Origin of the sequence: Caulobacter sp. BK020, from assembly GCF_004342605.1 — a bacterium.
Lineage (GTDB): Bacteria > Pseudomonadota > Alphaproteobacteria > Caulobacterales > Caulobacteraceae > Caulobacter.
In genome coordinates, this window is the sequence record NZ_SLZL01000006.1 from 1 (window position 1) to 228003 (window position 228003).

Annotated in this window: 198 protein-coding genes, 1 tRNA gene, 2 pseudogenes and 1 riboswitch; of the genes and pseudogenes, 74 read left to right on the plus strand and 127 right to left on the minus strand. The window is 68.0% G+C overall.

Translation table 11 applies throughout. The features are described from left to right. From EV278_RS08845 to EV278_RS08880, 9 genes and pseudogenes are all read right to left on the minus strand, one after another. Nucleotides 1-1778 (minus strand): annotated as a pseudogene (locus tag EV278_RS08845) (hypothetical protein); the annotation flags it as partial. Between the two features lie 2 nt (nucleotides 1779-1780). Next, a complete protein-coding gene (locus EV278_RS08850; protein ID WP_132089577.1) occupies nucleotides 1781-2467 on the minus strand; it encodes a hypothetical protein in 687 nt (228 codons plus the stop codon). Beyond that, entirely contained in the window at nucleotides 2464-3858 is a 1395-nt protein-coding gene (locus tag EV278_RS08855; RefSeq protein ID WP_132089581.1) for an HlyD family type I secretion periplasmic adaptor subunit, read from the minus strand. Before EV278_RS08855 ends, EV278_RS08850 begins: the two co-directional genes overlap by 4 nt. Then, complete coding sequence (locus tag EV278_RS08860) at nucleotides 3855-5987, minus strand: type I secretion system permease/ATPase (protein WP_132089584.1); 2133 nt, start codon at nucleotides 5985-5987, stop codon at nucleotides 3855-3857. The genes EV278_RS08855 and EV278_RS08860 overlap by 4 nt, the downstream gene beginning before the upstream one ends. Nucleotides 5988-6211: 224 nt before the next feature. Next, nucleotides 6212-6385, minus strand: coding sequence for a hypothetical protein (locus tag EV278_RS24675; RefSeq protein WP_347812823.1), 174 nt, complete (start codon nucleotides 6383-6385; stop codon nucleotides 6212-6214). Next, on the minus strand, nucleotides 6319-7740 hold the full coding sequence (locus EV278_RS08865; protein ID WP_207905463.1) for an FAD-dependent monooxygenase: 1422 nt from the start codon (nucleotides 7738-7740) through the stop codon (nucleotides 6319-6321). Before EV278_RS08865 ends, EV278_RS24675 begins: the two co-directional genes overlap by 67 nt. Before the next feature lie 277 nt (nucleotides 7741-8017). Beyond that, nucleotides 8018-10330: a heparinase II/III family protein gene (locus EV278_RS08870; RefSeq protein WP_165916573.1), complete on the minus strand. Its 2313-nt coding sequence runs from the start codon at nucleotides 10328-10330 to the stop codon at nucleotides 8018-8020. A 91-nt stretch (nucleotides 10331-10421) separates the two neighbouring features. Then, nucleotides 10422-11084 carry a putative 2OG-Fe(II) oxygenase gene (locus EV278_RS08875; RefSeq protein ID WP_132089589.1) on the minus strand — a complete coding sequence of 221 codons (663 nt, stop codon included), beginning with the start codon at nucleotides 11082-11084 and terminating at the stop codon, nucleotides 10422-10424. Nucleotides 11085-11115: 31 nt separating this feature from the next. Beyond that, nucleotides 11116-13917, minus strand: a complete 2802-nt coding sequence (locus EV278_RS08880) for a TonB-dependent receptor plug domain-containing protein (RefSeq protein WP_165916574.1) — start codon at nucleotides 13915-13917, stop codon at nucleotides 11116-11118. A gap of 724 nt (nucleotides 13918-14641) precedes the next feature. Beyond that, a riboswitch (glycine riboswitch) is annotated at nucleotides 14642-14730 on the plus strand. A 384-nt stretch (nucleotides 14731-15114) separates the two neighbouring features. Here EV278_RS08880 and EV278_RS08885 point away from each other — a divergent pair. After that, nucleotides 15115-17517 carry a TonB-dependent receptor gene (locus EV278_RS08885; protein WP_132089594.1) on the plus strand — a complete coding sequence of 801 codons (2403 nt, stop codon included), beginning with the start codon at nucleotides 15115-15117 and terminating at the stop codon, nucleotides 17515-17517. A gap of 56 nt (nucleotides 17518-17573) precedes the next feature. Then, nucleotides 17574-18791, plus strand: a complete 1218-nt coding sequence (locus EV278_RS08890) for a dipeptidase (protein WP_132089597.1) — start codon at nucleotides 17574-17576, stop codon at nucleotides 18789-18791. A gap of 10 nt (nucleotides 18792-18801) precedes the next feature. On the opposite strand, the gene EV278_RS08895 is transcribed toward EV278_RS08890, so the two are convergent. Then, nucleotides 18802-19446 (minus strand): YoaK family protein, encoded by a 645-nt coding sequence (locus EV278_RS08895; protein ID WP_132089600.1) that lies wholly within the window; start codon nucleotides 19444-19446, stop codon nucleotides 18802-18804. Nucleotides 19447-19562: 116 nt separating this feature from the next. After that, nucleotides 19563-19982: a nucleoside-diphosphate kinase gene (ndk, locus tag EV278_RS08900; RefSeq protein ID WP_035076992.1), complete on the minus strand. Its 420-nt coding sequence runs from the start codon at nucleotides 19980-19982 to the stop codon at nucleotides 19563-19565. A gap of 99 nt (nucleotides 19983-20081) precedes the next feature. Here ndk and EV278_RS08905 point away from each other — a divergent pair, with 99 nt between their 5' ends. Together EV278_RS08905 and EV278_RS08910 are read left to right on the plus strand one after the other, a co-directional pair. Then, complete coding sequence (locus tag EV278_RS08905; protein ID WP_132089603.1) at nucleotides 20082-21950, plus strand: ABC-F family ATP-binding cassette domain-containing protein; 1869 nt, start codon at nucleotides 20082-20084, stop codon at nucleotides 21948-21950. 323 nt (nucleotides 21951-22273) lie between these two features. After that, on the plus strand, nucleotides 22274-22678 hold the full coding sequence (locus tag EV278_RS08910; RefSeq protein WP_132089604.1) for a hypothetical protein: 405 nt from the start codon (nucleotides 22274-22276) through the stop codon (nucleotides 22676-22678). A gap of 106 nt (nucleotides 22679-22784) precedes the next feature. Here EV278_RS08910 and EV278_RS08915 read toward each other — a convergent pair whose 3' ends face one another. From EV278_RS08915 to EV278_RS08925, 3 genes are read right to left on the minus strand one after another with little or no spacing between them, the layout of a single operon-like run. Continuing rightward, nucleotides 22785-23129: a peptidase inhibitor I78 gene (locus tag EV278_RS08915; protein WP_165916575.1), complete on the minus strand. Its 345-nt coding sequence runs from the start codon at nucleotides 23127-23129 to the stop codon at nucleotides 22785-22787. Then, complete coding sequence (locus tag EV278_RS08920) at nucleotides 23126-23587, minus strand: DNA polymerase III subunit chi (RefSeq protein ID WP_132089609.1); 462 nt, start codon at nucleotides 23585-23587, stop codon at nucleotides 23126-23128. The genes EV278_RS08915 and EV278_RS08920 overlap by 4 nt, the downstream gene beginning before the upstream one ends. A 3-nt stretch (nucleotides 23588-23590) precedes the next feature. Further along, entirely contained in the window at nucleotides 23591-25075 is a 1485-nt protein-coding gene (locus EV278_RS08925) for a leucyl aminopeptidase (protein WP_132089612.1), read from the minus strand. A gap of 244 nt (nucleotides 25076-25319) precedes the next feature. On the opposite strand from EV278_RS08925, the gene lptF reads away from it, so the two are divergent. From lptF to rsmA, 6 genes are all read left to right on the plus strand, one after another. Further along, a complete protein-coding gene (lptF, locus tag EV278_RS08930) occupies nucleotides 25320-26456 on the plus strand; it encodes an LPS export ABC transporter permease LptF (protein ID WP_132089614.1) in 1137 nt (378 codons plus the stop codon). Beyond that, complete coding sequence (gene lptG / locus EV278_RS08935) at nucleotides 26453-27556, plus strand: LPS export ABC transporter permease LptG (protein ID WP_132089617.1); 1104 nt, start codon at nucleotides 26453-26455, stop codon at nucleotides 27554-27556. Before lptF ends, lptG begins: the two co-directional genes overlap by 4 nt. 28 nt (nucleotides 27557-27584) lie before the next feature. Further along, the gene (locus EV278_RS08940) at nucleotides 27585-30020 is read left to right on the plus strand and encodes an LPS-assembly protein LptD (protein ID WP_132089619.1); all 2436 of its coding nucleotides are present in this window, start codon (nucleotides 27585-27587) and stop codon (nucleotides 30018-30020) included. Nucleotides 30021-30095: 75 nt separating this feature from the next. Then, nucleotides 30096-31460, plus strand: a complete 1365-nt coding sequence (locus EV278_RS08945; protein ID WP_132089622.1) for a peptidylprolyl isomerase — start codon at nucleotides 30096-30098, stop codon at nucleotides 31458-31460. Further along, nucleotides 31457-32461: a 4-hydroxythreonine-4-phosphate dehydrogenase PdxA gene (pdxA, locus tag EV278_RS08950; protein WP_132089625.1), complete on the plus strand. Its 1005-nt coding sequence runs from the start codon at nucleotides 31457-31459 to the stop codon at nucleotides 32459-32461. Before EV278_RS08945 ends, pdxA begins: the two co-directional genes overlap by 4 nt. Before the next feature lie 26 nt (nucleotides 32462-32487). Beyond that, a complete protein-coding gene (rsmA, locus tag EV278_RS08955; RefSeq protein ID WP_132089628.1) occupies nucleotides 32488-33309 on the plus strand; it encodes a 16S rRNA (adenine(1518)-N(6)/adenine(1519)-N(6))-dimethyltransferase RsmA in 822 nt (273 codons plus the stop codon). 5 nt (nucleotides 33310-33314) lie between these two features. Here rsmA and EV278_RS08960 read toward each other — a convergent pair whose 3' ends face one another. The 9 genes from EV278_RS08960 to EV278_RS09000 all read right to left on the minus strand — a co-directional run bounded on the left by EV278_RS08960 (nucleotide 33315) and on the right by EV278_RS09000 (nucleotide 40709). Continuing rightward, nucleotides 33315-33788, minus strand: a complete 474-nt coding sequence (locus EV278_RS08960; protein ID WP_132089631.1) for a T6SS immunity protein Tdi1 domain-containing protein — start codon at nucleotides 33786-33788, stop codon at nucleotides 33315-33317. Between the two features lie 17 nt (nucleotides 33789-33805). Continuing rightward, nucleotides 33806-34450 carry a guanylate kinase gene (gmk, locus tag EV278_RS08965; protein ID WP_132089634.1) on the minus strand — a complete coding sequence of 215 codons (645 nt, stop codon included), beginning with the start codon at nucleotides 34448-34450 and terminating at the stop codon, nucleotides 33806-33808. Continuing rightward, complete coding sequence (locus EV278_RS08970; protein WP_132089637.1) at nucleotides 34440-35321, minus strand: YicC/YloC family endoribonuclease; 882 nt, start codon at nucleotides 35319-35321, stop codon at nucleotides 34440-34442. Before EV278_RS08970 ends, gmk begins: the two co-directional genes overlap by 11 nt. Before the next feature lie 9 nt (nucleotides 35322-35330). Beyond that, complete coding sequence (gene mltG / locus EV278_RS08975) at nucleotides 35331-36344, minus strand: endolytic transglycosylase MltG (protein ID WP_132090166.1); 1014 nt, start codon at nucleotides 36342-36344, stop codon at nucleotides 35331-35333. 116 nt (nucleotides 36345-36460) lie between these two features. Further along, the gene (fabF, locus tag EV278_RS08980) at nucleotides 36461-37741 is read right to left on the minus strand and encodes a beta-ketoacyl-ACP synthase II (protein WP_132089639.1); all 1281 of its coding nucleotides are present in this window, start codon (nucleotides 37739-37741) and stop codon (nucleotides 36461-36463) included. Between the two features lie 171 nt (nucleotides 37742-37912). Beyond that, nucleotides 37913-38152, minus strand: a complete 240-nt coding sequence (locus EV278_RS08985) for an acyl carrier protein (RefSeq protein ID WP_007672577.1) — start codon at nucleotides 38150-38152, stop codon at nucleotides 37913-37915. A 190-nt stretch (nucleotides 38153-38342) separates the two neighbouring features. After that, nucleotides 38343-39083, minus strand: a complete 741-nt coding sequence (gene fabG, locus EV278_RS08990; protein ID WP_132089642.1) for a 3-oxoacyl-[acyl-carrier-protein] reductase — start codon at nucleotides 39081-39083, stop codon at nucleotides 38343-38345. A 134-nt stretch (nucleotides 39084-39217) separates the two neighbouring features. Continuing rightward, on the minus strand, nucleotides 39218-40162 hold the full coding sequence (gene fabD / locus EV278_RS08995) for an ACP S-malonyltransferase (RefSeq protein WP_132089645.1): 945 nt from the start codon (nucleotides 40160-40162) through the stop codon (nucleotides 39218-39220). Nucleotides 40163-40229: 67 nt separating this feature from the next. Next, nucleotides 40230-40709 carry a group II truncated hemoglobin gene (locus tag EV278_RS09000; RefSeq protein WP_132089648.1) on the minus strand — a complete coding sequence of 160 codons (480 nt, stop codon included), beginning with the start codon at nucleotides 40707-40709 and terminating at the stop codon, nucleotides 40230-40232. Between the two features lie 125 nt (nucleotides 40710-40834). Here EV278_RS09000 and EV278_RS09005 point away from each other — a divergent pair, with 125 nt between their 5' ends. The 3 genes from EV278_RS09005 (at nucleotide 40835) to EV278_RS09015 (ending at nucleotide 43404) form a co-directional block, all read left to right on the plus strand. Further along, nucleotides 40835-41377: a peroxiredoxin gene (locus tag EV278_RS09005; protein WP_132089651.1), complete on the plus strand. Its 543-nt coding sequence runs from the start codon at nucleotides 40835-40837 to the stop codon at nucleotides 41375-41377. A gap of 81 nt (nucleotides 41378-41458) precedes the next feature. Continuing rightward, nucleotides 41459-42571, plus strand: a complete 1113-nt coding sequence (locus EV278_RS09010; protein WP_132089653.1) for an AraC family transcriptional regulator — start codon at nucleotides 41459-41461, stop codon at nucleotides 42569-42571. 71 nt (nucleotides 42572-42642) lie between these two features. Beyond that, the gene (locus EV278_RS09015) at nucleotides 42643-43404 is read left to right on the plus strand and encodes a sterol desaturase family protein (protein ID WP_132089655.1); all 762 of its coding nucleotides are present in this window, start codon (nucleotides 42643-42645) and stop codon (nucleotides 43402-43404) included. 39 nt (nucleotides 43405-43443) lie between these two features. On the opposite strand, the gene EV278_RS09020 is transcribed toward EV278_RS09015, so the two are convergent. Continuing rightward, complete coding sequence (locus EV278_RS09020; protein ID WP_132089658.1) at nucleotides 43444-44091, minus strand: hypothetical protein; 648 nt, start codon at nucleotides 44089-44091, stop codon at nucleotides 43444-43446. 92 nt (nucleotides 44092-44183) lie between these two features. Next, nucleotides 44184-44729, minus strand: coding sequence for a DUF2059 domain-containing protein (locus EV278_RS09025; RefSeq protein WP_165916576.1), 546 nt, complete (start codon nucleotides 44727-44729; stop codon nucleotides 44184-44186). Between the two features lie 235 nt (nucleotides 44730-44964). On the opposite strand from EV278_RS09025, the gene rpsF reads away from it, so the two are divergent. The 6 genes from rpsF to alr all read left to right on the plus strand — a co-directional run bounded on the left by rpsF (nucleotide 44965) and on the right by alr (nucleotide 51863). Continuing rightward, complete coding sequence (gene rpsF / locus EV278_RS09030; RefSeq protein ID WP_035077030.1) at nucleotides 44965-45345, plus strand: 30S ribosomal protein S6; 381 nt, start codon at nucleotides 44965-44967, stop codon at nucleotides 45343-45345. Nucleotides 45346-45360: 15 nt separating this feature from the next. Then, on the plus strand, nucleotides 45361-45636 hold the full coding sequence (gene rpsR / locus EV278_RS09035) for a 30S ribosomal protein S18 (RefSeq protein WP_029914647.1): 276 nt from the start codon (nucleotides 45361-45363) through the stop codon (nucleotides 45634-45636). Nucleotides 45637-45649: 13 nt separating this feature from the next. Then, nucleotides 45650-46234 carry a 50S ribosomal protein L9 gene (gene rplI / locus EV278_RS09040; RefSeq protein ID WP_132089664.1) on the plus strand — a complete coding sequence of 195 codons (585 nt, stop codon included), beginning with the start codon at nucleotides 45650-45652 and terminating at the stop codon, nucleotides 46232-46234. Nucleotides 46235-46407: 173 nt separating this feature from the next. Continuing rightward, nucleotides 46408-48846 (plus strand): TonB-dependent receptor, encoded by a 2439-nt coding sequence (locus tag EV278_RS09045; protein WP_132089667.1) that lies wholly within the window; start codon nucleotides 46408-46410, stop codon nucleotides 48844-48846. A gap of 163 nt (nucleotides 48847-49009) precedes the next feature. Then, nucleotides 49010-50539, plus strand: coding sequence for a replicative DNA helicase (locus EV278_RS09050; protein WP_132089671.1), 1530 nt, complete (start codon nucleotides 49010-49012; stop codon nucleotides 50537-50539). A gap of 241 nt (nucleotides 50540-50780) precedes the next feature. Next, the gene (alr, locus tag EV278_RS09055; protein WP_132089674.1) at nucleotides 50781-51863 is read left to right on the plus strand and encodes an alanine racemase; all 1083 of its coding nucleotides are present in this window, start codon (nucleotides 50781-50783) and stop codon (nucleotides 51861-51863) included. A gap of 1 nt (nucleotide 51864) precedes the next feature. Here alr and EV278_RS09060 read toward each other — a convergent pair whose 3' ends face one another. Next, nucleotides 51865-53037, minus strand: coding sequence for a Yip1 family protein (locus EV278_RS09060; protein ID WP_132089677.1), 1173 nt, complete (start codon nucleotides 53035-53037; stop codon nucleotides 51865-51867). 180 nt (nucleotides 53038-53217) lie between these two features. On the opposite strand from EV278_RS09060, the gene radA reads away from it, so the two are divergent. From radA to EV278_RS09090, 6 genes are all read left to right on the plus strand, one after another. Next, nucleotides 53218-54600, plus strand: coding sequence for a DNA repair protein RadA (radA, locus tag EV278_RS09065; protein ID WP_132089680.1), 1383 nt, complete (start codon nucleotides 53218-53220; stop codon nucleotides 54598-54600). After that, a complete protein-coding gene (locus EV278_RS09070) occupies nucleotides 54597-55220 on the plus strand; it encodes a CvpA family protein (protein WP_132089683.1) in 624 nt (207 codons plus the stop codon). The genes radA and EV278_RS09070 overlap by 4 nt, the downstream gene beginning before the upstream one ends. Next, nucleotides 55217-56719, plus strand: a complete 1503-nt coding sequence (gene purF / locus EV278_RS09075; RefSeq protein WP_132089686.1) for an amidophosphoribosyltransferase — start codon at nucleotides 55217-55219, stop codon at nucleotides 56717-56719. Before EV278_RS09070 ends, purF begins: the two co-directional genes overlap by 4 nt. Before the next feature lie 73 nt (nucleotides 56720-56792). Then, a complete protein-coding gene (locus tag EV278_RS09080; protein ID WP_132089689.1) occupies nucleotides 56793-57779 on the plus strand; it encodes a bile acid:sodium symporter family protein in 987 nt (328 codons plus the stop codon). A 42-nt stretch (nucleotides 57780-57821) separates the two neighbouring features. After that, a complete protein-coding gene (locus EV278_RS09085; RefSeq protein ID WP_132089692.1) occupies nucleotides 57822-58574 on the plus strand; it encodes an SDR family NAD(P)-dependent oxidoreductase in 753 nt (250 codons plus the stop codon). 147 nt (nucleotides 58575-58721) lie between these two features. After that, the gene (locus tag EV278_RS09090) at nucleotides 58722-60215 is read left to right on the plus strand and encodes a methyl-accepting chemotaxis protein (RefSeq protein WP_132089695.1); all 1494 of its coding nucleotides are present in this window, start codon (nucleotides 58722-58724) and stop codon (nucleotides 60213-60215) included. On the opposite strand, the gene EV278_RS09095 is transcribed toward EV278_RS09090, so the two are convergent. The 15 genes from EV278_RS09095 to EV278_RS09165 all read right to left on the minus strand — a co-directional run bounded on the left by EV278_RS09095 (nucleotide 60212) and on the right by EV278_RS09165 (nucleotide 70700). Continuing rightward, nucleotides 60212-60829: an alpha-ketoglutarate-dependent dioxygenase AlkB gene (locus tag EV278_RS09095; RefSeq protein WP_243692134.1), complete on the minus strand. Its 618-nt coding sequence runs from the start codon at nucleotides 60827-60829 to the stop codon at nucleotides 60212-60214. The two genes, EV278_RS09090 and EV278_RS09095, sit on opposite strands and share 4 nt — an antisense overlap. 26 nt (nucleotides 60830-60855) lie before the next feature. Continuing rightward, nucleotides 60856-62625 (minus strand): ribosome biogenesis GTPase Der, encoded by a 1770-nt coding sequence (der, locus tag EV278_RS09100; protein WP_132089698.1) that lies wholly within the window; start codon nucleotides 62623-62625, stop codon nucleotides 60856-60858. Nucleotides 62626-62733: 108 nt separating this feature from the next. Next, a complete protein-coding gene (locus EV278_RS09105) occupies nucleotides 62734-64164 on the minus strand; it encodes a PQQ-like beta-propeller repeat protein (protein WP_132089701.1) in 1431 nt (476 codons plus the stop codon). Then, a complete protein-coding gene (locus EV278_RS09110; RefSeq protein ID WP_132089704.1) occupies nucleotides 64161-64919 on the minus strand; it encodes a tetratricopeptide repeat protein in 759 nt (252 codons plus the stop codon). The genes EV278_RS09105 and EV278_RS09110 overlap by 4 nt, the downstream gene beginning before the upstream one ends. Nucleotides 64920-65095: 176 nt before the next feature. Then, nucleotides 65096-65923, minus strand: coding sequence for a 3-methyl-2-oxobutanoate hydroxymethyltransferase (gene panB / locus EV278_RS09115; protein WP_132090172.1), 828 nt, complete (start codon nucleotides 65921-65923; stop codon nucleotides 65096-65098). 90 nt (nucleotides 65924-66013) lie between these two features. Beyond that, nucleotides 66014-66391 carry a hypothetical protein gene (locus EV278_RS09120; RefSeq protein ID WP_132089707.1) on the minus strand — a complete coding sequence of 126 codons (378 nt, stop codon included), beginning with the start codon at nucleotides 66389-66391 and terminating at the stop codon, nucleotides 66014-66016. Beyond that, nucleotides 66384-66971 (minus strand): RNA polymerase sigma factor, encoded by a 588-nt coding sequence (locus tag EV278_RS09125; RefSeq protein ID WP_132089710.1) that lies wholly within the window; start codon nucleotides 66969-66971, stop codon nucleotides 66384-66386. Before EV278_RS09125 ends, EV278_RS09120 begins: the two co-directional genes overlap by 8 nt. Nucleotides 66972-67002: 31 nt before the next feature. After that, nucleotides 67003-67398, minus strand: coding sequence for a DUF6249 domain-containing protein (locus EV278_RS09130; RefSeq protein WP_132089712.1), 396 nt, complete (start codon nucleotides 67396-67398; stop codon nucleotides 67003-67005). 160 nt (nucleotides 67399-67558) lie between these two features. Next, nucleotides 67559-67858: a hypothetical protein gene (locus EV278_RS09135; protein WP_132089714.1), complete on the minus strand. Its 300-nt coding sequence runs from the start codon at nucleotides 67856-67858 to the stop codon at nucleotides 67559-67561. Continuing rightward, on the minus strand, nucleotides 67855-68370 hold the full coding sequence (locus tag EV278_RS09140) for an RNA polymerase sigma factor (RefSeq protein WP_132089717.1): 516 nt from the start codon (nucleotides 68368-68370) through the stop codon (nucleotides 67855-67857). The genes EV278_RS09135 and EV278_RS09140 overlap by 4 nt, the downstream gene beginning before the upstream one ends. Continuing rightward, a complete protein-coding gene (locus EV278_RS09145) occupies nucleotides 68370-68807 on the minus strand; it encodes a hypothetical protein (protein WP_132089720.1) in 438 nt (145 codons plus the stop codon). Before EV278_RS09145 ends, EV278_RS09140 begins: the two co-directional genes overlap by 1 nt. A 42-nt stretch (nucleotides 68808-68849) precedes the next feature. After that, a complete protein-coding gene (locus EV278_RS09150) occupies nucleotides 68850-69041 on the minus strand; it encodes a hypothetical protein (protein ID WP_132089723.1) in 192 nt (63 codons plus the stop codon). Nucleotides 69042-69088: 47 nt separating this feature from the next. Next, nucleotides 69089-69748 carry an HAD hydrolase-like protein gene (locus EV278_RS09155; RefSeq protein WP_132089726.1) on the minus strand — a complete coding sequence of 220 codons (660 nt, stop codon included), beginning with the start codon at nucleotides 69746-69748 and terminating at the stop codon, nucleotides 69089-69091. Then, complete coding sequence (locus EV278_RS09160) at nucleotides 69749-70105, minus strand: ArsC family reductase (protein ID WP_132089729.1); 357 nt, start codon at nucleotides 70103-70105, stop codon at nucleotides 69749-69751. A gap of 199 nt (nucleotides 70106-70304) precedes the next feature. Next, on the minus strand, nucleotides 70305-70700 hold the full coding sequence (locus EV278_RS09165; protein ID WP_132089732.1) for a DUF983 domain-containing protein: 396 nt from the start codon (nucleotides 70698-70700) through the stop codon (nucleotides 70305-70307). 65 nt (nucleotides 70701-70765) lie between these two features. Here EV278_RS09165 and EV278_RS09170 point away from each other — a divergent pair, with 65 nt between their 5' ends. Next, nucleotides 70766-72148 carry a PLP-dependent aminotransferase family protein gene (locus EV278_RS09170; RefSeq protein ID WP_243692135.1) on the plus strand — a complete coding sequence of 461 codons (1383 nt, stop codon included), beginning with the start codon at nucleotides 70766-70768 and terminating at the stop codon, nucleotides 72146-72148. Nucleotides 72149-72199: 51 nt separating this feature from the next. On the opposite strand, the gene EV278_RS09175 is transcribed toward EV278_RS09170, so the two are convergent. Next, the gene (locus EV278_RS09175) at nucleotides 72200-72805 is read right to left on the minus strand and encodes a 2'-5' RNA ligase family protein (protein WP_347812824.1); all 606 of its coding nucleotides are present in this window, start codon (nucleotides 72803-72805) and stop codon (nucleotides 72200-72202) included. A 91-nt stretch (nucleotides 72806-72896) separates the two neighbouring features. Between EV278_RS09175 and EV278_RS09180 the strand changes: the two genes are divergently transcribed. From EV278_RS09180 to EV278_RS09220, 9 genes are all read left to right on the plus strand, one after another. After that, complete coding sequence (locus tag EV278_RS09180; protein ID WP_165916577.1) at nucleotides 72897-73334, plus strand: D-Ala-D-Ala carboxypeptidase family metallohydrolase; 438 nt, start codon at nucleotides 72897-72899, stop codon at nucleotides 73332-73334. A 239-nt stretch (nucleotides 73335-73573) separates the two neighbouring features. After that, entirely contained in the window at nucleotides 73574-74602 is a 1029-nt protein-coding gene (locus EV278_RS09185) for a sensor histidine kinase (protein ID WP_165916578.1), read from the plus strand. 322 nt (nucleotides 74603-74924) lie between these two features. Then, nucleotides 74925-76295, plus strand: coding sequence for an alginate export family protein (locus tag EV278_RS09190; RefSeq protein ID WP_132089746.1), 1371 nt, complete (start codon nucleotides 74925-74927; stop codon nucleotides 76293-76295). A gap of 21 nt (nucleotides 76296-76316) precedes the next feature. Continuing rightward, complete coding sequence (locus tag EV278_RS09195; RefSeq protein ID WP_132089749.1) at nucleotides 76317-77609, plus strand: CmpA/NrtA family ABC transporter substrate-binding protein; 1293 nt, start codon at nucleotides 76317-76319, stop codon at nucleotides 77607-77609. Nucleotides 77610-77621: 12 nt separating this feature from the next. Next, entirely contained in the window at nucleotides 77622-78512 is an 891-nt protein-coding gene (ntrB, locus tag EV278_RS09200; protein ID WP_132089752.1) for a nitrate ABC transporter permease, read from the plus strand. 13 nt (nucleotides 78513-78525) lie between these two features. Continuing rightward, nucleotides 78526-79311: an ABC transporter ATP-binding protein gene (locus tag EV278_RS09205; protein WP_132089756.1), complete on the plus strand. Its 786-nt coding sequence runs from the start codon at nucleotides 78526-78528 to the stop codon at nucleotides 79309-79311. Between the two features lie 199 nt (nucleotides 79312-79510). Next, nucleotides 79511-82378 (plus strand): PAS domain-containing protein, encoded by a 2868-nt coding sequence (locus EV278_RS09210; protein WP_243692136.1) that lies wholly within the window; start codon nucleotides 79511-79513, stop codon nucleotides 82376-82378. An 8-nt stretch (nucleotides 82379-82386) separates the two neighbouring features. Further along, nucleotides 82387-83976, plus strand: a complete 1590-nt coding sequence (locus EV278_RS09215) for a response regulator (RefSeq protein WP_165916579.1) — start codon at nucleotides 82387-82389, stop codon at nucleotides 83974-83976. Between the two features lie 451 nt (nucleotides 83977-84427). Next, the gene (locus tag EV278_RS09220; RefSeq protein ID WP_132089762.1) at nucleotides 84428-84643 is read left to right on the plus strand and encodes an AlpA family phage regulatory protein; all 216 of its coding nucleotides are present in this window, start codon (nucleotides 84428-84430) and stop codon (nucleotides 84641-84643) included. Here the strand turns inward: EV278_RS09220 and EV278_RS09225 are convergent. After that, nucleotides 84630-84941: a hypothetical protein gene (locus tag EV278_RS09225; protein ID WP_132089765.1), complete on the minus strand. Its 312-nt coding sequence runs from the start codon at nucleotides 84939-84941 to the stop codon at nucleotides 84630-84632. The two genes, EV278_RS09220 and EV278_RS09225, sit on opposite strands and share 14 nt — an antisense overlap. Nucleotides 84942-85031: 90 nt before the next feature. Here EV278_RS09225 and EV278_RS09230 point away from each other — a divergent pair, with 90 nt between their 5' ends. Together EV278_RS09230 and EV278_RS09235 are read left to right on the plus strand one after the other, a co-directional pair. Further along, complete coding sequence (locus EV278_RS09230; protein WP_132089768.1) at nucleotides 85032-85748, plus strand: sugar transferase; 717 nt, start codon at nucleotides 85032-85034, stop codon at nucleotides 85746-85748. After that, nucleotides 85745-86272 (plus strand): GNAT family N-acetyltransferase, encoded by a 528-nt coding sequence (locus tag EV278_RS09235; protein WP_165916580.1) that lies wholly within the window; start codon nucleotides 85745-85747, stop codon nucleotides 86270-86272. The genes EV278_RS09230 and EV278_RS09235 overlap by 4 nt, the downstream gene beginning before the upstream one ends. Here the strand turns inward: EV278_RS09235 and EV278_RS09240 are convergent. From EV278_RS09240 to EV278_RS09270, 7 genes are all read right to left on the minus strand, one after another. Then, nucleotides 86259-87482, minus strand: coding sequence for a hypothetical protein (locus EV278_RS09240; protein ID WP_132089774.1), 1224 nt, complete (start codon nucleotides 87480-87482; stop codon nucleotides 86259-86261). The two genes, EV278_RS09235 and EV278_RS09240, sit on opposite strands and share 14 nt — an antisense overlap. After that, entirely contained in the window at nucleotides 87442-89637 is a 2196-nt protein-coding gene (locus EV278_RS09245) for a polysaccharide biosynthesis tyrosine autokinase (protein WP_132089777.1), read from the minus strand. The genes EV278_RS09240 and EV278_RS09245 overlap by 41 nt, the downstream gene beginning before the upstream one ends. A 3-nt stretch (nucleotides 89638-89640) precedes the next feature. Continuing rightward, nucleotides 89641-90357, minus strand: a complete 717-nt coding sequence (locus EV278_RS09250; protein WP_132089780.1) for a polysaccharide biosynthesis/export family protein — start codon at nucleotides 90355-90357, stop codon at nucleotides 89641-89643. A gap of 2 nt (nucleotides 90358-90359) precedes the next feature. Continuing rightward, nucleotides 90360-91685, minus strand: coding sequence for a hypothetical protein (locus tag EV278_RS09255; RefSeq protein WP_132089783.1), 1326 nt, complete (start codon nucleotides 91683-91685; stop codon nucleotides 90360-90362). Beyond that, on the minus strand, nucleotides 91682-92740 hold the full coding sequence (locus EV278_RS09260; protein WP_132089786.1) for an amidohydrolase family protein: 1059 nt from the start codon (nucleotides 92738-92740) through the stop codon (nucleotides 91682-91684). The genes EV278_RS09255 and EV278_RS09260 overlap by 4 nt, the downstream gene beginning before the upstream one ends. 1 nt (nucleotide 92741) lies before the next feature. After that, nucleotides 92742-93419: a class I SAM-dependent methyltransferase gene (locus tag EV278_RS09265; RefSeq protein ID WP_132089788.1), complete on the minus strand. Its 678-nt coding sequence runs from the start codon at nucleotides 93417-93419 to the stop codon at nucleotides 92742-92744. 123 nt (nucleotides 93420-93542) lie between these two features. Further along, nucleotides 93543-93857 carry a cupredoxin domain-containing protein gene (locus EV278_RS09270; protein ID WP_243692149.1) on the minus strand — a complete coding sequence of 105 codons (315 nt, stop codon included), beginning with the start codon at nucleotides 93855-93857 and terminating at the stop codon, nucleotides 93543-93545. A gap of 591 nt (nucleotides 93858-94448) precedes the next feature. On the opposite strand from EV278_RS09270, the gene EV278_RS09275 reads away from it, so the two are divergent. Genes EV278_RS09275 through EV278_RS09290 form a run of 4 tightly spaced genes read left to right on the plus strand, consistent with a single transcriptional unit; the run spans nucleotide 94449 to nucleotide 97600 of the window. Beyond that, nucleotides 94449-94991: a sigma-70 family RNA polymerase sigma factor gene (locus tag EV278_RS09275; RefSeq protein WP_132089794.1), complete on the plus strand. Its 543-nt coding sequence runs from the start codon at nucleotides 94449-94451 to the stop codon at nucleotides 94989-94991. An 11-nt stretch (nucleotides 94992-95002) separates the two neighbouring features. Next, complete coding sequence (locus tag EV278_RS09280) at nucleotides 95003-95632, plus strand: zf-HC2 domain-containing protein (RefSeq protein ID WP_165916581.1); 630 nt, start codon at nucleotides 95003-95005, stop codon at nucleotides 95630-95632. Continuing rightward, nucleotides 95629-96918: a S8 family serine peptidase gene (locus tag EV278_RS09285; protein WP_132089800.1), complete on the plus strand. Its 1290-nt coding sequence runs from the start codon at nucleotides 95629-95631 to the stop codon at nucleotides 96916-96918. Before EV278_RS09280 ends, EV278_RS09285 begins: the two co-directional genes overlap by 4 nt. Beyond that, on the plus strand, nucleotides 96851-97600 hold the full coding sequence (locus EV278_RS09290) for a TorF family putative porin (protein ID WP_165916582.1): 750 nt from the start codon (nucleotides 96851-96853) through the stop codon (nucleotides 97598-97600). Before EV278_RS09285 ends, EV278_RS09290 begins: the two co-directional genes overlap by 68 nt. Here the strand turns inward: EV278_RS09290 and EV278_RS09295 are convergent. The 7 genes from EV278_RS09295 to EV278_RS09325 all read right to left on the minus strand — a co-directional run bounded on the left by EV278_RS09295 (nucleotide 97517) and on the right by EV278_RS09325 (nucleotide 104721). After that, nucleotides 97517-99307, minus strand: coding sequence for an ABC transporter ATP-binding protein (locus tag EV278_RS09295; RefSeq protein ID WP_132089806.1), 1791 nt, complete (start codon nucleotides 99305-99307; stop codon nucleotides 97517-97519). The two genes, EV278_RS09290 and EV278_RS09295, sit on opposite strands and share 84 nt — an antisense overlap. Then, complete coding sequence (locus EV278_RS09300; RefSeq protein ID WP_132089809.1) at nucleotides 99304-100005, minus strand: TylF/MycF/NovP-related O-methyltransferase; 702 nt, start codon at nucleotides 100003-100005, stop codon at nucleotides 99304-99306. The genes EV278_RS09295 and EV278_RS09300 overlap by 4 nt, the downstream gene beginning before the upstream one ends. Then, nucleotides 100002-101393, minus strand: a complete 1392-nt coding sequence (locus EV278_RS09305) for an O-antigen ligase family protein (RefSeq protein ID WP_132089812.1) — start codon at nucleotides 101391-101393, stop codon at nucleotides 100002-100004. The genes EV278_RS09300 and EV278_RS09305 overlap by 4 nt, the downstream gene beginning before the upstream one ends. 64 nt (nucleotides 101394-101457) lie before the next feature. Further along, complete coding sequence (locus EV278_RS09310; RefSeq protein WP_132089815.1) at nucleotides 101458-101700, minus strand: hypothetical protein; 243 nt, start codon at nucleotides 101698-101700, stop codon at nucleotides 101458-101460. A gap of 114 nt (nucleotides 101701-101814) precedes the next feature. Further along, a complete protein-coding gene (locus tag EV278_RS09315) occupies nucleotides 101815-102774 on the minus strand; it encodes a transketolase C-terminal domain-containing protein (RefSeq protein WP_132089818.1) in 960 nt (319 codons plus the stop codon). Beyond that, complete coding sequence (locus tag EV278_RS09320) at nucleotides 102767-103594, minus strand: transketolase (protein ID WP_207905464.1); 828 nt, start codon at nucleotides 103592-103594, stop codon at nucleotides 102767-102769. The genes EV278_RS09315 and EV278_RS09320 overlap by 8 nt, the downstream gene beginning before the upstream one ends. Beyond that, on the minus strand, nucleotides 103591-104721 hold the full coding sequence (locus tag EV278_RS09325) for a DegT/DnrJ/EryC1/StrS family aminotransferase (RefSeq protein WP_132089821.1): 1131 nt from the start codon (nucleotides 104719-104721) through the stop codon (nucleotides 103591-103593). Before EV278_RS09325 ends, EV278_RS09320 begins: the two co-directional genes overlap by 4 nt. A gap of 104 nt (nucleotides 104722-104825) precedes the next feature. Here EV278_RS09325 and EV278_RS09330 point away from each other — a divergent pair, with 104 nt between their 5' ends. From EV278_RS09330 to EV278_RS23960, 3 genes are read left to right on the plus strand one after another with little or no spacing between them, the layout of a single operon-like run. Then, complete coding sequence (locus EV278_RS09330; protein ID WP_132089823.1) at nucleotides 104826-106061, plus strand: glycosyltransferase family 4 protein; 1236 nt, start codon at nucleotides 104826-104828, stop codon at nucleotides 106059-106061. A 53-nt stretch (nucleotides 106062-106114) separates the two neighbouring features. Next, nucleotides 106115-107467 (plus strand): hypothetical protein, encoded by a 1353-nt coding sequence (locus EV278_RS23955; RefSeq protein WP_165916583.1) that lies wholly within the window; start codon nucleotides 106115-106117, stop codon nucleotides 107465-107467. Further along, entirely contained in the window at nucleotides 107464-108708 is a 1245-nt protein-coding gene (locus tag EV278_RS23960) for an oligosaccharide flippase family protein (protein WP_165916584.1), read from the plus strand. The genes EV278_RS23955 and EV278_RS23960 overlap by 4 nt, the downstream gene beginning before the upstream one ends. Here EV278_RS23960 and EV278_RS09340 read toward each other — a convergent pair. From EV278_RS09340 to EV278_RS09370, 7 genes are all read right to left on the minus strand, one after another. Beyond that, complete coding sequence (locus tag EV278_RS09340) at nucleotides 108705-109904, minus strand: glycosyltransferase family 4 protein (RefSeq protein WP_132089826.1); 1200 nt, start codon at nucleotides 109902-109904, stop codon at nucleotides 108705-108707. The two genes, EV278_RS23960 and EV278_RS09340, sit on opposite strands and share 4 nt — an antisense overlap. 18 nt (nucleotides 109905-109922) lie before the next feature. Next, nucleotides 109923-111035, minus strand: coding sequence for a UDP-N-acetylglucosamine 2-epimerase (non-hydrolyzing) (gene wecB / locus EV278_RS09345; RefSeq protein ID WP_243692137.1), 1113 nt, complete (start codon nucleotides 111033-111035; stop codon nucleotides 109923-109925). Nucleotides 111036-111055: 20 nt separating this feature from the next. Continuing rightward, a complete protein-coding gene (locus EV278_RS09350) occupies nucleotides 111056-112174 on the minus strand; it encodes an NAD-dependent epimerase/dehydratase family protein (protein WP_132089832.1) in 1119 nt (372 codons plus the stop codon). Further along, nucleotides 112161-113201 (minus strand): polysaccharide biosynthesis protein, encoded by a 1041-nt coding sequence (locus tag EV278_RS09355; RefSeq protein ID WP_132089835.1) that lies wholly within the window; start codon nucleotides 113199-113201, stop codon nucleotides 112161-112163. Before EV278_RS09355 ends, EV278_RS09350 begins: the two co-directional genes overlap by 14 nt. Before the next feature lie 96 nt (nucleotides 113202-113297). Continuing rightward, nucleotides 113298-114404 (minus strand): glycosyltransferase family 4 protein, encoded by a 1107-nt coding sequence (locus EV278_RS09360; protein ID WP_132089838.1) that lies wholly within the window; start codon nucleotides 114402-114404, stop codon nucleotides 113298-113300. After that, on the minus strand, nucleotides 114401-115516 hold the full coding sequence (locus EV278_RS09365; RefSeq protein ID WP_132089841.1) for a glycosyltransferase family 4 protein: 1116 nt from the start codon (nucleotides 115514-115516) through the stop codon (nucleotides 114401-114403). Before EV278_RS09365 ends, EV278_RS09360 begins: the two co-directional genes overlap by 4 nt. A 2-nt stretch (nucleotides 115517-115518) precedes the next feature. Beyond that, on the minus strand, nucleotides 115519-116391 hold the full coding sequence (locus EV278_RS09370; RefSeq protein WP_165916585.1) for a hypothetical protein: 873 nt from the start codon (nucleotides 116389-116391) through the stop codon (nucleotides 115519-115521). Between the two features lie 93 nt (nucleotides 116392-116484). On the opposite strand from EV278_RS09370, the gene EV278_RS09375 reads away from it, so the two are divergent. Beyond that, nucleotides 116485-117756, plus strand: coding sequence for a nucleotidyltransferase family protein (locus tag EV278_RS09375; protein ID WP_132089848.1), 1272 nt, complete (start codon nucleotides 116485-116487; stop codon nucleotides 117754-117756). On the opposite strand, the gene EV278_RS09380 is transcribed toward EV278_RS09375, so the two are convergent. The 5 genes from EV278_RS09380 to EV278_RS09400 all read right to left on the minus strand — a co-directional run bounded on the left by EV278_RS09380 (nucleotide 117703) and on the right by EV278_RS09400 (nucleotide 124089). Beyond that, entirely contained in the window at nucleotides 117703-119310 is a 1608-nt protein-coding gene (locus EV278_RS09380; RefSeq protein ID WP_132089850.1) for a radical SAM protein, read from the minus strand. The two genes, EV278_RS09375 and EV278_RS09380, sit on opposite strands and share 54 nt — an antisense overlap. Further along, nucleotides 119307-120098 carry a class I SAM-dependent methyltransferase gene (locus EV278_RS09385; RefSeq protein ID WP_132089853.1) on the minus strand — a complete coding sequence of 264 codons (792 nt, stop codon included), beginning with the start codon at nucleotides 120096-120098 and terminating at the stop codon, nucleotides 119307-119309. The genes EV278_RS09380 and EV278_RS09385 overlap by 4 nt, the downstream gene beginning before the upstream one ends. Further along, complete coding sequence (locus tag EV278_RS09390; protein WP_132089856.1) at nucleotides 120095-120916, minus strand: methyltransferase domain-containing protein; 822 nt, start codon at nucleotides 120914-120916, stop codon at nucleotides 120095-120097. Before EV278_RS09390 ends, EV278_RS09385 begins: the two co-directional genes overlap by 4 nt. After that, on the minus strand, nucleotides 120913-122310 hold the full coding sequence (locus EV278_RS09395; RefSeq protein ID WP_132089859.1) for a radical SAM protein: 1398 nt from the start codon (nucleotides 122308-122310) through the stop codon (nucleotides 120913-120915). The genes EV278_RS09390 and EV278_RS09395 overlap by 4 nt, the downstream gene beginning before the upstream one ends. Before the next feature lie 513 nt (nucleotides 122311-122823). Then, entirely contained in the window at nucleotides 122824-124089 is a 1266-nt protein-coding gene (locus EV278_RS09400; protein ID WP_243692138.1) for a sugar MFS transporter, read from the minus strand. A gap of 319 nt (nucleotides 124090-124408) precedes the next feature. Here EV278_RS09400 and EV278_RS09405 point away from each other — a divergent pair, with 319 nt between their 5' ends. Continuing rightward, a complete protein-coding gene (locus tag EV278_RS09405) occupies nucleotides 124409-125197 on the plus strand; it encodes an IclR family transcriptional regulator (protein WP_243692139.1) in 789 nt (262 codons plus the stop codon). A 612-nt stretch (nucleotides 125198-125809) separates the two neighbouring features. Here the strand turns inward: EV278_RS09405 and EV278_RS09415 are convergent. Beyond that, nucleotides 125810-126556 carry an SDR family oxidoreductase gene (locus EV278_RS09415; RefSeq protein WP_132089862.1) on the minus strand — a complete coding sequence of 249 codons (747 nt, stop codon included), beginning with the start codon at nucleotides 126554-126556 and terminating at the stop codon, nucleotides 125810-125812. A 153-nt stretch (nucleotides 126557-126709) separates the two neighbouring features. Further along, nucleotides 126710-127240, minus strand: coding sequence for a hypothetical protein (locus EV278_RS24350; protein WP_243692140.1), 531 nt, complete (start codon nucleotides 127238-127240; stop codon nucleotides 126710-126712). A 76-nt stretch (nucleotides 127241-127316) separates the two neighbouring features. Between EV278_RS24350 and EV278_RS09425 the strand changes: the two genes are divergently transcribed. After that, on the plus strand, nucleotides 127317-129953 hold the full coding sequence (locus tag EV278_RS09425) for a glycoside hydrolase family 2 TIM barrel-domain containing protein (protein WP_132089866.1): 2637 nt from the start codon (nucleotides 127317-127319) through the stop codon (nucleotides 129951-129953). A 187-nt stretch (nucleotides 129954-130140) separates the two neighbouring features. On the opposite strand, the gene EV278_RS23965 is transcribed toward EV278_RS09425, so the two are convergent. From EV278_RS23965 to EV278_RS09440, 4 genes are all read right to left on the minus strand, one after another. Beyond that, nucleotides 130141-130311, minus strand: coding sequence for a hypothetical protein (locus tag EV278_RS23965; RefSeq protein WP_165916586.1), 171 nt, complete (start codon nucleotides 130309-130311; stop codon nucleotides 130141-130143). An 87-nt stretch (nucleotides 130312-130398) separates the two neighbouring features. After that, nucleotides 130399-133533, minus strand: coding sequence for an efflux RND transporter permease subunit (locus tag EV278_RS09430; RefSeq protein WP_132089869.1), 3135 nt, complete (start codon nucleotides 133531-133533; stop codon nucleotides 130399-130401). Beyond that, entirely contained in the window at nucleotides 133530-134633 is a 1104-nt protein-coding gene (locus tag EV278_RS09435) for an efflux RND transporter periplasmic adaptor subunit (RefSeq protein WP_132089872.1), read from the minus strand. Before EV278_RS09435 ends, EV278_RS09430 begins: the two co-directional genes overlap by 4 nt. Continuing rightward, the gene (locus EV278_RS09440) at nucleotides 134630-136066 is read right to left on the minus strand and encodes a TolC family protein (RefSeq protein ID WP_132089875.1); all 1437 of its coding nucleotides are present in this window, start codon (nucleotides 136064-136066) and stop codon (nucleotides 134630-134632) included. Before EV278_RS09440 ends, EV278_RS09435 begins: the two co-directional genes overlap by 4 nt. A gap of 313 nt (nucleotides 136067-136379) precedes the next feature. On the opposite strand from EV278_RS09440, the gene EV278_RS09445 reads away from it, so the two are divergent. Then, nucleotides 136380-136682, plus strand: a complete 303-nt coding sequence (locus EV278_RS09445; RefSeq protein WP_132089878.1) for a hypothetical protein — start codon at nucleotides 136380-136382, stop codon at nucleotides 136680-136682. A gap of 22 nt (nucleotides 136683-136704) precedes the next feature. Here EV278_RS09445 and EV278_RS09450 read toward each other — a convergent pair whose 3' ends face one another. From EV278_RS09450 to EV278_RS09460, 3 genes are all read right to left on the minus strand, one after another. Continuing rightward, the gene (locus EV278_RS09450) at nucleotides 136705-137271 is read right to left on the minus strand and encodes a TetR/AcrR family transcriptional regulator (protein ID WP_207905465.1); all 567 of its coding nucleotides are present in this window, start codon (nucleotides 137269-137271) and stop codon (nucleotides 136705-136707) included. A gap of 198 nt (nucleotides 137272-137469) precedes the next feature. Then, nucleotides 137470-139962 carry a TonB-dependent receptor gene (locus tag EV278_RS09455; RefSeq protein ID WP_243692141.1) on the minus strand — a complete coding sequence of 831 codons (2493 nt, stop codon included), beginning with the start codon at nucleotides 139960-139962 and terminating at the stop codon, nucleotides 137470-137472. Nucleotides 139963-140671: 709 nt separating this feature from the next. Beyond that, the gene (locus EV278_RS09460) at nucleotides 140672-141016 is read right to left on the minus strand and encodes a hypothetical protein (protein WP_132089884.1); all 345 of its coding nucleotides are present in this window, start codon (nucleotides 141014-141016) and stop codon (nucleotides 140672-140674) included. Nucleotides 141017-141242: 226 nt separating this feature from the next. On the opposite strand from EV278_RS09460, the gene EV278_RS09465 reads away from it, so the two are divergent. Next, entirely contained in the window at nucleotides 141243-141926 is a 684-nt protein-coding gene (locus tag EV278_RS09465; protein WP_165916587.1) for a TetR/AcrR family transcriptional regulator, read from the plus strand. 155 nt (nucleotides 141927-142081) lie between these two features. After that, entirely contained in the window at nucleotides 142082-142741 is a 660-nt protein-coding gene (locus EV278_RS09470; RefSeq protein WP_165916588.1) for a TetR/AcrR family transcriptional regulator, read from the plus strand. Here EV278_RS09470 and EV278_RS09475 read toward each other — a convergent pair. Continuing rightward, a complete protein-coding gene (locus EV278_RS09475; protein ID WP_243692142.1) occupies nucleotides 142738-144273 on the minus strand; it encodes a glycosyl hydrolase in 1536 nt (511 codons plus the stop codon). The genes EV278_RS09470 and EV278_RS09475 overlap by 4 nt on opposite strands. 344 nt (nucleotides 144274-144617) lie before the next feature. Here EV278_RS09475 and EV278_RS09480 point away from each other — a divergent pair, with 344 nt between their 5' ends. After that, nucleotides 144618-148007, plus strand: coding sequence for a glycosyl hydrolase (locus EV278_RS09480; protein ID WP_132089893.1), 3390 nt, complete (start codon nucleotides 144618-144620; stop codon nucleotides 148005-148007). A 366-nt stretch (nucleotides 148008-148373) separates the two neighbouring features. On the opposite strand, the gene guaA is transcribed toward EV278_RS09480, so the two are convergent. The 6 genes from guaA to EV278_RS09510 all read right to left on the minus strand — a co-directional run bounded on the left by guaA (nucleotide 148374) and on the right by EV278_RS09510 (nucleotide 155114). Then, complete coding sequence (gene guaA, locus EV278_RS09485) at nucleotides 148374-149933, minus strand: glutamine-hydrolyzing GMP synthase (RefSeq protein WP_132089897.1); 1560 nt, start codon at nucleotides 149931-149933, stop codon at nucleotides 148374-148376. Between the two features lie 105 nt (nucleotides 149934-150038). Continuing rightward, nucleotides 150039-151319 carry an RsmB/NOP family class I SAM-dependent RNA methyltransferase gene (locus EV278_RS09490; RefSeq protein WP_132089900.1) on the minus strand — a complete coding sequence of 427 codons (1281 nt, stop codon included), beginning with the start codon at nucleotides 151317-151319 and terminating at the stop codon, nucleotides 150039-150041. A gap of 8 nt (nucleotides 151320-151327) precedes the next feature. Next, nucleotides 151328-151717, minus strand: coding sequence for an MAPEG family protein (locus tag EV278_RS09495; RefSeq protein ID WP_132089903.1), 390 nt, complete (start codon nucleotides 151715-151717; stop codon nucleotides 151328-151330). A 9-nt stretch (nucleotides 151718-151726) separates the two neighbouring features. Then, on the minus strand, nucleotides 151727-153190 hold the full coding sequence (guaB, locus tag EV278_RS09500) for an IMP dehydrogenase (RefSeq protein ID WP_132089906.1): 1464 nt from the start codon (nucleotides 153188-153190) through the stop codon (nucleotides 151727-151729). Between the two features lie 92 nt (nucleotides 153191-153282). Then, nucleotides 153283-153990, minus strand: coding sequence for an RlmE family RNA methyltransferase (locus EV278_RS09505; RefSeq protein ID WP_165916590.1), 708 nt, complete (start codon nucleotides 153988-153990; stop codon nucleotides 153283-153285). Beyond that, the gene (locus EV278_RS09510) at nucleotides 153987-155114 is read right to left on the minus strand and encodes a Ppx/GppA phosphatase family protein (RefSeq protein ID WP_132089909.1); all 1128 of its coding nucleotides are present in this window, start codon (nucleotides 155112-155114) and stop codon (nucleotides 153987-153989) included. Before EV278_RS09510 ends, EV278_RS09505 begins: the two co-directional genes overlap by 4 nt. 160 nt (nucleotides 155115-155274) lie before the next feature. On the opposite strand from EV278_RS09510, the gene hspQ reads away from it, so the two are divergent. Further along, nucleotides 155275-155604, plus strand: coding sequence for a heat shock protein HspQ (gene hspQ / locus EV278_RS09515; protein ID WP_035077215.1), 330 nt, complete (start codon nucleotides 155275-155277; stop codon nucleotides 155602-155604). A gap of 81 nt (nucleotides 155605-155685) precedes the next feature. Next, nucleotides 155686-156567: a phenylalanine 4-monooxygenase gene (gene phhA / locus EV278_RS09520; RefSeq protein WP_132089911.1), complete on the plus strand. Its 882-nt coding sequence runs from the start codon at nucleotides 155686-155688 to the stop codon at nucleotides 156565-156567. Here phhA and EV278_RS09525 read toward each other — a convergent pair. Continuing rightward, nucleotides 156525-157742: an acyltransferase family protein gene (locus tag EV278_RS09525; RefSeq protein ID WP_132089913.1), complete on the minus strand. Its 1218-nt coding sequence runs from the start codon at nucleotides 157740-157742 to the stop codon at nucleotides 156525-156527. The two genes, phhA and EV278_RS09525, sit on opposite strands and share 43 nt — an antisense overlap. Before the next feature lie 135 nt (nucleotides 157743-157877). On the opposite strand from EV278_RS09525, the gene EV278_RS09530 reads away from it, so the two are divergent. Continuing rightward, complete coding sequence (locus EV278_RS09530) at nucleotides 157878-158681, plus strand: LytTR family DNA-binding domain-containing protein (RefSeq protein ID WP_132089916.1); 804 nt, start codon at nucleotides 157878-157880, stop codon at nucleotides 158679-158681. 57 nt (nucleotides 158682-158738) lie between these two features. Here EV278_RS09530 and EV278_RS09535 read toward each other — a convergent pair whose 3' ends face one another. The 7 genes from EV278_RS09535 to EV278_RS09565 form a co-directional block, all read right to left on the minus strand. Continuing rightward, nucleotides 158739-159251, minus strand: a complete 513-nt coding sequence (locus tag EV278_RS09535) for a GNAT family N-acetyltransferase (RefSeq protein WP_132089918.1) — start codon at nucleotides 159249-159251, stop codon at nucleotides 158739-158741. A gap of 2 nt (nucleotides 159252-159253) precedes the next feature. Next, nucleotides 159254-160597, minus strand: a complete 1344-nt coding sequence (gene astB / locus EV278_RS09540; RefSeq protein ID WP_132089921.1) for an N-succinylarginine dihydrolase — start codon at nucleotides 160595-160597, stop codon at nucleotides 159254-159256. Then, the gene (gene astD / locus EV278_RS09545; RefSeq protein WP_132089924.1) at nucleotides 160594-162045 is read right to left on the minus strand and encodes a succinylglutamate-semialdehyde dehydrogenase; all 1452 of its coding nucleotides are present in this window, start codon (nucleotides 162043-162045) and stop codon (nucleotides 160594-160596) included. The genes astB and astD overlap by 4 nt, the downstream gene beginning before the upstream one ends. Further along, nucleotides 162042-163046 carry an arginine N-succinyltransferase gene (locus EV278_RS09550; protein WP_132090205.1) on the minus strand — a complete coding sequence of 335 codons (1005 nt, stop codon included), beginning with the start codon at nucleotides 163044-163046 and terminating at the stop codon, nucleotides 162042-162044. Before EV278_RS09550 ends, astD begins: the two co-directional genes overlap by 4 nt. Nucleotides 163047-163048: 2 nt before the next feature. Beyond that, complete coding sequence (locus EV278_RS09555) at nucleotides 163049-164305, minus strand: hydrolase (protein ID WP_132089928.1); 1257 nt, start codon at nucleotides 164303-164305, stop codon at nucleotides 163049-163051. A 203-nt stretch (nucleotides 164306-164508) separates the two neighbouring features. Further along, nucleotides 164509-168684 carry a translocation/assembly module TamB domain-containing protein gene (locus tag EV278_RS09560; protein ID WP_132089931.1) on the minus strand — a complete coding sequence of 1392 codons (4176 nt, stop codon included), beginning with the start codon at nucleotides 168682-168684 and terminating at the stop codon, nucleotides 164509-164511. Continuing rightward, complete coding sequence (locus EV278_RS09565) at nucleotides 168681-170441, minus strand: autotransporter assembly complex family protein (RefSeq protein WP_243692143.1); 1761 nt, start codon at nucleotides 170439-170441, stop codon at nucleotides 168681-168683. The genes EV278_RS09560 and EV278_RS09565 overlap by 4 nt, the downstream gene beginning before the upstream one ends. A gap of 282 nt (nucleotides 170442-170723) precedes the next feature. Between EV278_RS09565 and EV278_RS09570 the strand changes: the two genes are divergently transcribed. Genes EV278_RS09570 through EV278_RS09580 form a run of 3 tightly spaced genes read left to right on the plus strand, consistent with a single transcriptional unit; the run spans nucleotide 170724 to nucleotide 174232 of the window. Further along, nucleotides 170724-172286, plus strand: coding sequence for a circularly permuted type 2 ATP-grasp protein (locus EV278_RS09570; protein WP_132089936.1), 1563 nt, complete (start codon nucleotides 170724-170726; stop codon nucleotides 172284-172286). Further along, nucleotides 172283-173218, plus strand: a complete 936-nt coding sequence (locus tag EV278_RS09575; RefSeq protein ID WP_132089939.1) for an alpha-E domain-containing protein — start codon at nucleotides 172283-172285, stop codon at nucleotides 173216-173218. Before EV278_RS09570 ends, EV278_RS09575 begins: the two co-directional genes overlap by 4 nt. 24 nt (nucleotides 173219-173242) lie before the next feature. Continuing rightward, on the plus strand, nucleotides 173243-174232 hold the full coding sequence (locus EV278_RS09580) for a transglutaminase family protein (protein WP_132089941.1): 990 nt from the start codon (nucleotides 173243-173245) through the stop codon (nucleotides 174230-174232). Nucleotides 174233-174244: 12 nt separating this feature from the next. Here the strand turns inward: EV278_RS09580 and EV278_RS09585 are convergent, their stop codons facing one another. The 3 genes from EV278_RS09585 to cysT are packed head-to-tail and all read right to left on the minus strand — an operon-like array spanning nucleotide 174245 to nucleotide 177015. Next, nucleotides 174245-175264, minus strand: coding sequence for a sulfate/molybdate ABC transporter ATP-binding protein (locus EV278_RS09585; RefSeq protein ID WP_132089944.1), 1020 nt, complete (start codon nucleotides 175262-175264; stop codon nucleotides 174245-174247). Between the two features lie 24 nt (nucleotides 175265-175288). After that, a complete protein-coding gene (gene cysW, locus EV278_RS09590; RefSeq protein WP_132089947.1) occupies nucleotides 175289-176152 on the minus strand; it encodes a sulfate ABC transporter permease subunit CysW in 864 nt (287 codons plus the stop codon). Beyond that, entirely contained in the window at nucleotides 176149-177015 is an 867-nt protein-coding gene (cysT, locus tag EV278_RS09595) for a sulfate ABC transporter permease subunit CysT (protein WP_132090208.1), read from the minus strand. The genes cysW and cysT overlap by 4 nt, the downstream gene beginning before the upstream one ends. 971 nt (nucleotides 177016-177986) lie before the next feature. On the opposite strand from cysT, the gene EV278_RS09600 reads away from it, so the two are divergent. Then, nucleotides 177987-178736, plus strand: coding sequence for a hypothetical protein (locus EV278_RS09600; RefSeq protein ID WP_132089950.1), 750 nt, complete (start codon nucleotides 177987-177989; stop codon nucleotides 178734-178736). Here the strand turns inward: EV278_RS09600 and EV278_RS09605 are convergent. The 7 genes from EV278_RS09605 to EV278_RS09635 form a co-directional block, all read right to left on the minus strand. Then, nucleotides 178733-179644, minus strand: coding sequence for an RDD family protein (locus tag EV278_RS09605; protein WP_132089953.1), 912 nt, complete (start codon nucleotides 179642-179644; stop codon nucleotides 178733-178735). The two genes, EV278_RS09600 and EV278_RS09605, sit on opposite strands and share 4 nt — an antisense overlap. Continuing rightward, nucleotides 179641-180639, minus strand: a complete 999-nt coding sequence (locus EV278_RS09610) for a stage II sporulation protein M (RefSeq protein WP_132089956.1) — start codon at nucleotides 180637-180639, stop codon at nucleotides 179641-179643. The genes EV278_RS09605 and EV278_RS09610 overlap by 4 nt, the downstream gene beginning before the upstream one ends. Continuing rightward, on the minus strand, nucleotides 180639-181958 hold the full coding sequence (locus tag EV278_RS09615; protein WP_207905466.1) for a DUF58 domain-containing protein: 1320 nt from the start codon (nucleotides 181956-181958) through the stop codon (nucleotides 180639-180641). The genes EV278_RS09610 and EV278_RS09615 overlap by 1 nt, the downstream gene beginning before the upstream one ends. Before the next feature lie 35 nt (nucleotides 181959-181993). Further along, nucleotides 181994-182950, minus strand: coding sequence for a MoxR family ATPase (locus EV278_RS09620; RefSeq protein ID WP_132089959.1), 957 nt, complete (start codon nucleotides 182948-182950; stop codon nucleotides 181994-181996). Beyond that, complete coding sequence (locus EV278_RS09625) at nucleotides 182937-184250, minus strand: hypothetical protein (RefSeq protein ID WP_132089962.1); 1314 nt, start codon at nucleotides 184248-184250, stop codon at nucleotides 182937-182939. The genes EV278_RS09620 and EV278_RS09625 overlap by 14 nt, the downstream gene beginning before the upstream one ends. Then, a complete protein-coding gene (locus tag EV278_RS09630) occupies nucleotides 184247-184888 on the minus strand; it encodes a DUF4129 domain-containing protein (protein ID WP_207905467.1) in 642 nt (213 codons plus the stop codon). The genes EV278_RS09625 and EV278_RS09630 overlap by 4 nt, the downstream gene beginning before the upstream one ends. A 268-nt stretch (nucleotides 184889-185156) precedes the next feature. Next, a tRNA-Lys gene (locus EV278_RS09635) sits at nucleotides 185157-185231 on the minus strand. A 126-nt stretch (nucleotides 185232-185357) separates the two neighbouring features. On the opposite strand from EV278_RS09635, the gene EV278_RS09640 reads away from it, so the two are divergent. Next, on the plus strand, nucleotides 185358-186101 hold the full coding sequence (locus EV278_RS09640) for a hypothetical protein (RefSeq protein ID WP_132089968.1): 744 nt from the start codon (nucleotides 185358-185360) through the stop codon (nucleotides 186099-186101). Between the two features lie 170 nt (nucleotides 186102-186271). Then, nucleotides 186272-186904 (plus strand): dihydrofolate reductase family protein, encoded by a 633-nt coding sequence (locus EV278_RS09645; RefSeq protein ID WP_132089971.1) that lies wholly within the window; start codon nucleotides 186272-186274, stop codon nucleotides 186902-186904. A gap of 3 nt (nucleotides 186905-186907) precedes the next feature. Here the strand turns inward: EV278_RS09645 and tgt are convergent, their stop codons facing one another. Together tgt and queA are read right to left on the minus strand one after the other, a co-directional pair. Next, a complete protein-coding gene (gene tgt, locus EV278_RS09650; protein ID WP_132089974.1) occupies nucleotides 186908-188023 on the minus strand; it encodes a tRNA guanosine(34) transglycosylase Tgt in 1116 nt (371 codons plus the stop codon). After that, complete coding sequence (gene queA / locus EV278_RS09655) at nucleotides 188023-189141, minus strand: tRNA preQ1(34) S-adenosylmethionine ribosyltransferase-isomerase QueA (protein WP_132089976.1); 1119 nt, start codon at nucleotides 189139-189141, stop codon at nucleotides 188023-188025. Before queA ends, tgt begins: the two co-directional genes overlap by 1 nt. Nucleotides 189142-189270: 129 nt before the next feature. Between queA and EV278_RS09660 the strand changes: the two genes are divergently transcribed. Then, a complete protein-coding gene (locus EV278_RS09660; RefSeq protein ID WP_132089979.1) occupies nucleotides 189271-189870 on the plus strand; it encodes a hypothetical protein in 600 nt (199 codons plus the stop codon). A gap of 41 nt (nucleotides 189871-189911) precedes the next feature. Then, the gene (locus EV278_RS09665) at nucleotides 189912-190892 is read left to right on the plus strand and encodes an endonuclease/exonuclease/phosphatase family protein (protein ID WP_132089982.1); all 981 of its coding nucleotides are present in this window, start codon (nucleotides 189912-189914) and stop codon (nucleotides 190890-190892) included. 72 nt (nucleotides 190893-190964) lie between these two features. On the opposite strand, the gene EV278_RS09670 is transcribed toward EV278_RS09665, so the two are convergent. From EV278_RS09670 to gyrA, 6 genes are all read right to left on the minus strand, one after another. After that, nucleotides 190965-191432, minus strand: coding sequence for a peptidylprolyl isomerase (locus tag EV278_RS09670; protein WP_035077308.1), 468 nt, complete (start codon nucleotides 191430-191432; stop codon nucleotides 190965-190967). Between the two features lie 114 nt (nucleotides 191433-191546). Continuing rightward, complete coding sequence (locus EV278_RS09675) at nucleotides 191547-192395, minus strand: peptidylprolyl isomerase (protein WP_132089985.1); 849 nt, start codon at nucleotides 192393-192395, stop codon at nucleotides 191547-191549. Beyond that, nucleotides 192396-193211 (minus strand): peptidylprolyl isomerase, encoded by an 816-nt coding sequence (locus EV278_RS09680; RefSeq protein WP_132089988.1) that lies wholly within the window; start codon nucleotides 193209-193211, stop codon nucleotides 192396-192398. Between the two features lie 210 nt (nucleotides 193212-193421). Beyond that, a complete protein-coding gene (locus EV278_RS09685) occupies nucleotides 193422-195389 on the minus strand; it encodes a family 43 glycosylhydrolase (protein ID WP_243692144.1) in 1968 nt (655 codons plus the stop codon). 308 nt (nucleotides 195390-195697) lie between these two features. Then, entirely contained in the window at nucleotides 195698-196186 is a 489-nt protein-coding gene (coaD, locus tag EV278_RS09690) for a pantetheine-phosphate adenylyltransferase (protein WP_132089994.1), read from the minus strand. 47 nt (nucleotides 196187-196233) lie between these two features. Next, complete coding sequence (gyrA, locus tag EV278_RS09695) at nucleotides 196234-199002, minus strand: DNA gyrase subunit A (RefSeq protein WP_132089997.1); 2769 nt, start codon at nucleotides 199000-199002, stop codon at nucleotides 196234-196236. 122 nt (nucleotides 199003-199124) lie between these two features. Here gyrA and EV278_RS09700 point away from each other — a divergent pair, with 122 nt between their 5' ends. Then, complete coding sequence (locus EV278_RS09700; RefSeq protein ID WP_132090000.1) at nucleotides 199125-199661, plus strand: superoxide dismutase family protein; 537 nt, start codon at nucleotides 199125-199127, stop codon at nucleotides 199659-199661. A gap of 99 nt (nucleotides 199662-199760) precedes the next feature. Here the strand turns inward: EV278_RS09700 and EV278_RS09705 are convergent, their stop codons facing one another. Further along, complete coding sequence (locus EV278_RS09705) at nucleotides 199761-200657, minus strand: DMT family transporter (RefSeq protein WP_132090003.1); 897 nt, start codon at nucleotides 200655-200657, stop codon at nucleotides 199761-199763. 12 nt (nucleotides 200658-200669) lie between these two features. Beyond that, entirely contained in the window at nucleotides 200670-201962 is a 1293-nt protein-coding gene (locus EV278_RS09710; protein ID WP_132090006.1) for an adenosylmethionine--8-amino-7-oxononanoate transaminase, read from the minus strand. Between the two features lie 74 nt (nucleotides 201963-202036). On the opposite strand from EV278_RS09710, the gene bioF reads away from it, so the two are divergent. Genes bioF through EV278_RS09725 form a run of 3 tightly spaced genes read left to right on the plus strand, consistent with a single transcriptional unit; the run spans nucleotide 202037 to nucleotide 204755 of the window. Next, nucleotides 202037-203191, plus strand: a complete 1155-nt coding sequence (bioF, locus tag EV278_RS09715; protein ID WP_132090009.1) for an 8-amino-7-oxononanoate synthase — start codon at nucleotides 202037-202039, stop codon at nucleotides 203189-203191. After that, on the plus strand, nucleotides 203191-203865 hold the full coding sequence (gene bioD / locus EV278_RS09720; RefSeq protein WP_132090012.1) for a dethiobiotin synthase: 675 nt from the start codon (nucleotides 203191-203193) through the stop codon (nucleotides 203863-203865). Before bioF ends, bioD begins: the two co-directional genes overlap by 1 nt. Continuing rightward, the gene (locus EV278_RS09725; RefSeq protein ID WP_207905468.1) at nucleotides 203862-204755 is read left to right on the plus strand and encodes a Gfo/Idh/MocA family oxidoreductase; all 894 of its coding nucleotides are present in this window, start codon (nucleotides 203862-203864) and stop codon (nucleotides 204753-204755) included. Before bioD ends, EV278_RS09725 begins: the two co-directional genes overlap by 4 nt. Nucleotides 204756-204878: 123 nt before the next feature. Here EV278_RS09725 and EV278_RS09730 read toward each other — a convergent pair whose 3' ends face one another. The 3 genes and pseudogenes from EV278_RS09730 to EV278_RS09740 form a co-directional block, all read right to left on the minus strand. Beyond that, nucleotides 204879-205949 (minus strand): fatty acid desaturase, encoded by a 1071-nt coding sequence (locus tag EV278_RS09730; protein WP_132090015.1) that lies wholly within the window; start codon nucleotides 205947-205949, stop codon nucleotides 204879-204881. 236 nt (nucleotides 205950-206185) lie between these two features. Next, on the minus strand, nucleotides 206186-207595 hold the full coding sequence (locus EV278_RS09735; protein ID WP_132090018.1) for a glycoside hydrolase family 30 beta sandwich domain-containing protein: 1410 nt from the start codon (nucleotides 207593-207595) through the stop codon (nucleotides 206186-206188). Next, a pseudogene (locus tag EV278_RS09740) lies at nucleotides 207595-209217 on the minus strand (glycoside hydrolase family 3 C-terminal domain-containing protein); the annotation flags it as partial. The gene EV278_RS09735 and the pseudogene EV278_RS09740, both read right to left, overlap by 1 nt. 128 nt (nucleotides 209218-209345) lie before the next feature. Between EV278_RS09740 and EV278_RS09745 the strand changes: the two are divergent. The 4 genes from EV278_RS09745 to EV278_RS09760 all read left to right on the plus strand — a co-directional run bounded on the left by EV278_RS09745 (nucleotide 209346) and on the right by EV278_RS09760 (nucleotide 211641). Next, nucleotides 209346-209999 carry a GMC family oxidoreductase gene (locus tag EV278_RS09745; protein WP_243692145.1) on the plus strand — a complete coding sequence of 218 codons (654 nt, stop codon included), beginning with the start codon at nucleotides 209346-209348 and terminating at the stop codon, nucleotides 209997-209999. Beyond that, nucleotides 209996-210358, plus strand: coding sequence for a hypothetical protein (locus EV278_RS09750; protein WP_132090021.1), 363 nt, complete (start codon nucleotides 209996-209998; stop codon nucleotides 210356-210358). The genes EV278_RS09745 and EV278_RS09750 overlap by 4 nt, the downstream gene beginning before the upstream one ends. Before the next feature lie 181 nt (nucleotides 210359-210539). Next, nucleotides 210540-210971 carry an OsmC family protein gene (locus tag EV278_RS09755; RefSeq protein ID WP_132090023.1) on the plus strand — a complete coding sequence of 144 codons (432 nt, stop codon included), beginning with the start codon at nucleotides 210540-210542 and terminating at the stop codon, nucleotides 210969-210971. An 82-nt stretch (nucleotides 210972-211053) separates the two neighbouring features. Further along, nucleotides 211054-211641 carry a pyridoxamine 5'-phosphate oxidase family protein gene (locus EV278_RS09760; RefSeq protein WP_243692146.1) on the plus strand — a complete coding sequence of 196 codons (588 nt, stop codon included), beginning with the start codon at nucleotides 211054-211056 and terminating at the stop codon, nucleotides 211639-211641. Between the two features lie 13 nt (nucleotides 211642-211654). Here the strand turns inward: EV278_RS09760 and EV278_RS09765 are convergent, their stop codons facing one another. Both EV278_RS09765 and EV278_RS09770 read right to left on the minus strand, forming a co-directional pair. Next, entirely contained in the window at nucleotides 211655-212530 is an 876-nt protein-coding gene (locus tag EV278_RS09765) for an alpha/beta hydrolase (RefSeq protein ID WP_132090026.1), read from the minus strand. Nucleotides 212531-212568: 38 nt separating this feature from the next. Next, nucleotides 212569-213249: an isochorismatase family protein gene (locus tag EV278_RS09770; RefSeq protein WP_132090028.1), complete on the minus strand. Its 681-nt coding sequence runs from the start codon at nucleotides 213247-213249 to the stop codon at nucleotides 212569-212571. Between the two features lie 310 nt (nucleotides 213250-213559). Here EV278_RS09770 and EV278_RS09775 point away from each other — a divergent pair, with 310 nt between their 5' ends. Continuing rightward, nucleotides 213560-214318: an alpha/beta hydrolase gene (locus tag EV278_RS09775; RefSeq protein ID WP_132090031.1), complete on the plus strand. Its 759-nt coding sequence runs from the start codon at nucleotides 213560-213562 to the stop codon at nucleotides 214316-214318. An 88-nt stretch (nucleotides 214319-214406) separates the two neighbouring features. Beyond that, nucleotides 214407-215393, plus strand: coding sequence for an alpha/beta hydrolase (locus EV278_RS09780; RefSeq protein ID WP_132090032.1), 987 nt, complete (start codon nucleotides 214407-214409; stop codon nucleotides 215391-215393). A 21-nt stretch (nucleotides 215394-215414) separates the two neighbouring features. Here EV278_RS09780 and EV278_RS09785 read toward each other — a convergent pair whose 3' ends face one another. After that, nucleotides 215415-216011, minus strand: coding sequence for a transcriptional regulator (locus EV278_RS09785; protein ID WP_132090035.1), 597 nt, complete (start codon nucleotides 216009-216011; stop codon nucleotides 215415-215417). A 434-nt stretch (nucleotides 216012-216445) separates the two neighbouring features. On the opposite strand from EV278_RS09785, the gene EV278_RS09790 reads away from it, so the two are divergent. Together EV278_RS09790 and EV278_RS09795 are read left to right on the plus strand one after the other, a co-directional pair. Then, entirely contained in the window at nucleotides 216446-219295 is a 2850-nt protein-coding gene (locus tag EV278_RS09790; protein ID WP_132090038.1) for a PAS domain-containing protein, read from the plus strand. After that, nucleotides 219279-219923 carry a response regulator gene (locus EV278_RS09795; RefSeq protein WP_132090041.1) on the plus strand — a complete coding sequence of 215 codons (645 nt, stop codon included), beginning with the start codon at nucleotides 219279-219281 and terminating at the stop codon, nucleotides 219921-219923. The genes EV278_RS09790 and EV278_RS09795 overlap by 17 nt, the downstream gene beginning before the upstream one ends. 346 nt (nucleotides 219924-220269) lie before the next feature. Here the strand turns inward: EV278_RS09795 and ssb are convergent, their stop codons facing one another. The 8 genes from ssb to EV278_RS09840 form a co-directional block, all read right to left on the minus strand. Beyond that, complete coding sequence (gene ssb, locus EV278_RS09805; protein ID WP_132090043.1) at nucleotides 220270-220770, minus strand: single-stranded DNA-binding protein; 501 nt, start codon at nucleotides 220768-220770, stop codon at nucleotides 220270-220272. A 141-nt stretch (nucleotides 220771-220911) separates the two neighbouring features. Next, the gene (locus EV278_RS09810; protein WP_132090046.1) at nucleotides 220912-221301 is read right to left on the minus strand and encodes a hypothetical protein; all 390 of its coding nucleotides are present in this window, start codon (nucleotides 221299-221301) and stop codon (nucleotides 220912-220914) included. A 17-nt stretch (nucleotides 221302-221318) separates the two neighbouring features. Continuing rightward, nucleotides 221319-221987 carry a hypothetical protein gene (locus EV278_RS09815; RefSeq protein WP_132090049.1) on the minus strand — a complete coding sequence of 223 codons (669 nt, stop codon included), beginning with the start codon at nucleotides 221985-221987 and terminating at the stop codon, nucleotides 221319-221321. A gap of 88 nt (nucleotides 221988-222075) precedes the next feature. Then, entirely contained in the window at nucleotides 222076-224919 is a 2844-nt protein-coding gene (locus EV278_RS09820; RefSeq protein ID WP_132090052.1) for a hypothetical protein, read from the minus strand. 79 nt (nucleotides 224920-224998) lie between these two features. Next, the gene (gene pseH, locus EV278_RS09825; protein ID WP_132090055.1) at nucleotides 224999-225553 is read right to left on the minus strand and encodes a UDP-4-amino-4,6-dideoxy-N-acetyl-beta-L-altrosamine N-acetyltransferase; all 555 of its coding nucleotides are present in this window, start codon (nucleotides 225551-225553) and stop codon (nucleotides 224999-225001) included. A 59-nt stretch (nucleotides 225554-225612) separates the two neighbouring features. Continuing rightward, nucleotides 225613-226452, minus strand: coding sequence for a flagellin (locus EV278_RS09830; protein WP_132090058.1), 840 nt, complete (start codon nucleotides 226450-226452; stop codon nucleotides 225613-225615). A gap of 167 nt (nucleotides 226453-226619) precedes the next feature. Beyond that, nucleotides 226620-226970 (minus strand): flagellar protein FlaG, encoded by a 351-nt coding sequence (locus EV278_RS24355; RefSeq protein ID WP_243692147.1) that lies wholly within the window; start codon nucleotides 226968-226970, stop codon nucleotides 226620-226622. Between the two features lie 109 nt (nucleotides 226971-227079). Further along, entirely contained in the window at nucleotides 227080-227901 is an 822-nt protein-coding gene (locus EV278_RS09840; protein WP_132090061.1) for a flagellin, read from the minus strand. Between the last annotated feature and the right edge of the window lie 102 nt (nucleotides 227902-228003).

Below are 228003 nucleotides of genomic sequence, written 5' to 3' on the forward strand. Positions count from 1 at the left end.
GTGACCAGGTCGCGGTTGCCGTTGTTGGTCACCGTCACCGCGCCCAGCTCGTAGCGGGCATAGGGGATCTGCAGCACCGTCTCGGCGCTGGCCGACGGGATCTTGGGCTTCTTCTTGCCGAACAGATTGCCGATCAGGGCCCCGAGCACGAAGCCGACGAAAGCGCCGATGCCGGGAGCAATGAGGTTGAGGGCCAACCAGGAATTTCCCAGGCCAAGCTGGGCCGTGATGAAGGCCCCGGCAGTCGATACCCCGGCGCTGGACGTCACCGACAGGGTGGCGGTCGTCATCGCCCACGCGCCGGCCGCAGAGCCGATCGAGGACAAGACCACGCCGGCCGTGGTTTGCGGCTGCACGACCATAGAGCCCAGCTTGGAGCCGAGGAACGCGCCGACCGCGTTGGCGACCAAGGTCGCGCCTCCGCCCCCCTTGAAGAGCTGATCGGTATGGAAGCCGTCGAAGATGTGGGCCGCGCCCTCCTGGACGATGTTGGTCACGGCCTGGTTGGTCAGAGTCGAACCAATGGTGTTGAACAGTTCCGCCCCGAAACCCTTGACGCCGAGCGCTTGGCCCAACTCCATCGTCAATAGCGAACTCACCGAGCCGATCGCCGCCGATTGCAGGCGGTTCCACACGTCTTGGCCGAACGCCGTAGCGTTGGCGCTGGTCATCACCGATTCAATCTTGGTACCGGAAGCCAGCGCGACGCCGATCTGGTTGCCGATCGCGCCCAGCACCGATGAATAGACGATCCCTGTGACGCTATCCCCGCCTGACAGGTAGTCGCCGATTTTCGAACCGATCAGCGAACCGAGCTGGCCCGCGCCCTTGGCGCTGAGCGTAACCTTCACCGTCTGGCCGCCTGGACGCCCCTCGATGATGTAATAGGCTCGATTTGGAGACGCCAGGGCGGTGGCCTTGGCTGCGTCACCAGACTTGAGCGCCTGAATGGCCTGGACTCGGCCCAGTTGTTGCTGCGCCAGCACCTGGCCGGCGAGCGCTCGGGAGAATTCTGTCTGCGTCACGACCATGACGCCGCCATCATCGACAACGTGACCCGCCGAAAGCCCCTGAGCCTCAGGCGTTCCTTCCAGGACGATCAAACCGTTCCAAATCGTATTGCCCGCCTCGGGGATTACGGTCGGCGCGTCCATGACCGTTTTCCGCCCTTGCTGGGCGAAGACAATGAAATCCTTCTTATAGGAATCGTCGTTCAGGATCTGATTGACGTCCGTAGCGAACCGATCCTCGACCTTGGCGGCCTTGTTCCACAGGTGGTCGCCAGCGAAGGGATGCCAGAGTTCATGCACGGAGACCTGGACGATCTGCTGGAAGTTGTAGCTGCTCGCGCCTGTTCCGGGCGTGCCGTTGTGGGAATTGTCGAGGTTGATGACTAGGCTGACGCCATAGGGCAACGCCATGTTGGTTGCGTAGATCGGATCGCCATCGGCGTCCTTCTGGGTGTGATACCAGCGCGCGACGCCGGTATTCCCCGTCATATTCCCGCTTGAAAATCCAAACTGGCCGGCAACCGAGCCGGCGTGACCCAGGACGACCTGCACGCCGGCCGTCTTCGCCCCATGCATGGCGAAGATTTCCTGGATCGGCTGCACAGAGCCGTAGTCCGTGTTCAATTCGTCCACGTAGGCCGTGGCCAAGGCCTGTGTCTCGGCCACGACATAGAGCTTGGGCAGACCCAACCCCGAGGGCGGCGTGTAGATGTAGGTTCCACCGCCCGCGTTAATGAAGGTCGCGTGTGAGAAGGTGAATGTGGGCATGGCTATCGCTTCCGAGCGGGGGCTTCAGTGATAGCCGAAAGTCTCAGTTGGGCCGGCCCATAGCCGGCGCGCAGGCTTTTCACATAGTAGGGAATGGCGGCCCGATCGCCTTCGCAGATCTCGGCCATGTATCCGCGGATGAAGGCGATCTCGACGATCCTTCGCCGACCGGCTTGCTCTATGCGACCCAACCTGGATTGGTACGCGTCGTAGGAGTCGCAACGATTCTCATCGACGGAGAAGTCCCGCACGGCACGGACATAGTCGCCGACGTCGTCCTGGGCAGCTTCGGCGTCCAGGACGCAGTCGACATCGACGTCGTAGCCCATGAAGATGCCATTCCTGGCGTTGGCCGTCGTCACCGCCCGAGCGACCTCGCCTGCGGGACAGGCCTTGGCTTCAGCGGGCAGGCGATAGGGGCAGACACCATCAATCAGCGGGAACGGCGGAACGCGCAGATCCCCACCGACCGTCCCGTCGCGTCGCTTCGCGTGCACGAAAGCCGGCGGAACCGCATTTTGGATATGTCGTCCGGGCGTGGGAGCGAGGCGTCGCGCCAATTCATCGGATGCGCAGTTCGCCGGCGGCGCGGTCGCTTGAACGGCGACTGATGGCGCGACGGGTGCCGAACAGGACGTGCACAGTCCCGCGAGCATCCCAGCCCAGACAACGCCACTTGGAAGTTTCACCGCTCTCTCCCCGCCTCGGAAACCGTCTTCGCCACCGGCGACCACAGAAAATCAATCACCCGCCGTTTGCCCGTCACGATCTCGACCGAAGCGCTCATCCCAGCCGACAGCAAAGCTTGTTTGCCGTCAACGTTAAGTCGCGCCTGCGACAGCTTCACCCGCACGGGGAACACCAAGCCTCTTTTTTCATCGACGATCGCATCCGGCGAGACCTGCACCACCTCCCCGCTCAGCGTGCCGTAGCGGGTGAACGGATAGGCCTCCAGCTTGACGACCGCGCGATCGCCGACATGGACGAAGCCGATGTCGCGGCCCAGGACCAGGGCCTCGACCACCAGGGCCTCGCCGTCGGGAACGATGGTGACGATCGGCTTGCCCGCCTCGGCCACCTCGCCCAGGGTGGTCACCGACACCGCCTGGACGATCCCGCCGACCGGGGCGCTGAGGGTCTGCAGGCCGCGCTTCTGCTGGGCCTTCTTCAGGGCGTCGGCGCGGGTGGCGGCCAGGCCTTCGGCCTCGGCCCGCTCCTGGGCGGCCTGGCCGACGAACGACTGGGTCAGCTCGGCCCCGTCGCGGGCCAGGGAGGCGACCTGGGCGCGGGCCTCGTCCAGCCGGCCGCGCTGGGCGACCAGGTCCTGCTCGGCGGTGACCATGGCCTGTTCCTGCTGCAAGAGCTTCTGGCGCGCGCCGTAGCCCTTGGCCTCCAGCATCTTCTGGTCGTCCAGCTGGCGCTGCAGGATCGGCAGGGTGCGCTCCAGCTTGACGATCTCGGCCTGGGCCGCGCGGGCCGAGGCCTCGGCCCCGGCCCGGCGCTCGCCCAGCGAGGCGCGCTTGGCCTCGTAGGCCTGGATGCGGGCGGCCACCACCTGGCGCTCGGCCTCGGCGGCGCTGGGCTCGGCCCCTGGCGGGGCGATTACCGCGCCGCCGGTCCCGCGGCTGTAGGCCAGCAGGGCGTTGGCCCGGGCCAGGGTCAGGCCGGCGGTGGACAGTTCGGTCGTGGCGCTCTCGGCGTCGGCGTCGGCCACCGTCGGGTCAAGGGCGATCAGCAGCTGGCCGGGGCGCACGTGCTCGCCCTCGCGCACGGCGATGGCCCGCACCGTGCCGGGATCGGACGGCTCGACGCTGCGCAGGCGGCCGGTCGGCACCAGCCGGCCCTCGGCCACGGCCACGGTGTCGACCTTGGCCCAGCACGACCAGAGCAGGGTCCCCACGGCGCCGGCGATGATCGTCCAGGCGATGGCCCGGCCGATCGGCGACGGCGGCGTCTCGGCGATCTCCAGGGCGGCGGGCAGGAACTGGGTCTCGATCCGCTTGCGCGCACCGGACTTGCGGCGCCGGGTTTCTTCCTTCCAGGCGTGGACCAGCACGCGCAGGTGGGCCAGCAGGCTCATTGGGCGGCCTCATAGCCGTGCATCTGGGCCCGCCACAGCTGGGCGTAACGGCCGCCAGCCGCCATCAGCGCCTCATGGTCGCCGGTCTCGACGATCGCCCCGTTCTCCATGGTGACGATCCGGCTGGCCAGGCGGATGGCCGACAGCCGATGGGCGATGATCATCACCGTCCGCCCCCGGACGATCTGGCGCATGTTCTGCTGCAGGATCGCCTCGCTCTCGGCGTCGAGAGCGCTGGTGGCCTCGTCGAGGATCAGCAGCCGCGGGTTGGTGATCAGGGCCCGGGCGATGGCGATGCGCTGGCGCTGGCCGCCCGACAGGTTGGCGCCGCGCTCCTCCAGCACGGTGTCGTAGCCCTCGGGCAGCTCAAGGATGAAGTCGTGGGCCCCGGCCATGCTGGCCGCCGCCATCACCGCCTCCATCGGCAGGGCGGGGTCGGCCAAGGCGATGTTGTCGCGCACCGAGCGGTTGAACAGCAGGTTCTCCTGCAGCACCACCCCGACCTGGCGGCGCAGCCAGGCTGGATCGACCTGGGCCAGGTCGACGCCGTCGACCAGCACCCGGCCGCTCTCGGGCACGTAGAGCCGCTGGACCAGCTTGGTCAGGGTCGACTTGCCCGAGCCGGACGGCCCGACGATGCCCAGCACCTCGCCCGGTTCCACCGACAGGCTGACCCGGCGCAGGGCCTCGCGGCCGCCGGGCTTGTAGCGGAAGGTCACGTCGTCGAAGGCGATGCGGCCCTCAATGCGCGGCAAGGCGGCGCGCGAGGGCGAGAACTGGGCCTCGGTCGGGGTGTTAAGCACGTCGCCCAGCCGCGCCACCCCGACCCGGGCCTCCTGGAACTGTTGCCACAGGCCCGCCAGCCGCAGCACCGGCTCGGCCACCCGGCCGGCCAGCATGTTGAACGCCACCAGCTCGCCCACCGTCATCTGGCCGTTCAGGGCCAGGCGCGCGCCGATATAGAGGATCAGCACGGTCGAGGCCTTGTTGATCAACTGGATGGCCTGGCCGCCCCAGATATTGAGCCGCGCCGCCCGAAATCCCGCCCCGACATAGGCGGCCAGGAGCCGCTCCCAGCGGTTCTGCATCTGCGGCTCGACGGCCGAGGCCTTCAGCGTCTGCATGCCCGCCACGCTCTCGACCAGGAAGGCCTGGCTCTCGGCGCCGCGCTGGAACCGCTCCTCGATGCGCCGGCGCAGCGGGCCGGTCAGCAGGCCCGCGACCAGGGCGTAGAGGGCGATGGCGACCAGCACGATCAGCATCAGCCACGGCGAATAGAACCACATCACCACCAGGAAGATGATCGTGAACAGCAGGTCGATCACCAGAGTCACCGACGACGAGGTCAGGAACTCGCGGATGGTGTCCAGCTCGCGGACCCGGGCGATGGTGTCGCCCACCCGCCGGGACTCGAAATAGGCCATGGGCAGGGCCAGCAGGTGGCGATAGAGCCGCGCGCCCAGCTCGACATCGACCCGGCTGGTGGTGTGGGTGAACAGCGCCGCCCGAAGGCCGCCCAGCAGGGTCTCCATCAGGATCACCGCCCCCAGGCCGATGGCCAGCACGTCCAGGGTGGTCAGGCCGCGGTGCACCAGCACCTTGTCGATCACCACCTGGAAGATCAGCGGCGTGGCCAGGGCGAACAGCTGCAGGGTGAGAGAGGCGGCCAGCACCTCGCCCAGCAGGCCGCGATACTTGACCAGGGCCGGGATGAACCAGGTCACGTCGAACTTCGAACCGCCCGGGATTTCCGAGCGGGTGGCGACCAGCACCGCCTCGCCCGCCCAGATCGCCGAAAGGTCGGTCAGGGACAGGGTCTTGGGCGGCTGGCCGGGCCATTGCACCAGGGCCTGGCCGTCCTTGACCTGCGCCAGGATAAAGAAGTCGCCGCCACGTCCCTTGGCGATCGTCGGCAGCGGCGCGTCTTCAAGGCGGGACATCGGCAGGGTCGAGAGCTTGGCCTTGGCCCCCAGCCGCCGGGCCAGCCTGACCAGATCGCCGGTCTCCGCCTTGCCAGCCTTGCCCAGCGCGTGGCGCAACTGCTGCGGATCGGCGCCAATCTGGTGGAAGCCCAGCAGCAAAACCAGGCATGCGAGGCCTTCGTCGGCCTCGACTGGGTACTCACTCACACGCCGCCCCCGCAACTCAAGGGCGCAACCTCGCGGAGCTGAAACACAATTGCAAGTGAGATATTTACGGCAATCTCAACTGTCGGGCGGCGAGCCGGGTATCGACATCCTTCGAGCCACGGTTCGCGCACAAGCCAGAAATTCGGTAGCCGCGATCGGGGCGTGTGATCACATCCGGCGGATGTTCGGCTATCTGGACGATAGTGAAGAACAGCTCATCAGCCTCACGGCTCACCTATCCAGCACAAGACGGCGCGGGCCAGGCTGGCGTCATCGCCGGCGTTCTCGCTGACCCAGGCCACGACACCGTCTGGACGGACGAATACGGCGCTTAGTCCCAACTGATCCCGCGGCTGGTCGCCGGTGTAGGAGATCCGTCCTCGCCAGCGATGAGCCACCGATTGAAGCGGTGCGCCTGGAGCGAAATCGAGCAGCAGGGCTTTCCCATCGCGCAGACCCTTTCGCCAGTCGAGAACGCGAAGTCAGGAACACTGCGGCCGATCAGTGGATGGCCTCCGCCGAGATCGTAGCGGAGCGATACGTTCCAGACCTTCCCGGCGAAATAGCTGGCGCCGTCCCGCGTGGCGACGAGGTCGCGGATGATGGTTTCAAGCGCACGCGTGCTCGGGGTCGGCCGCATCAGCGCGACCTGGGCGCGCGACCAGTCGAGAACACGGGCGCCCTCGGGTTGACGTTCGGCGCAATAGCTGTCGAGCAGTCCTCCAGGCGCATCGCCTCGGATCGTGGCGGCCAGCTTCCAGCCCAGGTTCATCGCGTCGCCAAGACCAAGGTTCAACCCCTGGCCGCCCAGCGGCGAATGGATATGCGCCGCGTCACCGGCAAGCAGCACCCTCCCCCGCTGATATTCGGTCGCCTGAAGAGCGCGGTCAGTCCAGGTCGTGGCGAGCCGGAGAGCGGTCAGCCTGACATCGACGCCCGAGACCCGGCGCAGCACCGCCTGTACATGTTCAAGCGTCAGCGGCTGGGTCCGGTGCGCGGCGCCACCGTCAAAATCGACCATGGCGATCGCTCCAGGCCTTGCGTAGGTATACATGCCGGTCGCGGTATAGGTTCGCCCGAGGGCCAGCGCGCCCGGATCGGTCATCTCGGCCTCGATCGAATAACCGGTGAATTCGGGGCTGGTGCCGACGAAGTCGAAGCCTCCCGTCTTGCGCACCAGGCTGCGACCGCCGTCGCATCCGACCAGCCACTGGGCGTGGAGGCTCTTGCCGCCGGCTTGGACGCTGACCCCATCGCCCGACTCTTCGAAACCCTCAACTCGTGAACCGCGCCTGATCTCGGCGCCCAGCACGGCCGCGCGATCGGCGAGAACGGCTTCGAGAGCCTGCATGTCCACAGCGAGGTTGTCCCCCGCCGGGCTTGGTAGACGGTAAGGCCAATGCGCGGTGTCGACGTCCTCGTGGAAAAATTGGATGCCGGCGAAGTGGCCGGCGGGCCGACGCGGCTGCTGCATCCAGTGAGGGGCGGCCTGGGCGACGCCCGGGGAAGAGCTGAAGCGCCGCGCGGCTTCGGTCGCGTCCAACAGAGCGCGGCGATCGAGGGCCTGGAGGGTCGGCGCCGAGAGGCCACGCATGCCGAACGGTAGCCGCTTCAGTGGAGAGCGGGGATCCGAAGCCTCTTCAAGGACGACCACCGTGACGCCGCCAAGCCTGAGCTCGCAGGCGAGGAAGAGTCCCACCGGACCGGCGCCAACGATGACGACGTCATAAGTAGAGGAGTGATGGAAAGGCATAGGGGCTCCTTGGTCGATAGTGTTCGACCGGAGCGTTCCTCGGGCTGGAGACCGCGCGGACGAACAACGGGCGCTCGCCAGAGCGTCCAGGGTTCGTCGCGGGGGTCCCGGGCGCGAAGCCAAAGACCAGAGCTTTCGTTACCGAAAGGACTTGGGCTTACCAGACCAAGTCTGCCTTTTCCGACAGGGGTGCATAGCGGAGTCACCACCGATTTTCAATTGGCGCCGCTGCTCGACTAGGCCTGGACGGGCCCTGCTGCCGCCCGACCCGCGATGGTCACCGTGCGGCGTTGGTTCGGCGGACCAACGCGACATCACGCTCGCAGGCCGCGGTCGCGCCATCCACGGCGATCGACCGCGCGCCGTCGCAGCCCAGGCGGACGGCCAGGACCGGCTGGCCCTCGATGCTGGCCTCGACGCCCCGCTTGCCGGCCGCCTTGACGACGAACGCCTTGGACAGCGAGTCGAGCTCCACCCGACCGTCGCGACGCAGATAGCTGCCATCCGCCACGAACCAGCGCTCGGGCTTTTGCGGCGCGCCGCCCTCGGGATAGGTCAGCGCCAGGATGTAGGCGTCGGTCTCCCAGCCGCCGAGAACGGCGTTGGCGTTGCGGTGGCGGATCCGGCCGTCGGCCAGCAGGTTGAAATAGACGTCGGTCACCTGCCCTTTCTGGTGAAGCCGCACGAGCAGGTAGTCCTTGGTCTCGAAACGCTCGATCCGGGGAGGGCCGGCCGAACCATTGGGGGTCAGGGCGACGATGAACTTCATGCGGTCGGATGTCCCCGGCGCCTGCAGCCGCAGATAGGGCCGGGCTTCGTCGGGCGCGTGGTCCTTCAGGCCGGCGCCTTGGGCCATGCGCAGCAATTCCGGATAGTCGGTGGGCAGGCCGCCGTCGGGCAGGGGCTGCGGAAACAGCGGCTGGACCGCCACCTCGGCGTCGCCGTTCCTGACGGTGATCACCTGGCCCTGCCGCTTGGCCTCGCCCTCGTAATGCAGCAGCCACTCGAACTGGCCCGGCTGCCACCCCTTCAGGTCGTCGATCACCAGGATCACGTCGCCCAGCCACAGGAAGTTGCGATACTTCCGCTCGAACACGCTGGCGTTTGGCCCCGTGGCGTCGGCCCAGACGAAGCGGAGATCGCCCGCATCGACCAGATGGTCGACCCGTCCCGGGAAATGCGAGCCGTCATACGTGTTGCTGGCCGGCTCGGCCTTGCCGTCCAGGGTGACAACATTGTGGGCCACGCTCTGGCGGTAGTAGCCGTCGTATTCGGGCCGCGAATAGCTGCTGTTGCCGGAGTCGATCAGAAGCTGCTTGCCCTTGTGCCACAGGATGAAGCTGCCGGCGTCGGCGTGGTTATGGTTCCAGGTGAAGCCGGAGCGCACCGCCAGATAGGTCGCGTCCGGCGCCCAGGACGAGCGCATCGTCGCCGAGCCCAGATCGCGGTCGATCCAGCGGGTCGGCAGGCCCGGCCCTCGCGCCGCCTCGGTGCGAGCCTTAGCGGGAGGCCACTGCACCATGTTCTCCGGCTCGCTCCAGACATCCTGGCCGGGATTGGAGCGGACCTGGTCAAGGTACCAGAGATAGCTGGGCCGCTGGTCGCCGCTGGCCCATAGGTTGACCAGGGCGTGCGCTCCGCTGGCCGTAGGATTGCCGTCGCCGAAGTTGGTTGAGAGCGCTCCGGTCCCGGTCGGATAGAGGTTCTGGATGAACAGGTCGGCGACTCCGGCCAGGCGCGGGGTCGGCGCGGGTTTTTCGGTGAAGGCGTCAAGCCAGGCCCGCTTGAACCTCAGATAGCCTTCGACAGCGAAGTCGGCGTAGTTGATGCTTTCGACGAAGGCCCCGTTGGCGGCGAAATGCTGGGGCTTGGTCTCGATCGCGCTGCCGTCATAGGCGGCCCATTGCTCGGCGGCCTCGTCGATCCGCCGGATCCAGGCGTCGGCCTGGGGTTCCTCGGTCTTGACCGCTATGGCCGCCACGCCGGCGCCGAACACGATGTGGCTGAACCAGTTGTGGCCCATGGTGTCGAGGCTGTGGATGCGCTCCGCCCCATCGACCCAGTCGGCCAGGATCGGCTTGATCGCGCCCTTGATCAGGGCCTCGGCCAGGCGGTCGCGGTCGGCCGGGGTCAAGGCGTCGTAGATCGCATCGAAGGTCAGGCCGTAGGCATAGGCGCTGGTGCCCATACCCAGGTCGGAGTTCCAGACCGGCGTGCGGGCCAGCAGCGGCTTGTCGGTGACCCAGTTGGGTCGGGTCGCATAGACGTCCAGCAAAGCCTTGGCGCGGTCGGCGTAGCGGCGCTCGCCGGTCATGCGATAGGCCAGGGCCAGGTCCATCAGCGCTGCGTTGAGCTCGCGGTCATTGGTCGGCTTGTGGGTCAAGGCCTCGTCGGCCTGTCCGTGCGCATGGGTCCAGGCCGCCCTGGCGTCCGGATCCTCGGCCACGCGGGCGCGAAATTGCGCGACGTGTCGGTCGCTGAACGCCAGGTAGGGATGGCCCGACCGCAAGGTCTGGGCCTGGGCCGCCCCGCCGATCAGACAGGCCGCCAGGGCCAGGCCGGAAACTCGCCACATCACGCCACGCACCACGTCTCCCCTCCCTGTCGTTGTCATCGCTTCTTTGGTTTGCCGATGATATCGATATCAATTCTATCAGCAAGGCCGTCAGGAAAAGCCGACGCTAGGCCAGCGCGAGATTGACCGCGATGCTCCGGCGCACGCCGGGACTCCTGAACGGATAGACGCAGTGCAGCATCCATGACGGCCACAGGTAGAATTCGCCCACCACCGGTTTGACGACGAAAAGGTTGCGCACGCCCACCGCGCTGCGGCTGTCGATGAATTGCAAGCATCCGGCGGTGTTCTGGCGCGCCTTGTCGGCCCGGAACTCGGCCTCGTAACCCGGGGGCACGCGAAGATAGCCGACGCTGCTGAACAGGCACCCCTGATGAAAGTGCGCCGGATTGTAGTCGCCGGCGACCATGTCGTTGACCCAGCCTTCCTTGATCTGAATCTGCAGCTTCTTGTCCGCCAGTTCCTCGGTCCGCTCGTAGTCGCCGTAGTGCATCAGGGCGTTTTCGCAGCGGTAGGCGTAGGCGCGGGCGACATCGTAGAGGAAGTCGGCGATCTCTGGCGTTTCGCGGATCACGTCGGTGAACCGCATCTCGGTGCTGACCGCTCCCGCCAGGTGCGCCGACCAGTCGCGCGCCGCCACCTCGTCCGGGCGCTGGGCCAGTTCGTCGATGCGCGCGTTCAGCCGATCCACCATCCCTTCGGGCATCGTCGCCTTGAGGATGGTGGGGCTGAATGGCGCGACGAGTTTTAGGTCGTAGTCACTGGTCATGATCCCACCACAACGATCCCCTGCCCCGTCGCTAGAACTCCTTCCGGACGGTCAGCCAGACCGACCGGGGGGCATTGCGCTTGAGCAGGTAGCCCGCCTCCGGCAGCTGGGCGACGACGTCGTAGACCTGAACGTTGGTCGGAAGATTACTGCTGATCATCGGATCATAGGCTGAGACATACTGCGTATCGAACAGGTTGCGTACGTCGAGGGTGATCTTGGTCTTGACCAGGCCTTCGTATTGCACCGAGACGTCCACATTGTCCTGCTTGGGCAGGAAGCGGTGGTCCAGCGCGTTGGTGTTGAGCTTGCGTTCGTCCATAAAACGGTGACGGACGTTGAAGCGAAAATCCTTGTACCGGTAGGAAACGGTGTTGCTGACCGTCCATTTTGGAGACCGGGCCAGGATCCCCGCATCGACACGAAGGACATCGTCAGCCGCGCCCAGGCCGTTCGCACCGGTATTCAGCCAGTTATAGGCCGCCGTCGTCTTGCCGTTCAGATAGGTCACGGACGGAGACCACTCGAGATCCCTGGTAATCCGCCACTTCGCCCACGATTCAATCCCGCGGGTGAAGTACCTGTTGAAGTTCTCCGGCAGCAGATAGGTCGAGACGTTGTCCGTGTCCACGGCCGTCGGATAGTCGTTCACCGCGAAGTTCTGGTAGAAGGCGGTGATCTGGCCGTTGAACTTCCGGTCACCGAATGTATAGGCCAGTTCGTGGCCCTTGATGAACGCCGTCGGCCCCAGCGGACGGACCAGCGTCGCCACGGTCGAATATCGGTTGATCACGCCCGCCGCCGGCTGCTTGGCGTCGGTATATCGATAGTAGATCTTGTGCTTGGCGTTGAAATTGTAGCCGGCCGACACGCTATAATCGACGACGCCCAACGCCCGGTCGGCGCGAATGACCTTCGCCGCTGTCTGGGTCATGTAGAGATTGTCGTAGACGGTCAGCGGATCGCCATCGAGCCCGCCGTTGGTCGGCGAAGCGGCGCCGGCGTTGCGCGTGTCCCAGGTCTCCGAATAGGTCTTGGCGTTGAAATGCTGGTACTTGATGCTGGCGTTGAGGTCCCAGTGCTTGCCGGGCGACCAGTTGAAGCCGGCGTAGGGCGAGACCTCCAAGATCTTGGCCCGCTGCGACACCGTGGTGAACAGACCGCTGCCGTATGAACCCCAGCCGCCGGCGTCGGTCAGCTGATAAGTCGTTCCCGACGCCGTGACATATTTGACGTTCAGGTTCTGGACCTGCCCGTCGGCCCAGGCCGAGATGCCCAGGCCGTTGGCCCAGTTGTCGTTGGCCTGATGGGACCGCGCCACGTAGACGCCGAAGTTCAGGCCAACCGACTCGCCGTGGTAACTGGCGGTGAAGTTGCCCATGAAGTCCTTGGACCCGCGGTCGTTGTCCTCGGCCCGGGTCTGGAGCACCAGGTCCTGCGAGGCGCTCGCGACCGGCACGACCCCGGAATTGAAGCTTCCATTCGCGCTGGGGATGGTGGCCGTGACCAGGCCCCCGCGCATGTCGATGTCGCGATTGGGCAAGCTGTTAGCCACGATGCAGAGGCTGTTGGTCTGCCACGTGGTCGCCGCGACGCGTGGACAGGCCGCGCCGGTACGGTAGTTGGTTCCCAGCTGCGAGCCGGCCACGTTGTTGGCGACCCTGGCGACCAGGGCGCCGGTCGCGTTGTAGAACTCATAGTAGCCCGGCGTGCGATCGAGGTTGTTGATATTGAGGCCGAAGCGCTCGCGCGTCGCCGCCGCCGAGGCCAGCGAGGCCAGGCCCTGGGGCTTGTAGGACTGGCCTCGGTAGTCGGACTTCTGGACGCGCAGTGCCCCCGTAAAGCCCCAGGCGCCATCCGTGTCGTGGCGCCAATTGAGCGAAATCGCATCCTGCTTGTAGCGATAGCCCGCCGACGGATCGAGCGTGTGGCTGCCGGGCTTGAAGTAGTTGGGAACGGTCTGCCGGCCGCCGTTCATGAACAGGTTCACGTCTCGGCCGAAGCCCGGAATCTCCTGCGCGTCCTGATAGCCGTAGGTCGGCTGCTGGAAAGTCGTCAGCTCGGCGTTGGTATCGTCCAGGTGCTTGAGGATCACGTTGAAGGAGCCGGATCCGCCGGCGCCCTGGTATTCCTTGTAGAGGTTCACCTTGAACTGGCCGCCGTGGTTCAGGTCCCACCCGGGGTTCACCTGGCCGTTGGAGCGGCGATAGAAGCCGCTGACACCAATGCCAGCGTCACCGGCCTTGTTGACCCAGCCATACGCCCCGTCGACCTGCTTCCACGACAGGTGAAGGTCCTCGCCCTCAAAGCCCAGGCGGGTCTGAATGACCCCGCCCGGCCGGACCGCGCCGGTTATGTAGTTGAAGGTCGAGCCCACGGACGTCGTCACGCCGGTCGCCGACGACCCGCCGCGCACCGACTCCACCCGGCTGGTCGAGATGTCGGCGCGGTAGAAGTAACCGTCCTGGAAGCCGCTGAACTTGAACGGCACGACAGGCAGCCCGTCTTCCAGGATGGTCGTCCAGAAGTAGCCGGACGTATTGGCGCCGGTGCCGATGGTCATCCCGCGCGTGAAGACCTCGTTGCGCGCCACGCCGTCGTTGGATTCGACCACGACGCCGGGCATGTCGCGCAGCATGTCGTCGGCGCTGATCGGCGTGAACTTGGACATGTCGTCCTCGTTCAGCACCGAGAACGAGACATTGGCCTTCTTGGCCGCGGTTCCGGCCATGACGCCGGTGACGATCACCTGGTCGACGGTGCTGGTTTCGGCGTCATCCTGGGCAGGCTTCGCCGCCGCAGGCTTCGGCGCGGTCGCGGTCTGGGCGTACACGCCGTGCACCGAAAATGCGCTTGCGGCGGCGACAAGCGCCAGGACGATGTGAGAAACTTCCGTCGCGCGCACACGGCCGCGCACAGGGTTTTGAACACCCATTATTTCCTCCCCTTTGGACTTTCGCCGACTCGCTTTGACGTGAGTTCGGACGTCGCTCGGCCGATCGCGGGTCGAAACCGCAGGCGCCACCTGCGCTTCGATCAACCGTTTGTTATCGATATCAATGACAATCAGAAGCTGTCAATGAGTTTCGCCGAGCCCACATCTCCATCACTCTTCACGGATAAGGATCTGGTTTCGGGAACGCCAGGATCATATGGCGCAAAGCGCGGTCGCCTTCTGGCGACCGAACCCTGTTCACGATATCAGACAGATCGCGGGCGCTCCTGAAACTAGGAGGCGTTTCATGAGGCTGGCGAGCGGACGCGTCCCTATTCCCAGGGTCGCGGTGTACGGTCCGCCCCCTTTGCCGTCAGGCCGGCCCGGATCGAAGTTCCAGGCTAGGCGACGTCGTGAAGCGGCGAGGAATCACGCCGATCTCAGCCGTTCAGAATGTTCTCAAACAGTCTCCTTGGGGCTCGACTTGCACGAGGGCGAACAGGCCTCACCTTCGACGCCACGAAAAGCAGCGCGAGTTGCGTTTCAAAACGGCGCCCGGCGTCTTGGCGTGCACGCAATCCCACCCTGAATTGACGCAGTCCTGGTTGCGGATCTTTCTGCAAGGGCTCTCGCGGGAGAGATCGGGCCTAGCCCGGCGCTGAAGGCGAAACCGCCCCGGAAACGCTCAAGCAGAAGGACCGCGACAGCCTCGAAACGCTGGAAAGCAGGGTGCGTCTGCGTGCGCCCTCGCCGAAGGAGCAAGGCGACCCGCCGACGTGTCGCTGAATCTCTCAGGCGCCAAGGACAGCGGGGGTGCGGAAGGCGGGTCATGACGGCCCGTCACGACACCTCTTGGCTGCCGATGACCTGAAATCTACCACCGCGCTCCTCCTCGAAGCTTTTTCCGCCCAGCACGATTTCCATTACGGTTTTCGTGAGATACCTATTTGTCTCGTAAATATAGATTATATCCTGTGTTTATAATTTATACATGAACGCACAACACTTGAACTTAGTTTTATATTGCGGACACGAGAAGCTTTTCTGAATTTACTGCGATAGATAGACCGCCGAGCTTAACCCCAGTCAAAAAGATTGGGGATCGTCATGACGAACACACGCCTTTCGCCGGCCTCGCGCCACTTCCGGGCCCTGTTGCTGGCCGCCTCGGTCCTAGGCGGCGCGACGCCCGCCCTGGCCCAGGAGGCCGACAAGGCCTCGACGGTGGACGAACTGGTCGTCACCGGGGCCCGGGTGTCCGAGGCCAGCGTCGCCATCGGCACCGACCATGCCACCGCCACGGTGTCGATCACCCGCGAGGCCCTGCTGTCGGCCCCGGCCGGCGTCACCGGCCTGAAGATGCTGGAGTCCCTGCCCGGCTTCAACGTCCAGGCCAACGACGCCCTGGGCATGTACGAGTTCGGCAACTCGGTCTCGGTGCGGGCCTTCAACTTCCAGCAGATCGGCTTCCTGCTCGACAACATCCCGATGGGCCGCAGCGACCAGTTCGGCGGCAGTCCGATCTATCGCTATGTCGACAACGAGAACCTGCTGCGGGTGACGGCCTCGGCCGGGGCCGGCGACGTCGCCCTGCCCAGCTACGCCTCGCTGGGCCCGATCGTCGACTACTTCACCCAGAAGCCTTCCGAGACGGCCGGCGGCTCGGCCAGCTTCACGCTTGGCAGCGACGCGCTCAAGCGCGGCTTCCTGCGCCTGGAGTCTGGCAAGGTCGGCCCGCTGTCGGGCTATGTCAGCGGCTCGTGGATCAAGGGCGACCTGTGGCGCGGCCCGGGCACGATCGACCGCAAGCATTATGAAGGCAAGCTGCGCTACGACCTGCCCAACGGCGGCGACCTCAGTTTCCAGACCGTCCACAACGACTATTACGACTACGATAGCCCCTCGATCACCAAGGCGCAGTACGCCGGCACGGCGGGCGACATCTTCGGGCGGAAGGGGCGCAGCTTCGCCTATCTGGGCGCGGTGCCGCTGTCCGTGCCGCTCGGCACGCCGGTGATCGTTCCGACCGCCAGCCTGCCGCAGACCGTGGCGGGGATCGTCTACTCCAACCCCAACTACGCCAACTACTACAAGTTCGCGGTCAACAAGCGGAAGGACCACCTCTACGGCCTGACCCTGAACACGCCGGTCACCGAGGCGATCGACCTGACCACGACCGCCTACTACGAGGACAAGGGCGGCTATGGCGTCTCGCCGGAAGACTATGCGACCTCCAAGGGCAATTACGACGCCGAGGTGGCCGCCGGCCTGACGGGACTGACCGCGCCCAAAGGCTTGCAATATGGCCGCTCGGGCATCGACGGCACGCGCAAGGGGATCACGGCCAAGGCCAGCTGGAAGTTCGCCTTCAACAAGCTGGAGGCCGGCGTTTGGCTTGAGAAGGACGACTACCACCGCACCCAGGCGCGCTACAACACCGTCAATGGCGACCCCGACGGCGCGCCGTTGCTGAACGAGCCGGTCCACCTGCAGCGTGACTATGTCTCGACCCGCGACACGACCCAGTTTTTCCTGAAGGACACCCTCAGCCTGCTGGACGAGAATCTAAAGCTCGAACTGGGCTTCAAGACGCTGGACGTCGATTACAACATCCATGGCAAGCGCCAGATCGCCGATTATCGGACCGGCCGGACGCCGTCGATCGACGCCAATTGGAAGGATGACTTCCTGCCCCAGGTCGGCCTGGTCTACAGCGTTAATCCGCGCGATCAGGTGTTCGCGTCCTATTCCGAGAACATGGCCCTGCCCCGTGGCGCCGACGACATATTCTCGGCCGCCAGCCCCAGCGCGCCGGGCCCCAAGCCCGAGACATCGACCAATCTGGAACTGGGCTACCGGGCCAATCGCTCGACCTTCAACGCCTCGTTCGTGGTCTACAAGACGGAGTTCAAGAACCGCCTGCAGCAGTTCAACGCCGTGGTTCCCGGCAGCCCCACCCTGGAGAGCTTCTACCAGAACGTCGGGGCGGTGAAGGCGTCGGGCGCCGAGTTCAGCGGCCAATGGAAACCCGACCTGCTGGGCGGCAAGATCTATTTCAACGCCAACCTCTCCTACAACAAGTCCAAGTTCCAGGACGACGTCCTGAACTACCGGTCCAGCGCCACGGCCGCGCCCATCACCCTGCCGACCAAGGGCAAGGTCGTGCCCGACTTCCCCGAATGGCTGTTCCAGGGGGGGGTGACGGTCGAGCCGACCGACGGGGTGGTGTTCAACGTCTCGGCCCGCCACATCGACGACCGCTACACCAACTTCCTCAACAGCGAGACCGCCAAGGGCTATACGATCGTCAACGCCTATCTCGACCTGGGCGACGGGTTCGGAGCCGGGCCGTTCGAACAGATCAAGGCTCGGGTTAATGTCGACAACATCTTCGACAAGGACTATCTGGGCACGATCAGCACCACGGTGACTACCCCGGCCAGCTTCCGGCCCGGCTCGCACCGGACGATCCAGTTCACCCTCTCCGCCGACTTCTAGGTCCACGTTCCGGCCGCTTCCGAAAGGGAGGGGCCGGACTGCGTTCGAGTGCATCCATGACCCGATCCATCCTGCTGGCCGCCGTCTCGGCCTTCGCCCTCGCCTCCTCGGCCCATGCCGCCGAAACCGCCGCCTCGGCCCGCGCCATCCACGAGGGCCTGCTGACCCTCGACACCCACCTGGACACCCCGGCCAACTTCGGCCGCCCCGGCTGGGACATCCTGGACCGCCACGACGCGGCCAAGGACGGCTCGCAGATCGACTATCCGCGCATGGTCGAGGGCGGGCTGGATGGCGGCTTCTTCGCCATCTACACGCCTCAAGGTCCACGCACGCCAGAGGCGACCCGCGCCGCCCGCGACGCGGCCCTGATCCGCGGGGTCGAGATCCGCGAGATGGTCGCCAAGCACGGCGACAAGTTCGCCCTGGCGCTGAAGGCCGATGACGCCGCGGCGATCGCCGCCCAGGGCAAGCGCGTCGTGTTCATGAGCATCGAGAACAGCTATCCGATCGACGGCGACGTCACCCTGCTGTCCAGCTTCTACGCGATGGGGGTGCGGATCTCGGGCCTAGCCCACTTCAAGAACAACGACATGGCCGACAGCTCGACCGACAAGCCCGAGTGGCGCGGCCTGTCGCCGCTGGGAAAACAGTTCGTGGCCGAGGCCAACCGGCTGGGCGTGGTGCTGGACGGCTCGCACTCGTCGGACGATGTGCTGGACCAGTTGATCGCCCTGTCGAAGACCCCGGTGATCCTGACCCATTCGGGCTGCAAGGCGGTGTTCGACCATCCCCGCAACATCGACGACACGAGGCTCAAGGCCCTGGCCGACAGCGGCGGGGTGATCCAGGTCGACGCCTATTCCAGCTACCTGATCGATACGCCCAAGAACCCGGATCGCGAGGCCGCCATGGCCGCCCTTATGGCCAAGGTCGGCGCGCGGTCGAAGATGAGCGAGACGGACCGCGCCGCCTTCATGGCCGAGCGCAACGCCATCGACGCCAAGTGGCCGGTCCGGAAGGCGACCTTCGACGACTTCATGAACCACCTGAACCACGCCCTGAAGGTGGCCGGGGTCGATCACGTGGGCGTCGGCATCGACTTCGACGGCGGCGGCGGCGTCACCGGCCTGGAGGACGCTTCGGACTATTGGAAGATCTCCCAGGCCCTGCTGGCCGAGGGCTACACCAAGGCCGACCTGGAGAAGATCTGGAGCGGCAACGTCCTGCGCCTGTTGCGCGCGGCCGAGGCGGCCAAGGCGCCGGCGGGGTGATGCGGGCGGGTCAGGCCCTCGCCTGTTCCCGCCAGGCCTTGGCGGCGGCCAAGATCGCGACCAGTCCCGCCGCCGCCCACAGCGCCATGACGCCGACCCACAGATAGGCCGCCGCGCCCAGGGCCCCGCCAAGGCTCAGGCCGGCCCACAGCAGGGCGTAGGGACCCCACGCCCAGCGGTCGCCGCCGGTCAGGGCCGTGGCGATCCGCTGGCCGGCCTTGACCAGGGCACCGGTCATGTAGGTCAGCCCCACCCCGACGTCGCCGTTGCGCTGGAACACCGCGTTCTCCGCGCCCATGGCCAGGACCATGGCGGCCACGCCCGCCGCGTCGAAACCGGCCGAGATCAGAGCGGCCGCCGCCGTCAGCAACGTGGCCTCCAGCGCCAGGATCACCGAACGCCGGCCCTCGCCCACCTGACGAGCCACCAGTGCGCCCGTCACCACGCCGGCGACGAACAGGCCGATCAGGGTCAAGGCTGTGCGAACCATCGACCAGTGGCCGGTGGCGATCCCCACGCCCAGCCGCGTGGAGTTGCCGCTCATGAACGAGACGAAGAACCCGCCCAGCTTGAGGAAGCCGATGGCGTCGACATAGCCGGCCACGCCCGACAGCCCGGCCGCCAGGGCAACGTCGCGGCGGCGGTAGTCCTTCATATGCTCCTGCCCCGCTTCGACATGGAGATCATCGTCACCGATCCGGGGCGGTCTTCGCAAACAAAAAGGCCGGCGGATCGCTCCGCCGGCCCCTTGCGATCGGTAAGGCGGAAGCCTTAGCCGACGATCTCTTCGTCCTTGAAGAACTGGGCGATCTCGATGCCCGCGTTCTCCAGGCTGTCGGAACCGTGGACCGAGTTCTCGCCGATCGACAGGGCGAACAGCTTGCGGATCGTGCCCTCGTCGGCGTTGTCCGGGTTGGTGGCGCCCATCACTTCGCGGTACTTGGCCACGGCGTTGTCGCCTTCCAGCACCTGGACGACGACCGGCTCGGCGGTCATCTGGGCGACGAGTTCGCCGTAGAACGGGCGCTCGGCGTGGACTTCGTAGAACTTCTTGGCCTGGGCCTCGGTCAGCTTCACGCGGCGCTGGGCCACGATGCGCAGGCCGGCTTCCTCGATCACGGCGTTGATCTTGCCGGTCAGGTTGCGACGGGTGGCGTCAGGCTTGATGATCGAGAAGGTGCGTTCGGTCATGATCCGAAAATCTCACAGAGAAAGTTTGTAGATTGGGAGGTCGCGGGCTTATAGCCGGGCGCCTCCTCCCCGCCAACCCGCCGCGTACCTTTAAATCATATGCTCCAGATCAAAGACCTGACCTTCAGCGCGTGGGGTCGGAAGTTCTTCGACCACGCCAGCGTGAGTCTGCCGCCTGGGGCCAAGGTGGGACTGATCGGCCGCAACGGCGTGGGCAAGTCGACGCTGTTCAAGCTGATCCTGGGCCAGCTGCAGGCCGGCGACGACGAGATCAGCCTGCCCAAGAGCGCCCGCGTCGGCTCGGTGGATCAGGAACATCCGGCCACCCCCTTCACCCTGCTGGAGACGGTGCTGGAGGCCGACGAGGAGCGCCACCGGCTGCTGACGCGCCTGGAAACGGCCGAACCCGAGGAGATGGGCGAGATCTGGGGCCGGCTGATCGAAATCGATTCCGACGCGGCCCCGGCCAAGGCTTCGGAAATCCTTGTGGGCCTTGGCTTCACCCAGGATGACCTAGCCCGGCCGATGAGCGAGTTCTCAGGCGGCTGGCGGATGCGCGTGGCCCTGGCCGCGGCGCTGTTCGCCGAGCCCGACATGCTGTTGTTGGACGAACCGACCAACTATCTGGACCTGGAAGGCGCGCTTTGGCTTGAGGCGCGGCTCCAGAAGTATCCGCACACCGCCCTGATCGTCAGCCATGACCGCGAACTGCTCAACAACAGCTGCACGCACATGCTGCACTTGGCCGGCGGCAAGCTGGAGCTCTACACAGGCGGCTACGACGACTTCGAAAAGCGCCGCGCCGAGAAAGCCCGCCTGCAGCTCTCGGCCAAGGCCAAGCAGGACGCCGAGCGCGCCCACCTGCAGGCCTTCGTCGATCGCTTCAAGGCCAAGGCGTCCAAGGCCGCCCAGGCCCAGTCGCGGATGAAACGCCTGGCCAAGATGGAGCCCGTGGCCACGACGATCGAGGAGCGCGTCGCGCCCTTCACCCTACCCTCGCCGCCGCGCCCGCTGCCGCCGCCGCTGATCCGGCTGGAGAAGGCCAGCGTCGGCTACGAGGCTGGCCGCGCGATCCTGAAGAACCTCAATCTGCGCATGGACCTCGATGACCGGATCGGCCTGCTGGGCGTCAACGGCGCGGGCAAGTCGACCTTCGCCAAGATGATCGCCGGGGCGCTGGGCGTGCAGGCCGGCGAGTTCCACCGCGACAAGAAGATGAAGGTCGGCTGGTTCCACCAGCACCAGATCGAGGCGATGGATCCGGAAGACACCCCGCTGGAGATCATCCGCCGGGCCATGCCGGACGCGTCGGAATCCTCGCGCCGCTCGCGCCTGGCCCAGTTCGGCCTGGGGTTCGAGAAGCAGGAGACCAAGGTCGAGAGCCTGTCGGGCGGCGAACGCGCCCGGCTGCTGCTGAACCTGGTGGCGATGGACGCCCCGCACATGCTGATCCTGGACGAGCCGACCAACCACCTGGACATCGACTCTCGCCGGGCGCTGCTGGACGCCCTGAACGACTATGAGGGCGCGGTGATCCTGATCACCCACGACCGCTCGCTGATGGAACTGGTCGCCGACCGCCTGTGGCTGGCCGCCGATGGCACGGTCAAGCCGTTCGACGGCGACATGGACGACTACGCCAAGTTCGTGCTCGACCGCGCCAAGCAGGCGGTGAAGCCGACCCAGGTGGCGCGTGAACCGGCCAAGGCCGAACCGGCCGCCGCGCCGAAGAAGACCGTCGCCGTCGAGCCGCTGAAGCGCAAGATCGAGGCCGCCGAGCAGGTCGTCACCCGCCAGACCCGTCAGGTCGCGGAACTCAACGCCCAGTTGGCCGACCCGCAGCTCTACAAGAACCCGACCAAGGTCGCCGAACTGACCAAGCGCCGCGACAGCGCCAAGGCCAAGCTGGACGAGGCCGAGGCGACGTGGATGGAGCTGGCCGAGGAACTGGCGGCGGCGGAGGCCTGAAGGCGAAGAGGGCCTGGCGCAGCGCTACGGACCGCGCCCTGTCGAAATCCACGGATGCCTGGCCGTCGCCTGATCGCTCATCGTCACTTCCCTGAGTTGGCGCGATGCCGAAGGTTGGCCCTCAGCCTGGCAACAGCCGATATTTTTCAGTCGCCTTGACCAAGCTTAAGCTTGGCCATGGATTGGTGAATACCCGAGGTCACGGCTTCTCCGCCGACCTGATCCGAGCATTCGCCCTGCCGAGCCAATAGATCGGCATGGTAAATGCACCTAAACCACGTCTCTTATCCTTTACGTGACCCGAGGCGCGTATTCCTGTTCGCATGAGTTCAGGAAACACGTCCCGAAATCACATCGTCGCCAACCCAGAAGGCCTGTCCGCGGCTGCGGTGCTGGCCGCGTTCGGCGAGTGGCTGGACCGGCGGCTGGCCGAGGCCATGCGACTGGACATGGATTTGGCGTTCCGCGACCGGCCATTCGACGTCGAGATCGGCCGCACGCCGGCCCTGGTGGGTTGGGAGCACCGCTACCTGCAGCCCGGCGCCCCGGCCCCGCGCGGCAAGATGTGGACCGTCTACCGCCTGCAGGACCAAGCCGGCCGCCCCGCCCCCCTGCGCCAGCACGCCGAAGACTACGCCGACACCGTGACCCCGCTGCTAGGCGAACTGGGCTATCTCGGCGTCTTCGATGGCGAACCGGCGCTGTTTCCGGGCGTGGGAACCCGCTAGAGCAAATCGCGCGATATAGGAATCGCACGACTTGCTCTAGATTTTGGTTTTCGCATCGCTTTTGCGGAAAATCGGCGTCCACTTTTCCGCGCGATGCTCTGGGCTCTTAGCCACACTTCACCTGCTGGACGACGCCGGTGTCGGGGTTGAACAGGATGTTCAGCCGGTCGGGACGGTAGTCCATGGTCACTGGGCAGGTCGTACAGGCAACCCGCCAGCGCGAGGGATCCACCGGAGCCGGCAGGTCGGTGCGGTTCTTGCCGACGAAGGTCTGGGCGTCCTTCAGGCCGCATTGATCCTTTTCGGCCACGGGCGGCTTGGCGGGCAAGGCCACGGCCGGCGGCGCGGTCGGAGTGGTCGGCGGCGGCATGGGGGCGGGCGCCGGCGTCGGGGCGCTGCTGGAGCACGAGGCCAGCAACAGCGCCACGCCAGCCAATACGAACCGCTTCATGCCTGCTTCTCCCATCCTCGTTCGGCGCCCTGGCGCCAGTAGGACACCGGATGGCCCGCGCCCTTGAAGGCCTTCCATCGTCCCCGGGCCAGGCGCAGGGCCTCCTCGTCCCGGCCGTCGAACAGCAGGATGCAGCGTTCAAACGCCGAAAGGTCGCCCGGTTCGGCCCCGTCGAGCAGGAACAACGCCTGGCCGCCGTTCGGGTTGTCCAGCCGGTCGGTCAGCAGCACCGGCTGGCGATCGGCCATCGGCTCGTCGTCCAGGCCGTGCGGCAGGAAGCTGTCGTCGCGCCAGGTCCAGAGGTGGGCATCCAACGCCCGCAGGCGGGCCGGGTCGCCGGCGCGCACCAGCGCTCGCCAGCCGCGGCCCAGGGTCTTTTCCAGCAGCCCGGGCAGCACCTCTTCCAAGGGGCTGCGTTCCAGGTGGTAGAACCAGATATCGCAGGGCGCGGCGGTCAAGGGCTAGCCTTCGTAAGCGTCGGCCACCAGGCGGTTCAGCAGCCGCACGCCGAAGCCGACCGCGCCGTCCGGGACGGTCGGATCGGTCGAAGGCTTCTTCCAGGCCACCGAGGCGATGTCCAGGTGGGCCCACGGTACGCCGTTGACAAACTTCTGCAGGAACAGGGCCGCGGTGATCGAGCCAGCCGGTCGGCCGCCGATGTTCTTCATGTCTGCGATCGGGCTTTCGATCTGCTTCTCGTAAGAAGCCGGCATCGGCATGCGCCATAGCGGCTCGCGCTCGGCCTTGCCAGCGGCGAGAAGTTTTTCCGACAAGCCGTCGTTATTACTGAACAATCCGCCCAGATCATGACCCAGCGAAATGATGATCGCGCCGGTCAGGGTGGCCAGGTCGACCATGACCTTGGGCTTGAAGCGGTCCTGGCAGTACCAAAGGGCGTCCGCCAGGACGAGGCGGCCTTCGGCGTCGGTGTTGATGACCTCGATGGTCTGGCCCGACATCGAGGTGACCACGTCGCCCGGGCGCTGGGCGTTGCCATCGGGCATGTTCTCGACCAGGCCCAGGATGCCGATGGCGTTGACCTTGGCCTTGCGACCGGCCAGGGCGTGCATGACGCCGGCCACGGCGGCCGCGCCGCCCATGTCCCACTTCATGTCTTCCATGCCGTCGGCGGGCTTGATCGAGATGCCGCCGGTGTCGAAACAGACGCCCTTGCCGACGAAGGCGACCGGCTGGGCCGACTTGTCGGGGGCGCCAAACCACTTCATTACCACCAGCTGGCTCTCACGCACGCTGCCCTGCCCCACGCCCAGCAAGCTGCCCATGCCCAGCTCAGCCATCTGGGCCTCGCCCAGCACCTCGACCTCCAGGCCAAGGGCCTCCAGACCCTTTACGCGGGCGGCGAATTCCTCCGGGTGCAGGACGTTGGCCGGCTCGGAGACGAGGTCGCGGCTGAACAGGATCGCGTCGGCGACCGCCTCCAGCGCCGCGAACGCCTTGCTGGCCTTGGCCGGATCGGCGGCCGCCACCTTGACCACGTTCACCGAGGGCTTCTTCTCGGCCTTCTCGGTGGTGCGGTAGCGGTCGAAGCGATAGGCCGCCAGCTTGGTGCCAAAGGCGGCGCGAGCGGCGGTCTCGGCGTCGCCGCCGCCCAGCTTCAGCACCAGTTCGGTAACGCCGGAGGCCTTCAGAGCCTGGAAGGCGTGGGCGGCGGCCAGCTCGATCGCCTCAGGCTCGAACACGCCGTCGCCGTCGATTCCCACCAGCAGCACGCGCGCGGCCTCGAGACCGGCGGGAGCGATCAGGTCCAGCGTCTGGCCCTTGGCGCCGGTGAAACGACCGCCCGCGACGGCGCGGGCCAAGGCCCCGCCAGTCGCCTCGTTGACCGTCTTGGCCTCCGGCGACAAAGCGGCGGCTTCGTAGGCCAGGACCGCCAGGGCGGCGTTGGCGCCGGCCTGGGTGTCGGCGGTGACGAACTCGATACGCATGACGCGCTCCTGATGACCGATGGAGCCCTTGCAGGACCTTTAGCCTGCTGGATTGGCCCAAACCTGGACCGAAGAAAAGCACCAATCGTCGGGGACCTCGGCGCCGTCCGGACCAGCGCCGCTTTTCCGCCTGACTTGAGCGGTTGTGCGCACGCGAACACGCCGTGTAGAAGGAACCCTTCCCCGGGGGCGCGCCGCGCGACTCCACCGCTTCCCGTCTCCCTCGCCCCCCGTCCCCACGTCGATGCGCCTGATCGAACGCTATCTTTTCCGCCAGTTGCTGGGCCCGACGCTTTTGGCGACGCTGGCCCTGGTGGCGCTCGCCCTGCTGGCGCGCAGCCTGTCGGAATTTGACGTCCTGATCGAACAGCGCCAGAGCGCCATGGTCTTCCTGAAGATCATCGCTCTGGCCCTGCCCCAGCTGCTGAGCATGATTCTGCCGATCGCCCTGTTCGTGGCCACACTGGTGGCCCTGAACCGGTTGCATACTGAACAGGAGATCGTGGTCTGCTTCGCCGGCGGCATGAGCCGCTGGCGCGTGATCTCGCCCGCCATGCGCCTGGCCGCGTTCGCCACCCTACTGTCGCTGACCATGAGCCTGTGGGCCGCGCCGTGGAGTTCTCGAGCGATTCGCGAGACCTTCTTCGACATCAAGTCGGATCTGGCCTCGACCCTGGTGCGTCCGGGCGAATTCACAGAGCCAGGCCCGGGCCTGACGGTCTACGCCCAGACCATCGACCGCGACCAGATCATCCACAACCTTTTCATCCATCAGGAAAAGACCAACGGCGGCGCTGTCACCTACACCGCTCGCGAGGGCGTCATCGCCGAGCGCAAGGGCCTGCCGGTGCTGGTCCTGCGCAAGGGCTCCAACCAGGAGTTCTCCAGCTCCGGCGTGCTGCAGTACCTGTCGTGGGACGAATACACCTTCGACCTCAGTTCGCTGTTCCAGAGCGATGAGCTGCTGCACTACAAGATCGGCGACCGCTACCCGCACGAGCTGTTCTTTCCCGATCTGACCCAGGAATGGGAGCAACAGAACCGCGAAAAGCTGCTTTCGGAAGGCCATTGGCGGCTGGCCAGCCCGCTCTACAACCTGGCCATGATGTCGATGGCCGTGGCGGCGGTAATCGGCGGATCGTTCAGCCGCATGGGCTATGGCCGGCGGATCGCCGTCGTCGGCGCGGCCGCCGCCCTGGTCCAGATCGTGGGGTTTGGCGTCAAGGCCGCCTGCGACAACGACGTCTGGCTCAATCCGTTGCAATACGTGGTGCCCTTGGCGGCGATCTGGTGGGGCCTGCGGCAGATCTTCCGCCAGAAGGTGGCCCGCTACATCGCCATTGGCGCGCACGACGCCCTCCAGCCGTTGGGGGCCCCATGATCGGCGTCGGCATGATCGAGCGCTATGTGCTCAGGAAGACCTTGGCTGGTCTGGCGGCGGCGCTGGCTGTCGTCGCCGTGCTGGTCATGCTGATCGCCTTCGTCGACATCTCGAAGAACGTGGGCACCCGGGCGGACGTCGGCTTCACCCAGCTGCTGTTCCTGACCTTGCTGCAGGCGCCCGCCACGATCTTGGTGCTGACGCCCTTCATCTTCCTGTTTGGAACACTGGGCGCGTTCGTTGGGCTCAATCGGCGCAGCGAGTTGATCGCCATGCGGGCCGCAGGCGTCTCGGCCTGGCGCTTCATCATGCCGGCCGCCACCGCCGCTTTCGTCATGGGCCTTCTGACCCTGACCCTGCTCAATCCGCTGACCTCGGCGATGAGCGCTCAGTTTGAAACCTCGCGCGACGCGCTGATGGAAAGCTATCTGAAGTCGGCGCCCAAGGGCCTGTGGCTGCGCCAGGGCGACGAGAAGACCCAGGTGGTCATTCGCGCCCGGGCGCGCGACCAGGTAGATGGCGCGGTCCGGCTGCGCGGGGTGTCGCTGTTCGTCTATGCGGTCCAGCCGAACGGCTCTTTGCAATTTGCTCAACGGATCGAGGCGGATGAGGCTCGGCTGGAACCTGGCTTCTGGCGGTTGTCCGGAGTGCGCGTGGCCATGCCCGGCGCCGGAGCGATCCGCTCGGAAACCTACACCATGCCGTCCAATCTGGACGACCGTACGGCGTCGGAGCGGTTCAACAATCCTCAGGCCATCGCTGTCTGGCTGCTGCCCGAAACCATCAAGCGCACCGAGGCCGCGGGTTTCTCGTCGATACCGTTCCGCCTGCGGCTTCAACAGGTCCTGGCCACGCCGCTGCTGTTCGCCGCCATGTCGGTGCTGGCCGCCGCCTTCTCGCTGCGGCTGATGCGGTTGGGCGGGCTGGCGGGCCTGGCCGGGGCGGGCGTAACCTTGGGCTTTGGTTTCTTCTTCTTTAACGAGCTGTGTGGCGCATTGGGCAAGGCCGACGTACTGACGCCGGCCATGGCGGCGTGGACCCCGCCGATCGTAGCGCTTTTGGCGGGTCTGACGCTGCTTTGCTATACCGAGGATGGTTGAGTCTGTGTCGCCGGGATCGAGGACTTTGATGATGGAGCTTCGCTGGGGCGCGAAAGAGAAGGGCCGAGCGGTCCTGCTGGCCGGAGCGGCCTGGCTCGCCTTCGCCGCCTCGGCGCAGGCGCAGCAGCCGCTCGCCACGGTTCCGGCCGCCCCCGCGCCCTCGCCGGCCGTCGACGACGGCCTGGGCGACACCGGCTACTACCTGGAATCCGATCTTCTGATCCGCGACGACGCCAATCAGAAGATGATCGCCCGCGGCGACGTCGAAGCGCGCTACCAGGGTCGCACCCTGCGCGCCGACGAGGTGGTCTACGACACCAAGACCGAGGTGGTCACCGCCCACGGTCACGTAACGCTGATCAACGCCGACGGCACGGCCGAATTCGCCAACGACATGACCATGGACAAGGACCTGAAGGCCGGCTTCGCCCGCGGCTTCTCGGCTCGTCTGGACAAGAACATCAAGATCGCCGCCGACACCGCCGTGCGTCGCAACGAGCAGATCACCGAGCTGAACAAGGCGATCTACACGCCCTGCGAAGTGTGCGCCGAAAAGCCCAAGCCGACCTGGAGCATCCAGGCCGACAAGGTGGTCCAGGACAAGAACAACCACCTGGTCTACTACCATGGCGCGACCATCCGGGTGTTCGGCGCGCCGCTCATGTACCTGCCTGTGTTCTGGCACCCGGACCCACAGACCGAGCGTCGCTCCGGCTTCCTGGTGCCCAAGATCAGCGTCTCCAAAAAGCGGGGCTTCGTATACGAGCAGCCCTATCTTTTCGTGTTGTCTCCATCTCAGGATTTGGTGGTAACCCCTCAATTCAACACGAAAGTTAACCCGTTCCTGAAAGCCCAGTACCGCAAGCGGTTCTACTCCGGCTATGTCGAGGCGCGGGTCGGCGCCACCTATGACAAGGACTTCGACAACCACGGTGACCGGTTCGGCGAGGCGACCGCCAAGAGCTATATCCTGGCCAAGGGCCTGTTCGACATCGACCAGAACTGGAAATGGGGCTTCAGCGCCGAGCGGGCCTCACAGGCGCTGATCTTCGACGACTACGACATCAGCGACGTTTACCAGCAACGCGGCCAGTTCTCGGCCGACGACCATCGCTTGATGTCGCAGATCTATGCGACCCGCCAGTCGGCCCGGTCGTACTTCTCGGCCTCAATGATCTCGGTGCAGGGCCTGCGGGTCGTCCAGGTCAGCTCCGCGGGTCTGGCGAACCAGTTCGAGAACAGCGGCGCCTTCCCGCTGATCGGTCCGATGGTCGAGGGACGCTGGGAGCCGGAGTCGCACATCCTGGGCGGCCGCCTTCGCGTCCAGGGTTCGGGCGTGGTCCTGACCCGTTCCGAATCCCAATTCGGCGAGCCCCCTTACGCCTACGCCGCCTACAAGGGCCAGGACGGCGTTGATTCCGTGCGCGGTTCGATCAAGAGCGATTGGCGCGGCAGCCTGACGCTGGGCTCAGGCCTGCGCGTCGAGCCGTTCGCCCAGGCTCGCGGTGACGTCTATCGCGTCAGCGACGTCTTCCTGCCCCTCGCCGCTACGGTCGCGGGCGACAGGACCACCAACATCGACTATTCGCGCGGACTGGGCGTCGCCGGGGTCGACCTGAGCATGCCGTTCTTCAAGCCCCTGAAGGATGGCGGCAGCGTGGTGCTTGAGCCCTTGGTCCAACTAGCCGCAGGGTCCGACAGCTCGCGGGTGCCGATCGTCGTTGCCCGCGATCCGGCCGGCAATCCGATCTATTTCAACGAAGACAGCACCAACTTCGAACTAGACGAAACCAACCTGTTCGACGTCAACAAATCGCCTGGCTTCGACCTTTACGAAGGCGGCACGCGCATGAACGTAGGCGGTCGCGCAACGGTGAAGTTTGCCGACGGTCGCGGCGGCAGCGTCCTGCTGGGCCGCAGCCTGCGCACCAAGATCGATCCGCTGATGCCGACCCGGGCTGGGCTCGACCAAAAGGCTTCCGACTGGGTCGTGGCGGCGACGGTCACCCCGATCCGCGGGATCACCGCCTTCACGCGCGCCCGCTTCGACGACGACACCAGCAAGCTCAACCGTCTGGAAGCCGGCCTTGACGCTTCGGTCGCCCGCGGCTTCGGCTCCCTGCGCTACCTGAAGGACAACAAGGACACGACCGGCTTCCGCCAGGAAAACCTGGATTTCGTCGGCGACTACAAGATCCGCGAGAACTGGGGTGTAACCGCCCTGGGCCGCCTGTCCTACCAGGACGCCCGGACTTTTGGCCTGCCGGCCAGCGACAGCAAGTGGTCCTGGACCCGTCGTGACCTGGGCGTCTACTACAAGGACGACTGTGTCCGTCTGGACATGATCTATCAGAATGAAGATCGCTACACTCAAACCGCCAACGGCCTGAAGTTGAAGTCCAATGAGTCCGTGGTGCTGCGCCTAACGCTCGCCACATTGGGCGACACACTGTACACCGATTAGAATGTCACCGCGTCGGGGGACGCGCGATCAAGCGCGCGCCTTCCTTTGGACGCGTCTAGAGGAACGACAATACCGATGCGGTCTGCGCGTAGCGTGACGAAACTGGCGGCCTGCACCGCTTCCATCCTCGCCTTGACCGTGGCGAGCCTTGGCCTGCCCGCCCTGGCTCAAGAGGCGGCGCCTGCGGCGCCCCCTGTCGTGGATGCGCCGGCGGCTCCGGCCGCCGCCGCGGCGCGCGCCAATCCTCTGTCGGAAAGCGTCGCCGCGGTCGTCAACGACGACATCATCTCCAGCTACGACCTGATGCAGCGCATGCGCCTGCTGATGGTGACGTCCGGCCTTCAGCCGACCCAGGAAAACCTGCCCCAGCTGGAGCAGGAAGCCCTGCGTTCGCTGATCGACGAGCACGTTCAGATGCAGGAACTGCGTCGGGTCGAGAAGGCCCAGAAGATCACGATCATCTCGACCGACAAGGAAGTCGAAGAGCAGATCGAGGACATCGCCAAGGGCAACAACATGACCGCGGCCCAGCTGACACAGCAGCTGCAGGCTCAGGGCGTCGGGATCGACACCTGGAAAGCTCAGATCCGCGCCGACAGCAGCTGGCAGGCCTGGATCAGCGGCCGCTACGGCTCGCGCCTGCGGATCGGCGACGATCAGATCAAGGCCTTCGAGCGCCGCCAGGCCGAGGCCGCCAGCAAGCCGCAGTACCAGGTCAGCGAAGTGTTCATCGACGCGGCGCGCGTCGGCGGCATGGAAGTGGCTGAGAACGGCGCCAAGCAGCTGGTCACCCAGATGCAGCAGGGCGCGCCCTTCCCCGCCGTGGCTCGCCAGTTCTCGGCCTCGCCGACAGCAGCCAATGGCGGCGACGCCGGCTGGGTCAGCCCCGGCGAAATGCCGCCGGAGGTCGACGCCGCGCTCGAACAGCTACGTCCGGGGCAGCTCTCCGCGCCGATCCCGGTGCGAGACGGCGTCTACATCGTCTATCTGCGCGAGAAACGCTCGGGCGCGAAGACGGCCCTGGTCGACCTCAAGCAGATCGCCGTGGCTCTGCCCAAGGACGCCCCCCAGGCGCAGGTCGACGCCGCCCAGAAGCTGCTGGCCGATCTCAAGCCCAAGATCACCAGCTGCGAGACCCTTGAGGCCACGGCCGGCAAGGTCGAGGGCGTGGTGGCTGGCGATCTGGGCGAGGCCGAGATCACCGATCTGGCCCCGGCCTTCCAGGAGGCCGCCAACACCCTGAAGGTCGGCCAGGTCTCCGACCCGATCCGCACCGACGCCGGCCTGCACCTGATCGCCGTCTGCGGCAAGCGCCAGTCCGGCGCCCAGGCCCCGACGCACGACCAGATCGAAAACCGCCTGCGCGGCCAACAGCTTGCGCTGATCTCCAAACGTTATCTGCGGGACCTGCGCAACTCGGCGACCATCGAGACCCGGTGAAGACCACGGCCCTCGCCCTGAGCGCCGGCGATCCGGCCGGCATTGGGCCGGAGATCATCGCCAAGGCCTGGTCCGCCCTGCGCGCCGAAGGGCCGAGTTTCATGGTGGTGGGCGACGCCCAGTTGCTGGCTTCGGCGGGCGGCGGGGTGAAGGTCCGCGCCGTCACCGGGCCCGTCGAGGCGATCAAGGTGTTCAGCCAGGCCCTGCCCGTCCTGGACATCCCGCTGCAGGCTCCTGTGGTGGCCGGCAAGCCCTCCGGCGCCCACGCCGCCCAGGTGATCCGCTGGATCGAGACCGGTGCGGGCCTGGCCTTGTCGGGCGCCGTGACGGGTCTGGTCACCGCTCCCATCGCCAAGGCGCCGCTGTATGACGCCGGTTTCGCCTTTCCTGGCCACACCGAGTTTCTGGCCGAGCTGACCCATGTCGGCCAGGGCCAGCCCCCGCACGGTCCGGTGATGATGCTGGCGGCCCGCGACCTGCGCGCAACCCTGGTGACGATCCACATGCCTCTGTCGGCCGTGCCCGCCGCACTGTCGATCGAGGCGATCGTCAACGCCGGCCGGGTGACGGTCGAGGCTCTGCGCAAGGATTTCGGCGTCGCGGTTCCACGCCTGGCGGTGGCGGCGCTCAACCCTCACGCCGGCGAGGGCGGCGCTTTGGGCGGCGAGGAAATCGCGATCATCGAGCCGGCGGTGCGGGCCCTGCGCGAGCTGGGGATTCAGGTCCGGGGCCCCGCCCCGGCCGACAGCCTGTTCCACGCCGAGGCCCGCGCCACCTACGACGCCGTGCTGTGCATGTATCACGATCAGGCGCTGATCCCGGTCAAGATGCTGGACTTCTGGGCGGGGGTGAACGTCACCCTGGGCCTGCCGATCGTGCGCACCTCGCCCGATCATGGTACGGGGTTCGACATCGCCGGCCGGGGCCTGGCCCGGGCCGACAGCCTGATCGCCGCCATCCGCCTGGCCGCCGAGATCGCCGACCGGCGCTCGATCGCCTGACTGGGCGCCTGAACCTTCGAGAGACCATGAGCCTCGCCGACCTGCCGCCGCTTCGCGAGGTTCTCGCCGAGCATGACCTGCTGGCCAACAAGAGCTTCGGCCAGCACTTTCTGCTGGACCTGAACATCACCCGCAAGATCGCCCGCCTGTCCGAGGTGGGCGAAGGCGACGTGGTGGTCGAGGTCGGCCCCGGTCCCGGCGGCCTGACCCGGGCCTTGCTGGAGACCGGTGCGCGGGTCGTGGCGGTCGAGATGGACAGGCGGTTCATCCCGCTGCTGGAAGAGCTGGGCGCGGCCGCCGACGGCCGGCTGACGATCATCCAGGGCGACGCCCAGAAGGTCGACATGGCCGCCATCGCCGGCGGCCCGGCCCACATGGTCAGCAACCTGCCCTACAATGTCGGCACGCCGCTGCTGATCAACTGGCTGACCGGCCCGTTCCGGCCGCTGTCGATGACCCTGATGTTCCAGAAGGAAGTCGCCGACCGCATCGCCGCCGACGTGAACGACGACGCCTATGGCCGGCTGGCCGTGGTCTCCCAGACCGTGTGCAGCGCCAAGGTGGTCATGGACCTGCCGGCCCGCGCCTTCACCCCGCCGCCCAAGGTGGCCTCGGCCGTGGTGCGCCTGGTCCCCCTGGAGCCCGCACCCGACAAGGCCCTGGTCGCGGCTCTGGAAAAGGTCACCGCCGCCGCCTTCGGCCAGCGCCGCAAGATGCTGCGCTCCAGCCTCAAGGCCTTGGGCGGCGGCGTGCTGTGCGAGAAGGCCGGGATCAATCCGGACGCGCGGGCCGAGACCGTCGACGTGGCGGGGTTCCAGGCCCTGGCGCGGGCGGTGATGGCGGGTTGATCGCCTTAATCGGAAACAGTCAATCGCACCTTCGCGCCGTTTTCCAAATCACGGATTTGGCGATGGATGGACCCAGACGCGCCGAAATGGTCAGCGGCGGGCGCCGAGTTGAAATTCTCGGGCATGTACTTGCCCTCTGCAAAGATCGGATAGATCTCGTAGGTAAAGCATTCTCCGGGCGCTGGTCTTTTGCCCTGTTCGTGCAATAAGCCAACGAGCCTGGGCAGGAACCAATCCTCGCGAGCCTCGCCCATCAACTTCCTACGAAATTCGTCCTGGTCGGCCGCTACGATTGTGACATCGGCGGTCCCCGTGTTCACCCAGGCCACGCCGTCGGGTCGCTGGATAAAAACATCTCCCCAGATGGAAAAGAGGATTGGCGACCAGTCATCGCCCAGCAGCCAAGCCCAAGACGCCCGCAGAGTCTGCACCGCTTCGTCATTGGGCGTGAAGGTCAGATCAGACCAGCCAATGGCCATCGCGCTTGCTCCGCTCGCTAGATCTCTTCCTTCAGTAGGTCGGCCACCAGGTTGCCGATCCACGGGTTGCGGGCCCGCTTCTGGCGTTCGGCGTGGTAGATGTGGGCCAGGTCCGAATAGGCCTTGTCGAAGTCGTCGTTGAGGATGACGTAGTCGAACTGCTCCCAGGCGGCGACCTCGTCTTTGGCGCGGGCCAGGCGGCGGTGGATGACCTCTTCGCTGTCCTGGCTGCGAGCGTGCAGCCGGCGGCTCATCTCGGCCAGGGACGGCGGCAGGATATAGACCAGGACGCTGTCCTCGCCGGCCTGCTTGTGGACTTTCATCGCGCCCTGGAAATCGATGTCGAACAGCACGCTCTCGCCACGGTCCAGCGCTTCCATGATCGGCGCGCGCGGGCTGCCGTAGTGGTTGCCATAGACCTCGGCCCATTCCAGGAAGGCGTCGTCCTGGATCATCGTCTGGAACTTGTCGCGGCTGACGAAGTGGTAGTCGCGCCCGTCGTGCTCACCTGGACGCGGGTCGCGGGTGGTGGCGCTGATCGACAGGTGCAGGTCGTTGTGGTCGGCCACCAGGCGGCGGGTCAGCGAGGTCTTGCCCACGCCCGACGGGGCCACGACCATCAGCAGCAGGCCGCGGGTGCGTCCATGCGGATTATTCGACATTCTGAACCTGTTCCCGGAATTGCTCGATCGTGGCCTTCAGATCCAGGCCGTGCGCCGTCAGGGCCGTCAGCGCCGACTTGCTGCAAAGGGTGTTGGCCTCGCGCATGAACTCCTGAGACAGGAAGTCCAGGCGCCGGCCGGCGGCCGCGTCGGCGGCCAGCAGGGCTCGGGCGGCCGCCACGTGGCTCGACAGCCGGTCCAGTTCCTCGCGGACGTCGGCCTTGACGGCCATGCCGGCGGCTTCCTGCACGATGCGCTCCTCCGACGCCGCCTCGCCGATCAGTTCGGTCAGCTTGCGGGCGTAGCGCTCCCGGAGCACGGCCGGCTGGCCGGCGGCTTCCTGCGAGGCCAGCAGGGTCAGGGCCTCGATGCGATCGACGGCGCCGGTCAGGATCGGGGCCAGGGCGGTCCCCTCCTCCAGCCGCGCCGCCTTCAGGCCGTCCAGGGCCTGGCCGATCGTGGCGGCCATGGCGGCCTCAACCGCGGCCCGGTCTTCGGCGGCCTCGTCCTCCTCGCGGGCGTCGATCACGCCGCGCAGGGCCAGCAGGCCGTCCAGGCTGGGCTTGCCGACCATGCCGGTGGCCACATAGGGCGCGCCAGCCTTCAGGTAGCGCTCCAGCACCTCGACATTGATCTGCACGGCGCCTTGCGCCTCCGCCCGCTTGGCCTGCAAGTTTACGGTCAGTTGGCCGCGCTGGAATCGGGCCTGGGCGGCGTCGCGCGCGGCCCGGTCCAGGGCGTCGAAGCCCGGCGGACCGCGGAAACGGGTTTCCAGATTGCGGCCGTTGACGCTACGCGCCTCCACCGCCCACGACCAGGCTCCGAGCGAGCCTTCGACGCGGGCGAAGCCGGTCATGCCTGACAGCGCCATCCTCGCTCCCTAGAGATTCGACGGGCTCTTGGCGCCCCCGGAGGCGCCGGCCTGAGCGGTCGCCTTCGACCGCTCGACCTGCCGCCACTTGGCGACATTGCGCTCGTGCTCTTCGTAGGTCGAGGCGAAGACGTGACCGCCGGTGCCGTCAGCGACGAAATAGAGGTCGTTGCTCTTCATCGGATTGAGTACGGCCGCCAGGGCGGCCTTGCCCGGATTGGCGATCGGGGTCGGCGGCAGGCCCTCGATCAGATAGGTGTTGTAGGGCGTCTGCCGCTGCAACTCCGACTGCAGGATGCCCCGACCCAGCGGCCGCCCGCGGGTCAGGCCGTAGATGATCGTCGGGTCGCTGCCCAGGCGGATGCCCTGGCGCAGGCGGTTGATGAACACCGCCGCCACGTGCGGTCGCTCGCGGGCCAGGGCCGTTTCCTTCTCGACGATCGAGGCCATGGTCACGGCCTCCTCCTTCGTCGCGAACGGCAGGCCCGACTGGCGCTGGGCCCACAGGCGGTCGAGCACCTCGTCGCGGGCGTCCATCATCCGCTGCAGCACCGCCGCCCGGTCCTCGCCGCGCTGGACTTGGTAGGTCTCGGGCAGGACCGAGCCTTCCGGCGGGGTCGGCACGGTGCCGGTCAGCTCGGGCGCGCGCATCAGGATGTCGACCACCATGTCGGAGGTCAGGCCCTCGGCGATGGTCACCTGGTGGCGGACGATCTTGCCGTCGCGAATCTTGGCCAGCACCTGGCGCAGTGAGGCGTGGCTGGCGAACTCGTATTCGCCGGCCTTGAGCTTGCGCGCCGCGCCGGTGGTCTGGGCGGCGGTCAGGAACAGCGAGGACGAGCGGATCACCCCCGCCTGCTCCAGGCTGGAGGCGATCTCCGGCAGGCTGGCCCCGCGCCGCAGGACGACGGTGGTCTGATCGCCCGATCGCGCAGCCGGACCAGGCCCCTGATAGACCCATACCGCGCCCAGTACGACCAGCACGGCGGCCAGGCCCAGCATGGTCAGCAGGCCCGTGCCCATGGCCGCGATGCGACGACCGACCGGCGCGGTCTCGCGCCGGCGCGGATTGGCCTTGCGGGGAGCCCCCGTCTTCGAAGCCGGACGAGGCGTCCGGCGTTGCTGCGGGGGCTTGCGGCTCACGAGACTTTGCGGAACACGACCGAGGCGTTGGTGCCGCCGAAGCCGAAGCTGTTGGACACCGCCACGTCGATCTTGTGCGGCACGGCCTTGTTCGGCGCCAGGTTCATGGCGACGTTCACGTCCGGATTGTCAAGGTTGATGGTCGGCGGGGCGATCTGGTCGCGAATGGCCAGGACCGAGAAGATCGCCTCGATCGCGCCGGCCGCACCCAGCAGGTGCCCGGTCATCGACTTGGTCGACGACATCACCACGTTCTTGGCGTGATCGCCCAGGAAGCGCTCGACGGCCCCGGCTTCGATGCCGTCGGCCATGGTCGAGGTGCCGTGGGCGTTGACGTAGTTGATGTCCGACGGGGAAATGCCCGCGTCCTTGACTGCCGCCGACAGGGCCCGGAAGCCGCCATCGCCGTCTTCCGACGGGGCGGTGATGTGATAGGCGTCGCCCGACAGGCCGTAGCCGATCACCTCGGCATAGATCTTGGCGCCGCGCGCCTTGGCGTGCTCGTACTCTTCCAGGACGACGACCCCCGCGCCTTCGCCCATCACGAAGCCGTCACGGTCCTTGTCATAGGGGCGCGAGGCCTTTTCCGGCGTCTCGTTCCAGTCGGTGGACACCGCGCGGCAGGCGATGAAGCCGGCCATGCCGACCTTGCAGACCGCGGCCTCGGCCCCGCCGGCGATCATCACGTCGGCGTCGCCGTACTTGATTAGCCGGGTGGCGTCGCCGATGGCGTGGGCGCCGGTGGCGCAGGCGGTGACCACGGCGTGGTTGGGCCCCTTGAAGCCGTAGCGGATCGAGACCTGGCCCGAGATCAGGTTGATCAGGGCCGAGGAGATGAAGAACGGGCTGACCCGGCGCGGCCCCTTGGCTTCCAGCTCCAGGGCGGTGTCGGCGATCGTCGACAGGCCGCCTATGCCGGAACCCAGGATCACCCCGGTCCGGTACTTGTCTTCCTCGGTCTCCGGGACCCAGCCGGAATCCTTCACAGCTTCGTCCGCGGCGGCGATACCGTACAGGATGAAGTCGTCGACGCGCTTCTGGTCGCGCGGGCTCATGGTCAGGTCGGGATTGAACGCGCCCTCGACGTCGGGGCCGCCGCCGCCGCGCCCGTCGACGCGCGGCACTTCGCAGGCCACTTGGCAGGCGTATTCCGTCGGGTCGAAGGCCGAGATGCGGTTCGCGCCGGACTTGCCGGCCAGGATGTTCTTCCAGGTGACATCGACGCCCTGCCCCAGCGGGGTCAGGAGGCCAAGCCCGGTAATGACGACTCTACGCATGGATCACTCCCAACCTTCGCATCGCGGTCATATGGGGATGCTGACGACTCGGACAGCCCCCCGACCTCGAATCTCGGCCACATACGAAAACCGCCGCGCGCACGATGGCAAGAGCCCGTGCGACGCGGCGGCTGATAGTCCTGTTCGCGAAAATGGCGCGAACCCGACGCCTTAGGCGCCGGTCTTTTCCGTGATGAACTTCACGGCGTCACCGACGGTCTGGATGTGCTCGGCGGCGTCATCCGGAATTTCGATGTCGAATTCTTCTTCGAACGCCATGACCAGCTCGACGTTGTCGAGGCTGTCGGCGCCCAGGTCGTCGATGAAGCTGGCCTTTTCGGTGACCTTTTCCGGATCGGCGTCCAGGTGCTCGATGACGATCTTACGCACGCGCTCGAGAATGTCGGACATTCTGTTAGTCCCTCGTTTTGAATCTTTGCAGTTCCGCAGGAGACGGGGGCGAACCCTTCACCACCCACGGGAATTGTCGGGCCACCGCCTATCACGTTCTTTTTCGAGTGACTAGCGGCACGTCCGGTCAGAAATGTGGGCTTTCGTCTTTCCAAGCAGAAAGCCGGCAAGCCCAGGAAAAGACAGCCCGTCAGATCATGGCCATGCCGCCGTTGACGTGCAAGGTCTGACCCGTGACGTAGCCGCCCTGATCACTGGCCAGGTAAACGCACGCCGCGGCGATATCGCTCCCCTCGCCCAGCCGGCCGGCGGGAATGGTCGACAGGATTCCGGCCCGCTGCTGCTCGTTCAGGGCGTCGGTCATCGGGCTGGCGATGAAGCCGGGCGCGATGCAATTGACGGTGACGTTGCGGCTGGCCAGCTCCTGGGCCAGGGCCTTGGAGAAGCCGATCATGCCAGCCTTGGAGGCGGCGTAGTTGGTCTGGCCCGGATTGCCCGTGACACCGACGATCGAGGTGATGCCGATGATCCGGCCCGAACGGCGCTTCATCATGCCCTTGGCGGCGGCCCGGGCCAGACGGAAATAGCCCTCGAGGTTCACCTTGATCACGGTGTCCCAGTCCTCGTCCTTCATGCGGACGATCAGGCCGTCGCGGGTGATGCCGGCGTTGGCGATCACGATATCCAGCGGCGCGCCCGCGGCCTCCTCGGCCTTGGCGACCAGGCCGTCGACGGCGGCGGCGTCCGACAGATTCGCGGCGACGAACGACACGCGCTCACCGAACTGGGCGGCCAGTTCGGCCAGGGCCGATTCGCGGGTGCCCGAGAGCACGACATGGGCGCCCTGGTCGTGCAGGGCCTTGGCGATGGCCCCGCCGATGCCGCCCGTGGCGCCGGTGACGAGGGCGGTCTTGCCAGTGAGATCGAACATTTGGTTTCTCCGTTCGGAGGATAGTGGGTGAAACCTCGTCCTTCGATTGGCTCAGGGTTTCAAATGAACCGCCGGGTCAGTCATCCTCATCCTGAGCTTGTCGAAGGACTAAGGACGCCACCACGGCGTTTACGCTAAAGCGACTTGGCGAAGGCTTCGAGGTCGGCGGGGCTGTTCAGGGGAACGGCCTCGGAGTCCGGAGCGATCCGCTTGGCCATGCCCGACAGCACCTTGCCCGCGCCGGCCTCGGCGAAGCGGGTGACGCCGCCCTCGCCGGCCAGCCAGGTCATGCTTTCGCGCCAGCGGACGCGGCCAGTGACCTGCTCGACCAGCAGCGTGCGGATGATATCGGGGTCGTGGACCGGGGCGGCGGTGATGTTGGCCACGAGCGGGGCGCGCGGGGCGACGATCGTGGTCTGCGCCAGGGCCTGGGCCATTTCGTCGGCGGCCGGCTGCATCAGCGGGCAGTGGAACGGCGCCGAGACGTTCAGCGGAATCGCGCGCGCACCCAATTCCTTGGCTTTCTCGATGGCCTTGTCGACGGCCGCCTTGGCGCCGGAGATCACCACGTTGCCGTTGTTGTTGTCGTTGGCCACGACGCAGACCCCGACCTCCGAACCGGCGGCCGCGGCCGCTTCGGCCAGGGTCAGGTCGGTCTTGGGGCCGATCAGCGAGGCCATCGCCCCCTCGCCCACCGGCACGGCGCGCTGCATGGCCTGGCCACGCAGCTTCAGCAGGCGGGCGGTGTCGGCCAGGGTGATCGCGCCGGCGGCGGCCAGGGCGCTGTATTCGCCCAGGCTGTGGCCGGCCACGAAGGCCGCCTTGTCGATCCCGACGCCGAACTCCTTGTCCAGGACCCGGGTCACGGCCAGGCTGACCGCCATCAGGGCCGGCTGGGCGTTCTCGGTCAGGGTCAGGTCGCCCTCGGGACCTTCGCTCATTAGCTTGAACAGCTTCTGGCCCAGGGCGTCGTCGACCTCCTGGAAGACCTCGCGGGCGGCGGCGAAGGCCTGGGCGAGGTCGGCGCCCATGCCGACCGTCTGGCTGCCCTGCCCCGGGAAAATGAAAGCGATGCTCATGGAAGCCCGCGCCTCTTTCTAAAGATTCAGGGGCGGAGGGTTAGGCCATCGAACGCGGTGCGGCAAGTCAGCCCAGCCACGGACCACCCGGCGGCCCCCAGCCCCAGACTGGCATCGGCGGATCGTCCTGGGGCGCCTCGACCCCAGGCGCCGAATTGATCACCGCCAGTCGCGTACCCCATTCCAGATAGCCGACGAACGCGGCGCGAAACTCCGGATCCGCCGGAAGACCGACCGCGTCGGCGGTGTCCAGCATCAGCGACACCCAGGCGCGGCGCTGCGCTTCGGTCAGGTGACGGCTCAGGTGGTGGCCGATCATCGAGGCGTGGCCGCCGCCAGCCTCGCTGTAGGCCTTGGGGCCGCCAAACACCTCCGTGACGAAAGCGGCGACGTGCTCCGCGTGACGCGGGTTCATGCCAGCGAACACCGGCGCCAGCACCGGATGGCTGGGCACGGCGGCGTAGAACGCGTCGAACAGGGCCCGGAAGGCTTCGGGCCCGCCCGCCCAGGTCGCCAGGGTTGGGATTTCCGTCTCGCCGAGCGCCATGATCGCCTCCCTGTTGCCGCCTTCCGACTTAAGGACCCAGGTTGACGTTTGGAAGCCGGAAGAATGGCGTTATTGAAATCATGACGCAGTTGGCTGCGCCCCTCGACCTCCCCTGGAGTCCACGTATGCAACGCTTGCTCACCAGTCTTGCTCTCTGCGCCGCCCTCGTGGCCTCTTCTCCCGCCCTGGCCGCCCTCAAGGTCGGCGACAAGGCGCCTGACTTCACCGCTCCCGCCGCCCTGGCCGGCAAGGACTTCAGCTTCACCCTGTCCAAGGCGCTGAAGAAGGGGCCGGTGGTGCTGTACTTCTTCCCGGCCGCCTACACCTCGGGCTGCACGGCCGAGGCCCACGAATTCGCCGAAGCCACCCCGCAGTTCGAGAAGCTGGGCGCGACGGTGATCGGCGTCACGGGCGGCAATGTCGACCGCATCAAGGACTTCTCCAAGGAACACTGCCGCGACAAGTTCGCGGTAGCCGCCGCCAACGCCGACTTGATCAAGACGTACGACGTGGTGCTGCCAATGAAGGACAACCTGTCCAACCGCACCTCCTACGTGATCGCACCGGGCGGCAAGATCCTGCTGGCCTATAGCGACCTCAACTTCCAGGGCCACGTCACCCAGACCATGGACGCGGTGAAGGCCTATAAGGCCGGAAAGAAGAAATAGGTCCGGTTTCGGCCAGCCTCTTGCGAAATCGGCGCGGACCGACCGCAGCGGCGCCCGCGCGTCGCCTCTAGGATCACGGCCATGGTCGATGCGATCCTTCTTGAGACCCTGGCGCGCGGAACCGCGATCGGCGGCTTCGCCGTTACCGGGCTGACCCTGGTCCTGGACCGGCGCACGACGCCGGCTCGCTGGGTCGGCGGCCTGTTCTTCGCCTGCGCCATCGCCCATGTGATCGAGGGCTATCGGCCGAACGGCGCCATCGTGGCGCCGCCGCTCGTTTGCGCCCTGTCGGTGGCGACGACCGGTTTGTTCTGGGCCCTGGCCTATGCGCTGTTCGCCGACGAGCGGCGCTTTTCGCCCCACCGCCTGTGGCCCGCCGTGGGACTGGTGGCGTTGTGGGTCCTGGCCCACGCCATGCCGCCGGCGCTCTGCAAGCCGTTCTGGCTGGCCTTCAACCTCGCCTCGGTCGGGGTGGTGCTGCACGCCCTGCTGGTGATCTGGCGCGGCTGGCGCGGCGACCTCGTCGTCCAGCGCCGCCGGCTGCGCGGTCCCGTGATGATCGCCGCCGCCGGCTACATTCTGCTGCTCAGCGTCCGGGACATGGCCTGGATCGGCGGCCTTCCGGGACCGCCCGGCTCGGGCCTGCTCCAGGCCCTGGCCCTGGCCGTACTGGCCGCGGCCGCCTCGGCGGCCCTGCTGCGCGCCGAACCGCTGCTGGTCGTGCTTCCCGCCGCCAACGAGGCCGCGCCGCCCTCGCCGCCTGCCGTCCTGGATCTCGCTCCCGCCGACCGCCTGGTGCTGGCCCGGCTGGCCGCAGCCATGGACGAGGACGAGGTCTGGCGCGGCGAGGACCTGTCGATCAGCGCCCTGGCGGCCCTGGTCGGCGCGCCCGAGCGCCGTTTGCGCCGGTTGATCAACGGCGTGCTGGGCCATCGCAACTTCGCCGACTACGTCAACGGCCGGCGCATCGCGGCGGCCAAGATCGCCCTGGCCGCTCCGGACTTGGCGCTGAAGTCGATCTCGACCATCGCCTACGACCTGGGCTTCGCCTCGCTGGGTCCGTTCAACCGCGCCTTCCGGGCCGCCACCGGCGTTACCCCGACCGAATGGCGGACCGCCAACACCCCCGCCCCTATGCGGCTGAGGCTGGTCGAAACCGGCGATCCTTCGCCGAAAGCCGACAAGACCGCCTGATTTCGCGATCGGCGCGACGGGCGGCGGCGACCAAATTCTCCTCTGGATATCGCTTCACCCGAGGACAACCGATGTCGTTTCTTCTTCCCTTCGCCGACAACTGGCTGCGCGCCACCTTCACTGACATCAGCCGTTACGTGATCTTCGCCGTCGGCGTGTGGCTGGCGCTGTGGGTCGTGCTGGCGGTCCCCCTGGCCGGCCGCAAGATCCGCGAGGTCCGTCCGCCCCCGCGCCAGCTGCTGACCGAATTCGCCTGCTCGATCCGCTCGATCATGATCTTCTCGACCATCGGCCTGCTGAGCTTCGGCCTGTTCCACGCCGGCCTGATGCCCGGTCCCTATATCGCCCGCGACCTGGGTCCGGTCTGGTTCTGGACCAGCCTGATGCTGATGATCGTCGCCCACGACGCTTGGTTCTACTGGACGCACCGGCTGATCCACGACCGGCGGCTGTTTCGGACCTTTCATCGCCGCCATCACCGGTCCAACAGCCCCTCGCCGTTCACCGCCTACAGCTTCGACCTGGGCGAGGCGGCGATCAACGCGCTGTTCGTGCCTCTATGGATGTTGATCGTACCCACCCAGTGGCCCGTCGCGGGGCTGTTCATGCTGCACCAGGTCGTCCGCAACACGCTGGGACACAGCGGCTACGAGCTGTTTCCGGCCACCCGTGACGGCCGTCCGCTGCTGCCCTGGCTGACGACCGTGACCCATCACGACCTGCACCACGCTCAGGCGGGCTGGAATTACGGGCTCTATTTTACTTGGTGGGACCGGATGATGGGCACCGAGAACCCGCTCTATCTGGAGCGGTTCGCCCAGGCCGTGCGCTGACCCGGGCGAGCGGAGACGGTGGCCGACGCCACCTGATGCCTACCAGGTGGTGCGGACCAGCTTGACCATCAGCCGGCCGTCCTGGACCCGCTCGTCGGCGGCCCGCAGGCTGACGGTGAACTCGGCGGGGATGTCGAACGGCCGGGTCAGGCTGAAATCGACGCCCTCCTGACCCGTCGTGCCGCCGCCCACCGCGATCGAAGCGACCGGGCGTCCGTCCAGGGTCAGTTCGGACCGCACATTGGCGCGGGTCTCGGGCGTTCGACCGCGCAGATAGACCGGCTGGGTGGCGTTCATGTCCATCGACAGCCGCACATAGTTAGCCTTGGGCAGCAGGCCGAAGCCGAACGACCGGGCCATGGACGAGCGGATCGCCGCCTCGCGCGTGTTCCAGGAGGCGCCCACCCCGACCGTCCGATTGGCCGCGACGTGTTCACCGGGCTTCTGGTTCAGGTTGAGGTCGAAGTTGTAGGTCGGGTCGTTGAGGCCGCCGGCCACCTTGGCGGTGAAGGTCGCCTTCTCGGCGTCGGTCGACAGGTCCAAGGTCTGGGCGGCCGAATAGCCCTGGAAATGGCCGTCGGCGCCCCAGACCGCCAAGTCCGGCTTGCGCACGATGTCGCCCGCCGTCGCCGGCGCGGCGGCGGCGGTCAGCAAGGTCGCGATCAGGAAGGTCGTCCTGCACCCCATGATCGCCCGATAGCACAGGGCGGCGATGGGCTGAAGCCTCGCGCCGTCAATTTTGTATGACAGTTGTTCGTTCGCCTGTTTTCCGGGCGGGATCAGGGTTTCGACGGCTTGGCGCCCGGCGCGGCGGCTTTCCCGCAATCGATCTTGGCGCACAGCCTCTCCCGCATCTTGACCTGCATCTCGGCCATCATGCCTGGCATCTGCCCCATCATCCTCTGGGTGAGCTCGGGCGTCTTGGCGATCAGGGCCTGGCCCGTTGGCCCTTCGTAGAAGGCCACCAGGTCGCGCAGCTCCTGCTCGGTGAAGACCTCGGCCATGGCGTCGATCATCGGCCCCTTCATCTTGCCGGTCATCTCGCGCGTGGTCTCGACCACGGTCTCGCCGATCACCCGGCTCTGGTCCTCGGTCACCGACGGCGCCTGCTGGCGCATGGAGGTGATCATCATCGGGACCATCTGATCCATCATCTGGCCCAGCAACTTGTCGTAGTGGATCGCGTCGAAATAGCGCGCCGCCAAGGCCCGGGTCTCGGGCGTGGCCTTGGAGGCGGCCGCCGGCGGCGAGGCCTGCCGGGCTTGAGCCGCGCCGCCCGTCAGGCACAAGGCTGCGGCGACGACGAGGATGGCGAGACGTTTCATGATGGCGAGCCCCTGACAGTCAAGCCTCAACCTCGCCTGGAACCACCTGGAGACGCAAGCCCGCGCCGCGACTTGTGCTGAGGCGCCCTTTCCTGTATTAGCGCGCCCTCTCACGGATGGCGGTCTTGCACGCAGCCCTATGGGGCGGGATTTCCCGCTCGGCATGCAGGATCCATCGTGGTCGACGGACTTCCGCCGTCGCCTGCGCCGCCCTCCAAGCCGGAAGAAGGAAAACATGGCGTTCTACGAACACGTGGTCATCGCGCGGCAGGACATCTCGCCGCAACAGGCCGAAGCTCTGAACGAGCAACTCAAGGCTCTCCTGGAAGAAAATGGCGGTCACATCGCCAAGATCGAATACTGGGGCCTGCGCAACCTCACCTACCGCATCAAGAAGAACCGCAAGGGCCACTACTCCCTGCTCGCCATCGACGCTCCGGCCGCGGCCGTGAAGGAGATGGAACGTCAGCTGCTGATCAATGAAGACGTGCTGCGCTTCATGACCATCCGCGTCGAAGAGCTGGACCTGGAACTGTCGCCGGTTCTGGCCCGTCGCGACCGCGAACGTGGCGAGCGCACCGAGCGCCCGCGCGACGACTTCGCGCCGCAAGCGTAAGGGAGAAGAGAGATCATGACCGATACCACTGCTCCCGAAGCCGGCGCGCCCGCCGCTGGCGGCGGCGCCCGCCGCCCGTTCTTCCGTCGCCGCAAGGTCTGCCCGTTCTCGGGCGCCAACGCGCCGAAGATCGACTACAAGGACGTGAAGCTGCTGCAGCGCTACGTCTCCGAACGCGGCAAGATCGTGCCGTCGCGCATCACCGCGGTGTCGGCCAAGAAGCAACGCGAACTGGCCAAGGCCATCAAGCGCGCCCGCTTCCTGGCTCTGCTCCCCTACGTCGTGAAGTAAGGGAGACACCACGATGAAAGTCATTCTGCTCGAACGCGTCGAAGGCACCGGCGTCCTCGGCGACGTGGTCACGGTGAAGGACGGCTTCGCCCGTAACTTCCTGCTGCCGCGCTCCAAGGCCCTGCGCGCCAATTCGGCCAATCTGAAGACCTTTGAGCTTCAGCGCGCCGAGATCGAAGCCCGCAACGTCAAGAACCGCGAAAACGCGGGCAAGGTCGGCGACGGCCTCGACGGCAAGCAGTACGTGATGATCCGTCAGGCTGGCGAAAGCGGCCAGCTGTACGGTTCGGTCGCGGGCCGCGACGTCGCCGACGCCATCAAGGCCGAAGGCGGCAAGGTCGATCGCTCGATGATCGTCCTCGACAAGCCGATCAAGACGCTGGGCGTCCACGAAGTGAAGGTGAAGCTGCACGCGGAAGTGACCGTCACGGTCACGCTCAACATCGCGCGCAGCCAGGACGAAGCGGACCGCCAAGCGCGGGGCGAGAACGTCATCGCCGCTCAGTTCGAAGAAGACCGCGCCGCTGACGCCGAAGCCGCCCAAGACATGGCCGAAGGCGGCGCCGGCTCGTTCGAAGGCGACCACTACGAAGCCTAAGCGCTTCAATAGCCTGAACTATCGGAAACGGCGCGGAGCGATCCGCGCCGTTTTTCTTTGGCCGTTCCCAGAAAATTACTCGTTTACGACCAGTGCGAATGCGCGCTTTCCTGCAGGGGTGACTCGCGTGGAAAGCGAAAATGCTGCACGCAAAACGTAGGGGAATAGACCACATGCCCAATCGCCACCTTCTGCTGGCCGCCGTCTCGGCCGGAGCGCTCCTGCACCTTCCGGCCTTCGCGGCCGCCCAGGCTCAGGAGCCCGCCGCCGCGCCCACCGAGGTCGAGGAACTGGTCGTCACCGGCACCCGCACGCCGGGCCGCACGCGGCTGGACACCATCGCCCCGGTCGATGTGATCGGCGGCCAGGCCCTGGCCCGCCAAGGCAGCGGAGCGGAACTGGCCCAGGCCCTGTCGAACCTGACCCCGGCCATCGACTTCCCGCGGCCGGCCATCACCGACGGCACCGACCACGTGCGCCCGGCCACCCTGCGGGGCCTGGCTCCCGACCAGACCCTGGTCCTGATCAACGGCATGCGCGGCCACGTCGGCGCGCTGGTCAACATCAACGGCTCGATCGGCCGCGGCTCGACCGCGTTCGACCTCAACTCGATCCCCACGGTCGCCGTCGAACGGGTGGAAGTGCTGCGCGACGGCGCCTCTGCCCAGTACGGCGCCGACGCCATCGCCGGGGTCATCAACCTGCGCCTGCGCGAAGCCCGCACCGGCGGCGGCGCGACCTACAACTACGGGATCTACGACACCGACGTCGACACCGCCCGCGGCAGCCGCAAGGCCCACGACGGCCTGACCCAGTCGCTCTCCCTGTGGCAGGGACTGCCTCTCGGCAAGGACGGCTTCCTGACGGTCATGGGCGAATATGTGAACCGCCACCCCACCAACCGATCGGACTACGTCAACCTGGCCTCGGCCCCCGCCTACGCCCGCCCGGTCGTGCTGGGGCGCTACGGCGATCCCAAGCTGGAGAGCAGCGCGGTCTACCTGAACGCCGGCCTGCCGGTGAACGAGACCTGGTCCTTGTACGGCTACGGCGGCTACCAGCATCGCGACACCGAGGCCGCGGCGACGGCGCGGACCTACAACAACGCCAACAATGTTCCGGCAGTCTATCCGGGCGGCTTCCTGCCGATCATCGCCACCGAGATCGATGACTACAACATCGCCGGCGGGATCAAGGGCGAGCTGGGCGGTTTCGCCACCGACCTGGGCGTCAGCTACGGCAAGAACAAGCTGGAATACACGATCAAGAACACCATCAACTCGACCTATGGCGCGGCCTCGCCCCGCACCTTCAAGGCCGGCGGGTTGGACTACGACCAGTTCCTGGTCAATCTGAACATGAGCAAGGGCTTCGACCTGGGCCTGGTCGAGCCAACCAACCTGGGTTTCGGCCTGGAATATCGCGAGGAAGGCTTCTCGGTCCACCAGGGCGAGCCGGCCTCCTACAGCAAGGGGCCGCTGGCCGGCGCGCCCGTCTCGCAAGGCTTCGGTGGCTTCCGCCCCTCCAACGAGGTCGACAAAACCCGCCACAACGTCAGCGCCTATGTCGACCTGGAAGGCAAGCTGACACAGCGCCTGTCGTTCGACGCCGCCGCCCGCTACGAGGACTATTCGGACTTCGGCTCGAAGGTCACCGGCAAGCTGGCCGCCCGTTTCGACGTCGACGACGCCCTGGCCGTGCGCGCGGCGATCTCCAGCGGCGTCAAGGCCCCTGCCCTGCAGCAACAGTACTTCAGCTACACCGCCACCAACAACGTCGCGACGCCGACCGGGTCGATCCTGGTGGAATCGGGCACCTTCACGGTTGACAGCCCGATCGCCGTGGCCCTGGGCGCCAAGCCCCTTAAGGCCGAGGAGTCGATGAACTATTCGGCCGGCATCGTCTTCCACACCGGTCCGTTCGAACTGACCATCGACGCCTACCAGATCGACATCGACGATCGCATCGTGCTGTCGGAGAACCTGCCCAATCCGTCCACACCGGCGGCGACGGCGGCGGTGATCACCAACCTGTTGTCCAGCTACGGCGTCAGCGCCGCGCGCTTCTTCCTCAACGGCGTCGAGACCCGCACCCGCGGCGTCGACATCGTCGGCCGTTACAAGCTGGAGACGGAGACGGCCGGTCGCTACGACTTCACCCTGGCCGCCAACTTCAACGGCACCGAGGTGCAGAAGACCCCGAGCCTGCCGACCATCACCAATGTCAGCCAGCCGCCGTTCCTATTCGACCGCGGCAACGTCCTGACCTACGAGGAAGGCACGCCCAACCAGAAGTTCGTCTTCAACACCGACTGGAGCCTGGGCGACTTCGGCGTCACGGCCAAGGCCACCTATTACGACAGCGTCCTGGTGCCCAACAACAACCCGACGCTGGACTACGAGACCGGCCATCGCACGATCGTCGACCTGGAAGGCCGCTACAAGCTTGGCCCGGCGGGCTTGGCCCTGGGCGTCAACAACCTGTTCGACCAGTATCCGCGCGAAACCCCGGCCCTGATCAACAGCCCCAGCGGCTCGATCGGCTTCCCCAGCTACTCGCCGTTCGGCTTCAATGGCCGGTTCCTCTACGCCCGCGTCAGCTACAACTGGTAGAGCGCCCAGGATTGAATTGAAGCGGCGCGGGAGCGATTCCCGCGCCATTTTCATGCGTCCGGATCTGACGGAGCGCGCCCTCAGAACATACACAGAATATCCCCGTTCATCTTCGCCGACGCCCCGCTGCGTCCGCGCGAAAAACCCCGCTTGGCGTTAACCTGTGGCGATGTCTCTCGTCCCTGCTCTAGACCTCCGCCCACCTCAGCCGATGGGCGACATCGTCGTCGCCGTCGCCCCCCACAACCTGGAAGCCGAACAGGCGCTGCTGGGCGTGCTGCTGTACGACAACGCCGCCTACGAACGCCTGACCGACAGCCTGCAGGGCCGCCACTTCTACGAGCCCTTCCACCAGCGGCTGTTCGGCTCGATCGAGACCCATATCCGCAAGGGCCAGCTGGCCGAGCCGATCCTGCTGGCCGACGAGTTCAAGCATGACCCAGCGTTCGAGGAGCTGGGCGGCCTGCGCTACCTAGCCGATCTGGTCGACCGCGCCCCGCCCGCCGCTAATGTCGGCGACTACGCCCGCGCGGTGTTCGACCTGGCCCTGCGCCGCGACCTGATCCGCATCGGCGGCGAGATCGCCACCACGGCTCACGGCGGCGGCAAGGACGACGTCAAGCTGCCGGCCCGCGACCAGATCGAGGCGGCCGAACAGCAGCTCTACACCCTGGCCGAAAGCGGCACGGCGAGCTCCGGCTTCGTCAGCTTCGGCGAAGCCCTGCGCGGCGCCGTGGAGATGACCGCCGAGGCCTACAGCCGCGACGGCGGCATGTCGGGCATCTCGACCGACCTGATCGATCTCGACACCAAGATCGGCGGCCTGCACCCGTCCGACCTGATCGTGCTGGCCGGCCGCCCGTCGATGGGCAAGACCGCCCTGGCCACCAACATCGCGTTCAACATCGCCAAGAAGTACGCCTGGGAGCCCCAGCCGGACGGCACCAAGAAGACCGTCAGCGGCGGCGTCGTAGCCTTCTATTCACTGGAAATGAGCGCCGAGCAGTTGGCCCTGCGTATGCTGGCCGACGCCTCGGGCGTCTCGGGCGACAAGCTCCGCAAGGGCGAGATCGACGCGTCCGAATTCGGGCGGGTGCGCGACGCGGCCATCGAGCTGCAGGAAGCCCCGCTCTATATCGACGCCACTGGCGGCATTTCGATCGCCAAGCTGACGGCCCGGGCGCGGCGCCTGAAGCGCCAGGTGGGCCTGGACCTGATCGTCGTCGACTACCTGCAGCTTGTCACCGGCTCGGACCTGTCGTCCAACGCCAGCCGCGTGCAGGAGGTCTCGCAAATCACCATGGGCCTGAAGGCCCTGGCCAAGGAGCTGGCTTGCCCGGTCATCGCCCTGTCGCAGCTGTCGCGCCAGGTCGAACAGCGTGAAGACAAGCGGCCGCAGCTGTCCGACCTTCGCGAATCCGGCTCGATCGAGCAGGACGCCGACATGGTGTGGTTCGTGTATCGCGAAAGCTACTATGTCGGCCGCGCCGAGCCGCGCGAGGGCACGCCCGAACACCTGCAATGGCAGGAGGACATGGACCGCCTGCAGGGCCTGGCCGAGGTGATCATCGCCAAGCAGCGTCACGGTCCGATCGGCACCGTGCGCCTGTCGTTCAACAGCGACACCACCCGCTTCGGCAACCTGGCCCGCGACCACTACTTCCACCAGATGCGCAGCGGCTCGGACGAATAGTCCGAGCGCCGTTTGAAGGGGCGGACGATAGCCGGCCGCCTCAACATCCATTTCGATTCAAGGCCGCCGATGGACTTCAGCCCCCGCCCGCGTCGACGATGGTCGGCGCGTTCCTGCTGATGTGGCGTCCAGATCGTCGCCAGCGGCGTCGAGGCGCTGGTGAACCAGTCCCTGGGCCGACACTGAATCTCCTCCGTATCCGCACTGGCGTTGGCCGCCCGGCTCGGCTACGCCCTGCCCCGTGACCGAAACCAGCCGCCTCACCCTCGACCTCGACGCCCTGGCGTCCAACCACGCCGTGCTCAAGGCCGCCGCGGGCGGGGCCGAGATCGCACCCGCCGTGAAGGCCGACGGCTATGGCCTGGGCGCGGCCCTGGTGGCCGGACGGTTGTGGGACGAGGGCGCGCGGAGCTTCTATGTCGCCCGCCTGTCGGAGGGCGTGGCCTTGCGCCGGTCGCTCGGCGATCGGACGGCGACGATCTATCTGCTGGACGGCGTCACGCCGGGCTCGGCGCCGACCATCGAGGCCGCCGGCCTGACGCCGGTGCTCAACAGCCTGCCGCAGATCGAGGCCTGGAACAGTCATGCGCGCGGACGGGTGCTAGACGCCGCCCTACACATCGACACCGGCATGAACCGCCTGGGCCTGCGTCCCGAGGAAGCCGTCGTGCTGACCGGGGCCATGGACCGGCTGAAGTTCCTGAACATCACGCTGGTGATCAGCCACCTGGCCTGCGCCGGCGAGCCGGACCATCCGCTGAACGCCCGTCAGCGAGAGCGCTTCGTCGAAGCCGCGGCCTTTTTCCCGAACGCCCGCCGCAGCCTAGCCAATTCGGGCGGGATCTTTCTGAGCGACGACTTCTGCTTCGACCAGTGCCGTCCCGGGATCAGCCTCTATGGCGGCGGCCCGCGCGACGTTCCCGACGACCGGATCAAGGCCGTGGCCACCCTGGAAGCGCCGATCCTGCAGGCCCGGGTCGTGCCGCGCGGCGAAAGCATCGGCTACGGCGCGGCCTTCACCGCCCAGGACACCACGCGCGTGGCCATCCTGGCCGCCGGCTATGCCGACGGGGTGCCGCGCGCCGCCCATCCGCGCGGCGCGGTGTGGTTCGACGGCAAGCGGCGGCCGATGCTGGGCCGGGTGTCGATGGACCTGATCGCCGTCGACATCACCGACTGCGACGCCGCCCGCCCGGGCGCGATGATGCAGATCATCGGCCCCGACCTGCCTGTCGACGAGGCCGCCGCCGCCGCCGGGACGACGGCCTACGAACTGCTGACTCGCATCGCGCCTCGGGCGCGACGCGTGATCAAGGGCAGCTGACCTACCGCGCCAGCCCTTCCAGCCGGCCCACGTCCACCGACGCCACGGCCCGCTTCAGGACGTCGATGCTGTCGGCGTTGCCGTTGGCCTCGACGCTGAAGCGGTCGCCGACCAGGACGCTGTAGGTCCCGTACTTGCTGTCGCGGTCCCATTCCTCGGTCGTCAGCCGCCCGTCGACCTTGCCCGTCTTCTTGTAGCCGGACGCGGTCTCCTCGGAGGTCTGGGCGTTGAAGGCGCTGGCCATGGCGGCCATGCCGGCCGCGGGCCCCAGGTCCGTGACGGCCAGGCGGAAGGTCGAGCCGTCCTTGCCGTAGTCGCCCGTGGCGCCGACCATCGCCATGCCCTCGGCGCCGGCCGAATGGGTCTCGACGGAGGTCCGCTCGAAGCCCGCCACCGAGCCCGGCAGCAGTCCCTTCAGCGCGTCGGGCGCCACCGGCGGAAGGTCCTTGCTGGCGTTGACCTTGGCCGCGGCCGCCTCCAGCTTGCCGAGATCGACCTTGGCGCCGTTGACCTCCATCGTGCCCGACATGGTTCCGGTATTGGCGGCGTGGCCGGCCATGCCGGCGCCGAACATCGCCGCGCCGGCGACGGCGCCGGTGATCACGCCAATAACGACCGAGAGCACGATCGCGCAGAGTATGGTGACGGCCGTATAGCCCAGCGCCTTTTCCTGCGGCGCCTTCATCAGCTTGGGCAGGCCGAGATAGAGCAGGTAGAAGCCGTAGAGGCTGGCGAGGGCGGCGATCATCGCCAGCGGCGGAAAGATCCCCAGGATCCCGAACACCCAGGCGGCGGTGTAGCTGTAGGCCGCGACCTTGAAGGCCTGGACCCGATCCTTCTGGCCATCAAAGCTGGGGGCCAGGGCATCAATGATCAGCGCCACCAGGAACACCGACAGCAGGCTCAGGCCATAGGCGACCACAGCGCTGACGATGGACGAGACCAGCGGCGGCCTCATGTGGAAGCCGAAGCCTCCGAAGCCGAACACCTGTCCGCCGATCAGGCCGGCGACCGGCGGGATCGCGGCCAGAATGCAGACATAGCCGACATACAGTCCCTTGATCGTCGCCGGCTCGGCGTCGATCCGCTCCCATTCGGCGGAGGGCGACAGCAGCAGGCGCTTCACCCGGCCGACAAGGTCGGACGATGACGCCCGGGGTTCGATGACAGTCATACGATCGCTCCTCCGCGAATCCTGAACGTCCCCCGACGCGATTCCTGTATAACCACCACCATGGGGCGTTGAGAACATCGTTCCGTGACAATGGCGAACCGCGTCCCGCGGATGCGTCCGTCTTTGGCGCAGGAGACCGCCAGACTGTAGTCTCCCGTCATCTTCGAATCAGGAGCACCCATGGCCCGCGACGGCGCCGTCTACGCCTGCCAATCCTGCGGCGCGGTCTCGACCAAGTGGTCGGGTCAGTGCCCGGCTTGTCAGAGCTGGAACAGCCTGGTCGAGGAGGTCGGGACCCGCGCGCCCGGGGCCCTGTCGAGCACCAAGGCCACCCGCGTGCGCGGCCTGCAGTTCACGGGCCTGGAAAGCGACACCCCCGCCCCGCCCCGCATCATCACCGGCGTCGACGAGTTCGACCGGGTGTGCGGCGGTGGCGTGGTGCCGGGCTCGGCCATCCTGATCGGCGGCGACCCGGGCGTGGGCAAGTCCACCCTGCTGCTGGAGGTGATGGCCAAGGCGTCGCTGAGCGGCGTCAGCTGCGCCTACATCTCCGGCGAAGAGGCCGTGGCCCAGATCCGCGGCCGGGCCGACCGCATGGGCTTCGCCCAGGCCCCGGTGAAGCTGGCCGCCGAGAGCAGCCTGCGCGACATCCTCGACGGCCTCAAGCGCGAGAAGTTCGACCTGGTGGTCATCGACTCGATCCAGACCCTGTGGAGCGACGCCCACGAGGCTGGGCCGGGCACGGTCACCCAGGTCCGGGCCTGCGCCAGCGAGCTGGTGCGTCTGGCCAAGAAGCAGGGCGTGGCGATCCTGATGGTCGGCCACGTCACCAAGGACGGCCAGATCGCCGGCCCGCGCGTGGTCGAGCATTTGGTCGATGCGGTGCTCAGCTTCGAGGGCGAGCGGGGCTATCCGTTCCGGGTCCTGCGCGGGGCCAAGAACCGGTTCGGAGCCACCGACGAGATCGGCGTGTTCGAGATGGGCGATGCGGGCCTCCGCGAGGTGAAGAACCCCTCGGCCCTGTTCCTCAACGAGGGCGGCGAGCGGGCGGCCGGCGCGGCGGTGTTCGCGGGCATCGAGGGCTCGAGACCCGTCCTGGTTGAATTCCAGGCCCTGGTCGCGCCGTCCGCGTACGGAACGCCTCGGCGCGCCGTGGTCGGATGGGATTCCGGACGCCTGGCCATGGTCTTGGCTGTGCTTGAATCGCGTTGCGGCCTTGGTTTTGGCAACAAGGACGTCTATCTGAACGTCGCTGGCGGCCTGCGGATCACCGAGCCGGCGGCGGACTTGGCGGCGGCGGCGGCCCTGGCCTCCTCGGCTCTCGACATCGCCCTGCCGCAGGACTGCGTCGTGTTCGGCGAAGTCAGCCTGTCCGGTGAAGTGCGGCCTGTGAGCCGTATGGAGACACGTTTGAAAGAGGCCGCGAAACTCGGCTTTGGTCGAGCTCTGGGACCGCTGTCGGGCCTGCCCGAAGGCGGCGGAGCCCTGCCCATGGCGGGCGTCGCGCGCCTAACCGACGCGGTGCGCCGCATCGGCGACGAGATCTGGGGCCAGCTGACGTGACTCCGTTCGACATCATCTTCGGCCTGATCCTGCTGGTCTCGGCCCTGGTCGGTTTCGCCCGGGGCGCTTCGCGCGAGCTGACCTCGGCCCTGTCGTTTATCGTCGCCGCCCTGCTCTCGCTGCTGGCGCTGCGGGTCACCGGCCCGCTGTTTCGCGGCCTGATGGACCCGGATTGGGCGGCCACGGCGGCCGCCATCCTGGTCACGTTCGTGATCATCTTCGTGCTGCTGCGCCTGATCGGCGCCCAGATCACAAAGACCCTTCACGCCGACGGCGCGCTCGGCACGCTGGATCGGCTGATGGGCCTGGCGTTCGGCCTGCTGCGTGGGCTGGTGGTGCTTGGGGTGTTCAGCCTGGTGTTCCATATGGCCACCCCGCCTGACCGCGTCCCCAGCTGGATGTCCAAGTCGGCGCTGTATCCTCTGTCGAACGCCGCCGGCCGCGTGCTGAAAGTGTTCGCCCCCAAGGGCGCCGGCCTGGCCGGCAAGCTGGCCCCCGCCATCGAGGACGCCGTCCACGACGGGACCAGCGACAAACCGTCCGACCGCAAGGCCGGCGAAGCAGGGTATGATAAGGACCAGCGTCGTTCCGTCGACGATCTGGTGGAGAAATCTCGATGACGTCCTTCGGCCAGTCGACCGACCGCTTCTCGTCCGCGCCCTGGCGCGATCCGCAGGACGACACCTTGCGGCTCGAATGTGGTGTCTTCGGCGTCTACGGCGTTCGCGACGCCGCCGCGGTGACGGCGCTAGGCCTGCATGCCCTGCAGCATCGCGGCCAGGAGGCCTGCGGCATCGCCGCCTTCGACGGCCAGCGCTTCCACACCGAACGTCATATGGGCCATGTGGGCGACGCCTTCACCGGCAATGACCTGGTCCAGCGCCTGCCCGGGGGCATGGCCATCGGTCACACCCGTTATTCCACGGCCGGCGGCAGCGGCATCCGAAACGTCCAGCCGATGTTCGCCGACCTCGAAACCGGCGGCGTGGCCATCGCCCACAACGGCAACCTGACCAACTTCCTGACCCTGCGCGAGCGCCTCGTGCAGGAAGGCGCGATCTTCCAGTCCACCAGCGACAGCGAAGTGATCCTTCACCTGATCGCCCGCTCGCGGAAAGCCCGGATCGTCGACCGCTTCATCGACGCCGTCGGCCAGATCGAGGGCGGCTACGCGATCGTGGCCATCACCAACAAGAAGATGATCGGCCTGCGCGATCCGCTGGGCATCCGCCCGCTGGTGCTGGGCGACCTGGACGGCAAACCCGTCCTGGCCTCGGAAACCTGCGCGTTGGACATGATCGGCGCCCGCTTCGTGCGCGACGTCGAGCACGGCGAGATGGTGGTGATCTCCGAGACCGGCGTGAAGTCGCTTCGGCCCTTCCAGAACGTCGCGGCCCGCCCCTGCGTGTTCGAATACGTCTATTTCGCTCGCCCCGACAGCGTCGTGAACGGCCGCTCGGTCTATGACGTGCGCAAGCGCATGGGCCAGCGCCTGGCCCAGGAGACCGGCGTGGAGGCCGACGTCGTGGTGCCGGTGCCCGACAGCGGCGTGCCAGCCGCCATCGGCTACGCCCAGGCCAGCGGCCTGCCCTTCGACCTGGGCATCATCCGTAACCACTATGTGGGCCGCACCTTCATCCAGCCGACCCAGGGCGTGCGCGAACTGGGCGTGCGCATGAAGCACAGCCCCAACCGCGCCGTGCTGGAAGGCAAGCGCGTGGTCCTGATCGACGACTCGATCGTGCGCGGCACCACCTCGCTGAAGATCGTCCGCATGGTCCGCGAGGCCGGCGCCCGGGAAGTCCACCTCCGCTCGGCCAGCCCGCCGATCAAGTGGCCCGATTTCTACGGCATCGACATGCCCGAGCGCGAGCAGCTGCTGGCCGCCACCAAGTCGCTGGAAGAGATGGCCAAGTTCCTGGAAGTGGACTCGCTCGGCTTCCTGTCGGTCGATGGCCTCTATCAGGCGCTGGAAGCCGGTCCTCGCGACCCGGCGCGTCCGCAGTTCACCGACCACTACTTCACCGGCGACTATCCCACCCGCCTGACCGATCGCGAGATCGCCGAGGGCCGCAACGACCAGGCCGAGAAGCAGCTTTCGCTGCTGGTCAGCGCCTAGTCTTCCGTTTCGCTTCACTCTCAACCCTCGTCACTCCCCGACAGGTCGGGGGATGACGTATTGAAAGACGCTTGTGGCCAATCCCGTTTCCCTCCTTCTGGCCAAGCTGAAGATCGACGGCTACATCCTGGCCCTGTTCGGCATGGTCGTGCTGGCCTCGGTGCTGCCGGTGCATGGCGAGGCCGCGGCCGTCGTCGGCTGGGTGGTCAAGATCGCCATCGCCCTGCTGTTCTTCCTGCACGGCGCCAAGCTGTCGCGCGAAGCCGTGGTCGCGGGCCTGACCCATTGGCGCCTGCACCTGACGATCCTGGCCTTCACCTTCGTGCTGTTTCCGGCCCTGGGCCTGGCGATCAGCCGGTCCGGCCTGCTGTCGCCCACCCTTTCAGCCGGCGTGCTGTTCCTGTGCTGCCTGCCCTCGACCGTGCAGTCGTCGATCGCCTTCACCTCGATCGGCCGAGGGAATATCGCCGCCGCCGTCTGCGCGGCCTCGGCCTCGAACCTGCTGGGCATCTTCCTGACGCCGGTGCTGGTCGGGCTGCTGATGCACGCCCATGGCGAGACCGGCGGGGCCTGGGCGTCGATCAAGCCGATCATCATCCAGCTGCTGTTGCCGTTCGTGGTCGGCCAGCTTGTCCGTCCCTGGGTCGGACCGTGGATAGACCGGCACAAGGCTCTGGTCGGCCGGGTCGATCGCGGCTCCATCCTGCTGGTGGTCTATGCGGCCTTCAGCGCCGCGGTGATCGACGGCATCTGGCGCAAGGTGTCGATTTCCGAGTTGCTGCTGCTGCTCGTCGTCTGCATGGCCCTGCTGGCGGTCATCATGGCCGCGACCATGCTCGGCTCGCGGGCGCTGGGTTTCTCCAAGCCCGACGAGGTGGCCATCGTGTTCTGCGGCTCGAAGAAGAGCCTGGCCAGCGGCGTGCCGATGGCCGGCATCCTGTTCCCCGGCCCGACGGCGGGCATTCTGGTGTTGCCGCTGATGCTGTTCCACCAGATCCAGCTGATGGCCTGTTCGGTGTTGGCGCAACGCTATGGCGCACGCCCGGCGGACGAGGCCTGATCGGCGGTTTCAATCGCTCTGCTTAACCCCTAGAACCCGCCCATGACTTCCGACTCCGAAAAGCCGCTGGCCGGCCGCATCGCCCTCGTCACCGGCGCCACCCGCGGGATCGGCGAGGCCATCGCTCTGGGCCTGGCCCAGGCCGGCGCCCATGTCGTGGCGGTGGGGCGCACCCAAGGCGCGCTCGAAGCGCTGGACGACACGATCTTCGCCGCCACCGCGGAACACGCCACCCTGGTTCCCCTCGACCTGCGCGAGGCCGACGGCCTGGACCAGCTGGGCGCGGCCCTCTACGAGCGCTACGGCAAGCTGGACATCCTGGTCGGCGCCGCCGGCGTGTTGGGCGCCCTGACGCCGGTGGGCCACCTGGATCCCAAGGGCTGGGACATGATCATGGCCACGAACCTGACGGCCAACTGGCGGCTGATCCGCGCCATGGACCCGCTGCTGCGCCGCGCCGAGGCCGGCCGGGCCATCTTCCTGACCAGCAGCCTGGCCAGGACCCACCGCGCCTTCTGGGGCGGCTATGCGGCGTCGAAGGCTGGGCTGGAGGCCGTCGTCGGCTGCTATGACGACGAGATGGAAAACACCACGGTGCGCGCCGTCTGCGTCGATCCCGGCGCCATGCGCACCCGCATGCGGGCGGGCGCCTTTCCCGGCGAGGATCCCCAGACCGTGCCCGCGCCCGAGACCATCGTGCCGTTGATCATCGACCTGTCGCGTCCCGATCGCGAGCCGCCCAAGGGCGTCGTACGGTTCAAGGAGCGCGGCCAGGAATCGGCCAGCATTGGCTGATGCAGGCGGACGGATGTCCGTTGCGCCAAACTGACGCAGTCGCGGCGGGCGAGCGCCGGTAGGCCATTAACCCCTCGTCAACGCCGCCGACGCACGTTTGACGCGCGGTGGAGCGCGGAGCGCCAGCCCGCGCGGGGGACTTCATCGATGGCGCTTTTTTCGTCCAGACACACCGATCCGAAGGCCGCTCAACGTCTGGCGGATCTCGAGGCGACCGTCGCGGCCATCGGCCGTTCCCAGGCGATGATCGAGTTCCAGCTGGACGGCACGATCATCACCGCCAACAAGAATTTCCTCGATACGGTCGGCTATTCGCTGAGCGAGATCGTCGGGCGCCGCCACGAGATGTTCGTGAGTCCCGCATATGGACAAAGCGCCGAGTACAAGGCCTTCTGGGCCAATCTGGGTCGCGGCGAGTTCATCTCCGACAAGTTCCAGCGCGTGGGCAAGGGCGGCAAGGACGTCTGGATCCAGGGCAACTACAACCCCATCTTCGACGTCGCCGGCAAGCCCTGCAAGGTCATCAAGTTCGCGGTCGACATCACCAAGGTCGAGCAAGAACGGCTGGAGAACGAACAGCGGCGCAAGGCGGAGGCCGAACAAAGCGCCGTCGTCTGCTCGCTGGCCGCCTATCTCAAACGCCTGGCCGCCGGAGATCTCACCGCCCGGATCACCGAGACCTTCGAGGGCCGCTTCCTGCCGATCAAGGAAGACTTCAACGCCGCCGTCGACAGCCTGCGCTCGGCGATGACCCAGATCATCGACTCCACCGAAGGGCTGCGGGTCAGCGCCGACGAGATCGCTTCGACCTCGGACGACCTGTCGCGCCGCACCGAGCAGCAGGCGGCCTCGCTCGAAGAGACCGCCGCCGCCCTGGACGAGATCACCGCCACGGTGCGTCGCAGCGCCGCCGGCGCTAAGGAGGCCTTCGCCGCAGCTTCCGGCGCCCGACAGCAGGCCGCGCGGTCCGGCGAGGTCGTCCGTGACGCGGTGGCCGCCATGGGCGAGATCGAGCAGAGTTCGGGCCAGATCACCCAGATCATCGGCGTCATCGACGAAATCGCCTTCCAGACCAACCTGCTGGCTTTGAACGCCGGCGTGGAGGCCGCACGGGCGGGCGACGCGGGGCGCGGCTTCGCGGTCGTCGCCCAGGAAGTCCGGGCCCTGGCCCAGCGGTCGGCCGACGCCGCCAAGGAAATCAAGACCCTGATCGCTAACAGCACCTCTCAAGTGGCGCGCGGGGTGCAGCTGGTCGGCGACACCGGCCAGGCCTTGAGCGGCATCGTCGGCAAGGTGGCCGAGATCGACACACTGATCTCGGAGATCGCCCAGTCCTCGCAGGAGCAGGCCACGGGCCTCAACCAGGTCAACGCCGCCGTCAACCAGATGGACCAGGTCACCCAGCAGAACGCCGCCATGGTCGAGCAAGCTACCGCGGCGGCCGCCAACATGCGTTCCGAATCCGCCGGCTTGGCCGGGCTGGTGGCGCGCTTCGAGACGGGCGACAGCGCCCGCTGCCCGTCCTTCGCGGCGTCCGCCCGCCCCCGCGCGGCCGAGACGCGCCCTTCGTCGGCCAGGCCTGTCCCTCAGATGCGTTCGGGAGCGAGCGCCGCCATCGCCACGGAATGGGAAGAGTTCTAGGCAAGCGTCCGAAACGTCACCGAATAACGCAACGCCTCGACTGGCGGGATGCTGTGCTCCCAGACCGACCGGGCTTCGCCAGCCAACCCATAGGCCGAGCGCGGCTCCAGGGTTAGGGATCGCCGCTCCCAGTCGTCCTCGCGGGGCCGGCGGAAACGCAGGACGCACGGCGACAGCAGCGAAAAGCCGATCACTTGGCCAAACGCCGGCCGATCGCGATGCCAGCCGATCGGCGCGCCGGGCGGATATTCGTTGACCAGGGCGTGAACCAGGGCCTCCGGCCTCAGGCCGGCAAGCGCCGCCGCCTTGTGACGCAGGCCCTGCAGGAAGTCGGGGATCGGCGGGCCATCCTTGAGGCCCTTGGCGGATTCGTCATAGCGCCGGCCGAAATACGCCACCCGCCGGCGCGCGGCGTAGCCCCGCATCTCGAAGGCCCGCAGATCGAGATCGGCCAGAACCTTCGCCAGCGCCGCCTCTTCGTCCGGGTCGATCGCTCCGGACCGGTAGGCAAAGCCAGCCGGCCCCGGCTTCGGGTCTTCGAACAGGCTGGCTTGACGAGGGTCCATGCCGGGGAAAATGGTCCCGATCACCGCGGCGTTCCAGGGCGGCGCCATGCCGCCCCTGTGATAGCCGTAGCGGCCTACCGCCCCTTCGGCGGCGCCTTGTTGCCACGCACGGTGCGAGCGCCGGCCACCGGACGACGCGCGGCGGTCTTGGAGCCGGCCGCCTTGCCGCCCGCGGCCTTGAAGCCGACCTTGTAACTGGGCGTGGCCGACTTCTTCTGGGCCCTGGGTCCCTGCTTTTTGACCGACTTGACCGCCGCCTTGCCGGACTCGGCAGCGGGCGCCGCGGCGATTTCGACCGGCTTGGGCGCCTTGGAAGCCTTCGAGGCGGGCTTGCCGGGGCTCTTGGCCGGCGCGGGCAGGCCCGCGGCCTCGGCGACCGCCGCCGCTGCGGCTTCGGCGATGCGAACCGATTTCTTGACGGTGTTGCGCGAGGCGCGGATCCGCTCCTTCTCGCGCTCCTTTCGCTCGAACTCCCGCTTGCCCTTGCCCGAGTGGCCCTTGGCCTCGCCCTCGGCATAGGGGTTGGCGCCCGATTTCAGGGTAATGCGCAGCGGCACGCCGGGCAGGTCGAAGCTTTCGCGCAGGCTGTTGATCAGGTAGCGCCGATACTGTTCGGGCATCTGGTCGGCGCGGCTGGAGAACAGCACGAAGGTCGGCGGGCGGGCCTTGGTCTGGGCCATGTACTTGGGCTTGATGCGCTTGCCGCCAACGCTGGGCGGTGGGTGGCGCTGCATGGCCATCTGCAGCCAGTCGTTCAGGTCGCGGGTCTTGACCTTGGTCGACCAGTCCTTGTGGCTCTTGAGCACGGCCGGCATCAGCCGCTCGACGCCGCGGCCGGTCTCGCCCGACAGGGCGACCACGGGGGCGCCGCGCAGTTGGGGCAGCATGCGCTCGGCGTGTTCGTGGAAGTCCTTCAGAATCTGGCCCGGATCCTCGATCAGGTCCCACTTGGCCAGGACGAAGACCACGCACCGCCCCTCCCGCTCGGCCAGGTCGGCGATCTGCAGGTCCTGGGTCTCAAACGGGTGGGTGGCGTCCATGACCAGCAGCACAACCTCGGCGAAGGTCAGCGAGCGTATGGTGTCCTGGGTCGAGAGCTTCTCCAGCTTCTCGTTGACCTTGGCCTTCTTGCGCAGGCCCGCGGTGTCGACCAGCCGCACCTTGCGTCCGCCCCAGTCCCAGTCGACCGAAATCGAATCGCGGGTAATCCCCGCCTCGGGGCCAGTCAGCAGCCGCTGCTCGCCGATCAGGCGGTTGATCAGGGTCGACTTGCCGGCATTGGGACGGCCGACGATGGCGATCTTGATCGGCTTGTCGTCGTCCAGCTCCTCATGGTCGGTCTGCAGCTCTTCGGGCGCGACGGCCAGCAGGGCCGCATAGAGCTCCGCCATGCCCTCGCCGTGCTCGCCGCTGATCTGAATCGGCTCGCCCAGGCCCAGGACATTGGCCTCGGCTGCGCCGTGGTCGCCGGCCTTGCCCTCGGACTTGTTGGCGGCGACCAGCACCGGCTTGTTCCGCTTGCGCAGGATCTCGGCGAAGATCTTGTCCAGCGGCGTCAGGCCCTCGCGGGCGTCGAAGACCAGCAGGCTGACGTCGGCCTCGTCGATCGCCAGCTCGGTCTGGGCGCGCATCCGCGCCTCCAGGCTCTCGTCGGTGACGTCCTCGAAGCCGGCGGTGTCGATCAACTCCAGGTCCAGGTCGCCCAGGCGGCCGTGCGCGAACCGGCGGTCGCGGGTGACGCCGGGCTGGTCGTCGACCAGGGCCAGCTTGCGGCCGGCCAGACGGTTGAACAGGGTCGACTTGCCCACATTGGGGCGGCCGACGATGGCGAGTTTCAAAGGCATGGGCTGTGATTAGTCGATTTCGGGGACAAAAGCGACAAACCCGGACTGGTGAGGACCAGCCCGGGTTCGCGGTGCTTGAATTGTGGGTCCGGGCGAGCCCGGAGACGCCTAGCGTATGGCGATCAGGTCCGCCTCGTCGGTGGCAAGATAGACCGTGTCGCCCATGGCGATCGGACCCAGCAGGACCGACTGGCCGATCTTCAGGGTTTTCAGGGTCTCGCCGTTCTTGGGGTTCAGCGCCACGGCCTGCCCTTCGCTGGATACAGTGATCAGGCGGTTCGAGGCCAGGATCGGGGTGGACCAGACCACCGGGTGCTTGGCGCGCTTCTTCTTCTGCTTCTTGCTCAGCTTGTCGGTGTTGTTGAGGTCGCGGATCCAATAAACTTGGCCGGCCTCGCGCGAGACACAGATCACCTGGCCGGCCTTGTCCACCACGAAGACCACGTCGCCGGCCGCCCAGGGGCTGGTGATGGCGGTGACCGGCAGGCTCCAGCGGGCCTGACCCGTGCGCAGGTCGGTCGCGGCGAACACGCCCGAATGGCTGACGGCGAAAACGTCGCCCTTGAAGATCACCGGGCGGCCGGCGATGTCGCGGATTTCCGACAGGGCGTTCGTGCGGCTGGCGCGGCTGAGGGCCTCGCTCCACAGGTCGTTGCCGTTGCTGGCGCGCAGGGCGACCAGTTCGCCCGAAGCGAAGCCGGCCACGACCGTGTCGCCGCTCACGGCCGGGCTGCTGGCCGCCAGGATCCGCGCCGGCTCGATCAGGGCCTGGTAGGTCCAGCCTGGCGCGCCATCGGCGGCGTTGAAGCTCAGAAGCTCATTGTCGGTCGAGACCACGAACACCCGGCCGTCGGCGACGGTGGGCGCGGCATGGACCGGCGTGCTGGTCTGCTGACGCCAGGCTTCCGCGCCGGTGGCGGCATCGAGCTGGGCAACGAAACGGAATCCGGACGAGACATAGAGCTTGCCGTTGGCGTAGGCGACGCCGCCGCCGAAGCCCGTGCGATCGGCCGCGCTGCCGCCGATCCCGAAGAAGCCGCGCTTCTTGCCCGGCGCCTTGGCGGGGCGCAGGTCCTTGCGCCAGATCGTCGAACCGCTCTTGGCGTCGATGGCGCTGACGGTGGCCTCGCCGTCCATCACGAAGATCTTGCCGTCGGCGGCCACCGGCGGTGCGGTCACGTGATACTTGCGGTTGGCCTTCTGGCCGAAGCCCTTGCGCCACGCGATGTCGAAATTGGCGGCTGCCGCGACATGCTCGACGGACTGCTCGGCGTTGCCGCCCGGCAGCGGCCAGTCGGCCTGGACGGTCGGCTCGGGCAAGAAGAAGTCGGCGCCCTTCAGCGCCTCGGCCGGCTCGACCTTCTGGTCGAAGGCGATGACCGAGATCCGCTGCCCCTGGGTGGCCAGGGTCTTGTTGGCCTCCTTCTTGTCGAAGGGGTTGAGCTTGGAGATCGTCGAACAGCCCGCCACCGACACCGCGGCGGTCATCATCGCGGTGAGAAGCAGATAGCGCTTGGTCGTCATGGGGCGTCGGCTCATTGGGCGGTATTGGGGGCGACGTCGGCCTGCGGGCCGGTCGGGAGCGAGAGCGCGGCGGACGGCGGCAGGGCCATGGCGGCCTTGACCACGGCCGGCAGGTCCTTGGCCGAGCCGGAATCAATCATGGCCATCGCGCCCCGGGCCCGCTCGCGGATTTCGTCGGACGAATTGTCGAGCGAGCCGGACAGCACCAGGAAGTCGCCGCGCGCGCCGGTCAGGTCGCCAGCCCGCAGCTTGGCGAAGGCTAGCGCTTCCTTCGCTTGCACGCGATAGGGACTCTTCTCGCCCATCAACGGGGTCAGCCTCGCCTCGACGTCCTTGTAAGGAGCCGTGTCGATGAGCGCCAAGGCGGAATTGAGGCCGGCCAGGTCAGCCAGCACCGGATTGGGAGAAAGCTTGGCCGCTTGGTCGAAATAGGCCACCGCCTCGGCGGTTTTGTTCTGCTCCAGGCGGACACCGCCCATCTGCAGCAAGGCCAGGGCCTTATAGACGGGCGTGCCGGTCTTGGAGATCGCCTCAAACGCCGGGAAGGCCGCAACCGGGCCAGACTTCTGGCCGGTGGTCAGGGCCGCCTGGTAGGCTTCCGTGGCCTTGTTGGTCAGGCCTTCCTGGTAGCTGGTCCAGCCCATCCAGCCGCCAACGCCGAGAACCGCCGCCGCCGCCAGCGCGCCCAGCCAGGGCAGCGACTTCAGCGCGAGGGACTTGTAGCGGTCGGAGCGCAGCTGCTCTTCGACCTCGTCAAACACATCGACCACGAACGAGGCTCCGATAGAGGGCGAAACAGCGCCCTGGGCGTCGACGCCGGATCGCTCCGGAATCGACACGCGAAATGAAAACCATGGTGAGCGCACCCACCGAGGCGGCGAACCTATAGCGTGTCCGGGCCAGCCGCAACGGGGCGGAACCGGCGCCTTGGCCCTTCTTCTTGGTCCTAGCCCTTCTTGGCGTAGTAGGTCTCGGCCTCGCCGGGGAAGGTGCGAGCCTTGACGTCGCGGGCGTAGGCGGCGGCGGCGCGCTCGATCTCGCCCTTCAGGTCGGCATAGCGGCGCACGAACTTCGGCGCCCAGTCGAACAGGCCCAGCATGTCGTCGACCACTAGGATCTGGCCGTCGCAGCCGGCCGAGGCGCCGATGCCGATGGTCGGGACCGAAATAGCCGCGGTCACGTCGCGCGCCAAGCCCTCGGCCACGCCCTCGACCACCACGGCGAAAGCCCCGGCCTCAGCCGTGGCGCGGGCCTCCACCAGCACCTTCTGGCGGCCTGCTTCGTCCTTGCCCTTGGCCTTGAAGCCGCCGTCGACCAGCACCGCCTGCGGCCGCAGACCGACATGGCCCATGACCGGAATGCCGCGCTGCACGAGATAGGCGATGGTGGCCGGCACAGTGGGACCGCTCTCAACCTTCACCGCCTGGCAGCCCGTCTCCTTCATGATCCGCACGGCGTTGGCGTAGGCGATCTCGGGCGCGCCTTCGTACGAGCCGAACGGCATGTCGACCACCACCATGGCCTTGCGCGAGCCGCGCATCACCGCCTGACCGTGCAGGATCATCATCTCCAGGGTCACGCCGACGGTGTTGGGCAGGCCGTGGACGACCATCCCCAGCGAGTCGCCGACCAGCAGGAGGTCACAGGCCTCGTCCAGGGTCGCGGCGACCGGCGCAGTGTAGGCCGTCAGACAGACGATGGGTTCGCCGCCCTTGCGCGCGGCGATGTCGGGGGCCGCCAGGCGACGGACCTTCTCTTCACGATGAGCGGACAGGATCGGCACTCCAGCGAAAAACGCCTGCCGTTTTCCGCCAGATCGTTCGGCGCCGCAACATTATCGGTGAAAAGCCTGGCCGAACGCCGACTAGACCTCGTCCACCAGCCGGGTCACGGCGAAGGCCAGCGCCAGGATGGCCAGGGCCGCGCCCACCCAGAGGGTCTCGGAACCGCCCAGACTGAACAGCTGATCGTAGCGGTGGGTCAGCTTGTCCACGCCCAGGTTCAGCTGGTCCGCGCCCTCCTTCGACATCTGCGCGAACTCATTGGCGAACCGCGCCCCGACCAACTGGACGGCGGCGGCCACCCCGGCCACCACGCCGGTCGCGCCGATCAGCACCCGGCGCAGCGCCCAGCCGCGATCCAGCTTCTCGGTCACCTGCTGGGCGAACAGCTCGGCGTCGCGAAACACCGGGGCCTGGCCATAGAGGCGCGCCAGCTGGTTTTCGAAATCCTGCTCAGCCATGGCTTTCCCTCCTCGCGGAGTCGTTCGATACGCTTTCGGATGGCGCGGCCATCCGGACTCTGAGTTTATCCAGACCACGTTTGACATGGGATTTGACCGTCCCAAGGGGGATGTTCAAGGCCTCGGCCGCCTCGGCGTGCGACCAGTCGGCCCCATAGCAAAGCGAAACGCACAGGCGCTCGGCCCTGGACAGATGCCTAAGCGCCTCGTCCAGATCCAGGCGATCGGCGCTGGCGGCCGAGCCGTCCGGTCCCGACGGCGCTTCTTCCTCGGGAGCCTCGGTCAGCACAAAGCGCGCCTCCCGCTTGACCTTGCGCAGATAGAGCCGCGCCGCGGTCTTCTTGATCCAGCCCGCGAAGGCTCCCTCCCCACGATAGTCGGCGATCTGCTCGTAGCCGACCAGGAACGCGTCCTGGGCGACATCGTCGGCGGTGGCCGGATCGGCCCCCAGCCGGCGCAGCAGGCCCCGCACGGCCGAGCCGTGACGGCGCACCAGCTCGCCGAAGGCCCGCCGGTCGCCGGCCGCCGCCAGCGAGGCCAGTTCGACGTCATGGCCGGTAGGTGGGCGTTCAGTGCCCATGAGCTTGGTCCCCTCTCCCCCTTATCCGCGCTTAAACTTCCGGCGGGTTCTTGTTGGGGTTGAAGAAGCTGAGGATGATGAAGGCGATGCCGATCATGCCGGGGATCGTCGCCGAGCCCGCCACTGCGAACATCGCTTCGTCCTCAATCATGCCCAGTGCGGCGCCCAGAAGACCCATGCCGACGGACACCGCCAGCAGGATCACGCCGATTCGTAGGTCACGGTGCGCCGACGACACCTTCTTCGGCTGAACATCCTTCGACAGCGCCTCGATCAGTTCGGGCGGCAGGGCTTGGCCCTTTTCGATGGCCGCACGGACTGTCTGCTGCATTTCACGGCGCTCGCGGTTTTTCAGCCAGGCCGGCACGATGACGATGGCTGCGACCATCAGGAACGGCGAAAGCGGAACCAGAATTCCCAAGTCCATGACCTAAGTCCCCTCGAATGCTTGGCGGGAGCGTGCCGCCCTCGCCTTCTGTAGGTAAGAGACCTGGGCCATGGCGATTGGAGGCGCCGGGTCGAATGAAACTTTCGTAAGGTTGGAGCCTTTCGAAAACTTCGGCCGAACGCCGGGCGAAATCCGCCGTCTAGCGCCGCATCGAGATTCGGCCGCCGAGTACGGCCGCGGCGGCGGCCAGGGTCAGGATCCCGGCGGCGGGCAGCAGGACGGGCGCCAGGGTCTGGACCGCCAGGTTCAGCACCGGCGCGCAGGTCCACAGCACCGCGCCCGCGGCCAGGGCGGTCACGGCGGTCGAAGCCAGCTTCAGCTGCAGTTCCCGCCGCGCCACCCGCTGCATCACTTCGGCGACGAACGCCGCGTCCACCGCCGGCCGCGCCGGAGCGGCGTCGGCGGACAGGAAGGCGGCCAGGCGATCTTCGGGGCTCATGACGGGTCTCCCAATACGGCCAACAGTCTCTCACGTCCGCGGTTCACATGCGACTTCACGGTGCCCAACGGCAGGTTCAGGGTTTCCGCCGCCTCGCCGTGCGACCAGCCTTGGCCGAGGCACAGGATGACGCAAGCCCGCTGGTCCGGCGGCAAACCGGCCAACGCCGCCTCCAGCGCCAGGCGATCGGCCGGGTCGGCTTCGCGCGACGCCTCCGCCGCCTGCTCTTCGCGCCAGGCTTCGTCGCGACGAGCCGCTCGCCGGGCAGCTCGCCCCTGGTCCAGCGCCTTGCGCCAGGCAATCCCGAACAACCAGGCGCGGAAGCCCTCGTCGTCGCGTAGCCGGTCCAGACTGGACCAAGCCGCCAGAAAAGCTTCCTGGGCGATATCGTCGGCGTCGCTGAAGCCGCTCTTGCGCAGGAATCCGCGCAGGGCCCGCTCGTGCGTCGCCACGAGCCGGGCGAAGGCGGATTGGGATCCGTCCCGCGCCGCCCGAACGAGCGGTCCGTCCATCAGACCTTGGGCCCACGATCCACCAGCATCCCCACCGCCGCCGACACAGCTAAGGCGGCCATGACGAAGGACACGATCACGAAGGCCGGTCCGGCTTCATAGAGGTCGGTGACCGCCGCATAGGTGAAGCCGGCGCAGAGGCAGGCGAACAGCGCGACCCGTGACCAGGTACGCTGGCGGCGGAAGCGGCGATAGTGGCGGCGGCGCGGACGCTCGTCGCCGTCGTCCGCGTCATCCAGGTCGTCGCCGTCGTTCCAGCGCCTGTTGAGCTTGGCCAAAAGCTCCGGCGGCGGCTCGCGCCCGGACTGCGCGTAGGTCTTGATCAGGTCCAGCGTGTCGCGGTTGGCCCGATAGGACAGCCAGCTCTGATAGGCGCCGAACACGAACCAGCTCAGCGGAAAGATCAGCCACCAGAACTGTCGAAACATATCTTCCATGGTCTTGGTCTCCAGAGGCGCATGGAGCGCCTCGAACGATCATCAGTAGGAGCAGCGGACGTTCAGGCGCGCCAGCAGCGCCGGCGGCGGCTCGCGGCCAGCTTCGGCGTAGGACTGCAGCAACGCCAGGGCGTCGCGGCGGGCGCGATAGGCCAGCCAGGTCCGGAACCCGCCGAACGCCATCCAGCCGAGGGGAAACACCAGCCACCAATAGGAGCGGAACAGCTCGTCCATCGGTCTCAATCTCCAGATCGGCGCGACCTTCGCGCCGTTTCTGAAGACTAGTCGGCGCCGACCCGCGGATTGGATGCGGCGACCCGGGAAATAATTTCGTCCATGGCCGCGAACATCATGGTTGGGCCGTGGTCGGCCAGGGCGCGCCGGGTGGCGTAGCCCCATTCGACGGCCCCGCAAGCAAGGCCCGCCTCGCGCGCCGCCTCGATGTCCCGAGTTTCGTCGCCGATGCACAGCACCCGATCCTTGGAGATGCGCGCGGCCTTGACCACGGCCCTGAACTTGGCGGCCTTGCCGAAGATCGCCGCCCCGCAGCCGTAATGATCGACGAGGGCGGCCAGGTCAGGCCCCAGGATCGAGCGGATGGTGGCTTCGGAATTGGAGCTGACGATGGCCAGGCGCAAACCGGCCGCCGAGAGGGCCCGCAGCAGGTCGCCGGTGCCGGAGAACAGCGGGATGGCGTGAGCCTCGGCCGCCATCATCTTCTTGCCGTGGGCGGCGACCAGCGGGACCTTCCACAGCGGCAGTCCGAGATAGTCGATGATCTCGCGGCTGGAGCGGCCGCGCAGCATGGCGATCTCGTCCTCGGTGACCGCCTTGAACTTGAAGCGTTCGGCTAGAGGCCTGACGGCGCGGATGGCCCAGGCCGTGCTGTCGGCCAGCGTGCCGTCGAAGTCGAAAATGACCAGATCGATCTGGGCGTCCATTCAGCCCCCTGAACCCATGGCGCGACCATACACGTCAGGCTTGAATCCGACCAGCAGTTGATCGCCCGTCTCAAGAACCGGCCGCTTGATCATCGAAGGGTTGGCCAGCATCAGCGCGATGGCCTTGGCCTCGTCGATCCCCTGCTTGTCGGCGTCCGGCAGCTTGCGGAAGGTCGTTCCGGTCCTGTTGAGCAAGGTTTCCCACCCCACGGCCCGGCTCCAGAGTTCCAGGCGCCGAAGGTCAATGCCCGCCGTTTTGTAGTCGTGGAAGTCGTAGGCGACGCCATGACCTTCCAGCCAGTCCCGCGCCTTCTTCATCGTGTCGCAGGCCTTGATGCCGTAGATCGTGGTGGTCACGCCTGATTACTCCGTTCGCGTCAGATTCTCGGAGGATCAGCGTAGAGTTCGTGGGCCTTCGGGCAAACGGAAAAAGCCGGTGCGACGCTCTGCCTATCCGTGGAGGTCAAACTAAATCGCAGGCTTATGTAGTCGCTGGCAAAAGGCGTGGAAGGATGACCGAACAGTCGGACCTCCGCTCGCCACGTCGCCTCCGGCCCTATCGTTTCTGCACGCTGGAAGCCCCGCCTTCGCTGGCGTTGTGGATATATTGTTCAGCGACCAGCCAAGCTTTTACCGGCCGCAGCGTGCCCAGACAGCCGATCAGCAAGGCTGGAAACACGGTCGCGAACTGCGCCCAGAGCGGCGGGCTCCAGGCGATCACCGCCCAGGCCCAGACCGCGATCACCAGGATGCCCACGCCCGTCATGACGAAGAAGGCCGGGCCGTCCGCCGGATCGGCGAAGCCGTAGTCCAGCCCGCAACGATCACAGCGTTTGGCCAGACGTAGGAAGCCGGCGAACAGCTTGCCCTCGCCACAGCGGGGGCAACGACAAAGCAGGCCGGCCTGCAAGCTTGTCGGGCTGTCGAAATGGGTGATGAGGGGCCGTTCCATACAATGCGAACCTTATTGCATACATTTCATGGGAAATGTATGTATCGCGCCATGGAAAAGCAACCATGACCCGGGACCGGCCCACGACCGCCTGGTTGCGACACGTCCGCGCGGACAATGGCCGCCCGATCTATCTGGCGCTGGTCGAGGCCCTTGAAACGGCGGTGCGCGAGGGCGAGTTGCAGGCGGGCGATCAATTGCCGCCCCAGCGCGCCGTGGCCGCTCAGCTGGGTGTCGACTTCACCACCATCACCCGCGCCTATGGCGCCGCTCGGGACCGAGGCCTTGTCGAGGGCGCGGCAGGGCGCGGCACCTTCGTGCGTCGTCGCGTCCTCGACGACGAGGCCGGCCTCGTAGACCTGAGCATGAACCTGCCGCCGCCGCCGCAGGGCGTGTCGCTGGCGGCGCTCCTCAAGGAGACGACCGCAGCGATCCTCGACCGCACGGACGTGGCGACCCTGATGGCCTATCACGCCGGCCAGGGCGCGCCAGGACAGCGGGGCGCAGGCGCCGCCTGGCTGGCGCCTGCCCTGGGCCCGATCGGACCCGAGCGGATCGTGGTCAGCCCAGGGGCGCAGTCGGCCCTGGCGGCGATTCTCACCATGGTGGCCAAGCCTGGCGCCGGTCTCATGGTCGAGCCCCTGACCTATCCCGGCGTCATCGCCTTGGCGACGCGGCTGGGCCTGCGCCTGATCCCCTGCCCCGTGGATGCCGAAGGCTTCCTGCCCGAGGTCCTGGCCCGGCTCTGCGCCGAGCGAAGGCCCGCGGCCGTCTATCTGGTCCCGACCACCCGCAACCCGGTCGCCACGACCATGGGCTTGGCGCGGCGTCGCGAGATCGCCGCCGCTATCGGCGCCGGCGACGCCTGTCTGATCGAGGACGATCCCTACAGTCGCCTGTTCGACAGCCCCCTGCCCGCCCTCGCCTCATTGGCGCCGGAGCGGACCTTCCACATCGCCACCCTGTCCAAGACCCTGTCGCCGGGGCTGCGCACCGCCTTCGTGGCGACGCCGACCGCCGCGATGGCCCAGCAGGTGGCCGACGCGCTGCACGCCACGGCCCTGATGGGATCGCCCCTCGCCACGGCCGTCGCCATTCGCTGGATTCGGGACGGAACCGCCGAGCGGATCCTGGCCGGCGTGCGGCGCGAAGCTCGACTGCGCCGCGTCGTCGCCGCCGAGGCCCTGCCCCATGCCCAGGGCGACGCCGAGGGACTCCACGTCTGGCTGGACCTGCCGCCCGGCCTGGACGCTACCGGGTTTCGCGCCCTGGCGGCCGCGCGCGGCCTGGCCCTCGTCGCGTCGGACGCCTTCGCCACCACCCCTGACGCGCCCGCCGGACTGCGCATCTCGCTGGGCGGTCCGGCCAAGGCGTCGATGCTGCGCCAGGCGCTGAGCCATGTCGCGACCCTGCTGGAACCGTCTGACGCGACAGGGCCCGGAGCCTGAGTTCAGGTCAAAGGGGACGGCTGGACCCTGCGTCAGACGGCGCTACCGTGCCTAGCGCAATGTCCATCGCGCCAGTGGGACATGTTCGGTCCGCCCCAGCAGGCTGTGGACGAGGGTGAAGCCGCCGACGGTCCATCGGATGGGCGGAAGCGGCTGCTCGGCGACCAATCGCCTGTCGTAGAGCATCGTCACGTGAGGCGTGAACGTCTTGTCCACCCATTTGCCGAGCCCGGCGCGCGCCATGGCCAGACCGAGGTCGCGCTGGAAGCCCTTCAGGGCTTCGAGGCCCTCGCCGCCCTGCAGAACGAATGGATTGTTGCCGCCGTTGTGGAAGCTGGCGGCGCGGTCAAAGACGACCTCGAACGGCGCCGCTGTCATCGCCTCGGCGGCTTGGTTGGCCATCGCCACGATGTCGCGCCGCACGCCGGCATGATCGCCCAGGTGATGCAGGGTGATATGAAAGCGTTGGGGCGCCAGCGGCCGGCCGCTCAGTTGGTGCGAGGCGCGTAATGTATTGGCGTGACGGGCGATGCTGGCCGCGGTCTCCACATCGGGAAAGATCGCGAAGAACAGTCGATCGGTGACTGGCGGCGCGTCGAAGAGGGAGAACTGGTTGGACACCGACATATCCTGCCCAGATTCCAGCGCCTGCGCCACGGACCCTTCCAGCAGTTGTCCAAGCCTCAAAATTCCCGCTTGGATTGCGACAACGAGGCGCTACTCTTCTACGACATCCGGAGGGGCGGCCATGAAACTCAGCGCGCATTTCTCGCTTGAGGAATTCATCATCTCCACCAAGGCCCTGTCGATGGGCGTCAGGAACGACCCGACCCCGGCGCATCTGGAGAACCTCAAACACCTGGCCGAGCGCATGGAAGCCGTTCGCGCGCTGTTCAACCGGCCGATCGAGATCACCAGCGCTTATCGCAACCCCCAGGTCAACGCCGCGGTCGGCGGCGTGCCGACCTCGGCCCACGCCCTGGGTCACGCCGCCGATTTCCACGTCGACGGCCTGCACGACCTGGAGGTCGCCAAAAGCGTCCGCGACAGTGGATTGAAGTTCGATCAGCTGATCTACGAAAAGAGCCGCTGCGTGCACATCAGCTTCGATCCCAGGCTGCGCCGCCAGGTGATGCGCCAGCCCGGCGGCCCGGGGTCCACAGTCTATAACGGCCTGGAGCCTTAGCGTCCCTTCCGTAGCGAAGCCCCGATGGATGGAAACCGAAGGTCTCGCCCACCGCGACCGGCTCCGCCGCCACGCCGGCCGTCGGCGCCTGGAAATATAAGTTTGGAACCTAGCCCGCGAGGATGAAGTATGCGGGGGTTTGTCGCGCTCTTTGACACCGCGAATCCTGGAATAGCGCGACAGCGCGTCACGAACCATCGGAACACAAGGCCGCCACCCAAATGCACACGGCTCACGAGATGAGCGAATGGCCCACCTCTGGCTTGCACGAAGCCATCCTCGACACCGTCACCGCGAACGTGGCGATCCTGAACGCAAAGGGTGAGATCGTCGCGGTGAACGACGCCTGGGCGCATTTCGCCGCGTTCAACGCGCCGCCGCTGGAAAACCATGGGCTGGGCCTGAACTACGTCGCGTACTGCGACAGCCTGGGCGGGTCCGAGGCTTCCGAAGCGGCTGCTGGCCTCCGCGGCCTGCTCACGGGCGACCCAGGGCCCTTCCGCTACGAGTACCAGATGGACCTGGCCAGCGGCCCGCTGTGGGCCAGGATGATCGCCACGCGCATCTCCAGCAACGGCCAGACCCTGGTGATCGTGGCTCAGGAGGACATCACCGTTCAGCGCCACGCCCAGGCAGCCCTTGGACGCGCCACCGCCGCGCTGCTCCATGCCGAGGACGACGAGCGCCGGCGAATCGCACGCGAGCTTCACGACGGAACGGCCCAGTACCTCACCGGCGCCAAGCTGATGCTGGGCGCGATGAAGGTCGAAGGCCGCGCCGAGAAGATCCGGGTCGAGATCGAGGCCTTGCTGGTCAACGCCTTGGAGGAGATCCGCAGCCTTTCCTACGTCATGCACCCTCCAGCCCTGGAAGAGACGGGCCTTGGCCCAGCGATCCGGCAGATGGCGGAAGGGTTCGCGCGGCGGACGGGACTGTCGCTGCAGATCGATATCGCCGACGACTTTCCGAAGATGGCGCGGCCGACCGAAGTGGCGCTGTATCGCGTCGCTCAGGAGGCGCTGGCCAATGTGCATCGCCATTCCGGCAGCCCGCGCGCCGCGATCGGTCTGCGTCTGGCCGGCGAAATGGTGCTGTTGTCGATCCGCGATTACGGCGTGGGCCTGCCGGACGCCGCCGCCGCGACCTCGGGCGTGGGCTTGGCGGGCATGCGTCTACGGCTGGAATTCGTGAACGGCCACGTTTCCCTGACCAGCGCCTTTCCCGGCGTTCTGGTCGAAGCCTGGGCGCCATTCCAGCCCAAGGACTAGGTGGCCCTTCGTCGCGCGACCGGCCGGCCCCGCCCCGCCAAACGCGCGAAATCCGAGCAGCGCCGCCATCGCCCGTGCACTGCTGCTGTGCAAATCGCCCCGTTTTCATGCTGCGATGCGACATAGTGCAGTTTCGGATTGCCGCGCCGGTCGGCCGGCTCCCTCCTAGTCTCAACACGCGGGACAACGACGTTCCGCGATGGCCCGAGAGGGCCGCCCGGCGGCGATGCAGCCGCGTGGTACCGTTTGGACAACGACGTCCGGAGTGATCGCGAAAGCGGTCCCACCGGGCGTTTTTTTTTGGCCTTCTGGGGGATAGATCATGCCAAGCCTGCGAAAAATGCTGCTTTGCAGCACGACTTTCTGCGCCTTGATTCTGGGGGGCGCAGCCCATGCACAGTCAGCACCGGAGCCCATTGCGACCCCTGACGAAGAGCCGCTCGCAGCCGCCGAACCGCCGCCTCCCCCGCCGCCGCCGCCAACCTTCAGCGACCAGGTCGCCGCCGGAAAACTGATTCTGGAAGTCCGGGCGCGCTACGAGAGCGTCGACCAGACCAAGACCGCCACCCTGAAGGACGACGCCTCGGCCTTCACGATCCGCACCCGCCTGGGCTGGGAGACCGCCGAGTTCCACGGCGTGAAGGGCCTGATCGAGTTCGAGGACGTCCGCCAGGCCGGACCCGAGCACTACGCCGTCAACGTCCCGGGCGCCGCCACGCCCCCGCTGAACGGCGCCGACAAGGCCCGATATCCGATCGTCAACGACCCGGACGTCACCGAACTCAACCGCGCCCAGCTGACCTGGACGCCCAGCGCCGCCCTGCAGGTGGTCGCCGGTCGCCAGCGCATCCTGCTCGACGATCAACGCTTCGTCGGCAATGTCGGCTGGCGCCAGGACGAGCAGACGTTCGACGCTCTCCGCACCGATGTCGCCTACGGCCGTTTCAAGGCGACCTACGCCTACATCTCGCACGTGAACCGCATCCTGGGCGAACTGCGCGACTGGGACAGCGACAGCCACCTGCTGAACGCCACCTGGTCGTCGGCCGAGGCCCTGCGCCTTCAAGGCTTCGTCTACGCGCTGGACTTCGGCAATTCGGCGGTCAATTCGTCGCTGACCAAGGGCGTCAAGGCCTCAGGCAAAACCTGGGTCGGCCTCTACCAGCTGGCCTACAACGCCACCTACGCCAAGCAGTCCGACTACCACCACAACACCCCCAACTTCGACCTGGCCTATTTCGGCGGCGACATCGCCGGGACCTTCGACATCTACACCGTCAAGGCCAGCTACGAGTCGCTGGAAGGCGACGGAACCCGCGGCTTCACCACGCCCCTGGCCACCGTCCACGCCTTCCAGGGCTGGGCCGACGCCTTCGTCTCGCCGGGCGGCAACAAGAGCTTCGTCGACGGGATCGAGGACGCCAATCTGAGCTTCAACGCCAAGCCCCGGTTCAAGCGGACCTACTTCTTCAACACCGACATCCTGGTCCGCTACCACGACTTCAACGACCAGCGAACCGGCGCGGACCTTGGTCACGAATGGGACGTCGCCTTCGCCGCGGCCATCACGCCCAAGCTGTCGATCCAGCTGAAGTACGCCGACTTCCAGCGCGAAACGATCGTGCCCGCGGGCACGGCGACGCCGCCGGCCTCGCGAACCAAGGCCTGGTTCACCCTCGAATACAAACTCTGACCTCCAGCGGGATTTGAGATCATGACCAAGACCCCTAAGACCGCCCCTGAGGCCGGCCTCACCCGCCGCCACGCCCTTGTCGGCGCGGCCGCCACAGTCGCCGCCGCCAAGGCCCTGTTCCCGGCCGGCGCTCACGCGGCCGGGGCCGGGCCTGAAGTGGCCAAGGCCCGCCTGGGCTTCATCGCCCTGACCGACTCCGCGCCGGTGATCATCGCCAAGGAGCGGGGCCTGTTCGCCAAGTATGGCCTGCCTGACATCGAGGTGGTCAAGCAGGCCTCCTGGGCCGCCACCCGCGACAACCTGGTGCTCGGTTCGGAGCGCGGGGGCATCGACGGCGCCCACATCCTGTCGCCCATGCCCTATCTGATGACCACGGGCGCAATCACCGGCGGCGCGCCGACGCCGATGTACATCCTGGCCCGCCTCAACACCAACGGCCAGGCCATCTCGGTCGGCAACGACCTTAAGGCGGTCAAGGTCGGGCTCAACAGCGCCGGCGCCAAGGCCAAGTTCCAGCAGCTGAAGGCGGCCGGCAACATCGCCAAGGTCGCCATGACGTTCCGGGGCGGCACCCACGATCTGTGGGTTCGCTACTGGCTGGCGGCCGGCGGCATCAATCCAGAGACCGACGTCGCCACCATCGTCATCCCGCCGCCGCAGATGGTGGCCAACATGAAGGCCGGCACCCAGGACGCCTTCTGCGTGGGCGAGCCGTGGAACGGCCAGCTGGTCAACCAGCGTGTCGGTTACACGGCCTGCCTGACCTCCGAACTATGGATGAACCACCCCGAGAAGGCCCTGGGCATGCGCGCCGCCTGGGTGGACAAGTATCCGCGCGCCGCTCAGGCCATCACCGCCGCCGTCCAGGAGGCGCAGCTTTGGTGCGACAAGGCTTCCAACCTACCGGCCATGTGCTCGATCGTCTCGGGCCGGCAGTACGTCAACGTGCCGATGAGCGACATCCTGCCCCGCCTGCAGGGCACGGTGGACTATGGCGACGGCCGCACGCTGAAGAACTCGCCGCACCACATGAAGTTCTGGGCCGACAACGCCAGCTTCCCGTTCAAGTCGCACGACCTGTGGTTCCTGACCGAGGACATCCGCTGGGGCGTGCTGCCCCAGAAGACCAACACCAAGGCGCTGGTCGACAAGGTCAATCGTTCGGACATCTGGCGCGCGGCGGCCAAGACCATCGGCCAGACTGGCCCGGCCGGTGACAGCCGCGGCGTCGAGCGGTTCTTCGACGGCAAGGTGTTCGACCCGGCCAATCCGGGCGCGTACCTGGCCAGCCAGCCGATCAAGAAGCTGGTCTAGGGAGACGTGCGCATGACCTTCCCCAAGCCCTCCTTCTCGCCGGCCGAGCCCGTGGCGGCGCCGGTGATCGAACCGCCGGCCCCCGCGCCTCGCGCCTCGCACGGATCGGAGATCGTCCGCCGGGCGGGCGCGACGGCGGCGGCGGTGCTTCCGCCGCTGCTGACCGTCCTGGCGATCCTGGGTCTCTGGCAGGCGGCGATCGGCGACTCGTACGGCGGGCTGCCGTCGCCGGTCCAGGTGTGGACCGAGTCCAAGGACCTGATCCTCAACCCGTTCTTCGATCACGGCGGGGTCGACAAGGGCCTGTTCTGGCACGTCCTGACCAGCCTCAAGCGGGTCGGGGTCGGGTTCTCGATCTCGGCGGTCTGCGGGGTGATGCTGGGGGTGCTGATCGGCTCCAACCGCTGGGCGCACCGGGGGTTGGACCCGATCTTCCAAGTGCTGCGCACCGTGCCGCCCCTGGCTTGGTTGCCGATCTCGCTGGCCGCTTTCCGCGAGGCCCAGCCCTCGGCCCTGTTCGTGATCTTCATCACCTCGATCTGGCCGATCATCATCAACACAGCCGTCGGCGTGCGCAACATTCCGGCCGACTACGTGAATGTCGCCAAGGTGCTGCGGCTGTCGCCGGTCGAATACTTTTTCAAGATCCTGTTGCCAGCCACCACGCCTTACATCTTTACCGGTCTGCGCATCGGCGTCGGCATGAGCTGGCTGGCCATCGTCGCTTCCGAGATGCTGCTGGGCGGCGTCGGCGTCGGGTTCTTCATCTGGGACCAGTACAACGCCTCGCGCATCTCCGACATCATCGTGGCCCTGGCCTGGGTCGGACTGACCGGCTTCTTCCTCGATCGCCTGGTGGCCCTGCTGGGTCACGTCATCTCGCGCGGCAACGCGGCCAGCTAGGAGACATCGCATCATGGCCAAGGCCTATCTCTCCATCGAAGGCGTCGGCGTCACCTTCGCCAAGGGCGCCGCCCGCTCCGAGGTGCTCACCGGCGTCGATCTGAAGGTCGACAAGGGCGAGTTCGTCTCGATAATCGGCCACTCGGGCTGCGGCAAGTCCACCTTGCTGAACGTGGTCGCCGGCCTTGTGCCGGTGACGACCGGCGCGGTGATCCTGGACAAGCAGGAGGTCAACGCCCCGGGGCCAGACCGGGCGGTGGTGTTCCAGAACCACTCGCTACTGCCCTGGCTGTCGGTGCGTGAGAACGTCTCGCTGGCGGTCGACAAGGTGTTCGGCAAGACCAAAACCGCCGCCGAGCGCCGCGACTGGACGCAGCACAATCTGGAGCTGGTCAAGATGACCCACGCCCTGGACAAGCGCCCCTCGGAAATCTCCGGCGGCATGAAGCAACGCGTCGGCATCGCCCGCGCCCTGGCCATGGAGCCCAAGGTCCTGCTGCTGGACGAGCCGTTCGGCGCCCTGGACGCCCTGACGCGCGCCCACCTGCAGGACAGCGTCATGGAGATCCACGCCAGTCTCAACAACACGGTGCTGATGGTTACCCACGACGTCGACGAGGCCGCCCTGCTGTCGGACCGCATCGTGATGATGACCAACGGCCCGCGCGCCGCCATCGGCCAGGTGCTCGAGGTGGATCTGCCGCGCCCCCGCGATCGTCTCGCCGTCGCCGAGGATCCGACCTACATCCATGCCCGGGCGGCGGTGATCGAGTTCCTCTACGCCCGGCGCGCGGCCTGAACGAGGCCGACCAGGACCGCAGGTGAATTCCGGCGAGACCCGCCTGCGCTATCGTGGGTTGCGCGCGACCACAGTTGAGATACGACTATCGGTCTCGTAGTTCAGCTCGGGGAGCGCCTTGGCCGAACCCTCGCCAGCAGGAACCCAGGGATCGGACGCTGCGAGTCTGGCGCGACCTTCCAGCCCCGCGGCCGTCATATTGGTCGTCTTTGGCCTCATCGGCGGCCTGCTGCTGGCCAGCCAGCCCAGGACCTACCCCAACCTCCACACCATCCTCGACACCGGGGTGGCGCTGTTGTCGGGAATCCTGGCGCTGAAGCTGTGGGGCGCCGGCCAGCGCGAAGGCGACGATATCACCCGACGCCTCGCCCTTGTGTTTCTGGTGACCTGCGCCATGGAGGTGGTCCATGTCCTGGTGACCGTGGAGTGGTCGGGGGTCCTGGCCCCGATCAGGGCCTCCAGCGGGGTGCTGCGGCCGTCGACCTGGCCGCCGCCATCCCACCTGCTGCCCCTTGGCGTGATCGGCGCGCTGTTCTGGCCCGCGAGAAGCCGCTTCGGCCTGGCGACCTTCGCCTCGGCGATTCTGGCGACCGCCATTGTGCTGTTCGCCATCTATCAACGTCTGCCGACCTATCTGCCGCCGGGTCCTCTAGGGATCACCCGGCCCACGCTGCTCCTGGCGCCGCTGCTCTGGATCGTGACGGGCCTGGTGGCATGGCGCCTGGCCGACCGCGACCGGGTCATCCGGGCGCTGCCGATGACCGCCGTCATTCTGGCTGTGGCCAACGCCCTGATCCTCTATTCCCGTTCTCCCGCCGACGCCCCGGCCATGGCCTCGCACCTGGGCAAGATGGCCGGCGACCTAACGCTGCTGTTCTTCTTGTTCCAGACGGCGTCGCGCGATATGCGCGATCGGGTCCGCGTCGAGACCGCCCTGTCGAAGCTCAACGCCGAATTGGACCAGCGGGTGGCCGAGCGAACCGCTCAACTGGAAGCCGAAACGCAAGCGCGCCAGCAGGGCCAACGCCTGCTGGAGGCCGTCGTCGAAAACTCTCCCGCCGTCATCTACGTCAAGGCCTTGGATGGCCGCTACCTGATGGTCAATCGCCGCTACTGCGACATCTTCCACATCGATCGCGACGCGATGATCGGGCGAACCGACCACGACATCTTTCCGATGGAGATCGCCGACGCCTTCCGCGCCATGGACGTGCGCGTCGCTGCGGCCGACCAGCCGCTGACCGAGGAAGAAAGCGCCCCGCACGACGATGGGCCTCACGCCTACATCTCGGTGAAATCCCCACTGCGCGACGAAACAGGCCAAGTCTACGCCGTGTTCGGCATCTCGACCGACATCACCGAGCGCAAGGACGCCGAAGCCAAGCTCCATACCCAGTTGCAGCGAATGAGCCTGCTGGACGAGATCACGCGCGCCATCGGCGAGCGGCAGGACAACCAAAGCATCTTCCAGGTCGTTGTGCGGAGCATCGAGGACCAGCTGCCCGCCGACTTCGCCTGCCTTTGCCTCTACGACGACCTGGAGCGGGCCCTGACGGTCGCCGCCGTCGGGGTCAACAGCCAGGCCCTGGCCCTGGAGCTGGCCATGCCCGAGCGCGCGCGCGTCGACATCGACGAGAACGGCCTCTCCCAGTGCGTTCGGGGCCGCTTGGTCTACGAGTCGGACATCGCCGAGGTCCCCTTCCCGTTCCCGCGCCGGCTCGCCAACGGCGGCCTGGGGTCAATGGTCTGCGCGCCCCTGCAGGTCGAGAGCAAGGTGTTCGGCGTGCTGGTCGTGGCCCGCTTCCAGCCGAACGCCTTCGTCAGCGCCGAGTGCGAGTTCCTGCGCCAGCTGAGCGAGCACGTCGCCCTGGCCGCCCACCAGGCCCAGCTGCACAGCGCGCTCCAGGCGGCCTATGACGACCTGCGCCAGTCCCAGCAGGCGATCCTGCAACAGGAGCGGCTGAAGGCGCTGGGCCAGATGGCCAGCGGCATCGCCCACGACATCAACAACGCGCTGTCGCCCGTCTCGCTCTACACGGAAGCGATGATCGAGACCGAGCCGGGCCTCAGCCCCGCGGGGCGCGGCCAGCTGGAGATCATTCGCCGCGCCGTCGAGGACGTCGGCCAGACGATCGGCAAGATGCGCGAGTTCTACAGGCTGCGCGAAACCCAGCTGGAGACCGAACCGGTCCAACTGAACGAACTGGTCGCCCAGGTCCTGGAGCTCACTCGAGCGCGGTGGAACGACATGGCCATGCAGCGCGGCGTGGTCATCAAGGTGGAAACCGCCCTGGCCGACGATCTGCCGCCCGTGTTGGGCGTGGCCAGCGAGATCCGCGAAGCCCTGGTCAACCTGGTGTTCAACGCCATCGACGCCATGCCCGACGGCGGCCTCCTGGCGGTGAGCACCGCCAGGGTCGCCACGGACGTCGGCGACGCCGTGCGGGTCAGCGTGGCGGACAACGGAATCGGCATGGACGCAGAGGCGCGTCGGCGATGCCTTGAACCCTTCTTCACGACCAAGGGCGAGCGCGGCACGGGATTAGGCCTGGCGATGGTCTATGGAGTCGCGCAGCGACATGGCGCGGAGTTGGACGTCCAGTCCTCGCCCGGCGCCGGCGCGACGCTCTCCCTGACCTTCGCCCGGGCGGTAGACGAGAACGCCGCCCCGAACACGCCGCCGGCCGCTCCACGGCGACGGCTGCGCCTGCTGCTGGTGGACGACGATCCCGTGCTGCTCAAGGCCTTGAGCGACGCCCTGGAAAGCGACGGCCATGTCGTGACCATCGCCAACGGCGGCGGCGCGGGGATCGAAACCTTCGAGGCCAGCCAGGGCGGCGACCGCTTCGACGCCGTCTTCACCGACCTGGGCATGCCCTATATCGACGGTCGCCGCGTGGCGGCCGCGATCAAGGAGCTGTCGGCCAAGACGCCGGTGATCCTACTCACGGGCTGGGGCCAGGGACTGCTCGCCGACGACGACGTCCCGCCCCATATTGATCTGGTGCTGAGCAAACCGCCCAAGTTGCGAGAGCTCCGCGCGGCCCTCGCCCGTTTCACGACATGAGCCGCCCCATGATCGAACCGCACACGCAGCCCGACGACGATCGACGGACGCGCATCCTGATCGTCGACGACGAGGCGGCAAACCTCCAGGCCCTTCGCGTAACGCTGGGTGGTCAGGGCTTCGACGTCACCGGCTTCACCCATCCGGACGAGGCGCTGGAGGCCATCACCCCCGGCGCGTTCGACGTGCTGCTGACCGACCTGAAGATGCCGTCGACCACCGGCGTCGAGCTGCTGCAGAGAGCCCACGAGCGCGACCCTCACCTTTCAGGCGTCATCATGACCGGCGAAGGCTCGATCGCCTCGGCGGTGGAATCGATGCGCAGCGGCGCCGTCGACTATGTCCTCAAGCCGCTCAAGCTCAGCAACCTGCTGCCCGTCCTGGCCAGCGCGCGCACCCTAGGCCGGCTGCGGCGCGAGAACGACCAGCTGGAACAGAGCGTGCGTGCGCGCACCGCGGAGCTGGAGCGAGCGCTTGAGGAGGTCGACCACCACGCGGCCGAACTTATCAAGGCCGAACAGGCGCTGATGCAGGCCCAGAAGATTGAGGCCATCGGCCGTCTTACCGGCGGCGTCGCCCACGACTTCAACAATCTGCTCGCCGCGGTGATCGGCAATCTGGAACTGCTGCAGCGTAAGCTTCCGCCCGAGGCCCAGCCGTGCCGACGGTTTGTCGACAACGCCCTCGAAGCGGCCAATCGCGGCGCCAAGGTCACCGGCCAGCTCCTGGCGTTTTCCCGGACCCAGCGGCTGCGCCTGGAGCCGCTGGAGGTCGACGCGACCTTGCGGCGCAGCGACCCGCTCCTGCGCCAGGCGCTTGGTCCGGGCGTCGATCTCGAGGTGTGCCTTGAGGCCGAAGGCGCCTGGGCCAGCACCGACGCCACGCAACTGGAACTGGTCGCGCTGAACCTCATCGTCAATGCGCGCGAGGCCTTGCCAGACGGCGGCGTGGTGCGCCTGAGCACACGCCTCGAACCTGACCGGATCGTCCTTGAAGTCGCCGACACCGGCGTTGGCATGACGCCGGAGGTTCTGGCGCGCGCCACGGAGCCCTTCTTCACCACCCGGGCCGGCTCCGGAACCGGTCTGGGCCTGGCTCAGGTCCATGGTTTCGCGCGCCAGTGCGGCGGTGATTGCCAGATCGAAAGCGCTCCGGGCGCGGGAACGCGGGTCGGTGTTTCACTACCGCGAATCGAGCCCCCCGCCGTGCGTGTCGAAGCGCCGCCGGAGCCGGTTACGACGCAGCGAGACGGCCTTCGGGTGCTGGTCGTCGACGATGACCGCCATGTCCGCGAAAGCCTTTGCGAGGCCTTGGCCAGCGAGGGTTTCCTGGTGCGCTGGGCGTCGGACGGTGCTTCGGGACTGGCCCAGCTGGAGATCGAGACGCCGGACGCCGTGGTGCTGGACTATGCGATGCCCGGCATGACCGGCGCCGAAGTCGCCCGCCGCGCCCAGGCCGCGCATCCGCATCTCCCGATCGTCTTCCTGAGCGGCTACGCGGACTCCCTCGCCCTGGACCAGATCGAGGCCGCCGCCGTCCTGCGCAAGCCGATCGCCATCGCCGACCTCAGCCGCGCGCTGCGTCTGGCGGCGGGTTAGCGAAGTCCCGAAACTCGCGGCCCAGGCGGGCTACTCCCACTCGATGGTGATTTTGCGGCCAGAGAATTGAATTCTCTGGCTTTTTTGATTCACGCCCTTGTGCTCAACTGTGGACGGCCCCCATGGAATCCTAGCGTTTTGATTTAGATCAAGAAATCCGACGTTTGACATCGCTGGAAAACCGCGACCGCGACAATTTCCAAGCCGCGACGATACCTTCAAGGTCGCGGACTCCTCAGTACCGTCGCGCCATCCCGCATCCCCGACCGACATACTTGCCGTGCAGTAGAGCTAGATCAATTGCAAGCACGCCGCTCCGCCACACTGTCTCAAGGCTCCACCTGGCAGCTGATGAGGAACGAAGGGAAGCGATGCTTGAACCCTTGGGTTCGGTCGACCAGAACAATCAACCCCAGATCACACGCGCCATCCGACGCACAGAACTCGACGCATGATCCCGCTCGCCGACACGACGATCTACGAACGCGAACGAAGAGGCGAATTCCCACGCCGCCTTCATCTCACCCAACGCTGCCTGGTATGGGACCTGGATGAGGTGGAGGAATGGCTCAAGCAGCGTCGTCGAGCGTCTGAGAACGGCCTCCAGAAGATGGCTCCGCTTCCCGATGTTCGCTTGAGGCGATCGCGACCAGTCAGAGATCGCTAAGCGTGATGAGCTGACCTCTGGCCGCCTCCAGAAGTCGGCTTTCGGCCAGTCGCTCCCAACCATGCCGACGGGCTTGACGACGATCGTTCGCGCCAGCCTCCCAGCTGGCGATGCTTTGCTCACTCATGACATCGGCGGCCAGGCCGATCACCGCCAGATCAGTTGAACAATAGCGCGGCTTCAGCGCTCCATTTTTGTCGCCAACCATAGTGGCGCGTTGAACCGGCGCCCTGGTCTCGGGCCACTCATCTTTGGCGGCCGCGCTCTCGATCGCCCGCAGGCGGCCGGCCGCACGCAACCTCCCCGGCGTCGCTTCCCCAGCCAAACGTCGAGAGGCTTCACGCGACCGGCCGCCGGTCGCGCTCCAACCGCGCAAAGGTGAGGTTTCATGGCCAAGCGGCTATTCGATGTCCTGCTCTCCCTGGCCATCCTGATCCTGGTCGGGCCGATCCTGGCGGTGCTGATGGCTCTGGTCTGGGCGCAGGACGGCCGGTCGCCCCTGTTCCTGGGCGTGCGGGTCGGCCGCGACGGACGCGATTTCCGCATGGTCAAGTTGAGGTCGATGACGGCGGACTCCGAGTTCAAGGGCGCGGCCTCCACGACCCGCTCCGACGCGCGGATCACGCCGCTGGGCCACGTGTTGCGCCGCTGGAAGCTGGACGAGCTGCCCCAGTTCTGGAACGTCTTGCGCGGCCAGATGAGCGTCGTGGGCCCGCGGCCCAATACGCGGCGCGGCGGGGTCGATCTCTATACGACGCGAGAAATGGGCCTGCTCAGCGTCCGCCCCGGCATCACCGACCTGGCCTCGATCCTGTTCGCCGACGAGGCCGAGATCCTGGACGGCGCCGCCGATCCGGACGCCTTGTACGACCAGGTCATCCGCCCGTGGAAGAGCCGGCTGGGCCTCCTCTACATCGAGCGACGGACCTTCTGGATCGACCTGCGGATCATCGCCCTGACAGCGCTAGGCGCGATCTCGCACGCCGCCGCGCTGGAGGGCGTCGATGCGATCTTGGAGGATTTAGGCGCCAGCGACGAACTACGCCTGGTATGCCGCCGAGGCGCGCCCCTGCCCCGCGCCGAACCGCCCGGCTACGCGGCTTGACTATTCTCTTCTATCGGCGGGACGGCGGCGGCGCGGGCCTGGCGACACTCCCTTCCGGCCTCGTCTTCAGGATCTGGTCGCCGGGCGACCAGGGCCCTCCACCAGCGGGCTCGCAGCGCGCCAGCAACTGGACCTGGTGGCTGTTCGAGACCCTGGGCCTGTTCAGTCGGCCAGGCTTCCGCGAGGTGACGATCTGGCGCGACGGACAGTTGGTCCATCGGCTGATCCTGACCCCGCGCTGGCCGCGCTTTCCGTTCATGGACGCCTACGACCTCCAGGTCGGCGACATCTGGACCCATCCCGGCGTCCGCGGCCAAGGCCTGGCGCGGTTGGCCTTAACCGCCGTTCAGGCGCTGACCTGGCCTGAGGAGCGGTTGTGGTACCTGGTCGAAGCTAACAACGCAGCGTCGGTCCGCTTGGCCGAGACGGCCGGCTATCGCCTCTTCGGTTCCGGCCGCCGCACGCGGCCGCTGGGCCTAGCGACGCTGGGGCGCTTTCGGCTGGACGCTCCTATCGCCCGCTGACCGACACCGAGGCCACGGCCCCCGACTGGCTCGGCGCGTCGGCGCCGCGCAGATGCAGCGCCAGCTGCTGGCCCAAGCAGCCCTCGGGAACCGTGAAGTCGGTCGCTCCGGTCGCCCCCGCCTCGCGCGGCTGATCCAGCTGAAGCAGTTGCGGCCCGCGCGCTTCGGCGCAGGTCAGGGTCCAGTAGGGCGAGGCCGCGGCGTCGGTGGCCGCGGCTCGGACCGCCAGGCGGTAGGCGCCCTTGGGCAGGGTGAGGACCTGGGTCGCCACCGGACCGCCCGCGCCGCTCAGGGCCTGGTAGGCCAGGACAGATCGGCCAGCGACGACGCCACGCGTGGCGCCGATCTCTCCTGTCTCGACCAGCCGCCAACCGAACGGATAGGTCTGTCCGGGCCGCGAGAAATCCGGATCGGCCACCCAGCCCTTCGCAGCGGGGTTGAAGGCGTCATGGACCCGTCGAGCCTCGACGAACGCGCCGTGGGCCGCCAGCTCCTCGACCAGGGACCGATCGACGCCCTCGCGCTTCACCCAGGAGCGGTCGCGGATGCTCAGCACGAGGTCAGCCACGCCCGACGGCGCGTGGCGCTCGACCACCGCATAGTGCAGGAACATCGCTCGCCAGTCGCTGGGACGATCCAACAGCCGAGCGATCGGACCGACCAGGGCGGGGTCGGACGCGGCGTTGGTCAGCACCGGGAACATGATCGGCGGCGCCGCCGCCGAGGTCCGCAGGGCGATGTCGAAGTCCCTGAGCGCACCGGCGACGTCGCCGGTGTCGACGGCCTTCTGGATCAGCCAGACTCGCGTTCCCAGACTGCGACGGCTGATCCGGTCGGACAAGGAGAACAGCGTCGCCGCCCGGGTCTTGTCGCCCTCGGCCTCGGCGCGCAAGGCGCGTAGTTCAACGGCGGCCGGAAGGGTGACGTCGCGGGCCAGGACCCGATCGACCAGCCTTCGCACGGCGGGATCGCCCGGCGCCACGCCGGCGTCGATTCTGGCCCGCGCCGCCTGAAGCGCGATCCGGGCGTCGGACGGCGCCAGGGCGGCCGCCCGCGCGGGATCGTCCTGGCCCAGCGCCGTCGCCACGCCGTCGCGGACGACCAGCGTCAGGCCTCCGGCCACGCAGAGAGCGATCGCCGCCCGCGCCGGCCCCGCCCAGCCGCCCATCCTAGCGGCCGTAGTCGTAGTCGTAGCCGTAATCTGAACCATAGCCGGCCTTCTTCGCCTCGAACTTGGTCAGCACCGCGCCCACCACCCGGGCCTGCGACGTCCGCAGCCGCGACAACGCCGTCCGCACCGTGCCGGCCGGCGTCGCCCGGGCCTCGACCGCATAGACCACCCCGTCGACCGCCGCGGCGACCAGCGGCGCGTCGGCCAGGCCGATCACCGGCGGGGAGTCGACGATCACGTGGTCGAAGCGCTCCTTCAATCGTTTGACCAGCAGGCCCAGACGGTCGCCCATCAGAAGGTCGCCGGCGTTCGGCGGCTGAGGTCCGGCGGTCATCACCCACAGGCCCTCGTGCTCGGTCTTGTGCAAGGCGCCGTCCAGGTCGTCGGCGCCGGACAGGAAGTTGCTGATCCCCACGCCGTTCTTCAGGCCGAACGCCGAATGGACCGACGGCGAGCGCAGGTCGGCGTCGACCAGCACCACCTTGCGGCGGGCGCGGGCCAGGGACTGGGCCAGGGCCACGGTCGTCGTCGACTTGCCCTCGCGCGGGCGGGTGCTGATCACCGCCAGCGAGCGCGGCGCGCCCTGGGGCGTCGACAGCTCCAGATTGGCCTGCACCGCCAGATAGGCCTCCACCAGCTTCGAGCGCGGATCGCGCAGGGCCCTCAGCGGATCCTCCAGCTGGGTCTTGGGCGCGACGCCTAGCAGCGGCAGGCCCAGCTTCTCTTCCAGGTCGGCCGGGTCGGCGATGCCTTCGTCGATCTGCTCCAGCCCGGCCGCGATCAACGCCCCGACCAGCCCGCCGCCCAACATGGCCAGGACCAGATTGACCAGCAGCTTTGGCGAGGACGGACGATCGGGCAGCCGCGCCGGGTCGACGATGGCGACGTTGTTGTTCTCGATCCCGCCAGCGACCCCGATCTCCTTATAGCGCTGCAGCAGCGCGTTATAGAGCTCGCGGTTGGTGTCGGCTTCGCGCTGGTAGATGTTGTACTGGATGCTGCGGCGGCGCAGGTCGGTCAGCCCGCCCTTCAGATCCTGCACGCGCGCCAGCAGGCTCCGCTCACGCATGACGCTCGACTCGTAGGCCTGCCGCAGCGAGACCCGCACGCGGTTCTCTTCCTGGGCGATGGAGACGTCCAGCGCCTGGACCTGCGAGGCCAGGGCCTGAGCCTGCGGATAGTCCGGCCGGAACTGGACCATCAGCTTGGCGTACTCGGCCGCGGCGTCGGCGCGCCGCTGGCGCATCGAGGCGATGGCGTCGTTGCCGAGCGCGATGCTGCTGGCGTCCGGACGCTTGGCCTCGTTCAGCCGGCTCTCGGCGACGATGCGCTCGGCGGTCGCTACTTCCAGCGCCGAGTTCAGGGCGATCAGGTCGTCGGTCAGTAGCGAACGGCCGCCGCCACCGGCCGCCCCGCCGGTATTGGGATCGATCGGCGACGGCAGGTTGATGATGCCCTGCTGGGCGGCGTACGCCACGACGTCGCGCTCGGACACCTCCAGCTTCTCGCGCAGCTGCTCGATCCGGCCTTCAAGGAACTTGCGGGCGTAGCTGGAGGCGTCGAAGCGGCGCTCCAGATTGCTGGCGATGTAGTTCTCGCTCCAGGCCTTGGCGATCTTCTGCGACAGCACCGGGTCCGGCGTGACCGCTCGGATGTCGACCAGGCTGGACCCGCGCACCGGCGCAACGCCGACGTGCAGCAGCAGGATCTTGCCGGCGACTTCGTTGCGCTTGGCCCGCGCGGTCGGATCGGCCTTGCCGTCCTGGAACAGGTCGCGGCGACCGAACAGCTTGAAGAAGGCCGGGTCGTCGACCACACCCAGGTCGCGCGCGACCCGTTCTGCCAGCACCTGGGTGCGCAGCAGGCCGTACTGGGTCTGGTAGAACTCCTGGTCGCCGATGCTGGTGTCGCGCTCGACGCTGTCGATCTTCACGACGCGCGCGGTCTCGCGCGAGATCTCCATCCGTGCGGTCGAGGCGTATTGGCGGGGCATGACCAGGGTCAGCGCGATGCCGGCCAGGGCGCCGGCGGCGACGCCGCCCAGCAGCACCCAACGCCATCGCGTCGCCGCGCGCAGCAGGCGCCGCAGCGGCGGCGCTCCGGCATGGCCGGTCGCTTCCGGCGCGGCCCTGCCGGAGAAAAGGGTCATCTCGCTGGTCGCAAGACCCAGCATCTGGGGCGAGATTCGTTCCATGCGTCAGAATCGCTCCAGGGCGAGGATCAAGGGCGTGGTCAGCAGCGGGGTGATCTGCAGGAACTGCTGGAAGTGGCGGCGGGCCTCGGAGTCGCCGACGATGATCACGTCGTTGGCGTAGATCTTCGGGTCGGCGTAGACGCCGCGCCGGATGGCGCCCAGGTTGTACAGCGCCGCCAGCGACTGGCCGTTGACGGTGCGGAACACCACCACGTCCTCCAGGCGGGCGAACTCGCTGGTCCCCTTGGCGGTGGCCACCGCGCGCATTAGCGACATGTTGCCGACCACCGGATAGCTGCCCGGCTGGGTCACCTGGCCGTCGACGGTGAAGACCTGGCTGGTGGTCTCCTCCAGGTTCACGGTGACCTGGGGGTCGCGCATGAACTTGGCGCGCAGCTTGGCGGCGATGATCGTCGACAGCTCGGACGGGGTACGGCCCGAGGCGTCGACCTCGCCGATCAGCGGCATTGACAGGCGTGCGGCGGCGTCGGTCTGGAACTTGCCCGACAGGTCCTCGACGCCGAAGACGACGATCGACAGCTTGTCGAGTGGACCGATGCGATAGGCGGTCGTGGCGGCCACCAGGTCCGCGCCGGTCGGCGGCGGCAGGTCAGCCCGCTGGGCCACGGCCGAAGGGCCCTTCAGCTCGCCCAGGCGCGGTTCCTCGGCGCAGGCGGCCGGCAGCAGCGCCGCACAGATCAGGAAGAAGCGACGGCGCATCGTCAGAACCGCATGCGCAACGAGGCCTGGAACACGGTCTGGCCCTCGAACGGCGAGGTCAGGCCGCCCAGGGTGACCCGCGTGCCGCGGCTGGAGCGTACGTTCAGGGCCTCGAACAGGGCCGTCAGATGGTCGTTGATCGGCACGCGGGCGGCGGCGGTCATGGACCAGCCGTCCTCGCTGTTGTTGCGGGGCATTTCGCTGCCGTGCTCGTCGGTCGAGAAGGCTTCGGCGCGGCCGGTGACGGCGACGTCGCCGAACATATGGGTGACCAGCACATAGGCCGACTGGAACTTGGTACGCACCCAGCGCTGGCCGCCGGTCTCGAAGCCCATGATGGTCGAGCCGGTCATGCCCTGGGCCAGCAGCCGGGTGTTGGGGCCGAGGTCCGCGTTGAACCCGACGTTCCAGAAGCGCGTGCGCCAGCCCCACTGGCCGGCGGTCGTGAACGCCTCTGGATCGCCCTTGTTGTCATAGTAGAAGACCGAAGCGCCCCAGGGCTGCGGCGGACGCCAGTCGAGGCGGCCGTAGAAGCCGACATTGTGGTCGATCTCGGCTGTCGACTTGGTCCGGTCCTCCTGCAGGTGAACGATGAAGTCGTTCAGCGGCGGCAGCTTGAAATAACCCTTGGCCGTGGCCTTCTCGTCGTGCAGGGCCCAGCCGCGGAACGACAGCAGGGTGCCGGACGTGTCGTTGTAGCCGAAGAGGCCGACGGTGGCGGTCAGCTCGCTCTGGCCGACGGCGGCATGGATCGTGCCCTCCCCGCCCAACACCTTCACCTCTTCGCCGACCCAGGCGTTGATGGTCGACGGCGTGATGGTGTTGACGACGCTCCAGGCGCCGCCGGTCGAGTGCTCCAGCGAGATCTCCGGCCACATCAGACCCGCCCGGGCCGAGAAGCCGACCTTGCCCTTGCGCTCGGGCAGATAGTTCACGAAGGCCTCGATCAGGTCGACGCTCTCCTCATGGTTTTTCTGATAGGCCACCGAGACGTTGGCGTTCAGCGACGAGGTGAAGCGTGGCGTCCAGATCAGGTCGGCCTCGACGGGGACGGCCCGGGCCTTGAACCCGCCGTCGTCGCCGCCTTGGAAGCGGGTCTTGCCGAAACCGCCGTCGACATACGAGGTCGCGCCGTTGGCCACCACCAGCCGGGCGTCGACCAGCACCGACAGGGTGTCCTTCGAGAAGATGTCGGTCTGCGAGCCGCCGCCCGTGTCGTTCGCCGGCGGCGTCGCCTCCTGGGCCAGGGCGGGCGTCGCGGCCAGCCAGCAGAGGGCGGCGGCCAGGGTGACGCCGCTGGAACCGGCAAGCTTACGACGGGGGATCATGGGAACGACCTCATGCTGGATGGCGCGGGGACCGGCCCGTTCACCCAACGGGCGATCGGTCCGATGTGTGTTTGTTGCGGATTGGCGGCGAAAGGGTTCACGCGCGGCGCGAGATCGACATCGGCCAGGCGGATCACGCCCCCCACCACGACCAGTCGAACCTGGCTGGCGTCGGCCTCCAGCAGCGGCCGGGACAGGACGACGAAATCGGCCAGCGCGCCGGGTTCCAGACCAGACCCCGGCAGGTTCAAGCGACGCGCGGCGGTCGGGCCCACGGCGGACTCTAGCCGCGCATCGTCCAGTAAGCCCAAGCGCCGGGCGCGGCGCAGCTCGTCCAGCAGATCGCCGTCGCCGGTGAGGCGCGAGTCGCTGCCCAGGAGCACGTCCTCGCTGTCCAGCATCTCGACTGGCGCCGTGCGATCGAACAGGAAGAGGTTCGAGGTCGGGCACCAGACCAGGGCCGCGCCGCTGTCCTGGAAGCGTTCGACGCCCGTCGGATCGACGCCAACGCCATGCACGGCGATCAGGTTTTCCGTCAGCAGGCCGTGCTCGGCCAGCGCCTCGACCTCGGCCGCCGCGGCCGGGTCCACGCCCTCGGCCAGGTGAAGGGCGTAGGGTCCGCCAGCGTCGAGCCCCTCCAAGGCGGGCGTCATGCCAAGCGAGTCGGCGGTGGCCAGACGCGGCGTGCGGATCGGGAAATCCGCTTCGAAATCGGCCTCCCACGCGTCGTGATGGATTACCGTGGTGACGCCCGCCGCCAGGTTCTTCCAGGCGCCGGTCAGCAGGGCGTCGCGGCGGGTCGTCGCGCGACCGGTGGCGATGGCGTCCGCGTCGTTCGCCTGGATGTCCCGCGCCCAGTCGTAGGCGTTGGCGTAGGGCGGCCGGCCCAGCCGGCCATAGTGGTTGCGGTGCAGGTGGTCGTGGGCGTTGATCAGGCCAGGGCGAACCTCCGCGTCGGGGAAGTCCAGCACGAGGTCGAAAGCGCCCTCGGGCTCGACGAAGCGTTCGCCCTCGACGGCGACCCTGGTGTTGCGGGCGACCACCAGCAGGCGCATCTCAGCCCTCACGCCTGAAGGCGGCGGCCAGCACCACCGGCAGGTCCAGGTGCTGCCGGTAGAGGGCAAGCTTGCCAGCCTGGGCGTAGAAGGGCCGCGCCGCGTCGCCAATCCGCGCCTCGCGCAGCGCCGCCAGGCTCAGGCCTGCGCGCCGTGCGGCCTCAAGATGCCTTTCGACCGAGTGGACGTGGTGCTCCAGCTCATGCACGCCCGTCGCGTCGCGGAAGGTGCGGCGATGGCCGGCGGCGGCCGCCACCGGGTGGAAATCGGTGACGATGACGGTCGCGCCGGCGGCGGCGACCCGGGCCAGCTCGCCATAGGCCGTTTCGCATTCGGGCAGATGGCCCAGCACCAGCCGGCACCAGACCACGTCGAACGCCTGGTCGGGCAGCGGCAAATCTCGCACGTCGCCGACCAGGGTGCGCAGGTCCGGCCGGTCCACGCCAAGACCAACGCCCGCTTGCAGCATTTCCGGACTGAGGTCGACGCCGACCGCCAGGGCCGCGCCGGCCATCGGCAGGCGCCGTCCAGTGCCGCATCCGGCGTCGAGCAGCGCCTTGCCCGCCAAGGGCGGCGTCAGTTCGGCGACCAGCGCCGTATCCAGGTACGAGATGGCGGTCTCGGCGGCATAGGTCGGGGCCCAGCGGCGGTAGCCCTCGCGGACGTCCAGCGCGCTCATCGGCCCGTCCCCACGCGCGGCGAGTCCGTCGCCTCCACGACCGAAAGGAGAAAAAGCCACGGCGGCGTCCCGTCTTTGAACTTGGCGATAGGTTCCCGAACGCCGCCGGAAGGTTCAGGGCCGCTACTTGGGCGCGACCGTCAGGGTTCCGCGCATCATCGTGTGGTAGGTGCAGAAGAACGGGAACGCGCCGGCCTTGGTCAGCGTCATCTTGGTGCTCCGGCCGGGGGCGACGCGCAGGTCGAAGCTGTGATCGCGCGCTGTCACCGTATGCGGAACCGTGTCGCGGTTGGTCCAGGTGATGGTGTCGCCGACCTTCAAGCCGGCGGGAAGCTTGCCATAGCTCATGTTCGACATGACGACCGTCTGTTCGGCCTGGGCGACGGCCTCGCCAGCCAGGGTCAGGGTCGCCGCCAGGGCCATCATCGAGACAAGCATCTTCACGGGGTGATCTCCATCGGGGGTTCACCGATGAATGCTGCCTCGCGCCGCGAAGGTTTAAGCCGGAGGGAAATTCCTGGATCGCTGAACGTGGGAACTGGGTCGGGCGCTCGCGGTCGCGCGCGCTTCTGAAGAGCTGAGCCTCTCCTACGTCTGCGGCGACTATCTTTTCGTCCTTGCGGGGGCGACCTGGTGTCGCGCGTTCGGCCCAGACGGCGCGAAACCTGCCGTGGATCCGCGAGCCGTTCCTGACCGGCGCGCGGCCCCTGGAAGAGCTGGTGGTTCATGGCCGCACCCCGCTCCGCGCATCCATTCGGACTATCGCCGCATAGGCCTGGATACCGGCGCCCACGTCTCCGGCGTGCTCAGCGCCTGCCGGCTGGAGGGCGCCGCGCGATCCTTCCTCCAGGCCATCGCTGGTCCCACTGGCGTCGAAATCCGCCGGCAGACGGCGTGAACCGGTTATTGTCGGTCACCAGCTAAACCTTTCGCCGTCTCGCACGCACTCATGGTCAGCAGCGAGATGAGAACGTGAACGTCAGGAGCATCAGAATAACCCCGCGCGACACCTCCAGGGCTGCGCCCATCATGAGCGACGCGGAACTCGTCACGCGCATCCGCGCAAAGGATCTGACCGCGTTCGAGGCGCTGTACCGGATCTATCATCCGCGCCTCGTCCGGTTCCTGACGAACCTGATTCACCGCCCGCAGTTGGTCGAGGAGGTGCTGAACGACACCTTGATGGTGGTCTGGGAGAAGGCCGACACCTTCAACGGGACCAGCAAGCTGTCGACCTGGATGTTCGGCATCGCCTATCGCAAGGCCATGAAGGCCCTGCGCAAGCAGGACGAGGCGGTCGAGGATCCGGCGGCCGAGCAGCGGCCCAGCCAGGATCCGACGCCGGAGGACGACCTGGGCCGCGGTCGGACCCAGGTCCTGCTGAAGCAGGCGATCGAGACCCTTTCGCCTGAACATCGGGCGGTCGTCGAGTTCACCTATTTCCACGAAATGGGGTATCGAGAGATCGCCGACATCATGAAATGCCCCGTGGACACCGTGAAGACCCGCATGTTCCACGCACGACGCTACTTGAGACGCCAGCTGGCGGGCGAACTGCCAGACTGGCTGTAGGACCTATCGCCATGACCAAAATCTTCAACTTCGAGGACGCCCGGCATCAGCAGACCCAGGGCCTGCTGCCCTGGTATATCAACGGGACGCTGGATTCCGTCGAGACCGCGACCGTTGAGAAGCACCTGACCGAATGCGACGAATGCCGCGCCGATCTTGAGCGCGAGCGCGTGCTGGGCCGGGAAGTCGCCCACCTACCGCTGGACGCCGACCACGGCTGGGAGCGCATGCGCGCCCGGCTGGAGGGCGCGACCCAGCCTCCCGGCCGCCCCGCCGTCGCCCTGCTGCGGCGCCGCGTTCCGCTGGGTTGGGCCCTGGCGGCCCAGGCCGCCTGCCTGGCGCTGACGGTCGGCGCCGCGTTCTGGCTGTCGCCGGGCCAGAACCACACCTATCGCGCCCTCGGCGCGTCCACGCCGCCGACGAACGGCAATGTCGTGGTGATCTTCAAGCCGGACGTCTCCGAGGCGAGCCTGCGCGGCGCCCTGCGCGAAGTCGGCGCCCGGGTGGTCGACGGACCGACCACGGCCGACGCCTATGTCCTGCATGTCGACGCCGCGCGCCGCGCCGACGCCCTGACCCGGCTGCGGGCCAATGGGGACGTCACGCTGGCCGAGGCGATCGACGCCGAGCCCCGGCCGTGAGAACGCGGCGCTCCGCATGCGGCTGGGGCGCGTTGCTCGGCGCGGGACTGCTGGCGCTGGCCAGCCTGACGCCGGCGCGCGCCCAGGCGCGGCCGCCTCCCGCCGCCTCATCCCCGTCGACCGACGCCCACGACGTCCTGGTCATGCTGCGGCTGGCGCCCGAGCACTACCGCCCCGGCGCCGGCTACGGCGGCAGCTACGGCGACCGCTTCTCGCGCAGCGCGCGTAAGCGGGTGGCCGAGGCCATCGCCCAGCGGCACGGCCTCTCGCTGGTCGGCGACGGCTGGCCGATGCCGCTGGTCGGGCTGGACTGTTACGTCATGCGCGCGCCGCAGGACCAGCCCGTGGACGCCGTCGTGGCCGAGGTCTCGCACGATCCGCGGGTGGCTTGGTCCGAGCCTCTGCGCATCTACCGAACCCAGGGCGGCATCGACAGCGACAACGATCCTCTGCTGGCCGCCCAGCCGACCGCCAAGGCCTGGCGGCTGGCCGACCTGCACAGATACGCCACCGGCAAGGGCGTGAAGGTCGCGGTGGTCGACAGCAAGATCGAGGTCAATCATCCCGACCTGGCGGGCCAGTTCGTGGCCGACCAGGACTTCGTCGCGAGCCGCCCCACCGCGCCCGAACGGCACGGCACCGGCGTCGCCGGCGTGATCGCGGCCAAGGCCGGCAACGGCCTGGGCATAGCCGGCGTCGCGCCCGGCGCGCGGCTGATGGCCCTGCGCGCCTGTTGGCAGGTCGACAACGGCTCGGCCTCCTCGCCCACCTTCTGCGACACCCTCAGCCTGGCCAAGGCCCTCCACTTCGCGATCGACCATAGGGCCGAGGTGATCAATCTCAGCTTGACCGGTCCCCAGGATCGCCTGCTGACCGAGCTGATCGCCGTGGCCAACGCGCGGCGAATCTCAGTGGTCGCCGCCTTCGACCCTGGTCAGCCCAAGGGCGGCTTTCCGGCGTCCCAGCCCGGCGTGATCGCCGTGGCGGCGGAATCCTTGGCGACGCTTCCGCCCGGCGTGTACAGTGCTCCGGATCGGGACGTCCCGACCACCCAGCCGGGGGACAAATGGAATCTGGTCAACGGCAGTTCTTATGCGGCCGCGCATGTCAGCGGGCTGATCGCGCTTGTTCGTGAAGGCCGTGCCTCCAGCTTCCCGACACTGCTCGTCGCGTCCCAGCCCCGGGGCGGCGTCGTCGACGCCTACGCCACCGTGCTGCGTGAGATCGACCGCTGCGGCGGCGCCTGCGCCCTGGTCGCGCGCGGGCCGCAATCCACCGCCCGCTAGGGCCCTCCTCGCCGCTATTCTCGCCCTCGGCCTGGCCAAGCCGGCCCTGGCCCAGGTCTCCGCCGGCGTCTCCGTCCAGAGCGACTACCGCCTGCGCGGCTATTCGGTGAGCGGCGAAAATCCAGTGGGCGTGCTGGATCTGGCCTACGACCACAGCTCGGGTCTCTACACCAACGGCTCGGTGATCGGCGGACGGCGCGACGGTGACCTCGAAGTCGTCGGCCTGATCGGCAATGTCGGCTATGCCCGCCGGCTGAACGAGCGCCTTACCCTGGACGTCGGCGTGGTGCGCACCAGCCGGCTGCAGCGCTACGGCTCCGTCGCCACCGGTCGTTACACCGAAGGCTATCTCGGCCTGAACGCGGGCGCCGTCTCGGCCCGGATCAGCTATTCGCCCGACTATCTGCGCGACCGCGCCAGGACCCTGTACGGCGAGGTCAACGCCGGGGTCGACACGGTCGCAAAGCTGCGTCTCGATGGGCACCTGGGCTATCTGAACTGCCTGGACGCACCGGTCAGGTGGCAATGCACAAACCGGGTCGACTGGCGGATCGGCGTCTCGCGCCAGTTCGACCAGCTCGACCTGCAGGCCTCGCTGTCAGGCGCCGCGGCTCCCGGTGGCCGATCGCTGCGCCTGGGCGACAATCCGGCCCTGGTGGTCGGAGCCAGCTGGACCTTCTAGGAGCAGGTCCGGCAACCGCAGAACATGGTCGCAGAAGACCAGACTCTCGGCCCGATGCGAGACCATCAGGATCGTCGTCGCGGGCCGCAACTGATTCAGCCGGGCCAGGATCGCGCGCTCGGCGACGACATCCAGCGCGTTGGTGGCCTCGTCCAGGATCAGCAGGCGCGGCCGGCGCAGCAGGGCGCGGGCCAGGGTCAACCGCTGGCGTTCGCCCGCCGAGACACGAGCGCCGCGATCGCCCAGGCGGCCGTCGAGACCAAGGCGCTCCAACAGGTGGCCGGCGTCGATCAGATCGAGCGCCCATAGCATTTCAGCCTCGGTCGCCTCGGGTCGCCCCCAGGCCAGGTTCCGGCGGATCGAGCCGTCGAACAGGAACGCCTCCTGGGCCACATAGGCCAGCCGCTCACGCCCCGCCGCCTCGACCGTCACGGTCCCGGCGTCCGGCGACAGCAGGCCGGCCGCCAGATCGAGGAGGGTGGTCTTGCCAACGCCCGAGGGGCCCGTCAGTCCCACGAAGGCGCCCGACGGGATGGCCAGACTCACGCGCTCAAGCAACGGCGACGTCGCGCCGGGCGGACGGTAGGTCACGTCCCGCAATACAACGGCCTCGCCGGGGATCGCCGGCGCCATCGACGGCGCCATCGACGGCGCCATCGACGGCGCCATCGACGGCGGAGGCGTCTCGTCGCCGCCCAGCATCTGCTCCAGCGACCGGACGACGGCGTAGGCCGGCAGGCCGTGCAGCATCTGCTGGACGCCTTGCTGGGCTTGCTGGGCCGGACCACTCATCCGCGCCAGCACCAGCAGCAGGGTCATCATCACCGGGGCCGGCAGATGTAGCCAGCTGACGCCGACCACCAGGACCGCGCCGCCGATCGCCGCGGCCAGCGCGGCCGCCACGCCGCGCAACGCCGACTGCTGGCCGGCGAAGTCCAGCCGGTCGCGCATCGCCGCGCCGGACGTCCGCCGGTACTCGTCGACGAAGGTGTTCTGCAGGCCTTCCGCCTTGGCCAGCTTCAACCCGTTCAGCAGCGCCGCCGCGCCGTCGGCCATGCCGAAATGCGCTTCGGTGATCGATCTGCCCAGGCCCCGTGCGCGGACCAGGAACGGGCGACTGACCAAGGCGGCCAATACGGCGAAGCCGGCGGCCACCGCCCCGCCCAGCGGCGTCAGCACCAGGGCCAGCACCGCGTGGCCGGCCAGCATCGCCAGGGCCACCGCCGCCAGCAGGGCCGAGTGGGCCGCAATGCCGATCTGGTGGATTTCGACGCTGAGCGCCTGGGTCATCCGCGCCCGGCTGATTCCCGACGCCTCGCGCCAGTCGGCGTGGGCGATCCGTTCGACCAACCTCAGCCGGATCGACTCCACGAACGCCATCTGCAATCCGTTCAGGCTGCGGTCCCGCCAGAAGAGGACGAAGCCTCGGACCGCCATCAGCATCGCGTACAGCGCCAACAGGATCAGCAATCTCTGGGTCTGGTCCATCGTCGTCGTCAGAAAGCTCGGGAACCCTGGCGGAGCTCGGCCCAGGGTCAGGACCAGGTCTATTAGCGGAACCAGCAGCAGCAGGCCCAGGCCCTCGAACAGGGCGCCCAGCGCCACCAGCGCCGCCACGCAGGCGGCCCGCCAGCGCGCGAAGGCCAGGAAGGCGCGGACGAAGGTCGTCAGGCCGGCCTCCCCTGGGCCTGGAGAGGCCGCGCTCATCCCTCGCCTTGCTTGACGATCAGGACCTGTCCCCACGGCAAGGCGATGACCGTGTCGGGCCGGTCTGCGAAATAGTCGGCGAACACGCCGCGCACCCCGGGATCGCCGTAGTCGTCGCCGATCAGCATCCCACCGGGCGAAAGGCGCGGATAGAAGAACGCCAAACCCTCGCGCGTGCCCTTCGGCAGGTCGAGATCGAGGTGGACGAACGAAAAGCGCAGCGCCTCCAGCCCGGCGGCCGAGCGCGGAAAAAGGCCCGGATGCAGCATCACCGCCGGATAGCCGGCCAGCAGGCGCTCGACCTGGATCCGCTGGCCGTGGACGGCTCCGAAATGCGCCCGCACCACGGCCGCCTCGGCATCGACCGTCCCGTCTTCCTGCAGGGTCTCGAAGACGTCGAACAGGTGCAATGGAGTCTGGCCCTTGGCCTCGCAGATCAGCCGGGCGCTGCCGCCCGTCAGCACGCCGGCCTCGGCCATTTCGCCCGGCAGGCGGCGGGCGGCGGCGACGCAGATCTGGATCTGCAGGGCGGCGGCGTCGTTCATCAGCAGGGCCGTGCGCCGCCGCGTCTCGTCGATCGCCGTCAGGCTCGCCCGCCATTCGGTCGCCACCGGCGTCTGGATCGAGCCGCGCGCCGCCAGGAGCCGCCGCAGCAGCGCGCCCGGCGAGAGGCGCTGACGCAGAGCGGCCGGGCTCACGGCCGCGCCGCCTTGGCCAGGCGGCGAGCGCGCGCGGCGGCGGCGGCCAGCTCCACGCAAGCCAGGGCGAACAGCGCGCCAAGCAGCGGCGTGCGCAGCGGATAGTCGACCAGGCTGGAGGCCATCAGGATTACGGTCGCCGTGGCGGCGGCCACCGCCATGCCCCGGCGTCGACCGCCGCGTCCTGGCTGGGCTTCGACCTCCGGGCGCGTCGCCATCCAGACCGCGCGGCCCCACCAGAAAAGGAACGTCGCCAGCAAGGTCAAGGCGGGAATGCCGCCCTCGATGGCCAGTTGCAGCGGCTCATTGTGAGCCTGGTTCATGTAGATGGTCGAGAGCAGGGCGTAGGGCTCGAACTGGCGATAGACGCCGTCGAAAGTCCCGAACCCGGCGCCCAGCGGCATGAAGGCCTTCGCCGTCGTCAGCAGCGGTTCCAGCAGAGCGACGCGGGTCTCGCCGGCGATGTCGGCCGGAGCCAGCCGGCCCACTGCGCCGCCTCGGGCGATGATCGCGGCCAGTCCGCCCAGGATCACCACCAGCGCGCCGCCGACGCCCAGCCGGGCCGCGCGCCTGACCGGCCATAGCCTTTGCCCGGCCGCGCGCCACGTCCAGGCCGCGCCCACCAATCCGATCAGACCCAGCAGCAAACCCATTCGAGAGCCCGTCGCCAACAGGGCGATCAGCAGGAACAGCATCGTCGCCGACGTCAGGGTCAGGACCAGCCGCCGGTCAGCGCCCTTGCGCAACGACAGACCGGCCAGCGCCGCCGTCAGCGGCAGGGCGCAGGCCATCAGCGCTGCCTGGTGATTGCGATTGGCGAACAGGCCTACGGCGGAATCCTGCGAGGTCTCGTGATAGAGGCGAAGGCCCCCGGTTGCGACCTGGCCGAGGCCCAGCAGGCCGCTGGCCGCCGCCATGACCACGACGGCGCCAGCCAGGCGCGCGCGGTCCCTGAAATCCAGATGCAGCACCGCCAGCGCCATGGCCGTCGCCGGCAGCAGGGCCGCCAGGGCGTTCAGGGTCAGGTCGGGACTGAGGCTCAGCGGCCGCCAACCGATGGTCCCCGACACCTCGGCGATATGGGCATAGGCCCCATGGCCCGGCAGGGCGGCCCAGATGGCCGGCGGCAGCGGGACCAGTTGCAGCACCAGCAGCAGATAGGCCGCGGCGATGGCGGCCACGATCCCGGCATGGCGACGCGGCGCCGTGAAGTCCAGCGGCCAGAGGCTGGCGCCGATCGCTAGCAGGGCCGCGCTGCGCACGACCGCCTGCTGGACTTCATCATGGCGCGAGGCGCCGCCGGCCAGGGCGAGAACGAGGCTCAGCCCCGCGGCGATCATCAGGCGATAGAGGGGGCCGTGGATCCACGACGACGGCAGGCGGCTCAAAGGTCTCTCCCTGGGGAGCAAGAAGGGCGGCGGCCTTTCGACCGCCGCCCCGGACGCCGGCTCGCTAGGAGCTGGCGGCCTTGCTGTCGTGTTTGCTCAGCGCCAGGGCGCCGGCCACCACGGCCGCGACGGCGATACCAGCCACGACCGTGGTCGAGGTGGCGGCCGTCCCGGCTTGCGGAGCGATCCCGCTGGCGGCGGCCAGCGAGAGTTTCGAGGCCGGGTTGGACGCCTTCCCCGCGGCGAGCGCTGGAAGCGCCGCCATGGAGAACGCGGCCGACAAGGCCAGGAGATGTGTCAAACGCATCTGCAGAGCTCCTCGTAGAGTTAGGGAGTTTCAGGATCGCCAGGGCGCCGAAGCCTCCCTGGCGAAAAGCGTGCGCACGCTCCAGCTGTGCGTTCCCGTCCAGGGCGCGGACGTTCAAGCGCCGACGAGATTGGCTTCGAGCACGATGGCCCGCGCCGTCTTGAGGCCCAGCATGGTTCGCAGGCGCGCGACCACCGCATGGCGGTCGATCCCGTAGTGGGCGCGCAGATGGGCCTGGTCGCCGACCTCGCTGGGATAGAGGTCCTGGAGGCCGATCCGGGCGAAGCCGCGCGGCGCGACCCCGCCCTCCAGCAACGCTTCGGCCACGGCTCCGCCCAGGCCCCCGATGATTGAGTGCTCCTCCAGGGTCAACACGCAGGGACAGGCGCGGACCGAGGCGAGGACGCCCTCGACGTCGAACGGCTTCAACGTGTGGACGTCGACGACGCGTACGGCGACACCGTCATCCGCCAGCAGGTCGGCGGCGGCCAGGGCCTCTCCCAGCACGCCGCCCACGGCGAAGATCACCGCATCGCCGCCGTCGCGAACGGTCCGGACCTTGCCCAATGTGACCTCGCCGGGCGGCAAGCCCGCCTGGCTCTTGTCCAGCCGCAGATAGCCAGGCCCGCCGCGCGCGTGTATCTGGCGGGTGAGTTCATGGGCCTGCCAGGGATCGGACGGCGCCACCACGGTCATGTCCGGCAGGGCGCGCAGGATCGCCAGGTCCTCGGTCGCGAAGTGCGACATGCCCAGCTGCCCGTACGAGAAACCACCGCCGACCGCGACCACGGTCACGTCGGCCTTGTGGTAGCAGACGTCGTTGCGCAGCTGCTCGAGGCACCGCAGGGTCGGGAAGTTGGCGATCGAATAGGTGTAGGCCCGCGCGCCCGCCAGGGCCATGCCGCAGGCCACCGCGGTCATGTTCTGCTCGGCGATCCCGGCATTGACGTAAGCCTGCGGAAAGCGGGCGATGTAGTCGTTCAGTACGGCGAAACCCAGGTCGCCCCCGACCAACATCACGCGCGGATCCTCAGCGGCAAGTTCGGTCAGGGCGCGGATGAAGCTGTCACGCATCGACCAGGTCCAGTTCGGCCAGCGCGGCCGCCAGCTCCTCGCCGGCGGGCGCGCGGTAGTGCCACAGAACCCGGTTCTCCATGAATGAGACGCCCCGCCCCTTGACGGTGTGGGCGATCACGCAGGTGGGACGGTCCGCGGCGGCGGCCTGGGCGAAAGCGGCCCTGAGCGCGGCATGGTCATGGCCGTCCGGCTCGACGACCGCCCAGCCGAACGCGCGCCATTTGTCGGCGAACGGCTCCAGGCCGATCGTGTCCTCGATCGAAGCCAGGGCCTGCAGCTTGTTGTAGTCGATGATGGCGCAGACGCTCGACAGGCGGTGATGGGCCGCGAAGAGCGCGGCCTCCCAGTTCGAGCCCTCGTCGCATTCGCCATCGCTGAGCACGACATAAACGCGCTGCTCGCCGCCCAGGCGGCGCAACTGCATGGCCATGCCAACACCGACCCCCAGGCCGTGCCCCAGCGAGCCGGTCGACATCTCCACGCCCGGCACGCCCCTGTGGTTGACATGGCCCGACAGCACCGAGCCGTTCTGGTAGTGGGTCTCCAGCATCGCCAGCGGCATGAAGCCCCGCTCTGCCAGGGCCGCGTAGATGCAGGCGCCGGCGTGGCCCTTGGACAGGATGAAGCGGTCACGATCGGGCCAGAGCGGGTTCTCCGGATCGATCCGCAGCACCTCGCCGTACAGCACCGCGACGATGTCGGCCATCGAGAGCCCCGAACCGACGTGCGAACTCTTGCCCGAGGCGCACATCCGCACGACGTGGCGGCGCAGGCGCGAAGCCAAGTCCTCGGTGTCGAGCGGCGGCGCGGCGGTCACGCGAAGAACTCGCGGACGCTATCGATCACCCGCGCCACCTGGCCGTCGGTCAGCAGATGGTTCATCGGCAGCAGCAGCGAGCGGGCGAAGAAGCGGTCGGTCCTCGGCAGGTCCTGGTCGAACCCGAGGTTGCGGAACTGATGCAGGCCCACGCCGCCCCACTGCACGATCGTGCCGATCCCCTGGACCGACAGGTGGGCGCGCAGGGCGTCGCGTGCGTCGCAGCAGACCTCGTAGTTCTGGAAGATGTCGAAGCGGTTCGACGCGTCCGGGCCTGGCGGCAGGTCCAGCGCCGGGATCGCCGCGAAGGCGTCCTGGTAGCGGGCGGCGATCTGGCGGCGACGGGCGATCGTCTCGTCGTAGTAGGTCAGCTTGTAGGCCAGGATGGCGGCGTGCAGGTTGTCCAGGCGGGAATTGACGCCCCAGACCGCGCAGTCCTTGGCGATCACCTTGTCGCGCCCGGCGCCGTGGTTGCGCATGGCCCGCACGGTCTGAGCCAGGTCATCGTCGTCGGTGATCAGGGCGCCCGCGTCGCCAAAACAGCCCAGCGTCTTGGACGGATAGAAGCTGAACGCCCCCCAGGCGCCGAAACGGCCGGCCACGCGGCCATCAAGGCACGCGCCGAGAGCCTGGGCGGCGTCCTCGTAGACCGCCAAGCCATGCTCGCCAGCGATGTCCAGCAAGGCGTCCATGTCCGAGACCCGGCCGTTGACGTGAACCGCCATGACCGCCCGGGTGCGCGGCGTAATCGCCGCCCGGACCGCCTCGGGATCGATCAGCCAATCCTGTTCGGACAGCTCGACCGGAACCGGTCGTCCGCCCGCATGATGGATCGCCTGGGCGGCGGCCAGGAAGCTGTGGCCCGGCAGGATAACCTCGTCGCCGGGCTCCAGGCCCGAGGCCCGCAGACCTAGCAACATCGCATTGGTGCAGTCGGAGACACCGACCACGTGCCGCACGCCCAGATAGTCGGCCAGGGCGCTCTCGAACCCGTCGACGGCCGATTGCAGGATGAACCCGCCCGAGGTCGCCGTCTCGTGCAGGATGCGCCCGAAGGTGTCGGCGCGCTCGGCGTAGAGCGCTTTCCAATCGAAGAATGGAACCAGAGGACCACCTTGGGAGCACATACGCGCGCAGCCTTGTCATGATCTGAGGCGATCGCCCCGCCGATGTCGATAGGTGCGCCTTTCCCTGGGCGGGGTTCAAAGACCCGCTCGCTAGAGACGTTTGAATGCGTGTCCTTTATCTGACGCAGTGGTTCGAACCCGAGCCCAACATCCTCAAAGGGCTGGCTTTCGTCCGCGCGCTTGAGGCCGCCGGACACCAGGTGACGGTGGTCACCGGCTTTCCGAACTATCCGACCGGGCGACTCTATCCAGGCTATCGGATGGCCTGGATGCGGCGCGAGATGATCGAGGGCGTGGAGGTGGTGCGCCTGCCGCTCTATCCCAGCCACGACGCCTCCAGCCTGCGCCGGTCGCTGAACTTCCTGTCGTTTTTCCTGGCGGCCCTGGCCTATGGATTGCTGCGCCGACGGCGCTACGACCTGGCCTATGTCTATCATCCGCCGATCACGGTGGGCCTGGCCGCGGCCCTGGCGGGATGGGTCCGCCGCCTGCCCTTCGTGCTGGATGTCCAGGACCTGTGGCCCGACACGGTCGCAGCGACGGGCCTGGCGGGAACGGAACGGCTGATCGGCGTCCTTGGCCGCCTCTGCGACTTCGTCTATCGCCGAGCCGCCGCCGTGGTCGCGCAGTCCGAGGGTATGCGCGAGGCTCTGATCGCGCGCGGCGCGCCGGCCGCCAAGCTGACGACCATCCACAACTGGGCCGACCTGTCACCCGTTTCACAACATGACAAACAGCGCCTCACCGCGCCGAGGAAGACGGCCTTCACCCTAGTCTATGGCGGCAATCTGGGTCGGGCCCAGGGGCTGGAGACGCTGATCGACGCCGCCGCCCTGGTGCAGGCGCGCCGCTCCGACATCGAGATCGTGCTGTATGGCGACGGCGTCGAGGCCGAGGCCTTGAAGACCCGCGCCGCATGCGTACGCGTCGTGCGCTTCGCCCCTCGCGTCTCCCAGCGAGCGATCATCGATATCTTCGCCGGCGCCGACGCCCTGCTGATCTCGCTGGCCGATGATCCGCTGTTCCGGATCACCATTCCGTCAAAGACCCAGTTCTGCCTGGCCATGGGCCGGCCGATCGTCGCCGCCGTCGCCGGCGAGGCGGCGACGATCCTGGCCCGATCCGGCGCCGGCGTGGTCGCGCCGCCCGGCGACGCGCCGGCCCTCGCGACCGCCATCGAGACCCTGGCCGACACACCGCGCGAACGCCGCGAGGCGATGGGCCGGGCCGGCCAAGCCTATTATCGTGAGCATCTGGCGTTCGAGCGCGGGATCGATCGAACCCTTCGGCTGCTGGACGGTACATACGCCCAGGATCGACCAGCGCCCCGGACCCCGTGACCGACGTCATCATTCCCCTTCCATCACGACCCGGCGGGCTTCGCGCTATTCCGGTGGTGACGCCGAAGGGCGCGGTCCCGCGCCTGCCGCTGGCGCTGGTGCTGGGCTATCTGGCCGCGACCTTCGCGCTGTTCCTGGTGTGGCCGGTCAGTTGGCCGATCTATCATTTTGGCGACTGGATTCGGCTGATCGCCTATGTGGCCTTGTGCCTGTCGGTCGTGGGTGTCGGCGCCACCGCCGGCTCGGCGGGCGACACGCGGGTGACCGCGCCCCTGTCGACGCTGACCGGGCTGCTGGTCGCCGGCGCCATCGTCGCCGCCCTGCTGCTGATCCCGACCAGCTACGCCTATACGGGCCGGCCGCCCTGGGAAGCGCTGGACTCGCTGCGCGATCAGGGCGGCGCCTATCGTCGTCTGCAGACCCAGCTTCTGGCCACCACCGGCCAGCGCAACGCCATCGTCGCCCTGCGCGCCTTCACCGCGCCGCTGACCTATCTGGTGCTGCCGCTGGGGGTGACGCGCTGGACCACCATCGGCTGGACCGGCCGGGCGGCCGTGGTCGTCACCGTGCTGTGCTCGATCGTCTTTTCGATCATGCGCGGCACCGACAAGGAGATCGCCGACCTGTTCGTGGTCGGGGTCGCGGCGGCCTTCGTCTCGTACGGCCGCAGCCGCGCCCTGGGCCACCAAGGCTTTCAACTTGTCCGTCGCTACTGGTCGTGGGCCCTGGTGGCGCTGGTCTTTCTGTCTTTCGCGCAGGGCCTGTTCATCGAACGCAAGGACCAGCGACTGGGCGGCTACGTCAACCGCTCGGTGGTTTGCGCCAACAACAGCGGCATCTGCGCGGACCTGCAGAGCCCCTGGATCGTTTGGCTGCCCCTGCCACAGCGCTTCGGGACGACCCTGTTCATCCTGTCGACCTGCTCGGGCTACTACGGGCTGGAGCTGGCCCTGGAGAAGCCGTTCGACCCCGCCTTCGGCGCCGGCCACTCGCCGGCGGCGCTGTCGGTCTACGAGGCGGTGACCGGCGATCCGTCGCTGCACCAGCGCACCTACACCTACCGCAACGGCGCAGATCGCTGGTCGGAGGAGTATTACTGGTCGACGCTGATGACCTGGCTGGCCAACGACGTCGGCTTTCCCGGCGCGGTCGTGGTTCTGGGCCTGATCGCCTGGCTTTGGGGCTTGTGGTGGCGCGAGGCGGCCGCGGGCATGAGCGACCCGGCGGCGGTGCTCTTCTGCCTCGCCACGACGATGATGGTCTATCTGCCCGCCAACAACCAGGTGCTCGCCGGCTACGACGGCTATGTGATCTTCGCCGTCTGGATCGGCGTGTGGCTGTGGCATCGCCGCGCGCGCGCCCTGTCGGCCGCCGTGGACACGGTCCGGGGACACCTCTCCGCGTGACCCGCCTGGCTTCCGTCCTGGCCTTCTTCGGCCTGAAGGTCGCGGTCGGTCTGCTGCTGCTGAAGCTGTCGGCGCGGTTCCTCCCCGTGGCGGGCTTCACGCAGTTCGCGCAGTTCCTGGCCTTCGCCGCCCTGTTGAACCTGCTGGCCGTCGGCGGCGCCCAGAGCGGCCTGATCCGGGAAGCGGCGGCAGCCGATGGAGCCGAGGACCTGGCCGCGACGCGCGGCGCGGCCTTCCTCATTTGGGGCGCCATGCTAGCGATGCTGCTGCCGGTGATCGGTCTGGCCAGCGGCGCGATCTCCCACGTGCTGACAGGAAGTTGGAGCCATTGGCCGGCGGTTCTGGCGATCGCGGTCCTGACCCTGCCCGGCGGCGCCGGCCAGATCTGGTGCGGCCTGCTCTCGGGTCGAGGCAAGGTGGTCGCCAGTCTTTCGGCCCAGGCCCTGGGCCTGGCGACGGGCCTGGCGGCGGCGGCGTGGTTCCTCGTCAGCGGGCGGCCGATCGTGGCGACTCTGGCCTTCACCAGTGGCGGACTGGTCACTACCGCCGCGGCCGCGATGCTGATCGCGCCGCTGAAGATCCCCGCTGCGCCCTTCCACGCCGCGCTCGTGCGGGTGCGGCCACTGGTGCGCTATTCGGCGGCCATGGCGGCGACCACGGGGTTTTCCTCGCTGGTGCTGTTTGGCCTGCGCGCCCATTATCGCGAGGGTTTCGGTCACACCGAACTCGGTTACTGGATGGCCGCCAACCGCGTCTCCGACATGACGACCCAGCTTCTGGGCCTGTTCATGATCCAATCGTTCGTGCCGCGCCTGGCCCGCCAGGATGATGCGACGACCGCGCGACGCCTGGCCCTGCGCTTCTGGGCCGCCGGCGTGGCGGGCATGGCCGGAGCCGCGATCGTGTTCGCCCTGGGTTCGCATCTGCTGGTGCGCCTCTTCCTCTCGGAGGCCTATCTGCCCGCCATACCCGTCATCCAGACCTACATGATCGGCGACTGCTTCCGGGTCTGGGCCTCGGTCGCGATGTACAGCGCCTTCGCGCGGGGACAGCCGGGGCGGTACGCGGCGATCGAGATCGGCGCGCTAGGGCTGATGGCGGCGATCACCGTGACCCTGGCCGCGCTCGGCGAAGGCCGCGCGCCACAGTTCGGCTATGTCGCGGCCTATGCGATCGTTGCGGCCCTGGTCAGCCTGAACGCGCTGCGCCAGGCCCGTTCGTCGCGCCAGGTTCCAGCCTAGGCCGCAGCCTCCAGCACGGCCTCGACCGCGCGGCGGACATGGAAGAATTCCTCAAGGCAGCGCGGCGCCGCGGTCCGGATGGCCGCGCGCCAAGCCGGGTCGGTCGCCAGCCGCGCCGCCGCCTCGCCAAACCGCGCCGGCTGGCCGAACGGAATCCCGACCCCGACACCGTAGCGCTCCAGCTCCGCGACGAAATCATTGCCCGGCTCGATGGCGACCGTCACCGGCAGGCCGGCCCGCAGATAGTCGATCGTCTTGCTGGGAATACTGTAGGAGGTCACGCCCGGCACGGTGGCGACCAGGCCCACATCGCAGGCGGTCAGAAGGGCCAGATAGTCGTCACGCGGCAGTCCTGGCCGCCAAGCGACATTCGCGGCCCGCGCCGCCTCCGCACGCACGATCGGGGCCAGACGGCCGTCGCCCACGAACAGGAACAGGAGTTGGTCCGCCCTCTTTTCGCGGCGAGCCGCTTCCAGGATCTGCTCGAGGCCGCGCCCCTCGACCATCTGACCGCCGAACACGGCGATCGGTCGGTCGGTCGGCAGGCCATGGCGAACCCGCATCGCCGCGCGGTCGACGACGGGAACCAGCGCGACGTCCGACCAGATCGGCGTGACCAGGACCCGCTGATCCGGCTTCACCGTCCAGTTGCGGCGCAGATAGTCGGCATTGCCCGGCAGGGTGCAGACCACGGCGGTGAAATCGCCCAGCAAGCGCTGCTCCCAGGCGCGGGCGACCTGGAACGGCAGGCCGCCGGGCATGCGGCCGATCTCGCGATGATGGTCGGGAAAAAAGTCCCAGATGAACAGGACACGTCGAGGGATCCCGGCCTGCCGCGCCTGCGCCAGCACCGGCGCGATGGCCACGGCCGGGGCCCAGGTGATCAGAGCGTCGAAGCTGCCGAGATCAAAGGATCGCCGCGCCACGCGGCCGGCGCGCAGCCCGCTGAGCAGGAACTTGCTGGCGCCGCGCACCACGCCGCCCAGGCCGTCCAGCGCCAGGGCCGGACACCGCACGACCCGAACGCCCGTGGCGCTTGTCAGCACGTCGAGGCGCGCGTCCGCCGGAGCGGTCCAGTCCAGATGCAGCACCTCCACCGTGTGCCCGGCGGCGACCAGGGCGTCGGACAGCTCGGTCGTCATGTACGAGCGGCCGGGCTCCGTCGGGTACTGCATGCAAACCATCAGAAAGCGCATGGCGATCTTCTCTTCGCGCTAGGCTTCCCGCCAGACGGTGCGCCGGACATAGTCCACATAGCTAAGGATCACGCGGACCACCTTGTCTGAAACGTTAGGCGCGGCGTAGTCGGCCGGCAGGCGGATCGTCCGCGCCTCACCTCGGCCCTGACTTTCCAGGATCGCCAGGCCTTGCAGGACGCGTTCGGGATCGAGGCCCGCCATCATCACCGCCCCCTCCTCCATCGCCTCGGGCCGCTCGTGAGCCTCGCGGATGTTCAGGGCCGGGAAGTTGAGGATCGAGGCTTCCTCGCTGATCGTGCCGCTATCGGACAGGACCGCCCGGGCGTTCATCTGCAGGGCGTTATAGTCCAGGAAACCGAACGGCTTCATCAACCGCACGCGAGAATCGAAGGTCAGGCCCAAGGCCTCGATACGCTTGCGGGTCCGGGGATGGGTGCTCACCACGACCGGCAGGTCATAGGCTTGCGCCACCGCGTCCAGCGTGGCGACCAGGCGGCCGATCTGCCGATCGGAGTCGACGTTCTCCTCGCGATGACAACTGACCAGGACGTAGCGCCTGGGTTCGAGGTCCAGACGGGTCACCACGTCCGAGCCCTCGATGCCGGCGCGATAGTGGTTCAGCACCTCGAACATCGGGCTGCCCGTCTTGACGATGCGGTCGGCCGGCACGCCCTCGGCCAGCAGGTAGTCACGGGCGATGGTCGAGTAGGGCATATTGATGTCGGCCGTGTGGTCGACGATCCGCCGGTTGGTCTCCTCGGGCACACGCTGGTCGAAGCAGCGGTTGCCGGCCTCCATGTGGAAGATCGGGATCCGCCGACGCTTGGCCGGGATCACGGCCAGGCAGCTGTTGGTGTCGCCCAACACCAGGAGCGCGTCGGGCTTTTCCTGCGCCATGACCTGGTCGGCGGCGATGATCACCTTACCGATGGTCTCGGCCGCCGTGTCGCCGACCGCCTTCAGGAAGCGGTCCGGCCTGCGAAGCTCCAACTCGTCGTAGAAGACGCCATTCAGTTCGTAGTCGTAGTTCTGGCCGGTATGGACAAGGACATGGTCGGTCCAGCGGTCGAGCGCGGCCGTGACCCGGGCCAGGCGGATGATCTCGGGACGCGTGCCCACGATGGTCATCACCTTTAGTCTTCGCGCGGTCATACCGCCGCCGCCACCGTGTCGGGTCGCGCGCGGTCGAACACTTCGCTAGCCCAGATCAGGGACACCATCATGTCGCGCCCGACATTGGTGACGTCATGCGCCCAGCCCGGGATGGTCTCGACCACCACCGGCGTCTCCGCTGAGGTCCGCACCTCGTGCACGTCGCCGGTCAGGATGTGACGGAAGCGGAACAGCGCCTCGCCGTGCACGATCAGGAACTTCTCGACCTTGCTATGGTGATAGTGGCCGCCGCGCGTCACGCCGGGATGGGCCGTGAAGTACGAGACCTGGCCGCTGGCGGGGGTCTTCAGGATCTCGATGAAGCTGCCCCGGGGGTCGGTGTGGGCGATCAGCGGATAGCTGAACGCCTCGGTCGGCAAGGCCGAAACGAACGTCGCGTACAGGGCGCGCGCCAGGCCCTCGCCGACCGCCTGGATCTCGCCCGCGCTGCGGCCGTCCGCGAAGGCGCCGATGATCTCGGCGACGTCCCCCACGGTCGTCTGCCGCACGTGCAGGGCCTCGAGGAAGCCCTCCGCCGGGGTCTCCTCCAGGATCTGGTCACGCCATTGGTCGACCAGGTCGTCGACATAGACCAGCGACAGCGGCGCGCTCGGATCGTCGATCCGGATCGGCAAGCCGCGCGCCAGGTTATGGCAGAAGGTGGCGATGCAGGAATTGTAATTGGGTCGCGCCCATTTGCCGAATACGTTGGGCAGGCGGTAGATCGCCGCGCGCGCCAAGTCACGCTGGGCCAGGTCCAGCACCCGTTGTTCCGCCGCGCGCTTGCTGGCGCCATAGGGGGTGTCGTCGTCGGCCCGCACCGACGAGGCGCAGATGATCAGGGGTTTGCGCCCGCCCTGCTCGATCACCTCGGCCATCCAGGCGGCGTAGGCGTTGGTCTGGTCGAACTCGGCCGGATCTTGCGGCCGGACGGCGCCAGCCAGGTGCACCACGACGTCGGCCTCGGCTAGCCGCAACGTCGCCTCGTCCCTGGGCGTCGCGCGCGACAGCGGCCAAACAACCAGACCGGTTTCGCGCAGGCCCACGATCAGGTTCCGTCCGATGAAGCCGCTGGCCCCGGTGACGGCCACCGTCGGCCGCTCAGAGATGATCATGAGCCTCGGCTCCTTCGACGAAGGCGCGGACATAGGGCAGGCTGAGCAGCAGCTCGGCCAGTTCCTCGACATCCAGCTGGCGCGTGTTGTGGGAATTGTAGTCGTCGATAGCGGAGACCTTTTTCTCCCCCTCGCTGACATAAGCGTTGTAGTTCAGATCCCGGTTGTCTGGGCTCACCCGGTAATAGCCGCCGCGGTCTTCGGCGAAGGCCATCTCCTCGCGGCTCAACAGGGTCTCGAACTGCTTCTCGCCGTGACGCGTGCCGATGACGCGGACCGGATGGTCGGGACGTCCCATCACCACCAGCACCGCGCGGGCCAGCATCTCGATGGTCACGGCCGGCGCCTTCTGCACGAAGAGATCGCCGTTGGCGCCATGCTCGAAGGCGTGCAGGCAAAGGTCCACCGCCTCGTCCAGGGTCATAACGAACCGGGTCATCTGCGGATCGGTGATGGTGATGGGCTGGCCGCGCCGGACCTGGTTCAGGAACAGCGGCACCACCGATCCGCGCGAGGCCAGGACATTGCCGTAGCGGGTGCCGGAGATCACCGTCTGGGCGTTGCGGGCGACGCGCGCCTTTGCGATCATCACCTTTTCCATCAGCGCCTTGGTCATGCCCATGGCGTTGACCGGATAGACCGCCTTGTCGCTGGACAGGCACACCACCCGCCGCACGCCGTTACGGATCGCCGCGTCCAGCACGTTGTTGGTGCCAGTGACGTTGGTGTTGACCGCCTCCATCGGGTGGAACTCGCAGGAGGGCACCTGCTTCAAGGCGGCGGCGTGGTAGATGTAGTCGACGCCGCGCGTGATGCTCTCCATGGCCCGGAAGTCGCGCACGTCGGCGATGTGATACTTGATGCGCGGGTCGTCGAAGCGTTGGCGCTGGTCTTCCTGCTTCTTCTCGTCCCGGCTGACGATCCGGATCTCACCCACCGGCAGCCTGAGGAAATGCCTCAGGACGGTCGAGCCGAAGGAGCCCGTTCCCCCCGTGATCATCAGCGTGGTGTCAGCGATGTCCTTCATGCGAGTGCGCTTGCGCCGCTTCTAACGGCCGACGAAGCGCGGCCTCGCAGCGTGGGTACCGGCGCCGTCGGCGACCGTTCATCCGGGCTTGAAGTTTCAGCGGGCGGCAACCTCTACATAGACCCTCCGCATCAGGGCGGCGGTCGCGTCGGCGTCCTCGGCGAGGGCCAGCGCCTGGGCGGCGCGCGCCAACCGCAGCCGTTCGGGCTCGTCGGCGGCGAGGCGCGAGATCGCCTCGGCCAGGGCTTCGGGATCGCCGATCGGCGTGGCGATCGCCGCCTCCGGCGCCCAGTCGGCGATGTGACCGACGCGGGTTCCCACCGTCGGCAGGCCGGCCACGGCAGCCTCCAGGACGACCAGGGGCCCCGCCTCGTGCCGGGAGCTGACCACCATCAGGTCCGCCGCCTCGACCACCGGACGGGTATCGGCATGCGGCAGGAAGCCGTGGAAGGTGACGAGATCGGCCAGGCCTAGCGCCGCGCAGCGCCGCTGGACCGCCCCGTCCAGGGTGTCCTGCCCGACGATGTCTAGGCGCCAATCGACGCCGCGATCGCGAGAGGCTCGCATCGCCCGAAGAAGCGTCTCCTGGTCCTTGACCCTATTCAGATTGGCCACATGCGCCAGTCGAAGCGGCGTCCCCGGCGTACGGGGACGGGGCGGCGCGGCGGGCCAGCGATCCAGGGCGACGCCGAACGGGATGCGAACGGTCTCGACGCCGAAGGCGCGCGCCTGCTGCGCCATCCAGTCGCTCTGCACGACCACGCGGCGCGCGCCGGCCAGAGCCAGGCGCGTCCAGAAACGGCCGCCCGGCGTCAACCGAGCGCCATAACCGATGTCGGCGAGCGCCGACAGATCGCCGCCCGGCAGCGTCAAGACCACCGGCGTTCCTGTCAGCCGGCCGAAGAGCGCGGCGACCGCCCCCGGCCCCGCCGCCCAGAAGGCATGGACGACGTCGAACGAGCCCCGCCTGTGCTCGGCCGCCAGATCGACGAGAGTGCGAAACCGGCGCGGCCGTCGACCGGCGTTGCGGACGCGCGCGCCCAGCAGCCTCCATTCGCCAGGTTCGGGCTCCTGGCCCAAGACGAAGACATGGACCTCATCCCCTGACGCGACCAACCTTTCGATCAACCACAGCAGGCACGGAATGACCCGCCGCTCCCCCGACCGGTCAACGCCGCCAGGCACGACAAGAGCCAGCTTCATCGCCGCGCCTCCGCCAGCACGCGGTAGATCTCGGCCAGCCGCCGGCCGACCTCCTGGAAGGACAGGGTGCGCTGAAAATGGTCGATCACCGCCCGGCGCTGGGACCCGCGCGGCCGGCTCGCCAGTGCGACCAGCGCACGGGCGAACGACTCGGCGTCGCCAACCGGCGCCAGGGCCCCGATCGCGCCACCGCCGGTCAAGGCTCGGAACGAGGGAATGTCGCTGACCACCGGCGCGGCCCCGCAGGCGATAGCCTCGATCAGGGCGTAGCCAGAGCCCTCAAACCGGCTGGTCGACAGAAAGATGTCGGCGGCCCGGCACAGCTGTTCGATCTCCTGACGCGGCCGGCGCCCCAGCAGCTGCACGCAACGGGACAACGCGGGCGAGGCCGCGATGCGGGCCCGGACCTCGTCCAGAAGCGGCGCCTCATGGAAGCAGCACCAGACCCGCAGATCTGGCAGCCGGGCGGCCGCCAGCTCGACCGCCTGGAGCATGGTCAGGGGGTCCTTCTTGGCCTGCAGGCGTCCGATCCACAGCACCACGGGGTCGCCACCGACGCCCATGATCGTTCGCGCCGCGTCCTGGTCGCCGGGGGCAAAACGGGTCGAGGACTCCGGCACGGCGAACACCGGCAGGTCGGTTGGCAGTCCGGCCCGGGCCAGGATCGGCCGAGCCTGGTCGACGTCGGTGAAGGCCAGGCCGGCGGCCTTGCCTAGCCCCCAGCGGGCCAGCCGCGGCAGGCGCGCGGCCGAGGTGGCGTGGTCCTGGACCAGGACAGGAACGTCCAGGCCGCACAGCACCCGCGTGTGCCAGGCGAAGTCCAGGCCGTTGACGTGGATGACGTCGGGCGTCGCGGCCCGCGCCGCCCGCGCCAGGCGCCAGGGATCCAGGCCGGTCGGCCGCCCTGGCAGGGCGGGCTCCGCCACGAAGCGATAAAGCACCCCATTCCGGCGAAGCGCCACATCGCGGTGGAACGACTGGATCACGGTCGTTTCGACGCCGACCCTGGCAGTCGCTTCGGCGACGTCGGCCAGGGTGGGCCAGACCTCCAATAGCGCTTCGGGTTCAGGCCGTCCGCGCGGGCGCACCAGACTGAACTGGACGACGCGCATCGTCAGGCCTCCGCCGCCAAGCGTTCGCGCAGGAAGTCGATGGCCGCGCCGGGATCGCGCGACAGGGTCAGACGCCAGCCGCCGCCCGCCGCCAGGACCCGGGCGGCCAGGGCCGACTCTTGAGGCATGAGGTCGAAGCCGGGCTCCAGCCGCGACAGACCAGCCGCCGTCGCCTCGGCGTCCAGCCGGGTCAGGGCCAGGATCTCGCCACGTTCCAGCAGCACCACGACGGCCCGCTCGGCGACGGGCGCGAACGCTTCCAGCGGCAAGGGCGCCACCGCCTTCAGCTTGCCGCCCCGCAAGCGCGTGCCTTGGGTGAACCTCGGCGCGTCCTTCGGAAACACATGCAGGGGCCTGCGGAAGCCCCAGACCTTCAGGCTGGGCCGCAGCTGGATGTACAGGGTGTCGTCGGACAGAATGGGAAGGCCACGCTGCATCGCCGCCAGGGCCAGGGTGCTCTTGCCCGAGCCGCTGGGTCCGGCCAGGGCCACGGCGGTGTCGCCCAGCATGATCCCCGCCGCGTGCAGCGGCGTCCGCTCCGATCGCGACAGCAGGAACAGTAGCAAGGTGTCGGTCACCCGCGCCGCCAGGGCGGCCGGATCCTCCAGCAGGCGCGGCGCGACCACCGCCCAGGCTTTGCCTGTGGCGGCCTCGGCCTCGCCCGCCCCGTCGTCGCCGCGCAGCGTCAGACGCGAACCCTTGACCTGGATATCCTCCGCACCCGCCTCGACCTCGCCCAGCGTGAGCTGGATCTCGATCCTGGCCGCGCCGCGCGTCTCGTCGCGCCAATCGGCATACGCTCGGCCGACAGTCTCCAACAGCACGGCCTCGCTCGACGTGAAGTCGACCGAAAGCCCCAGGAAGTTGAACCGCAAATTTTCGCTAAGTCTTTCCGACATCATTTCTCTAAATAGACCTAAATCTGAACAAATTTCAATATCAAACTCTACTTCATATCGCATAATTGTATGAATAATTCACAAGAACAACTACTATCAAAAACGGACCTTCGCGCGCAGGATATTTCCGAAGCGGAAGTCGCTCGACGTTTCCAGTGGGCGAAGCGGCAGGGACGTCCGGCCTGGCTGTGGCCCGAAATCTCGGTCGAGGCCTGGCGCGAGGCCCTGCAGCAGATCGCGCGCGTCGTTCCGGACGCCCTGTCCGGCGCGGACGATCCGCCGCGCCTGGACGGTGATCCGACGGCCATCGGCCTGGCCGGCTACACCTCGGGCCTGGGCCCATTGCTGGGCTGGTGGGCGCGGACGGGCGCCCTGCGCCCGTCTCCCACCGTCGGCCCGGTGCTGGACCTGCATCTGCGCCATAACCAGATCCGGGCCGCTCGCCTTGAGGCCGCCGCCATCGCCCTGGTCGAGCAGCTCGCGCGGCGAGGCGTCCCGACGGCGGTGCTGAAGGGCGCCGACACGGCCCGCGCCTATTTCCCCGATCCCGGCGTTCGCCCGGCCTCCGACATCGACCTGCTGGTCCGGGCCGAGCACGTCCAGACCGCCGAGGCGGTGCTGCGCGCGGAAGGCTTCGCGGAGGCCAGCCGAGGCGAGCGGGAAAGTAGTTGGCGGCGGCGCGACGTCCCGCGCGCCCCCCGCTCCCTGACCCTGACCCATGGCGACGATCCCTGGTCGATCGACCTGCATAGCGCGCTGGACCTGCGCGTCAGCACAGGCGCCCTCCTGGCGCGCCTGGACCTCGGAGCGCCGATGGACAGCCGCCGTCGCTGGGCCTGCAATCCCGCTGCGGTCGCCCTGGACCAGCCGCTCCTGCTGTTCCACCTGGCGATCCACGCCGGAGCGGGACTGCAGAACCTGACCCTGCTGCGCCTGGTCGAACTGCACCTGGTGATCCGCCGGGACACCGTCGAGGGGCGACTGTCGTGGGAGGCCTTCCTGGCCCTGGGCCAACGGACCGGCCTGCTGGGCTTCGCCTACCCCGCTCTCAGGCTGTGCGAGGACCTGATCCCCGGAACCGTGCCAGAGGCCGTGCTGGAGCGCTGCGCTCACGCCGCCCCACGCGGCGTGCTGCGTATCGTCCGCCGCCTGACCCCGGCCACGGCCCAGCGGATCGACCGCACCTCGATCGCCGAGCACTTCATGTGGAGCGACGGCTGGCGCCAGCGCGCCGAGCAGCTGGCGGCGGACATCGCGCCGCGCGTCGGCTCGTGGCGGACCCTGTGGTCAATCTACGAGAAGCGCGCGTGGCGCCTGGTCCGGGGCCGCGTCAGCCGCTGACGGCGCCGCCGCCGTCGACGCCTCCGCGGGCGGCCAGGGCGCGTCGGTCTCCAGGCTCTCGGGCCGCAGGTGGCCGTAGGCCTGGCTATCGTCCGGAACGATGCGCGCCCACTTGCGGATCAGGCGCAGCAGTCGCGGGTTGTCATAGTCCGCCCTGGCCCAGCGCCGGCGGGCGGCCAGGCTGCCCAGCACCTTGCCCCATTTGCGGGTGCGCTTGTCGTGCACCGACGGAAAACGGCTCTTGAGCACCAGTTCGAAGTCCTCGACCCGCGCCTTCAGCCGCCGCTCCATCCAGGGCAGGTCCGGATCAGCGTGGGTCATCCAGGCGACCCACTGAGGTTCGATCCACTCCTCCAGCGTGTCGGGGGTGCCCGCCAGGGCGTCGACCCCGCCATAGGTGCCCTTGCGCTGGGGGGTGGGCGTGTAGAAGTAGCTGATCAGCTCCATGGCCGGATTGACGGTCTTCAGCTGGCGGATGAAGGCCAGGGTGTTCTCGATCTCGCTCTCGGGCTCGTCGGGGTCGCCGAAGACGAACGAGAACTCCGGGATGATACCGTGCTCGCGGGTCTTGGCCGCCGCCTTCAGGATCTGGTCGGTCGTGGTGCCCTTGTTCATCTTGGCCAGCACCTCGTTCGATCCGGACTCGGCGCCGCAGAACACCATGGTCAGGCCGGCCGCCCGCAAGGCGCGCCAGGTGTCGTCCGAGAAGCGTTCCAGCGCGTCGACCCGCGCCTCGCACCACCAGCGCACGCCCAGCGGCTTGAGCGCCTCGGCGATCGCCCGGGCGTGCTGCTCGTTGAGGAAGAAGTTGTTGTCGTAGAAGTGGAGCGAGTCCATGCCGTGGTTGCGGACCAGATAGCTCAGGCGCTCGGCCGCCCGCGCCGGAGTCTCGACCTTCTCGCGTCGGCCGTACACCGAGATGACGCCGCAAAAATTGCAGCCGTACGGACAGCCTATCGAGGCCTGGTAGACGCCCGTCCGCCGACCCAGGAAGGTCGGGCGCAGATACTGCTCGACGTCGATCTTGTGATAGGGCGGCGCGGGCAGGTCATTGGGACCCAGCCAGGCCCGTTCCGGCGCCTTCCAGTGCGAGCCGTCGGCCTGGCGGAAGCAGAGTCCGGCCACCGTCTTGGGATCTCGCTCGCCGGCCAGCACCTCCAGCAGCTCGACGAAGGTCTGCTCGCCCTGACCGCGCACCAGCCAGTCGACATAGGGCGCGTTCAGCACCGGTTCGGGATAGAGACTGCCGAAATTGCCGCCCCAGACGATCGGGATGTTCGGGTAGCGGCGCTTCAAGGCCTTGGACAGCGGCACGGCGCTGACCAGCTGCGGCCCTGGCATGACGCTCAAGGCGATGACCGTGACTGGATCCGCCACCTTGGCCTGACGCGCGACATGGCCGTGGATCTCGCCCAGGACGTCGATGTCGGGCAGGTTGCCGTCGACGATTTCCCAGGTGACGTGCGGCGGCAAGGCGGCGCCGACCGCCATCACCGACAGCGGAAAGCGGCGGTTTGCGGGCCTGGTGGCTTGAGGATTGACCAGCAGGATCACGGCCGGACGCTCACCCAGACATCGAAGCGCGACGGCGGTCGTCGGCCCTGCAAGCGCGCGACCAGCGGGCGAGCCTCGTACCAGAGTGGATAGAGCACGCGGTTCCGACGCCAGGCCAAGGCCGAGGCCAACGCCAAGCGTTCCTGCGTCAGGAACTCGATGAACGGCGGCGCCAGCAGCACCGAAGCGCCATCGCCGAAGCGCTGGGCCGCCCCCGCCTTCTTCTCGGCGACCATGGCCAGGCCGTCGGCCTCGCGCGCATAGAACGGGCTGTCGACGATCGCCAGGCGCCCGCCGGGCCTGACGACCCGCGCGGCCTCGGCCAGCACGGTCGAAAGGTCCAGGGCGTAGTGGAGCGCGGCGTTGAACACCGCCAGGTCGACGCTGGCCGACGCCAGGGGAATGGCGTCGAACGATCCGGGGCAAAGACGCATCCGTCCCGCCGAGCGCGCCGCCAGGGCGTGGGCCGCGCCCAGGCCGTCGACGTCATCCTCGCGGATGTCCAGGGCGATCGCCGAATGTCCTTCCCGGACCAGGCGCCAGCTCAGCCAGCCATTTCCCGCACCCAGGTCCAGCACGACCAGCGGCCGCCCTTGTCGCGCCGTCAAAGGCTGGACGACGTCGCGCATCAGCGCCTCGAAGCTGCGAACCCGTACGCCCCACTGCCGGACCAGAGGACCTGTTCTCAGGTAAGGGAGAGCCATCAGCTCGTCGCCCGCATGGCCGCGGCCCTCGGCGGCCCGGTGGCGGGCATATTCGGCGGCGAAACCGGTAAGATCGACGCTCATCGGTCGACCTCCGCCTCGGTGCGTACGAAACGATACAGGACGTGGTCGCCGAGCCCCGCCAACGGCCGGGAGACGACGCTGTCGATCGCCTCCAGACTGGCCAGCAGGCTCGGGTGGCGCGAGATCCACGGCTCTGCGGCGCTGGGCGGTACGAAGACGCCGACCCCTTGGCGACCTTGGAGCCGGAACCAGGGCGCGAGCGCGCGGGCGATGTCGGTCGAACGGTGGTAGCGAACGGTGAAGTCCTGCTTGTTCAGCCGCGCGGGGACATCGCCCCGGGCGAAGCGGCGGAACATGGCGCCAGACCGTCGCCTCAGGCCCTCGACCAGCCATTCGCCTGGGCAGCAGGTTCCGAACACCACCAGCAAGGCCGGCGCACCGGGCCGCAACAGGCCCGCCAGACCGCGCCCGAACACCGACAGGTCCGAGACGCAGTTGAGCGCCGCGAAATTGGAATAGGCGCCGTCGAACGCGGGCTGGTCCGCCAGCCTCTCCAACGCCTCCGCCGCCGCGACCCTGGCCTCCGCCCCGAAGCGTCCCGCGAACTTGGCGCTGGCCACCCGCACCATCGAAGGCGAGGCGTCCGTCAGCAGCACTCGCCGCCCGCGCTCAAGCAACCAGATCGCGTCCTCGCCGGTGCCGCCGCCGACTTCCAGCAGCCGCGCGCCGCTGGGGAACGCCTTGGCCAGGGCCGCGCGCACGACGCGGCGCTGGGCGGCGACGCTGAGCCAAGACCCGAAGCGTCCGTCGAACCCCTCGGCCATGGCGTCGAAGGCCCGCGCCGGCGCGGGGATGTCCGGGGTCCCCGCCAAGCTCATGCCTCGACCGCCAAGGTCGAGGGCGCCGGCGAGCGGTGAAGAACGGCCTGCGCCTCCAGCACCGTCCAGGCCGCATCGTCCCAGCGCCCGGTGTCCACCTCCCGATGCAGCACGTCGCGCACCTTGCGATAGAAGGCAGAGTCATAGGTTCCCTGGAACAGCATCGCCAGGTCGCCGGTGTCCTTCCAGTTGCGCTGGCCGCCCAGCTGGGCGGCGACCCGGTCGTGGAAGGTCGTTCCCGGCAGCGGATAGGCCACCGAGACGCCGACCTCCTGCGGCCCCTCCTGGCGTATGAGGTCGCGCGTCGCCAGCAGGTCTTCCCAGGTCTCGCCCGGATAGCCCAGTTGGATGAACCAGCAGGCCTTGACGCCGTGCGCCTTGAGAACCCTGGTCGCGGTCCGCGCCGCCTCGATCGTGGCGGCCTTATCCATGGCGTCCAGGATTTTCTGCGAGCCAGTTTCGACGCCCAGCCACACCTCGCGCGCACCAGCGGCGGCCAGGGCCGCCACCGCCCGCTCGGTCATCAGATTGACCCGAGACTGCATCGAGAACGGGATCGCCGCTCCCGCCGCCACTACGCCGTCGGCGAAGTCGCAGATCCAGTCGACGTCCAGCCCCAGGATGTCATCGGTGAACCACAGGTGGTCCGGCGCGATCTCAGCCTTCAGCCGCGCCATCTCGCGGACCACGTCGCCAGGCGAGCGCACCGTATAGCGCCGCCCGAAGGTCGGCTTGGCGCACCAGTTACAGGCGTAGGGGCACCCGCGCGAGGTCGCGATGTTCCACGAAAAGCGGCCATGCGCCCGCGTCCAGGCCGTGCGATAGGCGGCGACGTCGACCAGGTCCCAGGCGGGCGGCGGCAAGCGGTCGAGGTTCTGCATCGCGCGCCGGGGTGCGGTTCTTTGCGTCCGTCCGTCCTCGCCGAGCAGGACCAGGCCAGCGACGGCGTCCGGATCCTCTCCCCGCTCCCAGCACGCCACGGTCTCGGCCACGGCCTCCTCGCCTTCGCCGAGGACGACGACCTGCGCGCCAGCCTCAAGGTATAGCTCGGGATGGTCGGCCGCGTCGGGCCCGTTGACCGCGACCCGGCAACCGCGAGCCCGCGCCGCGCGAACCATGGCAAGAGCGCTCTCGCGGCGAACGGCGGTGCACATCTTGGTCAGGAAGTTGAAGTTGTCCTCCATGAGGACCACGCCTGAAGGTCGCAGCCGCTCCAGCGCGACGATGAAGGCCTGCGGCCCCGCCTCGAAGGTCGCGTCGAACAGGACCACCTCGCGTCCCGCGCGCCGAACCAATGCCGCGGCCAGCAAGGTCGACAACGGCGCGTAGGGTTTCATCTTCTCGCGCTGCTTGGCGTCCTGGGCGAGGAAGAAGGAATGGGCGAACAGGATCATGCAGGCGAAATCCCCGAATGGGGCCTGGACGGCGCCGCCGTTCGCGCGAAAGCCGCAAGGCCCCTTCCCCCTTCGGCAATTGCTTTGCGCATCGTTCTTCCACCGATCCCGCACGCCGGGTGCGCCGTTAGGGGGTCAGTTTCACTGGGCCGGAGGTTGGTTCAGCGTCGTCCGCGAAAGACCGTTTTCGCGTGGCCAACGACAACCTCTAAGGGCCTCTCGATAATCGAAGTGACGCATCGGGGCGACTTCGCGCCAGGCCCCTTCGCTTGGCTGCCGATAAGTCGCCTGCGCCCATTCGTGCCGGTCGGCACGAATGGCTAAACTCGCCGATGAGCTGATTGGCCCCCTGCCCTAGCTTGCGTGTTCAAGGCCAGGGCGGCCGGTGGCAGACAAAGAAGACCGCTACAAGCACGCTATTGCTCCGGCGACTTTCCCGGCGAGACAAGGGACAACCGAGGCCCGCGCGATAGCCCTACCCTGCGTCGACGCCGGAACGACGAGTTGGCAAGGTCATCGACGCGCTTCGACCGACGTTCCGGCTCCCTTCCACGCATACAGTCCGACGACGACGAAGCATGCCGCGGGCAGCAGGAAGGCAACGGGCGTGCCATAGAGCTCGGCGATCTTGCCCATCGGCCAGGGCAGCAACACCCCGCCCCCGATGGCCATGACCATCATCGCCGCCCCTTGTTTTGTCGAGGCGCCGAGGTCGCGTACGCCCAGCGTGAAGATCGTAGCGAACATGATGGACATAAAGAAGAACACGGCGACCAGAGCGAGCGCCGAGATCTTCGGGATACCTGCGGCGACAACGAGGGTCAGGCCAGCGTTGATGACCGCGTAGCAAAGCAACAATGTTCGCGGCGCGACCTTGGACATCAGCGCCGTGCCCAAGAATCTGCCGACCAGATAGGCGAGCATTGCTGCCGAGAGCAGGAAGGCGCCCTTCTGGGTCGAGAGCCCTGGCCAGGTTTCTGTGACAAGATTGATGAAGTAGGCGCCGATCCCGACCTGGGCGCCGATGTAGAGCACCTGGGTCGCCACGCCGAAGACGAAGTGCCGCTGCTGGCCCAAAGGCTTGGCTTCACCATCACTGGCCGGACCGTGGTCCGCGTCCCGAACTTCAGGCAGGTTCGCTCGAGCCAAGACGGCGGCGAATAGGAGGACCAAGACCCCGATCACAGCATAGGTCACTTGAACAGACCGATGCTCGCCGCCCAGCGCGCGCATGGTCGCATCGCTGAAGAACAGGGAGCCCCCGATCAGCGGCCCGGCTAACACGCCGAGACCGTTGAACGACTGAGCGAGGTTCAATCGCCGTGCGGCATCGTCGGGACGCCCCAGCACATTGACATAGGTGTCCGCCGCCGTCTCCAGGAAGCACAAGCCGGTGGCCAGCACGAACATCGAGACCACGAAGGCCTGAAAGTTGGCGACCTGCGCTGACGGCACGAAGAGGAATGCGCCGAGGGCGGTGACCACAAGGCCGCTGACGATCCCAAACTTGTATCCGCGCGCCTGCATGACCGCGCCGGCCGGGAGGCTCATAAGAAGGTATGCGCCGAAATAGGCGATCTGCAGCCAGGCCGACTCCGCCTTCCCGACATGAAGGGTGTCCTGGAAATGCTTGTTGAGCACGTCGAGGAGCCCGTAGGCCAAGCCCCAAAAGAAGAAGCAGCTGATCGCGTAAGCTAGGGGACCGCGATAGCTGTTCGCCGATTGAGCTTCCGTGCGATCGGCTTGAAATGAATCTGATCGTTCGATTTTAGAAATCACTTTATCGCCCTCCCGAGGCCAAATTCACAACTGCGCGCAAGCCGTCGTCGCGAAACCAATTGTTATTTGCACGATTGAGTACGATAAAAGCGACGCAAGCGTCAAATCCGGATCGGTCCAGTTGGCTGATTCACGGTGAAATGGGCGCGCATGCGCGAGTCCGTAACGTGGGAGGTTCGACTTGCCCTTTGAAAATACGAACAATATTAGCATTACAACCGAAGCCCCACCCGCTCCAGTAAAAGGCCAGGCAGATCTTCCGTCACTGAACGCAGCGGATGATTATCCAGACCTTGAGCCCGCTCCATCCGGAGATGCCTTGCGAGCGAGTCAAACCCTGCAGCGCGGTCTCGACATTCTCGATCTTGTCGCGTGCGGCGGGCCGATAGGCCTGCGCGAGATCGGCGAGAGCATGAAGTTGACGCGCAGCACGGCGCATCGGCTAACAGCCGCCCTGGTCGATCGCGACCTCGTGCGGAATACGCCCTACGGCTATCAGCTTGGCCCGAAGCTCTTGGTTCTGGCGGAGACCGCGCGTCTTCAGCGCCCCTTGACAGCTCTCGCCCGACCGCATCTCGAAGCCCTTGCCCGAGACCACCTCGACGCGGTCAACTTGGCGATCCGAGACCGGGACCGCGTGCGGTATATGGACCAGATCCGCGGCGCCCGCCGCATGACGGTTCGCTCGGTCGTCGGTGAACTGCGCCCCATGGCGACCACCGCGTTGGGCCGCGCCCTGCTCCTAGACGATGCGGAAAACGGTTGGCGCAGGGCCTACGAGGCCGATCTAGACGCGCCGTGCGACGAGAACGCTCAAATCGCCTGGATCGAGCGGATGCGTGAGTTCCGCGACCTTGGCGCGGCGTTCGATATCGAGGAAAATGAGGATCGCGTACGCTGCGTGGCCGCGCCAGTCCGAGATTCCGGCGGCCGGATCGTGGCCGCGATCAGCATCTCGAGCCTCCCGCAGTACCTTGACGATAATCGGATGGCTCAGTTGGTCCGCCCCGTGACGGAAACCGCCAACGCGATCGCCCGCGAGCTGGGATGGACCGCCCGATCTATCGACAGAAGGACGCGCCGCCCTCACGCCCAGCCGGCTGATTAGGCGAACGGACAACAGCTCGCCCTTGCTCGGTCGCCATGGCCCGGACCAGCGCGTCGACAGCCGAAGGCAATGCCAGCGACTTGAGGTCACCGCCCTCGTATTCGGCGAGACGAACGCTGACGATGGCGACATCGGTGGCTGCGGCGGCCCGCGCGGCAGTGTCCTGGTCGGAGCTAAGCTCGACGACTACCGCGCCCTTGTGCTGGGCCTCCAGGGCCTCGCGCACCCTCGGCCAGCGCCCGGCTGCGCCGCCGGGCAAGGTCGGTGTTCCAACTCGCGGCGGTCGCGATCGCCGGCGGCATGATGACGCCGGCCACTTTTCGGTTGAGATTCGTAATCCCCAGCGGAGAGTCCGCCTCCAGAAGGATCAGCAACCCGTACTCGGTGAGATCAGCTAACTTGCCAGCCGTCGCGCCGAAGTCCTCCCCTTGAATCAGCGTGATCTTCTCGGCTTGGCTTAAGCGCGACAGCAGCAGGCCAGCACGCTGGTCCGCCGTCTTGCGAGCGTCCAGCCAAGGCGCTCCGGCTGAGCCAACGCCTGTCCGCTCACGGTGAGGGCCGCGGTGGCAAGCAGGCAAGTCAGCAGCGATGCATTTTACACGCTCTTTTGAACTAGATCGACGACCAGCCGCCGTCGGACGCCAGCACGGCCCCACTGACATTCTTGGCTTCATCGCTCAGCAGCCAGGTGATAGCCGCGGCGATGTCGTCGGCGTCCGCCAGACCAGGCGCGGCCGCCATCATGATGTTCATCACCGCCTGAAAACCCTTCTCGGATCGCGGCGTCGCGTCGATGCCGGTGATGACCCCGCCTGGCGCCACGACGTTCACACGGACACCCGTTCCCTTCGTCGAGAAGGCGGCGCTGCGCGTCAAGCCGATCACCGCGTGCTTGGCGGCGGTATAGGACACTCCACCAGCGGAGCCACGCAGACCGGCCTCGGACGCAACCTGAACAATCGCGCCGACGCCGGCCGGCTCCATTAGACGCACGGCCGCCCGCGTGCATCGCATCACCGCCGTGAGATTGATCGCCAGCACGCGGTCCCAGGTCTCGTCATCGACCTCGGCGATCGGCAGAAAGCCGTCCATGATCCCGGCGACATTGGCCAAGCCATCGAGTTTGCCCTCGCACGCGGCAAAGACCGCCTCAAGGACCGAAGTCTGCGTGATGTCGCCCGCGACGCGCACACCCCCGTCGCCAAGGCTCACGTCGTTCAGGCGTTCTGGAGCGATATCGGTGGCAACCACACGGGCGCCCTCCGTTGCGAGGCGCTCGGCCACCGCGCGTCCGATGCCTGAACCCGCGCCCGTGACGATCACCGTCTTGCCGTCGAATCTGGAGGGGAAGCTTTGCATCGGCAGCACCTGGTCTGAGAATGAAAAAGGGCCGGGGCGCTCAGTTCGAGCGCCCCGTCCGGCCGCCATTCGGCTCCGGCGAGGAGGAGGCGTTCGCGCGCTATAGAACCCGCACGACATGCCCGGACGACGCCCTCTCGAGCGCCGCCCGAACTACTTCTTCGCCAAGGCGGCGAAGTCCTTGTCGATGGCGACCAGCGCCGCGTCGCTGACGCCATCCTTGGCGAAGCGCTGCAAGGCCTTGAGGGTCAGGGGCCGGGCCATCTTAATCTGAGGATTGGCGAACACCTTGGGCAGGCGTCGATCGACAACCGCCTTGGCGGCGGGATTGTCGAGAATTTCGCCAATGGTCGAGGTCGAAAACGCCTTGGCCGACGGCGCATCGCCACTCGGCGCGGCCAGGGCTCCGCCGACGCCACCGCCCGCCATCAAAACGAGTGCCAAACTGGCGTGTAGAGCAGTCCGAGTGCGTCCCATGTTCGGCCTCTTCTCTGGGGTCTTGCGGCTCATGATGCCGCGATCGCCGACGAAGGCAACAATAAATCGAACGAAAGAGTCATTTATTATGATTTTGCGAAATCGCTGAAGAGATACGGATTTTACGACAATTTTACCGTAGAGCGGCCAGCCAAGACCCCAAAGAGCGCCGCCGAGCCCGACGCCAGCGCGCAAGTTATCGTCCATTTCCGTTCAATTATTGACTTCGCCGCTGCGGCGCTGATAGTCACCGCCAAACGCAAAAATACGGGGCGGATACGTCATGACAATCAAGCTGGGCGCGACCGCGGCCACTCTGGCTCTGGCGCTGGCCGGAACGACGAGCCTGTCCTCCGCCGCCGAACGGCAGACCGTGCCGCTGACGGACGGCTGGCGTTTCGTGCAAGGCGACACGGTCTCCGGCGCCGAGGTCCCTGGATTCGACGATGGGGCCTGGGCGCCTGTGAGCGTCCCGCACACCTGGAACCGCGCGGGCTACTACACCGCGTCTGGCCCCCATGTGAACAGCCGCGACAACCTCAACACCACGCAGGGCGTGGGTTGGTATCGCCTGACCTTCACCCCACCCGCATCGTTCAAGGACAAGGCCGCCTGGCTTCAGTTCGACGCCGCGAGCCGCAAGGCGTCCGTCTGGCTGAACGGCGTCCACCTTGGCGATCATGCCGGCGGCTTTTCGCGTTTCCGTCTCGACGCCAGCAAGGCCATTAAGCCCGGCCAAGCCAATAGTCTGGTCGTCAAGGTCGACGCCACGCGCCCGGCCGCGGGCGGACCGACCGCCGACATTCTGCCGTTGGGTGGGGACTTCTTCGTCCACGGCGGCCTGTACCGCTCCGTCACTCTGGTTGCGACCGACAAGGCCCACTTCGACATGCTCGATTTCGGCGGTCCTGGCGTCTATGCGCGAACCACCGAGATCAGGGACGGCGGCGCCAAAGTCGCCGTACGCGCCCGGCTGCGCAATGACGCGACCCGCGCCGCGCGCTTGACGCTGGTTACCCAGTTGGTCGACGCGGCCGGGGGAATCGCCGCCGAAGCCAAGAGCCCGGTGAACCTCAAGGCTGGCGCGGCGACCGAAGTGTCGCAGGACCTGGCGCTTTCTAGGGCCCACCTCTGGCAGGGCGTCAAAGACCCTTACCTCTACCGCCTGCGCGCCGAACTCCGAGACGCCAAGGGCGTCCTGATCGACAGCGTCGATCAAGCCTATGGCGTGCGCGAAATCAGGATCGACCCCGAAAAGGGCTTGTTTCTGAACGGTGAGCATCTGGCGCTGCACGGTGTGGGCCTGCACCAGGACCACGAAGGCAAGGGCTGGGCGATCAGCGACGCCGATGTCGCGCAGGACATGGCGATCATCCGCGAAATGGGCGCAAACACCATCCGCCTGACCCACTACCAGCACGGCCAGGCCATTCACGACCTGGCCGACAGGTATGGCCTGATCCTGTGGGATGAGATCCCGTTCGTCAGCGTCATGACCCTGGCGGCCGACCAGGTCGAGCCGACGCCTGGCCTGGTCGCCGACGCCAAGCAGCAGCTCCGGGAATTGATCCGTCAAAATTCCAACCACGCCTCGGTCGCGGTCTGGGGCATCGCCAACGAGGTGGATCTGCGCGGCACCCCGCCCTCGTTCATGGGCGCGGCCAAGATCGTCCAGCGCGACCCGATCCCGTTCCTCAAGGAACTCCAGGCCCTGGCCAAGAGCGAGGATCCGACCCGTCCGACCACCCAGGCCACGTGCTGCGAGGGCCTGCAGCCGAACGCGCCGGAAGTGGCCGCGATTTCGGACGTCAGTGGGGCCAACCGCTATTTCGGCTGGTACTATACGCCGTCCGATCCCTTGGGTCCGGCGCTGGACGCCCTTCGCAAGAAGCGCCCGGACAAGCCGCTTTCGGTCAGCGAGTATGGCGCCGGCGGCGCCATCAGCCAGCACACCGACGACCCGCTGGGTGGACCGTTCGAGTCCTTTGGCCGGATCCAGCCCGAGGAATACCAAGCCTACGTCCACGAGAAGAACTGGGCGATCCTGAGCGCCCGCCCCTATCTCTTCGCCACCTGGCTGTGGAACAGCTTCGACTTCGCCACCGGTGATCGCCACGAAGGCGACGCCGAGAGCATAAACACCAAGGGCCTCGTCACCTACGACCGCCAGGTCAAGAAGGACGCGTTCTACTTCTACAAGGCCAACTGGAGCGCCGGTCCTTCGGTCCACATCGCCGGCCGCCGCTATGTCGACCGGGCCTATCCGGTGACGGACGTCAAGGTCTACAGCAACGCGCCTTCGACCGAACTGGTCGTCAACGGCCGGTCGCTGGGCGCCCTCGCCGACTGCCCGCAGAAGATCTGCGTCTGGAAGGACGTGCGCCTCGCTGTCGGCGACAATACCCTGGTCGGCAAGGGCCAGTTCAGCCAAGGCGCGACCGAGGACCGCCTGACCTGGCGCCTGGCTCCCCAGGCCAAAGATCGGTTCACCATCGATAGCGGGGCGATCCTGGCGCCGATCGACGCGTCGCCGCGTCATGGCTCCGACGCCTTCTTCGCCGGCGGCGCGGCCAAGACCGTCAGCGGTCCCGCGCCGGCCGGAATTTCGGGCTGGTCGACGGCCCGCACCTTCCGCGAAGGCGACTTCAGCTACCAGATCCCAGCCGCGCCGGGCCGCTATACCGTCACCCTCACCTTCGTCGAGCCGATCTACGGCAAGGGCGAGCGAACCTTCGACGTACTGGTCGGCGACAAGGCGGTCTTGTCCAATCTCGACGTCGCCAGCCTCGCCACCGGCGAGCATGCCATCGTGACCCGAAGCTTCCCGGTCGAGGTCTCGGCCCCGGGACTGACGCTGTCGTTCAAGGGCAAGACCGGCAAGGCGATGGTCTCCGCCGTCGACGTCGCCCCCCGTCCCTGAGGCTTTGCCATGACCTCGCTGCCAAGGCCCGCCCTTGGGCAAGGCCGTCGGGACAATTTCCTCGATTATCCTGACGGCTGCCCAACAGCCGAAAACGGGCGGCGCGACTAGCGCAGATCACCGCCTCGGACGGCGTCTCGGGCGTCTGCGACGCCACGCTCAGTGGGCGGAAGCTGGCCGCCGTCAGCTACCTGCGCGACCACATGATCCCCTGCCCCACGCCCAGCCTCCGCCCACGGGCGATGTCGGCCATCGTAGCCCCGTAGATGCCCGACCCGGCGATGCAATCGCGGGCCGACTGAACGATTTGATCGCGCCGCGCCTGCCTGGCGGCGATCTGGTCGGTTCGACTGGCCATGAGCAACTGTCCCTCGGGCGCCTTAAATGCAAACTCCGTAGGCCCACCGTGACGCGGTCATGGTGGGCCTTCTAACGAGGCCTGCGTTCAGGATCCGCGCTTCCCCTCCAACAGCGGCTCCCGCGACGGCAGGACGCGCCGGGTGACCAGCTTGCCCAAGCGCGGCCGCAGCCACTGCTCGAAGTCGTCGATGAACTCGTAGACCACGGGCACCAGGATCAGCGACAGCAGGGTCGAGGTGATCAGCCCGCCGATCACGGCCACGGCCATGGGCTGGCGGAATTCCGAGCCATGCTCAAGCGCAAGGGCGGTCGGCAGCATGCCCGCGGCCATGGCCACGGTGGTCATGACGATCGGGCGGGCGCGCTCGCGGCAGGCCTCGATCAGGGCCTCCCGCTGACTCATGCCGCCACGCTCCAGCTCGATGGCGTACTCGACCAGCAGGATCGAGTTCTTGGCCGCCAGGCCCAGCAGCATCAGGAAGCCGATCAGGGACGGCACCGACAAAGCCTGGCCGAAGGCCAGCAGTCCCAGAAACGCCCCACCGACCGCCAGAGGCAACGCCGACAGGATGACCACCGGCTTGAAGAACGACCCAAACAGCAGGACAAGGACGAAATAGATCATCGCCACCCCGGCGAAGATCGCCAGGCCGAACGATCCGAACAGCTCGGCCATGGCCTTGGCGTCGCCGATGGAACTGGGCCGCACGCTGGGCGGCATGGTTTTGAAAATCGGCAGGCCGTGCACCGCCTTGGTCGCCGAGCCCAGAGTCGCGCCCTCGGTCAGTTCGGCCTCGACGGTCATCTGCCGCTGGCGGTCCAGCCGATCGATGCGGGCCGGGCCGGCCTGGAAGCCCACGTCGGCTACTGCTTCGAGGCGCGTGGTCTCGCCGCTCGCGGTTTTCAGGCGAAGGCCCCGGACGCGGTCGAGGTCGGCGCGGGCGTCGGCCGGCAGGCGTACCCGGATCGGGATCCGGCGCTCGCCGTCGTTCAGCTTGGCCACGTTGGCGTCGATGTCGCCGCTGGTCGCCACGCGGGCGGCCTGGGCGATGGCGTCGACCGAGACGCCCAGGCGCGCGGCCTCGTCGGCGCGGGGACGGATGGCGATTTCCGGCCCGACCGGCGGAACCGACGGGTGCGGATCAGCCAGTTCCGGCAGGCCGCGCATCTGGCGCTGGAGTTCCGTGGCCGCTGCCCCCAGAGCGTCGGGGTTGTCGCTGGTCAAGATCTGCTGGAAGCCGGCCTGGCCGTCGGCCTTCAGGAAGCCGATGCGCACGTCCGGGATGGCCATGATGGCGGCCCGATAGCGCTCGCGCAGCACCTGCCCCCTCACCTTGCGATCGGCCTTGAGCAGCACCGTGACCGAACCGCTGCGCAGATCCGTGCCGCCGCCCCCCCCGCGCAGCGCGTCGCCCGAGGTCGAGCCGACCGTTGCGAAGACGCCGGCCACGGTGGGTTCCTTGGCGAAGACCGCGTCGATGCGTCCGACCGCCTGGTCCATCTGTTCGAGGGTCGCGCCCGGCGCGCCCTGGATCTTCAGGTTCAGATAGTCCGGGTCGCCTTCGGGCGTGAAGGCCGTGGGCAGCAGCGGCAGCAGGCACAGCGAACCGACGAACAGCGCCCCGCCGATGGCGCAGGCGATCATTCGGTGATCGAGGCTCCAATTCAGGACATTCATGTAGGCGCGCGGCAGCGACGGCGGCTCGTGCGGCTTGGTGCGAGGCTTGAGCAGATAGGCCGCCATCAGCGGCGTCAACAGACGGGCCACGACCAGCGAGAACAGCACCGCCACCGAGATAGTCAGGCCGAACTCCTTGAAGAACTGGCCCGCGATGCCGGGCATGAAGCTGACCGGCGCGAAGACCACGACGATGGCGCAGGTGGTGGCCACCACCGCCAGGCCAATGGCGTCGGCGCCCTCCATGGCCGCGTCATAGGGCTGGTAGCCGGCGGCCACGCGCTTTTCGATGTTCTCGATCTCGACGATGGCGTCATCAACCAGGATGCCGATGACCAGGGTCAGGGCCAGAAGCGTGACGACATTCAGCGAGAACCCCAGGAACGCCATGGCCGCGAAGGTCGGGATCAGCGAGATCGGCATGGCCGCGGCGGTGATCAGGGTGGCGCGCCAGTCCTTCAGGAAGAAGAACACCACGATCGCCGCCAGCACCATGCCCTCGAACAGCACGCCGCGGGTGGCCTCGAAGCTGGTGCGGGTCTCGTCGACCGTGGCCGAGATGCGCGTGAAGCGGGCGCTGGGATAGGTCTTCTCCAGTCCCGTGAGCGCCGCCTTGACCCGACCGTCGACGGCGACGTCGCTGGCCTCGCGGGTCTTCATGATCTGGAAGCCGACGACCGGATGGCCGTCCAACTTGGCGAAGCCGCGGGCCTCGGCCGCGCCGTCCCCAATCTCGGCGATGTCTGCCAGGCGGACATAGCCGCCGCCGCTGGTCGGAATGGTCAGCTGACGCAGCTGGTCGGCGGTCTCGACCTGGCCGAGGATGCGGATCGACTGCTCTTGGCCGCCGATCTCGACCCGCCCGCCGCCGGCGTTGAGCTGGAAGCCGGCCAGGGCGCTATTGACGTCGGCGGCGGTGAGACCCCGCGCGGTCAGCTTGTCGGGATCGACCAGCACGTTGATCTCGCGGTTGACGCCGCCGACGCGGGTGACCTGGGCCACGCCCTTCTCGGCCTGCAGCGCGCGGGCGATGGTGTCGTCGACAAACCATGAGAGTTGCGCGTCCGACATGCCCTCGACCGAGACCGCATAGGTGACGATTGGAGCGCTGTCGATCTCGACGCGCTGGATGGTCGGCGGGTCGATGTCACGCGGCAGCTGAACGCGCACCTGCTCGATTTTGGTGCGAACTTCGTCGGTCTTCCTCTGCAGGTCCTCGCCCATCTGGAAGCTGATGTTGGTGGTCGAGGCGCCCTGAGTGACCACGGACTGCACGGTCTCGACGTTCGAGATCCCGGCCACGGCGTCCTCTACCTGACGGGTGATCTGGGTTTCGATCTCGCCAGGCGAAGCGCCGTTCTGGGTGACCGTGACCGACACCATCGGCAGCTGGACGTTGGGGTACTGCTTGATCGGCAGCTGGAAATAGCTGAGTACGCCGGCCAGCAGCAGGGCGATGAACAGCACCGTCACCGGCACCGGATTGCGAATCGCCCAGGCGGAAATCTTGAGGCCGCCGCCTCCGGTCTGCGGGCCGATCACAGGTTGGCTCCGGCGCTGGCGACCGGACGGACCCTGTCGCCATCGACGAGAAGAGTGGCGGCGTTGGCCACCACCCGCGCGCCGGCGGCCGGCCCGGCGGTCAGGCGCACCCAGCCACCCCCGCGATCGCCGGTCTTGACCGGTACGCGACGGACCCGATCGCCGGCTTCCATGACCATGATGCTGGCCCCGCCCGCATCGTAGCGGATCGCCGCTTCCGGCACGGCCAGGCCCTGGTCGGCGGCGTCGCCGAACACGGCACGGCCAAAGCCGCCCGAGCGGATGTCGGGCCGCACCGGCAAGGTCAGTCGAACATAGCCGAGCTTAGACTTGGGATCGATCTGCGGGCTGACCAGGCGTACGCGGCCGATAGCGATCGCCCCGCTCGGCAGGGTGACCCTCGCGCTCTGCCCCACGCGGATGCGCGCCAGCTCGGCCTCGGCCAGCTGGGCTTGCAGCTCGACCTGACCGTCCCGGGCCAAGCGGAACCAAGCGGTTCCGCCGGCCGATGCGGCGTCGCCGGGGCGGACGGTGCGTTCAAGCACGACCCCGCCGACCGGCGCGGTCACCGACAGCTTTTCGCGGCGGACCTGCAGATCGCGCAGGGCGGCGCGCTGCGCCTGGGCGGTCGCGCCGGCGGCCTTGGCCTGGAAACGACGCTGGTTGATCTGCTCCTGGGCCAGATCGCCGGAGCCGTCGAGGCCATTGGTGCGGCTGGCCTGGTCCTGGGCCTGAGCGGCCTGGGCCTCAGCCTGGGCGACCAGGGCCGATTGCTGAGCGATCTGGGCCTCGATCAGCGCCGGGTCCAGGCGCGCCAGCACCTGGCCTTGGCGCACCGTGTCGCCGACATCGGCCAGTACGGTGGTGACGCGATAGCCGCTGACCTCAGGGGTCACGGCCGCTTCTTCGCGGGGGACAAGATCGCCGGTCGCCGTTAGAGCGCCGGCGACGGCGTGCGGCGCCAGGGTTATCACCGACACTGACCGCAGTTCGGCTGCGCGCGCTGCGGGGGGGTGCTGGGCCTTGTGGCAGCCGCTCAAGGCGGGGGCGACGGCGGCGACGATCAGGCCGCCCGCCAGGAGCTTCTTCAAGAGGATCATTTTGCGCTCGCGACAGACGAATAGCGATTGACGGGCCAGCCGCCGCCCAGGGCCTGGAAGGCCTGGACGGCGCGGCGGACGGCCTGCACCTGGGCCAAGGTCAACTGGGTGCGGGTGCTCCGCCAGGCCTGCTCGGCCGACAGGGTGGTTTGCAGATCGGTGAGGCCGCGGCCGTAGTTGGTCCGCGCTGAGCGGTAGGCGCGCTCGGCCCGAGCCTCGCCCTCGACCAGCATCTCAATCTGGCGCCGATCCGCGTCGAGGCCGACCAGGGCCGCCTCAGATTCCTGGAAGGCTCGGCGCAGCGTCCGTTCGTAGGCGATGGCCGCCTGGGCCGTCTGCGCCTTCTGGACGCCCAGCTGCGACATCAGCCGGGGTACGTCAAAGATCGGTTGGCTGACGGCCAGGCCTATGCTGGCGGTCGTGGCGCTGCTGGCCGTTAACGGGCTGGTGTGGGTGTGGCCCAGGCCCGGGATCAGGTTGATGGTTGGCAGGAAGGCAAGGCGCGCCAGGTTCGCTCGGCCCACGGCGGAGGCCAGGCGCGCCTGCGCCTCGCGGACGTCGGGCCGGCGGGTCAGTAGGTCTCCCGGGACCAGCGTCGGCGGCGCTGGGGCGGCGCCGACGCTGGCGTCGATCGAAAGCGAAGCAGTCGGTTCAACGACGCGACCGACCAGGATCAGCAGCGCGCGCTTCTGAGTTTGGAGCTGGGCTTCGAGCGAGGCGACACGCGCGTTCGATTGCGACAGGTCGCCAGCGATGCGATCGGCGTCGACGGCGGCCGAAAGGCCCGAACGCGCCCGGCGTTCGGTCATCGCATAGAGTTCCTTCTGGACCCGCGCGCTAGCGCGCGCGTCCTCCAGCTGGATGGCCAGCCCCCGCGCCTGGAAATAGCTGTCGGCGACCTCGGAGGCCACAGAGGCGCGCGCGCCCTCGTAGGTGAAGCGGGCGGCGGCGAAGTCGGCCTTGGCCACCCGGCTGGCCGTCGGCAGGCGCCCGAAAAGTTCCAGCTGCCAGCTCACGTCGAAGCTGGCGCTGGTGATCTTGAGATCGGTTGTGACGCCGGCGGACTTGCTGCGTTGCTTCAGATAGGACCCGTTCGGATCGCCCTGCGGTAGGAAATTGGTCAGGGCTCCGGACTTGGTGGCGCGCGCTTCGGCGAGCTTGGCGGCCGCGGCCTGGGCATCGAGTCCACCAGCCAGCGCCTCGTCGATCAACTGGTCCAGCTGGGGGTCGTTGAACGCGGTCCACCACCGATCGAGGGTGGTTTCGGTCGATGAGGTGGCCGGCGCCTCGTAGGCTGCGGGTAGGCGAAGTTCGGCTTTCGGCCCCCCCGCGCATCCCGCCAGCGCCAATGCAAATGCCGGCGCCAAGCCTAGCATCGACAGTCGCGCGGCCATGCGTCGTATGTCGCCGCCGATCCGTGGCGCGCCGTGCATGAAGTTCTCCTCGATCGATGACCGCGCCCATTAATTGAACGGCAACGTTCATTTAACTGATCGACGAGGGTCGCGCGATTGTCAAGCGGGCTTTTGAAACACTATGGACCATATATACGGTCCGCAAAGCACTCGGCCGGCCCGATGGCAAGGGCGGAATCAACCATATAATCCGGAAGATCTACGGCCGGCCCGACCCGAAAATTGGCCTAAATTAGCCAAAGCCGTTCAATTTAATCCTGGGATTTTATGATCTAATATATATCATAATTTGGCGTGCGATCAGAATACGTCATTGCCGAGGAGGCCTACCATGAGCGACGCAAGTCCCGAGACCTGGAACCTGACGATCCAGACCCCGATTGGTCCGCAGACCTCGGTGGCGACCCTCATCAAGCAGGGGTCGATCCTGACCGGCCATATCGCGGGCAGGATGGGCGGCGAGGACATTACTCAAGGCAAGATCGACGGCGACAGGCTAAGGTGGGTGAACGACGTCCAAAAGCCTGCCAAGATCAAGTTGACCTTCGAGGTTCAAGTCGTCGGCGACCAGCTTTCGGGCAAGGTCAAGATGGGCATGTTCGGCTCGTTCAACGTCAACGGCCAACGCGCCTGACGACGTCGGGGGCCGGCGCGGCTCAGCCGGCCGCCCTGGCCTTGCCGTCGAGCTTACGACGCAGGCGCTCCATAGGCTGCTTCCCGCCGCTGGACACAAGGGGTGCGATGACGAGGTCGGCCAGCAGCACCGCCACGCGCTCCTGATCCACCGGTGCATCCTGCCGAAGCCACCAGGTCAGGATGTCGAGCACGCCGCCGATCGCGAACGGGACGATAAGGTCGCGCGGCGGCCAGGCGCCCTCTTCTTCGACCGCGCCGCCGACCAGATTGGTCTGGCGGATGAATTCCTCACGCAAAATCGCGGCGGCCCCGCCCGTGAGCAGGGCTGACCAGAGCGTGCGCCGGGCCTCTATATAGGCGCAGAGCGCCAGGGCCGAGGCGCGCGCATCGACCGAGGCCAAGACGGGCAGAGTGAGGTCGATGAGACCGCGGATCTCGTCCGCCGCCAGCCGTTCCAACAGTGCCTGCTTGTCGGCGAAATGCCGGAAAAAGGTGGCGTAGCCGATCCCGGCGCGCTGGACGATGTCCTGGATGGTGATCTGCTCAAAGGCCGTCTCTTCGAGCAGCGCGAGCAGGCCTTCGGTCAAGGCCGCGCGCGAACGCTCCCGACGACGGTCCACCTTCACTTCGCTAGACGCAGCCCCTTCGCCGCCCATCGATCTCGCCACCTCGATTGGCCTCCGCCGGTCGCCTGCGCGAGTTTGGGCCACGGCCGCGAGGGCGGGTCAACATAGGAAAGGGGCCGGCGATACGCCGGCCCCTGCCCTGACCCGCCAAAGGGCGACCTAGCGAACGCCGAAAGCGTAGCGCACCGAAACGCCCACCTCGCGTGGCGGGGTATTGCTGACCCAGCGATAGCCACTGACGCCGAAGTATCCGGAGACGCCGCCCGCCGCTTCGGTGTAATCCGTGTCGCGGCTGGTTTGGACGTCCGTCTTGGTGAGGTTGCGGGCGAACAGATTGACGTCCCAAGCTCCGTCGGGCGAACGAACGCCCGCGAAGACGTTCAGCAGGCCGTAGTCCGGCACGGTGTAGCCTACGTTCCGGCGGTTGTTCTTCGGATAGTACGACAGCAGGCCGCGCACATAACCCTCGACCCGGCCAACCGGGCGCCAGTACTCGCTCTGCAGCGTGCCGGTCCACTTGGGATCGCGCGAGACCGAGACATTCGACTTGCAGGTCGCCACGTGGATGTTGCGCGAACGGAAGTCGTTGAAGGTCGGCGCGCCCTTGTCCGGGACGCCGTCGAAATTGCTGTCACGGCAAGGCACGGTGTCGTTGTCGACCTTGCCGTCGGCATAGCTTACCCCGCCGCTGATGCTCCAGTTCGGCGTCACCTGGAAGGCGCCGTCGAAGTCGAAGCCCTTGACGATCGAGTCGGCCCCGACGTTGAAGGTCGAGTTCTGGAGGGTGACCGTCGCGCCGTTGGCGCCAAGGTACGGGATCGACGCCAGCTGGAACAGGAGACCGTCGTACTTCTGGTAGAAGACGGCCAGGTTGAGGCGCAGGCGGCGATCCAGCCAGTTGGTCTTCACGCCGGTCTCGAACGACTTGGACTTCTCGTCCGGCAGGAAGATCAGGCTGGCCAGGACCGGGTCGTTCTCGGCGTTGGTCAGGGCGAAGTTGTTGGCCCCGCGCCGCCACGAGGTGGCGAAGGTGCCGTACGACAGCACCTGGTCGGAGAAGCGGTGCGAGATCGACAGGTTGTAGACGGTCGGCTTCTCGGTGTTCTTCTGCGAGCTGTTCTGGACCGGCGTCGTGCCAGCCGCGATCGGGATGTCGCAATAGCCGCCGCCATAGCTGCTGGCGAAGCCGGCTGCCGAGCATGGGAAGCCGATACGGCGGGCGATCATGCCCGCGCCCAGGAACACCGTCTGGACATTGTCGACCTTGGAGACGATGTGGCGCACGCCGCCCGACAGCTCGGTCCTCTCGCCCAGGTGCACGCGCACGTTGGCGAACACCGAGTTCTCGGTGGCGTGGTTGTCGACGTTGATCAGGGTCGGCAGCATGTAGCGCGTGTCGAGCAGGCGCGGATCGGCCGGCGCGCCCGGCGAGCCGAAGGCCCCCGCCAGGAACGACGCCGGCTGAGTGCCGCCCGTCTTGCTGGGCGCCTTCGAGTAGAAGTAGCCCAGGGTGTATTCGATCAGGCTGTCCTTGTTGTCCGACGACAGCCGGATTTCATGGGTCGTCTGCGATCCATTGGTGGTCAGATTCTGGAAGTAGCTGCGCCCGATCAGGAAGTTGCCGTAATCCAGAGCGCCGATCGAGGTGCTGTCGCCCTTGGTGTAGCCGCCGACATAGCTGAGGCGATGGCCCAGAACCGACCAGTTCAGCTGAGTGCTCAGGAAGTCGTTGTCCGAATAGTTGAAGCGCGGCGAATCATCGACGTCCAGACGTTGGGAGGCAGTGATCACCGGTCCATTGTAGCCGGCCGGGGCGGCCGACGAGATCCCGCCGGGGGCGCCGTCGCCGGCCACCTGGGTGAAGCTGCGCTTGTGGCTGTTCAGCTTTTGATAGCTGAGCATGGCGTCGAAATTGTCGGTCGGGGTGAAATTGATGCTGATCCGGCCGCTGCGCGTGCTCTTCAGCGGCAGCTGGCTGCTGTTGATGCTGGTGACAAAATCGCCCTTGTTCTCGTCGACGACGCCAGCCAGGCGCACGCCCAGCACCCCGTCGATCAGCGGTATGTTCACCGCGCCCTGCGCGTTGCGGCCGCCGTGGTCGGTGGCCAGGGCGCTGACATAGCCGCCGAAGTCGTGGGTGTCGGCCCTGCGCGTGGTCAGGGTGATGGCGCCCGATGGCGCGGTTCGGCCGCGCAGCGTGCCTTGGGGGCCGCGCAGCACTTCGATCGCCTGGATGTCGTAGACGGCCTGGAAGGCGGTTCCACCGTCGATCGGCACGTCGTTCTGGTAGATGTCGACCGTTGGCGAGGCCTGAGTGCTGGCGTCGTAGGAGACGCCGCGGATCGAGGGCGCCGGCGAGCGGCCCGCAGTGACGCTGCTGGTCCCCAGGCTGAGGCCAGGCACCACCGCCGCCACGTCCTGGAATTGGGTGATGGCCAGCTTCTTCAGCGAGTCGCCGCTGACGGCCGAGACCGTGGTCGGAACGTTCTGCAGGTTTTCGGACGTACGGCGGGCGGTGACGATCACCTCGCCGACCATCTGCGGCTCGGCGGCCGGCTGTTGGGCCGCTCCCGTGGCCTGGGCGTGCGCGGCGCCGGTCATCAAGGTCAGCGCGCTGACTCCAGCGAGCATCCAGGTTTTAGAATTGTGCATCTCACCCTCCCTTATCGTTGGGCCGGATCCCGATCCGGCCTGCCGTCGCCTCGCATGATCGGCGATGGACCGTTGTCTCCTCGACGGGGCATCCCAGGACTGCTCCACGGTCGCCGGGCCCGCGCAGACGCGGGCGCTTCGGCGAAAGGCCCTGCAAGCGACTATGGCCGCCCGCACGATGCGGAAGCATCCTTTCGTCTCCGTCCACTGCAGCTGGCCCGGACGGCCAGTCTTGTTGTTGTCGCTAGGCCGGGCATACAGGCCACGACCCGACGAAACGCTTACCCAGCCCGGGTTTTGCAACCGCCCGGTAAGGCCGCGACCCAGCCGTTCGGTTCTACGGCGCCGCTGACGGAACCTTTAAAGTGTCCTGACCAGTGGTCAATATGTAAAAAGACGATACCGTTCAATTAAAGACGTTAGACCGCCCTTTTCCTGGCCGCAACGCCGCAAAGCGCCCCACCCTGCGACGTCTTGCCACAGCGAAATCGTCTCAAAAATTCACCAATAGCGTCCGATTACGACCCAGACAGACGCGAATTTCGGCAAAAGGCCGACAAGGCAGCCCGATTTTCCTAAGGACTTGAGGCGACGCAGCCGCGTCGGCGTCAACGAGAGGACAAGCCATCGACCGTTGCGCGGCCCGCGGAGCACCTCCGGCAGGCAGATCAAAAGCGCCGGCCGATGGCCGGCCGGCGCTAAAGAGGTCTTATTTGGCCAACTTGGCGAAGTCGGCGTCGATCGAGGCCAGAACCTTGTCAGTCACGGTGTCGGCCGAATACTGTTGGATGGCCTTCAGGGTCATGCCCCGCGCCATGTTGATCTGTTCGTTGGCGAACATATCCGGCAGGTATTTCTTCACAACGGCCGTGGCTGCCGGGTTGTCCATGATGTCGCCGATGGTGGTCTGATCAGTCTTGAATTTCGCGGCCTGGGCAGCGCCCGCCAGGGCGGCCGGATCTGCGGCGGCGGCGGGAGCCGGAGCTGCCTGCGCCATCACGGCGGCTGGCGTCAGAACCAGAGCGAAACCAAGGGCGATGGGGGCAAAACGCATGTGATGTCTCGTTATGGTTGGGGACGTTCCTCCGCCCCATCATGGCGCACCCCGGAACAAAGGCAACATTAATTGTACGCTTCGGTCGATTTTTTAGACGCGTGCTATATTCTCGACGAAGAACCGTCCTTCCTCACCGAAGAGACTTGCCCGTCACATGCCAGTCGTGAGAGCTGAACTCACGGCCCGCGCCGAAGATTTGGAACCAGAATTGTCCAGAAGGTCCATGACCCCCGCGCCGATCAATCCCACCCTCGCTACAGAGGCCGCCAACACCACCCCGCAGGCGCCGCTGCGTCCAGGCCGCCCGACCCTGGCGCGCTCCGAAGCGATCAACGCCGATATCCTCAACGCCGCGCGCGATCATTTTTTGTCGCTGGGCTTTGAGGCCACGCCGATGGAATCGGTCGCGGTGGCCGCCGGCATCTCCAAGGGCACGCTCTATTCGCGCTATCCGACCAAGGAGGCCTTGCTGCAGGCCGTGGTCGCCGATCGCCTGCAAGCGTGGAGCGCCGAGGCTGACGCACGCCACGGCCCCATGCCCACAGACTTCAAGCAGCGACTGAATTACATCGCTCGGACCATCCTGGAATCGCTGGCCTCCGAGGAAATCCACGCCTTTCAACGTGTCCTGACCAGCACGGCGGACGCCGGCGGCGAGCTTGCCCGCGCGCTGCACGAGGCCGGCCACCGCAGCGCCATCGCCATGTTGAGCGAAACCATCCTCCAGGGCACCACCAACTTCCCGGTGCCGCCGCGCGACCCAACCCGCGTAGCCGAAATGCTGATGTCGATGCTGACAGGCTGGTATGACGCCCACCGGCGCGTCCGCGACATCGGCCACGAAGAAGCCATGGCCTTCGCCGAGCACGCTGTCGACGTGATCTTCCACGGCCGTGCAGCCTGGTAGATTTTTCGAACACCGGCGTCGAATTGACGCGACGTCCGCTCCGACCTCGCCGCCGCCTCGAGGCGACCGCAAATTGGCCTGGACAATTTCAGTTCTGGGATGACTTGCCAGCGCCGTCTCGCTACGGAGAAGAGCAAGGCATCAGAGAGATGGTCGTGGCCCAGGCGTCAGCTCAGAAAGCATCCGCAGGCTTTACCCCGCGACGGGGCCGCCCCAGCGCGGCCTATCTGGCGGCCATCTCAGAAAAGATCCTGAGCACGGCGCAAGATCTCTTCCTCTCGCAGGGCTACGCCAACACCACCATGGACGCCGTCACCGCCGCGGCCGGCGTCGGCAAAGCCACCCTCTATGCCCGCTATCCAACCAAGGCGGACCTCTTCCAGGCCATCGTCGCCGGACGCATGGAAACCTGGCGGACGACCGAGCCGGCGCCCGTCGGCGCCGATCAGGACATCCAGGACTGGCTGCGCGAGTACGCCGTGGCGCTGCTGAAGGCCATGCGCGATCCGGAGATTCGAGCGTTCGACCAGTTGATGGTCGCCGAGGCGCCCCGTTTCCCCGAGCTGGCTCGCACCTTCCACGAGCTGGGCTACATGGTCAGCATCCGCGCCATCGCAGAACGTCTGAGCCGAGCGGATGGCGAGGACACGCCGTCGGCCCGCACCCTGTTGGTCGCCAAGTTGTTCGCCTCGAGCCTGATCCAATGGATCCGGCAGGAAGGCGGCATCAGCGAGATTGGCGACGACGACTGCAGGGCCGCCGCCGAGGCCATATCCCAACTGATGGTCAGCGGTCGCGCCGCCTGGCGCGGTTAGGCCAACTCGATCAGAGCCACGCCCTCCGGCGGCAGGTCCACCACCACCTCCCCGGCCTTGTTCAGGGTCAGGCCTTGGGGCGCGGGCAGCTCCGCGGCCGCACGGATCTTGGCCAGTTGTTCGCGGGTCGGATACTGCGGCGAGCCCAGGACGCGCCAAGCCGGATAGGGCGAGCCGCGTTCCATGTCGACATAGCTGACCTTCACCGCCTGGCCGGGCTTTGCCCCTTTTAGGCGGACGGTGTAGCGCTTGGCCTCGCCGGTCACCTTGCGCACGCTGTTGGCGCCAGGAATGCCGCTGGCCTGCTGGGCCTCGGCCAGATTCCAGACCATCACGGCGCCGCCGCCCCTGTTCCGGCGCGTGGCCAGGGCCGGCCCAACCGCCTTCACGCGCCGCTCGCCGAGGCGGTTCATCAGCTTGAAGGTGTTGAAGGTCGGCCGCGCCACGTTGCGGGCCGAGAACAGGCCCCAGGCATTGTCGCCCTCCTTGAAGACGAAGTTGGGGATCAGCACTTCCTCGAACTTGCTAATCTGCCAGTAGGACATGCCGCGCACATAGGGCAGGCAGCCCTTGACGATGTGGGCGATCATGGCGGGGCTGTCTGAGGACCACTCGCCCAGCCACAGCTCGGCGTCCTTGTAGGCGCTGGCGGCGATCTGCTCGCTGACCATCTTCATGGCCGCTTCATAGACCTGGTTCTGGGTGTACTTGCCCGCCTCGCCGAAGACGATCTTCTGGTTGTCGCCGGCATAGAGGTGAGTCGAGACGAAGTCGACCGGCAGCCTGTTCTGGGCGCAGTAGTCGAGAAAGGCCGGGATCCACTGCACCTTGGACGTGGCTGGACCGCCGACCTTCAGCGCCGGATCGACACCCTTCACCGCCTCGACCGAGGCCTTGTAAAGCTCGAAGTACTGGGCCTGAGTGCCGCTCCAGAAGAAGCCGAGGTCGGGCTCGTTCCAGACCTCGAAATACCAGGTCCGCACCTCGTCCACGCCATAGCGCGCGATCAGATGACGAACGAACTCGGCGATGAAGGCCTTCCAGTCGTCCAGCGAGGCCGGCGGAGTGATATTGCCGTGATAGGTGCCGAAGTTGGCGTTGCCGCTGGCCAGCTTGGTCGGCATGAAGCTGAGCTCGACCCAGGGCTTCAAGCCCGAATCCAGCACCCCGTCATAAACGTTGTCGACGTTCTGGAAGTTGTAGCTCTGCGCGCCTGGGCCGAACGAGGCCTTGGGACGAACGCCCATCTCGTCGTCGTTGAAGATCCCATGGAAGCGCACGCTCTTGATGCCGGCTTCCTTGTGGGCACGCTTGGCATCCAGGCGCCACTCCTCGCGCATGGTCAGGCCCGCGCGGTCGGAGCCCACGCACTCGGACCAGATGTGGCGCAGCGCGCCCTCGTCGGCGGTCAGGTCTACATCCACCGTCTCGGTCGCCAGAGGAGCGGAGGCCGCGCGGGCGGAACTGGAGAGGGCAGCAGCCGTCGTAGCCAGGGCGCCGGCCGTAGCAATCAGGTCCCGACGGTTCAACATGTTTTCCTCCACGCCCTTCGCCGCGTCCCGTGAGGCCGGCGACTTGTTGGCGGAGATCATTGATGGCCGCGCTTTCGATGGCAAGAGAAATTGCACGAAGCGATCTATTAAAACGATATACCGCAATTCCCTGCTCATCGCTGTCGACCGAGCGGGGCATGACAGAGATCGTCTGGCGGACACGGAGCCTGACCGCGATCATATATCAACTTGTTGTTTTTCTGAGGATACCTCTCGGTCTATAGGGGGCGCCTCGTATTCGGCTCACAAAATTTGACGCCTCCGCGCCCTTATCGTACATTTGCGTCCGATAATTTCCGCGAACAGCGGATCGGGAGGGCGGTTTGAAAACCATCACGGCGACCGTCACGGCACATCGCAAGCGTCGGATCCTGGCGCTGCTGTGCGCCTCCGCCCTTGCCTTGGATGCCGGCGTGGCGATCGGCGCCCCCGCCTCCACTCCAGCGGAAGACGCCCTGGCCGCCGGCTTCGCCGAGCCGCCCAATGCCGCCAAGCCTCGCATTTGGTGGCACTGGATGGCCGGCAACATCTCGGCAGAGGGCGCGCGCCTGGACCTGGACTGGATGCGCCGCATCGGCATCGGCGGCGTCCACGCCTTCTCGGGCGGCAAGCTGCCCGAGCCGATCGTCGTACCCAAGCCCGTCGCGTTCATGACGCCTGAATGGAAGGCCATATTCCGCCAGTCCCTGGAGCAGGCGCGCGAGGCCGGCCTGGAGCTGGGCATCGCCGGCTCCCCCGGCTGGAGCGAAACCGGCGGCCCCTGGGTGACGCCCGCCGACGCCATGAAGAAGTACGTCTGGAGCGAAACACTCGTCGAGGGCGGCCGCCCGATGACGCTGGCCCTGCCCGCCCCGCCCAAGGTCGCCGGCGCGTTCCAGGGCGCCAAGACCGGCAAGTCCAGTCTCGAGGCCTATGGCGACGCGGCCGTCTTCGCCTATCTGACACCTGGCCAGGAGGTTTCGCCGCCGCCCGCCCAGTGGACCACCGCCGCGGGACCGATCACGCTGGCCGAGACGGTGGCCGGCGTCCCGACCGAGGGCCTGACGCTCAAGCTGATCCCGGAGGCCGGCGGCAAGGAAGCGTGGCTGGTGGCCAGCTTCGCCAAGCCCGTGACCTTGGGCGCGGTGTCGCTGGGCGTCCAGAACGGCGCGATTGTCACCCTGGAGGCCGAACAGGCGCCGAGCGTGTTTAAGCCCTTGGGCCAGGGCATCATCGACGCCACCACCGGCCCCCTCGCCCATGGGGCGCCGCAGGAGACGCTCGCCTTCGCGCCAACAACGACCCAGCGCCTGCGCCTGCGCTTCAGTCCACTGCCGGACACGCCCCTGCCCCCGGTCGCCAAGCTCGCGCCGCCGCCTGGCAAGACAGGCTACGCCATCACCCGCCTAGCCCTGCACAGCGGCGCGCGGATCAACGGCTTCGAGGCCAAGGCCGGGTTCGAGCCCAGTATCCACGAGGACGTCGCCACCACGCCCGACGCCCCGGCCGGGACCGTGATCGACCCGGCCAAGGTCGTGGACCTGACCGGCAAGCTGCGCCCCGACGGAACCCTGGACTGGACCCCGCCCAAGGGTCGCTGGACGATCGTGCGCCTGGGCTGGTCCCTGACCGGCGCCGTCAACGCGCCGGCCGAGCCCAGCGCCACGGGCCTGGAGGTCGACAAGCTGGACGCAGCGGCGGTCGGCCGCTACCTCGACCACTATCTGGGCCTCTATGACGACGCCAGCGGCGGCGCCCTGGGCCCCAAGGGCGTCCAGACCCTGCTGACCGACAGCTGGGAGGCGGGGGTGCAGAACTGGACACCCGCCATGCTCGCCGAATTCCGCGCCCGCCGCGGCTATGACCCCGCGCCCTGGCTGCCCATCCTGACGGGCCGCGTGGTCCAGAGCGCCCAAGCGTCCGAGCGCTTCCTGTTCGACTATCGCCAGACCTTGAAGGACTTGGTGATCGACAACCACTACGGCGTCATCGCCAAGGCGACCAAGGCCCGCAGCATGGGCTACTACACCGAGGTGCAGGGCGACTATCCGCGCGCCATCGCCGACGGCATGACCGCCAAGGCCCGCGCCGACATCCCCACAGCCGAGTTCTGGTACCGCAACTTCTCGACCCAGCCCGGCCAGCCGCCGCTGAAGGCCGACCTGCAGGAAGCCGCCTCGGCCGCCCACGTCTATGGCAAGCCCCTGGTCGCCGCCGAGTCCCTGACCGTGGCGGCGATGTTCGATCCATGGTCCTTCTCGCCGGCCATGATGAAGCCCGTAGCGGACGAGATCTTCGCGCGCGGGGTCAACCGCATCCTGCTGCACGAGTCGCACATGCAGCCGCTGGTTGACGCCAAGCCAGGCCTGGGCCTGTTCATCTTCGGCCAGTACTTGAACCGCAACGAAACCTGGGCCGAGCAGGCCGCGCCGTGGGTCAGCTACCTGGCCCGCACGTCCTACCTGTTGCAACAGGGCCACTACGTCGCCGACGTCGCCTATTTCTACGGCGAGGAGCGCAATCTCACTGAACGCTTCAAGGACGAGATCAACACCGCCATCCCGGCCGGGCACGGCTACGACTACGTCAATCCCGAGGCGCTGTTGACCCTGCTGTCGGTGCGGGACGGCCAGCTGGTCACGCCCAGCGGCATGGCCTACCGCGTGCTCTATCTTCCCGACGACGTCACCCGCTTCACCCTGCCCGCGCTACGCAAGATCGGCGAGTTGGTCCACGCTGGCGCGGTGCTGGTCGCCAAGCGTCCGACGGGGGGGCTTGGCCTGTCCAGCCCCGACGCCGAGGTCGCCAAGTTGGCCGACGCGATCTGGGGCGACGGCGCTGCGGGTCACCGCTATGGCCAGGGCCGCGTCTACGGCGATCTCGCCGCCGCGCTCGCCGCCGAAAAGATCACACCGGACGTGGCGTTCGAGGAGGCGGCCGCTCCGGGCGACCTCTTGACCCTGCACCGCCGCGCCGGCGACGCCGACATCTATTTCATCTCCAACCAGAGCGCCCAGGCCCAGTCGGTCAGCGCAACCTTCCGGGTGGAAGGTCGCATCCCCGAACTCTGGCGCGCCGAAACCGGCCAGAGCGAGGCGATCAGCTATGAGCAGGTCGAGGGCGGCGTCCGTGCGCCCCTGGCGCTGGCCCCGCACGAGGCGGTGTTCGTGGTGATGCGCAAGCCCGCCCAGGCCAAGGCCTGGACCGCCCCGGCCGTCCAGCGCCAGACCCTGGCCACGCTGGATGCGCGTTGGCGCGTCAGCTTCGAAAAAGGCCGTGGCGCGCCAGAGACCGCCAGCTTCGACAAACTGATCTCCTGGCCGGACTCGGCCGATCCCGGGATCAAGTACTTCTCGGGCGTGGGCACCTACGCCCAGGACGTGACGGTGAAGAAGGCCTGGTTGAAGCCAGGCCAGCGGGTCGAACTGGACCTGGGCGAGGTCAGGGAACTGGCCACCGTCTCGGTCAACGGCAAGGCCGTGGTCACCGCCTGGCACGCGCCCTATCGCGTCGATCTCACTGACGCGCTCAAGCCCGGCAAGAACACCGTGACCATCGCGGTGACCAACCTGTGGCCCAACCGCCTGATCGGCGACAAGCAACCGGGCGCGAAGGCCGTGGCCTTCGCGCCCGGCTCGACCTACTCGGCCAAGTCGCCGCTCCTGCCCTCGGGCTTGCTGGGCCCGGTCCGGCTGGTCGGCGAAACCCATGGTCCAACCACGTCCTCAAAGTAGCCGCCGGTCGTCCTGGCGGCGCGCTGGGCGATTGAACGCAGCAATTCCTGAAAGCAGCCCCCGAACTTCTCAGAAGAGTCTATACCGGTTCAAGAGTGCGTCAGGCGCCGCCGTCCGCGACGGTGTCGGCACGGTGGTCGGTTCGTTCCGGTGGGACTGGCCGGCAAGCCTGACGAGCGGCTTATAGCTATCCCGCGTTGTCGCCCCCCTCAGCCGCCATCACGTTGCGACGCTACCGTCAGACACACGAAACGCGAACTGGCTCCCCACGATCGTCGCCGATCGTTGGAGAGGCATAGCACAAATTATTTCAATGATTTAGGCGACAATCGCGGTCGTCCGCGAAGGTCCCCGAAAGGCCCTGAATCATTCCCACTCGATCGTGCCGGGCGGCTTGGACGTCACGTCGTAGACGACCCGGTTGACGCCACGGACCTCATTGATGATCCGGGTGGCCGTCTTGCCCAGAACCTCCCAGGGAAACTCGAAGAAGTCGGCGGTCATGCCGTCCGTCGAAGTGACCGCGCGCAGGGCCAGGACGTTCTCATACGTGCGGGCGTCGCCCATCACGCCGACGGTCTTGACCGGGAGCAGCACGGCGAAGGCTTGCCAGATCTTGTTGTAGAGGCCCGCGTTACGGATCTCTTCCAGATAGATCGCATCGGCGTCCTGCAGCACCTTGACCTTCTCGGGCGTGATCTCGCCCGGGATGCGGATGGCGAGGCCGGGACCGGGGAACGGGTGGCGGCCGACGAAGGCCGGGGCCAGGCCCAGCTCGACGCCCAGAGCGCGGACCTCGTCCTTGAACAGTTCGCGCAGCGGCTCGACCAACTTCAGCTTCATGTAGTCGGGCAGGCCGCCGACATTGTGGTGGCTCTTGATCACCGCTGAGGGGCCGCCGCGGGCCGAGACGCTTTCGACCACGTCCGGATAGAGCGTACCCTGGGCCAGGAACGCCGCGCCTTCGATCTTGGCGGCCTCCTTGTCGAACACGTCGATGAACAGCTTGCCGATCGTCTTGCGCTTGGTTTCCGGGTCACTGACACCGGCCAGCTCGCCCAGGAACAGGTCGCCGGCGTCCACGTGGATCAGCGGAATGTTGTAGTGGTCGCGGAACAGGGTGACGACCTGCTCGGCCTCGTTCTTGCGCAGCAGACCGGTATCGACGAACACGCAGGTCAGCTGGTCGCCAATGGCCTCGTGGATCAGGACGGCGGCCACCGAGCTGTCGACGCCGCCCGACAGGCCGCAGATCACCTTGCCGTCACCGACCTGGTCGCGGATCTTATGGACCATCTCCTGGCGGAAAGCGGCCATGGTCCAATCGCCCTTCAGGCCAGCCAGGGCCAGGAAGTTCCTGTAGATCCGCGCGCCGTTGACCGTGTGCACCACCTCGGGGTGGAACTGGACGGCGTAGATCTTCTTCTCGTCATTGGCGATGGCGGCGAACGGGGCGCCGGTCGAGGTGGCGACGACCTGGAAACCTTCCGGGATGGCGGTGACGCGGTCGCCATGGCTCATCCAGACGGTTTCCAGCTCGCCGACGCCGGCCAAGCCCTGGAACAGGGGGCTGGCCTTGCCGATCGTCAGCTCGGCGCGACCGAACTCGCCGGCGTGGCCGCCCTCGACCTTGCCGCCCAGCACGTCGCACAGCAGCTGCTGGCCATAGCAGATGGCTAGCAGCGGCAGGCCCAGGTCGAACAGCTTGCGGCCGATGCGCGGGCTGTCTTCTTCCAGCACGCTGGCTGGACCGCCCGATAAGATGATGGCCGAGGGTTTGTAGTCGTCGACCAGGGCCTCGGCTTTGTCGAACGGGTGGATCTCGCAATAGACGCCGGCCTCGCGCACCCGGCGGGCGATCAGCTGGGTCACCTGGCTGCCGAAATCGACAATCAGGACGCGCTGGTGGTGGGGTTCGGCGGTCATGGGCAAGCGTTCTCCAGCGTGTCGTTTCGGTCCGGTCTCCCTCGCGGGAGGAATCTCATTCTTTGGCGAGCCCCTTCGTCCCGACCGCAAACGGTCGGGCGGGCTCTAGGGCGTGTACGATCCGCGCTCGATCACGGCGGCGAAGAAGCCGTCGGTCCCGGCGCGATGCGGGGTCAGCCGCAGGTAGCCTTCCGGCGTCAGGTGTTGCTCGACACCCGCCAAGGTGATCGGCTTCACCGAAAAGCCCGGATGGCGCTCGACGAAAGCCGCCACGCGATCCTCGTTCTCCTCCGTCAGCAGCGAGCAGGTGACATAGATCAGCCGACCGCCTGGCTTCACGAAGTCGGAAGCGTCGGCCAGGACGGCGTCCTGCTCGATCTGGCGCTTGGCTAGTTGGTCGGGCGACAGGCGCCACTTGGCGTCCGGATGGCGGCGCCAGGTGCCCGAGCCCGTGCAGGGGGCGTCGACGAACACCAGGTCCAGCTTGCCTTCCAGGCCCTTCAACGGCTCGCCCTCGATCGGCGAGCGGATCTGCAGGTTGCGGGCGCCGGCTCTCTGGCTGCGGCGGATGGTGTCAGCCAGTCGGCGGGCGTCGCTGTCGTGGGCGTAGATCTGGCCGCTGTTGTCCATGGCGGCGGCGAGGGCCAGGGTCTTGCCCCCGCCCCCGGCGCAGAAGTCGAGCACCTGCTTGCCCTTGACGTCGCCAGCCACGGCCGCGGCGATCTGCGAACCGAGATCCTGGACCTCGAACCAGCCCTTGGAGAAGGCCGGCACGGCCTCGACCGACGGCGTGCGGTCGGCGGCGCCGGGCGCGGGAATGCGGAAGGCCGTGGCCAGTACGCCCGCCGGCTCGGCCCCGATCAGCGCCACCGCCTTGCCGCCCCGCTCGACATCGGTCTTGAGCAGGTTGATGCGCAGGTCCACCGGCGCGCGCTCGGCCAGGGCCGCCATCTCGGCTCCGTGGTCGGCGCCCAGCGCCCGGGCCAGATGCGGCTGCATCCAGTCGGCATAGTCGCCGGCCACGGGCGCTGGAGCATCGGCCAACGAGCGGGGCGAAGCCAGACGTTCGCGCTCGGCGTCGGTCAGGGCGCCGGGGCCGTGCTCCTCGCCAGCGGCTTCGGCGATGCGGTCCAGCGACCACTTCCAGTCATGGGCCAGCACGCCCAGCACCACGCCGCGGGGGCTGTCGTCGCCCATCATCCAGCCCAGCGAGCGCTTGCGGCGCAGGGCGTCCAGCGCCAGGCCCGAGACGAAGGCGCGGTCCTTAGAGCCCGCATAACGCGCCCCCTCGCCCCAGCGCTTCAGCGCCATCCGTACGGGGAAATGACGCGTCTCGATCTCGGTGAGGACCTCGATCGCCGCTGCTAGTCTGCCGCCGTCGCGCATTGTTGCTTTCAGATCACCAAGGCCGCCAGGATCAAGCCGATGCCGATCACGGAAGCCAGCCATACGAGCGACCGGGCGACCGGTACGCCCAAGGCGTAGAGAAGGATGTAGACCGCCCGCGCCCCGACATAGAGCACCGCGCCGTGGGCGGAGAGCATGCCGAGCCGGCCTCCCAGATAGGCGACCAGCACGGCGGCGGCGAAGAACGGAAAGGTCTCACGGAAATTGGCGAAGGCGCGTTCGAGCCGTCCCGCCATGCCCGTCAGCACCACCGGCGTGTCGCGAGGCCCGACGTTCCACTTCAGACCACGCTGTGGCTGGGCGGCCGCGGCCGCCCAGAACAGGTGGACCAGACCGAGCACGACGGCCCAGCCCAGCATCTGAAGTTCGAGGGCCATCCGCACCGGCTAGACCGCGCTCGGATAGTTCGGCGCTTCCCGGGTGATCATCACGTCGTGGACGTGGCTTTCCCTCAGACCGGCGCCGGTGATCCGTACGAAGCGGGCCCGCTTCTGGAATTCGGCGATGTCGGGTGCGCCGACATAGCCCATGGCCGCCCTAAGGCCGCCGACCAGCTGGTGCAGCACCGGCGCGATCGGCCCCTTGAAAGGCGTTTGCCCTTCAATGCCTTCCGGCACCAGCTTGAAGCTGTCGGTGATGTCTTTCTGGAAGTAGCGGTCGGCCGAGCCGCGGGCCATGGCCCCCACCGAACCCATGCCGCGATAGCTCTTGTATGAGCGCCCCTGGTACAGAAACACCTCGCCGGGGGCTTCTTCGGTGCCGGCGAACATCGAGCCCATCATGGCGGTCGAGGCCCCGGCCGCGATGGCCTTGGCCAGGTCGCCCGAATACTTGATGCCGCCGTCGGCGATGACCGGCGTGCCGCTCTCGCGGGCCGCGCGGACCGCTTCGGCGATGGCGGTCAGCTGCGGTACGCCCACCCCGGCGACGATGCGGGTGGTGCAGATGCTGCCCGGGCCGATGCCGACCTTCACCGCGTCGGCGCCGGCGTCGATCAGAGCCCGCGACGCGTCGTAGGTGGCGATGTTGCCGGCCACAATCTGGACGCGGTTGGCTTCGCGCTTGAGGCGGGCCACCGCCTGGGCGACCTGGCTGGAGTGGCCGTGGGCGGTGTCGATGACGACGACGTCGACGCCAGCGTCGACCAGGCCCATCGAACGCTCGAAGCCGGCGTCGCCGACGGTCGAGGCCGCGCCGACCAGCAGGCGGCCCTTGTCGTCCTTGGCGGCAAGGGGATGGGCCTGAGCCTTCTCGATGTCCTTGACGGTGATCAGGCCGACGGCGCGATAGGCGTCGTCGACGACGATCAGGCGCTCGATCTTGTGCTTGCGCAGCAGTTCGCGCGCCTCGCGGTGATCGACGCCCTCGGGAACCGTGATCAGGTTGTCGCGGGTCATCAGCGCCGAGGCAGGAACCTTGTCGTCGCCCTCGAACCGCATGTCGCGGTTGGTCAGGATGCCGACCAGCTTGCCGGTCTTCTTCTCGACCACGGGGAAGCCGGAGATCTTGCGTCGCGCGGTGATCTCCCGGACTTCCGCCAGGGTCGTGTCGGGATGGATGGTCAGCGGATTGATGACCATGCCGCTTTCGTAGCGCTTCACTTCGCGCACGTGGTCGGCCTGCTCGTCCACCGTCAGGTTGCGGTGCAGGATGCCCATGCCGCCGGCCTGGGCCATGGCGATGGCGAGGCGGCTTTCAGTCACCGTGTCCATGGCTGCGGACACGAGCGGGATGTTCAGACTGATTTCACGCGTGAACCTGGTCTCGGTCGTCACCTGGGTGGGCATGACGTCTGACGGACCGGGTTCGAGCAAAACGTCGTCGAAGGTGAGCCCTTCGCGAATCTCCATTGGAGTCTCCATTTTGCGAGCCGCGTATACCTACGGAGCTCATCCGTGTCGACCCGCTTGGCGGCATAAATGGGGATGATTTCGGCGAGGCGCTATCGCCCCTTGAACCCCGTCGCGACCAGGAAGACCTCCGAGCTGTCGCTGCGGCTGGCCTTGGGCTTGAAGTGGACGACCTTGTCGAAGTGCTTCTTGAGCCGGGCGATCACCTCGGCCGTCTCGCCGCCCTGGAAGGCCTTGGCGACGAAGGCGCCGCCGGGCTTGAGCACCTCGATCGCGAACTCCGCGCCGATCTCGATCAGGCCGACGATCCGCAGGTGGTCTGTCTCGCGGTGGCCGACGGTGTTGGGGGCCATATCCGACATGACGAGGTCCGGCGCGCCGCCTAGCAGCTCGATCAGCTTGGGCGGACAGGACGGGTCGGTGAAGTCCATTTCCAGGATATGGGCCGGGGCGACCGGGTCGACGGGCAGCAGGTCGACCCCGACCAGCTGGGTCACGCCGCGCTCGACCGCGATCTGCAGCCAGCCGCCCGGCGCGCAGCCCAGGTCGATGACCCGCGCGCCCTTGCGAAAGAAATGGAACTTTTCGTCGATCTCGCTGATCTTGAAGGCCGCCCGGCTGCGATAGCCGAGCGCTCGCGCCTTGGCCGAGAACGGATCGTTGATCTGGCGCTCCAGCCAGGCCTGCTGCGAGGGCGTGCGGCCGAAGGCGGTTTTCAGGCGCGCCGGCTTGGCGCGACCGCTCTCGTTGCCGCCGGCCGGCGGCTTGACCATGCGCTTGCGGGGAGGTTCGTCGTTCATGCGTTCACCGTCGAGGGGCGGGACGACCGACCAGAGCCGCCTCGCCGACGCCGGCGCGGCTTCCTCTGCTGATCGGACATCAGGGACATCAGGAGACCCTCTCTAAGCCCCCGATCGGCGACACGCACGCGCGAACACGGCCAAAGCTCCTGGACGGCCTGCAGGATCGCCGCGCCAGCCAGCACCAGATCGGCCCGGTCGGCGCCGATGCAGGGTTCCAGGGCCCGCTCCCGGGCGGTCAGGGTCAGCAGGCGATCGGCCGCCGCCTCGCACTCATGGCGTTGCATCCATAGGCCGTCGACGATGTTGCGGTCGTAGCGCGGCAGGCCCAGATGCAGGCCGGCCAGGCTGGTGATGGCGCCGGACGTGCCGACCATGTGAGCGCGGCCGTTCTCGAACAGCCGCCGCATCGGCTCCGCGTGCGGGAAGGCCTCGATCCGGCTCTTGACCGCGTCGACCATAGCCCGGAACCAGCCCTCCTCCGCCCGCTCGCCCTCGGGAAAGCGCTCGGCCAGAGTGACTACGCCGATCGGGATCGACAGCCAGGCCTTGATCGGCAGCTTCCAGGCCGCGAACTGGCGCGGCTTGCTGTCCAACCCACCGCCCTTGAGGTCAACCCACGACAGCTCGGTCGAGCCGCCGCCGACATCGACCACCAGGGCGGCCTCGGCGTCACGGTCGAACAGGCTCATGCAGCCGGCCACCGACAGCTGGGCCTCTTCCTTGGGCGTGATGATCTGCAGCCGCAAGCCCGTCTCCTCGGCGACGCGACGCACGAAGTCGGGACCATTGGTCGCACCCCGGCAGGCCTGGGTGGCGACCGCCTTCACCCGCACCACCTTGCGACGGCGAATCTTCTCGGCGCAGACCTTCAGGGCCGCCATGGAGCGGTCCATGGCCTCGTCGGAAAGCTGGCCAGACTGGGACAAGCCCTCGCCCAGCCGCACGATCCGGGAATAGGCCTCGACGACGCGAAACCCGCGCGGCGAAGGCGTGGCCACCAGCAGGCGGCAGTTGTTCGTACCCAGGTCGAGCGCCGCATAGCACGACTGCTCGCCTGGCGGCCGGCGCCGGCCAGAACCCGAAGGCTGAGGCGCGCCGGGCGCTCGCGGCGCCTCCGACATGGTCGTTCCACCTTGTCTCGCAGGCGATTCATGCCGAACCGCCTCACTTCGGAGGCGAGCATAGCGGCGAGATTCCCGCGCCGGAAGGCCTTGCCTTGTCATCCGATGACGGAAGTCTACGTTCAGGTTCTAGTCAGGAGACTCGTGTAGGCTGCTCGACATGAACTCGAGACTTGCCAAATTCGCGATCGGTCAGGTGGTCAAGCACCGGATTTTCCCCTTCCGGGGCGTGGTGTTCGACGTCGACCCAGTGTTCGCCAATACCGAGGAATGGTGGAACTCCATTCCCGAGGACATCCGGCCGACCAAGGATCAGCCGTTCTACCACCTGCTGGCCGAAAACGACGACAACACCTACGTCGCCTATGTCTCCGAGCAGAACCTACTGGCCGACGAGACCGGCGAGCCCGTGGGTCACCCGCAGACGGCGGTGATCTTCGAGAGCTTCGACCACGGCGCCTACAAGCTTCGCCCCCGGATCTCGCACTAGGCGCAAGCTCTCTCCGGTGGATCGTGGTTCTCGCGCAAAATCCGAACGGAATTTGCCGTGAGGCGGGCGTAACGTCATTTCATGAGCGCAGACGGTTTTAGCAGCGGCCCGCCCCCCGGCGCGGCCGCCGATTGGACGATCGACCAGGGCTGGGACGGCTACGCCCAGGCCGAGCACGAGGTCTGGATCACCCTTTACGAACGCCAGGCGGCCCTGCTGCCGGGACGCGCCTGCGATGAGTTCCTGCGCGGCCTCGACGCCTTGGACCTGCACCGCTCGGGCATTCCCGACTTCAGGCGAATCAACGAGGAACTCCAGCGCCTGACCGGCTGGACCGTGGTGGCGGTGCCGGGCCTTGTCCCGGACGACGTGTTCTTCGACCACCTGGCCAACCGCCGCTTCCCCGCGGGACAGTTCATCCGCAGGCCGGACCAATTGGACTACCTGCAGGAGCCCGACGTCTTCCACGACGTCTTCGGCCACGTGCCGATGCTGACTGATCCGGTGTTCGCCGACTACATGCAGGCCTACGGACGCGGCGGTCAGCGGGCGCTCGGCCTTGGACGGCTGGGCAACCTGGCCCGGCTCTACTGGTACACGGTGGAGTTCGGGCTGATGGAGACCCCGCGGGGCCTGCGGATCTATGGGGCCGGCATCGTCTCCTCGCGCACCGAGTCGATCTTCGCCCTGGATGACCCCTCCCCCAACCGCATCGGCTTCGACCTGGAGCGGGTGATGCGCACCCCCTATCGGATCGACGACTTCCAGCAGGTCTATTTCGTCATCCCTTCGATACAGACGCTGCAGGCGGTGACGCTGCGCGACTTCGGGCCGCTGTACGACCGCCTGGCGGCCGCCAGCGACCTCGGCATCGCCGAGATCACCAGCGCCGACCGGGTGATCACCGCCGGAACCCAGGCCTACGCGAAGACCGGCGGACGGCTGGCCTCGGTGGGCGGCTGACCTTTCAGGCCGAACAGGATCCGCACTCGGGGGATGCGCCGGACGACCTCGTAGGTCGCGAAGCAACCGGCGAAGGTCAGAACGACCAGGATCACCCCCTCCAAGGGTTGGGGCAGGTCCAGCTTGGCCAGGTGGTGCGCCATCACCACGATCAGGGTCTGGTGGACCAGATAGAAAGGGAACACGCCCAGGGTCAGGTAGCGCAAGGCCGGACCGCCTCGGTTCAGGTGCTTGGCGCCGAAGCCCAGGATCGCGGCGATCGAGCACCAGGCGTCGGCGGCCTGGACGAAGCGCATGATCGGGCGCAGCCATTCGGGCGGGATCGGCGTGTCGTTGCGATAGACAAAGGCGTAGGTCGCCCAGCCCAGGTAGCCCGCGATCGCCAGGGCCAGGGCCGGCCAGCGCGCTGCGATCAACCGCTGGCGCAATATCTCCGACTTGGCCAGGCCAAATCCCAGCAGGAAGGCCGAGAACGACACCGCATGCACATAGTGGTCGCCGACCAGGGCGTGAGTCTCGCCGAAGCGCGGATAGAGCGTGGCCCGCAGCAGGCCCAGGAACAGGATCGGCCACAGGATCAGGCCTGGACCACGCAGCGCCGCCTCGGCGGCCGCCTGCAGGTGGACGCCCAGTCGCCGCCAGACCAGCAGCAGGCCGGCCAGCACCAGGGTATAGAACAGCAGGTAGGCCACGAACCACATGTGGTTCCAGGTGGGGGTGACCAGGCAGCCTTCGGGGGTGCACCAATGGCCGGAGGCCGTGACGTACCTGGTCCAGAACTCCGCGTAGGAGCTGAAGTGCAGCGACGAACCCGGGTGGGCGGCCACGTATTCGACGATCTGGTAGTAGGACTGCGGCGGCACGATCACGAACATCGCAAACAGCAGCGGCGGCAGCAGGCGGGCGATCCGCGCCGCGGTCAGTTTGCCCACCGTGACCTTGTCGGCCATGAACCGGGTGGCGGCGCCCGAGACCAGGAACAGCAGGGTCAAACGCCAGGGATTGGTCAGGAACATCGCCAATTCCAGTTCTTCGACCGGATGGGGCGATTTCACGTGCCACTCCCATGGCACATAGAACATGCCGACGTGATACAGGATCAGCAGGAAGAACGCGCCGACCCGAATCCAGTCGAGGTCGTAGCGGCGGTCAGGGATTGAAGTGCTCAAGGGCATGACGAGGCGTCCGGCTTGAAAAACGATGCAGACGTCGTGACCCGGACCGACGCCGGGAGCCAAGCGGCCGGGGATCGGCGGCCGCCGGCAGGGACGAACGGAAAACGGCCAGGGACCAGCGGCGCGCTTTTCGGGATGAGCGGCGAAGAGCGCCAGGGCGTCTGGCGGGCCTGGCTGCTGGGCGTGGGCCTGATTTCCTGCATCGCGGTGGTCAATGTCCTGACCATTCGCCACGATGCGCCGCGCCTGGGCACGCTGGCGCCGGCGATCTGGGAGGTCAGCAGCGCCCTGGTGACGATGGTGATCTTCCTGATCCCCGCCGCCGTGGCGATTTGGACCACCCGGACGACGCCGCGCTGGTGGCGGGCGGTTCCCGTCCACCTCGTGGCCGTCGTGATCTATTCGGTGCTGCACGTGGCGGGCTTCGTGGCCCTGCGCAAACTGGCCTATCTGGCGGTGATGGACGGTCCGTACCGGTTCGGCCCGCTGTCGACTGAATTCCCCTACGAGTTTCGCAAGGACCTGCTGGCCTACGGCCTGGCCTCGATCATCTATTACCTGTCGCTGAGGCGCAGCGCCCGCGAGGCCGCCGCCCAGGCCCAAACGGCGACGGCCGCCGCCAGCTTCGACATCCGCGACGGGGCCCGGCTGGTTCGCGTGCCGGTGTCCGAGATCGTGGCCGTGCGGTCGGCCGGCAACTATGCCGAGTTCCTGCTGGCCGACGGTCGGCGACCGCTGATGCGCTCGTCGCTCAGCGCCCTGGAGACCGACTTGGCTGGGCACGGCTTCGTGCGCACCCATCGTTCCTGGCTGGTCAATCCGACACGCGTCACCGGCCTTCGCCCGGAGGGTTCGGGCGACTACGCGGTCGAGCTGGGCGGGGTCGAGGCGCCGCTGTCGCGACGCTTTCCTCAGGCCCTGGCGGCGCTGCGCGGCTAGACTTTTGCTTTGCGCACTTTCTTCACGCGAACCGGCGTCCACGTCGCTCGAAAATGCTTAGTCCAGCAACAGCCCCATGACGATATCGTCGTCGACCGTGCCGTCCGGCAGTCGACCGCGCCCGATCATCCGCCCCTCGATCCTGAAGCCCAACCGCTCGTAAAGACGCTGGGCGCCAAGATTGGCCGCGCCGGTCCACAGCTCGATCCGACCGACCGGCGGCGTCAGGGTCCTGGCCGTGTCGATCAGCACGCGGAACAGGGCCGAGCCGACACCCCTGCCCTGCCAATCCGGATCGACCGCCACGGTCAGGTCGGTCAGCACGTGGGCGAAGATCGCGACCTTCATCCGCTCGACGTGCAGTTCGCCGCACAGCGTCCCGTCGGCGCCCTCGGCGACCAGGTTCACGCCGCCTTCGGCCGCGGCGGCCAGAGCGTGGGCGACATAGTCGGCCGTCACTTCCTCGGGCTGGCGAGCCAAGCCTCCGGGCTGGGCCGCGACCCTGCGGTGCAGCGCCAGGACAGCCGCAGCATCTCCCGGCGTCGCGGGACGAACGGTGAAGTCGCGCATGCTCAGGGGGCTCGCTGGAATGGATAGAAGTCGCCGCCAAGGTCGAGGATCGCGGTCAGTTCGTCCAGCGCCTCACGGCTCTCGACGATCAGTGACGGGTCGGCCAGGTCGGCGGGGGCCAAGCGGTCGCGATAGTGGCGCTCGGCCCAGGCGTTCAGCCGCCCATGCAGGGCCGCGCCGAAGCGCTGGCCCGGGTTCGCCGCCACCAGTTCGGCTTCGGTCAGAACCACCCGTAGCCGCAGGCAGGCCGGGCCGCCGCCGTTGCGCATGCTCTGGCGGACATCGACATACTCCACCCGGCCGATGGGGCCGTTCGAGCTGGTCAGCGCCTGGGCGACGGCGTGGGCCCTCGGATTGTCGCGCGTCTCGCCAGGGGCCAGCAGCACCAGGCGATCCTCGCCCGGCAGGACCAGCAGTTGGGAATTGAACAGATAGCTCTTGACCAGGTCGTCCATCGGCAGGTCGGCCTCGCTGATCTCGACGAAGGCCGGTTCGAACAGGCCGTCGGCGGCGCGGCGGACCTCCGCCTCCATCGCCGCGCGATCCTCGAACGCTCGCTCGTGGAACAGCAGGCACTCGCGCGTGCCGACGCAGACCACGTCGTTGTGGAAAGCACCGCCGTCGATCGCCGCCCGGCCCTGGCGGGCGAACACGCCGCGCGCCGCGCCGTGTCGGCGCTCGACCGCCTCGAAGGCCTCGCGAGTCTGGCGGGCCGGATAGCGGCCCTCCCAGCGTTCCCAGGCCTCGCGCCCCCAGACGAACAGGTTTACGCCCGCCTCGCCATGATCGGCGCACAGCCGTACATGGTTGGCAGCGCCTTCATCGGCGAAGTGCGGCTGGGCCGGCAGTGGATCATGCACGGCGAACCGCGCCGGGTCGGGGAACAGCCGGCGCAGGCTGCGCGCGGTCTGCGGTCCCTCAAGACTGCGATGCAGGTTGGTCAGCAGGTTGGCTGGGGTGAAGTGAACGCGGCCGTCGGCCGTGTCGGCGCTGGGCGTCACCGTGGCGGCGTTGGCGGCCCACATCGGCGAGGCCGAACAAGCGGCGGCGGCCAGGGCCGGCGCGTCTTTCCAGGCCTTTTCCAGCACGCTGGCGTCGGAACCCGAAAAGCCGATCGACCGCAGCAACGCCAAGTCTGGACGCTCATGCGGCGGCAGCACAAACTGCGGCGCCCCCCAGTCGGCCAGCTGGCGCATCTTGGTCAGCCCCTCCAGCACCGCCGCGCGCGGATTGGAGACTTCGCCGGCGTTGGCCTGGCTGGCGATGTTGCCGGGCGACAGGCCGACATAGGAATGGGTCGGCCCCACCAGGCCGTCGCAATTGGCCTCGACCGCGCGCGAGGTCATCCGCGCAGCCCCCTGATATCACCCAAGGTATTGGCCACACCCTCAGCCTCGAAACTGGCCACCGGATAGGCGCAGTAGTCGGCGGCGTAGTAGGCGCTGGGCCGATGGTTGCCCGAGCTGCCCAGGCCGCCGAACGGCATGGTCCCGGCCGCGCCGGTCGTGGGCCGGTTCCAATTGACGACGCCGGCCCGGATCCGTTTCAGGAAATGCTCCCAATGGCTTGTTTCATTAGAGATCAGCCCCGCGGAGAGGCCGTAGCGGGTGGCGTTGGCGGCGGCGATCGCCTCGTCGAACGAGCCCACCCGGCGCACCTGCAGCAGCGGCGCGAACAGCTCCTCGTCCGCCACGGTCTCGCCGGTCACGTCGACCAGGCCGGGCGAGACGAACGCCCCGCTCAAACCCTCGACGGGGCCCATGGCCCGGACCGCCTGGCCGGGCATGGCCTTGGCGCCGGCCAGGGCCATGCCGGCGGCCCGGTCGGAGATCAGCGGTCCCATGAACGGTTCCTCGCCATTGGTCCAGGGTCCGATCACCAGCCGTTCGGAGAGCGCCGCCACGGCGTCGATCACCGCCCGCCCCGCCGCGTCGTCCGAGATGATCAGCCGCCGGGCGCACGAGCAGCGCTGGCCCGTGGTGATGAAGGCCGATTGCACGACCAGGGCCGCCACGGCCTCGGCGTCGCCCGCGTCCCAGACCACCAGCGGGTTGTTGCCGCCCAGTTCCAGGGCCAGGATCACGTCCGGCCGGTCGGCGAAGTGGCGGCGGAAGAAGGCCCCGGCTGCGGCCGAGCCGGTGAACAGCAAGCCGTCTATCTCCTGATCGATCAGCGCCTGACCGACCTCTCGGCCGCCCTGCACCAGATTGACGACGCCAGCCGGAACGCCGGCCGCCTCCAGGGCCTCGACCAGCAATTGACCGGCCAGGGGGGTCTCTTCCGAGGGCTTGAAGACGACCGTATCGCCCGCCAGCAGAGCCGGTACGATGTGGCCGTTGGGCAGGTGCCCCGGGAAGTTGAACGGGCCCAGCACCGCCATCACGCCATGCGGCCGGTGGCGCAGCACCGCGCGACCAAAGGCCATGTCGCTGGCGTGCTCGCCGGTCCGCTCGTCATAGGCCTTGATCGAGGCGTCGACCTTGCCGGCCATCGAGCCCAGCTCGGCCTTGGTCTCCCATAGCGCCTTGCCGGTCTCGCGGCTCAAGGCCTCGGCGAAGGCGCCCGTACGAGCCACCAGCACGTCCTTGTAGCGACGCAGGACGGCGATCCGCTCCTCGCGCGACCGGTCGGCCCATGCCGGGAAGGCCTTGCGGGCCGCAGCGACCGCCGCGACCACGTCGGCTGACCCCGCCGCCGCCTCGCGCCAGACGACCTCGCCGGTCGCCGGATCGACCGACGTCGCCTCCGCCCCCGCGCCTGACCGCCAGACGCCATCGATGAACACGCCGCTCATGCCTTCACCCGCACCATTTCGCCGTCCTTGACGCCCAGGGCCGCCGCGGCGTCCCGGCCGATGATCGCGCTCTCGCCATCGACCAGCACAGGGACGCGCACCGCCCGGAAGCGGGCCACGGCGCCCGAGCTGATCAGGGCCTCCTCGCCATAGGCGTCCTCGCCCAGCCGCACGCGCAGCCGCCGCCCCTCGCGCACCGTCTTGATGTCGTCGCGCCGCGCCGCCACGGTCGGGCCGGCGTCGAAGATGTCGATCAGGCCCGAGAAGCGAAAGCCCTCGCTCTCCAGCATGGCCCGGGCGGCCTCGCCCTCGCGGTGCACGCGGCCGATGGTTTCGGACGCCGCCTGGGGCAGCAACTCGGCGTAGATCGGATGGCGCGGCGCCAGGTCCAGGATGAACTGGCCGTCGGTCGAGGCGCTCATCATGTCGGCCTCGTCGAACTCCAGGCGGAAGAACTTGCTGGCGACGTGATCCCAGAACGGACAGCTGCCGTCGACGTCGAACCAGCCACGCAATTCGGCCAGCACCATCTCGGCGAAGCGCTGCGGTTCCAGGCCGATCAGCATGTAGCGCGACTGGGCCAGCAGCCGCCCCGCCCCGCCCTTGCGGCGCTCGGGCTTGAGGAACAGCGAGCCGACCTCCGACCAGCCGGCGCATTCATTGACCAGCACCAGGGCCCGGTGGTCGAAGCGCTTGTCCAGGGTGGGTGAGGACTGGGCCAGGGTCACGACGCGGAACGAAAAATGCGGACGCTTCAGACCGACGCCCGCCTTGACCCCGGCCACGCCGACGACGTCGCCGGCCTCCAGGTCCTCAAGCATCAGGGTATACCAGGCCTCGGGTGCGGCGACCTCGGAATGGAAGCTGGCCTGGGACAGGTTGAGGCGGGCGCGCAGGGTCTGCTCGTCCTCGGGCAGGCTGGTGAAGCCGCGGCCCGAAAGGACGGCCAGTTCCATTAGGCTGTCGAAATCGGCGGGCATCGCGGGGCGGACGACTAGCATGCTCAACGGGTCTCCGCGGGGTCGGTCATGGCGGCGCGTAGGGCGGGACCGTCGATCTCGCCGCTGGCCAGCTTCATCAGGATCAGAGCCGACAGCTGGGCGCGCTCCACGAAGCTGTCGGGCCAGGCGTGCTCGGCCTCGCTGTGAATATCGCCGCCGCGCACGCCCAGGGTGTCGACATTGGGCAAGCCCGAGGCGAACAGGTTGTTGCCCTCGCAGACCCCGCCGGACGGCTTCCAGGCGATGTCCTGGCCCAGCAGGGCGCCGACGTCCCTGATCGTTCCGAACAGCCGCTGCTGGGCGGCGTTGAACGGCTTGGCGCCGCGGGTGATCCGGCCGTGCAGGTGGGCGTGCAGGCCCTCCCCGGTGGAACCGACGATCCTGTCGACCTCGCCCTCGAACCAGGCCGCGTCCTCGGCGGCCGGGAAGCGGACGTTGAACCGGACCACGGCCACGTCGGGCACCATGTTCAGCGGCGAGCCGCCGTCGATCTTGGCGATGTTGCAGGTCACGCCGTCGCGCAGGCCGTTCAGCGCGTGCAGCGCCTGGGCGATGCGGGCGGCTTCCATCACAGCGTTGCGGCCGGCGGCGAAGTCGCGCCCGGCGTGGGCCGCCTTGCCATGGACCACGATGTGGAAATTGCCCGAACCCTTGCGGGCGCTGGCCAGGGCTCCGTCGACCAGGGCCGGCTCGTAGGTCAGGCCCACATGCCCCAGCCGCGCGAACTGGGCCAGGATCGGCGCCGAGGCCACCGAGCCGATCTCCTCGTCCGGCGACAGCAGCACGCGATAGCCGACCTTCTGCGCCAGCGGATGACGCTCGAAGGCCTCCAGCGCCGCCAGCATGACCGAGATCCCGCCCTTCATGTCGGCGATCCCCGGACCATGCAGGGCGCCGTCCGGACGCGTCGTGACGGTCTGGAAGCCGGAGATCTCCGGATAGACGGTGTCGTAATGGCCGGTCAGCACCACCTGCACCGGCGCTTCGGGCCGCACGACCACGGCGATGGCCGCCGGATGCGCCTGCTCGCCGATCCGCCCGTCGACCCCGACCTCGGGCGAGGCGCCCAGCGGGATGTCGGTCGGCGCGGCCGGCAGATTTCCGAAGGCGTCGAGCAAAACCTGCCGTTGGCGCTCGAGGCCGGCCAGATGCCGGCTTCCCGAGTTGATGGCGCACCAGGCGACCGCTCGATCGATGATCAGCGGACCTTGGCCGGCCAGATGTCGCAGAACGGCGCGATCCTCGTCGTTGAGTCGCATGAATCCACTGTCTCCCTCAGTTCAAACTAAACCAAGGGCCGCGGGCAATTCGTGCTTCCTCGAACAAGGAAACCGGTCGCCCGCGCAACAGCCTTGCTCCGAACAAGGCCCGACCCTGGTCATGGCCGGGGTCGGCGTTCGGATCGGTCACTGCATGCCTCCACCGGCTTGCCGGGCAAACAGCCCGGACGGGCGGAGGCGGGTTAGTTGTAGTCCTTTCTCCAGCGGACCGAAAGCTGGGCGTCGCCCTGGCTGCCGATCTTGGACACCAGCGACAGGGCTCTGCGCACGCGCCACTCGACCTGGGCCGAGGTCCCTTCCCGGCCGCCGCCGATGATCTCGACATAGACGTCGTCGGTCACGTACTTGCCGCCGGACACGGTCATGCCCGTGGCGCTCTCGGCGAACGACAGGCGGTCCAGCCCCGCCAGGCTGCGCAGGTTGCCGATCACGTCGAAGCCGCCGCCGCCAGCCAGGGCCGCCAGGGCCGAGGCCAGCTGCGCCGCCTCGATGGGGGTCAGGTTGGCGGCCGACGAACCGAACAGCACCTGCGACAGCACCTCGTCCTGCGGCAGCTCGGGCTTGGAGGTCAGGGTGATCTCCGGCTTGGCGGCAGTGCCCTGCACCCTGACCACGGCGGTCAGGGCCGGGTCCTCGCGGGTGGCGGTCAGGTCCAGCCGGATGCGGTCCAACTGGGTGGCCAAGCGGACCGTGCCGTTCTGGTCGAACTCGAAGCGCTTGCCGGCGAAGTCGTACTCGCCGCGCACCATCCGCGCCTCGCCGTCCAGGATCGGGCTGTTGGTCGAGCCGCCGACATGGGCGTTCAACGACAGCTCCACGTCCAGCCCCCGGCCACGCACGAAGATCCGCCGCGGCGCGGTCAGGGTGACGTCCAATAGCATGCCGCTGCCCGGCACGACCTTCCGGGCCTCGACGCCCTGGTCCATCTCGTCCGGACGATTGCGTTCGACCACATCCATCGAGACCACCCCGGCCGGGGTCTTGGTCTGGGCCGAGACGTCGGCGCGGTCGATGACCAGGGCGCCGACCATCTTCACCTTGCCGTCGGCGCCGCGATTGACCGTGGTCTGGCCGCTGGCCGTGGCCGAGGCCAGTTCGTTGTCGATGACCCGGAAGCCCTTCAGGTCCAGCTTGAAGCTGCCCAGGCCGCCACGCGCCAGGCTGATGCGGCCCGACCCAGCCATGGTTCCGCCCTGACCGTCGCCCGCCGAGACCTGGCTGACGTCGATGGCGTTGTCGGCCAGGGCGACGCGCACGATGACGTCGCGCAGGCTCAGGCCGGTCTGGCCGTCGTCGACCCGGCCGCCCTCCAGGCTGGCGCGGCCGGTCAGGCGCGGATCGGCCAAGGTGCCGGCCAGTTCGCCCTCGGCGTCGACCTTGCCCGACACGCTCCGCTCGGAACTGCCCAGCAGGTCCCACAGCGGCTTGATCTCACCCTGGGCCGCGAACTGGCCGCGCACCGCGCGCTGGCGGTTGATCGCCAAGTGGAACGGCTTGGCCGAGGCCTCGGTCGGCAGGACCACCTCGGCCTTGGCCTGCAGGCCCTGGCTGGTCGTGCTGGTGGCGTTGATGGTCATGGTGTTGTCGCGTAGCACGCCGCGGATCTCGGCGTTCAGGGCGCGGTCGGTGCGGGGACCGCGCTCGCGGGCCCCGATCAGGTTGGCGTCGAACTCGCCGGTCAGGGTCGGGCCCGAACCGCTGAGCGTCACGTGGGCGTCGATCTTACCGGCCATGTCGGGATTGATCGCGGTGAGGCTGACGCCGATCAGCTGGGCGCGCAGCGTGGCCAGGTCGCCGCCGACGTCGGCGTCGAGATCGGCGGCGCCGTCGCCGACCGACAGCCGCAGACGAGCGTTGGTCCGCGGACCGCCGAACCGGATCTGAGCGGCCTCGCGGGTCTTGATCTCGGTGCGCGCCATGGCGCCGGCGGCGTCGAGGGCCAGCAGATATTCCGGACCGGACTGGGTCAGCACGCCCGAGCCGTTCAGCTTCCAGCGTCCGGACGGGGCCTCGCCCCGCGCGTCGATGATTAGAGGCAAGCGCGCCATCGGACCGGCCGCCTTGATCCCCGCATGTCGGACTTTCCACGCCCCGCCGACGATGTCGTCGGCGGCCAGGTCAAGGTGGGCCACAGGTCCGGCCGCACTGTCGGTCACCTTGGCCGTGCCGGCGACCCGGCCCTGGGTCAGGAAGGCGCCGGGCCCGACGGCCACCACCAGGTCGGCCGTGGCCGGGCGGCCGCTGCGCAGCGACACCGCGCCCTTGGCCTTGGCGCCGCCGGCGTCGACGTCCAGGTCGGTCAGCTCCAGCCCGCCCGGGGCGAAGCTGAACGCCGCATGCCCCTTGGCCGGCCCGTACTGGCTGCCGGCCAGGATCGACGCCGTCCCGTCGCCGCCATTGGGGCGTTTGGCGAACGACAGGACCACATGGGCGTCCTTCAGCGGCAGGCGCGGCACGTCGATGGAGTCGAAGTCGGCGATCAGGTCGGCCTTGGGCGCCGCCAGGGTTCCGGTCACCGACCCCGTGCCCTTGGCCTTGCCGGCGACCTCGATCGGCCCGGCGACGAAAGGCCCGCTGGCCGTCCAATCCAGCTTGAAGCCCAGAGCGGTTCCGGGACCGAGCACGCCGGAGGCGCGGACCGAGGCGGCGGTCCCGTCCAGTTTGGCGTCGGCCACCGACAGCCGGTCCTTGGCCCAGGAAGCCCGGGCGTTCAGCCGCGGGGTCTTGCCCAGCAGGCGGTCCAGCTCGGGCAGGCCGGTGGCGAAGGCGCCGCCGCGCGCATCGACCGTCAGCAGCCACGGCTTGCCGACGCCTTGGCTGGCCGACCATTTCGCGGTCGCCTGGCCCTTCATGCCGGGGCGAACCGGGGACAGGGAGCCGACCTTGGCCTCGCCCTTGAACGACAGACCGCCCAGGATGCCGCGTTCGCCCTCGGCGACGACGGTCAGGTTGGGGGCCTGGACCTTGGCCGAACGGATCAGGAAGCGGCCGTCCTTCAGCCGCGTCGCCTCGAACTGGGCCGATGGAGAGCGGCCCAGCACGGCCAGCAGCCCCTGCCCGCCGCCGCCTTCCGTCGTGGCCTGGCCCTTGAGGCTCAGCTCGCCGCGCTTCCAGCCGACGCTGACCGGCCCCCTGGCCCGCGCCAGGCGGTAGCCGAGCAGGGACAGGTGCCGGACATCGACCCGGCCGTCGATCAGCAGGCCGTCACCGGTCAGGTGAACAACGCCCTCCGCGACGCCGGCGCCCATGGTCGGCAGGGGCGTCACGCGGGACAGGTTCCCGACCTTGGCGCTGAAGGCCAGGCCGGCCGGCGCGGTGATCCGCTTGCCCAGGTCGGCCGGGCCGTGAGCGACCACGCTCAGGTTCTGGCTGTCGACCTTCAGGTCCAGGTCGCTGAACGCCCCGTTCTTGCGCCCGACGATCGAGAAGCGGGCGTCGGCCCCGAACATCTTTTCCTCGCGGTCGGTCAGGGTCGAGGCGGCCAAGTCGACATGGCCCGTCGCCGACCCGCCCTGCGGCGTCCACGCGCCGCCGGCCTTCAGCGGCGTGGTGTCACCCGACCGCGCCAGCAGGGTGAACGCGCCCTGGCTCATGGTGCCGTGGGCCTTGGCGTTCAGGTCGAAGGGCCGGTCGGGCGACAGCCCCATGGCCCCGGCCAGGGCCCCGCCGTTGGCTTCCTGGGCTTCGGCGTCGAGCAGCAGCGTCTTGTCGCGCCCCAGGTCGAAGACCAGCTTAAGGTGATCGCCGACGTGCAGGCGGCTGAGGGCTTTCAGGGCGCCCTTCTGGCCGCCCAATCGCTCGGACTCGTAGTCGCCGCTCAGGTCGAAGTCGCCCGCCTGACGGCTGAACTCCGGCCGGGTGATCAGGCGCAAGGCCACGCGGTCCAGGTCCACCGACAGGGGCGCGACGCTGGACTTGCCCGCGGGGGTCAGAGTCGGGCGGCGCAGGACCACGACCTGGCGGGCGGTGATCTCGTCGGCATGGAACCGGCGGTAGAACAGCTCGGCCGGTCGCCAATCGACATAGAGGTCGGCGGCCTCGAGCCAGACACCCTTCTCGTCGCTGATCGTCAGGCGGCGCACCCCAAACGCGTCCCAGATGTCGCCTGTCAGGCCCTCGATCTTCAGCCGGCCGATACGACCCAGCTTCAGCCCGCTGGTGCGCGCCTCCAGGAAGGCGCGGCCCTGAGGCGTTATCGCGCCGAAGCGCACGCCGCCCAGCAGCACCGCGACCAGCACCACCAGGCTGACCGAAATGATGATGACCAGGCCCGGCCAGCCGATCTTGCGCGCGACCTTGGTCGCGGCCTCGGCGACGGCGTCCGGTTCCCCTCCAGGCGGTGGCGCTGCGTCGGTCAAAAGGCCTGCCCGATGCTGATATAGACCTGGAACGCCGGGTCGCCCGATCGCCGGCTGACCGGCATGGCGATGTCGGCCCGGATCGGCCCGAAGCCAAGGTCGTAGCGAACGCCGACGCCCACGCCGACCCCGAAATCGTCGCCGTTGGGCCACTTGTCGACCCCGACGGCGCCGGCGTCGATGAAGGCCACCGCCCCCCAGGTGTTGGTGAACTTGTGGCGCAGCTCGAGCGAGCTTTCCAGCACCGACAGGCCGCCCTGCGGCGTGGTGGTGTTGCCGATCCGCGGCCCGATGGCCTGGTAGGAAAAGCCCCGCACCGATCCGCCGCCGCCGGCGTAGAAGCGCTTGGAGGCCGGCACCTCCGGCATGGTGCCGCCCAGGATCTGCCCCGCCTTTATCCGGCCGGCCAGCACGGTGCGCGCGCCCTCGCCGAACGGCAGATAGGCCGTGCTCTGGGCCTGGACCTTCGTGAAGGCCATGGTCAGGTCGCCAGTGATCGCAGTGGGTTCGGCCCGCACGTCCAGGCGCCATCCCCTGGTGGGATCCAGCACGCTGTCGGACCGGTCCCAGGCCTGCGCCCCCAGCAGGGTGAAGGTGGCGAAGTTCTGCCGGACGTCGGTGGTCACGCCGTTGGTGGTGGTCGGCGAATCGATCTGCGAGACGTCCAGCGACACGCCGTAGGTGCGGTAGATGGTGGGCTGCAGGCGACGGGTCAGGTCCGCGCCGACATGGGCGCCGGTTTCGGTATAGGCGTCGGTATTGTCGCGGAAGATGGCGGTGTTCAGCTTCAGGGTCTGCTGGCTGCGTCGCCAGTGCGGCAGGGCCAGTTCGGCCTCCAGGCGGCTGTCCAGCTTGGCCAGCCGCGCCGTCAGCGTGGTGGTGTCGGCCCGGTGAAGGCGGTTGTAGCGGATCCACTTGGCGTCCACGCCCGGCCCGTCGGTGCTCGAATAGCTGGCGCCCAGCTCGATCGTCTTGGCCTTGCGGTCGGCCAGGGTGACGATCACGGGGCGCAGACCGTCGGACATCGCCTTGTCCTTGGGGGCCAGCGACACCGAAACCGTGTCGTAGACTCCGGTGTCGCGCAGCCGTCGCTCCAGCTCGGCGATGTCGTCGGGCTCGTAGATGTCGCCCGACTTCCAGGGCGCCAGGTGCTGCACCCAGGCGGGCTTGGAGCGCCCTTGGGTGATGACCTGGATGCCGTCGACATGGGTCAGGTCGCCGGCCGCGATGTGGAACGTCGGACGCACGGTGTGGTCGGCGTGATCGACCACGACTTCCCGCGGCTCGGCCTCGGCGTCGGCATAGCCCAGCTGCTGCACCTGGGCCACCACGCGCCCCTCGGCCGCCAGAACATCGGCCGCGCGTCCCGGAGCGCCCGGAGTCAGGCGGATGACGCTCTGCGCCCGCTGGGCGACGCCTTCGTCCGGCGGCGTTCCGCTCCAGGCCAGCCGGGGGTCGGCGATCACGAAGACCGGTCCCGGCGTGATCTTGAGGATGGCCCGGGGCGGATCGGCCTCGGACACGTCGGGTTCGACGACATAGCCGTAATAGCCTTCCGAGCGCAGCACGGCGACCGCCTCGTCACCGGCGTCGCGGGCCCGGCGACGGGCCTCCGAACGACTGCGCGCCGGTTGCTTGGCCTCGGTCATGGCGCGCTGGATCGCCTCGCGCAGCGCGCGGTCCTCGACCCCGGTGACGGTCGCCGCAGGCTCGGCCGCACTGGCATGGCTGGCGACCACCAGGGTCGCCGCGGTCATGCCAAGGGCTAGTCTCTTACGCACCAAGCCTTCCGATTCCCGCGCGGAGCGCCCCCGAACCCCTGTAATCGCCCCCCCGCCGGCTGTCACGCGGGGAAATTTCCGAAACGCTACAGGTGGTGGCTTCCCGGATCACCAGAACGGCGCCCAAATGTTGGGCAGTCCAGGGCTTCGAATGCTCGCGAGGCGAAAAGCGCCGCTTGCGAACCTCGCGCGTTCTAGGCTGGATCAGGACGCGCCGCCTCAATGCGGCGCGTAGGGGTGGATAAGGTGGACACGGGCGTGGCGGCGAAAATCCAGGACATCGACGATACTCCCACCTTGCCGATGACCGGGGCGGCCTACCTGCCCGGCGCGGCCTATGACGAGATGATCGCCCACGGCGGAGACGTGCGGGCCCACTACGCGGCCTTGCAGAGCCGGATCTCCACCCTGGGCGCCGGCGAGCTGGCCGACCGCCAGCGGATGCTGGAGCGCTCGTTCCTGTTGCAGGGCATCACCTTCACCGTCTACGGGGCCGACAGCGCCACCGAGCGGATCATCCCCACCGACCTTTTCCCCCGCATCCTGCCGGCCCAGGAATGGGCCAAGATCGAGGCTGGCCTGACCCAGCGCCTTCAGGCGCTGAACATGTTCCTGGCCGACATCTATGGCGAGCAGCAGATCCTGATGGACGGGGTCGTGCCGCGCGAGCTGGTGCTGGGCGCGCCCTCGTACCGTCGCGAGATGCAGAACCTCTACGTGCCGCACAAGGCCTACGCCAATGTCTGCGGCAGCGACCTGATCCGCGGCCAGGACGGCGAGTTCGCCGTGCTGGAGGACAATCTGCGCGTGCCGTCGGGCGTGTCCTACATGCTGGCCAATCGCGACGCCTCCAAGCGGACCTTCCCCGGCGCCTATCGCGAGGCCGGGGTGAGGCCGGTCGAGCGCTATCCCGACCTGCTGTTGGCCACGCTGAAGAGCATGAGCGCCGATTGGCGGCCGAACCCTCAGGTCGTGGTGCTGACTCCCGGGGTCTACAACTCGGCCTATTACGAGCACGCCTATCTGGCGCGGCTGATGGGCGTGCCGCTGGTCGAGGGCCGCGACCTCGTGGTCCATGACAACATGGTCTACATGCGCACCACCACCGGCCTGCGGCGGGTGGACGTGATCTACCGCCGGGTGGACGACGACTTCATCGACCCCCTCACCTTCCGGCGCGATTCGTCGCTGGGCGCGGCGGGCCTGTTCAACGCCTACCGGGCCGGCAACGTGGTGATCTGCAACGCGCCGGGCACCGGCGTGGCCGACGACAAGGCGGTCTACGCCTTCGTGCCCGACATCATCCGCTACTATCTCGGCGAGGACGCCATCCTGCCAAACATCGAGACGTTCCTGTGCCGCGAGCCGGCCCAGCTGGGACACGTCCTCGACAACCTTGACAAGCTGGTGGTCAAGGCGGTGGGCGCCTCGGGCGGCTACGGCATGCTGGTAGGCCCCCACGCCTCGGCCCGGGAGCGCTCGGAATTCGCTGACGCCCTGAAGGCCGATCCGGCCAACTATATCGCCCAGCCGACCATCCAGCTGTCGACCGCGCCCTGCCTCGTGGACGGCCGCATCGAGCCGCGCCACGTCGACCTGAGGCCGTTCATCCTGTCGGGCGAGAAGACCGTGGTCACCCCCGGCGCCCTGACCCGCGTGGCGCTGAAGCGCGGCTCGCTGGTGGTCAATTCCAGCCAGGGCGGCGGCTCGAAGGACACCTGGGTGCTGGCCGAGGAGAACGGCCACAACGGCCATGGCCATGGGGGCAACGGCCACGGCGCCGACAAGGCCTCCGCCTCCAGCAAGGAGTCGCTCGCATGATGCTGGCCCGCGTCGCCGACAGCCTCTACTGGCTGGGCCGCTACATCGAGCGGGCCGAGCACCTGTCGCGCCTGTCGACGGTGATGCTCAACGCCACCCTCGACCAGACCGACACCGGGGCCGAGGCCGTACGCATCGCCCTGTCGGCGGTCGGCGAGACCGACCTGACCGCCGGCGCCTTCGAGGCGGCCAAGGGCCTGGTCCTGGACCGGACGGATCCCAACTCGGTGGTCTCCTCCCTGGCCCGGGCCCGGGAGAACGCCCGCCAGGTCCGCGACCAGATCACCACCGAGACCTGGGAGCGGCTGAACCTGCTCTATCTGAAGGTCATGGACCGCAACGCCGGCCGCGAGTTCGCCGACAATTCGGTGACCTTCCTGCACGACATCATCGCCGACGTGCACCTGTTCAAGGGCGCGGCCGACACCACCATGAGCCATGGCGAAAGCTGGCGGTTCATGATGGTGGGCATGTATCTCGAGCGGGCCCAGTTGATCGCCGGCCTGCTGGAGGCCTGCTTCGCCGAGGGCAGTCCCAGGGTCAACGACCACCTGGCCCTGGTCAGCCTGCTGCGGATGGGCTGCGCGCTAGAGCCCTATCTGCGGGTCTACACCGCCGAGATCGAGCCGCGGCACATCCTGGAGTTCATGGTCTTCGACGAGGACTTCCCGCGCTCGATCCGCTTCGCCACCAGCCAGATCGAAAAGCACCTCAGCGAACTGGCCCGGCATGTCGAGGCCACCGGGCGCGCCGCCCCCGAACGGCTGGCCGGCCGGCTGAAGGCCCGGCTGGAGTTCGCCGACGTCGGCGAGCTGGAAACCCAGGGCGCGGGCGAGCTCCTGACCACCGTCGCCAACGAATGCGCCCGCATCCACCAGGCGATCTATGAGACTTTCGTCGCCTACCCCCTGGAAATGCGCCTACCCGCCTAGAATGCCTGCTTAGGAATACCGCCCGTGCTGCTCGAGATCCGCCACGTCACCCAGTACCATTACGAGCGGCCCGTCCGCGAAAGCCTGATGGAGCTGTGGATGCAGCCCCAGAAAGGGGCGCGCCAGCGGCTGGTCAGCTTCGAGCTGGACATCGAGCCGGCGGCCCAGGTGTTCTCCTATGCCGACAGCTTCGGCAACGCCGTCTACCATTTCGACGTGCCCCAGCCGCACGACGGCCTGACGATCATCGCCCGCTCGGCGGTCGAGACCGAGCCGGTCCACGAATGGCCCGTGCCGCTGGACATGGGCGAGTGGGAGCGGCTGAAAAGCGCCTTCGTCAAGGGCGAGTGCTTCGACTACCTGCAGCCGCACGGCTTCGTCCACGTGACGCCGGCCCTGGAAACCTTCATCGCTGAGCACGACCTGGACGCCCTGCGCCGCCGCGATCCGTTCTCGGCGGTCCAGGCCCTGTGCGATACGATCTATAAGGCCTTCGAGTACCAGCCCGGCGTCACCGACGCCGATAGCCCGATCGACTTGGCGCTGAGCGCTGGCCGCGGGGTCTGCCAGGACTTCGCCCACATCATGTTGGCCGTCTGTCGCGCCTGGGGCATCCCGGCCCGCTACGTCTCCGGCTACCTGTTCACCGACCGCGAGGCCGGCGACCGCTCCGACCCCGACGCCACCCACGCCTGGGTCGAGGTGTTCCTGCCCAGCTATCGCTGGGTCGGCTTCGACCCGACCAACAATGTGATGACCGGAGAGCGCCACGTGGCCGTGGCCGTGGGCCGTGACTATGGCGACGTCACGCCGTCGCGCGGCGTCTACAAGGGCGATTCCGAGAGCCACCTGGCGGTCGGCGTCTCGGTGCGGCGGGCCCGGGCGGCGGTGGCCGAGCCGGAATTCCTGCGCCTGCCCCGTCCCTCCGCCCCGTTCGGTTCGGCCAACCGCCGCCGGGCCAGCGCCGACGCCATCCGCGAACAGCAGCAGCGCCAGCAGCAGCAGCAGCAGTAGGGGCTCGCCTACCTAAGCCGCGAAGACGTGCGCGCGGCGGGCCGAGAGCCGGATATCGCTGCTGAACTTGGCGGCTTCGTCGCGGGCGGCGCAGATCTCGATCCGGCGGCCGTCGGGCAAGCTGGCGTCGACATTGGCCAGCGGCCCCTGGATCACCACGCGCTCGACCTTGGCCGCGAAGCCCTCGGCGTCCAACACCAGATCATGCGGCCGCACGAAGGCTAGGGCCGCGCCGCCGGCGGCGTCCGGGGCCGGCAGAATCACGGGGCCGGAAGTGAAGCGTCCGCCCGACACCGTCCCCTCGAAGCGGTTGGCCTCGCCCACGAACCCGCAGACGAACGGCGTGGCCGGGTTGTCGTGCACCTCGTGCGGCGTGCCGATCTGCTCGATGCGGCCGGCGTTGAGGATCGCCACCCGGTCGGCCAGCTCCAGCGCCTCCTCCTGGTCGTGGGTCACGAAGATCGTGGTGACGCCGGTGGCGTCGTGCACCCGGCGCAGCTCCTTGCGCAGCGACTTGCGAACCGTAGCGTCCAGGGCGCCGAACGGTTCGTCCAGCAGCAGGACGCTGGGCTGCACGGCCAAGGCGCGCGACAGGGCCACGCGCTGGCGCTGGCCGCCCGACAGCTGCGACGGATAGCGCTTGCCCAGGCCCTCCAACTCGACCAGCTTCAGCAGCTCGTCGACCCGACGGGCGATCTCGGCCTTGGGCGGCTTGTCCTTGCCTTTGCGGACGTCCAGGCCGAAGGCGATGTTGCGCGCCACGGTCATGTGCTTGAACAGCGCGTACTGCTGGAAGACGAAGCCCACGCGGCGGGCTGCGGCCGAGGCGAAGGTCACGTCCTGGCCCTCGAACAGCACCTGGCCCGCATCGGGGAACTCCAGGCCGGCGATGGTGCGCAGCAGGGTGGTCTTGCCCGAGCCCGACGGCCCCAGCAGCGCCACGAGTTCGCCGTCGGCGATCTCCAGATTGACGCTGTTCAGGGCCGGATAGCGCCCGAACTTCTTTTCGACGGAACGGATGGAAATGGTCATGGGAGCGTCTTCGTTCCGGTCAATCTAGTGGCCGCCGCCGCGCTTGACGTCGGGCTGGGCGATCTCGAGCACGCTCTTAAGCACCAGGGTCACGATCGCCAGCAGGCACAGCAGGGCGGCGACGGCGAAGGCGGAAACGAAATCATACTCGTTGTAGAGGATTTCGACGTGCAGCGGCATGGTGTTGGTCAGGCCGCGGATATGGCCGCTGACCACCGAGACGGCGCCGAACTCGCCCATGGCCCGGGCGTTGCACAGCAGGACGCCGTACAGCAGCCCCCAGCGCACGTTGGGCGCGGTCACCCGCCAGAAGGTGTAGAGGCCCGAGGCGCCCATCGAGACGGCGGCCTCCTCTTCCGACACGCCCTGCTCCTGCATCAGCGGGATCAGTTCGCGGGCGATGAACGGGAAGGTCACGAAGATCGTCGCCAGCACGATGCCCGGTACGGCGAAGATGATCTTGATGTCGTGGTCGATCAGGTGCTCGCCGAACCAGCCCTGCAGGCCGAAGACCAGCACGTAGATCAGGCCGGCCACCACCGGCGACACCGAGAACGGCAGGTCGATCAGGGTGATCAGCAGCGGCTTGCCCGGAAAGTCGTGCTTGGCGATCGCCCAGGCGGCGCACAGGCCGAACAGGGCGTTGAACGGCACGGCGATCCCGGCGGTGATCAGGGTCAGCTTGATCGCCGCCCAGGCGTCAGGCGTGGCGACGGCGTCCAGCGCCGGCCCCAGGCCCTTGCGCAGGGCCTCGGCGAACACCGCCACGAGGGGCAGGATCAGGACCAGACCCAGGAAGGCCAGGACCAGGCCGATGATCACGATCTTGGCCCACAGCGGATCATCGGTCGGATGGCGGAAGTCCGCCTTGGTCGCGACAGCCATCAGACGAACCTCCGCGACCAGGCCTGGATGGCGTTGATGACCAGCAGCATCAGGAACGAGACGCCCAGCATGACCAGGGCGATGCCCGCGGCGTTGGCGTATTCGAACTGCTCCAGCTGGATGATGATCAGCAGGGGCGCGATCTCGGACTTGTAGGGCATGTTGCCGGCGATGAAGATCACCGAGCCATACTCCCCCACCCCTCGGGCGAAGGCCAGGGCGAAGCCGGTCAGCCAGGCGGGGCCGAGGGCCGGCAGGATGATCCGGGCGATGGTGGCGAAACGGCCCGCGCCCAGGCTGGCCGCGGCTTCTTCAACATCCTCGGAGAGGTCGCGCATCACCGGCTCCAGGGTGCGGACCACGAACGGCAGGCCGATGAAGATCAGGGCGATGGTGACGCCGACGGGATTGTAGGCGGCCTTGATTCCCAGCGGGGTCAGGTACTGCCCGACCCAGCCGTTGGGCGCGTACAGCGTCGCCAGGGCGATGCCGGCCACGGCGGTCGGCAGGGCGAACGGCAGGTCGACAAGGGCGTTGACCACCGCCTTGCCGGGGAACTGGTAGCGGACCAGGGCCCAGGTGGTCAGCACCCCGAACACGCCGTTGATCACCGCCGCCACGAAGGCCGCGCCGAAGGTCAGGCGATAGGCCGCGACGGCGCGTTCCGAAAAGGCGGCGGCCAGGAACTGGGCCGGCGACTGGCTGAAGGCCTTGATCGCCACGGCCGACAGCGGGATCAGCACGATCAGCGACAGGATGGTCAGGGTCACGCCCAGGGTCAGGCCGAAACCCGGAATGGCCGAGCGCCGGCGAAACAGCGGGCGGCGCGGAGCGCGGGGCGGCGCGGAGATCGTCTCGGCGGTCATCGGGTGATCGTCGTCCAGCATCCGCGTCGGGCCCCGGAAGGAGCCATGAAAACAGGAACGCGCCAAGCCGCGAAATGGGCAAGGTGCGGTGAAGTTGGAGCGGCTTAAATCCCTACACGGCCAGTCGGGTCAATTGAGTTCATCGAACGGGGCGGACAGAAAAACTGTGGGGGCAAGGTCGGGACCCACGCCACTTGCCCCCTACGGATCGCTTCGCGATCGTCTTCCCCATGCCGCCCCTCCCCCTGCGGGGGAGGCGATCGCGCAGCGATCGGTGGGGGGAGTTTGGGGTCGTCGATCCGGGTTGTGGCCGTCTGCCGATCACGCCCCCTCCGTCGGCTTCGCCGACACCTCCCCCACGGGGGGAGGATCTTGCATGCAAGGCTTCGCGATCTCACGCAATCGCTCGCTGAGCTGATGGGAAGGGTGCGAAGCGCCCGGGCCTCGCCCGGAGCAGCTTTGATGTTGTTACCGTTTCGACGAAGTCAGGCGCTTCGCGTGGAGCCGTTATCCGAGAGCGTCCGGTAGGCAGCGGTTTTAGCGCTTAGCCGGTCTCATTCGCCCCCGACGGGCGGGCCAGGGCGGCGAGCCCTGGTCCCGGACCGTGCGAGTAACCCCCTCGCACCTGCTGGCCGCATCCGCCTATCCCGGGCGCCGAAGCTTCGTCGCGACTGAGGCGAACCTGCTGCGAACCGACCTGGGACGTCCCCGAAGGAACACGGCGGACAAGGCCTACCCGCTCGTCCACCCCCGAAAGCCGCATCGGTCGCCGTACGTGCGCCCTCCCCATGCTCTCAGGTGCAAGCAGTATGGGGCAGGCTGGAAACCCAAGGATCGGAAACGTGCGTTTTCCTCCAAGGCTTTGATCTTTTTCGATGTTGTTTCGATGATCGCGGGGATAGGCGCGCGAACCATGGACACTGGGTTCATCGCATGGCTGAATCGCGGCCTAGATTGGGGGCTTTCCAGACATGACCGACGCCGCAGTGCAAAGGGGCTTCGAAGCTGCGCGCGTGTTGAAGCACGCCACGACGATCTTCCGGCGCGACGCTTTCAAGATCCTGCTGTTTTCAGCGCTTTTCGTCGCCCTGCCCGACCGGGGCATGAACGCCCTGACCCGGGTCTTCAGCAGGCCCGAGACAGGCTACGCCGTTCCGAATACCTGGATCATGCTCTTAGTCAGCCTGCTGGTGTCCATGCTCGGCTCGGTCGCCTTGCAGGCCGCGATCTCTCGCAGCGCCCTGAGCAGGCTGGAAGGCCCTCACACGGCCGGCGCCGCGTCGTTCGGCGACCTCCGCGACTACCTGATGCTGCTGGCGCTCGGCGTCGTCACCAGCCTGGGAATCTTGGGAGGATTCGTCCTGCTGTTCATTCCCGGCGTCATCCTCTCCCTGGCGTGGATGGTGGTGGTTCCGGCCATGGTGACCGAACGCCTGGGCGTATGGAACGCGATCCGACGCAGCAACAGGCTGACGGGTGAGCGGCGCGGCGCGATCTTCGGACTGTCGCTGGCGGTCGGCCTGGTCTGGTTCGTCTTTGCCTGGCTTATCCAACTCGCCGCCAGCGCGGTCGGAAACCCCGTCGTCGACGCGATCGCGGAGCCGGCGATGCAGGCCCTGTTAAGCATCGTCAACGCGCTCCTCGCTGTCTCGGTCTATTACGAACTGCGCTGGAGCAAGGAAGGCACGCCGGCCGAAAGCCTGGCCGCGGTCTTCGCCTAACCCTTGTCGAACTTGTCCTTGCGGCGCTTGCCCAGCAGCAGTCGGGACTCCAGCCGGCCGCGCAGGCCGGCGTAATAGGCGGCCAGGAAGTCGCCGTTCGACTCGTCGGGCGCGGCGTTCCAGCCGATCTTCAGGCGGATACGGGCGGCGACCAGGGCGATGGTCTTGGTTTCATAGCGACGCAGCACGTCCTCCAGCACATGCAGCTCCTTGACCCCGTAGGCGTCCAGCTGGGCCATGGTGAACCGAAAGCGGTCCACGGCCGGTCGCGAGGTCTCCACCAGGTCGGGCGCCAGCTTACGGGTCGGGGCCTTGACCACCCAGGTGCCGGCCACCAGGTCGCCCACCCGCAGGCGGTCGCGGTTGAACAGCGGGAACAGCAGGAAGACCGCGCACCACAGCAGGCCGGCCAGACTGATCCACGCTCCCACCTGGTCGCCCTGCGTGGCCAGGAAGCTGAGCGGCAGGTAGAGCTCGATCTCGCGCATGGCGTTGCGGGCGAAGATGGCGTCGGCGGTCAGGCGGCCGCCGTTGCGGGCGGCCACGCGCAGGCCCATGGCCCGCTTGCCCGGCGTCGCCGCGCCCGGGGTCAGCTCGAACAGCACGAAATAAAGGTTGCGCAGCACGAAGAAGACCAGCACCGCCACCGTGCCGATCACCTCGCCGCCCTTGCCCTTCGAGCCGATCATCGCCAGTCCCGCCAGCAGGGCGAAGGCGATCAGCGTCCCGACCATGATCAGCAGGTCAATCAGCAGGGCCGCGGCGCGTTCGCCCGCGTCGCCCAGGCGCAGCTTCAGGTCGACGCCCTCCGGCGTGACCAGCGAGCGGGCCCGGCGATCGTCGCCGGCGTCCAGCTGCGCGATCGCCGCCGGCGCGGCGGCCTTGGCCTTCTTGCGGGCCGCTCTCATCGGGCGACGCTCCGGCGGCGGGGCAGGTAGAGATAGGCCGGCCAGGCGACCAGGGTGAGGAGGCCGATCCCGTAGCGGGCGAAGTCGTTCTGGATCACCTGGCGCCCGACGCCCTCCAGGATCCCGGCGCAGAACAGCATGACCACCACCCCGCCCATCAGGGTGGCCGCCTGGCGTCCCGCCTGGGTCATGGCCGCCGGGCGGGAAAGGTCGCCGGGGAAGGCCAGGGTCCAGCCGATCCGCAGGCCCGCCGCGCCCGCCAGGATCACGGCCGAGATCTCGGTCACCCCGTGGATCGCCAGCCAGCCGCCGGCCTCGAAGGCCAGCCCTTTCATGGCGAACGCCGCCAGGAAGGCCCCCAACATCGCGCCGTTATAGGCCATCAGCATCGAGGTCGGCAGGCAGAAGGCGAACCCCAGGGCGAAGGCGAAGATCGCCACGCCGGAATTGTGGGTGAACAGGAAGGCGGCGAACACCGACAGGCCCTTGTGCTCGCCGTGGTCGTAGAGCGTGGCCCGCATGGCCTCGACCGACGCCGTCGGTCCCCGACCGCCCGCCAGGTCGCCCGGCACGAAGGCGCTGAACCAGTCGGGGTCGTGCAGGGTCAGGAAATAGGCGGCCAACACCCCGACCACGGTCAGCAGGAGGCTGGCCAGGGTTTCGCGCCACAGCGCCTTGGCGGCGTCGGGCCAGGCATGGCCGAAGAAGCCGCCCAGTCGCTCGAGGAAGTTCGACCGCGTGCCGTAGACCAGGAAATAGGCCCGGGTGCTCAGGCTCTCCAGATAGTCGACCAGGCCCTGGTCCAGCGATGTGGCGCGGGCCACCGACAGCGACGACAGGGCCTGGCGGTACAGCACCGGCAGGACCAGCAGCTCTTCGTCGCTCAGCGCCTTGGCCGAGCCCTTGCCGACCCTGGTCAGCAGCTTCTCCAGCCGCCCCCAGTCGGCCTCGCGCTCGGCCCGGAAACGGTAGCTCTTCAGCTGCAGCTCGGCCATCAGAGCAGGTCCCGGCGCTTGAGGTCCAGATAGCTCGCCAGCAGGGCCGGCCCGACCTGGTCGGCCGGCGCCTCGACGATCTCCACGCCCATCCGGCGCAGGCGGGTCACCACCACGTCGCGCTCGCGCAGCAGCGAGGCGGCGACCACGGCCCGCGAGACGTCGTCGGCGGTCTCAGGCGCCTTGCGCTCGATCGCCTCCAGCTCCTCGTCGCGCATCATCACGAACAGCACCAGATGCTGGCGCAGCAGGCGGCTGACGTTCTCCAGCATCAGCTCGGCGCTGGTGCTGTCGGCGATGTCGGTGAACACCACGATCAGCGAGCGCCGCGACAGCTGGCCCGATAGCTGGGTCAGGCCCAGGGTATAGTTGGTCTCCTCGGTCGAATAGTCGATCCTGGCGGCCAGGCGCTGCAGGGCGCCGAAGGCGTTGGGACCCGAGGTGACGCCGCTGGAGACGTTGGGCCGGGCGTCGAAGCCGAACAGCCCGACCTTGTCGCCCATCTTCAGCCCCACATAGGCCAGCAGCAGGGTGGCGTTCAGGGCGTGGTCCAGGCGAGGCCGGCCCAGCAGCGACTGGCTCATCAGCCGACCGGTGTCGATGGCCGCGACGATGTGGTGGTTGCGCTCGACGTGGAATTCCTTGGCCAGCAACGCGCCGTGGCGGGCCGACTGCTTCCAGTCGATGGCCCGTCGGTTCATGCCGGGACGGAAGTCGGTTAGGGCGTGGAAATCGCTGCCGCCGCCCAGGTCCAGCTGCAGCCGATGGCCGACCGACGGATCGCGTGAGAACAGCCGCAGCGCCTCTTCCTTGACGCCGGCGATGTCGAGCGTGACCGGGATCACGCGTTCGAGGGCGTCGTCGCGCTGCTTCCAGGTCAGGCCCAGCGGGCCGCGCCAGCGGGCCGAGACACGGTGCACCCGCCCCTCCCCGCGCCGGACCGCAGTCAGGGTCAGCGGCAGGGCGGCCCGGCGTTCGTGGGTGCGGGCCCGGCCATGGGCGGGCTCGGCGGCGAGCCGGTCGTCCAGGTCGATGGCGAACTCCACGCTGCCCGGCGCGACACCGCGCGGGAACGAGGCCTGCAACAGGGCCGGCCTGGTCGCGCCGCTGGACAGCGAGCCGGGCGCGATCAGGCCGAGCTGCATCCGGCGCCGGCCAGGAGCCAGCAGGGCGTCGATGAACAACAGGGCCGCGACCAGGGCGATCCAGGCTGGCCCCACGAGCCACAGCCGGGCCGAGACGAGCGCCGCCGCCGCCAGGGCCAGGGGCGCGCCCAGGACCATCAGGAAGATCGCTCTCGCGGTCGGATAGATCCGCACGTCCCGCCCCTAGCCGATCCGGCTCGCGACGGGGCTCATCGCGGGGCCTCGACCTGGTCGACCAGGCCGCGGACCACGTCGTCGACCTTGCGGCCCTCGATCTCGGCGGCGGGCGACAGGATCACCCGGTGGCGCAGGGCCGGCAGGGCCAGGGCCTTGACGTCGTCGGGGATCACGTAGTCGCGGCCCTCCAGGGCGGCGCGGGCCCGGGCCGCCACCGCCAGCATGGCCGCGCAGCGCGGCGAGGCCCCGCCCGACAGCTCGCCCGTGTCGCGGGTGGCGCGCACGACGCCGACGATGTAGCGGACGATGTCGTCGGTCAGGCGCACCGAGGCCACCGCCGCCACCGCCTCGCCGATCGTGGCGGTGTCGCCGGCCGCCTCGACGCCGAACGCCTCGGGCGACGGCTGGCCAGTGCGGCCGCCGTGGCTGGCGACGATGGCGGTCTCCTCGGCGAGGCTCGGATAGGTCAGCACATGCTTGAACAGGAAGCGGTCCAGCTGGGCCTCGGGCAGCGGATAGGTGCCCTGCTGCTCCAGCGGGTTCTGGGTGGCCACCACCATGAAGCGGTCGCTCAGCGCATGGCGCTCGCCGTCCAGCGTGACGTTGCGTTCCTGCATGGCTTCCAGCAGGGCCGCCTGGGTCTTGGGCGGGGTGCGGTTGATCTCGTCGGCCAGCAACAGCTCGCAGAAGATCGGCCCCTTGACCAGGGTGAAGGCGCTGGTCTGGAAGTTGAACAGGTTGGCGCCCAGGATGTCGCCCGGCATCAGGTCGGGCGTGAACTGGATGCGGCCGAACTGCAGGTTCACCGCCTGGGCGAAGCACTGGGCCAGGAAGGTCTTGGCCGTGCCGGGCGGGCCTTCCAGCAGCACGTGTCCGCCGGCGAACAACGCCGTCAGCATCAGGTCGATGGTGTCGTTCTGGCCAACCACGGCCCTGGCGGTCTGCTCACGGATCCTGCCGGCGAGCGCCTGCACCTCAGCGACGTTCACGGGTCATCTCCAGTCTCCACTGATGCCATCGGACGGCGAGCTTCATCAGGTCGCCGAGGGAACGGACCGTCCGGGTTTCCTCGTCCAGGCGCGAGGCGCTGTCGGCCGCGCCGAAGCGCTGGCCCTGGCGGTCCAGAAAATCGATCAAGGCCTGGCCCTCCAGGCGCTGGCCGCCGTGCCGCAGGCCGCCCAGAGCGCGGACGGCCGCGGCGCGCTGCAGCTCGGCGTAGCGCGGGGCGAGGGCCGGCTCGCGGCGGGCCATGCGAATCAGGCCTGCGGAATTGTCGATCAGCGCCTCCTTGCCCAGCGCCAGGGCCCGCTCGCCCCGCCGCACGGCGCGGAAGCGAGCGGCGGCGTGCAGCCCCATCAGCAGGGCGGCGGCCACCAGGCACAGGGTCGCCCCGACGAACGGGGCCTCGAAGGCCAGTTTCAGGAGGCTCTGCGACCGCGAAAAGCCGTTGAGGGTGACGTCGAAGGCGATGGTCCGCCCCCGGTCCTGCCGGTAGGCGCTCCCGCCGCCGACGGAGTCGTCGCGCAGCGCCTGCAGGATCCGCACCCCGCCGCGCGCCGTGCGGACATCCTTCAGCCCCATGGTGTTCAGAAGGTCGGGATCGGCCAGGAAATAGGTCTCGGTCGGCAGGCGCCGAGCCAGGACGATCCGCCCCTTGGCGTCGGTCAGCACCGGCGCCAGGCCGGGACCGGACAGGGTTTGCAGGTTCTGGATGGGCCCGGTGTCGAACGCCAGCCCCTCGGCCGGACCGCCCGGCGCGCCGGTCAGCCTCTGCGGCGCGGCGCCCTTGTCGATCGTGGTCGAGGCCTTGGGAAGGCCGACCGCCTTGAGCAGGCCGGCCAGGTCCCTGGGCTCCACCGGCTCCAGGCCGCCCACCCAGCCCGGATGGCGCGGATCCAGCCCGCCCGTCCATTTGGGCAGCACCACCAGGGTCCGCGACGACAGCTGGGCCGCCTTGACGTAGGCGTCGCGCGACAGGCTGGATTCCGGCGTGAAGATGATCAGGGCGGGCTCCTCGCGACGCAGGTCGCGACGGCTGACGATCACCGGCTCGCTCAGGCCGCGCAGCAGCCGCACCATGCCGCCATAGCCGATGGCCGACTTCGACAGGGCGTGGGCCCGGCCGTTGTCGCCCGACTGCAGGTCCGGCGCATAGGTCGACAGCACCACGAAGGCCGAAAAGCCGAAGATCCCGGCCACGATCATGCCCAGCACGACCTTGGGCGAGAACAGCCCCTTGTCCCCCTCGCCCGGAACCGCCGTCCCCGGCGCGGCCTGCGCGTCGCTCATCGCCAGGCCTCGTTGAAGGCGAAGCCCTCATAGGCCTGGCGGCAGGCTGCGAATTCGTCGGCGCCGACGGGCCGCCCGCCGAAGAAGCTGCGCTCCACCACCCGGGCGATCTGGCTGAAGGTGCGGCGCACCCGTTCCGGCACGCCGTCCAGCTGGGCGATGTCGCGGCTGGTCAGGGCCGGCTTGATCAGGTCCGGCCGCTTGCCCTCGATATCCTCGATGCTGCGGAACAGGATCAGGTGCACCGCCTCGGCGAAGCGGCCGGCGGCCGCCAGGCGGTCGGCGTCCTCCAGCAGGGTCCGGGCCCTGGCGGCGCTGGGCCGCCAGGCCTCGTCGCCCAGGACGGGTCCCTTGTGCGGTTTCAGCGACGGCCAGCGCGTGGCGATCAGCTCTCGCCCCAGGAAATACAGGATGACCGCCGCCCCCAGGATCAGGCAGCCCCAGAACACATAGGTCAGGTAAGGCGCGGCCGCCGCCAGGGCCTTGCCGACCGCCAGCAGCCAGTCGGGAACGTCCGGCGGCTTGGGCGCGGCGGTCGGCTGGAACTGCAGGTCCTTGCCGCGCAGCAGGGCGTCGTGGGCGCGCGCGAAGGCGTCCGACGCGCCGTCGAAGCCCGGCGACGCCGCGTTGCGATCCACACCAGCCCCCGCCGCCAAACGCCGACTCCGTCTTGCCCCGACGACACTGCTAGACGATTCAACTTTCAGTGTCGCCTACAACTCGCGCGCCCCGCGCCTCGGGCCGCCGCCCTTCCTCCCGGTCCGGAGAACCGATTCGACGCAGGCGCCGGATCGAAGCAACCGACGTGAGCGCCCCGGTTCTACCCGCCCTCGGCCCGCGCCCAGGGCAAGCCGCGACCCGAACCGCCGAAGCGGTGGATTTTAACCAATCATTTCAAGGAAGGTTTGGTGGGCCGGCTGGGATTCGAACCCAGGACCATTCGATTAAAAGTCGAATGCTCTACCACTGAGCTACCGGCCCGCATCGACACGGCGGGAGGCCGGTGGAAGCGGCGCGGACCATAGTCGGGGGCCGCCCGGCTCGCAAGCATGCTTTCGTGCGCGCAGGGAGATGACGAACGCCGCATCCTGGCGTTAGGTTGGCCGCATGCGCAGTCTGGTGCTTCTCGCGATCGTCGTTCCCCTGCTGGCCGCCTGCGCGTCCAAGTCGGAGCCCCCGCCGCAGAAGATCCAGACGACCTCGGACGCCAACAAGGACGGCATCACGGGCGCGGCCGGGGCGCCGCTGCGTGACATGAACCTGCTGCGCACCAAGATTCCGCCGGTTCTGCTGGAGGCGATGGCCGATCCCTACGCCCGCCCGCCCGGCAAGAAAGTCAGCTGCGACGTCCTGATCTCAATGGTCGCCCCGCTGGACCTGGCGCTGGGCGAGGACGTCGACCGCCGTCCGCCCGAGGATGACGAAGATCTGATGGACCGCGGCAAGCGGATGGCCGGCTCGGCGGCGTTCGGCGCCATGGCCAGCGCCGCCCAGGACCTGATCCCGATGCGCGGCTGGGTCCGCAAGCTGAGCGGCGCCGAAAAGCATGACAAGCTGGTGCAGAGCGCCATGGCGTCAGGCGCGATCCGCCGCGCCTATCTGAAGGGGCTGGGCGAGGCGCGCGGCTGCGACCCGCCGGCCACGCCCCAGCACCTGGCCAAGCCCGCCGCGCCGATCGTCGAAAGGCGCTTCCCCTGGCAGAAGGACGAGCCGGCGGCCGAGACCCCGGTGGTCGAAGCGCCCGCGCCGGCCGTGCCGACGGTCGAGGCGCCGGCCGCGGACACGGCGCCCGAGCAACCAGCGCCTCCGCCCGCCAAGAAGAAGAAAAAACCGTTCTACAAGGTCTGGTAGCCGGCTTGACCAGCCTCGACCGCCAGAGAGCCATGGAAGCCTTCAGCGGCCGGAACTTGCGGCCGATGTTTTCGGAAAGAGCTTTCGGCGCCGCTGAAATATGATCGCCGGCTGTCGGGAGTCGTCGATCCGGCCCGTCCTCGCTCCAGGACCAGCAAGAGGAGGAAGCCATGAGGGACCTGATCCTGAAGATGACCATGTCGGTCGACGGTTTCGTCAGCGACCTGGAGGGCGCCAACCGGTGGATGTTCGGCGCCCACCCGGAGCCCAAGGCCTGGGGCGTGGACTATATCTGGGACGCCAGCCTGCACATCATGGGCGGCCGCAGCTTCCAGACCATGGCCCCCTACTGGCAAACCTCCGCCGACCCGTTCGCCGCGCCGATGAACCAGATTCCCAAGGCGGTCTTCTCGCGCCAGGGACCGGCGATCCTGGAGACCGCGACCACGACGGCCGCGCTCGACGTCGCCCGGGCTCGGGCGGGGGCCGAACAAGCCGTGGCGCTGCAGCCCGGCGCGGAGAGCTGGGCCCAGGCCTATGTGGCGAGCGGCGACCTGGCGGAGGAGATCGCGGCCCTGAAGGCCCAGGACGGCAAGCCGATCATCGCCCACGGCGGCGCCAGCTTCGCCCGCAGCCTGGTCGCCCAAGGGCTGGTCGACCAGTTCGCCCTGCTCGTCGCCCCGATGGCGCTGGGCAAGGGCCGGCCGCTATTCTCCGACCTGGCCGCGCCGAGGCCTCTGAAGCTGATCAGTTCGAAAGCGTTCCCCGGCGGCGCGGTGGCGCAGATCTACCGGCCGGTGTGATCCTTATGCGCCCTGCTGCCGCGCCGCGAAGTCCCGCCGGAACTGTTCGAACCGGCCCTCGGCGATCGCGTTTCGCATGGCCGCCGTCAGGGCCTGGAAGAAGGCGATGTTGTGCCAGGAGAGCAGCACCTGGCCCAGGATCTCCTCGGCCTTGAACAGGTGGCGCAGATAGGCCTTGGAATAGTCGCGGCTGGCCGGGCAGTCGCTAGTGGGATCCAGCGGATCCTCATCCTCGGCGTAGCGGGCGTTCTTGATGTTGATCGCCCCGTCCCAGGTCCAGGCCTGGCCGTGGCGCCCCGAGCGGGTAGGCAGCACGCAGTCGAACATGTCGACGCCCCGCCAGACCGCCTCGACTAGGTCGATCGGCTTGCCTACGCCCATCAGGTAGCGCGGCCGGTCGGCCGGCAGCATGGCCGGGGCGTAGTCCAGCACCTCGCACATCGCCTCATGCCCCTCGCCGACGGCGAGGCCGCCCAGGGCGTAGCCGTCGAAGCCGATCTCCTGCAGCCGATCCGACGACTCCTGGCGCAGGTTGCGGAAGGTCGAGCCCTGCTGGATGCCGAACAGGGCCTGGGTGTCGCGGGTCCCGAACGCGGCCTTCGAGCGCTTGCCCCAGCGGGCCGACAGCTCCATGCCCTGGCGCGCCCTGGCCTCCTCGGCCGGCCAGGCCACGCACTCGTCCAGCTGCATGACGATGTCGCTGCCCAGCAGGTCGGCCTGGATCTCCATCGACCGCTCGGGGCTCAGCACGTGCTTGGAGCCGTCGATGTGGCTGGAGAAGGTGACGGCCTCCTCGGTGACCTTGCTGATCCCCGACAGGCTCATCACCTGGAAGCCGCCGCTGTCGGTCAGGATCGGCCTGTCCCAGCGCATGAACCTGTGAAGACCGCCCAGGCGCTTCACCCGCTCGGCCGTCGGCCGCAGCATCAGGTGGTAGGTGTTGCCCAGGATAATGTCGGCGCCCGTGGCCTTGACCTGGTCGACGGTCATCGCCTTGACCGTCGCCGCCGTGCCCACCGGCATGAAGGCCGGCGTGCGGATGTCGCCGCGCGGCGTCTTCAGCACGCCCGTGCGCGCCGCGCCGTCGGTGGCTTTGATCTCGAAGGGAAAGGCGACCATCAGGCTTGCTCAGGATCGGCGCGGAACAGCAGGGATCCGTCGCCATAGGAATAGAAGCGATAGCCGGTGGCGATCGCGTGCGCGTAGGCCGCCTTCATCGTCGCCTGGCCGGCGAAGGCGCTGACCAGCATGAACAGGGTCGACTTGGGCAGGTGGAAATTGGTCATCAGCACGTCGGCGGCGCGGAAGCGGTAGCCGGGGGTGATGAAGATCGCCGTCTCGTCGGCGAACGGCTTGATCACCCCGTCCTGGCCCGTGGCGCTTTCGAGCAGGCGCAGGCTCGTGGTGCCGACGCAGACGACCCGGCCGCCAGCGGCGCGGACCGCGTTCAGGGCGTCGGCGACCGCGGCGGGAACCTCGCCGAACTCGGCGTGCATCCGGTGCTCGGCGATGACGTCGGTCTTGACCGGCAGGAAGGTGCCCGCGCCGACGTGCAGGGTGACGAAGTGCAGGGACACGCCTCGCGCCTTCAGCCGCTCCATCAGGTCGGGGGTGAAGTGCAGGCCGGCGGTCGGGGCGGCCACCGAGCCGTCCTCGCGGGCGTAGACGGTCTGGTAATCGGCGCGGTCGCGATCGTCCTCGGCCCGCTTGGCGGCGATATAGGGCGGCAGCGGCATCTCGCCGTGGGCGGCCACGGCCAGATCCAGGTCGACGCCGGCGAAGTCGAAGGCCAGCTCGATCTCGCCGCCCTCGTGCTTGGCGGCCACGGTGGCGTCCAGCAGGCCGGCCAGGCCGGCGCGGTCTGCATCGTGACCGAACGCGATGCGGTCGCCGACCTTCAGCCGCTTGCCTGGACGCATGAAGGCGATCCAGCGATCGGGCGCCACCCGCCGGTGCAGGGTGGCCTCGACGGCCACCGGCGATCCGTCGCCCCCGCCGGTCTCGCGACCCGCGCGCAGGCCCATCAGCCGGGCCGGGATCACGCGGGTGTCGTTGAAGACCAGGGCGTCGCCGGGCCGCAGGAAATCCGGCAGCTCGCGCACGATCCGGTCTTCCAGACCCCCGGCCCCCTGGGCGCCCGGCCTGACCACCAGCAGCCGCGCGGAATCCCGCGGCTCGGCCGGCCGCAGGGCGATCGCCTCGTCGGGCAGGTGGAAATCGAAGTCGGACAGGCGCATGGGGCGGCTTCAAGGCCACGGCGGGACGCCAAGGTCAAGCGCCGAGACGCGGCTGGACCTGGTCAAGCTTCGATGGACAAACCGCCTCTTCGGTCGCCATCCTGCTTCCGACACCTTCAAGGGAGAAACATGACGGTCACCGATCTCCGCCTGCCGGTCCTGCTGGCCTGCCTGGCGCTCGCCGCCTGCAAGCCGGCGACCGAGGTCAAGACGCCCGAAGCCGCGCCCGCGCCGTCGACCGCCCCGGCGGCGGCTCCGGCCGCGCCCGTGACCTTCTCGCACGACCCGAAGCTGGACAGCCGGGGCTTCTACCTCACGGACGCCGTCGTACAGTCCGGCAATCTCAAACTGGCCTCGCTGAACATCGGCCAAGCCGATGACTTCGCCGATTGGGAGGCGGGCAAGCGCCCAGCGGCCTATGCGCCGATCTTCATGGCGTTCGACGACCTCGCCAGTCCGACGGCCGAGGACGAGCTGGGTCGCGCCTATCACACGGTGTCGATCCGGGTGATGCCCACCGCCTATCGCGTGGACGGCCAGGAGGTCAGCTTCCATGGCGTCGATCCGAACCTTGGCCAGGTGACCTTCACCGGCGCCTTCGATCTCAAGGCGCTGAAGGCCGCCAAGGCCGCCGGGCCCGGCGAACCCAAGCCCGTCCTGACAGGCGTGCTGCACGTCGGCGACCACCAATTTCGCAATATCGTCTTCCGGTACTTTGGCGGCGATTAAGCCCCGCGCGAACGTCATGCGAGCGTGCTAAGGGCCAGCGGATGCGCCTGATCCTCCACCTCGCCAACCTGTTCCTGCGCGGCACCGCGCTGATGCTGGGCCTGGTCGGCGCGGTCGCAGGCCTGGCTTGCCTGGGCGGCGCGTTCAGCGACTGGCTCGACGTCCTGACCCACGCCGCCCCGCTATGGATGGCCTGCAGCCTCCTGGGTCTGGCCTTGGCCCTGTTGGCGTCCCGCGACGACGAGCGGCGGGCGCTGGCGGGCGTTGCGGCCCTGGGGATCGCCGCTCTCGTCGTGCTGATGGCTCCCGAACTGCTGTCGACGCTTCGGCCGCCCGAGAAACCCGCCAAGGGCGCCGCCACCCTGAAACTGGTTCAGTTCAACCTGTGGGCCGAGAACGACGCGCCGCCGGAAACCGCGGCCTGGATCCTGAAGCAGAACGCCGACGTGGTGATCACCGAGGAGTCCGGCGGCAACGCCTGGCGCGTTCTGCGCACGCTGAAGACCGCCTATCCGTACAGCACCAAGTGCTACGCCAAATACGGCTGCGACACCCGAATCCACAGCCGGTGGCCGATCGTCGACGAACATGATTTCTATGGGGACGGCGAAAGCCTCGTCGCGACGCGGGCGACGCTGCGGGTTCCGGGCGGCGACGTCACGGTGGTAGGCGCCCACTTCGTCTGGCCGATCCCAGCTGGCCGCTGGCAGGCGCAGAGCCGGCTGCTGGCGAGCAAGATCGCGCCCTTCCCGAAAGACAGCCTGATCGTGACCGGCGACTTCAACGCCACGCCCTGGTCGTGGAGCTTGCGCCGGCAGGACAAGGCCTTGGGACTGGAGCGTCGCACCCACGCCCTGGCCACCTGGCCGACCGGCCAGTTCATCCGTATCGCCACGGCCCCGTTCCCGGTCCTGCCGATCGACCAGGTCTATGCCGGCACGGCCTGGAAGACGGTCAAGGTCGAGCGCGGCCCCAGCCTGGGCTCGGACCATCGGCCGGTGGTGGCGATCTTCACCCGCTGAAGACCGGCTGGCGAGCGCCCAGCAAAAAGGCCCCGGTTTCCCGGGGCCTTTTCCGTTCCGAAGGCGCGGCGCTTAAGCGTCGGCGGCGATCTTGGCGCTGAGGATCTTGCCCGGATTGCGCGGCGGCTCGCCGGTCGGCAGCGAGTCGACGTTCTCCATGCCTTCGACCACCTGGCCCCAGACGGTGTACTGGTTGTCCAGGAAGGTGGCGTCGTCGAACACGATGAAGAACTGGCTGTTGGCCGAGTTCGGATCGGGCGTGCGGGCCATCGAGCAGACGCCGCGCACGTGCGGCTCCTTGGAGAACTCGGCCTTGATGTCCGGCTTGGCCGAACCGCCGCGGCCGGTGCCGGTGGGGTCGCCGCCCTGGGCCATGAAGCCCGGGATCACGCGGTGGAAGACGACGCCGTCATAAAAGCCTTCGCGGACCAGCTCCTTGATGCGGTCCACGTGGCCGGGGGCCAGGTCGGGACGCATCTTGATCGTGACCGGGCCGGTCTCAAGCGTCAGGATCAGGGTGTTTTCGAGGTCGGCCGACATGGTCATCCCTTGAGGATTGGAGGAGTCGCAAGGCTTCTAGCCCGCTTTCAGCAAGCGGGAAACCGCCCGGTTGCATCCCGAACGCGGATCAATTGCTACAGCCAAGCCTAGGGCCTAGCGGACGTCGACCGCCAGATCGAGGTCGCAGACCGAGAAATCCGCGCCGCGAGCCGCGCGCTTGCGGGCGATCTCGCCCTTGAACCAGTAGCTGGCCGGGTCGACAACCCGCACCGTCGGGCGCTCGTTCGCCGGGATGTCGGCCAGCAGCCGCACCTTGATCATCCGGTCCTGCGGCTTCTCGACCGGCTCGCCGGTCTTGATCGCCCGCACCACGTCCAGCCCGACCAGCACCCGGCCAAAGGCGGTGTAGCGCTTGTCCAGCGACGGATAGGGCTGGCGCATCAGGAAGAACTGGCTGTTGGCCGAGTCGACGCCCTCGTCCCGAGCCTCGCCGACCACGCCGGGACAGTAGGTCCCCCAGGCCGAGACCTTCCTGTCCGAGGTCATCTCGGACCAGCTCCAGGCCTGGCTGACCACCGGCAGCGACTTCAGCAGGCCCACCTCGGCGCCGGCCGGGGCGGCGGCGGCCACGAATGGGGTGGAGGCGTCGCGCCGGAAGGTGAACTCGGCCTTGAGGTTGGGCTTTTTCGTGCCGCCCTCGCCCGTGTCGTCCGGATCGCCGGTCTGGGCCATGAAGCGGTCGATCACCCGGAAGAAGGTTCGGCCGTCATAGACCCCCTCGCGGGTCAGCTCCTGGAAGCGCGCCACGTGGCCGGGAGCGACCTCGGGAATCAGCTCAAGGATCACCCGGCCCTTGCTGGTGTCGATCACCACCACGTCCTCGGCCGCCGGCGTCCGCCAGTCCGCCGCCTTGGGAGGCGCGACCTTCGGCGCGGCCTGGGCTCCCTCGACCGCGACGAGGCTGGAGAGAACGGCGAGCGAGGCGAGCAGGGTTCGGATCATCTATTTCACCTGCACCGGAACATCGACGTCGCAAGGCCCGAAGGCGCCGCCCATGCTGGCGCGCTTCTTCTCGACCAGGGCCGCGAAGGCCGCCGAGCGGGTGTCCATCACCTGGATGGTCGGGCGTTGGGCGGCCGGCATGTCGGACAGCACGCGGACGGTCAGCATCTTGTCCTGCGGATCGGGAACCGGCTCGCCGGTCTTGATCGCCCGGATCGCCTCGATGCCGGTCAGGGCGCGGCCGAAGGGGGTGTAGGTCTTTTCCAGCGACGGGTAGTGCTGGCGCATGAAGAAGAACTGGCTGTTGGCGCTGTCGGGGTCGCCTGCCCGGGCCATGCCCAGCACGCCGGGACAGAAGGCGCCCCAGGCGGCCACCTTGCCGTCGGCGGTCATGGCCGCCAGGGCGCTGTTCTGGCTGTAGACCGGCAGCGCGCCGACGAAACCCATCTCGGTGGTTCCCGACTTGCCGGCCGGCGCGTAGCCGGGACCACGGCGGAACAGGAACTCGGCCGCCAGGTTCGGCTGGTCCGAGCCGCCGGTGCCGTCGTTCTTGGGATCGCCGGTCTGGGCCATGAAGCTGTCGATGACCCGGAAGAAGGTCAGACCGTCATAGAAATGGGCCTTGGCCAGCTGGCGCACCCGCGCCACGTGGTTGGGCGCGGTCTCGGGCGACAGCTCGACGATGATCCGGCCCTTGTTGGTGTCGACCACCAGGATGTTCTCAGGATCGGGCGTCCGCCAATCGGAAGCCTGCTGGGCGCTGGCGGCCGAGGCCGCGGTGAGCGCCAGGATGGCGGCGATGGACGCAAGCTTCATGGAGATCCCCGATAGAACTGACCCGACGGCGTAGAACGCCGCCGCGCGGACGACAAGTGGCGCTGCGTTAGAGCGGAGAATTCCGGCGAGTTTCCGGCGCACGACTTGGAGTCTCCGCATGGGTCGTCGCTGTCGCGTTCAACTCGCTGGGTGCGTGATGATGCGTTGCGCCGGTGAGCCTCCCCCCGGGATTGGGTGGCACCACTCTGTCTATTGCGACCAGATGAAGCGCGCGCCGTCGCTGTTGTCCGGCATGGGGCCAGGACTGTCGGCCCGGATATCGCCGGTCTTCGGATCGATGCGCAGAAAGCGGTTGGTGGCCAATGACATCAGCACCAGTTCGCCCGTCGGCGTTTCAATCCACTGGAAGTTCTGCGCCGCGCCCGACCGGCCGGCCACGAGCGTCACCGCTCCATCCGCGCCGACCGTGACATAGCGCCCGCCCGATCGCAGGGCGACGCGGCCCAGCCGGCGATCGACGACCTCGAACGGCGTCGGAACATCCGCAGCAAGGCCCCAGCGCCCGGCCGCCAGTCCGGTCGTCGCATGGAAAGACGTCAGCTGGATCGGTCGGCCATAGGGGATGGGTCGCATCAGGCCGTGGGTATGCGGCTGACGGACGTCGATGCTGTCGAAATCGGCGAAACCGCCGTCGGCGCCGGTCGTGTTGTAGTTGAACAATCCGTAGCGAACGCCCTGGAAGGTGAAGAGCTGGTAGAACAGTTCGACCGCGTCGCCGATCGGGGTGAAGGCGGCGCCGTCGAATGAATAGCTGAAGCGCGCCCGCTCGGTCAGAAAGTCGCAGTCAGCCCGGAGCCAGACGCGCGTCCCGGTCATCTTCACCCGCACCGACTTGTCGGGGCGCTGGTCATAAAGGACCAGGTCGAGCCCGTCAGCGCGCCTTTCGACGCCCAAGGTCGCATAGGGCAGATTGAGCAGGCCCAGGCCGGCCGTGTCGCCCGGCTTCAGGTTCGACGCGTCGAGCAGGACGGTCGGCGTCGACATCGGCCCGATCGCCCGCTGCGTCAGGGTGTTGCGCGCGTCATAGAACGAGGTCGCCGGCAGGGCGTGAAGCCGCAGGAAGCCCGGCCGTTCCGACAACGACCACTTGCCGTCGACCGGGACATGGTTCCACTGCCACAGGGGCTGAAGCTGCGGCGCGGAGAAATCGTCGCTGCGCCGGAAGGGCGTACGCACGGGCTGCGGCGTGGCGGTCTTCGGCTTCACCCAGGTCCGCGGGGTGCGCGTCAGGTTGCCCGGCAAGCCGAAATAGGGCCAGCCGTCCTTCCAGGTGACCGGGGACAGGCTGAGCAGGCGCCCGACGGAATTGAAATCCATCATCGAAAAGCCCCACCATTCGCCCGCGGGCGTCTGGATGACGCCCCCCTGGTGCAGCGCCAGGCCATGTTTGGCGGCGGGGTCGGGCTCCGAGAACTTGAACGGCGGCTTGGGCGAACCCGTGCGCCTGCTCGAGGCCATGCCGAAGTCTTCGTGCAGGCTGATCGCCCGATTGACCTCATACGGCCCCAGCACATGATCCGCCCGCGCCGCCGGCATTCTGAAGCCGCCGGCATATTCGGCGCTGATGATGTAGTACTTGCCGTCGATCTTGTAGAAATGGGCGCCCTCGCCCATGCCGGCGTCGTCGGCGAACAGGACGCGTTCGGTGCCCGCAACGATGTCGGTCAGGTCGTCCGTCAGCTGGGCCAGGCGCATCCCTTGGTGACCCCAGACGACATAGGCCTTGCCGTCGTCGTCGAACAACACGGACAGGTCGTGAAAGCTGCGCTTCATCGGCGTCCGCGTCCACGGTCCCTTCGGATCGGTGGCCGTGAACATCTGGGTCGTCTGGTGGTTGACGTTCGAGAAGATGTAGAACTTGCCGTCGTGGTAGCGGAAGGACGGCGCCCAAATACCCTGACCATAGATATTCTGGCCGTCCTCCAGTCGGTAGGCCGGGCCAAGGTCGAGCTTGTCCAGGGCGTAGGCGACGAATTCCCAGTTCACCAGGTCCTTCGAGCGCAGGATCGGCAGGCCCGGCATGGCGTGCATGGTGGTGCCGGTGAGGTAAAACCAGTCGCCGACGCGGATCAGGTCCGGATCTGAGAATTCGTCATAGAACAAGGGGTTGGTGAAGGTGCCGTCGCCATTGTCCGGTGTCCAGGTCGCGGTCGACAAGGCTTTGGACGCGGCCGGACCGTCCCGATCCTGCGCGGACGCGGGCGCCGCGCTTAGGATCAGCGTCAAGGCCGCCAGCCCGGATAAGACCATGCCGGGCGATTTCGATCCGAGCCGCATGACGCTTCCCCTTTTTCGCCTTGCTACCGCACCTTTGGCGGTGCTCACAAGACGTGGCGTCATTTTTGTCAGACAATTACCGCCACAACCAGCGCTTAGCTATTTCCAACCGCCAAGCGGACCTGGTTGATCGTCGAGACGGATCCTAGCGGCCCACCGCGCCCGCATGACCCAGCCGCGCCGAGCCCCTACTTCGCCAGCTTGCCCAGCAACTGCTCGGCCACGCCCGGCGGCACGAACTTGTGGACGTCGCCGCCCAGGGCCGCGATCTCCTTGACCAGGCGCGAGGCGATGGCCTGGTGGCGGGGGTCGGCCATCAGGAACACGGTCTCGATCTCGCGGTCGAGCTGCTGGTTCATGGCCGTCATCTGGAATTCGTATTCGAAGTCGGCCACGGCCCGCAGGCCGCGCACGATCATCTGGGCCTCGACTTCGCGGGCGAAATGCATCAGCAGGCTGTCGAACGGCCGGACCTCGATCTCGGCGATCTTGGTCAGGTGGGCGGTTTCGCGCCGCACCATCTCCACCCGTTCGTCCAGCGTGAACAGCGGCCCCTTGCCGATGTTCACCGCCACCCCGATCACCAGCCTGTCGACCAGCTTGACCGCTCGACCGATGATGTCGAGGTGGCCGTTGGTGACCGGGTCGAAGGTGCCCGGGTAGAGACCGATCCGCATGCTTTTCCCTCACCCGGGCTTGAGCCCTGGCCCCTTGATGGGCACGCTTACGAGGTCTCGTCCGCCCCGTTTTCGTCGCCCGTGTTGTCGTCTCCGCCGGTTTCGGCCAGGCGCTCGACGCTGACGACGTGCTCGTCGGCGGCGGTGCGGAAGATGGTTACGCCTTGAGTATTCCGCGCCGCAACACGAATTTGCGAGACCGGCACGCGGATCATCTGGCCGGCGTCGGTGACCAGCAGGATCTGGTCGCCCTCCTCGACCGGGAACGAGCCGACCAGCCTGCCGCCGCGCTTGCTGAGGTCCTGGGCCGTCAGGCCCTGGCCGCCGCGGCCGGTGCGGCGGTAGTCATAGGCGCTGGTGCGCTTGCCGAAGCCTTCCGACGAGACGGTCAACAGGATTTCCTCGGCGGCGCCCAGCTCGGCGATGCGCTCGGGGGTCAGGCTGGCCTCGCCGCCGTCTTCCTCGCCCTCTTCCGCTACGGCCGGAGCCTCGTCGCCTTCCTCGCCCAGGGCCCGGGCAAGGGCGCGCTGGTGCTTGAGATAGGCGGCGCGTTCGGCCGGGGTGGCGTCGACATTGCGCAGCACGCTCATCGAGATGACGCTGTCGCCTTCGGCCAGGCGTACGCCGCGCACGCCGGTGGAGTCGCGGCTGGCGAACACCCGCACCTCGTCGGCCGAGAAGCGGATGCAGCGGCCCGAGGCTGTGTTGAGCAGGATGTCCTTGCTGCTGTCGCAGACGGCGACGCCGACGATGCCGTCGCCCTCGTCCAGCTTCATGGCGATCTTGCCGTTGCGGCGCACGTCCACGAAGTCCGACAGCTTGTTGCGGCGTACGCTGCCCGAGCGGGTGGCGAACATCACGTCCAGGGCGTTCCAGGTGGCCTCGTCCTCCGGCAGGGCCAGGATCGAGGTGATGGTCTCGCCCGGCTCGATCGGCAGCAGGTTGACGAACGCCTTGCCCCGGCTGTTGGCGACGCCCAGCGGCAGGCGCCAGACCTTCATCTTGTAGACCTTGCCGCCCGAGGTGAAGAACAGCAGCGGAGCATGGGTCGAGGCCGAGAACACGCGGGTGACGGCGTCCTCGTTCTTGGTGGCCATGCCGGCCTTGCCCTTGCCGCCCCGGTGCTGGGTGCGATAGGCGGCCAGCGGCGTGCGCTTGACGTAGCCGCCCAGGGTGACGGTGATGACCATCTCCTCGCGGACGATCAGGTCCTCGTCCTCGACGTCGGCGTCGCCATCGACGATCTGGCAGCGGCGGGGGATGGCGAACTTGTCGCGCACCTCGACCAGCTCCTCGCGGACCACGGCCATGATGTTGGCGCGGTCCGACAGCAGGTCCAGATAGCCCTTGATGGCCTCGGCCAGGGCGGCGGCCTCGTTGCCGATCTCGTCGCGGCCCAGGCCCGTCAGGCGCGACAGGGTCAGGGCCAGGATGGCGCGGGCCTGCTCGTCGGTCAGGCGGATGAAGCCGCCGTCTTCCTGCACGGTGCGCGGGTCGGCGATCAGTTCGACCAGCGGCAGCATGTCGCCGGCCGGCCAGGACTTGGCCACCAGCCGCTCGCGGGCCTCGGTCGGATCCTTGGACGAGCGGATGATGTGGATGAACTCGTCGATATTGGCGACGGCGATGGTCAGGCCGACCAGGACGTGGCCGCGGTCGCGCGCCTTGCCCAGCTCGAACTTGGTCCGCCGGACCACCACCTCTTCGCGGAACTGGACGAACAGCTCGATCAGCTGGCGCAGGCCCATCTGCTCGGGCCGGCCGCGGTTCAGGGCCAGCATGTTGACGCCGAACGAGGTCTGCAGCGCCGTGAAGCGGTAGAGCTGGTTGAGGATCACCTCGCCCGAGGCGTCGCGCTTCAGCTCGACGACGATGCGCATGCCGTCGCGGTTGCTCTCGTCGCGGATGTCGGACACGCCCTCGATCCGCTTGTCGCGGACCATTTCGGCGATGTACTCGACCAGATTGGCCTTGTTCACCTGATAGGGAATGGCCGTGATCACGATGGCCTCGCGGCCGCTGCGGATCTCCTCGACGGTGGCCAGGCCCCGCATCACCACCGAGCCGCGGCCGGTCAGCAGCGCCTGGCGCGGACCGGCCCGGCCGATGATCTCGCCGCCGGTCGGGAAGTCGGGGCCCGGCACCAGGTCCAGCAGCTGGTCGGTGGTGCAGTCCGGCTGGTCGATCATCAGCAGGCAGGCGTCGATCACCTCGCCCAGATTGTGCGGCGGGATGTTGGTGGCCATGCCGACGGCGATGCCGCCCGCGCCGTTGACCAGCAGGTTGGGGATCCGCGACGGCAGGACGACGGGTTCCTGCTCCTTGCCGTCGTAATTGTCCTGGAAGTCGACCGTATCCTTGTCGAGGTCGGCCAGCAGCGACATGGCCGGCGGCGCCATGCGGCACTCGGTGTAGCGCATGGCCGCGGGCATATCGCCGTCGACCGAGCCGAAATTGCCCTGGCCGTCGATCAGCACCAGCCCCATCGAGAATGACTGGGTCATCCGCACCAGGGTGAAATAGATCGAGGCGTCGCCGTGCGGGTGGTACTTACCCATCACGTCGCCGACCACGCGGGCCGACTTGACGTAAGGCCGCTCCGGCGTCTGGCCCTGCTCGTGCATCGAGAACAGCACCCGGCGGTGCACCGGCTTGAGGCCGTCGCGCGCGTCCGGCAGGGCGCGGCTGACGATCACGCTCATCGCATAGTCGAGATACGAGCGGCGCAGCTCGTCCTCGATATTGATGGGGGAAACGTCCCCGCGAGCGCCCGGCGAGGCCGGGGACCCGGGGATGGTGTTTTGATCGTCGCTCAAGGGAATTTTTCGCCGTCAGAATCGAACACGGAACCGTCAAAAACAGTTAGCATTCCCCTCGCCAAGACGCCACCTTCGCGGCCTCGATCCCCCAATCCCTTGGGCTTTTCCGGGAGTTTCAGATGCGCCAGACCTCGCTTGTCTCCGCCCTCGCCGTGTCCTTCGGCTTGATCGCCGCGGCGACCGCCGCCCCCGTCTCGATCGCCCAGGCCGCCACCGCCGAGCTGAAGGGCGCCGACGGCAAGGCGATCGGAACCGCCACCCTGACCGAGGCGCCGCACGGCGTGCTGCTGCGCATCGAGGCCAAGGGCCTGACGCCGGGCTGGCACGGCCTGCACTTCCACGAGAAGGGCGATTGCGGCGCGCCGGACTTCAAGTCGGCCGGGGCCCACGTCCACACCACGACCGCCGTCGTCCATGGCCTTTTGAACCCGGACGGCAACGACAACGGCGACCTGCCCAACCTGTTCGCCGCCGCTGACGGCTCGGCGACCGCGGAACTTTTCTCGCCCCTGGTGTCGCTGAACGGCGCCGGCGGCCGCCCCGCCCTGCTCGACGCCGACGGCTCGTCGATCGTGATCCACGCCAGCCCCGACGATTACAAGACCCAGCCGATCGGCGGCGCCGGCGCCCGGGTGGCGTGCGGGGTGGTGAAGTAGCGTAGCGCTGTCTGCCTGACCCTCTGGTTTAGGACCAGAGGGTCAGATTTTGATCCGCTCATCCCGGCGAACGCCGGGATGAGCGGATTTAGGATGAACCTAGGTTGCCTCCCCCTCCGGCGGCGGCGCTTTCTTCGCCGTCAGGGCCACCAGGGCCACGCCGCCCATGGTCGCGGCCGCGCCGATCACCAGCTGAGGCGACAGGGCGTCGCCCATGAACAGCACGCCGATGGTGCACGACACCAGGGGCGTGAGCAGGAAATAGGGCGTCACCCGACCCGCCTCGCGCCGCTGGACAAGCCAGAACAGCAGGGCGCTGGCCCCGATGGTCGAGACCACGCCGGCGAAGGCCACGCAGGCCCAGGCGATCGGCGCGGCCGTCCGGACCCGCTCCACGACATTGTCCTCGAAGCCGAACGACAGGGCCAGCAGCACCGGCGCGGCGACGACGGCGGTCAGGGCCTGGACCTGCAGCGGCTTGGCGCCCGGTGTCTGGCGCACGAACACCGTGGCCAGGGCCCAGCAGGCGCTGGCGAGCACGCCCAGGGCGATGGCGGGCAGGTCGGCCGCCCCATGCGGGTCCAGGCTCATCCAGGCCACCCCGACGAAGGCCACGACCAGGCCGGCGACGGCCAGCGGCTTCATGGTCTCGCCCAGCATCTTCCAGGCGAACAGGGCGGTAAACGGGATCCACAGCTGGGTGGCCACCACCAGCGGGCTCAGCGACTTGGCCATGCCGAAGGCGATGTAGATGATCCCGAAGTGGATCGGGCCGGACAGCAGGCAGATAGCCGCCAAGCGCCGCGACCATGGGAACGGCGGCTTCAGAAACGGGGCCAGGAAGGCCAGGGCCAGGGCGAAGCGCAGGGCCCCGACCATCATCGGCGGCAGCTCCGCCGTCGCCACCTTGGCCGCGGCGTTGTTCAGGCCCCAGGTCAGGATGATGGCCGCGATGGCCAGGCGCTCAAGCGCCGTCAGGGGCGAGTTCGACGACATGGCCCGCTTGGATCAGACCCCGCCCGATCCTTCAACCCCGCCGGCGCCCACAACCTTGCGGACCGCGCGCGTCAGGATCGCCAGGTCCGCGTCGGGCGTCGTGAAGGCGGGGGTCAGGTAGACCGTCCTGCCCATCGGCCGGATCCACGCCCCTTCGGCCGCGAAGGCGTCGCACAGCGCCCCGACGGCCACCGGCGCGTCGAATTCCACCACCCCGATCGCCCCCAGCACCCGGACATCGACCACGCCCGGCGCGGACCGGACCGGCTCCAGCCCCTCGGCCAACGCCGCCGAGACCCGGGCCACGTCGGCCGGCCAGGCGCCGTCCTCGAACAGGTCCAGCGAGGCGTTGGCGGCCGCGCAGGCCAGGGCGTTACCCATGTAGGTCGGGCCGTGCATCAAGGCCGCGCCGGGGTCGTCCGACCAGAAGGCCTGGAACACCCGGCTGGAGGCCACCGCGACCGACAGCGGCAGGGTCCCGCCGGTCAGGGCCTTGGACAGGGTGACGATGTCGGGCTCGACGCCTGCCGCCTGCATGGCGAATAGTTCGCCGGTCCGCCCGAAACCGGTGAAGATCTCGTCGAAGATCAGCAGCACGCCATGTTTGTCGGCCAGCCGGCGCAAGGTCCGCAGCACGTCGGACGCGTGGAACAGCATGCCGCCCGCGCCCTGGACCAGCGGCTCGGTCAGGATGGCGGCGATCTCCCCGCCCCGCTGGGCCAGCACGGCGTCCAGCGCCGCCTCCGACGCCGCGTCCACCGGCAGGTCGGCGATCACCTGCGACGGCATCACGCCCGAGAACAGGCTGTGCATGCCCTCCTCCGGGTCGCAGACGGTCATGGTCGCCAGGGTGTCGCCGTGATAGCCGCCGCGGAACGACAGGAACCGGGTCCGCCCTTCCCGCCCGCGGTTGATGTGAAACTGCAGCGCCATCTTCATGGCGATCTCGACCGACACCGAGCCGGACTCGGCGAAGAAGGCGTGATTCAGATCGCCCGGCAGCAGGTCGGCCAGGCGCCGGGCCAGGCGATAGGCCGGTTCGTGGGCCAGGCCGCCGAACATCACGTGCGGCATGCGCTCCAGCTGGTCGCGGATCGCCCCCGCGATATGGGGATGGTTGTAGCCGTGGCAGGCGGTCCACCATGAGGCCAGGCCATCGACCAGTTCGCGCCCGTCAGCCAGAATCAGCCGTGAGCCGCGCGTGGCGACCACCGGCAGCGGCGGCCGGGCGGTCTTCATCTGGCAGTAGGGCCGCCAGACGTGGCGCGCACCGGCGCCCAGCCAGTCGGGGCTCTGAACGGTCATGACGCGATCCTTCATTGCTTCGGCGGGGCGCACTGCCTATGCCCTCCGGCGCCGGGGGGCAAACGGGAACCGCGATGCACAGTCTGGACACCTACGCCGCCGACAAGATCCAGCGCCTGGAGGCCGCCAGCCTGATGCGTCGGCTGCGGCCCACCCGGCGCACCGCCGGCGCCTTTGTCGAGCGCGACGGCCGCAGGCTGCTGTCCTTTTCCTGCAACGACTATCTGGGCCTGTCGCAGCATCCGGCGGTCAAGGCCGCCGCCCAGGCCGCGGTCGAGACCTATGGCGCGGGCTCCGGCGCTTCCCGGCTGGTGACCGGCGACACGCCCCTGCTGTCGGAACTGGAGACCCGGCTGGCCCGGTTGAAGGGGACCCAGGCCTGCGTGGTGTTCGGCTCGGGCTACCTGGCCAATACCGGCGTGATCCCCACCTTCGCCGGCAAGGGCGACATCGTGCTGGTTGACGAGCTGGCCCACGCCTGCATCTGGGCCGGGGCCCAGCTGTCGGGCGCCCGGATCCTGCCCTTCGCCCACAACGACACCGACCATCTGGCCGCCCTGCTGGCCGAGCATCGGTCGAGCGCCCGCCACGCCCTGGTCGCCACCGACGGGGTGTTCTCGATGGACGGCGACATCGCCCCGCTGGACTGGCTGTCGGCGGTCTGCGAGGCCAACGACGCCTGGCTGCTGTCGGACGACGCCCACGGCGTGGGCGTGCTGGCGCATGGCCGCGGCTCGGCCGCCCTGTTCCCCGAGGCCCAGATCCCGTTCCAGATGGGCACCCTGTCCAAGGCCCTGGGCGCGTATGGCGGCTATCTGTGCGGCTCGCAGGCCGTGGTCGACCTGCTCAAGACCCGGGCCCGCACCCTGGTCTACACCACTGGCCTGCCGCCGGCCGCCGCCGCCGCCGCTCTGGCGGCGCTGGACATCGTCGAGGGCGATCCCGCCCTGACCGCCCTGCCCCTGGCCAAGGCCCGCGCCTTCACCCAGGCCGTCGGCCTGCCCGCCGCGACCAGCCCGATCGTGCCGGTGATCATCGGCGAGGCCCAGGACGCCCTGGACGCCTCGCGGGCGCTGGAGGCCGAGGGCTTCCTGGTGGTGGCCATCCGCCCGCCCACCGTGGCGGCCGGCGCGGCCCGCCTGCGCATCGCCTTCAGCGCCGAGCACCCCGACGCCGAGGTCGCCCGCCTGGCGCAGCTGGTGAAGCCCTACGTGAAGGCGCGGCCCTGATGCCGGCCCTGTTCGTGACCGGCACGGGCACCGACATCGGCAAGACCTATGTCAGCTGCGCCTTGATCCGCGCCCTGAAGGCCCGAGGCGCGACCGTCGACGCCTTCAAGCCGGTGGTCAGCGGCTTCGATCCCAGGGACGCGGCGGGTAGCGACCCGGCCCGGCTGGCCGCCGCCCTGGGCGATCCCGGCGCCGTGCTGCGTATCGCCCCCCGCCGCTACCGCGCCCCGCTGGCGCCCAACATCGCCGCGCGGCTGGAGGGCCAGACCCTGGTTTTGGACGACATGATCATCGACGCGGTGGCGCGGACCGCCGAGCTGCGCGACGGCCTGCTGCTGGTCGAGGGGGCCGGCGGGGTGATGTCGCCCCTGACCGACGGCGAGACCAATCTCGACATGATCGCCGCCCTGGGCGCGCCGGTGCTGCTGGTGGCGGGGTCCTATCTGGGCACGATCAGCCATGTGCTGACCGCCCTGGTCGTCCTGCGCGCCGCCCGGGCGCAGGTCGCCGCCGTCGTCATGAGCGAAAGCCTGGACGCCCCCGACCTTGGCCAGACGGCCCAGGCGCTGGCCCCGTTTCTGGACAGTGTTCCGCTGTTCCTCGCCCCGCGTGGGGAATCCTGGGACGCTGGCGCTCTGGCCGACCACCTGCTGCTTCATCGGGAAGCCCCATGACCCTGCGCATCGCCATGATCGGCCTGGGCGACATCGCCCGGAAGGCCTACTTGCCCGTGCTGGGGCCTCGCGCCGACGTCGAGCTGGTGTTCGTCACCCGCAACGCCCAGACCCTGGCCGAACTGGGCGCGGCCTGGCGGGTGGAGCGACTGCACGCCGACCTCGACACGGCCCTGGCGCAAGGCCTGGACGGCGCGCTGGTCCACGCCGCCACGGCCGCCCATCCCGACATCCTCCGCCGCCTGCTGGAGGCCGGCGTGCCGACCCTGGTCGACAAGCCGATCGCCGACAACGCCGCCGACAGCGAGGCGCTGGTCGATCTGGCCGAGACCCGGGGCGTCTCGCTGATGGTGGGCTTCAACCGCCGCTTCGCCCCGGCCTATCGCGACGCCGCCGCCCTGAACCTGCCGCTGGTGCTGATGCAGAAGAACCGGCCCGGGCCGCTGGACGACGTGCGCCGGGCGGTGTTCGACGACTACATCCACGTGGTTGACACCCTGCGCTTCCTGGCTCCAGGCGCGCGCCAGGCCGCCGTGCGCGGCCGGGTCGGCGACGGCCGGCTGGAACATGTGGTGCTGTCGTTGTCGGGCGACGGACGCGACGCGGTCGGGATCATGAACCGGCTCAGCGGCGCCAGCGAAGAGCTGCTGGAAGTCTCCGGCCAGGGACAGAAGCGCAGGATCATCGACATCGAGCAGATCGTCGACCAGGGCCCCGTCGAGGCGTTGACCCGACGGGGCGCCTGGACCTCCGTCGGTCGCCAGCGCGGCTTCGAGGCGATGTGCGAACATTTTCTGGACGCGGTGCGCAGCGGCCGCCGGCTGTCGGCGCTGGACGCGCTGGAGACGCATCGGCTGTGCGAGACGGTGGTCCAGGCCTTGGCGGTCTAGAGCAAGCCGCGCGATATAAGAATCGCGCGGCTTGCTCTAGATTTTTGTTTTCGCATCGCTTTTGCGGAAAACCGGCATCCACTTTTCCGCGCGATGCTCTAGGTCCCGCTCGTCACGGCCTTCTCAGGCGCTCTGGCGTTCGGCCGTCTCGGCCTCGATCGCCACGGCGGGCGTCATCCCCGCGCGGCGGAACAGCTTGCCCAGAGCCACGAAAAGGCCCTTCTCCTCGACCCGGTGATAGGGCGAGGTCGCCGCCAGCTGGGCCGACAGCCGGGCGTGAGCCTTGCCCAGGTTGTGATACGGCAAGCGCGGCAGCAGGTGATGCAGGGCGTGGTAGCGCAGGCCCACCGGCGCCCACAGGAACGGCAGCAGGGCCGGCGGCGGCACGTTGACCGAGTCCAGGAACTGGTCCTCAAAGCTCATTCGCTCGCCGTCGTTCTCCCAATAGTGGGCGACCAGGGTCCGCAATTGGTTGACGAAGGTGGCCAGGGAGAACAGCGCGAACCAGGTCAGAACCACGCGGATCGGCACAATCCCGGCGACGGTCAGGGCCGCGATGCTCCAACACCACAGCCAGCAGCCCACCTCCTGGGCCAGCCAGTCCGGCCGGGTCTTGTCGTTGTCCTCGCGCACGAAGTCGGGATTGATCACGAGCGCCGACAGCTTGGTCCGGACCAGCCGGCGCACGGCGGGAACTACGAAGGACAGCGGGATCAGGATCCCCGAGCGCAGGATCACGCCCAGCGGGGCCAGCAGCGAGATCGCCGCGAACAGCACCAGCTTGAACGGCGAATAGCGGCCCAGCGGCAGGTATTCGGGATCGCGTGCGGTGCCGAAACGGTCCTTGGCGTGGTGCAGGTTGTGCACGCCCTCGTACATCATCGACGGCGTCATCAGCGGCACGCCGATCAGCAGGTTCCAGCCCAGGCGGAATCCCGGCACGTCCTTAGGCCGCAGGTGGCTGATCTCGTGGATGAAGCTGAGGCCGCGATAGAGGGCCAGCAGGCCGACCAGGCCCGCGGCCAGGCCGATCGCCAGGCCATGGGTCGTGGCCGCCAGGGCCAGGCCGCCCCAGGCCGCCGCCGCCGTCAGCAGGAGGTCGAGCCAGTAAAGGCCGCGACTGGGCGTCGTCAGGTCCGCCGTCAGGCTGTGCGCCTGGCGGACCAGTCCGGCCTCTTTTGGGGATGATCCCACGTCGTCCTCACGCCCACGCCAACCTCAGCGCCCCGACTTGGCGCCCCGACCTTCGAAATTCAATCCGTATGGACGGGTGAACGGACGAAAATCGCCGAAAGCCTCTAGCGCAAAATGGCCGGCGTCGAAACGCCAGCCATTGTCGCAGATCAAGGAACCCAGTCGATGGTTGCTCTCGCGCCATCGCCGCCCACGCGCTCCGGCCCGATCGGTCAGCGAGGCTTCCAGCCCGCAGCTCACCAGACGAACGTCACTGCCGCGCGGCCAGGGGCCGTGGCCCTGAAGCGGTTCGCGCCTTCGCTGATCGCGAACGTCGCCGGCTGGGGCCCGAGGTTGAGCACGATCAGGACGCGACCGCCGTCGCGATTCTGGAACGCCACGGTGCGCAGGTCGCCGAGCTTGGCGGGCGAGCCGATCCGCGTCGCGCCGGGCTTCACGAAACGGCTGGCATGACCGAAAGCGTAATATTCCTGGGTGCGGGTGATCGCGCCGGTTCGGCTGTCGATCGTGACGAAGGCCCGGCAGTCGTTGCAGCCGCCCTTGTGCGGGCCGAACGTCTCGTCCAGCGCCAGATTCCACATCAGGACGCCGCGCGCGCCGGCCCGGGTGGAGCCGATGATCAGGTTCTCGACCATCCAGGCGAAGCTGTCGTCGAACTTCGGCGCCCATTGCCCGCCCGAACACTCCGTCAGGAAGGCGTCTTCGTCGGGATGGGCCGCCCTCACCTGGTCCTGGGCCGAAACCTCGCCCGCGTAGCAGTGCCAGGCGACGCCCGCCAGGAAGGCCTTGGCTTTCGGGTCGGCCAGGACGGTCAGCGGCTGTTGAGGCTGGTCCCAGTTATGGTCCCAGTCGAGAACCCTGGTGGCGATCTTCTCGCGCTTGAACGTCGGCGCCAGGTTCTCGCCGAAGAAGCGCGCCCGATCAGGGGCCGGCCAGCGCATGCCCGGATAGCTGTCGGGTTCGAAGTCCGGCTCGTTCTGGATGCTGAGATAGTCGGTCGGCACGCCGAGCTTCCGAGCCCCTTTGACGTAGCGAGCGAAGAAGTCGGCATAGACCGGATAGGCCGCGGGCTTGAGCTGGCCCTGGATCAGCGAGCCGCTGGTCTTCATCCAGGCCGGCGCGCTCCAGGGCGAGGCCATCACCTTGAGGGCGGGATTGATCCTCAGCGCCGCGCGGACCGTCGGGAAGACGTACTGTTGCGGCCGCGCCAGCGAGAAGTGCTCCAGCTTCGGATCGGCCGCGCCGCCGGGGCCGTCGTCGAGGCTGTAGTGGTCCAGCGAGAAGTCGGACGCGCCAATGGTGATCCGGGTGAAGCTGAAGCCCAGCTGCCCCTCACCGCGCCCGTAGAGTTCGCGCAGCAGCTTGTCGCGCTGGTCGGGCGAGAGCCTGGTCTGGATCAGCCAGGCCGAGGCGTCGGTGATCGCGCCGCCGAAGCCGACCATCGACTGGCGCCGCTCCTTGGGATCGACGACGAGCGTCGGCAGGCCGGCGATCTGGTCGGCGGTGGCGAGGCTGGACGGGGCCTGGGCGGTCAGGAGCTGGGTCTTGTCGCCCGTGGTCACCCAGGCCCGCAGCTTCGGCGCGGCGACGGCCGGCATCGCGATCGCCAGGGTCAGCGCCACGACGGCGATGTTCAGGGCGCGCATCACGGCTTCCTCGTCCAGGCTTTCAACTGGGCCTTGCCGCCCAGCACGGCGTCGCCCGCATGATGGCCGACATAGAGCGGATAGCTGCCCGGGGCGATCGTCCAGCCCGGCTTGGCTGGATCATAGTCGGCCAGGATGCGCGGCTCGACACTCAGGGTGAGGCGCTTTGTCTGGCCCGGCGCCAGGTCGACCTTCTGGAAGCCCGCCAGGCGGACCATGGGCTTGCGCCGGCCGGACGTGACGTAGAGCTGCGGCGTGTCGGCGCCGGCCACCTTGCCGGTGTTGGTGACGTCGAAGCTGACCTTCAGCCCCTCGCCGTCCTCGACCTTGAGGTTCTGGTAGCCGAAGGTCGTGTAGGAGAGGCCGTAGCCGAACGGATAGAGCGGCTGGCGCTTTTCCTGGGCGTACCAGCGGTAGCCGACGGCCGCGCCCTCGACGTATTTCACGGGGAAACCCTTGATCGGTCCCGCCTTCTGGCCGGCGCGGCGGGAGTCGTCGATGGCGGCCTGCTCGGCGAAGCCCGGGGCGCTCGCGCGCGGCGCCTGGTCGGCGGTCTTCGGGAACGTCATGGCCAGGCGGCCCGACGGATTGACCTCGCCGAACAGCAGGCGGGCGATGGCCTGGCCGCCGCGCTGACCGGGGTACCAAGCCTGCAGCACCGCCCCGACCCGGTCGAGCCAGGGCATGGTCACCGGGCCGCCGGTCTCCAGCACCACGATGGAATTCTTGTTGGCGGCGGCGACCGCCTCGATCAAGGCGTCCTGGTTCTCGGGCAGGACGATCGATGGGGCGTCTTGCGCTTCGGTCTGCCAGTGCCAGGCAAAGACGATGGCGACGTCGGCGTCCTTGGCGGCGGCCGCGGCGGCGGCCGGGTCCTTGCCGTCGACATAGACGACCTCGGCGCCCGGCGCGGCGGCCTTGATCGCCTCCAGCGGCGAAGAGGCGTGCCAGGTGATGCGGACGAACGAGGCCGCCTCGCCGCCGTTCAGCGGGATCTCGACCGGCGCGCCGCCGACCGAGCGCACCTGGGACGAGCCGCCGCCCGAGATCACGCCGACGTCGGCATGGGCGCCGATCAGCACGATCTTCCTGGCGCTCTTGGCCAGGGGCAGCAGGTTCTCGTCGTTCTTCAGCAGCACCGCACCACGCTCGGCCACAGCCTGGGCGACCTTGGCGTGGGCGGCGTAGTCGATCGGCTGGACGGTCAGCGGGGTCGGATTGTCCATCAGGCCCGAGGTGATCACCCCATGCAGGATGCGGCGGACCATGTCGTCGAGGCGGGCCTGGCTGACCTCGCCCCTCGCGACGGCCGCCTTCAGGTCGTCGCCGAAGAAGATCTGGGTGTCCAGCTCCTGGCCCGACTGCTGATCGAGGCCGGCCAGGACGGCCTTGACCGTGCTGTGCACCGCGCCCCAGTCGGACATCACCCAGCCCGGATAGTTCCAGTCGCGCTTCAGCACCTTGTTCAGGAGGACGTCGTTCTGGCAGGCCCAGTCGCCATTGACCTTGTTGTAGGCGCACATGACCGAGGCCGGATTGGCCTTCTCGATCGCGATCTGGAAGGCGAGCAAGTCGCTCTCGCGCAGATCCGCCTCGTCGATCTGGGCGTCCATCACGTGGCGGCATCGAGAACGTCCGCCTGCTCCTGGCCTCCGACGGCCTCGGCAACGCGCACGACCTGGTCGGCCGCTTCTTCCAGGGTCACGTCACCTACAGCAACGACGGCGACGCCGAGACCGAAGGCTCCGCGGTGACGATCACCCGCGCCGCGCCGATGGACCTCTACGCTCCGGCCAAGCGGATGGCCGCCCATTGCGTGATCGGCTCGGGCCTGCCCGCCCAGGCGCGCATGAAGACTGGCAACTTCACCGCCACCCTGTTTCGCGCCGACGTCTCCAACCCGGACACCAGGGCGATCGCCAGGCTCGGCGGCCTCCTGACCGGCGGAGGCGGCGGCCAGACGTTCGGCTACTTCGCCATGGCCGAACATTTCCCCAACCCGGACAGTCGCGTGACCCTGGATCCCGCCCACCGGGACGCCCTGGGAGAGCCCCGTGTCCGGCTAAGCTGGGTTTATGGCGACAGGGACCACGCCGATCTGGAGCGTTCGGTCGCCGGCTTGGCCGACGCTCTGGGCGCGTCCGGCGAAGGACGGCTGTGCTGGTCGATCGAGCATGGTCAGTTGCTGGCCAATTCCAGCGCCTCGCGTCACCACATGGGCACGACGCGGATGCATGCCGATCCGGCCAAGGGCGTGGTCGATCCCGACCTGCGGCTGCACGAGGCCCGCAACCTCTATGTGGCGGGCAGTTCGGTGTTTCCGACCTCGGGCATCGCCAATCCGACCCTCACCATCCTGGCCCTGGTCATGCGCCTGGCCGACCATCTGAAAGGCGCCCAATGATCCGCCGCCGCGATCTGCTGACCGCTCTCGTCGCCCTGGCCGCGACGCCCGTGCTGGCCCGCGGAGAGGCGCCCGCCGGCCTGGCCGAACTTGATCGCGCCGCCATCGCCAGGATCGGCGAGGCCTGGCTCGCCCGTCGCCCGGAACTCACCCTCCGGAAACTTGAGGCCCGACTGTTCCCCGGCGGACGCGGCGAAGCGGCCCTGCCCCGCCTGCGCGATCAGGCGGCCGCCGACTTCCGGCGCGGCGCGGTGTTCAGTTATCGCGGCTGGCGCCTGTCCGACACCGAAGGCGCGCTCCTTGCCCTGCTCTTCCTTGAAAGCGGATCGGCCTCGGCCCACGCACGTGTAAAAGGTTGAGACGACTAAAAAGCTGAGGCGCTTGGGCCGGCCAACGAGACGGGTCTGCACATGCGCGACATGAGCGAGGCCTGCTGCCCTGAAGCACGGGACTGACGGATCCAAAGCCCCACTTTTGTACAAGCCGGCGACCGCCGATCATGGTCTCGTGGGCTGAACTTCGAGACGCCAGGAGAACGCGATGAAGATCGTCAGAACCGGATCGGCCGCCTGGAGCGGCGGCATCAGGGACGGCAAGGGCTCGATCTCGACCGAGAGCGGCGCCCTGCAGGCTTACCCCTACGGCTTTTCCAGCCGCTTCGAAGGCCAAGCGGGCTCCAACCCCGAAGAGCTGATCGGCGCGGCCCACGCCGCCTGTTTCACTATGGCGCTGTCACTGGTGCTGGGCGAGGCTGGGCTGCGGGCCGACCAGATGGACACCTCGGCCAAGGTCACGCTCGAACAGGTCGACGGCGGCTACGCGATCACCGCCTCGCACCTGACCCTGAAGGCCCGGATTCCCGGCGCCGACCAGGAGACCTTCGAAAAGCTCGCCGCCGGCGCCAAGGCCAACTGCCCGGTCTCCAAGCTACTGAACGCCGCGATCACCCTGGACGCCGCGCTGGTCGACTAGATCGTTGGTTGCGGCCAGGCCGGCGAGAAAGGGACTCTTCGTGAGCCGATACAGCTTCCTAGACCTCGCCGGCTCGGCGAGCGTGAGAGCCGCACAGGCCGAGATGGGCGCCGACCATCTCTGGACGCCCGGGCAGGTCGACCGCCGGTCCGAAGCGTTCACCGCCAACGAAGAGGCCTTCATCGCCGCGCGCGACAGCTTCTACATGGCCAGCATGTCGGAAACCGGCTGGCCCTATGTCCAGCACCGCGGCGGGCCGCCGGGCTTCCTGAGGGTGATCGACGAGACGACGCTGGCGTTCGCCGACTTCCGCGGCAATCGTCAGTACATCAGCGTCGGCAACCTCGACGCCAACGACCGGGTGGCCTTGATCCTGGTCGACTATCCCCGACGCGCTCGCTTGAAAATCCTGGCCCACGCCGAGCGTCTGGCGCTCGACGCCGAGCCGGAGCTGCTGCCGAAGCTTCTCGACCCCGGCTACCGGGCGAAACCGGAGCGCATCTTCCGGCTGCGGCTGGCGGCGTTCGACTGGAACTGTCCCCAGCACATCGTCCCGCGTTTCACCGAGGCCGAGATCTCTCGCGCCGTCCAGCCGCTGCACGAGAAGCTGGAGGCGCTGGAGGCTGAAAACCGCGCCCTGCGCGAGCGCCTCGCGCAAGCCGAGCGCTAGACGCCGCGCGGCCCTATGAGAGATGACGGCCCAGGAAATCGCCCATGTGGTCGGCAATCTCGCGACCGTGCGTCTCCAGGGCGAAGTGCCCCGCATCGAGAAAACGCACCTCGGCCTTGGGCAGGTCACGGCGGAAGGCTTCGGCCCCCGCGGGCAGGAAGAAGGGATCCTTCGCCCCCCAGACCGCCAGGAGCGGCGGCTGGCGTTCGCGGAAGTACGCATGAAAGCGCGGATAGAGCGCGACGTTGCTCTGGTAGTCGGCGATCAGGTCCAGCTGAATGTCGGCGTTGCCCGGACGCGACATCAGGGCGTGGTCCAGCCAGTAGCCCTCCGGCGCCACCTGGGTCTCGTCGGGCGCGCCGTGGGTGTACTGCCAGCGCATCGCCTCCAGGGTGAACATGCCGCGCATGGCTTCACGATTGGCCGGCGAAGGATCGGCCCAGTAGGCGCGGGTCTCGGCCCACCCGTCGCTGAGGCCGTCTTCATAAGCGTTGCCGTTCTGCGAGACGATGGCGGTGATCGCGCCCGGCCTGGCCAGGGCCAGGCGCAGGCCGACCGGCGCGCCGTAGTCGAAGATATAGATCGCATAGCGTTCGAGACCGATGGCGTCGGTGAAGGCTTCCATGGTCTCGGCCAGGCGCGCGAAGCTGTAGTCGAAGCCGTCGGGCGCGGTGGTGAAGCCAAAGCCCGGCAGGTCGGGCGCGACCACGTGGTAACGGTCGGCCAGGCGCGGGATCAGGTCCCGGAACTGATGCGACGAGGTCGGAAAGCCGTGCAACAGCAGGATCGCCGGGCGGTCGCGGCCGCCCGCCTCGCGATAGAAGATCGAGACATCCCCGACCTCGGCGCGGCACAGGACGATCTTGGGGGAAAGAGAGTCTGGCAACATCGGAGGCCCCGGTCTTTCTGCGTCTGTTCTTATGGTCTCTAGGCGCCGGCCCTGGCCACGGCTTGAGCCTTCTGGAAGCTCTCCATGACCGCGGCGTAGTTGGGCGCCGCCAGGCCGTAGAGTCTGGCCAGCTCGGCGGCTTCCGGACGCGCCCAGGTGCGATGCAGCTCGCTCAGCAGCGCATTGGCCGAGGTCGGCTTGATCCCGCCCTGGACGAAGCGAGCGAGACTGGTGCGCGAGGCCATCTCGCTGGGATCGCCCGAGGCGTCGACGACCGCGTAGACCTCGTAGCCTGCCGCGCGCGCGTCCAGCGCCGGGAACATCACGCAGACACTGGTCCAGACGCCCGCCATGATCAGGGTCTTGCGGCCGCTGGCCCTGACCTGGTCGACGAAGTCGCCATTGTCCCAGGCGTTCACCTCACCCTTGCGCGGCACGTAGACGGCGTGGGGCGCAAACTCGTGGATCTCGGGCATCAGCGGGCCGTTCGAGCCGGTCGGCTCGGACGCCGTCGTGATCACCGGGATGTTGAGCAGAGTCGCGAGCCGAGCGATCATCTCGACATTGCGCCGCAGGTCCGCCACGGCGATGTCCCTGACGGTCTGGAACAGGCCCGACTGGTGATCCAGCAGCAGGATCACGGCATCGGCGGGATCCAGAAGCGCCGCGCCACCGCCCGTGGGCAGGACGCTGGTCTTCGAGTTCGGCGGCGTGGTCATGGGAGGTCCTCGGACTGTCGCGCTCGGCTCGGCGCGTCTTCTCGGACGCCCGCGCAGATCGACAATTCCCCGCCTAGACTGCTTGATCCAGTAAAGTCCGGTAAATTGCGGTTCCGCTCCTGCACGCCTCAATGACTGACGCAGGTTCAGCCGTCGGTTTCTCTGTAGATCGGGGTCGTTTTCTAAACACCACCTCGACTTCTCCAACCTTGACCGCCTTTTACCACGCCTAACCCCACGAACGTCTCCCGGAGGACTAGTCCTATCGGCCAACGCCCGCCTCGGGCTCGGTCGTCCCCCGGAGAACATGATGAAACGCGCCCTCGTTGGAATGATCGCGGCCATCGCCGCCACGGCCCCCGCTGGCGCAATCTTCGCCGCCGAAAAGCCGATCTCCATCGTCCTGGTCCACGGCGCCTTCGTCGACGCCTCGGGCTGGCGTCCAGTCTACGAGCTGCTGTCGAAGAAGGGCTACGAGGTCCTGATCGTCCAGAACCCGACCATCACGCTGGAGGGGGACGCCGCCGCCGTCCGCCAGGCCATCGCCCAGGCCAAGCGCCCAGTAATCCTGGTCGGCCATTCCTACGGCGGCGCGGTGATCACCGAGGCCGGCGCCGACCCCAAGGTCAAGAGCTTGGTCTACCTGGCCGCCTTCGCGCCCGACGCCGGCGAGTCGGTGCTGCAACTGGCCACCACGCCGGTTCCCGGCGCGCCGCCCGCCCCGCTCCTGCCGCCCAAGGACGGCTTCATCCAGGTCGACCCGGCAAAGTTCGCCTCGGCCTTCGCGGCTGACGTCGATCCGGCCGTCACCCGCTTCATGGCCGCCTCCCAGGTACCCTGGGGCCTGGGCGCCGTCGGGGCCAAGATCAGTGCGCCGGCCTGGAAGGCCAAGCCCAGCTACTACCTGCTGGCGACGCAGGACTTGATGATCCCGCCCGCAGCCCAGCGCGCGATGGCGGTGCGAGCCAAGGCCACGCTGGTCGAAACAATCAGCAGCCACGCGGTGATGCTCTCCAAGCCCGGCTATGTCGCCGACTTCATCGCGATGGCGGCCGACCAGGCCAAGTAGTCGATCCGCCACGCCGCGCCTCGCCCGCGACACATGCGGCGCGACCGCTTCCTTCCCGAAAATCCCCAGAGAACCTCAGGAGACCTCGATGACTCGCCTGCTCACATCCCTGGCGCTCGCCGCCACCTTTTCGACAGCCGCCTTGGCGCCCGCATCGGCGGCCCTGGCCGCGCCCGCCCCCAAGGCCGCGCTCGCTCGTCGGGCGCCGCCGGTCATCCACTATCGCAACGCCACGGTCGACGGCGTGAAGGTGTTCTACCGCGAGGCCGGCCCGGCGGATGGTCCGGCGGTGGTGCTGCTGCACGGTTTCCCGACCTCGTCCCACATGTTCCGTAACCTGATCCCGTTCCTGGCCGACAGATACCGCGTCATCGCGCCTGACTATCCGGGCTATGGCCAGAGCGACGCGCCGGACCACAACCAGTTCGCCTACACCTTCGCCAACCAGGCCAACGTGGTCGACAAGCTGGTCGGCCAGCTGGGCCTCAAACGCTACGCCCTGTACGTCATGGATTACGGCGCCCCGATCGGCTACCGCCTGGCGCTGAAGCATCCAGAGCGTGTCAGCGGCCTGATCGTCCAGAACGGCAACGCCTATGACGAGGGCCTGCAATCGCCGTTTTGGGACCCGATCAAGGTGTACTGGAAGGATCGCTCGCAGAAGAACCGCGACGCCCTGAACAACCTGGTCACGCTGGACATCACCAAGTTCCAGTACACCGACGGCATGGGCGACGTGGCGCGCATCAGCCCCGACAACTGGGTCCACGACCAAGCGCTGCTCGACCGCCCGGGCAACCGCGACGTCCAGCTGGACATGCTCGGCGACTACGGCTCCAACGTGCCGTTCTATCCGGACTTCCAGAAGTTCTTCCGCGACTACCAGCCGCCGACCCTGATCGTCTGGGGCAAGAACGACAAGATCTTCCCGGTGGCCGGCGCCCATCCCTATCTGCGCGACCTGCCCAAGGCCGAGGTCCATATTCTCGACTCCGGCCACTTCGCCCTGGAAGATCGCCTGGACGTCATGGCGCCGCTGATCCACGACTTCCTCGATCGCAAGGTCGCCAATTAGCCCCCAAGATATCCGCGACGCTCACCGCGTCGCGGATATCCCGCCAAGACGCTGGGCGAACACCTCCTCAATCCAGGCCTCGTCGTGCGACCTCAGTTCGATGAACAGAACCCGGCGCGGCGGGCCCGCGCCGGCGTCCTTCATGGGATCGCCTGGCACGTCCAGAACCGTGGACCGCATGGCGCGCGCCAGGAGCGCCATGACCTCCTCGAAATTTCTCGCAGGGTCCTGCGCCGCGCCCTCGACCTCGCCGACAAGCGGTCGAAAAGAGGCGTTCGCCGCCGCCGACGGCATCTCGCCGGTGTCGACCGGCGCGATGAAACGGTAGCCCCGTCCGTTCACGGTGGCGATGTATCTGGCCGAGTCCGCGTCGTCGTCGAGCACGCGGCGCAGGGCCGCGATGTGGACCTTGAGATTGCCCTCGACGACGGTCGTGCTCGGCCAGGCTTCTTTCAGCAGTTCGCGTTTGGTGATGAGCTCGCCCGGCCTTTGAACGAAGGCCGTCAGCAGGTCCAGGGCCCGGCCTCCGACGCGAACGGCCTCCCCGTCCCTTAGAAGCAGCTGGCGTCCGGGGATGAAGAGATAGGCGCCGAAGGCGAAGGTCGGCGCCGGGGTCATGGCCCGATCGCCGGGGCCGCCGCGACCGCGCCGTCGCCATTGTTCCGGCGGCGGGCGGATTTCGAACGGTTCGACACGCCACCCTCCTTTGCATTGGACGAGCGACGGTACCGCTCCAGGCCGTCGCGCTTCAATTCGCCCATGGTCGCGCTGCGATCGTCCTAGGGCGTGCTGGACTCGACCTTCGTCTAGTCGGCTCCGCCCCGCTGGCCTTGGCCTGAGACGAAGGCCTCGCCGGGCGGCGAGGCTGGGAACGGGCGCGCGCCTGACCAGAAGGCTCCGGGTCCGCGAAACCGCCTCATACAGGGTTGACCCTAGCCGATCGTCGAACGCGCCTAGACCTTGGTTGAGGTGGAAGCAGCGCCGGTATCACGCTAGGCTGCTGGCTGCGTCGGAGAGACAGGACGTCGGAGAGACAAGGCAAAGGGCTGCTCGTGGCACCTCCGCACGTCATGCCGCTGGCGACCGAGCGTTGGGCCCTGGAACAGCTCCCCCGCGACCTTGAACGCCTGAGCCGCCTGCCCGAGACCTGGAAAGGCCTGGATCCCACATCGATCGCCCAGAGCGTCCTTGAGACCCTGCTCGACATGCTCGCGCTGGACTTCGTCGGCCTGCGGTTCAACGACACGACCCACGTCTTCCTGCGCGTAACGCCCGATTTCGAGTCGATCTGCTCGCCCGAGCAGATCCGCGCGGCGCTGAACGGTTGGAGCGCCCCAGACGACACCGCGGAAGGACTCGACCTGGACGGCCAGCCGGTGAGGGTCGTGCGATGCCCGCTGGGCGTCAGCGCCGGCATTGGCGAGATTCTCGCCGGCTCCCGCCGCACCGACTTTCCGGACGGCCAGGAGCAGTCGAAGCTCAGGATCGCCGCCTCGCAAGCCAGCCTGGCCTGTCGGGAAATGCGCGAACTGAGCGATCGCCGGCCGCCGGAAGATCGGCGCGCCGGGCCGGCCACTGCTCAGGCGGTGGCGGAAAGCGAATGGCGCCTGCACCTGATCATCAACACCATCCCGGCCATGGCCTGGTCGACGACGCCCGACGGGCTCATCGACTTCTGCAACCAGAACTTCGTCGATTACGTCGGCTGGACCGCCGAGGAGATCAGCGGCCAAGGCTTCTGGCCGATCTTCCATCCCGACGACACCGCCCGGCTGCTGGCCGCCTGGCAGGAGATTCTGGCCACCAAGCAGCCGCGGGACGTCGAGGGGCGCATTCGGCGCGCCGACGGCGAATACCGCTGGTTCGTGTTGCGGCAAAACCCGCTGCTGGACGCCGACGGCGCCATCATCAAGTGGTATGGGGCCGGCGCGGACATCGAGGATCGCAAGCGCGCAGAGGCGGCGCTCGAGGAGGCCCGGTCAGCCCTGCTGGCCAGTGAGGAGAACCTCAACCTGATCATCAATTCGCTACCCGTACTGGTCTGGTCCGCCCGCCCGGACGGCAGCGCCGATTTCATAAACCAGAGCTGGCGCGACTATGCCGGCGAGCCAGCCGACAAGATCCTGGAGTGGGGCTTCCTCGACCTCTATCATCCCGACGACGTACCCGGGATGATGGAAATCTGGACCCGGGACGTGGCGCACAACGACCAGACCGCGCTCAAGGGACGCATCCGCGGGGCGGATGGCCAGTACCGCTGGTTCTACTTCGCGGGGCGCAAGCTGACCGACGCCCAAGGCCTGGTCCGTTGGTTCGGGTGCAATGTCGACATCGAAGACCTGATGCGGACCGAAGAGGCCCTCAAGGCCAGCGAAGCCGCGCTGCGCGACAACGAACGGCGGCTGGAGCACATCATCAACGCCGTTCCCGGCCTGGTCTGGTCGGCCGATGCGCACGGCGCCGTCACGTTCCTGAGCCAGCAGTACCTGGACTATATCGGCATGGACGCCGGGAGCGCCCTGGCCGGCGCCTGGCGCGACGCCGTTCACCCCGACGACGCCGGGGGGCTCTTCGAGACCTGGGCCGTCGCCTTGGCTCAGGGGCGCGCGAACGAGCATGAAGCACGCCTGCGGAGCGCCGATGGCGGCTATCGCTGGATGCTGTTTCGCGCGAGCCCGTACTTCGACGGCGCCGGGCGGATCGCCGAGTGGCTCGGCGTCAATATCGACATCGAGGACAGGAAGGAGGCGCAGGACGCCCTTGCCGCAAGCGAGGCGGCGCTACGGGACAGCGAACGTCAGCTTCAGCAAATCGTCTCCTCGATCCCGGGCCTGACCTGGTCGTCCGACGCGCGAGGCGCCACAACCTTCTGGAGCCAGCAATATCTCGACTATGCCGGCGCGCGGCTCGAAGACGTCCTGGGCTACAAGTTCGCCGACTACATCCATCCCGACGATCGCGACCACGTCATGGCCTTGTGGGCGGAGATCATCGCCGCGGGGACGCCCGGCGAGGCCGAGCTGCGCCTGCGCCGCGCCGACGGGGAGTATCGCTGGTTCCTGATCCGCGCCTGCCCGTTCTTCGACGAGCATGGAAACCTAACCCAGTGGTTTGGGGTCAATGTCGACATTGAAAACCGCAAGCGGGCCGAAGAGGATCTGCGTCAGAGCCAAGGCGATCTGGCCCACGTCACGCGCATGACCACCATCGGCGAGTTGGCGGTGTCGATCGCCCATGAGGTCAATCAACCGCTGATGGCGGTGGTCACCAACGCCGGGGCGTGCCTGCGCTGGCTCGATGGCCCCCAGAGCGACATCGCCATGGCTCGCCAGGCCGCCGAACGGATCGTCCGGGACGGCCACCGGGCGGGCGACATCGTCACCAGCCTGCGCAATCTCGCGCGCAAGTCCTCGCCCCGCATGGAGCGCGTCCTCCTTGAGGCGGTGGTCCAGCCCGTCCTCGACCTGCTTGGCGGCGAGCTCAAACGCCACGGCGTCTCCGCACGGATCGATCTGGAGGACGGCGCGATCGCCATCCTGGGCGACACGACCCAACTGCAGCAGGTTATCCTCAACCTCACCATGAACGCGGTCGAAGCCATGGCCGGCGGGGCTGCGAGTCCCCGGCAACTGATCATCCACGCCAACGCGCGCGAGGGCGAAGCCCTGGTCACCGTGACGGATACCGGACCCGGGCTGGTCCTCGACGACACCAATCGCCTGTTCGAGGCCTTCTTCAGCACCAAGGCCCAAGGCATCGGGATGGGCCTGTCGATCTGTCGCTCGATCATCGAGGCCCATGGGGGCCGGATCTGGGCGGCCAACAACGGCGCGCGTGGCGGCGTCTTCAGTTTCACCCTGCCCTTGGCGGAAGGACACGGCGTTCATGTTTCCACACGCTAAGGACAGCGAGCCCTTCGTCGTCGTGATCGACGACGACGAAAGCGTGCGCGAAGCGCTGCGCGGGCTCTTCCAATCGGTCGGCCTGGTGACCGAAATCTACGCGTCGGTGCAGGATTTTCTCGATGGCGGCCAGCTCGACCGCGCGGGCTGCATCGTTCTCGACATCCGGCTTCCAGGCCGCAGCGGCCTGGAGTTCCAGGAGGCCCTGGCCCGGAGCGGTGCGGCCCACTCCGTCGTGCTGATCAGCGCCCATGTCGACGTTCAGATGGCGGTGCGAGCGATGAAGGCCGGCGCGATAGACGTCCTGACCAAGCCGGTCCGCGAGCAGGATCTCCTGGAGGCGGTGAACCGCGCCCTGGCCAAGGATCAACAGCGCCGAGGCGAGGCCAAGCTCAACCAGGCGCTGGCGACGCGCTACGCCACCCTGTCCGAACGCGAACGTCAGATCTTCGTGCTGGTCGCGGCCGGCCTGCTCAACAAGCAGATCGCCGAGCGCGCCGCCATCACCGAGGCGACCGTGAAACTCCACCGCAGCCAGGTGATGAAGAAGATGGAGGCCGAGTCCCTGCCCGATCTGGTGCGCATGGCCGACCGGCTGGCCAGGGTCGAGTCGAGCCCGAAGCTCTAAGCCAGTCGCCGGCCGGCGGCGAGCCCCGCCGCGACGCCCTCAGGCCTCGTCGAGAAAGCCGCGCAGCAGGGCGTTATGCTGGGCAGGCTTTTCGTTCACCGTCAGGTGTGAACCGCCGGCCATCACGGCCAGGCGCGCCTGGCCGGCGACGCCGTCGCGAAGGGTCTCGTGACAGTCGAGCGTGATCTCATCGAACTCGCCAGTGGTGTGAGCCGTTCATTTACGGTCGGTCCTGGTGGGTTTTACCCACGTCAGATCGACCAACTCAACTTGGGCAGATGCAATAAAAAAGTGACCGATTCCAATGGGATCGGCCACTTGTTTACAACATCGTTCCTGAGGAAAATTAGAACGGAATTTCGTCGTCCAGATCGGCCGAGAAGCTCTCGCGCGGACCGCTGGGCTGGCTGCGGGGCGCGCCGCCGCCGAAGTTGCCGCCACCGCCGGCGTAGCCTTCGTCATAGCCGCCGCCCGACGAGGCGCCGGCGTTGTCGCCGCGGCCGCCGAGCATGGTCAGTTCGCCGCGGAACTTCTGCAGCACGATCTCGGTGGAGTACTTCTCGACGCCCGAGGCGTCGGCCCATTTGCGGGTCTGGATCGCGCCCTCGATATAGACCGTCGAGCCCTTGCGCAGATAGCTTTCGGCCACTTTCACCAGGTTGTCGTTGAAGATCACCACCCGGTGCCATTCGGTCTTCTCCTTGCGCTCGCCCGAGGTGCGGTCGCGCCAGGTTTCCGAGGTGGCCAGGCGCAGGTTGGCGACGCGATCGCCCGAGCTGAGGGTGCGGATTTCGGGATCGGCCCCGAGATTGCCGACCAGAATGACCTTGTTGACGCTGCCCGCCATGGGGAAGATTCCTGTTCACGCCCGGCGACCCAACGCGCCGGCATCTGGTGCAGACGTTAACGGGTTCTTAAAGGCGAAAGCAAGCTTTGTTCTTCGAATGTTCCTGTGGAGCCCTGAGGTTATCCCCGGCTTTGCAGCGCCCTATTGCGGTGGCATCGCCCCGGGCACGGCCAGGCGACCGTCCCCCGTGCGGACCAGCGACATGAACCGGGCCCCCTCGTAGGTGTCGCCCAGATAGATGCCTTCCTTCTGCAGGAAGATGAACTTGCCCTGATAGGCGCCGGTCATTTCGCGATTGGGGCTGCCCAGACGCACGAAGCGCAGGCGCATCCCCTCCAGTTCGGCGGCGCAGAGTTCGAGGCTGGGCACATTCTGAGCCACCGGATTGAACTTCAGCGTGCCATCCTTCTGCTCGATCACGTGCAGGCAGACGCCGGCCTGGAACGGGGCCTTGGTCTGCTTCTCGCAGCCGGTCAGGCTGACGGCGGCGGTCGCGACGAGGAGCGAGAGGGCGACAACGGAAAGGCGCATGGCTTGAAGCTCTCTCTCTAGGCCGACGGGACGGAGCAGCCCGGTCCCAGGTCGATGATCGGTTGGAAGGTGCGGTTGTCGGACGAGGATTCGACCTTGCCCGGCACCAGGCGGATGGTCTCGTCGCCCCAGCGCCCGTAGGTGGCGCCGCCGGCCTTTTCGCACTTGCCGCTGGAGATCTGCTGGGCGCAGGCGTTGACGGTGATCTCGCCGGGCAGCTTGCGCCACTCGCCGCCGGCGTAACGCCAGCAGGCGGCCAGGGGCGTGCTGGAGACGGTCGGGGTCGAAATGGTCGGCGTCGCGGCGGGCGCCGGCACGGCGGGCGTCTCCACGGGCGGCAGCGGCGTCAGCACCAGGCCGGCCTGGTCGGCGGCGGCCAAAGCCCCGGTCTCGTCGACACCGACATCGAGAGCGCCGGTGGCCACGCCGTTCTTCTTGGCGCACTCGGCCAGGGTGGTCTCGCCGACGAACTGGCCGCCGACAAAGCAGCGCAGGGGGCGGTTGGCGTCGAGCTTGGTGTCGTCGGCCCTCCCCGTCTCGACGATCAGGCCCGCGCGCGAAGCCGGCGGGTCCTCGGTCGGCGACTTGGCGCCGTGCATCAGGGCCAGGGCGATGCCGAGGCCCGCGATCAGGGCCAGGGCCGCGCCGCCGCCCAGCAACACGCGTCGATCTTTGAGAAGTTCCATGATCCCTGGCTACGACGCGCCGATGACGCTTTCAAGTCCGGCCGCGAAGAAGGCTCGGGAGACCTTCGAAGGATGGCGCGGAAGCGCCCTAGCCGCCGCCGGTCAGGCGGTTCAGCGCGGCCTGGTAGTTGGCGATCTGGTTGGTCAGATAGGCCGGGACCGGGCCGTCGGCATGGCCGGAGGACGCGGTCGCGTCAGTCCGCTTCACGCCGTTGGCGGTGTCGGCCATCTCGCGATAGGCGGTGCGCACCGCCGACAGGGCCTTGGTCATGGCCGCCACGGCGGCCTTGCGGCCAACGTCGTCGGTGAGGTCCAGGCCGGTGTCCAGCGAGAAACCGTAGATCGGACCCTTGCCGTCAGATGATACGGTCTGGCCGTGGTCGGTCTTGGTGTTGCGCACGATGCCCGGCTTCAGTCCCAGAGACTCCAGCACGTCGGTGCCGCCCTTGCCGGGCAGGATCTCGACCGTCGAGGTGGTCTGGGACGGGCTGATCCGCAGGGTGCGATTGTTGCCGACGCTGCTGAACTCGACCTTGGCGGCGAAACCCGTTGCCTTGCGGATCTTGTCGGCCAGGGTGTCCAGGGTGTCGTCGGCGGCGATCTTGATCGTGGTCAGGGTTCCGCGCGCCCGGGTGCGGACCTGGAAGGTGTCCCCCGCCCGCGCCGAGGTCGCCGAGACGATCTTGTCGGTCTGGGTAAACTTCATCTCGCCGCGCGGGATGCCGAAGATGTCCAGCGCGCTGGAGCCGGAGGCGTCGACCGCGATCGAGGTGGCGGTGGCGTAGCCGTCCTTGCCGGTCAGTCGCTGCTCCCAGGTCGCCGCGCCGGTGGCGACGTCGATCTGGGCGACATAGCCGTCCTTGTCGCCGACGGTCGGCTGGCCCGCCAGGTCTTTGCCGGCCGATCCCACCAGCCAGGCCTGGCCGTTGGACACCGCCATGCCGGTGACCGTGTCGTCGCCCGTCCCGCCATAATAGGCCAGGGTGTCCTGGCTCTTGTCGGTCAGGTCCAGCGACATCCGGGCCACGAAGCCGTCGGAACCGCCGGAGGCCGCCTTGGTCTGGTTGTTGACGTCCAGGGCGCCGTTGGTGGTGGAGCCGCCAATGTAGAGCTGGCCGTTGTCGATCGTCAGGCCGGCGATGGCGCCGCCCTTCAGCGTGCCCAGATCGCGCGTGGCGCCGGTCGTGAACGTGGCCGCCTTGGTATAGGTGGTCGGTTCGGTGACCCAGACCTCCTTGTCGTTCAGGTAGGTGCGGTCCTCGGTCACGACGCTGGTCGTTACGTCGAAGCTGCGAAGCATCGCCTCGCTGCCTTCCTTGCTGGCGACCACCACCTGCCCGCCGTTGACGACGATGCCGGCGACCGTGTCGTCGTTCTCGCTGCCGAAGTGGGTGGTGAACAGCGCCTTGGGCGTACCGGAGATGTCGGTGGCGAAACCGGTCAGGTAGCTGTCGTAGCCCCCAGCCGTGGCGCCGGTGGCCGAGCCTGGAATGTCCGACTTGGTGCGGCCGCCCACATAGACGACGCCGTCGTCGCCGAAAGCCACGGCGGTGGCCTCGTCCTCCAGCATGCCGCCCCGGCGGACCGTCCAGGTCTCGTCGCCCTTGTCGTCGTAGAGGGTGACGAAACTGTCGGTGACCGTGCCGTCGGAATCGGAGTTGATCGGGCCGTTCGCGGCGCCGGAAAGGCCGCCGGCCACCGAACCGGCGATCGCCACCTGACCATCGTCGGAGATGGCCATGTTGTAGCCGGTGGCGGTGTTGGAGGCCCCCAGGGTGCGGGCGTAAAGCAGCTTGCCCGACGAGTCGTACTTCAGCAGGGCGACGTCCTGGTCGCCCTTGATGGTCTGGGTGCTGGTCGTGCCGTCGATGTCGGCCAGCACGTAGAGCGAGCCGTCCGGGCCCGTCATGGTCTTGTGGACCGTGCTGACCGTACCCTCGAGCGTGTCGGAAAACACCTTGGTGCCCGGCGTGACGCCCGCGCCGGGACCGTACTTGGTCAGGGTGTTCTCGATCACCGCGTCGTCGGTGGTCGTGTTCTTGTCCGGGTCCGGATTGCCCGCGGCGGTGGTGATGTAGACCGCCGGCTTCGGCGCCGGGGCCGAGAAGGTCAGGGTCTCGGTCAGGTCGCCTTTCACCTGCAGGGCGAAGTCGTCGCCGGTGGCCGGCAGCTTGACGGTCTGGCCGTTGACGGTGGTGGTGCGCTCCTCGCCCACGGTCCGGTTGACCGCGAACTGGGTGTCGAAGCCGGCGGCGGCCAGCTTGTCGTTGAAGAAGCTGACGACGTTGGCCATCGTCCGCGGCGTGGCGCCCATCTCCGACAGGTCCATGACCACGTCGGTGGAGACGCCGAACTTCTTGACATTCATCGTGAAGCTGACGGAGCCCTTGAAGGCGGGCACCTCGTCGTCGACCTGGCCGCTGTAGATCTTGTTGGTGACGTAGGTGTAGTTGCTCTTGGGCACGCCGACGGTCGACTTGTCGCTGGTCATGACCGCACCGGTCGTCAGGCGCATGCCGTCGGTGCTGAGGTTCTGGACATAGCTGTTGACCTCGTTCAGCCCTTTGCTGAACACCGCCTGCAACCGCTTGATCTCGCTGTCGGTGACGCCCTTCTCGTCCGAGCGATTGGCGATGGCCGACAGGGTGTTGAGCGCCTGGTAGGCGGCGAACAGCTTCTTGTAGTCGCCCGAGATCGTCGGGGCGGCGGCGACCGCCGCGCCCTCGTCGACGAACTTGCGACCGTTCAGGGCGGCCTTGACCAGATCGCTGGGCTCGGTCGCCTGCCCGGTCCAGGGCGCGCTAGGCACTGCCTTGGTAGTCGAGGAGGGCGAGGTGGAGGAACCGCTGGTCGAGGCGGTCGCGTTCGCGGCTAGGCCAGCGGTCTTGGCCTGATAGTAGCCGAGCAGCAGACTGGAATCGAAAGTGATCACAGCGGGTCCCAACGGGACGCGACGCCCCTTGATTCCAAGTGTCGGCGAGGAACGCTGACGTTTCGTTAAGACGTGTGAATCAGGCGGCGATCAGGTGAGCGTCGGTCAGCGAGCGCCGGACGTCGCCGCGCAACTCGCTCCACTCCTCGGCCAGAATGCCCAGCAGGACGACGTCGCGCGGCCGGCCGTCCTTGAGGACATGGCCGCGCAGATAGCCTTCGCGCCGGAAGCCTGAGGCCGCCTGGGCCTTCAGCGCCGCGTCGTTGTCGGCCATGACCTCGGCGAACACCTTGTGCAGACCCAGCTCGCCGAAGGCGCGGTCCAGGCCCAGCACCTGGGCGGCGCGCCCCACGCCCCGGCCCCGCGCCTCGGCCGAACCGAGGAACCAGTTCCATCCGGCCCGGCGGTGATGGCTGAGCAGGCCCGTCAGGGTCAGCAGGCCCGACGGTTCGCCCGAGCGGACGATCATCCAGCCGCGCATGTCGGGATCGGACCGCAGGGCCTGGAACCAGGCGGCGTGGGCCTCGCGGCTGGGAAAGGCCGCGTCGGACATCCACCGATCGACTTCCGGCTCGCCCCGCCATTGGAACAGGATCGCCTCATCGGCGTCCGTCAGATCGCGAAGCTCGATCATGCCGGGTCGATTCTCCCTAGTATCGTGCGGGAAAGTCTAGCCCGCCGAGGGCGTCAAGCCTAGCTGCCGCCGCTGAACAGCGACAGGATGATCTGCGGCGCCTGGTTGGCGATCGACAGGGCCTGGGCGCCCAGTTGCTGCTTGACCTGCAAGGCCTGCAGCCGCGCGCTTTCCTTGGCCATGTCGGCGTCGACCAGGTTGCCCACGCCGGTCTCGAGCACGTCGTTGAGCTTGGAGACGAAGGTGTTGTGGGCGTCGATCTGCTTGGCTTGCGACCCGATCGAGCCGACCGCCTGGTTCACGGCGGTCATCGTGGCGTCCAGGCGGGTCAGCACCGCCGCCGCCTGGGTCATGGTGCTGATGTTGTCGGTGGCCGTCAGGGTGTTGATCGTGCCGCCCAGCGACAGGTTCTGCAGGTTCAGCGTGATGACCGTCGCGGCGTCGGCGTCCGCCAGGAAGGTGATGTTGGTCGGCTCGCTGCCGTTGAGGATGTTGGCGCCGTCGAAGGTGGCGCTGTTGACCACCTGGGTCAGGTTCTTCAGCAGCCCCTGGAAGTCGGCGTTCAGGGCGGTGCGCGACGAGGTCGACAGCGAGGTGTCCTTGGCCGCGACCACCTTCTCGCGCATCTGGGTCAGCAGGTCGGAGACCGATTCACCGGCGGCCAGGGCCACGTCGGTGATCGAGGTCGCGCGATCGAGGCTCATCTTCACCGCGCTCAGGGCCGAGCGATCGGCGCGCTGGTCCTGGGCGATCGACCAGACGGCGGCGTTGTCCTTGGCGGTGGAGATCGCCAGACCGGTGTTGATGCGGGACTGCACGCCCGACATCTCGTCGTTGGTCTTGTTCAGATTTTGCAGGGCGATCAGCGCGGGCTGATTGGTGTTCACGCTCAGCGTCATCACGGTCTCCGAACGGCGGTTCTTGCCAGTGAGGCTCGGGACGCGATTCGGCGGCCGAGCAGGTCGGCCATGAAAGTGGGGCTGAGGGAGTAAGAATATGGTTAACGCACGTAAACCATGTTTCGCCTGCGACGCCAGGTCGCGGCGAGCACTGCGATGGCCAGCGCTCAGGTCAGGCCGTCGAAGACCTCGCCCGGGTCGTAGTGCTCGGCCTGCTTAAACCGCAGGACCTCCTCGCGTGGAAACTGTTGCAGGATGTCGCCGGTCCGACGGTCCACCGTCTTGTAGATATAGGTGCCGGTCTTGCTGTCCTGCTCGATCACCAGGCGCAGGTCTCCCGGCTGGGGCCCGTCGGCCGCCACGAACTTCTCCACGGGCGCGGGCTTTTCGGGCGCGGCTCCCCGGGTCGCGGAGGTAAAAACACCGCCTGCGGGATGACCCGGGACGGTCGAGACGGCGCCGACGACGGGCGTGGACGGCTCGGGCGGGATCGATGTCAACGCGACTTTGTTTTCCATGACTCCTATCGCGGCCGGTTCGCGGCGGCGCCTCTAGTGATCCCTCCCCTCGGGCGGAAGCCCGAGAGAAAGGCGGAGGCGGACTGCAAGCCCGCCTCCTTCTTCGTTCCTATCGGAACAGGCTGAGGATCGACGAGGTCGACTGGTTGGCGATGGACAGCGCCTGCACGCCCAGCTGCTGCTTGGTTTGCAGCGACTGCAGCTTGGCGCTTTCCTTGGCCAGGTCGGCATCGACCAGGTTGCCCACGCCGGCGTCGAGGCTGTCCTGCAGCTTGCCGACGAAGGTCAGGTGGGTGTCCAGGCCCGTCGAGCTGGTGCCCAGCGAGGCCAGCTTGTTGGTCGCCGTGCCCAGGGCGTTGCTGATGGTGGTGATCATCGTCTTGGCCGCGGCCGCGTTGGCGAAGGTCGAGCCGGTGGTCAGGCCCAAGCCGACCAGCGACAGGGTCTTGGCGTTGACGGTGAACTGGGTGCCGTCCGAGTTGGCCAGGAAGGCCAGCTTGGTGGTCGAGCCGTCGGCGATCGAGACGCCGTTGAACTTGGCGTTGGTGACGGCCTTGGTGATCTGGTCGCGCAGGCTGTTGAAGTCCGAGACCAGGGCGTTGAACGAAGCGGTGTTCAGCGAAGTGTCGGAAGCGGCCAGGGCCTTTTCCTTCATCTTGCCCAGCAGGTCGGTGACCGTGTCGCCGGCGGCCAGGGCCACGTCGATGGTCGACTGGCCGCGTTGCAGCGAGTCCTTCACGGCGTTCAGGGAATTGGCGGTGGTCGACTGGTTCTTGGCCATCGCCCAGATCGCGCCGTTGTCCTTGGCGTTACCGACCTTCTTGCCGGTGTTGATGCGCTGCTGGGTGACCTGAAGTTCGCTGTTGGTGGCGTTCAGGTTTTGCAGGGCGATCAGGGCGCCAGCGTTCGTGTTGATGCTATTCAGCGGCATCGCGACAGTTCCTATTCAAGGGTTCCGACGTCATTTTGACAGCCGGGAGCATTTTGCTCGGAGAACTAGGCAGCAAAGATCGGGCCAAAACTGCCCAGTAGG

What these genes read in the sequence shown, in the direction of transcription:
- EV278_RS08855 (WP_132089581.1), bottom strand. Translation starts at nt 3,858, where the DNA reads ATGAGCCTGCTGGCCCACCTGCGCGTGCTGGTCCACGCCTGGAAGGAA.
- EV278_RS08865 (WP_207905463.1), bottom strand. Translation starts at nt 7,740, where the DNA reads ATGCCTTTCCATCACTCCTCTACTTATGACGTCGTCATCGTTGGCGCC.
- EV278_RS08875 (WP_132089589.1), bottom strand. Translation starts at nt 11,084, where the DNA reads ATGACCAGTGACTACGACCTAAAACTCGTCGCGCCATTCAGCCCCACC.
- EV278_RS08890 (WP_132089597.1), top strand. Translation starts at nt 17,574, where the DNA reads ATGACCCGATCCATCCTGCTGGCCGCCGTCTCGGCCTTCGCCCTCGCC.
- EV278_RS08895 (WP_132089600.1), bottom strand. Translation starts at nt 19,446, where the DNA reads ATGAAGGACTACCGCCGCCGCGACGTTGCCCTGGCGGCCGGGCTGTCG.
- ndk (WP_035076992.1), bottom strand. Translation starts at nt 19,982, where the DNA reads ATGACCGAACGCACCTTCTCGATCATCAAGCCTGACGCCACCCGTCGC.
- EV278_RS08905 (WP_132089603.1), top strand. Translation starts at nt 20,082, where the DNA reads ATGCTCCAGATCAAAGACCTGACCTTCAGCGCGTGGGGTCGGAAGTTC.
- EV278_RS08910 (WP_132089604.1), top strand. Translation starts at nt 22,274, where the DNA reads ATGAGTTCAGGAAACACGTCCCGAAATCACATCGTCGCCAACCCAGAA.
- EV278_RS08915 (WP_165916575.1), bottom strand. Translation starts at nt 23,129, where the DNA reads ATGAAGCGGTTCGTATTGGCTGGCGTGGCGCTGTTGCTGGCCTCGTGC.
- EV278_RS08925 (WP_132089612.1), bottom strand. Translation starts at nt 25,075, where the DNA reads ATGCGTATCGAGTTCGTCACCGCCGACACCCAGGCCGGCGCCAACGCC.
- lptF (WP_132089614.1), top strand. Translation starts at nt 25,320, where the DNA reads ATGCGCCTGATCGAACGCTATCTTTTCCGCCAGTTGCTGGGCCCGACG.
- lptG (WP_132089617.1), top strand. Translation starts at nt 26,453, where the DNA reads ATGATCGGCGTCGGCATGATCGAGCGCTATGTGCTCAGGAAGACCTTG.
- EV278_RS08940 (WP_132089619.1), top strand. Translation starts at nt 27,585, where the DNA reads ATGATGGAGCTTCGCTGGGGCGCGAAAGAGAAGGGCCGAGCGGTCCTG.
- EV278_RS08945 (WP_132089622.1), top strand. Translation starts at nt 30,096, where the DNA reads ATGCGGTCTGCGCGTAGCGTGACGAAACTGGCGGCCTGCACCGCTTCC.
- rsmA (WP_132089628.1), top strand. Translation starts at nt 32,488, where the DNA reads ATGAGCCTCGCCGACCTGCCGCCGCTTCGCGAGGTTCTCGCCGAGCAT.
- EV278_RS08960 (WP_132089631.1), bottom strand. Translation starts at nt 33,788, where the DNA reads ATGGCCATTGGCTGGTCTGATCTGACCTTCACGCCCAATGACGAAGCG.
- gmk (WP_132089634.1), bottom strand. Translation starts at nt 34,450, where the DNA reads ATGTCGAATAATCCGCATGGACGCACCCGCGGCCTGCTGCTGATGGTC.
- EV278_RS08970 (WP_132089637.1), bottom strand. Translation starts at nt 35,321, where the DNA reads ATGGCGCTGTCAGGCATGACCGGCTTCGCCCGCGTCGAAGGCTCGCTC.
- mltG (WP_132090166.1), bottom strand. Translation starts at nt 36,344, where the DNA reads ATGGGCACGGGCCTGCTGACCATGCTGGGCCTGGCCGCCGTGCTGGTC.
- fabF (WP_132089639.1), bottom strand. Translation starts at nt 37,741, where the DNA reads ATGCGTAGAGTCGTCATTACCGGGCTTGGCCTCCTGACCCCGCTGGGG.
- EV278_RS08985 (WP_007672577.1), bottom strand. Translation starts at nt 38,152, where the DNA reads ATGTCCGACATTCTCGAGCGCGTGCGTAAGATCGTCATCGAGCACCTG.
- fabG (WP_132089642.1), bottom strand. Translation starts at nt 39,083, where the DNA reads ATGTTCGATCTCACTGGCAAGACCGCCCTCGTCACCGGCGCCACGGGC.
- fabD (WP_132089645.1), bottom strand. Translation starts at nt 40,162, where the DNA reads ATGAGCATCGCTTTCATTTTCCCGGGGCAGGGCAGCCAGACGGTCGGC.
- EV278_RS09000 (WP_132089648.1), bottom strand. Translation starts at nt 40,709, where the DNA reads ATGGCGCTCGGCGAGACGGAAATCCCAACCCTGGCGACCTGGGCGGGC.
- EV278_RS09005 (WP_132089651.1), top strand. Translation starts at nt 40,835, where the DNA reads ATGCAACGCTTGCTCACCAGTCTTGCTCTCTGCGCCGCCCTCGTGGCC.
- EV278_RS09010 (WP_132089653.1), top strand. Translation starts at nt 41,459, where the DNA reads ATGGTCGATGCGATCCTTCTTGAGACCCTGGCGCGCGGAACCGCGATC.
- EV278_RS09015 (WP_132089655.1), top strand. Translation starts at nt 42,643, where the DNA reads ATGTCGTTTCTTCTTCCCTTCGCCGACAACTGGCTGCGCGCCACCTTC.
- EV278_RS09020 (WP_132089658.1), bottom strand. Translation starts at nt 44,091, where the DNA reads ATGGGGTGCAGGACGACCTTCCTGATCGCGACCTTGCTGACCGCCGCC.
- EV278_RS09025 (WP_165916576.1), bottom strand. Translation starts at nt 44,729, where the DNA reads ATGAAACGTCTCGCCATCCTCGTCGTCGCCGCAGCCTTGTGCCTGACG.
- rpsF (WP_035077030.1), top strand. Translation starts at nt 44,965, where the DNA reads ATGGCGTTCTACGAACACGTGGTCATCGCGCGGCAGGACATCTCGCCG.
- rpsR (WP_029914647.1), top strand. Translation starts at nt 45,361, where the DNA reads ATGACCGATACCACTGCTCCCGAAGCCGGCGCGCCCGCCGCTGGCGGC.
- rplI (WP_132089664.1), top strand. Translation starts at nt 45,650, where the DNA reads ATGAAAGTCATTCTGCTCGAACGCGTCGAAGGCACCGGCGTCCTCGGC.
- EV278_RS09045 (WP_132089667.1), top strand. Translation starts at nt 46,408, where the DNA reads ATGCCCAATCGCCACCTTCTGCTGGCCGCCGTCTCGGCCGGAGCGCTC.
- EV278_RS09060 (WP_132089677.1), bottom strand. Translation starts at nt 53,037, where the DNA reads ATGACTGTCATCGAACCCCGGGCGTCATCGTCCGACCTTGTCGGCCGG.
- radA (WP_132089680.1), top strand. Translation starts at nt 53,218, where the DNA reads ATGGCCCGCGACGGCGCCGTCTACGCCTGCCAATCCTGCGGCGCGGTC.
- purF (WP_132089686.1), top strand. Translation starts at nt 55,217, where the DNA reads ATGACGTCCTTCGGCCAGTCGACCGACCGCTTCTCGTCCGCGCCCTGG.
- EV278_RS09085 (WP_132089692.1), top strand. Translation starts at nt 57,822, where the DNA reads ATGACTTCCGACTCCGAAAAGCCGCTGGCCGGCCGCATCGCCCTCGTC.
- EV278_RS09090 (WP_132089695.1), top strand. Translation starts at nt 58,722, where the DNA reads ATGGCGCTTTTTTCGTCCAGACACACCGATCCGAAGGCCGCTCAACGT.
- EV278_RS09095 (WP_243692134.1), bottom strand. Translation starts at nt 60,829, where the DNA reads ATGGCGCCGCCCTGGAACGCCGCGGTGATCGGGACCATTTTCCCCGGC.
- der (WP_132089698.1), bottom strand. Translation starts at nt 62,625, where the DNA reads ATGCCTTTGAAACTCGCCATCGTCGGCCGCCCCAATGTGGGCAAGTCG.
- EV278_RS09105 (WP_132089701.1), bottom strand. Translation starts at nt 64,164, where the DNA reads ATGAGCCGACGCCCCATGACGACCAAGCGCTATCTGCTTCTCACCGCG.
- EV278_RS09120 (WP_132089707.1), bottom strand. Translation starts at nt 66,391, where the DNA reads ATGGCTGAGCAGGATTTCGAAAACCAGCTGGCGCGCCTCTATGGCCAG.
- EV278_RS09125 (WP_132089710.1), bottom strand. Translation starts at nt 66,971, where the DNA reads ATGGGCACTGAACGCCCACCTACCGGCCATGACGTCGAACTGGCCTCG.
- EV278_RS09130 (WP_132089712.1), bottom strand. Translation starts at nt 67,398, where the DNA reads ATGGACTTGGGAATTCTGGTTCCGCTTTCGCCGTTCCTGATGGTCGCA.
- EV278_RS09135 (WP_132089714.1), bottom strand. Translation starts at nt 67,858, where the DNA reads ATGAGCCCCGAAGATCGCCTGGCCGCCTTCCTGTCCGCCGACGCCGCT.
- EV278_RS09140 (WP_132089717.1), bottom strand. Translation starts at nt 68,370, where the DNA reads ATGGACGGACCGCTCGTTCGGGCGGCGCGGGACGGATCCCAATCCGCC.
- EV278_RS09145 (WP_132089720.1), bottom strand. Translation starts at nt 68,807, where the DNA reads ATGGAAGATATGTTTCGACAGTTCTGGTGGCTGATCTTTCCGCTGAGC.
- EV278_RS09150 (WP_132089723.1), bottom strand. Translation starts at nt 69,041, where the DNA reads ATGGACGAGCTGTTCCGCTCCTATTGGTGGCTGGTGTTTCCCCTCGGC.
- EV278_RS09155 (WP_132089726.1), bottom strand. Translation starts at nt 69,748, where the DNA reads ATGGACGCCCAGATCGATCTGGTCATTTTCGACTTCGACGGCACGCTG.
- EV278_RS09165 (WP_132089732.1), bottom strand. Translation starts at nt 70,700, where the DNA reads ATGGAACGGCCCCTCATCACCCATTTCGACAGCCCGACAAGCTTGCAG.
- EV278_RS09170 (WP_243692135.1), top strand. Translation starts at nt 70,766, where the DNA reads ATGACCCGGGACCGGCCCACGACCGCCTGGTTGCGACACGTCCGCGCG.
- EV278_RS09180 (WP_165916577.1), top strand. Translation starts at nt 72,897, where the DNA reads ATGAAACTCAGCGCGCATTTCTCGCTTGAGGAATTCATCATCTCCACC.
- EV278_RS09185 (WP_165916578.1), top strand. Translation starts at nt 73,574, where the DNA reads ATGAGCGAATGGCCCACCTCTGGCTTGCACGAAGCCATCCTCGACACC.
- EV278_RS09190 (WP_132089746.1), top strand. Translation starts at nt 74,925, where the DNA reads ATGCCAAGCCTGCGAAAAATGCTGCTTTGCAGCACGACTTTCTGCGCC.
- EV278_RS09195 (WP_132089749.1), top strand. Translation starts at nt 76,317, where the DNA reads ATGACCAAGACCCCTAAGACCGCCCCTGAGGCCGGCCTCACCCGCCGC.
- ntrB (WP_132089752.1), top strand. Translation starts at nt 77,622, where the DNA reads ATGACCTTCCCCAAGCCCTCCTTCTCGCCGGCCGAGCCCGTGGCGGCG.
- EV278_RS09205 (WP_132089756.1), top strand. Translation starts at nt 78,526, where the DNA reads ATGGCCAAGGCCTATCTCTCCATCGAAGGCGTCGGCGTCACCTTCGCC.
- EV278_RS09215 (WP_165916579.1), top strand. Translation starts at nt 82,387, where the DNA reads ATGATCGAACCGCACACGCAGCCCGACGACGATCGACGGACGCGCATC.
- EV278_RS09220 (WP_132089762.1), top strand. Translation starts at nt 84,428, where the DNA reads ATGATCCCGCTCGCCGACACGACGATCTACGAACGCGAACGAAGAGGC.
- EV278_RS09230 (WP_132089768.1), top strand. Translation starts at nt 85,032, where the DNA reads ATGGCCAAGCGGCTATTCGATGTCCTGCTCTCCCTGGCCATCCTGATC.
- EV278_RS09240 (WP_132089774.1), bottom strand. Translation starts at nt 87,482, where the DNA reads ATGGTTCAGATTACGGCTACGACTACGACTACGGCCGCTAGGATGGGC.
- EV278_RS09245 (WP_132089777.1), bottom strand. Translation starts at nt 89,637, where the DNA reads ATGGAACGAATCTCGCCCCAGATGCTGGGTCTTGCGACCAGCGAGATG.
- EV278_RS09250 (WP_132089780.1), bottom strand. Translation starts at nt 90,357, where the DNA reads ATGCGCCGTCGCTTCTTCCTGATCTGTGCGGCGCTGCTGCCGGCCGCC.
- EV278_RS09255 (WP_132089783.1), bottom strand. Translation starts at nt 91,685, where the DNA reads ATGATCCCCCGTCGTAAGCTTGCCGGTTCCAGCGGCGTCACCCTGGCC.
- EV278_RS09260 (WP_132089786.1), bottom strand. Translation starts at nt 92,740, where the DNA reads ATGCGCCTGCTGGTGGTCGCCCGCAACACCAGGGTCGCCGTCGAGGGC.
- EV278_RS09265 (WP_132089788.1), bottom strand. Translation starts at nt 93,419, where the DNA reads ATGAGCGCGCTGGACGTCCGCGAGGGCTACCGCCGCTGGGCCCCGACC.
- EV278_RS09270 (WP_243692149.1), bottom strand. Translation starts at nt 93,857, where the DNA reads ATGCTTGTCTCGATGATGGCCCTGGCGGCGACCCTGACCCTGGCTGGC.
- EV278_RS09275 (WP_132089794.1), top strand. Translation starts at nt 94,449, where the DNA reads ATGAGCGACGCGGAACTCGTCACGCGCATCCGCGCAAAGGATCTGACC.
- EV278_RS09280 (WP_165916581.1), top strand. Translation starts at nt 95,003, where the DNA reads ATGACCAAAATCTTCAACTTCGAGGACGCCCGGCATCAGCAGACCCAG.
- EV278_RS09295 (WP_132089806.1), bottom strand. Translation starts at nt 99,307, where the DNA reads ATGAGCGCGGCCTCTCCAGGCCCAGGGGAGGCCGGCCTGACGACCTTC.
- EV278_RS09310 (WP_132089815.1), bottom strand. Translation starts at nt 101,700, where the DNA reads ATGCGTTTGACACATCTCCTGGCCTTGTCGGCCGCGTTCTCCATGGCG.
- EV278_RS09315 (WP_132089818.1), bottom strand. Translation starts at nt 102,774, where the DNA reads ATGCGTGACAGCTTCATCCGCGCCCTGACCGAACTTGCCGCTGAGGAT.
- EV278_RS09325 (WP_132089821.1), bottom strand. Translation starts at nt 104,721, where the DNA reads ATGTGCTCCCAAGGTGGTCCTCTGGTTCCATTCTTCGATTGGAAAGCG.
- EV278_RS09330 (WP_132089823.1), top strand. Translation starts at nt 104,826, where the DNA reads ATGCGTGTCCTTTATCTGACGCAGTGGTTCGAACCCGAGCCCAACATC.
- EV278_RS09340 (WP_132089826.1), bottom strand. Translation starts at nt 109,904, where the DNA reads ATGCGCTTTCTGATGGTTTGCATGCAGTACCCGACGGAGCCCGGCCGC.
- wecB (WP_243692137.1), bottom strand. Translation starts at nt 111,035, where the DNA reads ATGACCATCGTGGGCACGCGTCCCGAGATCATCCGCCTGGCCCGGGTC.
- EV278_RS09350 (WP_132089832.1), bottom strand. Translation starts at nt 112,174, where the DNA reads ATGATCATCTCTGAGCGGCCGACGGTGGCCGTCACCGGGGCCAGCGGC.
- EV278_RS09355 (WP_132089835.1), bottom strand. Translation starts at nt 113,201, where the DNA reads ATGAAGGACATCGCTGACACCACGCTGATGATCACGGGGGGAACGGGC.
- EV278_RS09360 (WP_132089838.1), bottom strand. Translation starts at nt 114,404, where the DNA reads ATGAAGCTGGCTCTTGTCGTGCCTGGCGGCGTTGACCGGTCGGGGGAG.
- EV278_RS09365 (WP_132089841.1), bottom strand. Translation starts at nt 115,516, where the DNA reads ATGCGCGTCGTCCAGTTCAGTCTGGTGCGCCCGCGCGGACGGCCTGAA.
- EV278_RS09375 (WP_132089848.1), top strand. Translation starts at nt 116,485, where the DNA reads ATGAATAATTCACAAGAACAACTACTATCAAAAACGGACCTTCGCGCG.
- EV278_RS09385 (WP_132089853.1), bottom strand. Translation starts at nt 120,098, where the DNA reads ATGAGCGTCGATCTTACCGGTTTCGCCGCCGAATATGCCCGCCACCGG.
- EV278_RS09390 (WP_132089856.1), bottom strand. Translation starts at nt 120,916, where the DNA reads ATGAGCTTGGCGGGGACCCCGGACATCCCCGCGCCGGCGCGGGCCTTC.
- EV278_RS09395 (WP_132089859.1), bottom strand. Translation starts at nt 122,310, where the DNA reads ATGATCCTGTTCGCCCATTCCTTCTTCCTCGCCCAGGACGCCAAGCAG.
- EV278_RS09415 (WP_132089862.1), bottom strand. Translation starts at nt 126,556, where the DNA reads ATGCAAAGCTTCCCCTCCAGATTCGACGGCAAGACGGTGATCGTCACG.
- EV278_RS24350 (WP_243692140.1), bottom strand. Translation starts at nt 127,240, where the DNA reads ATGGACGATAACTTGCGCGCTGGCGTCGGGCTCGGCGGCGCTCTTTGG.
- EV278_RS09425 (WP_132089866.1), top strand. Translation starts at nt 127,317, where the DNA reads ATGACAATCAAGCTGGGCGCGACCGCGGCCACTCTGGCTCTGGCGCTG.
- EV278_RS23965 (WP_165916586.1), bottom strand. Translation starts at nt 130,311, where the DNA reads ATGGCCAGTCGAACCGACCAGATCGCCGCCAGGCAGGCGCGGCGCGAT.
- EV278_RS09435 (WP_132089872.1), bottom strand. Translation starts at nt 134,633, where the DNA reads ATGATCCTCTTGAAGAAGCTCCTGGCGGGCGGCCTGATCGTCGCCGCC.
- EV278_RS09440 (WP_132089875.1), bottom strand. Translation starts at nt 136,066, where the DNA reads ATGCACGGCGCGCCACGGATCGGCGGCGACATACGACGCATGGCCGCG.
- EV278_RS09445 (WP_132089878.1), top strand. Translation starts at nt 136,380, where the DNA reads ATGAGCGACGCAAGTCCCGAGACCTGGAACCTGACGATCCAGACCCCG.
- EV278_RS09455 (WP_243692141.1), bottom strand. Translation starts at nt 139,962, where the DNA reads ATGCACAATTCTAAAACCTGGATGCTCGCTGGAGTCAGCGCGCTGACC.
- EV278_RS09460 (WP_132089884.1), bottom strand. Translation starts at nt 141,016, where the DNA reads ATGCGTTTTGCCCCCATCGCCCTTGGTTTCGCTCTGGTTCTGACGCCA.
- EV278_RS09465 (WP_165916587.1), top strand. Translation starts at nt 141,243, where the DNA reads ATGACCCCCGCGCCGATCAATCCCACCCTCGCTACAGAGGCCGCCAAC.
- EV278_RS09475 (WP_243692142.1), bottom strand. Translation starts at nt 144,273, where the DNA reads ATGTTGAACCGTCGGGACCTGATTGCTACGGCCGGCGCCCTGGCTACG.
- guaA (WP_132089897.1), bottom strand. Translation starts at nt 149,933, where the DNA reads ATGACCGCCGAACCCCACCACCAGCGCGTCCTGATTGTCGATTTCGGC.
- EV278_RS09490 (WP_132089900.1), bottom strand. Translation starts at nt 151,319, where the DNA reads ATGCGCGACGGCGGCAGACTAGCAGCGGCGATCGAGGTCCTCACCGAG.
- EV278_RS09495 (WP_132089903.1), bottom strand. Translation starts at nt 151,717, where the DNA reads ATGGCCCTCGAACTTCAGATGCTGGGCTGGGCCGTCGTGCTCGGTCTG.
- guaB (WP_132089906.1), bottom strand. Translation starts at nt 153,190, where the DNA reads ATGGAGATTCGCGAAGGGCTCACCTTCGACGACGTTTTGCTCGAACCC.
- EV278_RS09505 (WP_165916590.1), bottom strand. Translation starts at nt 153,990, where the DNA reads ATGAACGACGAACCTCCCCGCAAGCGCATGGTCAAGCCGCCGGCCGGC.
- EV278_RS09510 (WP_132089909.1), bottom strand. Translation starts at nt 155,114, where the DNA reads ATGTCGGAGGCGCCGCGAGCGCCCGGCGCGCCTCAGCCTTCGGGTTCT.
- hspQ (WP_035077215.1), top strand. Translation starts at nt 155,275, where the DNA reads ATGAACTCGAGACTTGCCAAATTCGCGATCGGTCAGGTGGTCAAGCAC.
- phhA (WP_132089911.1), top strand. Translation starts at nt 155,686, where the DNA reads ATGAGCGCAGACGGTTTTAGCAGCGGCCCGCCCCCCGGCGCGGCCGCC.
- EV278_RS09525 (WP_132089913.1), bottom strand. Translation starts at nt 157,742, where the DNA reads ATGCCCTTGAGCACTTCAATCCCTGACCGCCGCTACGACCTCGACTGG.
- EV278_RS09530 (WP_132089916.1), top strand. Translation starts at nt 157,878, where the DNA reads ATGAGCGGCGAAGAGCGCCAGGGCGTCTGGCGGGCCTGGCTGCTGGGC.
- EV278_RS09535 (WP_132089918.1), bottom strand. Translation starts at nt 159,251, where the DNA reads ATGCGCGACTTCACCGTTCGTCCCGCGACGCCGGGAGATGCTGCGGCT.
- astB (WP_132089921.1), bottom strand. Translation starts at nt 160,597, where the DNA reads ATGACCTCGCGCGCGGTCGAGGCCAATTGCGACGGCCTGGTGGGGCCG.
- astD (WP_132089924.1), bottom strand. Translation starts at nt 162,045, where the DNA reads ATGAGCGGCGTGTTCATCGATGGCGTCTGGCGGTCAGGCGCGGGGGCG.
- EV278_RS09550 (WP_132090205.1), bottom strand. Translation starts at nt 163,046, where the DNA reads ATGCTAGTCGTCCGCCCCGCGATGCCCGCCGATTTCGACAGCCTAATG.
- EV278_RS09555 (WP_132089928.1), bottom strand. Translation starts at nt 164,305, where the DNA reads ATGCGACTCAACGACGAGGATCGCGCCGTTCTGCGACATCTGGCCGGC.
- EV278_RS09565 (WP_243692143.1), bottom strand. Translation starts at nt 170,441, where the DNA reads ATGACCGCGGCGACCCTGGTGGTCGCCAGCCATGCCAGTGCGGCCGAG.
- EV278_RS09575 (WP_132089939.1), top strand. Translation starts at nt 172,283, where the DNA reads ATGATGCTGGCCCGCGTCGCCGACAGCCTCTACTGGCTGGGCCGCTAC.
- EV278_RS09585 (WP_132089944.1), bottom strand. Translation starts at nt 175,264, where the DNA reads ATGACCATTTCCATCCGTTCCGTCGAAAAGAAGTTCGGGCGCTATCCG.
- cysT (WP_132090208.1), bottom strand. Translation starts at nt 177,015, where the DNA reads ATGACCGCCGAGACGATCTCCGCGCCGCCCCGCGCTCCGCGCCGCCCG.
- EV278_RS09600 (WP_132089950.1), top strand. Translation starts at nt 177,987, where the DNA reads ATGACCGACGCCGCAGTGCAAAGGGGCTTCGAAGCTGCGCGCGTGTTG.
- EV278_RS09605 (WP_132089953.1), bottom strand. Translation starts at nt 179,644, where the DNA reads ATGAGAGCGGCCCGCAAGAAGGCCAAGGCCGCCGCGCCGGCGGCGATC.
- EV278_RS09610 (WP_132089956.1), bottom strand. Translation starts at nt 180,639, where the DNA reads ATGGCCGAGCTGCAGCTGAAGAGCTACCGTTTCCGGGCCGAGCGCGAG.
- EV278_RS09625 (WP_132089962.1), bottom strand. Translation starts at nt 184,250, where the DNA reads ATGAGCGACGCGCAGGCCGCGCCGGGGACGGCGGTTCCGGGCGAGGGG.
- EV278_RS09640 (WP_132089968.1), top strand. Translation starts at nt 185,358, where the DNA reads ATGCGCAGTCTGGTGCTTCTCGCGATCGTCGTTCCCCTGCTGGCCGCC.
- EV278_RS09645 (WP_132089971.1), top strand. Translation starts at nt 186,272, where the DNA reads ATGAGGGACCTGATCCTGAAGATGACCATGTCGGTCGACGGTTTCGTC.
- tgt (WP_132089974.1), bottom strand. Translation starts at nt 188,023, where the DNA reads ATGGTCGCCTTTCCCTTCGAGATCAAAGCCACCGACGGCGCGGCGCGC.
- queA (WP_132089976.1), bottom strand. Translation starts at nt 189,141, where the DNA reads ATGCGCCTGTCCGACTTCGATTTCCACCTGCCCGACGAGGCGATCGCC.
- EV278_RS09660 (WP_132089979.1), top strand. Translation starts at nt 189,271, where the DNA reads ATGACGGTCACCGATCTCCGCCTGCCGGTCCTGCTGGCCTGCCTGGCG.
- EV278_RS09665 (WP_132089982.1), top strand. Translation starts at nt 189,912, where the DNA reads ATGCGCCTGATCCTCCACCTCGCCAACCTGTTCCTGCGCGGCACCGCG.
- EV278_RS09670 (WP_035077308.1), bottom strand. Translation starts at nt 191,432, where the DNA reads ATGTCGGCCGACCTCGAAAACACCCTGATCCTGACGCTTGAGACCGGC.
- EV278_RS09675 (WP_132089985.1), bottom strand. Translation starts at nt 192,395, where the DNA reads ATGATCCGAACCCTGCTCGCCTCGCTCGCCGTTCTCTCCAGCCTCGTC.
- EV278_RS09680 (WP_132089988.1), bottom strand. Translation starts at nt 193,211, where the DNA reads ATGAAGCTTGCGTCCATCGCCGCCATCCTGGCGCTCACCGCGGCCTCG.
- coaD (WP_132089994.1), bottom strand. Translation starts at nt 196,186, where the DNA reads ATGCGGATCGGTCTCTACCCGGGCACCTTCGACCCGGTCACCAACGGC.
- EV278_RS09700 (WP_132090000.1), top strand. Translation starts at nt 199,125, where the DNA reads ATGCGCCAGACCTCGCTTGTCTCCGCCCTCGCCGTGTCCTTCGGCTTG.
- EV278_RS09705 (WP_132090003.1), bottom strand. Translation starts at nt 200,657, where the DNA reads ATGTCGTCGAACTCGCCCCTGACGGCGCTTGAGCGCCTGGCCATCGCG.
- EV278_RS09710 (WP_132090006.1), bottom strand. Translation starts at nt 201,962, where the DNA reads ATGACCGTTCAGAGCCCCGACTGGCTGGGCGCCGGTGCGCGCCACGTC.
- bioF (WP_132090009.1), top strand. Translation starts at nt 202,037, where the DNA reads ATGCACAGTCTGGACACCTACGCCGCCGACAAGATCCAGCGCCTGGAG.
- bioD (WP_132090012.1), top strand. Translation starts at nt 203,191, where the DNA reads ATGCCGGCCCTGTTCGTGACCGGCACGGGCACCGACATCGGCAAGACC.
- EV278_RS09725 (WP_207905468.1), top strand. Translation starts at nt 203,862, where the DNA reads ATGACCCTGCGCATCGCCATGATCGGCCTGGGCGACATCGCCCGGAAG.
- EV278_RS09735 (WP_132090018.1), bottom strand. Translation starts at nt 207,595, where the DNA reads ATGCGCGCCCTGAACATCGCCGTCGTGGCGCTGACCCTGGCGATCGCG.
- EV278_RS09750 (WP_132090021.1), top strand. Translation starts at nt 209,996, where the DNA reads ATGATCCGCCGCCGCGATCTGCTGACCGCTCTCGTCGCCCTGGCCGCG.
- EV278_RS09755 (WP_132090023.1), top strand. Translation starts at nt 210,540, where the DNA reads ATGAAGATCGTCAGAACCGGATCGGCCGCCTGGAGCGGCGGCATCAGG.
- EV278_RS09765 (WP_132090026.1), bottom strand. Translation starts at nt 212,530, where the DNA reads ATGTTGCCAGACTCTCTTTCCCCCAAGATCGTCCTGTGCCGCGCCGAG.
- EV278_RS09770 (WP_132090028.1), bottom strand. Translation starts at nt 213,249, where the DNA reads ATGACCACGCCGCCGAACTCGAAGACCAGCGTCCTGCCCACGGGCGGT.
- EV278_RS09775 (WP_132090031.1), top strand. Translation starts at nt 213,560, where the DNA reads ATGAAACGCGCCCTCGTTGGAATGATCGCGGCCATCGCCGCCACGGCC.
- EV278_RS09780 (WP_132090032.1), top strand. Translation starts at nt 214,407, where the DNA reads ATGACTCGCCTGCTCACATCCCTGGCGCTCGCCGCCACCTTTTCGACA.
- EV278_RS09785 (WP_132090035.1), bottom strand. Translation starts at nt 216,011, where the DNA reads ATGACCCCGGCGCCGACCTTCGCCTTCGGCGCCTATCTCTTCATCCCC.
- EV278_RS09795 (WP_132090041.1), top strand. Translation starts at nt 219,279, where the DNA reads ATGTTTCCACACGCTAAGGACAGCGAGCCCTTCGTCGTCGTGATCGAC.
- ssb (WP_132090043.1), bottom strand. Translation starts at nt 220,770, where the DNA reads ATGGCGGGCAGCGTCAACAAGGTCATTCTGGTCGGCAATCTCGGGGCC.
- EV278_RS09810 (WP_132090046.1), bottom strand. Translation starts at nt 221,301, where the DNA reads ATGCGCCTTTCCGTTGTCGCCCTCTCGCTCCTCGTCGCGACCGCCGCC.
- EV278_RS09815 (WP_132090049.1), bottom strand. Translation starts at nt 221,987, where the DNA reads ATGGAACTTCTCAAAGATCGACGCGTGTTGCTGGGCGGCGGCGCGGCC.
- pseH (WP_132090055.1), bottom strand. Translation starts at nt 225,553, where the DNA reads ATGATCGAGCTTCGCGATCTGACGGACGCCGATGAGGCGATCCTGTTC.
- EV278_RS09830 (WP_132090058.1), bottom strand. Translation starts at nt 226,452, where the DNA reads ATGACGCTGAGCGTGAACACCAATCAGCCCGCGCTGATCGCCCTGCAA.
- EV278_RS24355 (WP_243692147.1), bottom strand. Translation starts at nt 226,970, where the DNA reads ATGGAAAACAAAGTCGCGTTGACATCGATCCCGCCCGAGCCGTCCACG.
- EV278_RS09840 (WP_132090061.1), bottom strand. Translation starts at nt 227,901, where the DNA reads ATGCCGCTGAATAGCATCAACACGAACGCTGGCGCCCTGATCGCCCTG.